The sequence below is a fragment of the Micromonospora chokoriensis genome (assembly GCF_000718555.1).
Lineage (GTDB): Bacteria > Actinomycetota > Actinomycetes > Mycobacteriales > Micromonosporaceae > Micromonospora > Micromonospora chokoriensis_B.
This window is the reverse complement of sequence record NZ_JOAN01000008.1, coordinates 1-214700: the sequence shown is the minus strand read 5'-3', so window position 1 is coordinate 214700 and position 214700 is coordinate 1. Positions and strand designations below refer to the sequence as shown.

Here is a 214700-nt window from a genome sequence, read left to right as displayed (position 1 = left end):
GGGCGGGGGCGTGGTGGGCGGGGGCGTGGTCGTCGGCGGGGGCGTGGTCGGCGGGGTGGTCGTCCCACCGCCGAAGTCGACGTCGCTGCACAGGTAGTACGACTGGTCCAGGTGACTGGCCTGCCAGACGGTGTAGACGATGTGCCGCCCGGTGCGTCCCGGCGCGCTGACCGGGATCTGGATCGAGACACCACCGGTGTCCTGGTTCCACTGCGAGGCCGGGGTGTTGCCGATCTGGCCGGCCAACTCCAGGTTGCCCCAGCCGAGCGGTTGGGTGGCCGAGTTGAAGCCCTGCTTGGTCACGTACACCCGGATGTAGTCGGCGCCGTGACTGGCCTGGTCGAAGAAGCGCAGCCGGAAGCTGTTCGACACCGAGGTGGTCTTCCAGGCGCCGACGGTGTCCAGCGCGTTGTAGCGAGGGCTCTGGGTGCGCCCGCCGCTGCACAACTGGCCGTCGGGGACGGCGGCCTGGTGGTTGCCCCCCACGCCCTCACGGAACAGGCCGTTCCAGTTCCACATGGCGGCCGGGTCGGCCTGCCACGCCTGCCAGCACATCGGGTCCTCGGTGGCCATCCGAGGGTTCTGGAAGTCGCCGCCCCAGCGCTGCCAGCAGCTGTAGTTGCGCGAGGCCGGGTCGACGACCGAACCGTGCGCCGAGGCGGGCTTGGTCAGCATGGTGGTCAGTGCGGTCGTCAACAGGAGCGTGGTGGTCGCCGCGAGGGCGAACAGCCAGAGCACGCGTCGTGATCGAGTGAGAGTGGACATGGAGCCCCCGGGGGGATGAGGTCGGACGTCGACACCCGGCTCGCCGGGAGTTGCCCACTCCCGTGCCTGATCGCTGGCTCCCGCGACGGCGCTACCGGCACCATGCCAGTCGAATCGTCACACGTCAATGGCCCCGCGCCGCATCGGCGTGTGTGGGATGCCGTCCTCGACGTACTCCGGGCCGTTGACCGCGAAGCCGTGCCGGGCGTAGAACGCGACCAGGTGCGACTGGGCCTCCAGCCGGCAGGGCCGGTTGCCCACCACCTCCAGTGCCGCGGTCATCAGTCGGCTGGCATGTCCGCCGCCGCGCGCCGTTGGGGCCGCCACCACCCGACCGATCCGGGCGGCGCCGTCCGGTTCGGCCAGAATTCGCAGGTACGCCAAGGGCGCTCCGCCGTCGGTGAGCCAGAGATGCCGGGTGCCCGGCTCCACGTCCCGCCCGTCGAGTTCCGGGTACGGGCAGTTCTGCTCCACCACGAACACGTCGATGCGCAGCTTGAGCAGGTCGTGGAAGGTGCGGGCGTTCAGGTCGGCGAAGGAGGCCGTGCGGATCTCGGTGGTCTGCTGGGGCATCCACCGATGGTAGGTCGGGCTGGTTCACGTGGTGTCCGCCCGGTCGGGTGCGAGGTAGGTGGCGGCCACGGCGGTGAGCAGCAGAACGCCGCCGACGATCACCGGCAGCGGGAGCGGTTCGTGCAGCAGCGCCACCGCCAGCGCCGCGGCGGTGAGCGGTTCGAGCAGGGTCAGCACGGCCGCGACGCTGCCCTCGGTGGTGCGTAGCCCGGCGTAGAACAACGCGTACGCGACCGCGGTGGTGACCACGCCGAGGTGCAGCAGCAGTGCCACGGTGTCGAGGCGTACCGGCACGCTGACCCCGGCGACCAGGGCGAACGGCGCCAGGGTCAGCGCGCCGACCGCTGTGGAGATGGTGGTCAGCGTCATCGGCGCGATGCGCTGCGACACCTGTCGGCTGATCAGGGTGGTCACCGCGTACCCGAGACCGGAGCCGGCCGCCGCGAGCAGGCCGAGCAGCGGGGCGGGCGTCGCCGCGCCGGGGTCCGCCGTGGCCCCGGTGATCAGGGCGAGACCGGCCACCGCCGCGACCAGCGTGCCGAGTCGCAGCGGGCCGGGGAGCCGGCGGGCGCGCGCCGACTCCCAGGTGGCGGCGAGCACCGGGGCTAGGCCCAGGCTGACCACGGTGGCCACGCTGACCCCGGCCCAGGCCACTGCGGCGAAGTAGAGCGCCTGGTAGAGCCCGAGACCGACGCCGGTGAGCAGCAGCGGTACGGGTGCGGCGCGCAGGGCGGCCAGCATCGTGCGGAGCCGGCCGGCGGTGCACGCCAGCAGCATGAGCGCGGCGATCGCGAGGCGGTGGAAGCCGATGCTCACCGGGCTGAGCCCGGTGCTGTCGCGCAGGAGTTGTACCGCCACGCCAGTGGTGCCCCACAGCACGCCGGTGACGGTGATCTGGATCAGGCCGCTGCGGGCGGCGTGGCGGGCGGCCGAGGCGCGCGGCGGCGCGGTGCGGGTGGTGGACACGGAGGCGCTCCGAAGGGTGAGCCGTTGACGGGGACGACGTCTACGGAGCGCGTACGGCGAGGTGGCCGAGCCGGGTCAGGTCATCCGGTCGGCGTGAGGCGCGGCGCTCCGTTCAGGAGCGCGGTGGAGGCAGGACGCCCAGGAATGGCCGCATGGCGACGACCGTACCCCAGATCGGCGGTCCAGCGTCGGGCCTGTGGCCGGGCGGGTGCGGTCAGGCGGGGCGGGCGCCGACGGCGTCGCGGATCTCGGCGCCCACCGTGCCCTCGACCGCGCGGGCGCAGTGCGCGCAGCAGAAGAAGCGGCCGTTGACCTCGACACCGTGCCCGACGATCTTGACCTGGCAGTGTTCGCAGATCGGTGCCATGCGGTGGATCGCGCACTCGAACGAGTCGAAGGTGTGCACGTCACCGCTGACGGTGTGTACCTCGAACGCCATCCAGTAGTCGTTGCCGCAGACCTCGCAGGTTGCCACCGAAAACCTCCGTTACGTGGACAAGTGCCTACAGAATCCCCCCAGGTCGCGTCGGCGTGCGGCGAAACGTCGGTGCCTGGCCGCCCCGGCGGCGTGTCGGCGTCGGCGTGTTGCCCGTTATGTCGGGTGAACCGCGGCAACCCCCGGAGGATCACAGTGATCAAGCGCAACAGGCTCTTCGGCAACCAGACCCGGGTCACCTTCTGCCTGCCCCGCGACGTCCCGCCCGGCCCGGTGAGCGTCGTCGGCTCGTTCAACGGCTGGCAGCCGGGTCGGCACGAGTTGGTGACCCGCCGCGACGGCACGAGGACGGTGACCGTGAAGCTGCCGCCGGGGGAGCACCGCTTCCGTTATCTCGGCACCGGGGGAGTCTGGTTGGACGACGATTCCGCCGACCAGGTGGACGACCGGGGCAGCCTGCTCCGACTCTGAGAAGAAAACTGCCACCATCGATGGATTTATCGATGAGAGTCTTTACTGTTAACAATGTTTAAATTACCTTGAGGGCACCTCACCGGACCTGGAGAAGGAGCTGCCCCCATGCGTCGAAGAATTACCGTCCCGCTGGTGGCGGCAGGTGCTGTCGCCGCCACCCTCACCGTCGCCGCCCCCGCGCAGGCGCACGGCTACGTCTCCGCCCCGCCGAGCCGGCAGGCGCTCTGCGCGCAGGGCCGGGTGCCCGACTGCGGGCAGATCAAGTACGAGCCGCAGAGCGTCGAAGGCCCCAAGGGCCTGCGCAGCTGCAACGCCGGCATCGCCCAGTTCGCCGTCCTCAACGACGACAGTCGGGGCTGGCCGGCCACCTCGGTGGGCAGCTCGCTGACCTTCACCTGGGTGAACACCGCCCGGCACGCCACCAGCAACTGGGAGTACTGGATCGGCAACACCCGGGTCGGCGTGGTCAACGGCAACGGCCAGCAGCCCGGAGCCACGGTGACGCACAACGTCAACCTCGGCGGCTTCACCGGCCGGCAGAAGATCCTCGCGGTGTGGAACATCTCCGACACGGCGAACGCCTTCTACTCCTGCATCGACGTGCAGATCGGCGGCGGCGGGTCGAACCCGACGCCCACCCCGACGCCCACGCCCACCCCGCGGCCCACCCCGACCCCCACGCCGACCAATCCACCCGCGCAGGGCGGCAGTTGGGCGGCGGGCCGGGCGTACCAGGTCGGCGAGCAGGTCACCTACGGCGGAGCGACGTACCGCTGCCGGCAGGCGCACACCGCGATCCAGGGCTGGGAGCCGCCGAACGTACCGGCGCTCTGGCTGCAGGTCTGACCGCACGGGTGCGGCCCCTGGTCGCACCCGTGTCGCCCGCTCTCGCGTGAACGGAGCAACCGGCATGCCCCGCCGTACCCCTCTGGTGTTCGTCGTCGCTCTGCTGCTCACCGGCGGCTGCGCCGGATCGCCCACGTCGAGCCCGTCGGTCATGCCGCAGCCGGCCCCCGCGTCCCCGGCCGGGTCGGCGGCGGCCGGGTCCGTGGCGGGCGCCTCCGCGATCGACGCGGCGACGATGAGCGGGATCGACGTGGTGTTCCTGAGCACGATGGTCGGGCACTGCGAACGCACCCTGCAGATCGTCCGCCTGGCCCGCGACCGGGTGCGCGACGAGGCGCTGCGTACCCTGGCCGCAGCCGTCGAGGCGACCGAGGCCGACGAGTTGGCCCTGATGCGCGGCTGGTTGCCGACGGCCGGGCCGGGCGCCAGCGCGGCCGCGCAACACCACCACGGGCACGGCGACGACGCCGCGCTCGACCGGCTGCGCGCCGCGCCGGACGCGGACGTCGACCGGGTGCTGCGCGAGGTGCTCGCCGACCACCAGCAATCGGCGGCCGACCTGGCCCGAGGCCAGGTCGGCGTGGGCCGCAACGAGCAGGTCCGCGACCTGGCCCGGCGGATCGAACAGTCCCGGACCGCCGAGGTCGAGCTGCTCAGGGGTACGCCCTGAGCGCAGTTACGCCCCTAATGCCCGGGTCAGCGGGGTTCCAGCTTGATGGAGACCGAGTTGACGCAGTGCCGGGTGTCCTTCGGGGTCAGGCCCTCCCCGTGGAACACGTGCCCGAGGTGACTGTCGCAGCGCGCGCAGCGGATCTCCGTACGGACCATGCCGAGGCTGCGGTCCTCGATTTCCTTGACCCGGCCCGGGATGGCGTCGTCAAAGCTCGGCCACCCGCAGTGCGAGTCGAACTTCGTGTCGCTGGAGAACAGCTCCAGCCCGCAGGCGCGGCAGTGGTAGACCCCCTGGGTCTTCGTGTCCACGTACTCGCCGGTCCACGGGCGTTCGGTGCCGGCCTCCCGCAGGATGTGGAACTCCTCGGGGGTCAGTCGGACCCGCCACTCGTCGTCGGTTTGGGGCAGCTCGTTGTCGTCAAGACTCACCCGTCAACGGTACGTCGAAGGTCGCAGGCGTGGCATAGGGTCGCGGGATGGGTGGCACCAAGGCAGCGGTCACCGAGGTCGAGGTGGCCGGGCGGAGCGTACGGCTGAGCAGTCCGGATCGGGTGATCTTCCCGCAGCGGGGGTTCACCAAGGCCGACGTCTTCCACTACTACCTCGCGGTCGGCGACGGGATCATGCGGGCCCTGCGGGACCGGCCCACCACCCTGCAGCGCTTCCCCGAGGGCGTCGAGGGTGAGGCGTTCTTCCAGAAGCGGGTGCCCACCCGAGGGGTGCCGCCGTGGGTGACGACCGCGCAGATCACCTTCCCGAGCGGTCGGACCGCGGCGGAGCTCTGCCCGGCCGATCTGGCGCACGTGGCCTGGGCGGCGCAGATGGGCACCATCGTCTTCCACCCGTGGCCGGTGCGCGCCGCCGACGTCGACCGCCCCGACGAGCTGCGCATCGACCTGGACCCGCAGCCCGGCACCGACTTCGCCGACGCGGCGCGGGCCGCCGGTGAGGTTCGCGCGCTCCTCGACGAGCTAGGTGTCGCCGGCTGGCCGAAGACCTCCGGCGGCCGGGGTGTGCACGTCTACCTGCGCATCCAGCCCCGCTGGACGTTCACCGAGGTGCGCCGGGCCACCATCGCCCTGGCCCGGGAGGTGGAACGCCGCCATCCCGACCTGGTCACCACCGCCTGGTGGAAGGAGGAGCGCGGCACCCGGGTCTTCGTCGACTTCAACCAGATGGCGCGCGACCGCACGATCGCCTGCGCGTACTCGCTGCGGGCCAACGCGCGGGCCACCGTCTCCACCCCGGTCAGCTGGGACGAGCTACCCGACGTCGACCCGGACGACTTCGACCTGCGCACCGTGCCGGCCCGGCTGGCCGAGCGAGGTGATCCGCACGCCGGCATCGACGACGCACCGTGGGACATCACCCCGCTGCTGGAGTGGGCCGAGCGCGACGCCGCCGCCGGCCAGGGTGACCTGCCGTACCCGCCGGACCATCCGAAGATGCCCGGCGAGCCCAAACGCGTGCAGCCCAGCCGCGCCAAGCGCCCCCCGGAGCGCCCGTGACCGACCTCCGGCCGTCATAGGCGCGGCTGGGCCGTCCAGGCCAGGAACCTGTCGAACAGTTCCCGTGGGTCGGGTGCCGGCTCGGGGTTCAGTTTGAGCAGGTCGGCCGTCGCGTCGAAGAGTTGACTCGCCATGTAGATCGACAACGCCACCCGGTTGGTCCCGTACTCCACCCGCAGCAACATCCGTGCCAGCGGGCACGGCCAGGTGGTAGCGCACACCCGGCAGAGCCACGAGGGTCGGCGTGGTAGGTGCTGATGCACCGGGTGCAGTCCGCTCAGGGGAGCGCGATCAGCAAGGTGTTCGTTCGACTCCGGCATGCCCTTTACGGTGACCGATGAGTTGCCCCGGGTCAAGGAGTCGGGTCAAGTGTCTAGCGTCCGCGATATGGACCTGGTCGGTGCTGCGGAGATTCGCGCGATGCTCGGTGGCATCAGCAAGCAGCGGGTTTATGTGATCACCAGCCATCGAAACTTCCCGGATCCGGTGGCGGATCTGGTGCAGGGGAAGGTCTGGCGGAGGTCGGACGTGGTGGCTTGGATTCGGGAGCACCGGCCGGAGTTGGCCGAGGGTTGATGACGCCCCTGGGTGGGGCGGTTCGGCGTGACTGAAGCTTGTCGTACACCTGTTCTAGAGTTTCTTTGTGATCGATGAGTTGACGCGGGCGGAGAGCGCGGTGGCGACCTGCGCCGATGCGTCCGCCTGGGCCCACTCCGAGCACGATCTGATCGCGGTGCTCGACGCCACCCACCGGCTTCAGCAGCGGCTGGCGGCGGTGCAGTTGGCGGTCGTGCGGGAGTTGGACGGTCGCGGCACCGCGGTCGCGCAGGGTGCCTCCTCGACAGCGGTGTGGTTGCGTCACCGTCTACGACTCGACGTCTCTGCCGCCCGCCGGTTGGTCGGTCTCGCTGCCTCCGTCGATGTGGCCCCGCCCGCCGTGCGTGCTGCCCTGGCGAGTGGGGCGGTCAGCGTGGAGCAGGCCCGGGCCATCGCCGACACGGCCGCCACGGTGTCGGCCTCGGCGGGCGCTGAGGTGGCCGACAAGGCCGTTGGCGTGCTGGTCGAGTGGGCCGAACAGCTCGACCCCACGCTGCTGCGTCGGATGGGCAGCCGGATCCTCGACCACGTCGCCCCCGACCTGGCCGACGCCGCCGCTGCGGCGGCCCTGGCTGCCGAGGCCGCCCGCGCGGCCCGCGATCGGCACGTCACCATCTCCACCCAGACCGACGGCCGCCTGCGACTTACCGGCACCCTCGACGCCGAGTCTGCCGCCCTGCTGCGCGCCGCCATCGACCCGTTGAGCACGCCCGCCGGCCCCGACGACACCCGCTGCGCCGGCCAGCGCCGCCATGACGCTCTCGCCGACGTGTGCCGGCTCGCCCTGCGCACCGGTGAACTGCCCGAGAGCGGCGGCGACCCGGCTCAGGTCGTCGTCACCACCAGCTACGACGCGTTGGCCGGTCAGGTGGGCGCCGGGGCGCTTGACCTCGGCCTCCACCTCACCCCCGACACGGTGCGCCGGCTCGCCTGCGACGCCGCCGTCCTGCCCGCCGTGCTCGGCGGCGCCGGGCAGGTCCTAGACGTGGGGCGGCAACGCCGCCTGATCACGGGGCCGCTGAGGCGGGCGCTGGTGCTGCGCGACGGCGGCTGCGCCTTCCCGGGCTGCGACCGACCACCCCGCTGGTGCGCCACCCGCCACATCCGCCACTGGGCCGACGGCGGCCCGACCAGCCTCGACAATGCGGTGCTGCTCTGCGGCCACCACCACCGGCACCTCCACCAGACCGAGTGGGTGGTCCGGCTGGGCGGCGACAGCCGCCCTGAGTTCGTGCCGCCGGCCTGGCTCGACCCCGGCCAGCTTCCGCGCCGCAACCACTACCACCGACGAACGTAGGCCGGGTCGGTGCGGTCACCCGCCCCAGCTATTGCCTGTGTCACCCGCCGGCATAGGTGTCGCAGCATGGTGACTGCGTCGAACGGGTGGCCTTGCGCGTTCGCCGTGGCCGAGAGCGCCTGACCAACGAACGTCACAGGCATGAGCCCGGGTCCACCGTGGTGCCGATGATCGCGAACAGCATTCGGCGGAACACGTCGACCTCGGCCTGGCTGAAACCGGCCATCGCGCTGCGCTCCGCCTCCTCGCTGGCGTGGGCGACCCGCGCCCGTACCTCCTCGCCGGCGGTCGTGATCACCGGAATGCGCAGCCGGCGGTCGTGGGGGCTGGAGTGGCGTACGACGAGGTCGCCCTGCTCCAGTCGGTCCAGTTGAGACATCAGAGTCGTCTTGTCGAGCCCGAGCGCCCTGGCCAGCTCGACCTGGGTCAGCCCGGGTGTCTTGTCGAGCGCGCTCAGCACGATGTAGTCCCGCAGGTGCAGGCCGTGCTTCTCGGCCTGCTCGCCGGTCACCACGTGCATCCGTTGGGCGGCGCGATGCAACAGCCAGGTGATCTCGGAGTCGAGCGACGGCGCTGGTCCTTCCGTCATCGCGCCGCACCCGACAGCAGCGGAATTCCGTCGTAGGCGCGACCGTCGTGGGCGGGGACGACCTGCATCAGCTCGGTCAACGCCGCCGATCGCAGGATGCCCTGTCGCACCTGTTCGGCGTCGCTGTCGGCGAGGGCCCGGAGCAGCCAGGGGCGTTCCACTCTCCGGTGGACGCCGTCCAGTTGCCAGGTCAGATCGCCGATGAACGCGTAGCGCTTCCCCGACGGAAGGGTGACGAACGCGACCACGGATCCCGTTGTGTGGCCGCCGGCCAGCGCCAGCACCAGTGACCCGTCGCCGTGGACGTCGAAGCTCGCGGAGAAGCCGAGATAGGCGGGGCCGTCGAAGGAGTACTCGCGGATCTCGTGGCCGGGCGAGACGGCGCGAAAGACCTTTCCGTCACCGTCGCTTGCCGCGTACTCAAGCTCGCCCTTGTTCATCCAGACCGGGAGGTCGAGCGAGTCCAGGCCGCTCGCGTGGTCCCAGTGCGAGTGCGTCAGGAACACTCCGCTGAGCCTGGTGTGGTCGTAACCGCTGTCGTCGAGCTGCTCGCGCACCGTCCGGGCGCTCTGGAAAGGGGCACGGGCAAACCGCGGCTGCATGGCGACGTGCGCCGCGACGTTGGCCCCGAAGCCGGCGTCGATGAGGAAGTCGCCCTTCGGGTGCCGCACGAGGATGGCGGTGGCGGCGAACTGTCGCTTGTCCCGGAACGAGCCGCCCCGGATGGCAAACGCCGCCCGGGTCTCGTAGGTGCCCGTGGGGAGCTGGTAGATCGCCATGCCCGGCGGCGGCGTCGCCTCGGGAAGGGCAGCCGTCCACGGAGCGGGGTTGGGGAGGGATCTCATGACCCGATCGTACGACCTCAGATCATCTGATGCCAGACGACCTTACGACGATCTGCCGCCCACCAATGTCGATCTTGTCGTACTAGTCTGTGCCGCATGGCCATGCGACCGGACGAGTTCTACGACCACGCGGTCGCCGCCGCGGACGATGAGCGCCGCCTTCCCTTGGCGCGCATGACCGGGTGGGAGATCAGTCCGTTCCAGGAGGACGGACTTCGAGTGACGCCGCTGCGGCCGCCGGTGCTCCCGGAGCCGGCGCGGCACGGCGAGGATCCGGCAGACTGCGACACCTGCCGCAAGCGGGACGAAGGGATCTGGTTCAACGAGCGTTGGCGGTTGATCCGAATCCCGCGCGTGGGCGTCCCGCTGGTGCTCATGCTGTTGCCCCGCGACCACTACGACATGGAGGATCTCCCCGACGAGCTGGCGGCCGAACTAGGGCTGCTGAGCACTCGGATCGCTCGCCACGTGCAGGCGCTGCCGCACATCTCGCGAGCCCACGTCTACCGCTTCGGGGATGGCGGCGCCCACCTGCACATCTGGTTCTTCGCTCGGCCCGAGGGGCAGGCTCAGTTGTTCGGGTCGTGGCTGGTCCCCTGGGACGACCTGTTGCCGGAGTACCCAGCGGACGTGGCGGACGCCGACGCTGCGGTCGTCGTGGACGCGTTGATCGCCAGCCACGGGGGCCAGCGGCGGCCGTGACCCAGCGGCTAGCCTGCCGTCATGGCGAGTGCGGAGCTGGATGAGTTGATCGTCGCGGACGCCGACGCCCTGCGTGCCTGGTTGTCGGCCAACCACGCGGCGTCGCCCGGCGTCTGGCTCGCCCTGACCAAGAAGGGTGGCACGGTCACGACGCTCACCTGGCAGCAGGCGGTCGACGAGGCCCTGTGCTTCGGCTGGATCGACGGGCAGGCCCGTAAGCGGGATGCGGAGACGTCGTGGATCCGCTTCACCCCGCGTCGAGCCCGCAGCTCCTGGTCCCAGCGCAACGTCGCCCACGTGGCCCGGCTGGAGGAGCAGGGGCGGATGTCGCCGGCGGGCCGCGCCGTGGTGGAGGCAGCCAAGGCGGACGGGCGGTGGGCGGCCGCGTACGCCCCGTCGTCGGAGGCTGAGGTTCCCGCCGACCTCCTTGCCGCCATCGCTGCCGAGCCCGCCGCCCAGGCCATGTTCGACGTGCTGACCAAGACCAACCGGTTCGCTCTCATCCACCGCCTGAATTCCGTCAAGCGGGCGGAGACTCGTGAGCGCAAGATCGGCGAATTCGTCGCCATGCTGAGTCGCCACGAGGTGATCTACCCGCAGAAGGCGAGGCCGGTGTCCGGGCCGACGCAGTCGTGAGGGAGCGCCGACGTTCAGTCGACCGATTGACTTTCGATAGGTAGCGAGCGAAACTCGATGCATGGTTACAGAGCATCGAGCGGTTGCCGCTCTCAGAGTCTTCCTCGTGGTGCTGTTCGGGGTCCTGGTGCTGTTTCAAACGTTTTCGCTGCCCGGGCAGTTCGCCCACATGGCCGCAGAGTCACCGCAGGACGCCTACCTCCGGTGGCCGGCGACGGTCGTGGCGGTGTTCTGGGTGCTGTGCGTTCAGGTGGTCATCGTCTCGACCTGGAAGCTGCTCAGCCTGGTCAAGAACGACCGCATCTTCACCGAAGCGTCCCTGAAGTGGGTGGACGCGATCGTGTGGGCCATCGCCGCCGCGTGGGTGGTGCTCGTGGGTGTCTTCCTCTACGTCGGGTTCAACGCGGACGACCCGGGGCTGCCACTGCTGCTGTTCCTGCTGACCGTGGGCGTCAGTGTGCTGGGGCTGCTCATGGTGGTGATGCGGGCGCTGCTGCGGCAGGCCACCACGCTGCGCACCGACATGGAAGCGGTGATCTGATGCCCATCGTCGTCCGCATCGACGTGGAGTTGGCCAAGCGCAAGATGAGCGTCGGTGAGTTCGCCGAGCGCGTCGGGCTCACCCCGGCCAACGTGGCGGTGCTGAAGAACGGCCGCGCCAAGGCGGTCCGCTTCAGCACCCTCGAAGCGATGTGCCGGGTGCTCGAATGCCAGCCCGGAGACCTGCTGGAGTGGGTCGAGGAGGAAACCCCATGAGGTACGTCCTGACCGTCGTCGCCGTGCTCGGGGTCGCGCTCGGCGTCGCCGGCATCGTGCTCGGGGAGGCCGACGACTCGCCCGGTCTTCAGCTCCTCGGCGTCGTGCTCGTGCTCGGCGCCGTGGCGTTCGGTGTCCGCAACATTCGAGGCGGCAGCTAGCCGCCCACTCGGCGCGGGCCAGCCCTCGCCGACTCTTCCCGCAATAACGATCATGTAACGGGCGCGAACCTTTCCCGGGGGATGGCCTGTCTTGATGGTCGTCGGCCCGCCAGGGCCAGGGGAGGCGTCGGATGAAGCTGGTGTGGAGGCGGGCCCGAGAGGCGCGCGGTTTGCTGTTTGCGGCGGTGATCGCTGCTCTCGTCGCCGTCGCGTTGGTCACCGGGCTGTCCGACTACAACCGCCGAGCGGTGGACGCCGGGCAGCGAGCTCTGGTGGCCGCCTCGCCGGCCGAGGAGCGCGGCATCCTGGTCAGTGGCTCGGGTGGGCGCGACGCGGCCGAGTTCGCGACCCGGGACAAGGCGGTCCGAGCTGAGTTCGGCACCGGGCTCGGCGGCGTCCCAGTCAGTGTCGTCGCCGGCCGTTACGGCACCGGCCGCGAGCTGACCGGTGACCTGGGGCAGGCCCCGCGCCCGGCCGGCGAACCGGTCTTCGCGAGCCTGGCGACGCTCGACGACCTCGCCGGCCACGCGGAGCTGACCAGCGGAGCTTGGCCTCTTCCCGGGGCGAATCCGGTCCAGGTGAGCCTGCCCGAGCGGGTCGCCAGCGCCCTCGGCCTGACCGTCGGCGAACGCGTCCCGGTGCGCGACCGGGCCACCGAACGACGCAGCGAGCTGGTGCTCGCCGGCACCTGGCGGCCCCGCGACCCGGCGGAGACGTACTGGCTGCTGGCACCCGGTGTCGGGGCGGGCAGTGTCGGCTCCGGCACCTCGTACGGGCCGTTCGCGCTCGACCCGGCCGACTTCGTGGCCGCCTTCCCGGGCTCGGTGTCGGTGTCCTGGTTGGCCCAGCCGGACCTCGGCGGCGTCGACACCGCCGACCTGCCCGCCGTTCGCAAAGCCCTCACCGAGGCGGTCACCGCCGTGCCGGAAGCCGCCCAACTGGGCAGCTCGGGGCGGGCGGCGACGAAGATCGAGAAGTTGCTGGACCGGATCGCCCGGGCCGACCTGGTGGGTCGCTCCTCGCTGGCCACCCCGTTGCTGCTCATCCTGGTGCTCGGCGGGTACGCGCTGGTGCTTGTCGCCGCGTTGCTGAACGAGGACCGCCGCCCGCAGACCGCGCTCCTGCGCGCCCGTGGCGCCGCCCGTCGGCAGCTGGCCGGCTTGGCGGCCCGTGAGGCGACCCTGGTGGTCGCCCCGGCCGCCGTGCTCGGTCCGCTTATCGCCAGCGTGGCGCTGCGCTACGTCCGACCCGGCGGGTCGGACGACCTCGCCACCGCCGGTGGCCACCCCACCCTGGTCTGGGCGGCGGCAGCGGCCACCGCAGCCGGCTGCCTCGTCGTCATGGTCCTCCCGACGCTGCGCGGTGCCGGCACGTACGTCGCTGACATGGCGGCCCGGTCCCGGCCGAATCGGGCGGCGAACGTTCAACGCGCGAGCATCGACCTGGTGCTCGTGGCGCTCGCCGTGCTCGCCTGGGTGCAGCTGCGCCGGTACGCCTCCCCGGTGGCTGGCGCGGGCGGCCAACTCGGGCTCGACCCGCTGCTGATCGCCGCCCCGACGCTCGGCGTGCTGGCCGGTGCCGTGCTGGCGCTGCGGTTGCTCCCGCCGCTCAGCAGGTTCGCGGAGCGGTTCGTCGACCGGCGGCCCTGGACCGCCACCATGCTTGGCATGTGGCAGGCCGGCCGGCGTCCGCACGCCGGCCCGGTCCTGCTGCTCGCTCTCGCCGTCGGGGGCAGCACCCTCTCCTGGTCCCTGATCAGCACCGGAGAGCGGTCCCAGGTCGAGCAGGCCGCATACACGGTCGGTGCCGACGTTCGGGTTACCGAACGCAACGGCGTCGCCCCGCCGACCCGGGCCAGTCAACTCGCCGCGCTGCCGGGTGTCACCCGGGTGCTGCCGGCATGGCGGGACGAGGTACGACTTGGCCGGCAGGACCTGCAGGCGACAGTGATCGGTGTCGACCCGGCCAGCGCCCCCGACGTCGTCCGCCTCGCCGACCGCCTCAGCGACAAGCCGGTGTCGGAGCAGTACCAGCGGATGATCGGGGCACGGGGGGATCTCGGGGGCGTCGAGCTACCCGAGGGCACCCGCACTCTCACCGGCACCGTCCGCACGCCCGTGCAACGGTCCATCGAGCTGCACCAGATCGCGGTGACGTTGCTGGTCACCAGCTCTCAGGGCGCCACCTTCCGGCTGCCGGCGGTCACCGCCCCGAGCGATGGGCGGGCCACCCCCTTCACGGTCCAGCTACCGGAGACGGGTGGAGCACGGCTGCGGGTGGCCGGCTTCGAGGTCGACGGCGGGCACGCGGCCGGCGACTCGTACGGGTTCCAGGTGACAGCGATGCAGCTCGTCGACGCAGCAGGTAAGGCTCGCCCAGCCGACTTCACTGGTCAGTGGGTGGCGATCTGGCCTGACGCGCCGCGCAAAGCTGTGCAGTCGAGCGCCAGCGGACTCGTCGCCGACCGTCCGGCGGAGTTTTGGCCGGAGGCAGCGCGTTTCGAGCAGGCCATGACCCGGTTCGTCGTCGTGCCGGCCGCGATCGAGGCCGCCCCGGTGCTGATGACCCCCCAGGTACGTGAGGCACTGAGCCTGCACGTTGGTGACACCGCCAAACTCACGCTCTCCGGGGCGACGGTGCCGGTGCGCCTGGTCGGTGAGCTGAACGCCGTGCCGACCACCACTGCGGCCGGCGTACTGCTTGACCTGCCTGCGGCGGTCGAAGCACTGATCCACACCGACGGGATGATGCGACCCGTACCGGAATGGTGGATCAGTGCCGCCGATGCGACGGCCGCCGCCCAGGCGGCCAGCGAACTGCCGGGCGTCACGGTGCGCAACCGGGAGGCGGCGATCGAGGCGGCCGCCGACGACCCGTACTGGCGCGGTTCGCGTACCGGAATGCTCGCCGCCGCGCTCGGCGCGGTGCTGCTCGCCCTCGTCGGCCTGATGGTGGACATGTGGGCCACCGCCCGGCGGCGGCTCGGCGAGTTCGCGGTCCTGCACACCCTCGGCGCCACGCCCCGGCTGATGGCTCGGGCGCTGCTGGCCGAACAGACGTTCCTCGCCGGCATCGGCGTGGGCGTCGGGCTGTTACTCGGCACCTTGGTCGGCGCGACGATGGCCCCACAGGTCATCCTCACCCCGGCCGCCGACCGGCCGATTCCCCCGGCGGCGTTCGTGCTGCCCTGGGTGCCAATCGGCCTGACCGCGGTCGGCCTGCTGCTGGCGGCGCTCGCCTTCAGCGCGTTCATCGCCACCGGCATCCGTCAGCGGGTGGCGGCGGCGCAGCTGCGAATCGGGGGAGAACGATGAGCGTCGGGGCAGCCGTCCGGCGGGTCCGGGCGTACGGGGGGCAGTTTCTGCTGCTGGCGGTGTTGACCCTGGTGGTCACGCTGCTGATCAGTGGGGTGCCCCGGCTGGTCAACCGGCTGGCCGAACAGGGGCTGCGGGCGCAACTCAACAGCGAGCCGGCCGCCCGCCGGGACCTCGCGTACACCACCGGCGAGCAGCCCGCCGCGTCGCAGGTGAATGCCGTGGGCAGCGCCGCCGACCGACTCGACGCCCTGGCCGCGGAGATGCCGCCGGCGGTGCGCTCGGCGGTGACGGAGCGGTGGTTCTCCGTGGAGAGCCCGCCGACCCGCGTGGTCGGACCGGATCTCGCGGCCCGCAACCTGCTTGTCGACCTGGGCCTACGGACCGTGCCCGACATTCAGCGCGCGAGCACCCTCGTCGAGGGGGCGTGGCCGAGCGAGACGTACGTGCCCGACCGGCCGATCGAGGTGGCGCTCGACGTCGACGTGGCCCACAAGCTCAACCTGCGCGCCGGTAGCCAACTACGCATCGGCAAGCCCGAAGAGAGCGGACTTGCGCAAGCTGCCCCGCTGACGGTGACCGGGCTGTTCCGCCCCACCGACCGCGCGGGCGGCATCTGGGACGGGCTGCCACAGCTGCTGCAGGTCATACCTTCGCAGGGCGACGGCTTACCGTTCATCATGATCGGCGTCGTCGCGCCGTCGGTGCTCAACAAGCGGGCCGTGGAGGGCTGGCCGGTCCAGTCCAGCTGGCGATTCCGACTGGGCGCCGACCAGATCGACGCACGTGAGCTAGACCAGATGGTCGACGGCCTGCAGGCGATGCAACGCAACCAGCCGCCGGACCTCACGTTCACTCAGGGCGTCGACGTTCCGATCCGTGCCTTCGCCGCCCAGATCAACGCTGCCCGGACCCTGCTCGCGGTGATCGCGGCCGGAATGCTGGCCACCCTGGCGGGGCTCATCGTGCTCGCGGCCAACCTCACCATCCGACGGCGTCGCTCGGAGTTCGTGCTGCTGCGTGCCCGTGGTGGCGCGGCCACCGCCGGTGCCCGGCGTAGCCTCGCCGAGTCGGTTCTGGTGGTGCCGGTCGCCGCCGTGCTGGGCTGGTGGCTGGGCACGCTGTTCCCCGGCGTCCCGAATTCGGTCACGCCGTACCTCATCGGGGCGACCGTGCTGGTCACGCTGGCACTGCCGGTGGCGACGCTTCTCGTACCGGCCAGCGGAGCCGAGCGCAGTGACCTGATCCAGGTACGCCCGTCGGCCCGTCGGCTCACCGCCGAAGTCTCCCTGCTGCTCCTGGCCGGGCTCGCGATGGTGCTGCTGCGCCAGCGTGGCCTGACCCTTGGCGAGGTGGACCCGCTGCTCGTGTCGGTGCCGGTGCTCCTTGCGGTCGCCGCGGCGGTGCTCGCGCTGCGGGCGTACCCCTGGCCGTTGTTGCTGGTCAGCCGGCTGGCCGCGCGGACCCGGGGCAGCGTGGCCTTCCTCGGCACGGCCCGTGCCGGCCGCTCGACGGTCGCCGCCCCGCTGGTCGTGGTGGTGCTGGCGATCAGCACGGCGGCGTTCTGCGCGGTCGTGGCCGGCGGCATCGATGCGAGCCGCGACCGGGCCGCCGCGCAGATCGTGCCCGCCGACGCGGTGATCCGCGGGGAGCGCTTCGCCCCCGACACCATTGACGAGTTGGGCCGCATGCCGGGAGTCCGAGCCGTCACACCGGTGCTGTACCAGGCCGATGAGCGGTTTGCGGCCGACGAGGTCGGCACCGACGCCGGGGCCGGGCAGACGGACGTGCTGCTTGTCGACGGCCCGGGAATGAACACGGTGGCCCGCGCTTCCCACGTGGACCCGCCGGTTCCGGCCGCGCTGCTCAGCGCCCGGCCCGGCCCGGGGCCGCTGCCGGCGATCGTCTCACCGGCGGTCGCCGCCGACCTGGCCAAGGCCGGGCTGGCCGATTCCGCCTTCATCCTGGTGCAGGGCCAGCGCTACGAGTTCCGGGTGGCCGGCACCGAGGAGGCATTCCCGCTGCTCGCGACGACCGCCAATCGGTTCGTGATCCTGCCCTGGCAGGCCCTGCCGAAGCGCACCACCACACCCGCGCCGACCAGCCTGCTCCTCGCCGGGGACTCGCTGAACGCGGAGGCGCTGCGCGTCGCCGGCGACCAGGGGCAGGAGCGCTTCCAGCAGAGCGGCGCGGTCACCGGTCGGGCCCCGACGATCGGAGCCACCGTCGACACCCGCGCGGACGTCCGCCGCTCTCTGGAAGAGGGCGGGGCGAATGGGGTGCTGGCCTTCGGGTTCGTGGCCGGGGCCGTCGGCGGCGCCGTGCTCGGGCTGATAGCCATCGCGTTCACCGTGCTGGCCGGCGCGCGCGCCCGAGGCCAGGTGCTGTCCCGGCTGCGCACCCTCGGCCTGTCCCGTGGGCAGTGGCGAGGGCTGCTGTTGATCGAATTGACCCCGCTGGTCGCGGTGTCGGTGCTGACCGGCGCGCTTGTCGGTGCGGTGCTGCCCCTGCTGCTCAACCCGGTGCTCGGCCTGTCCGCGTTCACAAGTGGTGTGCCGGTCCGGGTGGCTTTCGAGCCCAGCCTGGTCGCCGCGGTGCTCGCGCTCGGGGCGGTCGCCCTCGGCTTCGCGGTCGCCGTCGAAGCCCTGAACAACCGCCGGTTGCGCCTCGGAGAGGTGCTTCGGCTCGGAGAGGAGAGCTGAGATGACCGCTACCGCCCAGACTCCACTGGTGCCTGACCTGGCCGCCCTGCAACAGCGGGCAGCGCAACGCGCCGCTGAGCGGGCCGGTGGGCAGGACCGCCTGCGCGGACACATCGTCTGCGACGGCCTGGTGCGCATCTTCAAGACCGAGGGGGTGGAGGTGGTCGCCCTACAGGGGCTCGACCTGGTCATCGACCGGGGTGAGCTGGTGGCGATCGTCGGCGCCTCCGGGTCGGGCAAGTCGACCCTGCTCAACATCCTCTCCGGGCTGGACACGCCGACCGCCGGCATCGCCCGGGTGGCCGACTACGACCTGCTCTCGCTCTCCACCAAGCGACGGCTGAGCTACCGGCGGGAGCTGGTCGGGTTCGTCTGGCAGCAGACCGGCCGCAACCTGCTGCCGTACCTCAACGCGCTGGAGAACGTCGAGCTGCCGATGCAGCTGGCCGGCAAGCGCAGCCGCAAGGCCCGCCGGGCGCGGGCCCGGGAACTGCTCGACATGGTCGGCGTGGGCTACTGCGCCGACCGCCGGCCGGGGCAGCTCAGCGGTGGCGAACAGCAGCGGGTCGCGGTGGCGGTGGCGGTGGCCAACGACCCGGAGGTGCTCTTCGCCGACGAGCCGACCGGTGAGCTGGACGAGGCGACCGGCGCGGACGTCTTCGGGGCGCTGCGCACCATCAACGCCGAGCTGGGCGTGACCATCGTGGTCGTCACCCACGACCACGCCGTGGCCACGCAGGTCCGCCGGACCGTCGCGATCCGCGACGGCCGGACCGCCTCCGAGGTACGCCGGACCGCGCGGATCGACGCGGACGGCAACACCGAGCTGGTCAGCGAGGAGTACGCGGTGCTGGACCGCAACGGTCGGATGCAGCTGCCGGCTGCGTTCGTCGACGCGCTCGCGCTGAAGGAGCGGGTCCGGCTCGACCTGGAGCCGGACCATGTGCAGGTACGGCCCGGCAACCGGGCCTCGGAGGAGCGGGAGGCGCGGGCATGAGCCAGCAGAACATGGTGGTGATCGGCGCGGCCGGGTCCGGTGGTGCGCCCGCGACGCAGCCCGACGAGGTGGTCCGGGTCAGTGGGGTCAGCCGGACCTTCGGCCGGGGTGAGCACGCCGTGCACGCGGTGCAGGACGTGTCGTTCACGGCAAACCGGGGCGAGTTGGTCGCCATCCGAGGTCGGTCCGGCGCCGGTAAGACCACGCTGCTGAACCTCGTCGGCGGGCTGGACCGGCCGGACAGCGGTCAGGTGGTGGTGGCCGGGCACGACGTGACCTCGGCCGGGGAAGCGGAGCTGCTGCGGCTGCGCCGGGGCACGGTCGGGTTCGTGTTCCAGACCTTCGGGCTGGTGCCGATCCTCTCCGCCGCCGAGAACGTGGGCGTGCCGCTGCGGCTGGCACAGGTGCCGGCCGCGGAGCGGGAAGAGCGCGTCGCGGTGCTGCTGGAGATGGTTGGCCTGGGCGGGCAGATGGCACAGCGGCCGTACGAACTCTCCGGCGGCCAGCAGCAGCGGGTCGCGGTGGCCCGTGCGTTGGCCAATGAGCCGGACCTGCTCATCGCCGACGAGCCGACCGGCCAGCTCGACTCGGAGACCGGCCGTTCCATCATGGACCTGCTGCGCGCGGTGGTGCATGCCCGTGGCATGACGGCCCTGGTGGCCACGCACGACCCGACCCTGATCGACCTCGCCGACCGGGTGCTGACCCTGCGCGACGGCCGCCTGGTCGACGGCTGACGGCTGACTGCTGCCGGCGCGGGCTGGCCCTCGGCGGGCTGGCTGCTGGCGGGCTGGCCCTCGGCGGATGATGGTCCGCCGCTCGCTGTGGAGCTGATGTCGTAAACGAATCGCCGGACGGTGACTCGGCTACGACATCAGCTCCACAGCGTCTGCGCACCGGCCGCCGGTCAGAGCGCGAGCTTCATGCCCTCGTGGCTGGCCACGAAGCCGAGACCCAGGTAGAAGCGGTGCGCGTCCTCGCGGGTCTTGTCCGTGGTGAGCTGCACCAGCGCGCAGCCACGCTGCCGGGCCTGGCCGACCGCCCAGGTCATCAGCTCCCGGCCCAGCCCCTGGCCACGCCGATCGGAGCGGACCCGGACCGACTCGATCAGCGACCGCTCGCTGCCGTGCCGGCCGAGGCCCGGAATGTAGGTGATCTGCAGGCAGCCGACCAGTTCGCCGGCCTGCTCGGCCACGATCAGCTGGTTGCGCGGGTCCGCGTCGATGGCCGCGAACGCCCTCTCGTAGCGTTCGTCGACCTCGGTGAAGTCGCGGGCCTTGCCCAGGACGTCGTCGGCGAGCAGGGCGATGACGGCGGGCAGGTCGGCCCGGACCGCCTCCCGGAAGATCACGTCGGTCATGCCGGTCAGACTGACACAGCCCTCAGCGGGCCGGGCAGCGCAGGCCCTCCCGAGGGACCGTGAGGTTGAGCAGGTACGCGTCGACGGCGTTGGTGATGCAGGAGGTCTGCGGGTACGCGGTGTGCCCCTCGCCCTCCCAGGTGAGCACCCGACCGACGCCCAGCATGGACGCGAGCCGTGCGGTCTGCTCGTAGGGCGTCGCCGGGTCGCCGGTGGTGCCGACCACCACGATCGGCGGTGCGCCGTTCGCCTTCCCGGTCGGGTACGGGTCACGCCCGCCCGGCCACTCGACGCAGCTCAGCATGCCGACCGCCAACGCCGGCCCGAACAGTGGATATTTCCCGCGCCACTCCGACTGCAACTGCCGGATCTGCTCCCGGCTCGGCTTCTCCGACTCGTCGGCGCAGTTGATGGCCAGGTTGGCGTCGAAGAGGTTCGAGAAGTGCCCGTCGTCCGCGCGGCCGGCGTACGAGTCGGCGAGCCGGAACACCTCCTTCGGGTCGCCCTCGGCCAGCCGGTCGATCGCCTGGGCCAGCTCCTGCCAGCCGGACTCGGTGTAGAGCGAGGAGATGACCGCGTAGAAAACCCAGCCGGCGGTGGCTTCCCGCCCGTCGGCGCCGCGTACCGGGGAGACCTTGGCCTTGTCGATGGCCGAGGTGACCGCGGCACGCGCGTCCGGAGCGATCGGGCAGCGGCCGGCGTTCGCCGCGCACCAACGGGTGAAGTTGGTGAAGGCCCGTTCGAAGCCGCGGGCCTGGCTCTCCGAGCCCTCGACCAGCCGCTGCTGCGGGTCGACCGCCCCGTCGAGGACCAGCGCCCGCACCCGCTGCGGAAAGAGTTGGGCGTAGGTGGCGCCGAGCAGGGTGCCGTACGAGTAGCCCAGGTAGGTGAGCTTGTCGTCGTTCACGGCCGCGCGTACCGCGTCCATGTCGCGGGCGGCCTGCTCAGTGCCGTACAGCGGCAACTGGTCGCCGTAACGATCGCCGCAGCCGCGCCCGATCCGCTGGCTCAGGCCGACGAAGCCGTCGAACGCCGACTGGCTCGCTGGGTCCGGGTCGTAACCGAAGCTGGCGTCCAGGTCGGCGTCGGAGATGCACTTCACCGGGCTGGACCGGGAGACCCCGCGCGGGTCGAAGCCGACGATGTCGAAGCGCTCGGTGATCGACGCCGGCAGCCCACCGAACTGGGGGCCGAAGGAGAGGTAGACGGCGGTGTCGACGCCGGAGCCGCCCGGGCCGCCCGGGTTGACCACCAGTGAGCCCACCCGGTCGCGCTGCTTGGTGGACCGTGCCCGCAGCAGGGCGATCTCGAAGGTCTGCCCGGCACCCGGGCCGGCGCTCGCCCCGCCGCCGGTGCCCCAGTCCCGGGGCACCGCGATCCGGGCGCACTCGTAGCGCATGTCCGGTGCGCCCCGCCCGACCAGCTCGTCGGGCACCTCGGGGCAGGGCCGCCAGTTCGCGGCGCTGCCGGTCGGTGCTGCCGCACCCTCCACCTCGGTGCGTGGCGCGAACGCCGGCAGCGTGCAGCCGGCGGTGAGCAGCGCGGCGACGCCGAAGGCGGCCAGGCTGCGACGGGCCCGGTGGCTGGTCGTCATCCGAGGCTGATCGACGGTGCGGGTCACATGGTCCTCCGGGATCGGGTCGACGGCCAGGCTACGCCGGGCCGGTGGCGGCTCGGTCCACGGTGGCCATCGGGTCGCCGCGCAGCACCTGGTCCACGTCGAAGCGGATCGGCCGGTCGAGCTGGTCGTAGCGGCAGGACTGGGGGTCGCGGTCCGGGCGCCACCGAACGAACTGGGCGGTGTGCCGGAACCGTTCGCCCTCCATGGCGTCGTAGCCCACCTCGACCACCAGCTCCGGGCGCACCGGCTCCCATTCCAGGTTCTTCGTGCCGGTCCACCGGCTCACCCCACCCGGGATGCGCTGGCCGCGCTCGTGGTCGCCATGCACCCACGGGTGCTCGCCGCCGGTGTCCCGGTAAGGCGCCAACTCGTCGAGCAACTCGGCGCGGCGGGCCATGCTGAACGACGCGCTCACACCGACGTGGTGCAGGACCCCGGCGTCGTCGTAGAGGCCGAGCAGCAGCGAGCCGACCACCGGGCCGGACTTGTGCCAGCGGAAGCCGGCCACCACCGCGTCCGCGGTGCGGGTGTGCTTGACCTTGAACATCAGTCGCTTGCCCGGCTCGTACGGAAGGTCGGCCGGCTTGACGATCAAACCGTCCAGCCCGGCGCCCTCGAACACGTCGAACCAGCGGCGGGCGGTGTCCGGATCGGTGGTGACCTGGGTGACGTGCATCGGCGGGCGCACCCCGGCCAGCGCCTCGACCAGCCGCTCCCGGCGGCGCGGGTAGGGCTGATCGAGCAGCGCCTCGTCACCGATGGCCAGCAGGTCGAACGCGACGAAGTCGGCCGGGGTGGTCTCGGACAGCATCTTCACCCGGGACGCGGCCGGGTGCACGCGCTGGGCCAGCAGCTCGAAATCCAGCCGAGGCTGGCTGGTCGGCCCGTCGCGCCGGATCACGATCAGCTCTCCGTCGATGGCGCACCGCTGCGGCAGTTGCCGGCGGGCCTGCTCGACCACCTCGGGGAAGTAGCGGGTCATCGACTTGCCGCCCCGGCTGGCCAACTCGACCTCGTCGCCGTCGCGGAACACGATGCAGCGGAACCCGTCCCACTTGGGCTCGTAGGTCACCCCGGGCGTGGTGGGCAGCTTGGGAACGCTCTTGGCCAGCATCGGCTCGACCGGCGGGTTGATCGGCAGGTCCACGCCGCCCAGTCAATCAGACGGTACCGACAGCCGTGAGGCAGATCACCGTGGATGCCGGGGTGGCGTGTCCGCCTACGCGTCGCTCGTCCCGACCGGGCGAATCAGATAACCCCAGTTCAGAGCTACTTTCGCGAGGTGTCCGAGTGGGTCTGTGACTGCTGCGGGCGGTGGCGGGTGAGCGTCGAGCTGATCCGGGGCCGCTACCGCTTCCGGCTGACCCGCCGCTACCCGCAGCGGTTCGGCGGTGGCCGGAACGTGCTCGGCGAGGTCGGGTCGGTGCCGGAGCTGGAGGAGCTGCTGCGTCGGCGTACCCCGCTCACCCTGGCCGACCTGCACGAGGCCGCCTGACCCGGTAAACGTCCACTGAGGAACACGGCGGTGGTGGGTTGAGCGTCGGTGTCACACTGCTTCCGGCGGCCTCGTCCGCACCCGGGGTGGTGCCGCGCGGCGCCGCCGGGGAGGGGACGTGATGCGGTTCGAGGCCGATACCGAGATCGCCGCCGATGCCGAGCAGGTCTGGGCGGTGCTGGTGGACGTGCCCCGCTGGCCCGAGTGGACGGCCTCGATGACCCGGGCTGAACGGGGCGAGCCGGGGCCGCTCGCCGTCGGCGCGACCGCCCGACTGACCCAGCCGAAGCTGCGGCCGGCGGTGTGGCGGGTCACCACGCTGACCGAGCGGCAGGAGTTCGTCTGGGTCTCCGACGCGCCGGGTGTGCGGACCACGGGGCAGCACCGACTGCTGCCGCTGCCCGACGGGCGGACCCGCGTCGAGCTGGTCATCGACCAGTCCGGGCCGTTGGCCCCCCTGATCGGCTGGCTGTACGGCGGCCTACTCCGCCGCTACGTGCGGATGGAGGCCGACGGGCTCAGGCGTCGCTGCGAGCAGGGCTGACGGCCGGCTTCTCCAGCACGGCCAACGGGATGCCGTTGGGGTCGGGGCGGTGCGCGACGATCCGGTAGCCGTGCCGCTGGTACAGCCGCAGGTTGCGCGTGCTGTCCGCGCCGGTGAACAGGGTGAACCGGGCCACCCGCCCCGCGCAGGCCGCTTCGATCGCGGCGAGCAGCCGCCCTCCGACTCCCCGCCCATGCTGGTCCGGGGCGACCGAGAGGCGGCCGACGTGCGCGGTGTCGCCGTCCACGTGGGCCCGCACCGAGCCGACCAGCCGGTGCTCCAGCCGTGCGGCGAGCACGATGCTCGGTCCGGCCAGCACCGCCACGACCTCGTCCAACGTTTCGGTCAACGGCGGCAGGAACGGGTCGGTGTAGTGCTGCGCCTCGCTCAGGTAGGCGGCGCGCTGCACGGTGAGGATCTCGCCGGCGTCCAAGACGCCGGCCGGGACGATGCTCGCCTCGACGTTCATCGGGGCAGCACACCACAGCCGTCGCCACCACCGACGGGCGGCCCGATGACGCCGGCCGTACCCTGGCCCGTGTCCGTCGAGGTGGAGGGGGCAACGGTGGCCGAGTTGACGTACCCGGAGGTGGGGTCGACCCGGCACGGGCCGCTTCCCGGCGGGTACCACCACCTGCGCCACCGGTATCCGCTGCCCGGCGGTTGCTTCGAGACCGCGGCCGAGGCGGTGCTGAGCTGGCGGCTGCACCGCGCCGCCGGCGTCCGGATGCGCACCGACGCGCCGCGGGCCACCGACGGTGTGCTGGTGACCGCTGGGCTCGGCGTCGGCCCGGCCCGCCTCTGGGGCCCGTGCCAGGTGGTCTGGAGTGCAGATTCGCCCACGCTCGCCGGTTTCGGCTACGGCACCCTGGCCGGGCACCCGGAGCGGGGCGAGGAGGCGTTCGAGGTCGTCCGCGACGACGCCGACGCGGTCTGGTTCGAGGTACGCGCGTTCAGCCTGCCGGACCGTTGGTTCACCCGCGTCGCAGGCCCGGCGGTCCGGGCCGTGCAGCACGCGTACGCCTGGTGGCTCGGCCGCACCCTGCGTCGACTCTGCGCCGGCGGCTGAACGCCGACTCGCACCGCCGCCGCAGCTCAGAACCGGGCGAACGAGCGGATCGGGGCTCGCGGGCCGTACTTCGGCGCCCGGATGCCGGCCGCCTCCAGCAGCAGACACACCCGGCCCCGGTGACCCCGGAACGGCTCCAGCAGGGCCAGCATCCGGGCGTCGTCGCCCCTCGGTTCGCCGGCGAGCGCCCAGGTCACCGTGTTCGGGATGTGGTAATCGCCGACGCTGACCGCGTCCGGGTCGCCGTACGCGATCCGGACCACCTCGGCGGCCGTCCACGGCCCGATGCCCGGGATCGCGGTCAGCCGGCGGGTCGCCTCGGCGGTGTCGGCGCTGCGCTCCAACCGGTCGGCGAGCGCTGCCGCGCGACGTAGCGTGTCGGCCCGACGCTGCTCCACCCCGAACGGGTGGAACACCCAGTACGGCGTGGCGGCCACCGCGGCGGCCTCGGGCGGCAGGAGCAGCGGCTGAAGCGGGCCGGGTGCCGGCTCCCGGAAGTGCCGCACGGTCGCCGCGTACGCCCGGTAGGCCTCCTTGCCGGTGACCTTCTGCTCGAAGACGGCGCGCAGCAGCCGGGGGAAGACCTGCCCGGTGGTGGGCATCCGTAGCCCCCGGTGCTCCCGGGCCAGCCGGGCGACCAGCGGGTGCGCCGCGGCCAACTCGGTGAAGCCGGTCAGGTCGTCGCGCAGCCCTGCGATCGCGTCGGCGCGGGCCAGGACGTGCTCGGCGCCGGGGCCGTAACCCTCCGCGAGCAACTCGCCGCCCGCCGGCCGCAGCGCGAGCGTGGCCGGACCGTCCGGGGTGCGGGTGGCCCACCAGAACGTGCCGGCGGCCACCCGTGCGCACGGGTCGTACGGGCTGAAGGTGAGCCCGCGGACCGAAGCGGCCAACCGGTAGCCGACCGGCGGGTGCAGCACCCTGGTCGCGGTGGGTTCGGTCTCGGTCACCCCGCCACTCTGCCAGGTCACGACAGTGGCCGACCACCGCCGGGTACGACGGTGGCCGGCCGCGCCCTCCCCGGCTGCGACCGACCACCGTGTCCTAGTGCCGTGCGGGGCTCAGTACGAGTAGCCCGAGCCTCCGGCGTCGCTCGATCCGCTGTCCGACGGCGGGGCGACGGCCTTCGGGGTGGAGGTGGGCAGGCAGCTGAGGTTCTTCTTGCCGTCCGGCTGGACCACGAACCAGGTGCCACCAACAGCCTGGCCCTTCCACTGGCCGGGCTTCTTGTCGCCGATGTAGCGATAGACCGGCCAGCCGCCGATGGTGATCTGGCGGGTGCCGTCCTGCCGGGTCACGCTGCTGACCTTGTCGTCGGAGACCCCGGTGAGCTGCGGGTTGCCGTCGGTCAGCGCCGGGGGCCACACCTCGGCGCACTTGTCGACGCAGTTCGACGACGGCGGGTCGGCGGTGTCCTTGTCGAAGCGGTACAGGATCCAGCCGTCCTGGTCGATGACCACCTTGCCCATTCGGTCGACACTCTTGCCGGTCAACTTCTCGGTCAGGTCGACGTTCGCCGGCGGGGCGTCGGCGGCCGGCGCGTCCGCGGACGCCGAGGCCTCGGGTTGAGCTGTCGCGGTGGGCTCGGCCGCGGCGACGGCGACCGGCTCGGCCGCGCTCGAGTTCGCCCCGTCGTAACCCGCGGGAGCGCAGGCCGTTAGTGCGACCATCGCGCTCGCGACGATGACGGTCCGCTTCATCTGTGCCACGTGCCCTCCTCATTCTTGGTAACTCACCCATAGGTACGGGGGGCAGGCTGTCAAGGTTGAAGTAGTAACAGTGGTCAATTTCACCTGAATTGATTGAACCGTTTTCGGCTTTGGTGCGTACGCCCCCGCAAGGGCCACCTCCGGTAACGACAAATCGGCGCCGGCCATTGTGAAATGACCGGCGCCGATGCGGCAAGCGAACCTAGATTGGCACCGTGACCAGCGGACTCGCCACACCGTTGGCATCCACCGACTGCACCTGGAGCTGCTTGATGTCGGCGGCCAGGGCCGACGTCGAGGCACTCAACTCGAGACCCTGCGGTCGGGTGTTGGTGCCGTAACCACCCTCCGGCACCGACCAGGTCGAGATGACCTCGGTGCTGGCGTTCTTACGCACCACCACCAACCGGCAGATGCGTGGGCCGGGCAGCTTCCGCAGGCTGAAATTGATCCGGGTGCCGTATTCCCTGGTCACCAGGAACATAGTGGTCTGCACACCGGTGGTCGGGTCGGTCGCCTCGACCTGGTCGCCCTCCTCCTCGGTGCCGCCCACACCCGGGCCGCTCGGCGCGGCCGTCGGCCCGCTCGTCGGCGGGTTGTTGGGTGCGCTCGGCGTCGAGTCGGCAAGGACCCCCGGCGGCTGATCGTTGCCGGCCACGCTGACGAAGCCGTACCCACTCAGACCGCCGAAGACCACCACCGCGGCGGCCGTCGCGAGCAGCTGACGAAACCGGGTACGCCGTCGGTCCGCCCGGACCGCGCCGAGCGTCCGGTCCAGCAGGGCCGGATCAGTCGCCGTCTGCTCCAGCGCCATCATCGTCTCGCCGTCGATGTCGGAGAGCAGCCCGACCACCGGGACCATCGTCTCCAACTCGGCCGCGCACGCCCAGCAGCTGGCGAGATGCTCCTCGAACCGCTCAGTGTCCTGTTCGTCGAGCACGCCGAGCGCGTACGCCGCGACGTCCATGTGGTCCGGCCGGCTCATTCTGTCACCCCCCGCTCCTGCAGAGCCGTGCGCAGCGCGCGCAGCGCGTAGTAGACCCTCGACTTGGCGGTGCCGAGGGGCAGGCCCAACTCCTCGGCCGCCTCCGGCACCGTCCGCCCCCGGAAGTACGTCGAGATCAGGATCTCTCGGTGCGACTGACTGAGCGTACGCAGCGCGTCCGCCACCGTCATGGTGCGCAGCACCCGGTCGGTGCTGTCCGCCTCGGCGAACGCGGTGAGGTCCCGGTCGTACGTCTCCGGCGGCCGGGCCTCCTGGCTGCGGTGCTCGTCGATGGCGATGCGGCGGGCCACCGTGACCAACCACGGCCGCAACGAGCCCTGTCCCTGCGTGCCCAGGCGGTGTGCGTTGCGCCAGGCCCGCAGCAGCGTCTCCTGGACGATGTCCTCCGCGCGCTGCCGGTCCCCCCCGGTGAGGCGCATGACGAACATCAGCAACGGACCGGCGTGCTCGGCGTAGAGCTGACGGATCAACTGGTCGGAGTGGCTGGCCTCGGTTGTTGTCGCCTGATGGCGTCCGGGCGCCGGTCGCGGCGTCACCGGACCATTCTGGCGAGTCGACGCGCGTGCGTCGACCCCTCGGGCAGACGAGGTCGACCGTGACGAGGGTCGCGCCGACAACCAGTCAGCGCGTACCGCGTCGCCATGCCAACCGGCCGCCACCGCGTGCATGCAGACCTCCGGGATCTCCGTGACCACCACCGGCCCACGAAGCGGGCCGCCCGGTGGTACGCGCCAGCGGTCCCAGCGGATCAACAACCGGCGAAGAAATTTCCGCACGGTGTCGAGTGGACGGTCAGCGGCGGACCGAGAACAGCCCCGGCGGTGGCGGATCGGAGCCGGTCGCGTCGGCATCCCGCACGACCTGCGCGCCGCCCGCGAAGCGGTCCAACTCGTCGCCGGCCACCACCCGGCCGGGGAACCAGTCGCCGGCAGCGCGCCGGGTCAGCTCCGGCACCGGTGGTGTGGACCGCCCAGCGACCAGCACCAAATTGCCGTACCGGCGCCCGCGCAGCACCGCCGCGTCCCCGACCAGACAGGCCTGCGGCAGCACCGAACGGACCGTGGCGACCTGCCCACGGGCGTGCCGCAACGGTGGCCCGTCGGCCAGGTTCGCCAGGTACCAACCGGCGGGGCGCAGCACTCGGGCCACCTCGGCCGCGTACTCCACCGACGTGAGGTGGGCCGGGGTACGCGCACCGGCGAACACGTCGGCGACCACCACGTCGTAGCTGGCGTCCCGGGTGGCGGCCAACACCGCTCGCGCGTCCTGGACCCGGACCCGTAGCCGGGCGTCGGAGCGCCACGGCAGAGCCCGGCGGACCAACTCCACCAGCGCACCGTCCACTTCGGCCACCCGCTGGGTGGACCCGGGCCGGGTGACGGACACGTATCGGGGCAGGGTCAAAGCGCCACCACCCAGATGCAGCACCCGTAGCGGCTGCCCAGCCGGTGCGATCAGATCCACGGCGGCGGCCAGCCGGCGCACGTACTCGAACTCCAGGTGGGTCGGGTCGGTCAGGTCGACGTGCGACTGCGGCGCGCCGTCGAGCAGCAGCGTCCACGAGCCGGCCCGGTCCGGGGCCGGGACGAGCTCCGCCAACCCGGTGTCCACCTGCTCGACCACCCGGTCATCCGCCCGTTTACGCCCCATTGAAACCAGTATCCGCGTTCATCGGGCGGCGCGGGCCGCGGCGGTCAACGCGCGGTGCAGCAGCCGGGAATCGCCGAGCAGGGCACGCAGTCGGCGCTCCAGGCCGGCGATCGGGATCAGGTTCTGCGGGGCCCGCGGATCCTTGTACGGGGTGGACGCGAAGCGCGGCAGGGTGGCCAGCGACAGGTCGGCCAACTCGATCGCCGCCTCGACGGGCAGGTCGGCGGAGCACTCCACCCGGACGATGCCCGCCCACGGCGCGCCGATCGCCACCGGCAGTCGCAAATACCACGACCAACCACCCCAGGCGGTGCCGAGCCGGAACACCGGCGAGCGTTCCCCCGACGCCATCCCGGTCACCACCGCGGTCAGCCGGGCATCCAGGTACTGGCTGTGCTGCGTCTTGATGTAGCCCAGGGTGCGCGGCAACTGCCGGCGACTACGCAACGGGCCGTCCACCACCAACAGGTCACCGTCGACCCGGGCGGCATCGGAGACCGCCACCTCCAACGCGGTCAGCGGAGCCTGCACGGCCGCCGGCAACTTCGCCAGCTCACCGTTGCCACCCACCCGGTGCACCGGGTAACGGATCGCCCCCGCCACCACATCCCGCGCCGACGGGCTCGCGGTGAACAGGCCCCGGCCGACCCGGGTGCCCGCCAACTGCGCCGCACCCCGGCCCAGGTCGCAACGGACCACCCCGGCCGCGTACGAGGCGGCCAAACCGGGGAACGACACACCGTCGGTCTCGGCCGTCCAGATGCTCGCGTCGATGCGGCGAACCCCGTCGACAAGCAACACCACGTCAGGCGCCCGCACCCCGGGACGTACCCCGATCGCCCGCCAGTCCACGGCGGGCACCTCCACGTCCGCGTCGACCTGCGCGCTGCTCGGCGCGGCCGGCCCGGCCGCGGACGCCTCGAACGACGCCCCGTACGCCGGATCCCACGAATCGACGAAGAACGCGGGGTCGCTCGCGCTCACGGAGCATGCCTTTCGTTCGCGACTGCGGGGCTCCGCTGCGCTGCACTCCTCGCGCTCACCGGCCAGTCCGCTCTATGCGCGCCGAACGCGCATCCTTGCGCACCTCGAAGCGCACCGGGATCCGCTCTGCCAACGCCGGAACGTGGGTGACCACGCCGACCATCCGATCGCCCCGGGCCGCCAGGTTTTCCAGGGTCGCCGCCACCGTGTCCAGGGTGGCGGCGTCGAGCGTGCCGAAACCCTCGTCCAGGACGATCGACTCCAGGCTCGCCGCCGTGGTGGACATCCCGGCCAACTGCTCGGAGAGCGCCAACGCCAACGCCAACGACGCCTGGAACGTCTCACCACCGGAGAGCGTGCGCACGCCCCGCCGCAGCCCCGCGTCGTGGTGGTCGACCACCACGAACTCGCCCTTGTCGTGCACCAGCTCGTACTGCCCGGAGGACAGCTCCCGCAGGATCCCCGACGCGCCGTCGACCAGCAGGTCCAACGCCTCGGCCAGCAACCACCGCTCGAAGTTGTTGGCCCGCAGGTGCCCGGAGAGCGCGCGCGCCACCTGCGCCTCCCGCTCGTGCCCCGCCCGCTGCTCGCGCAGCGTGCCGGCCTGCTCGCGACGCTCCCGCAGCCGCCGTCGGTCGGCGTCGGCGCGCTCCACCGCCACCGTCGCCGCGTGCACCGGGTCGTCCCCGACCGGCACATCCGCGGCGGCGAAGACGCCCGCGATGGCTCGCTGCACCCCGTCGGCCACCGACTCGGCCTCCGCGACGGCGACGGCCCGACCGGCCCGGTCGGCGCGGCGGCGGTCCGCCTCGGTCGTCGCCCAGCCGGTCAGCGCCGCCCACGCGACGGCCACGTCGTCCCGGTCGGTGGCCGGCGGACCGAACCGGGCCAGCCCGTCCCGGGCCGTGTCGAAGGCCCGCCACGCCGCCCGCAGGCGCTCCTCGGCGGCGTCCACCCCGGCCCGGGTCTGGCGGGCGGTCTCGCGGCCGGCCCGGACCGCCGTCGCCGCCTCCTCCAACGCGCGCCGCAACCGGGCGTGCTCGGCCAGCTCCCGGCGCAGCACGGCCGGCTCGGCCGCCCCGGAGAGCTGCCCGTCCAGCTCGGCCAGCCGGGCCTCCACCTGCTCCTGCCGGGCTCGCGCCTGCACCAGCAGCCGCTCCAGCTCACGCGCCGCGCCGTCGCGCTGCTGCACGGTCGCCTGCGCGGCCTTGGTCGCGGCCCGCGCCGCCTTGCCGGCCGCCGTCGCGGCCGCCACCGCCGAATCGGCCGGCACCGCCGGCACCTCGGCCACCGGCTGCTCACACACCGGGCACGCCGCGCCGGCGTGCAGGTGCACCCGCAGGCTCACCGCCAGGTCGGTGGCCTTCGCCTCCTCGTGCGCCCGGAAAGCCGCCTCCAACTCGAGGTCGGCCCGCTCGGCGACCGCGCGGGCAGCGGCCAGGGCCGCCACCGCCGCGGTGTGCTCGTCGTTCGCCGCGCGCACCGCCGCGCGGACCGTGTCGGCCTCGTCGGACAGTCGATCCCGATCGTCGTACGCCCGCAGTTGCAGTCGCAGCGCGCTCTCGTCACCGGCGGCGGCCAGCTCGCCGCGCAGCTTCTCCTCCCGCTCCTCGGCCAGCGACACTGCGGTCGCCGCCGCCTCGGCCTCGGCCCGCGCCGCGGTGACCGCGCGAGCGACCTCGGCGACCCCACCCGGCGCGCGCACCCCGGTCAGCACGGCCAGCTCGTCGTCGAGGGCGGTCAGCGCCGCCGCAGCCTCCCGTGCGGTGGCCCGGGCCGCCGCCAGCTCCGGCACCGCGTCCGCCACCGCAGTCGCCAGCTCGGCCATCCGGTCGACCCGGGCGTCGGCCTCGGCCAGCGCCTCGTCGTCCACGCCGGTCAGCCCGGCGAGCACCTGGTCGACCGCCTCCAGCCGGGCCTCCGCCTGCGCGGCGCGCGCCGTCGCCTTCTTCTGTACGTCCTCGTAGACGCCCAGGCCCAGCAGGTTGACCAGGATCTGTTGCCGCGTCGCCGGCTTGGCGTGCAGGAAGTCGGCGAACTGCCCCTGCGGCAGCACCACACAGCTGGTGAACTGCTCGTACGGCAGCCCCACCGCCTCCAGCACCGCCTGCTCCATCTCGGCGGGAGTGCCGGCCACCACCTCGCCGAGGTCCTCCGGGCTCAACCCGGTGTCCAGTTTGGTCACGTCGAAACCGGGCGGCATCAGCTGCAACCCGGCGTTCGCGGTCTTGACGTTGCCCCGGCCGTCCCGGCGGACCACCCGGGTCGCCACGTACCGGGCGCCGCCGGACTCGAAGACCAACCGCACCCGGGCCTCGGTCGCCGACGGCGCGAGCGCGTTCGCCAACCCTCGGGGGCCACCCCAGCGGGGCACCATGCCGTAGAGGGCGAAGCAGATGGCGTCCAACACTGTGGACTTACCCGAACCGGTCGGGCCGATCAGAGCGAAGAAGTCGGCGTCGGTGAAGTCGACGGTGGTCTCGTCCCGGAAGACCGTGAACCCGGCCATGTCCAAGCGCATCGGACGCATCAGTGCTCGACCTCCTCGAAGAGCTCGTCGAAGAGCTCCCGGACGCCCTCGTCGGCGTGGCCCCGGCTGTCCAGGTAGTCGGCGAACAACTCCCGAGGTGAACGTCCTGACCGCTGAGCGATGCGCGCGCCACTGCCCGGGGCGGCCAACAGCTCCGGATCGATCCGGATCTCCAGGGCCCGGGGGAGCAGCTCCTGGACCTCCTCGCGCAGGCCGGCGCGGGGCTGCTCGCGCACGTACACCCGGAGCCACGCGTCCGGTGCCTCGATCTCGGCGAGCTGGGCCAGGGTGCCCCGCACCGTCCGCAGCGCGCTCGCCGCCGTCACCGGCACCTCCCGCACCCGGGCGGCGGTGCTGGCCGTCACCTCGACAAGCGTCACCGAGGGGATGTTCTCCTGCTCACCGAAGTCGACCGCGAGCGGGCTGCCGCTGTACCGCACCGGGCACGGGCCGGAGACCTGCTGCGCCCGGTGCAGGTGACCCAGCGCCACGTAGTGCGCGGTGGCCGGGAAGACGGTGGCCGGAACGGCGTAGCCCAACACGGTGTGCGCGTCACGCTCGCCGCCACCGGTGGCCGCGCCGGTCACCGTCAGATGCGCGGTGACCAGGTGCACCCGGTCCGGTTCGTCGAAACCCTCGGTCAGTCGATCCAGCACCCGGCCCAGGTGGTCGGCGTACGTCTGGTTGGTCTCCGCGGCGGTCAGCTCGTACATCTCCAGCGCGCGCACCGCGTACCGCTGGGACAGGAACGGCAGCGCGGCCAACCGCCACCGCTCACCACCGGCGGTGGTGCCGTCGATGATGTGCTCGTCCGGGTTTTCCCGCACCCCGCCGCGCAGCGTGATGCCGGCGGCCTCGGCCCACGGGCGCAGCGCGTCCAGCGCGGGGCCGTTGTCGTGGTTGCCGCCGATCGCGACCACGTCCGCGCCGGTGCGTCGAAGCGCGGTCAGCGCCCGGGTGACCAGGCGGGTCGCCTCCGAGCTGGGCGCCGCGGTGTCGTAGAGGTCACCGGCGACGATCACCAGATCCGGCTGTTCGGCACGGGCGATGTCGATCACCCCGGCCAGCACGGCCTTGTGCTCGTCAGCCCGGGACTGCCCCTTGAGCACCTTTCCCACGTGCCAGTCGGAGGTGTGCAGGATCTTCATGGCTGTGCTGGCCTTCCGTTCGCGACTGCGGGGCTCGCAAGCTCACTCCTCGCGCTCACCTGTGCTGGCCCCTACTCAGAACGGGATGTCGTCGTCGGTGCCGCCGCCGGAGCCCACCACGGCGAACGGGTCGGCGGACTGGGTGATCGAGCGCAGCGTCTCCGATGGTGCCCGGCCCGCCTCGGAGACCCGGGTGGCCCAGGCCGGGAACGGGAACTCCAGGCAGAGCGGCACCGGGATGTCCGGCTGGTTGACGAACATGGTGCCCGGCTTGGCCAGCAGCGCTCGCTGGCGCTGCGCGGGCGGCAGGAAACCGTACTCCGGGCGGGAGGCCTCGGCCGGGTCGAGCCGGCCGACCACCCGGATCGCCGAGTTGGTGACGATCCGTCGCTCCACCTCGCTCGCCGTCTGCTGCGCGCCGATCAGGATCACCCCGAGCGAGCGGCCCCGCTCGGCGATGTCCAGCAGGACCTCCTTGATCGGCGAGGAGCCCTCCCGGGGGGCGTACTTGTTGAGCTCGTCCAGGACGACGAAGAGCAGCGGCTTGGCGGTGCCGGACTTCTCCTTGCGCTCGAACTCGCTCTTGAGCGTCACACCGACCACGAACCGCTGCGCGCGGTCCGGCAGGTTGTGCAGGTCGACCACCGTGACCTGCGCCGACTCGCTCGTGTTGATCGAGTGGGGGCGGCGGGTCGCGAGGTCGCCGCGGATCAGTCGGGCGAGGTCCTTCTTGCTGCCGATCAGCCGCCGGGCGAACGCGTTGACGGTGCCCAGACCCACCGCGCTGCCGGCCCAGTCGGAGCGGGTCTCGTCGTCGTTGAGCTGATCGACGATGTGGTCGACCAGATCGCCGTAGGAGCCGAGCCGGACCCCGTCGATGCTCACCCCGCCGTCGGCCGGCTGGGCGTAGCGGGCCAGGTGCGCGGCCACCGAGTGGACCACCATCGTGTACTGCTGGCGCTCGTCGTCGGCGTCGGCGAAGACGTACGGCAGGAGGCGGTCGGTGCAGAACTCGCTAAGCGTCCAGTAGAACGAATCAACCCCGGTCAGCCGGCTGCTCACATCGGGCGTGCCGGCCGGGTCACCGACCCGCGGCGGGGCGTACACCCGCACATCGGGGAAGGCGCCGGCGCTCAACCCGAGCTTCGCGTACGCCGCGCGGGTGGGCTCGTCGAGGCGGGTGTTGGGGTGGTCCAGGAAGAGTAGATCCTCACCCTTGACGTTGAAGATCAGCGCCTTGGCGTTGACCGCGTCGCCGCCCAGCACCCCGGAGCGGAACACCGAGTAGAGCAGGAAGGTGGCGAAGCTGGTCTTGGTGGCCACCCCGGAGATGCCGGAGATGGAGACGTGCGCGCCTCGGCTGCCGTCCAGGAAGTCGGCGTTGAGATAGACCGGGACGCCGTCCCGACCCATCCCCATCGGGATGCGCCGCTCCATCCGGTCGAAGTGCAGCGCGCGCGCTCGGGCGTCGCCCTCGGCCCGGTGCACCACCGCGCCCGGGGTCGGCGGCACGTACAGCTCCGGATCGACCCGGGTGGTGGTGATCTCGGCGGCCTCCTGCACCTGCGCGGGCAGGGTGCCGTCGGCGATGGCGAACACGTCGGAGTCGAACTGGGCGCCCTCGTGCCGAGCGCGGACCTGGGTGACCACCCCGGCGATCGTCACCGGCTCCCGGTCCGGCAGCTCCCGCCGAGTGACCACCACGTCGTCGAGCTGGAGGTAGCTGCCGGGCGCCACGGCGGTCCAGAACTGCAACGGGGTGGCGTCGGCGGTGCCCAGCACCCGCCCGACCGCCTCGCCGGGGCTGTCGAGGTCGGCGTCGGTCATCGGGCGACTCGGGTCGGTCGGGCAGCACGCTCGGGAACCATGCTGTGCATCCTGCCCGAGGAGTACGACAGGTCGCCACGCGACGCGGCGGACGACACCATGCGCCGTCACAGCCACGACGGTGGGTGTGTGACCGGGAGACGGCCGGTTACCGGCGGGCGTGGCGGAGCAGGAGGACACCGTCCTCGGCGGCGAGCACGTGCCGCAGCGGCAGGTGCCGGGGCGGTGCGGCGTCGCCGGCGGTGATCCGACCCGAGCTGGGCCCGGCGAGCAGTGGCGAGACGGTGAGGCACAGCTCGTCCACCAGGTCGGCGGCGGTGAGCGCGCCGAACAGGTGCGGGCCGCCCTCGCAGAGCAGTTGGGTCAGCCCGCGTCGATGCAGCTCGGCGAGGCCGGCGGCCAGGTCGACCCGCTCGGTGCCGCAGCGCAGCACGTCGGCGACGTCGGTCAGCCCGTTCGGCGGAACGGCGTCGGTGTGGGTGAGCACGATCGGGCGGGTCGGCGCGTCGGCGAAGGCGGCCTGCGCCGGGTCCAGGTCGAGTGAACCGGAGACGACCACCAGCGTCGGGTACTCGGCAAGCCCGTGGTCGCGGCGCCAGGCGCGGCGACGCTCGTCGAGGCGGACCGCCCGGTACCCCTCGTGGCGGAGCGTGCCGGCGGCTACCACCAGGGCGTCGCAGACCATCCGCAACAGGCCGAACACCCGCTTGTCCGGCTCGCCGGAGAGCCCGGCGGAGTAGCCGCCCACGGCGACCGCGCCGTCCAGGCTGGCCACGAAGTTGACCCGCAGCCGGGGCTCGTCGGCCCGGCCGTAGAGAGCAGTCAGCGCGGCGTCGTCGAGCGACTGCGTGGACGGCTCCGGCCAGAGCCGTCGGATCGGGATTCCGACGGTCATTCGCCGGCCGGACCAGTGACCGGAGGGGTGGGTTGGGCGGTACGGTGCTGGCAGTCGCACCAGTTCCGGCCGGGGCAGTCGTCGTGTCGCCGGGCCCGGCACGCTCGGCAGATCATGCTCGCAGCCTAAGCCGCGGGAGGACAGGACAGCATGCCGCGTCAGATCTTCCAGCTGAAGATGTCTCTCGCCGGGACCCGCCCGCCGGTGTGGCGCCGGGTGCTCGTGCCCGCCGGCTACACGCTGGACCGGCTGCACCGGGTGGTGCAGCACGCGATGGGTTGGCGGGACTGCCACCTGCACTCGTTCGAGATCGACGCCGTGCAGTACGGCGAGCCCGACCCGGGTGGGGAGTTGGCGCTGCACGACGAGCTGGACGTGCGGCTCGACGCGGTGCTCGGCAAGGGCAGCAGGTTCTCCTACACGTACGACTTCGGCGACTGGTGGGAGCACGACCTGGTCGTGGAGGACGCGCTGACCGCCGACCCCGACGAGCGGTACCCGGTCTGCCTGGCCGGCGAGCGGGCCTGCCCGCCGGAGGGTATCGGCGGGCCGTTGGGCTACCAGGTGCTCCTGGAGGCCCCGACCGTCCCGGCCGACCTCGTCAGCCCTAGCCACGCGCTGTTGCGCGACTGGGCGGGCTCCACCTTCGAACCGTCCCGCTTCGACCCCGAGGGCGTCAGCACCCTCCTGCGCCGCTTCTGCTGAACCGGCCCCGCCCGGTGGGTGCTTGGGGAGTGGTTGGCGGTAACGATCTGGGAACGCTCCCATCGTCCTATTGACACCCCCGTTACCCGCCGGCAATCTCATGGGAGCGCTCCCGGAGGTGGTGTGTGTCACTCACGGACCCCGGCCTGGCGCGATGAGCACCCCCCCACCACACCCATCAAGCCTCACCACCGGAAAGAGGGGTCAGCGAATGAGTGTCACCACGCGGCGTACCCGCCTGGCGGCCGCTTCCCTGGCCGCGATCACCGCAATCGGCGGTCTCGCGGCCTGCGGCAACGACGACAAGCCGGCGGCCGGCGAGAAGCCGGCCAAGCTGGTCGTCGACACCTTCGGCGAATTCGGTTACGAAGAGCTCGTCAAGCAGTACGAGAAGGACACCGGCATCAAGGTCGAGCTGCGCAAGACCGCGCAGCTCGCCGAGTACCGGCCGAAGCTGGTCCGCTACCTGGCCACCGGCAAGGGCGCGGCGGACGTCACCGCCCTGGAAGAGGGCATCCTCAACGAGTTCAAGCCCAACGCGCGCAACTGGGCCGACCTCAACCCGTTGGTCGCCGACCACTCCAAGGAATACCTGCCCTGGAAGTGGGAGCTGGGCAAGGCGCCGGACGGTCGGCTGATCGGCCTCCCGACCGACGTCGGCAGCCTCGCCGTCTGCTACCGCAAGGACCTGTTCCAGGCTGCTGGTCTGCCCACCGAGCGCGACCAGGTGTCGGCGCTCTGGCCGGACTGGAAGGGCTTCCACGACGCCGGTCTGAAGTACAAGCAGGGCAGCGGCGGCAAGGCGTTCATCGACTCGATCACCGCCGTCTCCAACGGTGTGATGTTCCAGGGCAACGGTGACCTGTTCTACGACAAGGAAGACAACATCATCGCGGACACCAGCCCCGCGGTGAAGAACGCCTGGGACACCGCCACCTCGATGGCGGACATCTCCGCCAAGGCGCAGACCTGGTCGCCGGAGTGGTCGGGCGGCTTCAAGCAGGGCACCTTCGCGGCGACCTTCTGCCCGTCCTGGATGCTCGGCATCGTGTCGGAGAACTCCGGTGCGGCCAACAAGGGCAAGTGGGACGTCGCGTCCGTGCCGGGTGGCGGCGGTAACTGGGGCGGCTCGTGGCTCGCGGTTCCGGCGCAGAGCAAGTACCCGAAGGAGGCGGCGAAGCTCGCCGAGTACCTGACCAACGCGAAGAGCCAGGTGGAGGCCTTCAAGGCCAAGGGCCCGCTGCCCACCAACCTGGAGGCGCTGAAGAACGAGGCGTTCATCGGCTACACCAACGAGTACTTCAGCAACGCGCCGACCGGCAAGATCTTCGGGGAGAGCGTCGCCAAGATCCAGCCGACCCACCTGGGCCCGAAGCACCAGGCGGTCAAGGAGAACGCGCTCGAGCCGGCCCTGCGGGCGTTCGAGAGCGGGCAGGCCGACAAGGCGAAGGCCTGGGAGCAGTTCACGAAGGATGCCAAGACTCAGGGTGCCTTCTGAGTGATTCCCTGCCGGTGGCGTTCGGGGCTTCCCGGACGCCACCGGCCGGTCCCCTCCGCGTAGCGCCCTGCGCGAGGGCCCCCGGGCCTCGCCGGAAAAGGAAATTCGCATGAGCCTGTCGGCCACGACGGCACCGCCGTCGCCAGCAGCACCGCCTTCTCCCGACGTCTCTTCCCGACGTAACCGGGGAAGATTACTCAACCGTCTCGATGTCAAGTACTCGCCGTACCTCTACATCGCCCCGTTCTTCCTGATCTTCGGTGCGTTCGGGTTGTATCCGATGGTGCGTACCGCCTGGATGTCGCTGCACGACTGGGACATGATCGGCGATCACTCGTTCATCGGCTTCGACAACTACACCCGGCTGTTCTCCGACGAGTACTTCTGGAACGCGCTGGTCAACACGTTCGGCATCTTCGCCCTGTCGACCATCCCGCAGCTGTTGCTCGCCCTCTTCCTGGCGAACCTGCTCAACCGGACCTTCCTGCGCGCCAAGACCTTCTTCCGGATGGCCATCTTCATGCCGAACGTGGTGTCGGTGGCCGCGGTCGCGATCGTCTTCGGGATGCTCTTCCAGCGGGAGTTCGGCCTGTTCAACTGGCTGCTGGGCCTCGTCGGTGTCGACCCGGTCGACTGGGACGGGCAGCGGTGGAGTTCGTGGTTCGCCATCTCCTCGATGGTCAACTGGCGCTGGACCGGGTACAACACGCTGATCCTGCTCGCCGGCATGCAGGCGATCCCGAAGGATCTCTACGAGGCCGCGGCGATCGACGGCGCCAGCCCGTGGCGGCAGTTCTGGCAGATCACCCTGCCCATGCTCAAGCCCACCTTCATCTTCGTGGTCATCCTGTCCACGATCGGCGGCATGCAGCTCTTCACCGAGCCCCTGCTCTTCGCCAACGGCAACATTCTCGGCGGCAGCCAGCGGGAGTTCCAGACGCTGGCCATGTACATGTACGAGATGGGCATCGTGAACCTGAACTCCGCCGGTTACGGAGCCGCGGTCGCCTGGGCGATCTTCATGATCATCGTCTTGGTGTCGCTGTTCAACTTCCTACTCGTCCGCCGCTCGGCGAAGTGAGGAGAGATCGATGACCTCGGCTTCCCAGCGCCTGTGGCGCACCAGCCCGCTGACCTACGTGGCGCTCGTCCTGGCGGCGCTGCTGTCGATCTACCCGTTCTACTACATGCTGGTGATCGGCACTCGCAGCCTGGACTCCATCAACGAAGTGCCGCCACCGGTAACCCCCGGCGGAGCGTTCGGTGACAACTTCGGGCGGGTGCTCGACAACGACGCCGCCAACTTCCTCACCGGCATGATGAACTCGATCATCGTCTCCTCGGTGGTCACCCTGTCGGTGGTGCTCACCGGTTCACTGGCCGGGTTCGCCTTCGCCAAGCTGAAGTTCCGGGGCAGCAACGCCCTCCTGCTGGCGATCATCGTCACCATGATGATCCCGACCCAGATGGGCCTCATCCCGCTCTGGTCCATGATGCAGGACCTGGGGTGGTACGACACCCTCTACGCGGTCACCGTGCCGTTCCTGGTCAGCGCCTTCGGCGTGTTCATGATGCGGCAGTACGCCAGCCAGGCCATCTCCGACGAGCTGATCGAGGCCGGTCGCGTCGACGGTGCCAGCACGTTCCGGATCTACTGGAGCATCGTGCTGCCCGCGCTGCGTCCCGCCGCCGGCGTCCTCGGTCTGCTGACCTTCATGGAGACCTGGAACTCGTTCCTCTGGCCGTACGCCATCCTCTCCCCGGAGAACCCGACCCTGCAGGTCTCGCTCTCCTTCCTCTCGTACGCCTACTACACCGACTACTCCCAGGTGTTCGCCGCCACGGCGATCGGCACCATCCCCCTGGTCCTCGTTTTTCTCCTGTTCGGCCGCCAGATCATCGGCGGGATCATGGAAGGTGCCGTCAAGTCGTGAGCAACCCTGCCAGCCCAACCGCTGTCGATGTCCTCGACGAGCGCTCCGGGCTGACCTTTCCACCCGGATTCCTCTGGGGGGCCGCGACGGCGGCGTACCAGATCGAGGGGGCGGCGGCCGTGGATGGCCGCACCCCGTCGATCTGGGACACCTTCAGTCACACCGAGGGTCGGGTCGTCGGTGGGCACACCGGGGACGTCGCGTGCGACCACTACCACCGCCTCGGCGACGACGTCGCGTTGATGGCCGAGCTGGGCCTCAAGTCGTACCGTTTCTCGGTCTCCTGGTCTCGGGTGCAGCCCGGCGGCGTCGGCGCGGCCAACCCGCAGGGCCTGGACTTCTACCGGCGACTGGTCGACGAGCTGCTGGCCAACGGCATCGAGCCGTGGCTCACCCTCTACCACTGGGATCTGCCGCAGCCGCTCGAGGACGCTGGCGGCTGGCCGGCCCGGGACACCGCAGCCCGCTTCGCCGACTACACCACCCTGATGGCCGACGCGCTCGGTGACCGGGTTCGCTACTGGACCACGCTGAACGAGCCGTGGTGCTCCGCGTTTCTCGGCTACGGCTCCGGCGTGCACGCCCCCGGCCGCACCAACGGTGCGGACTCGGTGCGCGCCGGACACCACCTGATGCTCGGTCACGGTCTGGCCGTGCAGGCACTGCGGGCCGCCCGGCCGGCCGCCGAGGTGGGCGTGACCGTCAACCTCTACCCGGTCGACCCGGCCAGCGACGCGCCCGCCGACCGCGATGCCGCCCGGCGGATCGACGGGCTGGCCAATCGGTTCTTCCTGGACCCGCTGCTGCGCGGGGCGTACCCGGAGGATCTGGTGGCCGACCTCAGCGCGGTGACCGACTTCGACCACGTGCGCGACGGCGACCTGGCGACCATCTCCACGCCGCTGGACCTGGTCGGGGTCAACTACTACAGCCGGCACGTGGTCGCCGCACCGGTCGAGGGCGTCGCGGCCGACCCGGCCCCCTCGTGCTGGCCGGGCAGCGAGGACGTCCGGTTCGTCACCCGGGGCGTCCCGGTCACCGACATGGGCTGGGAGATCGACGCCCCGGGCCTGGTCGAGACGCTGCGCCGGGTGCACGGCTACACCGACCTGCCCCTGTACGTCACCGAGAACGGCTCGGCGTTCGTCGACTCGCTTGTCGACGGGGAGGTCGACGACGTCGATCGGCTGGCCTACTTCGACGCCCATCTGCGCGCCGCGCACGAAGCGATCGACGCCGGCGTGCCCCTGCGGGGATACTTCGCCTGGTCGTTGATGGATAATTTCGAATGGGCCTGGGGTTACACCAAGCGGTTCGGCATGATCCACGTCGATTACGACAGCCAGGTCCGCACCCCCAAGTCCAGCGCCAAGTGGTACGCCTCGGTGATCCGGCGCAACGGTCTGGCCGCACAATAGGCTCGGGCCAGCCATCAGGACGGCCCCGGCGTCCACCTCCCGCAGGTGGCGCCGGGTCCGCCCGCCGTCGGAGGAGCAGACGATGACAACGCAGCGCACCCGGTCGCTCGGGCGCCCGACCCTCGACGCGGTCGCGGCGCGTGCCGGCGTCGGTCGGGGCACGGTCTCCCGCGTGGTCAACGGCTCGCCCCAGGTCAGCCCGGAGGCCCGGGCCGCGGTCCAACAGGCCATCGCCGAGCTGGGGTACGTGCCGAACCGGGCCGCCCGTGCGCTCGTCACCCAGCGGACCGACTCCGTCGCGCTGGTGGTGTCCGAATCCGGCGAGCGGGTCTTCACCGAGCCGTTCTTCGCCTCGATCGTGCGGGGGATCAGCTCCGGGCTGCTGGAGACGCCGATGCAGCTCTGGCTGGCCATGGCACAGTCGCCGGTGGAGCGGGAGCGGGTCGAGCACCACCTCACCAACCAGCACGTCGACGGCGTACTGCTGCTGTCGCTGCACGACTCCGACCCACTGCCGACGCTGCTGGAGGAGCGCGGCCTGCCCGCCGTGCTCGGCGGTCGTCCCGCCCGCATGCTGCAACCCGGCGCCCAACCGGCCTGGTTTGTCGACGTGGACAACGTTGGCGGAGCCCGGCAGGCGGTGGAGTACCTGGCGAGGCAGGGGCGGCGACGCGTCGCCACCATCGCCGGTCCGCAGGACATGGGTGCCGGCCTGGCCCGCTTGGCCGGCTACACCGACGCGGTGAAGGCCACCGGCGCCAGCGTCAACCCCGACCTGATCGCGTACGGCGACTTCAGCGAGGGCAGCGGCGCAGCCGGAATGCGCCGTCTTCTGGACGCCTGCCCGGACCTGGACGCGGTCTTCGTCGCCTCCGACCTCATGGCGTTCGGCGCGCTGCGTACCCTGCGCGAGGCCGGCCGGCGCGTGCCGGAGGACGTCGCGGTGATCGGCTTCGACGACGCGACCATCGCCCGACAGGCTGAGCCACCGCTGACCACGGTCTTCCAGCCGGTGGAGGAGATGGGCCGGCAGATGGCCCGCCTGCTGGTGGCCCGGATCCGTGGCGAGGAGCTACCCGCCTCCCACATCCTCCTGGACACCCAACTGGTCCACCGAGCCTCCGCCTAACCCTCCGCCCCCGCGTGCCCGCGCGGGCGTCGCCGTTGATCATGAAGTTATTGCCATGACACGCCGACGTGGAGGGCAATAACTTCATGATCAACGAGGGCGGGGTTACAGGGCCCAGCGGCGGAGTTCGCGTTTGGCCAGGGAGTTGCGGTGGACCTCGTCGGGGCCGTCGGCGAGGCGCAGGGTGCGGGTTTGCGCCCAGAGGGCGGCCAGTGGCGTGTCCTGGCTGACCCCGGCGCCGCCGTATCCCTGGATGGCCTTGTCGATCACCCACTCCGCCATCGCGGGCGTGCCGATCTTGATGGCTTGGATCTCGGTGTGCGCGCCCTTGTTGCCGACGGTGTCCATCAGCCAGGCCGTCTTGAGCACCAGGAGCCGGGCCTGCTCGATGCGGACCCGGGACTCGGCGATCCACTCCCGGACCACGCCCTGTTCGGCCAGCGGTCGGCCGAACGCGATCCGATCGTTGGCGCGGCGGCAGAGCAGCTCCAATGCCCGCTCAGCCATTCCGATCAATCGCATGCAGTGGTGGATCCGGCCCGGACCCAGCCGGGCCTGTGCGATGGCGAAGCCGGTGCCCTCGGCGCCGATCAGATTCTCCGCGGGCACCCGGACGTCGGTGAAGTCGATCTCGGCGTGACCGCCGTGTGAGCCATCGGTGTAGCCGAAGACGGTCATGCCCCGGCGGACCTGCACGCCGGGAGTGTCTCGGGGGACCAGCACCATGCTCTGTTGGCGGTGCCGGTCGGCGTCGGGGTCGGTCTTGCCCATCACGATGAAGATCTCGCAGCGTGGGTCCATGGCCCCGGACGACCACCACTTGCGCCCGTTGATGACGTACTCGTCGCCGTCGCGGGTTATCCGGGTGGCGATGTTTGTGGCGTCGGAGGACGCGACGTCCGGCTCGGTCATGCAGAACGCCGAGCGGATCTCACCCTCCAGCAGCGGCATCAGCCAGCGCTTCTGCTGCGCCTCCGAGCCGAACTCGGCCAGCAGCTCCATGTTGCCGGTGTCCGGTGCCGCGCAGTTGACCGCCTCCGGCGCGAGGTGCGGGCTGCGCCCGGTCAGCTCGGCCAGCGGCGCGTACTGCAGGTTGGTCAGGCCGGCGCCGTAGCGCGGGTCGGGCAGGAAGAGGTTCCACAGGCCGCGCTTGCGGGCCTCGGCCTTCAGTTCGGCCAACACCGGGGTACGCGACCACGGGTCCCCGGCGGCCACCTGCTCGGCGTGCACTGCCTCGGCCGGGTAGACGTGCTCGGTCAGGAACCGGGTCAGCTCGTCGCGCAGCTCCTCGGTCCGGCTGTCGTATGAGAAGTCCATCACCGCTCCCTGGCGGCGGTCAGCCCGTGCGCGACCAGCGGTGCCACCATCTCGCCGATCCGGTCGAAGCCCTCGCCGAGCGTCTGCCCGAGCGTGTGGCGGTAGTGGATGCCCTCGCAGATGACCGCGAGCTTGAAGCAGCCCAACGCCACGTGCCAGTGCAGCGGCCCGACGTCCACGTCGGCGCGTCTGTCGTACCTGTCGATCAGCTCGCTGCCGGTGGGGAAACCGGCGCGCGGGCCGAGCCCGTCGGCGACGGGGTTGCCCACGGCGGTGTCGCTGCCGCCGAGCACGTCCCAGTAGGTCAGCAGCAGCCCCAGGTCGGCGAGGGGATCGCCGAGGGTGGCCATCTCCCAGTCGAGCACCGCGTGCACGGCGACCGGGTTGGCCGAGGCGAGGAGGTTGTCCAGCCGGTAGTCGCCGTGCACGATCCGGCCGGCGTTCGCGCCTTCCGGGGCGGTCGCCGCGAGCAGGTCACGCAGCTCGTCGATGCCGGGCAGTGGGCGGCTGCGGGAGCGGTCGAGCTGCCCGGCCCAGCGGCGGACCTGTCGGGCCAGGTAGCCCTCGGGACGGCCGAAGTCACCCAACCCGACGGTGGACGGCTCGACGCTGTGCAGCGCGGCGAGCGTGTCCATCATCGCCATGGCGAGGGCCCGGCGGCGCTCGTCGCCCAGCGGGTCGGTCTGTGCGCGGGTGCGGAACACCTCGCCGGGCATCCGCTCCATGAGGTAGAACGGTGCGCCGATCACCTCCGGGTCGGTGCAGAGCAGCAGCGCGCCCGGGACCGGCACCTCGGTCGGCGCCAGCGCCGAGATGACCCGGAACTCACGGGCCATGTCGTGCGCGGTCGCCAGCACATGCCCCAGCGGGGGACGGCGCAGCACGACCTCGCGGTCGCCGAGGCGCAGCAGGTAGGTGAGGTTGGACTTGCCGCCCGCGATCAACTGGGCACGCAGCGGCCCGACGGCCAGCTCGGGTCGGTGCTCCGCCAGGTAGTCGGCGAGTCGGTCCAGGGCCAGCCCTGCGGGGGAAACGGCCCCCGGCCGCGACGCATCGACGGCCGGATCGCTCATTCGACTAGTTGATGGCAGCCCGCTCACGTTGTCAAGGTCAGATTTTCCCCTCGGGACATGCCCCTGCAACAGGGACGAAATGGTCAACTACCAGGCTGGGAGCAGCCTGCCGGCCGCTCTCTCTCGCCGGCCCGCCGAGCGGAGGGACAGACATGTTGCTGCGAGTTCGGGTCACCCTGCCGGACCGTCCGGGCACCCTCGGTCAGGTCGCTCGCACGTTGGGCGTCTCCGGGGCGGACATCGTCCAGGTGGTGGTCCTCGAACGGCTCGGCGGGCGCGCGGTGGACGATTTCACTGTCGTCTGGCCGGGTGCGGCGCGGGTGGAGCGGCTGCTGGCTGGCCTCGCGGCGATACCGGGTGTGCGGGTGGACGGCGTGTGGCGGGCGATCGGCGCGCCCACCACCACCGGGCAGGACGCGGAGCTGTTGGCTCAGGTCGCGGCCAATCCGGCCGACGGGTTGGCGACCCTGGTCGACGCGGTGCCCGGCCTGCTGGCCGCCGACTGGGCCGTCGCCGCCGTGGTGCCGGTCGACTGGGCGTCGCGTACCGGCGGTGGCGGGGCGACCGTGGGGCACGCGAGCTGGCGTACTCCCGTACCCCTGCGGTTGCCGGAGGTGACCCCGCTGCGCGGCCGGTCGATGACCACGCCCGACGGCACCCACCACGCGATCGCGCCGTTCGGCCGGGCGGGCCTGGTGCTGGTGGCGGCCCGCGACCACAGCGAGACGCTCTCCGCCGCGGCGTTCCACAGCACCGAGGTGGATCGGCTCACCCAGCTCGTCCGCGCCTGCGCGGTGATCCTCGGTGACCGACTGGACCTCGTCGGTGCGCCGCCGGTGGTCGCTGGCCCCTGAGCGGCCCGAGGAGTTCCCGGGCCGACACCGCCGAGCAACCGGGCGGCAACAGGCGGGGGTGAGGCTCTTACCGGGGAAGGGAGCCAACCATGACGTTGTGGCGGATCCGAGCGACGGTGGACGACCGACCGGGCTACCTGTCGGTGCTCACGGCGAGCCTCGCGCTGCGCGGGGTCAACATCCTCACCGTGCAGGTGCAGCCCACCGAGCAGGGTGCGGTGGACGACTTCCTGGTCGACGCGCCGGACGCGCTCGACGAGGCCGAGCTGATCGCCGCCGTCGAGCGGGGTCGGGGCCGGGACTGCTGGGTGGCGCGCAGCGAGGCGCGTGGTCTGGCCGACCAGCCCACCCGGATGCTCGGGCTGGCCAATCGGCTGGTCCGTGACCCGGACGCGACGGGCGAGGCGTTGCGGACCCTGCTCGCCGCCGACATCGTCAGCTGGCGACCGGCGTCGGTAGGCGTCGAACGGGGGATCACCGGGGCCAGCATGTTGCTGGCCGACCCGGCGGGCGGTTCGTTCGCGCTGCGCCGGGCCGCGCCCGACTTCACCCCGGCGGAGTACGCGCGGGCGCAGGCCCTGGTGGAGCTGGCCGCCACCGTGGCACGCCGCGCCGCCGAACAGGTCACCCTGGTGCTGCCCGACGGCGCGGAGGTGGCCGTCCGGCCGGCCAGCGCCCACGACCTGTCCGGCGTACGGGAGCTGCACGAGGCGTGCTCACCGCGCAGCCGGCAGCGGCGTTACCTGGGTGGGGCGGCGCTGCCGCAGCCGTCCCGCCTGCGTCGGCTGCTGGAGCCGGGTCGCGGGCTGACGCTGATCGCCACGACCACCGGCGCCGATGGCCCGGCCGAGTCGGCGGTTGCCATGGCGAACCTGCTCGGCGAGGGCGACGAGGCCGAGCTGGCGCTGCTGGTGCGAGACGACTGGCAGCGGCGGGGGCTGGGGTCGGCGTTGCTGCGCCGGCTGGCCCAGCACGCCGACCGGTCCGGGTACGCGGCGCTGGTGCTGCACGTCCAGGCCACGAATGACCCGATGCTGCGGACGCTGCGCCGGCTGGACCGGCCCAGCTCCGTGCAGCGCGATGGCGGGTTGCTCACCGTGACGGTCCCGCTCGCCGTCGCCGCCCTGGCGGACGAGGCTGCTCGACCGTAGCCGCCGGTGCCGGCGCACAGACGCTTCCCAATCGTCGGCTGGCCCATTACATTGTCGGTTATCCATGGGAGCGCTTCCACGGCCCGTGGTCACACCGCCACCCCGCTGTCGCCGGTGGCCGTGCCGCCCGTACGCCGTCCCGCGTCGGTGCGACCGCCGGCGGCGCCTCCGACAGGAGCCCGCCATGCGCCACCTGACCCGGCCGTCCAGCGGCCACCCCGGTCGGTCACCGGTCGCCGACCAGCCCTGGCCGAGGCGGCTGCTGGCCGTCGGCGTCGCGCTGCTCACCGGCGCGTCCCTCGCGGTGACCGCGCCGCCGTCCGGGCACGCCTCCGCCGCGCCGGCCGCGACCTACAACTACGCCGAGGCGTTGCAGAAGTCGCTGCTCTTCTACGAGGCGCAGCAGTCCGGCCGACTACCCGACTGGAATCGGGTCTCCTGGCGCGGAGACAGCGCGCTCACCGACGGCGCCAGCGCGGGGGTGGACCTCACCGGCGGCTGGTACGACGCCGGCGACCACGTCAAGTTCGGCTTCCCGATGGCGTTCAGCGCCACCATGCTCGCCTGGGGTGCGGTGGAATACCGCAGCGGCTACACCGCGTCCGGGCAGTTGCCGCACCTGCTCAACAACCTGCGCTTCGTCAACGACTACTTCATCAAGGCGCACCCGTCCGCCAACGTCCTGTATGGACAGGTCGGCAAGGGCGACGACGACCACAAGTGGTGGGGTCCGGCCGAGGTGATGCCGATGGCGCGGCCCGCGTACAAGATCGATGCGAGCTGTGGCGGCGCGGACCTGGCGGGGGAGACGGCGGCCGCGATGGCCGCGTCCTCGATGGTGTTCCGGCCCACCGACGCGACCTACGCGGACAAGCTGCTCGGGCACGCCCGGCAGCTCTACACCTTCGCCGACACGGTGCGGAAGGCCTACAGCGAGTGCATCACCGACGCGGCCTCGTTCTACAAGTCGTGGAGCGGCTGGCAGGACGAGCTGGTCTGGGCCGCGATCTGGCTGCACCGGGCCACCGGCGAGGCCAGCTACCTGGCCAAGGCCGAGAGTGAGTACGACAAGCTCGGCACCGAGAACCAGTCCACCACCCGCTCCTACAAGTGGACGATCGCCTGGGACAACAAGCAGTTCGGCGCGTACGTGCTGCTGGCCAACCTGACCGGCAAGCAGAAGTACGTCGACGACGCCAACCGGTGGCTGGACTACTGGACCGTCGGGGTGAACGGGCAGCGGGTTCCCTACTCACCAGGCGGAATGGCGGTGCTCGATTCCTGGGGTGCGCTGCGCTACGCCGCGAACACCTCCTTCGCCGCGCTTGTCTACAGCGACAAGACCACCGACACCACCCGCAAGGCGCGCTACCACGACTTCGCCGTCCGGCAGATCAACTACGCGCTCGGCGACAACCCGCGAAACTCCAGCTACGTCATCGGGTTCGGCGCCAACTCGCCGCGCAACCCGCACCACCGCACCGCACACGGCTCCTGGTGGGACAGCCAGACCGTCCCCGTCGAGACCCGGCACACCCTCTACGGCGCGCTCGTCGGCGGCCCGTCCTCGGCCAACGACGCCTACAGCGACAGCCGGTCGGACTACGTGATGAACGAGGTGGCCACCGACTACAACGCCGGCTTCACCTCCGCGCTGGTCCGGTTGACCTCCGAGTACGGCGGCACGCCGCTGGCGAACTTCCCGGTCGCCGAGGTGCCGGACATCGACGAGTTGACCGTGGAGACCACCGTGACGCAGGCCGAACCGCGGGCCACCGGGCTCAAGGTGATGGTCTACAACAAGTCGGCGTTCCCGGCCCGCGCGCTGACCGACGGTCGGTTCCGCTACTACTTCCGGCCCGACGGCACTGGCCCGGTGCAGGTCACCGCCGGCTACACCCAGGGCTGCCCGTCCCCGACCACCGCCAAGCAGTTCAGCGGCGACATCTGGTACGTCGAGGTGGACTGCACCGGGTACACCATCGCCCCGGCGGGTCAGTCGCAGCACCGGATGGAGGTCCAGTTCAAGGTGGGCGTGCCGGAGGGCGGCACCTGGGATCCGACCAACGACCCGTCGTACCAGGCCACCGCCGGGCCCAACCGGAAGGTGCCGCTCTACTCCGGCACCACCCGAGTCTGGGGCGAGGAGCCGGGCCCGGTCGTACCGGACACCACCGCACCGACCGTCCCGGGCACCCCGGTGGCGTCCAACCTCGGCCCGCGCTCGGTCACCCTGACCTGGGCGGCGTCCACCGACAGCGGCGGCAGCGGCCTCGCCGGCTACGACGTCCGTGAGTTCATGGTCGGCAACGACGTGGTGGTGACCCGGCGGGTCACCGGAAACTCGATCACCATCACCACGTTGCTGCCGGAGCGGACGTTCGAGTACACAGTCGTGGCGCTCGACAACGCGGGCAACTCGTCGGCGGCCTCGTCGAAGCTCACGGTGACCACGCCGCCGGCCGGCACCGCCGACACCACCGCGCCGAGCACACCCGGCACGCCGGTCGCCTCGGCGGTCACCGCCACCGGGCTCACCCTGGCCTGGACCCCGTCGACCGACAACGTGGCCGTCACCGGCTACCGGGTCTACCGCGAGGCCGGCGCCACCGACGTGCTGGTCGCCTCGCCGACCGGCACCACCCAGGCGGTGACCGGGCTGACCGCCTCGACGGCGTACCAGTTCTACGTGGTGGCCGTGGACGCGGCCGGCAACACCTCCGCGGCGTCCGCGCCGGTCGCGGTGACCACCGCGGCCCCGCCGGTCGGCGGGACCTGCACGGTGGGGTACGCCACAAACGACTGGGGCACCGGCTTCACCGCCAACGTGTCGATCACCAACACCGGCACCACCGCGATCAACGGCTGGACGCTGCGGTTCAGCTTCCCCGGTGGGCAGAGCGTCAGCCAGGGCTGGTCGGCGGCGATCAGCCAGAGCGGCGCGGCGGTCACCGCCACGAACCTGTCCTACAACGGCACGATCGCGCCGGGCGCGTCGCTGAGCTTCGGCTTCAACGGCACCCACAGCGGCGCCAACCCGAAACCGACCGCCTTCACCCTCAACAACGCCGCCTGCACCATCGCCTGACCCGAAACACGGCGAGATCTTGGACAGTTACCGTTCCGTGCGGACGGTAACTGTCCAAGATCTGCGGCCGCTCACTCCACCAGGTCGTCGGCGAGCAGATCCATCAGCAGGCCGTCGTGCCAGCGACCGTCCGCGCCGCGCTCGTAGCGGCGCAGCACCCCCACCGGGCGAAAACCAACCTTCGCGTACGCCCGGATGGCGGCGCTGTTCGCCGCGGCCGGGTCGATGGTGAAGCGGTGGTGGCCGTACTCGTCGATCAGGTGTCGGGCGAGGGTGCGGATGGCGTCACCGCCGAGGCCCGCGCCACGCTCCGCCGGGGCGAGGAAGACGTCCAGGCTGGCGTGCCGGTAATCCGGGTCCGGCTCGGCATACCACTGGATCGCGCCGATCACCCGGCCGTCGTGCTCGATCGCGTACACCTGCAGGTCGTCGTCGGCGAGGTCGGCGCGCACGGAATCGGCCAGGTCGTCGCCGCCGCGCCACCAGCGGCGTACCTCTGGTTCGGCCCGGATCGCCGCGAGGGCCGGCACGTCCGCGACCGTCGCCGGTCGCAGTGTCACCGCCCGCCCTCGCAGCATCGGCTCAGCCCTGGATCTCGCCGTGCTCGACGCAGACCGCCGACCAGCCCACCGGCAGCACCTGCACCTTCATTCGGCGTCGGCACTCAGGGCAGAACCGGGGCGGCTCCAACTGGCGGGCGGACGCGCAGGCCGGGTGGGCGGTGGCCGTCGCCGACTCACCGCACCGATCGCACCACAGCTGCGTCGTCGTCATGGTCGTCACAGCGTGGCAGAGAGGGCCTTGACCGGCATCTTCAGCTCGTTCAGCAGCTCCAGGTCGGCGGTCGCCGGTCGACCCAGCGTGGTCAGGTAGTTGCCGACGATCACCGCGTTGATGCCGCCGAGCAGACCCTCGCGGGTGCCGAGGTCACCGAGGGTGATCTCGCGGCCGCCCGCGTACCGCAGGATGGTGCGCGGCATGGCCAGCCGGAACGCCGCGATGGCCCGCAGCGCGTCCTTGCCCTCCACCACCGGGCGGTCACCGAGCGGAGTGCCGGGACGCGGGTTGAGGAAGTTGAGGGGTACCTCGTGCGGATTCAACTCGGCGAGCTGCGCGGCGAACTCGGCCCGCTGCTCGACGGTCTCGCCGAGGCCGAGGATGCCGCCGCAGCACACCTCCATGCCGGAGTCGCGCACCATCCGCAACGTCTCCCAGCGCTCCTCCCACGAGTGCGTGGTGACCACGTTGGGGAAGTACGACTTGCAGGTCTCCAGGTTGTGGTTGTAGCGGTGCACGCCCATGTCGACCAGGTCGTCGACCTGCTCCTTGGTGAGCATGCCCAGCGACGCGGCGACCTGGATGTCGACCTCCGCCTTGATGGCGGCGACGCCCTCGCGCATCTGCTTCATGAGCCGGGCGTCCGGGCCGCGGACCGCGGCGACGATGCAGAACTCGGTCGCCCCGGTGGCGGCGGTCTGCTTCGCCGCCTTGACCAGCGACGGGATGTCCAGCCAGACCGACCGCACCGGCGAGGTGAACAGGCCCGACTGCGAGCAGAAGTGGCAGTCTTCCGGGCAGCCGCCGGTCTTGAGCGAAACGATCCCCTCGACCTCGACCTCCGGGCCGCACCAGCGCATCCGCACGTCGTGAGCGAGCTGGAGGGCGGCGGACAGGTGCTCGTCGGGCAGGTTCAGCACGGCGAGGATGCCGGCCTGATCGAGGCCGACACCGTCACCCAGGACCTGGGTCCGGGCCTGGTCGAGGATCTCTGGCATGGCTCGTACCCTACAAGGCCGGTGCCAGAGCCCCCGGTCGAGCCGAGGCGGAGTCCAGGCGGCGGTCCGGCAAGGCGGATGTTTGTCGGGATACCGGTGTTGTATCCCGACAAACATCCAACGCGGCTGGTCGCTGTCTGGGCCCGACGCAGGCCGGCCAGGGCACTGGCACCGGCCTTGGGCGCCCCGATCAGCCGGAATGCCCTGGCAGTTGGTGGACAGCTCGCACCGAGTGGATTCGTCGGGCCGGTGGCGGCGGGTGGTAATTTCGCCCGGCGGGTGTCGGGCTGACCGGCACGCACAGCGGGGGAGGGTGACGGTGGCGGACTGGCTGGCGGCGCTCGACCGCCGTGCCCAGCTGCGGGCGAAGGCCGGGCTCACCCGGCGACTGATTTCGCGTCCGGCCGACGATCAGATGATCGATCTGGCCGGCAACGACTACCTCGGCCTGGCCACCCACCCGGAGGTCACCGCCGCGGCCACGGCGGCACTGTCGGCGTACGGGCTGGGGGCGACCGGGTCGCGCCTGGTGCGTGGCTCCACCGATGCGCACCGGGCGCTGGAGGACGACCTGGCCCGCTGGCTGGGCACCGACGGCACCCTCGTCTTCTCCTCCGGCTACCTGGCCAACCTCGGTGCGCTGCGAGCGCTCGTCCAACCTCGGACGCTGCTCGTCTCCGACGCGCACAACCACGCGTCCCTGATCGACGGCTGCCGCCTCTCCGGCGCGGAGACGGTGGTCACCCGGCACGCCGACGTCGACGCGGTCGCCGCCGCGCTCGCGGCCGCCCCCGGCCGCCCGGCGGTGGTGGTGACCGAGTCGGTCTTCTCGGTCGACGGTGACCTCGCCCCGCTGGCCCGGCTGCACGCGGTGGCCCGTCGCCACGGCGCGCTGCTGCTGGTCGACGACGCGCACGCGCTGGGCCTGACCGGCCCGGCCGGCGCGGGGGCGGTGGCGGCCGTCGGGTTGGCTGGCGAACCGGACGTGGTGGTCACCGCCACCCTGTCCAAGGCGCTCGGTGGCGCGGGTGGCGTTGTCGCCGGCCCGGCCGAGTTCGTCCGGCATCTGGTCGAGACCGGGCGCACGTTCATCTTCGACACGGCACTGCCGCCGGCGATCGCCGCCGGCGTGCACGCCGCGCTGCGGCTCGCCCAGGCCGGCGACGACAGGCGCGCCGAGCTGGCCGACCGGGTCGGGTTCGCGGTCGGCCGCCTGCGGTCGGCCGGGCTGACCGTCTCCGCCCCGGACGCGGCGGTGATCTCGGTGACCGCCCCCGGGCCGGAGGCGGCGACCGCCTGGGCCGCGGACTGCCGGGACCGAGGCGTCGCGGTGGGTTGTTTCCGGCCGCCGTCGACCCCGGACAGCCGCTCCCGCCTGCGCCTCACGGTCAGCGCGGGGGTGCCCCGGGCGGCGTTCGAGCGGGCGCTGGACGTCATAGTGGAGACGGCACCGTGAGCGCGAGGAGTGAGCCGGGTTTGCGAGCCCCGCAGTCGCGAACCGAGAAGACGCTGTGACCGGGTGGTCGGGGTCGGTTCTGGTTACCGGGACGGACACCGAGGTCGGCAAGACGGTGGTGACGGCGGCGATAGCGGCTGCGGCGCAGGCCGCCGGGCTGCGGGTGGCGGTGGTCAAGCCGGGCCAGACCGGTACGGCCGGGGGTGAGCCCGGTGACGTGGACGCGGTCAACCGGCTGGCCGCGCCGCTGACCGGTCGGACCCTGGCGAGCTATCCGGATCCGCTCGCCCCGTTGGCTGCCGCGCGGGTCGCCGACCTGCCCCCGTTGGAGTTGTACGCCGCGGTGGATGCCGTCCGCGAGGAGGCTGAAAAGCACGACCTCGTGTTGATCGAGGGCGCGGGTGGGCTGCTGGTGCCGATGGGTCTGCGGCCGTCGGGTGAGCCGTGGACGATGGCCGACCTGGCGGTGTCGCTGGGCGTACCCGCGGTGGTGGTCGCCCGTGCCGGGTTGGGCACGCTCAACCACACCGCGCTGACCTTGGAGGCGTTGGATCGTCGGGCGGTGCCGGCCGGCGTGGTGATCGGCGCCTGGCCGGCGCGGCCGGAGCTGGTGCACTGGACGAACCTCACCGACCTGGTGCCGAACCTGCTCGGCGCGCTGCCGGACGGCGCGGGCGCGATGGACCCGGGTGTGTTCCGGCGTTCCGCCCCGGGTTGGCTCACCCCGGCCCTGCACGGCGTGCTCGACGACTGGCGGGTCTGGGCCGAGGAGAGCGGCTGAACACCTGACTTTCGTCGGTGTCCGCCCAGGCCGGGCGTGGGTAGCCTGACCGCCGTGCGGATTCTCGACTGCTCGCCGCCGGGTTGGCCGCACCGGCGGCGTCGCCTGCTGCTGGACGTGCTGCTCTGGGTGGTGGTCGCCGCCCCGGTCGGCTACGCCGGGGTCAGCCCGCCCCATCCGCGGTACGCGTTGCCGCTGCTGGTCGGCAAACTGCTGCTGCTCGGTGTGGCGGTTGTGGCGAGTCGGCGTCAGCCGTTGGTCGCCCTGGTGCTGGCGGTGCTCGGGTCGTTGGTCGATGGCAACTTCGTGTTCGCCATTCCGGTCTTCAGCTATCTCGCCGGACGGCGTAGCGCCACCGCGGGTCCGGCGATCATGGTCTTCGTGCTGATCACGGCTGGTGGCACGGCGCTCAACCTGGGGCTGCTCGGTGCCGGCGCGGCCACCTGGTTCCTGCTCGCCTCGGTGCTGCTCTTCGCCGCCGTGTTCCCCTGGTTGGTCGGCCGGTACCGCCGTCAGCAGCAGGAGTTGACCGACGCCGGTCGCCGGCACGTCGACGCGCTGACCCGTGAGCAGCGGGGTTCCGCCGAGCGAATCCGGCTGCGTGAGCGGGCCAGGATCGCCGGGGAGATGCACGACTCGCTCGGTCACGACCTCAGCCTGATCGCGTTGCGCGCCGCCGCCTTGGAGGTCGCCGCCGACCTGGACGACCGGCACCGGGCCGCGGCGGGGGAGTTGCGGGCCAGCGTCTCCGCCGCCACCGAGCGACTGCACGAGATCATCGGGGTGCTCCGTGAGGAGGGCGGCGCGTCGCTGCGTCCGAGCGGGGAGACCGTCGCCGACCTGGTCGACGGTGCTCGGGAGGCCGGCATGGCGGTACGGCTGGACGCCGCCCCGGCGCTCGCGGACCTTCCGGCGATGACCGGTCACGCGGCGCACCGGATCGTCCGGGAGGCGCTGACCAACGCGGCCCGGTACGCGCCGGGTGCCCCGGTCGACGTACGCCTCACCCGTGACGGTGACCGGGTCGAGGTGAGCGTCGTCAATGACGCTCCGCCGGCCGGGCCGCTGCCCGCCCCGCCGTCACAGGGCAGTGGGCTGCTCGCCCTCGCCGAGCGGGTTCGCCTCGCCGGTGGGGCGCTCGACGCCGGCCACCGGGCCGACGGCGGTTTCGCGGTACGGGCGGTGTTGCCGGCCACGGCGCCGCCGGCCGAGGCGATCGGGTCGCCGGCCGAGGCCGGGCTGGCGTCACGGTCCGACGAGCGACCCGGTCCGGCGGAGCGGCCGGTGGATGCCGAACGGCGGTTGCACGACGCTCGTCGGCGGGTGCGGCGCAGCCTGCTCGTGGCGCTCGTGGCACCTGTCGGTTTCGCCCTGGTGCTCTCGTTCGTCTACTACCCGGTGGCGACCGCCGGGACGGTGCTGGACCGGGCAACCTTCGACCAGCTGCGCGTCGGCGCGGCCCGGTCGGAGCTGGTCGGGCTGCCCCGGCGGCAGTTGGAACGCCCCGCGGCGGTCGACCGGGCCGGCTGCGAGTACTACACCGACGGCAACTTCCCCCTCGCGGAGCCGACCTGGCGGCTCTGTTTCACCGATGGCCGGTTGGTCAGTAAGGAGTGGATCGCCTAGTGGACACCGACACGACGGGGGTACCGCCGGTCCGGGTCGTGCTGGCCGACGACGAGGCGATGATCCGGGCCGGTGTCCGGGCCATCCTCGCCAGCGACCCCGGCATCGAGGTGGTCGCCGAGGCCGGCGACGGGCACGCGGCGGTGGAGTTGGTCCGTGCGCACCGACCCCGGGTCGCGCTGCTGGACATCCGGATGCCGCGGCTGGACGGGTTGGCCGCCGCCGCCGAGATCCACCGGGTCGTGCCGGAGACCGCGACGATCATGTTGACCACGTTCGGCGAGGACGACCACGTGGCGCGGGCGCTCGGGCACGGTGCCAGCGGGTTCCTGCTCAAGGCCGGCGACCCGCGTGAGCTGCTCGCCGGTGTGCACGCGGTCGCCGACGGCGGGGCGTACCTGTCGCCGAGGGTGGCCCGTCGGGTGATCGAGCTGGGCGCTGGCCGGCTGGCTCGCCGACCCGCCGCCCGGGACCGGACGGCCGGGTTGACCGAACGGGAACGGGAGGTGCTGGCGCTGGTCGGGGCGGGCCTCTCCAACGCCGAGATCGCCCGCCGGCTGCACCTCGTGGAGGGCACCGTGAAGAGCTACCTGACCAGCATCTTCACCCGGTTGGATGTGCGTAACCGGGTGCAGGCGGCGATCCTCGCGTACGAGGCGGGGTTGGTCGACGGCTGAGCGGGGCTCCCCCAGGCCCCCGCTCAGCCGTCTGCTTACGCGTCGCGGCGGCGCAGTGCCGTGCGGCCCAGCAGCAGTGCCGCGCCGGCCCACCCGGCGAGCAGGGCCAGCCCGACCAGGCTCGGGTACGGCTCGGTGTCGCCGGCCAGGAAGTGCCCGCCGGCCACGCCGGGGAACACGTCGGCGATCCGGTTCAGCACGTCGATGTCCGGCTCCTGGAGGGACAGCGGCACGATCATCAGCGTGGCGAGGAGCACGGTGAGCGTGAGCACCGCGCTGCGCAGCGCAGCACCGAGACCCAGGGCGAGGACGCCGACAAGCGCCAGGTAGGCCGCCACCGCCACGATGTCACCGAGCGTGCCGGCGGCCGGGGCGCTGCCCCACTCGCCGAGCACCGGCCGGGCCACTCCGACGCCGACGCCGCCGAGCAGCAGCCCGAGCGCGAAGGTGACCGCGAAGGTGACCGCGGCCTTGGCCAGCAGTACGCGACCACGCGACGGGGTGCACTGCAACGTCGTCCGGATGGTGCCGCTGGTGAACTCGGCGGTGATCGCCAGCAGGCCGAGCGCCAGCACCACGTACTGGGTCAGCTCGACCGAGTCGATCAGCACGCTGCCGACGGTGACGATCCCCAGGTCGTCGGCCGGGTCGTCGTTGGTGTTGTCGTTCGCGGCGTAGATGGCCAGTTGGCCGGCGCTCGCGGCCATCACCAGCAGCCCGGCCAGCGCCGTCCACCAGGTGCTGCGCACCGAGGAGAGCTTGGTCCACTCGGCGGCAACCGCGCCGTGCCTGGTGCCGGTGCTCATCGCGCGCCACCTCTGGTCGGGCCGCCGGCGTACTCGACGCTGTCGGCGGTCAACTCCATGAACGCCTGCTCCAGCGACGCGGCGTGCGCGCTCAGCTCGTGCAGTCGTACCCCCAGCTCGTGTGCCAGGTCCCCGACCTGGTCTGCGCTGACGCCGGTGACGGTCAGCTCGTCGGGGTCGGCCGCCTCGACGCTCGCGCCGGCGGCGGTGAGGCGCGCGGCGAGGGTGGCCAGCCCGTCCGGGTGCGGGCTGCGGACCCGGACCACGACCGTGCTGCCGGCGATCACCTCGTCGATCGGCGCGTCGGCGAGCAGTCGCCCCCGGCCGATCACCACGAGCTGGTCGGCGGTGAGCTGCATCTCGCTCATCAGGTGGCTGGAGACGAAGACCGTCCGCCCTTCGTCGGCCAGCGAGCGCGTCAGCTCCCGCACCCAGCGCACCCCGTCCGGGTCGAGGCCGTTCACCGGCTCGTCGAACATCAGCACCGGTGGGTCGCCGAGCAGCGCGCCGGCGATGCCGAGCCGTTGGCCCATGCCGAGCGAGAGCGTCCGCCCCGGCTTACCGGCGGCCCGTGCGTCCAGCCCGACGGTGTCCAGCACCTCGTCGACGCGGCGGGCGGGGATGCCGTTGCTTTGCGCCATGGCCCGCAGGTGCGCCCGGCCGGACCGGGCCGGGTGGATGGCCCGGGCGTCGAGCAGCGCGCCCACCTCGTGCAGTGGCCGGCGCAACTCCCGGTACGCGCGCCCGCCGACCAGGGCCTGCCCGGCGGTGGGACGGTCCAGCCCGAGGATCATCCGCATGGTGGTGGACTTGCCGGCGCCGTTGGGGCCGAGGAAGCCGGTGACCCGCCCAGGCGCGATGTCGACGGTCAACGCGTCGACCGCGACGGTCGACCCGAACCGTTTCGTCAACCCACGTAATGTGATCATGCGCTGACGCTAGGCGAGTGGCCCACTGTGCCACCGCGCCCGAACGGCACCACCTACCCCTGACTTTCGTCAGGTCACCGTACGTACTGCTCCAGCAGCGCCGGGGTGAGCCCGGCCCGATGGATCGCCTTCAACGCCGCGAGCAGGTCGTCCATCAGCGCCGGCCGGAAGTGCATCAGCAGCACGTCGCCGGGTTGGACCACCTTCTCCGGGGTCTGGTAGCGCACCTTCCCCTCGTGGACGGTCTCGGTCCAGTGCAGGACCGCCTTCGCGCCGCAGTCGTGTGCGGCCTGCAGCGTGGTGCTGTCGTGTTCACCGAACGGCGGGCGGAACAGGGTGGGCCGCTTGCCGAAGAGCCCTTCCAGCTTGTCCGCGGCACCGCAGATCTCCTGCTTCTGATAGTCGTACGACCGGCCGGCCAGCGAGGTGTGCGTGATGGTGTGGTTCTCCACGATCCCGCCCACCGCCTCGATCTGTCGGAAGTAGTCGGTGTGCTCCGCCGCCGCCGGTGAGTTGAGGAACATCGTGACCGGGATGCGCGCCTCCCAGATGAAGTCGATCACCCCCGGCGGGCGGGCCAGCCCACCGTCGTCGATGGTGATGAAGGCGACCTTCTGGTCGGTTGGCAGGCGGTGCCAGAACGGGGCCGACCCAGTCGCGGGCAGCGCCACCGGTTGCGGCAGCGGCACCTCGGGGAACGTCGGCACCTGGGCCACGTACCAGGCCAGGCTCTTGAACGCGGGCTTCGCGGACGCGGACGGCGAGGCGGACGCGGACGGCGAGGCCGACGGGGTCGGGACCGGGGCGGACGGGGTCGGCTGGGCCATGGTGATCTGCCGGGCGTGGGTCGTGTGGCCAGGGCGGACTGCGCAGGCAGTCAACGTCAGCAGGGCCAGAAGCGTTACGACGACAGGGATCCGACGAGTGGGGATGGCTGACACGCCCGGAAACATACCGAGCGGATGTCAGGTTCCGGTCAGCCCGGTGTGTGCGAGCGGCGGCGGACCACGAACGCGTCCGGCATCCGGAAGGTGAGGTTGTCCGGGCACCAGGGCGGGCGGAGCACGGTCACGCCGTCCAGCAGCGGCGCGGCCTCGGCCACCACCACCGCTGCCTCCATCCGGGCCAGCACGTCCCCGACACAGCGGTGCGCGCCCGCCCCGAACGCCAGGTGGCGGCGCGATCCACGCTGGCCCGGACGGAATTCGTCGGGCGACTCCACGATCGCCGGGTCGCGGCCGGCGCGGCCCAGCCACAGCACCAGGCTGCTGCCCGCCGGCACCCGCGTCCCGCCCAGCGTGCTCTCCGTCGCCGCCACCCGCCGCCAGGTGACGATCGGTGGTTCCAGCCGCAGGCCCTCCTCCACCACGTCGGCCACCGCGACCTCGCCGGTGCGCAGGCCAGCCCGTACGGCGGGCTCGCCGGCCAGCCGGTGCAGCAGCAGGGTGAGGAACTGCGAGGTGGTCTCCTGCCCCGCGACCAGCAGGAAGAAGAGCGCGCCGACCACCACGTCCGGCGGGTGCCCGGCGGCGCGCAGTTCGGCGGCCAACCCGCCGCCGGTGGCCGCGAAGTCACGCAGTACGCGGTGGAACCGGCCCACCTCGGCGGCGAGCGCCACCTGCCGGTCGGCGTCCAGTGGCGCCCAGAACAACTCCAGCGCGGCGCGGGCGAACTCCTTGACCGCGCCGACCGGCGCGTCCGGCAACTCGACCAGCCGGGCCAGCACCAGCAGCGGCAGGTCGGCGGCGAGGTCCGCGTACAGGTCGACCGGCTCACCGGCGTCGAGCGTGGCCTCGATCCGGGCGACCCGGTCCCGGACCAGCGCGGTGAGCCAGGGCCGCTGCGCGGCGACCCGGGCGGGGTGCAACGCCTCCGCGACGATCGCCCGGATCTGCGGATGGCTGGCGCCCGAGTTGTTCGCCAGGGTCGGCGGCAGCCGGAACCGGTGCCCGGCGAGCAGCCGCAGCGCGGTCACCGGCATCGGTGTCACCGCGTCCAGCGCGTTGTCCGGCCGGTAGGTGACCGGGTCGGCGAGGACCTGGCGGACCAGCGCGTGCCGGGTGACGACCAGGTGGGTGCCGCCGACGTGGTCCGGCACCCGGGCCACGTCCGGCCATGCGGGGTCGGCCACCTGCGCCCAGCTGCGGAACAGCACCCGGACACGCTAGCCGGAGGCCCCCGGCAGACCGGCTCGCAGCCGCCAGACGGTGGTGCGCTTCACCCGTACGCTCTCCAGCGCCTCCGGCACCGGCACGTCGTACGCGGCCAACTCGTCGAAGCGGTCCCGGGGCAGGAACGCCCGGCCGGGGTCACCGACAAACGCCGGCGCGCCGGCCCGGGCGGCGCGGAGCAGGAACCGCAGGACCCGGCGGGCCATCGCGTCGCTGTAGAAGACGTCTCCGGCGAGCACCACCTCGGCGTCCCCGGCGTCGCCGTCGAGGATGTCGGCGAACTCGGCGTCGACGCGTACCCCGTTGGCCTTGGCGTTGAGGGCGACCGCCGCCACGGCCAGCTCGTCCACCTCAACGGCCCGCACCGACGCCGCGCCGGCGCGGGCGGCGGCGATGGCCACCAGGCCGGAGCCGGAGGCGAGGTCGAGCACCCGGCGGCCGGCGACCAGCTCCGGGTGGTCGGTCACGTAGCGGGCGAGCGCCTGACCGCCGGCCCAGGCGAACGCCCAGAACGGCGGCGGCCGGTCGGTGGAGAACTCACCCTCGGTCAGCTCCCACAGCCCGATCGGCTCGTCCGCCTGGTGCAGCCGCACCTCGGGAACGAAGGGGACGGGGGTCAGTCGGGCGTGCAGCCGGACGAACGTGCTGGAGAGCTCGGACACCGGCTGATTCTCCCAGCGGCCCGACTCCCGGCGTGTCGCGGGGGAGTGGTGACCGGTTCACCACGGTCGGTGAAAACCCACCCTTCCCTTGCCGCCCGGTGCGAACACACCCGTCTGGTCGGGCAGGTGTCCCGCTTCTAGCGTTGCGGGGTGGAGGCGACCGAACGGAGGGTGGCGGTGGTGACGGTGTGGCGGTATGCGCTGAGGGCAGGGGTGGTGCTGGCCTGTCTGAGCGGGGTGGAGCTGGCGGTGGCCAGCCCGGCACAGGCGGCCTTCACCACCGAGTTGAGCGGCCTGCCGGGACGGTTCACCGCCGGCGAGCAGGTGCGGACGATCTCCGCGGTGGTCTCCCAGACGGATCGGCGCGGCGGGTGCGCGAAGGTGCGCTGGTCGATGGTGCTCAGCGTGCAGGGCATCCGGCTCGACCAGGTGAAGATGGACCGGGTGGAGGAGGCCGGCGACTTTCCGCTGGACATCCGTACCGACGGTGACGTGGCTCGGTTGACCGACCGGCAGCTCGACCCGGGCACGCTCTGCCCGGGCCGCACGGTCACGGCCCGCTACCGGGTGGCCTTCGCCGAGGACGTCACCCAGGGGCGGGTCACCCTCGCCGCCGAGGCGTACGACGCCAACCTGCGCCTGCTGGCCCGGCAGACCGCCACCCGCTCGGTGGTGGGGGTGGGCGGTGTCCCCACCGGTACGCCGAAGCCGACGGCGACACCGCCGGAGCCCACCGAATCCGCGAGTGCGCCGACCGAGGACGAGAGCACGGCGACGGAGGAGCCGGTCGAGGAGTACGGGGCCGACGCCGCGCCACCGGCAGCCAACCGTCCGGTCGCGCAGTCCGGCGCGTTCGGCGTGATGCAGGCCGCGTTCCTGCTCGGCGGGCTGCTGCTCTTCCTCGGGGTGGGGTTGCTGCTGCGGCTGCGGCACCTGACCCGGGCCCCGGCCGGGGACGCCGACGAGGCCGACGACCCACCGGTGGACCGGCGCTGGGAGCGTCCGGTCGCCGCGGACCCCTGGCGACCGGCCCGCCGCTGATCGGGGGCCGTGGGGCCGACGGATGCCCGCCGGCCCCACGGCGTCACTTCGAGAACGCCTGGAACTCGGCGATCCGGACCTGGCTCCGAGCCGGGCTGGCGGTCGCGCAGTCCGTCGTGGTGGCCGGGTCGTCGTCCTGCTCACCCGCGTAGTGCGGGCCGCCGGTGCACTGGCTCGTCAGCACCTCCAAGCGCAGGTGGGTGGCGAGGGTGGTGGGCACCGCGAACGTCCGCAGGTTGATGTCGCGGCTGTACGCCCGGAACGCCCCGCCGGGGAACGCGTCGCCCGCGCTGGTGTAGATGCGCTGCCAGCGCGCCGGGTCCGCGCAGTCGGTGGTCGTCGCGTTGCAGGCGGACACCGCGAACGAGCGCAGGGCACTTAGCGCGTTCTGCGCGCCGGTGTCGGCGTCGCCGGTGATCGCCGGGCGCAGCATCGCGCTGACGTTCACCCGCTTGACCGTCTGCGGGGTGCCTCCCGGCAGCGCCACGGTGAGCTGCCGGCCGGCGACTCCGTCCAGGGAGGCCCAGTTCGTCGCCTCGGTGTCGTCGACGACCTGGTCCAGGTTGACACCGTCGCCGGTGACTGTGGCACCGGACGTGGTGGAGGCGAGGTTGCGGCTCATCCGCAGGTCGACGTACCCGTCCTGCCCGGCCTTGGCGACCACGCTGAGCCGCTGGTGCCCGAAGCCGGGGGCCACGGCGAGCAGGTCGTACGTGCCGGCCACCAGCTCCACGGTGTCCGGGATCGGGGTCGCCGGGTCGGTGTCGGCCACCGGCACGGCCCGTGCCTCGTACGCCCCCACGTACACCCGGATCGGCGCGTTGGCGCTGTCCCCGCGCGGGCGCAGGGTGAGCGTCGCGTTGCCCCCGCGTGGCGAGGCGAAGCTCGGCGTCGGGTCGGTGTCGCCGGCACCGAAGGTGGCGGCGTCCCGGCCCATCCCGGAGCGGGCGAACTCGGCCCAGATCAGGTCCTGGTTGGCGCCGCCGAAGCGGAGCAGGTCGGCGGTGAGCATGTTGTCCCGCATGTCGAGCATGCTGACCTGGCTGGCGGCCTGGAGCAGGAACGAGTCGAAGACCAACTGCGACCAGCGCCGGTTACCCGGGCACTGGTCGGCCGCGACCTTGCCCTGCGCGCAGTCGAGCTGCCGCTGCGGCGTGCCGAGGCCGTACCGCTTCACCAGGGCGGAGCGGACCCGGAAGTTGGTGGCGCCCCAGATCTCCCCGTCGGCGTGCACGGCCGGGCCAGCGGTGTTGTAGCCGATGTCGGAGTAGTTGAGCGGGCTGCGGCTCAGGTCGTAGTTGCGGATGCCGCTGACCAGGTTGCCGGTGACGTAGCCGCCGGTGATGAAGGGCGTCTCGCCGGGCGCGCGCAGACCGTGCTGGAAGAGGTATTCGGCGGCGAGCAGGTCGCCCCACGACTCACCCATCGCCCCGCCCTGGTGGCCGCCGATCCCGCTGTCCGGGCCGGCGATCATCCGGTTGGTGATCGCGTGGGTGTACTCGTGGCCGATCACCGTCATGTCGTAGTCGCCGTCCACGCACGGCGGGTACGGCCCGCCGGCCTGCGGCTGCCAGAGGTACATGTTTGTGGTCGGCGGCAGCCCGTCGCGCGGCGTGCCCTGGTTGGCGTTGTTCCGGTTGCCGGTCAGCGCGCCCTGCTGGGCGCGGCCCTGCTCGGCGTCACCGCCCAGCCCGGCCGGGGTGAGGTTGACCGCCTGGAGGTTCCACGCCGACTCGGTGAAGCCCAGCTGGTACGACCAGTCGTGCATCCGGTTGTGCATGGCGAAGAGGTTGGCGATCGACGCGTCCGCGTCGTTGCGCTGGGCGGAGGTGAACACCCCCGGGTTGCACTTCGCCTGGTGCCACTGGTCGGTGAAGGGGTACTCGTAGCGGCGTTCCGGGCTGGTGGGGGCCGGCACGATCGGGGTGCTCGCACCCCAGGACAGCACTGTGTTGGCCGAGTTGCCGCGCGAGGTGAAGGTCGGCGTGCCGGTGGCGGCGTCGACGTCCCACGGTTGGCCGGTGGCCGGGTCACGCGAGGCCGCCTGGCAGCCGGGGGCCGGGTCAGCGCACCAGCGCACCCGGGGGTCCTGCCCCGGACCGAGGTCGCGCGGTGGGGTGGCCGGGAAGACCGCCCAGCTCGGGTTGTCGGAGTCGTAGTCGACGAGGTCCTCGCGGACCAACACCTGCCCGGTGCTGCCGTCCACGTAGCTGGTGAACGCGGCCGGGTGCTCGGCGTCCGCGCCGATCATGGTCACCTCGTAGGCGGCCCGAGGCCCGTCCAGCGGGGTGGGCACGGCCACCGGCCGGATGGTGTGACTGGCCACCGCGCTGGCGGTCAGCTTGGCGTCGGCGAGCGCGGCGGCGTACGCCTGCTCGGCGGTGCGGGTGGCCGGTGCCGGTGCGGCGGTGTCGCGGGCCAGCGAGGAGCTGACCGAGAGCACCGCCCGGTCGGCGATGGCGAGGGTGACGAGGCCCTCCGGCCCGGCGGGCAGGTCGCCGAAGCGTTGCCGGAGGGTGACCACGGTGCCGCTGCCGATCGGCCGGATCAGCACCCGTTCCATGCTGGCCACCGCGGCGGCGTCCATGCCGAACAGGTCGCGATTGGCGGCCAGGTAGGCGCGGGCGGCGGCCTCCGGGTCGGCGGGCAACCCGCTGGCGAGCGGGGTGCGACCGGGGCCGAGCGCCTGCGGGGTGCCGAGCCGGTTCCACCGGACGTCGGGGTCGACGGCGCGGGCCAGGCCGCGTTGGCGGGCGTCGGGTGCCGCCGTACCGGTGCGGTTGTCGGCGTCGGCGGGCTCGTGTCCTTCGGTGAACGGGCCGGACCGGCGCTCGGCGGACGCCGCGCCGCCGGTGGGGGCCGCGGTGCTCACGCCGGTGGGGAGCAGCGCGGCGACCGTCGCCGTTGTCGCCAGGATGGCGATGAGCCGGCGTCGACGCCGGCTCATCGGGGGTGACCACTCCGGTTGTGGCACGGGACCTCCTCGTGGGAGCGGGATGGCCGGCGAGTCGCCGACCACAGATACGCGGTGACGCATGCGCATCTGTGGATATCAGTCTCCCGAGGTCACGGCAAGGTCCCGCGCCGCATGAGTCAGGCGCTCGGCACCCAGTTGGGGTCGCGGCCGAAGGCGGCCAGCAGGTGGTCCTGTTCGTCGGCGTCGTCGGGCACCCGCACCCCGGTCTGGACCAGGTTGTTGCGCTGGTAGGCGTCGATCTCACCGGCGAACCACTGGGCGGCGGCGTGCACCGCGTCCGGGTCGAGTCGCGGCTGTGCGCCGATCGCCACCGCCACGTCCCAGCCGTGGATGAGGTGCTCGGCGAGGAGTTGCTGGAGGTACTCGGTGGCCGGGGCGTCGCCACCGGAGAGGTGCACGGTGCGGTCGACCGTGCCGGGGTGGGTGGCGGCGATCTCGGCCTGCGCGGCGGCTTCCCGCGCGGTCGCGATCGGGTCGGCGCCGAGCTGGTCGCCGTCGAGCCGGTCGCCGACCTCGTCGATGGTCCGGCCGGCGAGCAGTGGAACGCTCCACCGATCCTCGGTCACCACGTGGTTGACGAGCGTGCGCAGGTCCCAGTCCGCGCAGGGTGTCGGGTCGGACCACTGGCTGGGCTCGATCTGGTCCACCCGGTCGATGAATTCGGCCAGGCTCCGGCGGTACGCCTCCAGTAGATCCATGCTGCCGATTGTTCCGGTCGACGGGGCGGGCCGAGCCGTTTTATGCGGGATCGGTGCTGTTTACTGGGCTTAGTCCAGGTCGGCCGGGTCCAGGCCGAGCTCTCGGGCGGTGACCAGCCGGACCCACTCGCCGAACTGCCGCCGGGAGATCACCCGGTCGTGCACGGCGAGTTGGACGGCGAGGCCGTCCATCACCGCGCTGATCCGCCAGGCGGCCCCGTCCGGGTCGGCGCACTGGAAGGTGCCCTCGGCCACCCCGGCGGAGATCACTGCGGCCAGGTCCTGCCGCCAGCGCAGGTCGAGCTTGCGGGAGACCTTCTCCAGCTCCGGGGTGCGCAGCGACTCGGACCAGCCGTCGATCCACATCGACCAGGAGGTCGCCCGTCCGGCTGGGGTGTAGAGCTTGAGGATCCGGCGGAGCTTGGTCAGTGGCGGGGCCGAGGAGCGGGTCACCGCGTCCAGTCGGGCCAGATCCTGCTCGACCGCGTACGCGAAGGCCTGCGCGAGCAGCCGCTCCTTGGTGGCAAAGTGGTAGAAGACCAACGCCTGACTCACGCCCGCGGCATTCGCCACGTCCGCCGTCCGGGTGTTGGCCAGACCGCGCTCCACGATCACGTCGCAGGCGGTGCGCAGCAGGGCATCCAGGCGGATCTCGGCCGCACGTCTCGTCACGACCGTTACCGTAGCCCATCCGACTGAACACGAACAGTTACCACCACGCGCTGATCGGCGCGGTGACAGTCGGAAGCCGGACACTTCCGCCAGGGTGCTGTTGGTGGGTCCACGGAAAGTGTTCGTCGAGGTCCGCTGCCCGGTGGTGGGGTGCGGAGACGTTGACGAGCGCGGATGCGACGCGGTGATGACGATCATTGCCGAGTGATGTCGGAGTGTGACGGCCGCTAGGGGTTCGAGACATCAGCTCAGCCCCCTAGGAAGCCTTCGGGTGGTGGTTCGATCCACTGCGGGACGCGCCGAGGCGACCCCGATTTGGCAGTCAAACCCCTACTCGGCTAAAGTTCTCATCCGTCACCCGGGAACGTCCGGGGGCGTGCGGACGTAGCGCAGCTGGTAGCGCATCACCTTGCCAAGGTGAGGGTCGCGGGTTCGAATCCCGTCGTCCGCTCGGATATGCCGCCACGCACGACGGGGGCAAGCTCGGTGGGGTGGCCGAGAGGCGAGGCAACGGCCTGCAAAGCCGTCCACGCGGGTTCAAATCCCGTCCCCACCTCGGCAACAAGCACGGGCGATTGGCGCAGTGGGAGCGCGCTTCCTTGACACGGAAGAGGTCACTGGTTCAAACCCAGTATCGCCCACCAGAAGGCAAACGGCTCGTTACCGGAATTTCGGTAACGAGCCGTTCTGGTTTCCCCTGGCCGCACTCCACGACGCTCACGTCAGGCTGAGCCGGTAGCCGATGCCGCGCACGGTGTGCACGCGCACCTCGTCACCGGCGCAACGCAGCTTGCGGCGCAACCGCTTCACCGCCGAGTGCAGAATCGACGTGTCGCCGAGGTACGCGCAGCCCCACACCGACTCGAAGAGTCTCTCGTAGGTCCACACGCCGACCGGCGCGGTGGCGAGGTGGGTGAGTAGGTCCCGTTCGAGTCGGGTCAGGGGCAGCGGTTGTCCGCGCCAGGTGACCAGATGGTCGAGCGGGTCGATGGTGAGGTCGCCGATGTTGATCTGGCCGCCCGCGTCGGCGGCGGTGTCGGCGGGAGCTGCTGCGGCTGCGGTGGGACTGGGAACGGAGGCGGTCGTGGGCCGGACGAGCGGGGCCGGTGCGCCGAGCTGGGGCGGGCCGATCATGGCCTGCAGCTCGGCGAGATCGGTGCAGATCACCAGGGTGCCGAGGCCGTCCAGGCGCCGGACCATCCGCTCGCGCACCGACACGTCGGCGCTTACGCAGAACACGAGGGACACGTCGTCGACCACTGCTCTCCTTCCCTGGAGCCAGTGAAAGACAACGCTGTCTTGACCGCTTAGTCAATGGTCTGACGCTCCTGTATCCGGCCGGGGTCTGCCCATGTTCTGCCCGAAAGACGCCGAACCAGCGCGGCAGATCACGAAATCCCTGGTGGCCGGGCCGTGGCGACCTGGCCACGCCCTGTTCACGTGACGGGTGCAATCACTTGGTCCCGGGGTTACCGGAGTGCGGCGGAGCCGGCGCTCGTGGTATCTGCCCTGATACTGACCGTGAACTTGTATTGATCGTTAACAGGCATCCCACAAGCATGATCACGGTTGCGCGGGGGCGTCTGCCGATCGATGACAGCGCTCCCACCGACCGGCGGCGCGGAGATCCCGATGCCGCCACTGCGGTGCCCCGAACCGTTGGGCGCCGGCTGAAGTGGGAGGAAGAGTGCCAGTACGACAATCGCGCTGGGGCGTACGCCGCCTCAGGCTCGGGCAGACGGTCGCGATCCTGACGGCGGCGGTCGTCGGCGTCACGGCGCAGCCCGTGCTCGCCATGGCGGCGCCAGCGAGCGCCACGGTGGACGCGCAGGTATATCAGGAAGCCAGCGCTAAGGGTAGTGCCACCTTCATGGTCTACCTGCGCGAAGAGGCCAAGCTGGACAGTGCGGCCAAGGTGCGGGATCGCGGCGCGAAGGGCGCTGCGGTGTACCGCCAGCTCACCGACACCGCGGACCGGACACAGGCGGGGCTGCGCAGCCAGCTACGGGCCAAGAAGGCCGCCTACACGTCCTTCTGGATCGCCAACGCGCTACAGGTGACGGGCGACAAGGCCCTCATCGACTCGATCGCCGCCCGCAAGGAGGTGGCCCGGATCGAGCCGGTGAAGTCCTACGCCCTGATCGACCCGGTCTCGACCAAGAAGGCCGCCAAGGCCACGCAGGCCGGGCCCGAGTGGGGTCTGACCAACATCGAGGCACCCCGGGTGTGGTCCGAGTACGGCGACCGGGGCGAGCGCATCGTCATCGCGAGCATCGACTCGGGTGCCCAGTTCGACCACTCCGCCCTGGTCGGCAAGTACCGGGGCAACAAGGGTAACGGCACCTTCGACCACAACTACAACTGGTTCGACCCGTCGGAGGTCTGCCCGAGCGCCGAGCCGTGCGACAACACCGGCCACGGTACGCACACCATCGGCACCATGGTCGGAGACGACGGCGCCGGCAACCAGACCGGTGTCGCGCCCGGCGCCACCTGGATCTCGGCGAAGGGCTGCGAGACGAAGTCCTGCTCCAACTCCGCGCTGCTCGCCGCCGGTCAGTGGGTGCTCGCCCCGACCGATCTCAACGGGGAGAACCCCCGCCCCGACCTGCGCCCCGACATCGTCAACAACTCGTGGGGTGGTGGCGGCGGCAACGCCTGGTACGAGCAGACCGTCGCCGCCTGGCGCGCGGCGGGCATCTTCCCCGCCTTCGCCGCCGGCAACACCGTCCCCAGCGCGGACTGCGGCTCGGTCAGTTCGCCCAGCGACTACACGTCCTCGTACTCCGTCGCGGCGTACGACGTCAACAACGTCATCGGGGACTTTTCGAACCGCGGGCCCACCGTCGACGGCCGGACCAAGCCGAACATCGGGGCACCCGGTGTGCAGGTTCGGTCCAGTGTGCCCGGCGACAGCTACGAGGCCTGGGACGGCACCTCGATGGCGACACCGCACCTCTCTGGCGCGGTCGCGTTGATCTGGTCGGTCGCGGACAGCCTTCGTGGCGACATCGCGGGGACCGAGGCGTTGCTGAACCAGACCGCCACGGACACGTCGGCGCTGGATTGTGGCGGCACCGTCGTCAACAACAACATCTTCGGCGAGGGCCGGCTCAACGTGTACGAGGCGGTCACCGCCGCGCCGCGTGGCCCGGTCGGCAAGGCCACGGGCACGGTCACCGACAGCGCCACCGGCGCGGCGGTCGCCGGTGCGTTGGTCGCCTCCGGGCAGCGCCGCGTCACCACCGACGCCGATGGCCGCTACGCGCTGACTCTCCCGGCCGGCGAACAGGCGGTCACCGTCACCGCCTACGGCTACGCCGACCAGACCGTCACGCTGGCCATCACCGATGGCGGCTCGCTCACGAAGAACATCGCGCTCGTCGCGACTCCGCCGGTGACGGTCACCGGCAAGGTCACCGACGGCTCGGGTCAGGGCTGGCCGCTGTACGCCTCGATCGAGATCGTCGGTCGGCCCGGCGCCCCGGTCCTCACCGACCCGATCACCGGCAAGTACTCGTTCAGCATTCCCGGCAACAGCACCTACAAGCTCATTACGACTGCCCGGTACTCCGGGTACCAGAAGGTCACGTCGGACCTGGTCCTCGGTGCCGCCGCGAAGACGGTGAACATCCCGGTGCCGATCGACCCCGGCTGCACCGCGAATGGTTACGCGGTGCGCCCGAGCGCCCCGATCCTGAGCGAGAAGTTCGACAGCGGCCAGACCCCGGCGGGTTGGTCGGTGCGGGACCGTACCGGCGGCGGTAGCTGGGCCTTCGACAATCCGCACAAGCGCGGGAACTTCACCGGAGGCTCGGGCGGCTTCGCCATCGTCGACAGCGACCACTACGGCTCAGAGGCGACGCAGGACAGCGACCTTGTGACGCCCCCGATGGACCTGACCGGGGTCGACTTTCCGCACCTGCGCTTCAACAGCGACCGGTGGTCCGGCATCTTCGAGGTGGACTCGAGCATCGACGGCGGTACGACGTGGAGCACCATCGTGCGCTACGGCACCCAGCGCGGCCCAGTCCTTGAGGAGCTGGCGCTGACGCCGGTCGCCGGCAAGGCCAACGTGCAGCTGCGGTTCCGTTACCGGGCCACGTACGAGTGGTGGTGGCAGGTCGACAACGTCGAGATCATCAACCGGGTCTGCGCGCCCGTCGACGGTGCCCTGGTCGCCGGGTTCACCACCGACAAGAACACCGGTGACCCGCTGAACTACGTCACCGTCACCAGCGCCGACAAGCCGACGGACAAGGCGGTCTCCGCGCCGACGCCGGACGACCCGAACATCCCCGACGGGTTCTACTGGTTCTACTCCACGCTGACCGGCGCGCACCCGCTGACCGCCAGCAAGGCGCCGTACCAGACCCTGACGAAGGACACCACGGTAGCCGCGAACAGCGTCAAGAGGGCGGACTTCGCACTCAAGGCCGGTCAGATCGCGGTCAGCACGACCGCGATCACGTCGTACCAGCCGTACGGCAGCAGCCGCACCGCGGCCGTGACCGTCACGAACACCGGTAGCGCACCGGCCGTCGTGAACGTGCAAAGGCGGCCGGACACGGTCGACGTGGCATCGATGAAGAAGGGCGCGCCGGTCATCGAGCAGCGGGTCACCGGCCTCACCGCTGAGAACACCGCCACCGTGCCGGCCTCGGCCGGGGCGAACGGCACCGCCGGAGCCGCTGCCGACGATGCCTGGACCGAGCTCGCCGATCTGCCGAGCAACATCTACGACAACGCCGCAGTGACCCTCGACGGAAAGGTCTACTCCTTCGGCGGTGCCACGGACTCCACCAACGCCAAGAGCGCGCGGGTCTACGACCCCGCCACGCAGGTGTGGCTCCCGCTGCCCGATCTGCCGACACCCCGGGGCAAGGCTTCGGCCGTCGCGGTGGACGGCAAGATCTACGTGATCGGCGGGTGGTCGGTCAACAACGGCGTCGTGGTCAACACGGTCGACGTCTTCGACCCGACGACCCGGTCCTGGAGCACGCTGAGCAACCGTAACCCGGTGCCCACGGCTGCGGCGGGCACCGCGGTGGTGAACGGCCAGATCTACCTGGTCGGTGGTTGCCTCAACGGCACCTGCAAGCAGAGCGACAAGACCGTCGTCTTCGACACGACGTCGGGGGCCTTCCGCACCGTCGCCTCGTACCCGAAGCCGGTGACCTTCATCGGCTGCGGTGGCATCGGTGGCGGCGTCTACTGCGCCGGCGGTAAGTCGGGCGACAGCTCGGTGACGAACACCTACTCGTACGACCCGGCCAAGGACGCGTGGACCGCGCTGCCCGACATCCCGGTCGATTCGTGGGGTGCCCAGGCCGGCGCCGCCGGTGGCCTGCTGGTGATCGCCGGTGGCACCGTCAAGAACGGAACTGCGCTGACCAACCGGACCCTGGCGTACGACCCGGCGGCGCGCGCCTGGCAGGACCTGCCGATCTTCACGGTGCCGGCCTACCGGGGCGGGTTCGCGTGTGGCGCGTACAAGTTGGGTGGTTTGGCGACGAGCAGCGACGGCTCCCGGATCTTCGAGAAGCTCGGTGGCCTCCCCTGCGACTCTGAAGCGGCGTGGGTGAGTGCCACGCCGTCCAGCTTCACGCTGGCGCCGGGCGCTTCGCAGAAGGTGTCTGTCACCCTCACCGCCACCACCGAGACGGGGGTCGCCCAGCCGGGCACGTACCGCTCGCAGTTGGCCCTGATCGCCGATTCTCCGTACCGGGTTCCGGGGGTCGACGTGACGGCGAACGTCTCGCCGCCGACCAGTTGGGGCAAGGTCGAGGGTACGGTCCTCGGTCGGACCTGCGCGGGCGAGTTCCGCGCGGTGCGGGCGACCCTCCGGCTCGAGTCCGGTACGAATGGCTACAGCCTGGTCGCGGACGGCACGGGGCACTACGCCTACTGGCTGCCCAAGGGTAAGTATCAGGTGATCGTCGCCAAGGATGGTTGGACCCCGCAGGTGAAGCAGCAGCAGGTCACCGCCGGGTTCGTCTCGACGCTCGATGTCACGCTAGCTCCGTTGACGTCGTGTGAGTCGCGCCTCGGCGGAGTCTGATCAACAAGTACGCGGTGGCCGTCCGACCCGTCCGGGTCGGGCGGCCACCGCCGTGTGTGGAGTGTTTCGTTACGACACCATGACGATCTATGGACGTGGCGCGGACACGGCCCTGGCAGGTTCTCGCGGGTGACATTGCACCGCTGCTACCCGCTGAGGAGTCCACTGTGCCGGTGACCGGAGGAAAGACCACCCGATGGGTGGCGGCCAGCGCGCTGGTGCCACTGACGGCGCTGGCGTTGGGGGCCGTGCCGGTGCGAGCCGAGCCGGTCACCGGCACGGCCGTCGTGTCGTGGCGGCCCTGCGCCACGGCGGTCAAGGACTGGGCGGCCATCACCGACGGCGACACCGCGATGGAGTGCGCGATGGTGCCCGTACCGCTGGACTACGCCGACCCCGGCGGCCGCCAGATCGGCATCGCGGTGAGTCGGCTCAAAGCCACCGCGCCGGCCAAACGCCGGGGTGCGCTGCTGGTCAACCCCGGTGGCCCCGGCGGAAGCACCATCACCTTCCCGCTGAACGTTGCCGACAGCGGGCTCGCGGAGCTGGGCACCGACCACGACCTGATCGGGTTCGATCCGCGCGGCGTCGGTTACAGCGACCGGATCGTCTGCGCCGGCGAGCCGCTGACGCCGCCGGTCACCACGACCGATAAGGACCAGGCGCGGTACTACTTCGATCGGGAGCGGGCCTTCAACGAACGGTGCGCGCCGCAGGATCTCGCCTTCACCCGGCAGTTGACCACTGCGAACATGGCCCGGGACGTGGACGCCATCCGGGTCGCGCTGGGCGAGCAGAAGATCAGTTTCTTCGGGGTGTCGTGGAGCACGGCCCTCGGTGCGAACTACCGGTCGCTCTTCGACGACCACGTCGACCGGATGTGGCTGGACTCGGTGATGCCCCCGGTGATGGATCTGGAGGCGATGGACGACTCCATCGCGGCGGTCCACGAGAAGTCGTACGCGGCCTTCGCCGCGTGGCTGGCCCGGCACGACGGCGAGTTCCACCTCGGCGGCACCGTCGCGGCGGTCACCCGCACGATCTTCGCGCTGCGCGACACCCTCACCAGCTCGCCGCGGGTAAGTGACGCCGGTGGCTACCAGAGCGTCTTCGACGGTGCCGCGGTCACCCGGATGCTCGGCATCACTGCTGGCGGGTACGCGAGCGTCGGCCGGGATCTCGCCACCCTCCACGAGGGGGGTGTGCCGGGTGTGCCGACCGCCGCCAAGCAGAAGTCGCGCCAGACCGCGCCGGGGTTGTTCGGTCTCGACGCAGACTTCGAGTTCTTCAACGACCTGCAGTACCGGGCCGTGATGTGCAACGACGGTGTGGGTGGCCGTGACTTCGACACGGTCTGGGCCAACCGGCAGAAGCGGGCCCAGCGGTACCCGGCCACCGGCGGTGCGCCGGAGAACGCCCGGCAGTGCCCCTCGTGGCCGGTGCCGGCCCAGCCGTGGCAGTTGACCCGGGGCAGCAGCGCTCTGCAGCTCTCCGGCCACCTCGACGAGGACGTCACTCCGTACGCCTGGGCGGTTGCCATGCAGGCGAAGGTCGGCGGGGCGCTGCTCACCGTGCCCGACGACCAACACGGCTCGCTGAAGGGCCTGCCCTGCGCCAGCAAGGTCGTCGACTTCTTCCGGACTGGCCGCACCACCAACGGCTCCTGCCCGCCGACCAGCTCCGTGGCCGCACCGGCCGCACCGGCCGCGCCGTCGACCGGCGACCTGTCCGGAACCGTCGACCTGCGTGGCTGCTCCGGATCGCTGGTCCGGATGCCGAACTCGGTCGAGGGCGACCGGGCCTTGCTCCTGACCAACGGGCACTGCTTCTCGGGTGCTCGGCCCATCCCCGACGAGGTGCTCGTCAACCAGCCGGCCAGCGCGGCGTTCGACCTGCTCAGCGCCGACGGCGGGCGGCTCGGCACGCTGCGGGCGACCCGGGCCGTCTACGTCAGCATGACCGGCACCGATGTCACCCTCTACCGCCTGACCGAGACGTACGCCCAGCTCAAGCGGGAGTACGGGGTGCGTCCGCTGGAGGTGTCCGGCCAACGTCCGGCACCGGGTACGCCGATCCGGGTGGTGTCCGGCGGGTTGAAGCGCACCTACTCGTGTCGGATCGACCGGCTCGCCTACCGGGTGTTGGAGGCGGCGTACCTGACCAAGGACGTCATCCGGTACACGCCGGAGTGTGACACCGGCCCCGGCACCTCCGGCTCACCCATCGTCGAGGCCGCCAGCGGGCGGGTCATCGGGGTGAACAACACCAGCAACCGCGAGGGCAACCTGTGCACGGAGAACAACCCCTGCGAGATGGACCGCTATGGCGCCGTCTCGGCCCGTAAGGGTGCGAGCTACGGCACCCAGACGTACTGGATCACCACCTGCATGGCGGCGGGCAATCGGCTCGACCTGCGGTTGCCGGGCTGCCTGCTGCCCAAGCCGAGCTGACTGGGCACGCGTCCGGGCCGGCTACCTCGATCGAGGTAGCCCGGCCCGTGGCGCGAGTGCTCACAGCGGCGGGGCGATGTCCCGACGTTCCTCGACCTGGCGGTACTCCACCGGCTGCTCGGTGGTGGTGACGACCTCGCGGCGGCGACCCCAGATCAGCGTGGTCATGATCAGGCCGAGCACGCCGGCGCCCATCAGGATCCAGCCGACCACGTCGAGGTTGATGCCGCCGACGCTGGCATCCAGGGCGAAGGTGAGGATCGCGCCGAGCGCGATGAGGAAGATGCTGGTGCCGATACCCACGACAGCCTCCTTAAGGGGGATGTGGTGCTGTCGTGCCCCTCAGTACCCCGGGAGGAGCCAGCGCAACCGCGACCGGCCAGGGTGCCGTACCGAGCGATCTTGGCGTCGGGTAGAGTTTCACACGTCGCCGGCGGTAGTCGGGGACGTGCGGACGTAGCGCAGCTGGTAGCGCATCACCTTGCCAAGGTGAGGGTCGCGGGTTCGAATCCCGTCGTCCGCTCGCGATCTGCCCCCACGGGGCAACCACGGGCGATTGGCGCAGTGGGAGCGCGCTTCCCTGACACGGAAGAGGTCACTGGTTCAAACCCAGTATCGCCCACCAGCTCAGAGGCCACATCCCATCGATGGATGTGGCCTCTTGCTATTGCTGGGTGACTAGACCCCAGTGCCGGTGTCCGCACTGAAGATCCGATCCCTCGCGGCGCCGCCTGCCAGTAGCCCGTTACTCGCCGGCGCGGAGTACCTCGCTCAGCCGGTCGCGTCGTCGCAGCGCCGACTCGACAGGTACGACCGTGGCGGCCGCCACCAGCAGCGCCACGCTCACCAGGCCCAGCAGCCACCACGGCAGGACCGCCGCCGGATCGGCGGCTTGGCCGGTGAGCAGCCGCAGGTCGAGCGGGCCGAGCGTCAGGCGTGCGAGCAGGGCCCCGAGTAGCGGGCCGCACACCGCGACGACCACGACCGGCGGCAGCAGCTCTCCGGCGGCGACCCAACGGACGTCGCGTGGCCGTAGGCCGAGGGTGCGTAGCCGGGTCAGGGTCTGCCACCGTTGCGGCGCACCGGCGGCGGCGGCGAGCGCGAGGCCGAGCAGCCCCAGCGCCAGCAGCACCGCGGCGGCCGTCCACGCCAGCCGTAGGAGACCGGTGGTCAGCGGAGCCACTCGCTGGGCCCGCAGGACGTCCTCGCGCAGCACGACGTCGGCGGTGACGCCGGTGTTCGACATGGCCTGCGCCGCGCCGGGGCCGGTCGCCCAGACGGTGTTCGGAGCGGCGGGCAGCCCGGCGTTGGCGAGCGCGGTGGCGTCCACGATGACGACGTCGTTGGCGCCGCCGACGGAGGGTGCGGTTCCGACGGCGGCGAGACTGATCGCCGGGGCGTCGTCGCGGGGTAGCTGTAGCCGTGTGCCGACCCGCAGATCGCCGTCGCTCGATCGGACCAGCGCGGGGACGTCCCCGGGGGTAGGACCGGGTGCGGTGAGCCGGGTCAGCGCCGGCGCGTCGGGCAGCGCGGTGGTGGCCAGCAGACGCTGGAACGCGGCGGCGTCCACGATGACCAGGCGTGGGGTGAACAGTGTCGAGTCGCTGAAGACTCGTGCCGAGTCGGTGACCTGTGCGACGACGACCTGTCGTACCCCGGGTGCGGCGGCGATGCGCTCGGCGAGTGCGGGCGTGGCGGACGTGGCATCGGCGCCGACGTCGAGGCGGGCGTCGGCGCCCACGGTGCTCCACGCGCCGTCGGTCAGACCCCGGGTGACGGTGGCGCCGAGGATGAGTGCGAACGACGCGAGCGCCGTGGCGGTGACCAGAATCAGCGGTGGCAGCGCGCGTCCAGCTGTGGTGGCCGCCTGGGCGGCACTGAACACGGCCAGCGGGCGGCGCGAGCGCAGGGCCCCTCGGAGCACGAACCTCGCCCCGAGGGGTAGGAGCCGGAGCAGGACGAGCGCGCCGACGAGCGCGCCCAGAGCGAGGGCGCTGATCGGCAGAATCAGGTCGCCGGTCAGCTCACCGGTGTCGCCGTCGGGGGCGACGGGCAGGAGCCCGCGTTGGTGCAGTGTGACGAAGGCGGCGACCGCAGCGAGCAGGACAGCGGCCTGCACGGCGGCGCGGCGTAGCTGGCTGGTGGCCCGGATCCAGCGCCGAGCGGCCGGGTTGGCGGGTTGACGCCGGTCGCGGCTGGCACGGGCTGCGGCGAGGGTGCCGAGCGTCGGCCCGGCGAGGGCACCGGCCAGGACCACGGGAACGGCCCAGGCCCAGGAGACGCCCGGAGCTGCCGCGCGGGCGAGCGCGAGCCCGACGGCCGCGGCGGTCAGCGAGACCACGGCGGACTCGATGATCAGTTCGGCGCCGAGGTCGGGCAGCGCCGCCCCGCGCTGCCGGGTGGCGCCCAGCACCGGGGTACGGCGGCGGACCAGCAGGTCGGCGGCGAGCAGCAGGACCAGTACGGTGGCGGTCAGCACTCCGGCGAGCAGGACGGCGGCCTGCGCGGAGGCGGCGCTGTTGCGGGCACGGGCCTCGCGCAGGGTGGTGTCGAGCTGCGACTCCCACTTCAGCGCCTGGTCGCGCTCGCTTGATGCGCCGGAGGTCGCCTTGAGCTTGACCACCTGGCTCACGAGCGCTGCGGTGGCGTCCCAGGTGAGCGCGGCGGGAACGGGTGTGAAGTGGACGGTGCGCCGCAGTTGGTCCTCGTCGACGGCGAGCCGGGCGTCCGGTAACGACTCGCGCGACAGCAGGCCGGCGAACCGGGTGGTCCCCACGCCGTCGACGCCGGGCACGGGGTGCAGCAGCGCCGGGGCGAGTCGCCAGGCGGGGTCGGCGCTGTCCGCGGGTCGGTAGATCCCGCTGATCCGGACGTCCAGGTCGCGTCCCCGGCCGTCCCGGACCGGGATTCGGTCGCCGGGGCCGAGGTTGAGGGCGGCGGCGTCGGCTTCGGAGAGGCCGACCTGCACCGGCCAGGGCGGTCCGTCGTAGGGGTTCTCGACGTACTGATCGGAGACGGCAGGGCCGGCCGGGCTGCCGGCGGTCCAGGTCACGTCCGGGCCGTCGAGGTCATCGGCCAGGTAGGTGAACTGGAAGGTACGCGGCACACTGCCGCCGCTGATGCTGAGGATCGGGCCGTCGACAGTGGCGACGGGCGGGAGCAGTGCGGCGTCCAGGTCGGGCCCGAGCGCCCAGGTCGCCTTGTCACGCAGGTCGTCGAGGTCCTCGGCGAGGTTGGGCATCCGGACCCGCCCGCCGGTCGGCCCGTCGTCGCGTTCCCAGTTGGCGCGTACGAGGACGTTCGAGTCGGTGCCGGCGCGGCTGACGGTGTCCTGGACGGCTCTGTCGGCGGCGGCGCGCAGCAGCGCCGGCGCGGCCCCGGCGAGCAGTGCGACGGCTGCGATGACGGCGGCGGTGAGCAGTAGCGGTCCGGCGTCGGTGCGGGCCCGGCCGCGGATGCTGGGCCAGTGCGGCGCTGGCCACCCCCGGGCCAGCCACCGGTTCACGGCGTCACCCGCAGGTGCGTGGCGTCGGCCCGGCGGACCTGGACGGTGACCACGAGGGCGACCGCCAGCATGCCTCCGGCCAGCAGCGCGGTGAGCAGTGCGGCCTCGGCCGGCCACGGCCAGTGTGGCTGGGGGGCCGGGATGGGCGCGGCGCCGGTGTCGGAGCGTACGAGCAGGGGAGCGACGACGTGGGTGGCGAGCGCGCCGACGGCCGCGCCGGCCGCGAGCAGGGGCAGCAGGACGCCGGCGTGTTGGCCGAGCAGCACGGCTTTGATGTCGCGGCGCGACATTCCCAGGCCGCGCAGCCGCGTCACCTCGACGGCGCGGACCTGTAGGTCACAGGTGACGTGCAGGACGACACCGGCGAGCAGCAGCAGGGCCGCGGCCGGGACGATGAGCCGGAGCGCGGCCGGCAGCCCGGCGTGCAGCGGGCCGTCGGTGCGGCGGGTGGTCTCCGCTTCGCGGGTCGCGACGGTGCCCAGGTGCAGGGCGGTGGCCCGTTCGGCGGCACCGGGGTCGGCGGGGTTGCCGACCCACCAGGCGTCGACCGGGAACGTCAGGTCGCCGGTGACGGCACGTGCGCGCGAGAGCGTGTCCAGGTCGGCCAGGATGGCGACGGCGTCGGGGGCGGACGGGACGGTCGGCACGACCTCGGTGACGACGATCGGGACGGGCGTGATGCCGACAGTGACGCTGAGCTCACTGCCGCTGTCGGCACCGATCTCGTTGGCGAAGCGGGACGAGACGGCGACGGGCACCGGGCCGGGGTCCGGGAAGGCGGTGGCGACGAGGGTCCGGGCGGCGTCGTCGGCGCCGCCGAGCTCGACGGTCGCGGCCATCCGCAGCGTGGTTCCCGTCGACGCGGCGGACACCATGACGCTCGGGTCCCGCAACTTGCTCGGAACCGGCGGCGCGGACGTTGCGGTCCAATCCGATCCGTCGCCGGATTCCGCCGATCCGGCAGGCGGCAGGGTGAGGGTGACGTCGACAGCGACGGGCCCGCTGGCCGCGTCGGCGGTGACCGGCAGGACGACCGCGACGAGGCGCAGCCCGTCGGCCGTCGCGCAGTCGGGCAGTCGAACCTCCTGGCCGTCGAGGGGTACGGCGGGGCCGGTGCAGGACGTACGCAGGCCGGTGCCGTCCTGCAGCAGCAGCCGGGGCGTCACGGTGAGCGGGGTGCCGCCGCCGGCGGTCCCGCGCAGGACGAGCGGGGCGCCGCTCGGAATGGCGAGACCGGTGACCCGGGTGCGTGGTGCCAGCGTGGTGCCGATGTCCGCCCAGCCGCGGTCGCTGTCCAGCCGCCCGCGCAGCAGCGCGTCGGCGCGGGTGGTGTCGACGGCGACCAGCCTTGGCGCGTCGCCGGCGGTGCCGAGCCACTGACCGACTGTGGTGCCACGGTTGAGGGCCGGGCTCACCACCCCCGTGGTGGCCGCGCTGACGAGGGCGCCGTCTCCGGCCGCCGGGGGCGTGCCCAGGGTGAGTGCCAGGTCGGTGCCGACGGAGATCGCGGCCTGGTCGCGCTGCGACTGGTGCCAGGTGCTGTCGAAGGCGAGGCCGAAGGTTCCGGCCGCGCAGGCCAGCCCGACGAGCAACCCGGCGGCGACCGCTTGGGGCCGGCGGGCGGCCTCGGCGACCGTCAGCGGCAGCGCCAACCCGCGCGCCCGGTACGCCAGCCGGTCGGCGGCGCGCAGGGCCGGCAGCACCACCCGGAGCGCCAGCGCGGCACCGGCGGTGAGTAGCAGCGCCGGCGCGAGCACCCGGACCGTGTCGGCGCGTGGGTTGGCGGCGGTGGGCTGCGCGTACAGCTGCCACCAGCTGGCGGCGGCGAATACCGTGAGCAGCAGGTCGGCCCCGGATCGGGCCAGCAGCTCGCGGCGGGTGCGCTGCTCGCCGGCGGCCGGGACGGGCCGGATCGCCAGCACGGTGAGGACGGCCGCGAGCACCAGTGCGCCACCGACGACCGCGAGGACCTGGGCGCCGGCGATGACCGGCCGGGCGGTCAGGCCGGCGCCGTCCAGCGGTGGCAGGTGGGTCAGGCCGGCGTGCAGGGCCGACGAGGCCGGTACGGCGAGCGCGGCGGCGACCGCGGCGACGAGCCCGGCCTCGATCGTCGCGGTGGCGGCGAGTTGGCGACGGCTGGTGCCCAGGGCGGATCGCAGGGCTGTCTCGTCGGCGCGGATGCCCGTGGTCAGCCGGCCGGCGAGGACGAGTGCCGTCGCGGCCAGGACACCGCCGAGGACGGCGATGGCGAGCACGACTGCGGCGGTGACGTGCTGTTGGTCGTCGGCGGCCCGCACTGTCAACGGCAGGTCGGAGGAGATCCGGGCGAGCTGGACGCGGTCGCCGAGGGTGCCTGCCAGCCGGCGGTCGGCGGTGCGAATCGCTTCGGCCACGTTCTCCAGGTCGCGGCGGTGCGGGTGGGACAGCTCCGGGTGAGCGGTGACCTCCATCCGGCTGACTGTGGCACCGGTGGTGACCAGGTCGGCGAGGTCGACGAGGAACGGGCCGTAGGCGTTCACCGGCTGCATGAAGCGGCCGTCCCAGAAGCCCATGGCGGAGCCGGCCGCGGCCAGCGGGTCGCGTTCCCAGCCGCGTCCGGGCAGCGGGCGTGCCACCCCGACGACGAGTACGTCGATGGCGGGGACGGGTGCGTGGGCCAGCTCGGCGCCGAGGCGTACCCGTTGACCGGGGGCGAGGCCGAGCAGTTGGGCGGTGGACTCCAGCAGCACCGCGTCGCCCGGCTGCTGTGGCCAGTGCCCGGTGACCAGCTCGGCTCGGGACGGCAGGTCGTCCAGCCCCGACAGGTACGCCTGGGGCCCCACGCTGGTGCCCTTGGCGAGTGTGGGCGGTAACGCCCGCAGCACTGTCGACGCCCGCGCGCTCGTCGTCACCGGGAACGGTGCCAGCGCGGAGGTCACCGCGTTGCGGGTGTCGGTGACGACGGACTGGGTGTGCCCGCCCTCGACGGCGCCGGTGTAGACGGTCGCGTCGACGGCGGCGGGGGCGGCGCGGGCCATGGCGACCTCCAGCGCCCGCTCGGCGGTGCGGGTGACCAGCAGGGTGCAGGTGCCCAGCAGCGTCGCGCCGATCGTGACGACCCCGAGGAGGGCTGCCAGCAACGGCCACTGCGCGCGGGCGCGCCGGCTGACCAGCCTCAGCATCGTCGCGTCACCCGGCATCCGGCCCGGGGGCGTACCGCTGCCCGGCAGCCTCTTCGTCGAGGTGCCCGTCGTGGATGCGGATGACCCGGTCGGCCAGGGCCATCATCACCGGGTCGTGCGTCGACACCAGGACAGTGACGCCTTCGGATTCCACGATCCCGCGTAGCAGGGCCATCACCGACAGGCCGGTCTCGGCGTCCAGTTGCCCGGTGGGCTCGTCGGCGAGCAGCAGTTGGGGCGACGCGGCCAGCGCGCGGGCGATCGCCACCCGCTGCTGCTGGCCGCCGGACAGCTCGGCGGGCCGCTGCTGGGCGTGGTCGGCGAGGCCGATCAGCTCCAGCAGCAGCGCGACCCGCCGCTCGCGCTCGGTCGGGGCGACGCGGGCCATCCGCAGCGGAGCCGCGACGTTCTCCGCCGCCGACAGCACCGGGATCAACCCGAAGCTCTGGAAGACGTAGGACACCTTCTCGCGCCGCAGCCGGGACAGTCCGTCCTCGTCGAGCGCGGTGACGTCGGTGCCGTCGACGTGCACGGTGCCGGCGTCCGGGCGGTCCAGGCCGCCGATGACGTTGAGCAGGGTGGTCTTACCCGAGCCGGAGCGGCCGACGAGCGCCACCATCGCACCGGCGGCCACGTCGAACGACACACCGCGCAGGGCGTGTACGACTGTCGGCCCGGTGCGGAAGCGCCGCTCTACGCCGTGCACGCGCAGCAGCGGCTCGTCGCTCATTCGCCGCCTCCCGAGTCGGGGCGGATCGTGATGTGGTCGGGTTCCAGGGCCAGCCGGACCCGTCGGGTCAGCTCCAGCGCCTGGCGGAACTCGCGGGGCACCTGGACCCGCCCGGCCCGGTCCATCACGGCGTACTCCTCGGCGATCATGTGCGTGTCGCCCTCGGCGTTGGTGGTGGTGCGGCGCAGCACCTCACTGCTGGTGCGCCCGTCGCGGATCGCGATGGTCCGTTCGACCTGGCCGCTGACCTCCGGGTCGTGGGTGACCACGACGACGGTGACGCCGTAGCGCCGGTTGACGTCGCGCAGCACGCCGAAGACCTCCGCGGACGTGGCGGCGTCCAGCTCGCCGGTCGGCTCGTCGGCGAGCAGGACCCGTGGATTGTTCGCCAGCGCCACCGCGATCGCGACCCGCATCTGCTGCCCGCCGGAGAGTTGCCCGGGGCGTCGATCGGCGCAGTCGGCGACACCGAGGCTGTCCAGCAGTTCGGCGGCGCGCTCGCGGCGTTCCTGCTTCGCGGTCCGGGCCGCCGTCATCGGCAGGTCGACCATCTCGCGTGCGGTCAGGTAGGGGATCAGGTTGCTCGCCGTCTGCTGGCGGACGAACCCGACGGTGCGCCGCCGGTAGTCCACCCGGTCCGCGCGGGACATCGCCAGCAGATTCCACCTGTCGACCCGGACCCGCCCGGCGGTGGGTGCGTCGATGCCGGCCAGGATGGAGAGCAGCGTCGACTTGCCCGACCCGGAGGCACCGACGACGGCGACCAGCTCACCACTCTGCACGGCCAGGTCCAGCCCTTGAAGTGCCTGCACCTCGATCGAACCGGTCTGGTAGATCCGGACCAGGTTCTCGCAGACGATGAGCGCGTCCCGGCCGAACTCGGGTGCTCGAGCGGATGGCTGGGGCAGGGACAGCGGGGTGCTGGACATTCCCCTTCTCCGTCCGGTCGTGGCCGACGTCGAGCCAGCCTCGGGTAGCGGCCGGGCTCAGATTGAAGCAGGTGCCGGCTCCGTTGACCATGCCCCGGGTGACTTTTCTGGTTTCTGACCGTGAGTTGCGGCGGGTCGTGAACCTGCCAGGCCCCCACCCCGACTGAATAGGCGAAGGAGGGCCGATGAGCGATGAGTTGCTGGTGGTCCGCTGTCAGTTGGGTGAGCGGGAGGCGTTCGCCGAGCTGGTGCAGGGCTGGCATCCGGCGGTCGAGCGGTACGTCGGGCGGATGCTCGGCGGGTCCGACGACGATGTGGTGCAGGAGGTCTGGCTGGCGGTCTTCAAAGGGTTGCCGAGGCTGCGGCAGCCGGACCGGTTCGCCCCGTGGCTGTTCGCCATCGCCCGCCGGGCCGTGCTGAACCGGCTGCGGGACGCGTACGCCCGCCCGGAGCCCGAACCGATCGACGACCGGCCCGGTGACGACGAGGCGGAGGGTGTCGTCAACCGGGAAACGCTCGCCGGCGCGCTGGCGGCGCTTCCGGCCCGGGAACGGGAGGTGCTCCTGCTGTTCTACCTGGAGGATCTGCCGCTGGACGCCTGCGCGCAGATCTGCGCCGTGCCCGTCGGCACCATCAAGTCGCGGCTCAACCGGGCCCGCAGGTTGTTACGCCACGAGCTGGTACGGAAGGGGTACGAAGCATGACTCCGGAAGAGATGTTGGCGCGACTGGACGCGCCGTTGTCGCTGCGCAAGCGGGTCGGCTACCTGGCCGTGGCCTTCGCCGGTCTCACCGGGAGCGCCCTGATCGGCCTGCTCTGGGTCACCGAGCCCGGGTTGCCGACGCGGACGAACGTGGCCTTCGCCGTCCTGGTGGCGATCGGTCTGTGCTGGGCGGCGTTCGGTGGCTGGGCGGTGACCCGACGGACTCCGCTGTTCGCCCGGGATCGGGTGGTCGCCGGCTGGCTCGGCGTCGGCGCGTGGCTGGTATTCAGCGTCGGCGCGCTGATCATCAGCCTGGTACGGCAGGAGTTCGAGCCGCTGCTGCTGGGGGTGGTGCTCGTGCTCGGCGTGGTGGCGGCCGTGCACCTGCGGGCGGCCCGCCGGGCGAGGGCGGCGCTGCTGCGCCGCCGCAACGCGCTGGCCGAAACGGCGGTGGGCGGCGAGTGAACCTCCGTGCGTGCCCTCGACCCGAGCGGCACCGTCAGGCGGGCACCACCGGCAGGTCCAGCACCTCGTCGACACTGCGTCGGGGGGTCGGACGGCCCGGTTGGCCGTACCCGATCCGCAGCACCATCTGCGGTGTGCCGAACCGCCCCAGCGACAGGCGCAGTTGCTCCCGCGCCGGGGCCACCTCGATCGGTTGGGAGAGCATCGACACGCTGAGCCCGGCGTCCGTGGCGGTGAGCAGCAGCCGTTGCAGGGCCTGCCCGGCGATCACCTGGTCCACGGCGGTGTTGCCCACCGAGCCCAGCACCCCCACCAGGGGTTCCGGTTCGAAGTCTCGCCCGGGGGCACGGTCGCGCCCACCGTAGCCGCGGGTCGGGAGGACGTCCTGCGGCTCGCCCTGCGGGCCTCCGGCCGAGGCGGGTACACCGTCCGGGTTGGACTCGCAGCGCAGCCATCGTTCCCGTTCGGCCCGGTACGCGGGGTCGCGCTCCAGCACCCGGTGCGCGCTGCGGGCGATCTCGCCGAACGCGGAGACCGCGCTCACCCCGATCAGCAGCTCCAGCCAGCACTGCTCGGCACGGGACGCCTCGCCGAGACGCCACCGGGCGTCGGCCGGCACCGGGTCCGGCCAGAACGGCAGGCGGTTGCTGAACCGGCGGGGGATGGCCGCGTACAGGCTCTGCTCGGCGAGGGTGGGTCGGCGCGGGGTGTCCGGCACCAGCCGGGCCAGCAGGTCCGGCTCGGCCGGGTCGGGGCGTAGCCGCACCCGGGCCGGGAGACCGGCGACGGCCAGGGCGATCCGCAGGTTGAACAGCGCCGCGCCGCAGGCGATCCGGACACCCCACCCGCTCGGGTCGGTCGCCGGCAGCCGGCGGGTCGGATCGGCCAGCACCTCGATGGCGCCGGCGCGCAGCCGTAGCCGCCAGGGCTGGGTGTTGTGCAACGACGGTGCCCGGACCGCGTCCACGGCGGCGGCCCGCAGCTGGGCTGCGGTGTAGCCGATCTCCATGGCGGTGCTCCTCTCCCGCTGGGCCGGCGGCGGGTGGTGCCGTAGTGGCCGGCGCACCATCACGGTCCATCGTTCGGTGGTCGCTGAGCAGGGCCGGACGTCCCGACCAGTTGGGTCCGAGCGCCCGCCCGTTCCGGGTCGGTCGGGACCTTCGGCCCGTGCGGTGGGCCGTGGGCACCGGGTAGAAACGAAGGATGATCCGTGTGTTCCTCCTCGACGACCATGAGGTCGTCCGCCGTGGCCTGGCCGACCTGTTGCAGAGCAGCGGCGACATCGAGGTGGTCGGCGAGTCCGGCTCGGCGCAGGAGGCGGCTCGCCGCATCCCGGCGTTGCGGCCCGACGTGGCGATCCTCGACGCGCGGCTGCCTGACGGCAATGGCATCGACGTGTGCCGTGACGTCCGCGCCGTCGACTCGTCCATCAAGGGACTGATCCTCACCTCGTACGAGGACGACGAGGCACTGTTCGCGGCGATCATGGCGGGCGCCGCCGGGTACGTGCTCAAGCAGATCCGTGGCACCGATCTGGTCGACGCGGTGCGCCGCGTCGCGGCCGGGCAGTCGCTGCTCGACCCGGCGATCACCACCCGGGTGTTGGAGCGCATCCGCAACGGCGTCGAGCAGCCGCGCGAGCTGAGGTCGCTCACCGAGCAGGAGCGGCGGATCCTGGAGTACGTGGCGGAGGGGCTGACCAACCGGGAGATCGCCGGGCGGATGTTCCTGGCGGAGAAGACGGTGAAGAACTACGTGTCCAGCGTGCTGGCCAAGCTGGGCCTGGAGCGCCGCACGCAGGCCGCCGTCCTGGCCACTCGGCTGCTCGGCAAGACGCCCTGACCTGAGTCGCCGGGGTCAGTCACGCAGCGGCACGGCCCAGCGCACCTCGGTGCCCTGCGGCTCGGCCGGGACGATCGTGAAGGTGCCGTCGAGGCGGCTGGCGCGTTCGCGCAGGTTGACCAGACCACCCCGGGCGGCGGCCGGGTCGCAGCCCACCCCGTCGTCGGTGACAGTCACGGTGACCTGGCCGGCGTCGACACGGACGGCGACGTCGACGCGGGCGCACTGCGCGTGTCGGACCACGTTCGACAGTGCCTCGCGCAGCACGGCGGTGAGGTCCGGGCGGATGGCGTCCGGCACGGCGCTGTCCACCGGCCCGGTTAGCTCCAGGTGCGGCTTGAAACCCAGCGACTCGGCGGCCGCCTCGATCGCCGCACGGATCTCGGTACGCAGCGCCGAGGTCATCGGCGTACGTAGCTCGAAGATGGTCCGGCGGATGTCGCGGATGGTGGCGTCCAGATCGTCGACGGCGGTGTTGATCCGCTTGGCCACCTCCGGGCGGGCCATCGGTGCGGCGCTCTGTAGTTGCAGGCCGGTGGCGAAGAGCCGTTGGATCACCACGTCGTGCAGGTCGCGGGCGATCCGCTCGCGGTCCTCCAGGACCACCAGCAGCTCTCGTTCCTCCTGGCCGCGCGCCCGTTCCATGGCCAGCGCGGCCTGCCCGGCGAAGCTGCCCAACAGCGCCAGATCCTCCTCGCTGGCACCACCGCCGCGCTCCGGCCGGTGTGCCACGATCAGCACGCCGTGCAGGGTCTCGGCGGTGGCGAGTGGCGAGATCATCGCCGAACCGGTGTGCAGCAGCGCGGGCCACGGCGCGGCGTGCGCCAGATCGTCCACCTGGTCCTGCCGGCCCTCGGCGACCGCCGCGCCGAAGCTGGTGTCGACGGCGGGCAGGACCGCGCCGACGAGCGCGCGGGCCTGCTCGTCGGCGCCGTCGACCACCTCCACGGAGAACTGCTCGGTGTCGCTGTCGTAGAGCAGCACCAGCGCCAGCTCGGCCTCGGCGACCTCCCGGGCCCGGCGGGCGACCAGCGCCAACGCGTCGGTACGGCGTACCTCACCGAGCAGCACCGTGGTGATCTCGGCGGTGGCGGCGAGCCAGCGCTCCCGCCGGTGTGCCAGGGCGTACAGGCGGGCATTCTCGATTGCCACGCCGGCGGCGGCGGCGAGCGCGACGACGATCTCTTCGTCGTCCTCGGTGAACTGCGCGCCGCCCTGCTTCTCCGCCAGGTAGAGGTTGCCGAAGACCTGGTCGCGGATTCGGACCGGCACGCCCAGGAAGCTGTGCATGGGCGGGTGGTTGGCCGGGAAGCCGTACGAGCGGGGGTGCTGGGTGATGTCAGGCATCCGCAGCGGCCGGGGGTCGTCGATGAGCAGGCCGAGCACGCCCCGCCCGTGCGGCAGGTCGCCGATCTGCTCGTGCTGCTCGGCGGTGATGCCGTGGACGATGAAGTCGTGCAGCAGCCGGTCCGGGCCGACCACGCCGAGCGCGCCGTAACGGGCGCCGACCAGCTCGCAGGCTGCCTGCACGATGCGTTGCAGGGTGGTGCGCAGATCCAGGTTGGTGCCGATGCCCACCACCGCGTCGAGCAGTGCCCGTAGCCGCTCCCGGCTGGTGACCACCTCTCCGACCCGGACCAGCATCTCCTGTAACAGCTCGTCGAGACGGACCCGGGACAGGGGGCTCAGCCCGAGCGAAGGTGCCGTGGATGGTTCCTGACGGGGCGACGGCGCGCTGCTGGTCACCGGGGGATGGTAGCGCCGGTGCCGCTCGTCGTCAGATCCGTCAGCGGCCAGATCCGTCAGCGGACGGCGGAGGTGTCGACCACCTGCGCGGTGGTCAACCGCGGCGTGTGCGGCGGGCCGGAGTGTGCCGGGTCGGCGATGCCCAACCGCAACACGAGGTACGGAAAGCCGATCCCGGCGAGCAGCTGACGCAGGGTCTGCCGGGTGCCCGGCACCTCCACCACCGCGCTGAGCGGCACGACCGACACGCCGAGTCGGGTGGCGGTCAGCCAACCGGCGGAGAGCGCCTCGCCGGCGCGCAACCAGCTGTCCCGCTCGTCCTCGTCGCCGTGCAGCATCGCGTACACCGCCATCCGGTCGTGGCCGGGGCCCACCGGCAGGCTGCCGGGACGGCCGAAGTCGCGGCCCGGGACGGTGGTCTGCGCGGGCTGCTCGGGCAGCACCTCCGCCGGCAGGCCGGTGCCCGAGCCGGCCCGACTGGTCCAGTACGCCAGCTCGGTGCGCAGCTCTGGATCTTCGGCCTCGACCACGTCGGCGTGCCCGGCGGTGGCGGCCAGCTCCAGCACCTGGTCGCGGTCGAGGATCTGCAACCGGCAGCCTTCCGCGCCGACCGCACGGGTGATCTCGTCGATGGCCGTGGGCGGAACCGGCTCGTCGCTGACCGGCCGCCGGTCGGTGTGTCGCACCTGCATGCACTGCACCATGCGCATGGCGTCCGGGTCGGCCGAGGTGTGGCTCAGGTCGGTCAGCCGGGCCAGCAGCTCGGTGTCGTCCGGGTCGGGCAGCCGTTCGACCACGGCGCGCCATCCCTCGGCGGCCAGCGCCAACCGGGCGTGGTGCAGGGCGGTGCCGCAGCTGATCGCGAGCAGTCGCCCCTCGGGGTCGCTGGCGGCGAGCTGTCGGTCGGCGACCGAGCGCAGCTCCAACGCGTCGGGCAGCACCCGCCAACGCCACGGCTGGGTGTTGTGCACCGAGGGGGCGTGGCCGGCGGTGGCGGCGGCCTCCGCCAGCGCGGTGGTCAGTTGGCTTTCCTGACTCATGGTCACGACCTTTCCGTCTCTGCTCATCGTGCCGCACGGCGCGTCGCTGTGTCGGGGGTTGCCGCCTCATCCTGGGTCATTCGGTGTGTGTCGGCAGGGGCCACAGGTCCCGACCTCGCCGGGCCGTTGCGCCCGCCGAACCACGTCCGGCGCACCGCTACGACGTCTGTCAAGCGGGCGAAACGCCCGGTGTCTGGCCGTTGGCGGCCCACCGGCTGCGACGATGCGCAGGTGGGGGCCGAGCCGACCGATTGCGTACCGGAGCGGCCGGTCCGCGCCCGCGTCCGGAGGTGGTGGGCGTGGGCGCCACTGTTCGGTCTCGGCATCGGGGTGCTGGCCGGTGCGGTGCTGCGGATCGCCGGATACCCAGGCCCGGCCGACCTGGTCTGGGCAGCCGTCACGGTGGCCGCGCTGCTGCCCGCCGCCTGGTCGATGCTGCGTTCGTTGTGGCACCGGCACTTCGGCGTGGACGTGATCGCCGTGCTGGCCCTGGTCGGTGCGCTCGGCGTGGGGGAGTACCTGGCCGGGGCGGTCATCGCCGTGATGCTGGCGACCGGGCGGTCCTTGGAGTCGTACGCGCAGCGCCGGGCGACCCGCGACCTGCGGGCGTTGCTGGCGCGCGCTCCGCGTACCGCCCGTCGGCGTGGGCCCGACGGCATGATCGAGGTGGTGCCGCTGGACCGGGTGGCGGCGGCGGACCGGTTGCTGGTCGGCCCGGGGGACGTGGTGCCGGTCGACGGGACCGTCGACGAGGCGGCCACGCTGGACGAGTCGGTGGTGACCGGCGAGTCGCGGCTGGTCCAACGGGCGGCCGGGGAGGCCGTGGCCAGCGGTGTGGTCAACGCCGGCCCGGGGTTCGGCATGCGGGCGACGAAGAACGCGGCACAGAGCACGTACGCCGGGATCGTCCGATTGGCCCAGGAGGCGACCGCCCGTAAGGCCCCGATGGTGCGGCTGGCCGACCGGTATGCCGCCGCGTTCGTGCCGTTCACCCTGGTCCTGGCTGGGCTGGGCTGGCTGCTCTCCGGCGACGTGGTGCGGGCGGTGGCGGTGCTGGTGGTGGCCACCCCCTGCCCGCTGCTGCTGGCCACTCCGATCGCGATCGTGTCCGGCCTGTCCCGGGTGGCCCGGCGCGGGGTGCTGGTCCGCGACGGTGGCGCGCTGGAGCTGCTCGGCCGGGCGCAGACACTGCTTGTGGACAAGACCGGCACGCTTACCGCCGGCCGTCCGCGCGCCGCCGAGACGGTTGTCGCCCCGGGTGGTGATCGTGACGAGGTGCTGCGCCTCGCGGCCTCGGTCGAGCAGTTGTCGCCGCACGTGCTGGCCACCGCGCTGGTCCGGCAGGCGCACGATCGTGGGCTGACGCTGACCGAGCCGACTGGCGTCACCGAGGAGCCGGGACGGGGGGTCAGTGGCCGGGTCGACGGGCGATCGGTCCGGGTCGGTCAGGTCACCGGAGAGCTGCCCGAGTGGGCGGACCGCGCGCGGGCTCGCACCGAGCTGGCAGGTTGGTCGGCGGTGTGGGTCAGCGACGACGATGGGCCGCTCGGCGCGATCCTGCTGGAGGATCCGGTGCGCCCCGACGCCCGCCGGACCGTGCGCCGGCTGCGTGCGGCGGGGTTGCGGCGGATCGTGCTGGTCACCGGCGACCAACCGGCCACAGCCGCGCAGGTCGCGGCGATGGTCGGGGTGGACGACGTGCTTGCCCGCTGCACGCCGCAGGAGAAGGTGAACAGGGTCCGGGCGGAGGCCGACCGGGCGGTCACCGTGATGGTCGGCGACGGGGTCAACGACGCTCCGGCGTTGGCTGAGGCGCACGTGGGCGTGGCAATGGGTGCGACCGGCGCGACCGCCTCGGCGGACGTGGCGGACGCCGTGCTCACGGTGGACCGGCTGGACCGGCTCGCCGACGCGGTGGAGATTGCCCGGTACGCCCGGCGGATCGCCGTGCAGAGCGCCGTCGTCGGCATGGGGTTGGCGGTGCTGGCGATGTTCGTGGCGGCGGTCGGTCGGCTGCCGCCGGTCGGTGGCGCGTTCCTGCAGGAGGGCATCGACGTGCTGGTGATCCTCAACGCGCTGCGGGCACTGGGCGGAGGGCTGCGCCGTCGTGACGTCCCGCCGCGCACCCGGGAGTTGCTCGCCCGCTTCGCGGGGGAACACCAGGCGGTCCGTGACGTGCTGGCCGGGCTGCGGGACACCGCCGACCTGGTCGCCACCGATCCGGCCGCACCGAGGTGCCTGCCGGCGGTACGCGAGACGCACCGCCGGCTGACCGAGCGGGTGCTGCCGCACGAGGCTGCCGAGGAGCGGAAGCTCTACCCGGCGCTGGCCGACCCGCTGGGCAGCGGAGAGGCGACCTCGACGATGAGCCGGGCGCATGTGGAGATTCGCCGCCAGGTGGACCTGCTCGGCGCACAGCTCGCCCAGACCGCCGACGGCCGGCTCCGCCCGGACCAGGTTCCCGATCTGCTGGCCACCCTCTACGGCTTGGACGCGCTGCTCCGCCTGCACCTGGCCCAGGAAGAGGAGGAGTTCTTCTCCCTCGACCCGTCCGACCCGGCACCCGCGCGTCGGTAGCACCGGCCGGGCCGCTGTGCCACGGGTGCGGCCCGGCCCGGTGGGTCTCAGCGTTCGCGGACCACCGCGACGGGGCAGGCGGCGTGTTGGATGAGCTGTTGGCTGACCGAGCCGAGCAGCATGCCGGCGAGCCCGCCCCGGCCCCGGCTGCCGACCACCACCAGCCGCGCGTCCCGGCTCGCCTCGATCAGCATCGCCGCCGGGTTGGTCGACGCCAGGTCGACGGTCACGGCCAGCCCGGGGAAGGTCCGCCGCCACGGCTCCAGCGCCTGCTCCACGGCGGCTCGCTCGTCGGGCACCCCGGCCGCCCCGCCGGGGCCGGGCGTCCAGGCGTGCAGGACGCGCAGCGGCACCTGGCGCTGCGCCGCCCGTTCGGCCGCGAAGCCGAGCGCCACCAGCGAGGGCTCCGAGCCGTCCACCCCGACCGCGACCGGGCCGCTCGACGTGCCGGCCCCGTCCCGGACCACCACGACCGGGCAGTGGGCGTGCGCGGCGACCGACACCGCCGTCGACCCGGCGAGCAGGCCGCCGAACCCGCCGTGGCCTCGGCTGCCGAGCACCAGCATCCCGGCCTCGGCGGAGCGTTCCTGCAACACCAGCGCGGGCGGCCCGTCGTACACCTCGCCGGTGATCTTCAGGCCCGGGTTGGCCGCGGCGGCGTCCGCCGCGGCCGTGCGGACCAGGTCGTCGACCTGCCGGCGGGCCGTGTCGTCCGGCCACACGCCGGGCGCGATGCCCGGGCCGACCCAGCTGGCCACGGTCAGCCATTCGAAGATGTACGCCAGCCGCACCGGCTGGCCGCTGTGTCGCGCCTCCGCCACGGCCCAGTCCAGGGCCACCGAGGCGTCGGTCGAGCCGTCGTAGCCGACCAGGATCTCCGCGTCGCGCACGTCGTCCTCCTTCAGGGGGTGGTCGGGTCGGTCTCGCGGACCCAGCGCCACTCGGCGACCTGGGGGTCGTCCTCGCCGTACTGGCGGGTGTAGTCGCGGGCCGCCTGCCGGGCGTCGACCATCCGTTGGCGCAGGTGCGCGGCGCGGGCGGCCAGCCCGGGCACCCGGTCGATGACGTCGATGACCAGGTGGAAACGGTCCAGGTCGTTGAGCATCACCATGTCGAACGGGGTGGTGGTGGTGCCCTCCTCCTTGTATCCGCGCACGTGCAGGTTCTCGTGGTTGGTGCGGCGGTAGGTGAGGCGGTGGATCAGCCACGGGTAGCCGTGGTACGCGAAGATGATCGGCCGGTCCTCGGTGAAGATGGTGTCGAACTCGTTGTCGGTCAGGCCGTGTGGATGCTCGGTGTCCGGCTGGAGTCGCATCAGGTCGACCACGTTGACAAGGCGGACCTTCAACTCCGGGAGGTTCTGGCGCAGCAGCTCGACGGCGGCCAGCGTCTCCAGGGTGGGCACGTCTCCGCAGCAGGCGAGCACCACGTCCGGCTCGGTGCCGCCGTCGTTGCTGGCCCACTCCCAGATGCCCAGGCCCCGTCGGGTGTGCTGGATCGCCTCGGCCATCGTCAGCCAGTTCGGCGCGGCCTGCTTACCGGCCACCACCACGTTTATGTAGTGCCGGCTGCGCAGGCAGTGGTCCATCGTGGCGAGCAGCGTGTTGGCGTCCGGCGGCAGATAGACCCGCACCACCTCGGCCTTCTTGTTGACGACGTGGTCGATGAAGCCCGGGTCCTGGTGGGAGAAGCCGTTGTGGTCCTGCCGCCAGACGTGGCTGGACAGCAGGTAGTTCAGCGAGGCGATCGGCTGCCGCCAGGGGATGGCCCGGGTCACCTTCAGCCACTTGGCGTGCTGGTTGAGCATCGAGTCGACGATGTGGATGAACGCCTCGTAGCTGGTGAACACGCCGTGCCGGCCGGTCAGCAGGTAGCCCTCCAGCCAGCCCTGGCAAAGGTGCTCGGAGAGCACCTCCATGACCCGCCCGTCGGGGGAGAGGTGGTCGTCGCCGGGGACGGTGGCGGCCACCCAGGCCCGGTCGGTCACCTCGAAGGCCGCGCTCAGCCGGTTGGACGCGACCTCGTCCGGGCCGAACAGCCGGAACGTCTCCGGGTTGGCGCTGATGACGTCGCGGATCCACGGGCCGAGCACCCCGGTCGCGCCGGCCATCGGCTCGCCTGGCTCGGGAACCTCCACGCCGTAGTCGCGGAAGTCCGGCAGGGTCAGGTCGCGCAGCACCAGACCGCCGTTGGTGATCGGGTTGGCGCTCATCCGCCGGTCACCGCGCGGCGGTAGGGTCCGCAGCTCGTCGACCGGCGCGCCTGTCGCGTCGAACAGCTCCTCCGGCCGGTAGCTGCGCAGCCACCGCTCCAGCTCGGCCAGGTGCGCCGGGTTGTCGCGAACCTCCGACAGCGGCACCTGGTGGGCGCGGTACGTGCCCTCCACCTGGATGCCGTCCACCTCGCGCGGGCCGGTCCAGCCCTTCGGCGTCCGTAGCACGATCATCGGCCAGCGGGGGCGTTCGATGACACCCCCGGAGCGGGCCCGCCGCTGGATCTCGGCGATCTCGTCAAGCACCCGATCCATCGTCGCCGCGAGGGTGCGGTGCACCTGGGCGGGCTCGTCGCCGGCGACCACGTACGGCTGGTAGCCCGAGCCGCGCAGGAGGTCGAGCAGGTCGGTCTCGGGGATCCGGGACAGCACGGTCGGGTTGGCGATCTTGTAGCCGTTGAGGTGCAGGATGGGCAGCACCGCGCCGTCGCGCGCCGGATTGAGGAACACGTTGGAGAGCCAGCTACCGGCCAGCGGCCCGGTCTCCGCCTCACCGTCGCCGATCACGCAGGTCACCAGCAGGTCCGGGTGGTCGAACGCGGCGCCGTAGGCGTGGCTCAACGCGTACCCCAGCTCGCCGCCCTCGTGGATCGAACCCGGCACGTCCGCCGCGACGTGGCTGGGGATCCCGCCCGGGAAGGAGAACTGGCGAAAGAGCCGGGACATCCCGGCCTCGTCGCGACCCACGTCGTGGTAGCGATCCGACCAGGTGCCCTCCAGCCAGGTGTTGGCCACGATGGCCGGGCCGCCGTGGCCGGGGCCGGTGACCAGCATGGCGTTGAGGTCGCGGGCCACGATCACCCGGTTGAGGTGGGCATAGATCAGGTTGAGGCCGGGGCTGGTGCCCCAGTGCCCGAGCAGTCGGGGTTTGACGTCGTCTCGGGTCAGCGGGTTGCGCAGCAACGGGTTGTCCAGCAGGTAGATCTGCCCGACGGTGAGGTAGTTCGCGGCGCGCCAGTAGGCGTCCAGCCGGCGCAGCTCGTCGTCGGTGAGGGCGCGGTGCACGTCGAGAGCGGTCTCCATCATGCTGCCTCTCGCGGGTAGGAGTGGGGCGTCCGGCGTCCAGCCTGGCCACTGCGGACGCCCCGGGGTCAGGGCCGTTGGTCCCGTGCCGGGCGGGCACCTGGCCCGGTCAGCGGCGCGTCGGCCAGGCCACGGACGACGACCACCGGGGCCGGGGAGTGGTAGAGCAGGGACTGGGCGACCGCGCCGAGCATGGCCCGGCCCGGTTCGTCGCCACGGGCCGCGACAAGCGCCAGCTGCGTGCCGCGGGACGTGTCGATCAGCACCTCGGCGGGGTCGCCGCGCACCACGCGACACTCGGTCGGCACCGCGCCGTGCCGGCCGGTGTGTTGGGCCAGCGCCTCGCTGAGCTGCTTGGTGACCGCGTCGGTGTCCTCGTCGTACTCCACCACGCGCAGCGCCAGCAGCCGGGCGCCGCGGCGGGACGCGCACTCCACGGCCCACCGTAGGGCGAGGTGTGAGCTGGGCGAGCCGTCCACGCCCACCAGCACCGGGCCCGGTGGCGGCGGCTCACGTCGGACCACCAGCAGGGGGCAGCCGGCCCGGGCGGCCAACTGCACGGCGGTGGTCTCGGCTGGTACGCACTGGCCGCTGCCCGCCATTCCGCTGTCGCCGACGGCCAGTAGGAAGGCCGTCTCCGAGCGGCGGATGAGGGTGGGCAGCATGGCGCTCTCGACGATCTCGCCGCGTACGGTCAGCCCCGGCTCGGTCTGGTGGGCGAGCTGGGCGGCGCGGGTGATCAGCTTCTCGGCCTGGTCGCGGGGTACGGCGACGGTGTCCGCGGCGAAGGCCACCCGCCAGTCGAAGGTGTGCAGCAGGTGCAGTGGTCGGCCGTGTCCGGCGGCTTCCTGGGCGGCCTGTTCGACGACCGGAAGGTCGAGATCCGACCCGAGGCCGACCAGCACCGCTGCGTCGGCGGGTACGGCCATCGATATCACCTCCCGGGCGTCGCGCCCGGCACGACCAAGCTCTTCCCTGACCGAGGGTAGTCGGATGGACACGGCGGCGGGTCGGATCGGCTGCGGCCACCTTTCGTCAACCAGGGTTGACAGGGGAGTGTTGTCAACGTATGTTGACGGCATGAGTCAGGCGACAGAACTCGCGGCGGCAGCCGGCAGCACCGACCCTCGGGTCGGGCTGCGCGCCGTCCGCGCGCTGCGCCGGCTGCTTGAGCGGCTTGAGGTGGTCCAGGTGGACAACGCCCGGCGACAGGGCTGGTCCTGGCAGGAGATTGCCGACGCGCTCGAGGTTAGTCGGCAGGCAGTGCACAAGAAGCACGCCGGGCGACCGGCGGTCCACTCATCCTGGGAGGCGTGATGTTCGAACGGTTCACCGACCGGGCGCGCGACGCGGTGCGCCGGGCGCTGGAGGAGGCACGGGTCGAGGGCCAACGGCCGGTCGGCACCGAGCACCTGCTGCTCGCCCTGCTCGCCGACGACGCCGGCCTGGCCAGCCGGGTGCTCGCCGACGCCGGGGTGCGCGCCGACGACCTGCGTGAACGCGTCCGCCGGTACACCGCCAGCGGCGGCGCCGGTCTCGGCGACGCGGACGCGGCGGCCCTGCGGGAGATCGGCATCGACCTGGCCGCGATCGTGGCCCGCATCGAGCAGTCCTTCGGCCCGGACGCGCTGCGTGAGGCGGTGCCGGCGCCGCGCCGCCGCTGGGGGCGCAAGCGCTACCTCGGCGGCCCGTTCTCGCCCCGGTCGAAGAAGGTGTTGGAGCTGTCCCTGCGGGAGGCACTGCGCCTGCGCCACCGCCACATCGGCACCGAGCACATCCTGCTCGGGGTGCTCCGCGAGGGCCACGGGCTGGGGGCGCTGGTGCTCACCGAGTCGGGCATCGACCTCGATGATCTGCGTCGACGGGTCGAGCTGGCACTGCGGGCGCAGGCGGCCTGACAGGTGCGGGCATCTTGAAACCTGTCTGTGGCACTTCCGACGCGGGCTGCTCGTCGGGTCGCTGAAGCCGTCCGGGTGCTGCACACTGGCGCCGTGGATGCTGGACAGGACAGGCGGCCCGCAGGCGGCGACGGCGGGTTGCGCTCCGCCGTGGTGGTCAACCCGGTGAAGGTCGACGATCTCGACGAGCTGCGCCGGATCGTTAACGACGCCCTCGCCGCGGCAGGCTGGCCCGCGCCGCAGTGGTACGAGACCACCGCCGACGACCCGGGCCGCGGCCAGACCGAGCAGGCTGTCAAGGCCGGCGTCGACCTGGTCTTCGCCTGCGGCGGCGACGGCACCGTGATGTCCTGCGTCAGCGCGCTGGTCGGCACCGACGTGGCGCTGGCCGTGCTGCCGCAGGGCACCGGCAACCTGCTCGCCGCCAACCTGGGGCTCTCCACCGACCTGGCCGCCGGCTTGCAGGTCGCCATCGAACGCGGTCGACGGCTGCTCGACGTCGGCGCCGTCGAGGACCAATACTTCACCGTGATGGCCGGCATGGGCTTCGACGCCAAGATGCTCGAGGCCACCAATGAGACCACCAAGGCCCGCATCGGTTGGCCGGCGTACGTGGTGGGCGCTGCCCGTCACCTACGGGACCGGCCGATGCGGGTGCAGATCCGCATCGACGACCGGCCGCCGGTGCGCCGCCGGGCCCGTTCGGTGCTGATCGCCAACGTCGGCCGGCTCCAAGGCGGCGTGACCCTGCTGACCGAGGCCGAGCCGGACGATGGCTGGCTCGACGTCGCCGTACTCACCCCGCGCAACCTGCGGCACTGGCTCGCGCTCGGCTGGGCGGTGATCCGTCGCAACGGCCAGGTGCCGCAGATGGAGGTGTTCCGGGCCCGACGGGTGGTGGTCACCAGCAACCGGCCTCAGCCCCGTGAGTTGGACGGCGACCTCATCTCCCCGGGTCGCGAGCTGCGGGCGGACATCCGGCCGGAGGCGCTCTGGCTCTGTGTCCCCCAACCCGAGGACGCCCCCGACCTGGCCGATGATGCGCGGAGCGCCGGGAAGCGGGGCGAGCAGCTGATCGAGGACGCGCGCCGTGAGTAGCACCCGGATCGTTCCCGAGACCCGGCTGATGGCCGACGAGGAGTTGTCCGCCGACGATGCCTGGCACACACTGCGCCGACAGGGCGGCTGGCACCTGCTGCGGGACGCGTTCATCCGGTTCCGCTACGGCGACGGCTTCAGCCACGCCCGTGCGTTCGCGCTGCAACTCTGCCTGGCCGTGGTGCCGTTCATGATCGCCCTCACCGGCCTGATCAGTGAGTTGGGCGTCGAGGAGGGCGGCCAGGTGGTCGCCGACACCGTCCTGGCGCTCACCCCCGGGCAGAGCGCGCAGATGGTCGCCGAGCTACTCGGCGAGGGAGAACGCGTCGAGGACGCGGGGGAGCTGGCACTCACCCTCGGTCTGCTCACCGGCCTGTTCGCGCTGACCACCACGATGGCCCAGATCGAGCGGGGCGCCAACCGCATCTACGGCGTCGAGCGGGACCGCCCGGCGCTGCGCAAATACCTGCGCGCCGCAGTGCTGGCCGTCACCGCCGGTCTGCCCGCGCTCGCCGGCTTCCTGATCCTGGTCGGCGGCGGCGCGATGGGCGACTCGGTCCGCAAACACTACGAGTGGGGTGCGCTCGCCAACGGCATCTGGGACGTGGTCCGCTTCCCGTTGAGCCTCGGGCTGACCGTTGTTGCCGTCGCCGTGCTCTTCCGGCACGCGCCGCGCCGCAACCAGCCCGGCCTGTCCTGGTTGCTCTTCGGCGCCGGCATCGCCACGGCGCTGTGGTGGTTGGCCAGCCTCCTGCTCGCCGCGTACGTGCGGTTCAGTGACGGTTTCGGGCAGACCTACGGCGCGTTGACCGGGATGATGGCGCTGCTGCTCTGGGCCAACCTGACCGGGATGGCGCTCTTCGGTGGGCTGGCCTTCGCGGCTCAACTGGAGGCGCTGCGCATCGGTGTGCAGGAGCCTGCCCAACCGGATCTGTGGGAGCCCGACCCGGACCGCGCTGAGCTGTACGACACCGGGGACATGTCAGCGCTCTAGCGCACCGGCGTGTACGACGGCCGCGGATCGGGTAATGCGCCTCGCCAGAGACGACAAGGGAGGTGCGGGGTGACCGGGGTCAAAGAGGTGGCGCGGCGTCCGATCGGTCATTTCGCCGAACGGAGCATCGCCGGTCTGGTGGCCGTCACCGGCGCCGGGGTGGCCTTCGGGCTGCTGTTGTTGCTCGTCCGGGTGCGGTGGAGCCCCCTGCAGGAGGCTGACCACGCGCTCGCCGAGTGGTTCAACGGGCTCGTCGCCCCGCACCACGCGCTTGTCACCGTGCTCCAGGCGGTGACCGACCTGGGCGGCCGGCCGATCCTCATCTGGCTGGTCACCATCGCCGTCATCGGGCTGCTGATCCGGCGTCAGCCCCGACTCGCCGTCTACCTGATCATCACGGGGGTCGGTGGTCTGATCCTCGACCCGTCACTGAAGACGCTTGTCGGCCGGCTTCGCCCGGTCGTGGACGTGCCGATCGCCAGTGCCCCCGGCAACAGCTTCCCGAGCGGGCACGCTCTCGGCTCATTCGTCGCCTATGGAGCGCTGCTGCTGGTGTTCCTGCCGGCGATGGCGCCCCGCTGGCGCAAGCCGGCCATCGCCTGCGTCGGTGTGCTGGTGGCACTGGTCGGCCTGACCCGGATCGCGCTGGGCGTGCACTTCGTCTCCGACGTGTTGGCCGCCTGGCTGCTCGGGGCCGCCTGGCTGGGCGTCACCGCGTACGCCTTCCGGCTGTGGCGGCGGGAGCGGGGCAGGCCGGTGGCGCCGTTGACCGAGGGCCTGGAGCCGGAGGCGGGGCACGACATCGCCCCCGCCCCGGCCGAGGAGCACGTGTTGGCCCACCCCCGCTCGGCGGTGGCCGAGCTGCTGGTCGGCTGGGTGCTCGTCTTCGGGGCGCTCTACGGCTTCGGCACGTACGTCAGCTACCACGCCAAGGGCACCTTCTTCGACACCCTCGACACCGAGGTGCCGCGCTGGTTCGCCGAGCGGCACACCGAGGTGCTGACCGAGGTCAGCTGGTGGTGGAGCAAGTTCGGCGACACCCACGCCATTCTGTTGATCTCGCTGGTGTTCTGCCCGCTGGTGCTGGCGGTGTGGCGGCGCTGGCGGCCGGTGCTCTTCGTGGCGCTGGCGATGGTGGGTGAGCTAACCCTCTTCCTCGCGTCGGCCCGCGCGATCGACCGGCCGCGTCCGCCGGTGGAGAACCTCGACGGGCAGATGCCCACCTCGTCGTTCCCGTCCGGGCACATCGCGGCCACGATCTGCGTCTGGCTGGCGATCACCCTCATCGTGTTCCCGCGTACCGACCGGTGGTGGCGTTGGATCTTCGTGGCGCTGGCCGTGCTCATGCCGGTCGGGGTGGCCACCTCGCGGATGTACCGGGGAATGCACCACCCGACCGACTTCATGGGCGCGATCCTGCTCTCGGCGCTCTGGATCGGGCTGCTCTACCTGGTGATCCGACCGAACGCGGACCTGACGGAAGGCAACCGACCGGCCATCGAGTCGGAGGACGTGGACACCCTCGACGACGAGCTGGCGCGGGCCGGCCGAGCCGACTAGGCGCGGCCGTCGTGCTGCGGGTGATGACCTGGAACATCCGCACCGGCGGCCGGGATCGCGGTGGCCCGGATCGGCTGGATCAGGTCGTCCAGGTCGTCGACGAGCAGGCACCGGACGTGCTGGCCCTGCAGGAGCTGCGCGGCTTCGACCGCGACGGGCTGATGGCCACCGTGGCGGGCCGGCTGGGGATGACGCCGCACCTGGCCCGGTCCTGCTTCGGGCAGCCGGTGGCGGTGCTGGTCCGGCCGCCGTACCGGGTCGTCGACGCGGGGGCGGTGCGTCGGCCCTTCCACCATGCCGCCGCCCGCGTCGTGGTGGCAACGTCCGCCGGCCCGTTCACCGTGCTCGGCACCCACCTCTATCCGTACTCCGGGGGGCGGCGGCGGATGGAGGCCGACTGGCTGGTCGCCGCGGCACGCCGCCACCAGGGGCCGCTGACGCTGATCACCGGTGACCTCAACTCGCTCGACCCGACCGTCGACCACACCGCCCGGCTGGCCGGCATGCCCGCCCTCTACCGGCGGCGGCACCTGCGGCGCTCCGGCGGCGACGTGGACACCCGGGCGATCGCCCGGCTGCTCGCCGCGGGCTTCGTCGACCTCTGGCCGGCGGGCAATGTAGACCTGCCGGAGGCCGCCGGCCACACCGTGCCCACCCGGCTGGGCGGAGCCGAGTTCGCCGGGATGCGGCTGGACTACCTGCTGGCCACTTCAGCGCTGGCCGAACGGGTCCGGAATTGCCGGGTGATCAGAGGCGGCACGGCAGACACAGCCTCCGACCACTACCCCCTGCTCACCGAGCTAGACCTGTCCTGAACGCAACCCCTACCCCCCCGCCCCCGCGATCTTGCAGCTTCGGTCGCCGTGATGCCCCTTACGTCTGGGCAGTAAGTGCAAGATCGCGGGGGCGGGGCTGGCACGGGACGGTTACTGTGCCCGCTGTGACCGAACGTGCCCGCCTCGCGCTGCCCAGGCCGCCGGTCGACCTGGCCGCGTCGGAGGCGGCGCGCTCGGCCCTCGAACCGCCGGCCACGAACACGACTGAGCCGGCCGCCGCCGCGCTTCCGCTCGTCGCGGCCGTCGCGCGCGGCGTGGCGCTGGTCGTGGTGCTGCCGGTACGCCTGCTCTGGGAGCTGATCGCGGCTGCCGGCCGGCTGCTGCACCGGCACCTGCTCACTCCGGCTAGCCGGTTCCTGGTCCGCTGGCTGCTGGCCCCGCTGGCCTGGGCGCTGCACCGGCTGGTCTGGGCGCCGCTGGTCTGGTGCGTCCGGCACCTGCTGTGGATCCCGTTGGTGTGGGTCGCCCGCACCCTGATCTGGCCCGCGCTGGTCTGGTTGGCCCGTCGTGGGCTGCGTCCGGCCCTCGTCGTGCTGGGGCGCGTGCTGATCTGGCTCGCCGAGCACCTGCTCCTGTGGCCGCTGCGATGGTTGGGCGAGGTGCTCACGCCCGTCGGTCGGCTGATCGTGGCCGCGCTGGTCGGCGCGTGGCGGACGGCCGGCCGGGTGCTGCGACTGCTCTACCGACTACTGCTGCGCCCGCTCGGGCGAGGGCTGCACTGGTTGTGGCGGCACACCGTCCGACCGCTGCTGCACGGCCTGTGGTGGGTCTGGTCGGTGACCGTCCTGCCGGTGGCGCGAGGTGTCCGGGCGGCGTGGCGGGCCACCGTGTCGCGGACGGCCCGCTGGATCCGCCGCTCGGTGCTCGATCCGGCTCGGGCTGCCTCCCGCGAGGTGTTCACGGCCCTCGGCCTGCGCCGCTGACCGCGCCAAATCGATGGGTGCGCGTGCAACCTGATCCCCGGCCGGGTCCATCCATACGGTGACAGCATCGGGATCCGGAACGGGAGTGGTTGATGCATGCCGCACAACGGCACGAGTACGTGGAGTTCGTTACCGGAGTGACGGAGAAGCTGCGACGTACCGCCTATCTGTTGACCGGTGACCGGCACCGGGCCGACGACGTGGTGCAGCAGACGCTCACCCAGCTCTTCGTGAAATGGCCCCGGGTACGGCAGGCCGACAACGTCGGGGCGTACGTCCATCGAATGCTGATCAACGCGTTCAGACAGGAGCGGCGGTCCCGCTGGTGGGGCGTGCAACTGTTCGATCGCACGCCCGAGCCGGTGCCCCGCGGTGCGCCGGCCGGACCGGATGACGATGCCGTCAACGCGGTGGCGGTGCGCGCCGCGTTGGCGGCGGTGCCACCCGGCCAACGGGTGGTCCTGGTGCTCCGGTTCTACGCCGATCTGAGCGTCGAGCAGACCGCCGAGGTGCTCGGTTGCTCCACCGGAAACGTCAAGAGTCAGACCGCGCGGGGGCTGACCGCGCTGCGCCGGCAGTTGCCGCGGGACGCGGAGTCGAAGGAGACGGCCCGATGATCGACCAGGAGGAGACGTACCTGCGGAGCCTGTTCGCGCGCGCGGCCGACGACCTGCCCGGCGATGGCATTTCGCTGGAAAGGGCGTTGGCCGACGGCGAACGGACGGTCCGCCGACACCGACAGATGACCCTGGTCGGGGTCGTGGGCACGGTGTTGGCGTTGCTCGGCTCGGCCGCCCTGCTGGCCGGTGTCCGGCCGTCGGTGGGCCCGTCGCCGGCGGACGAGCCGCCGCCGCCGTCGTCCACCACCGCCCCGACCGGACCGCCCACGGTGGCACCGGAGGCCTTCGACCCAACGCTGAGGCTGTTCCGGCTCGGTTCGGTGGCGGCCGAGGCGGTCGATCAGTCGTACCGGACGGATGTCAAGGTCCTGGCGGTGGACGCGAGCGTCCCCGAGGCGATCAGCCCCGGCAGGCCGGTGGAGCCAGGGCCGATCATGGGTGTGGGCCGGTCGGTGACCGTGCGGCTCGGGGCTCGCGGGGTGGATCTCTTCGCCAACCAGCGGCAGCGCAGCGAGCTGGACGGCCCGCCACCGCCGGTCGCCCTGCCCGGCGCACCGGTGGCAGCGGTCGACGGGCACTCGGCCTACCTCTACAGGGATGGCGACGAGGCGCTGCTCTCCTGGCAGTACGCCCCGGACGGCTGGATGTCGATCAGCATGTCGAAGGTCGACGATCCCGAGGAGTTCGGCCGCCAGATCGCGGCGGGGCTGGTGTGGGAGACCCAGCGAGTCAGCGTGCCGTTCGCGCCGACCGCCCTACCGGCCGGCGCCACGCTCAAGGGCATCGAAGTGCGGACGTACGACGGGCAGTGGCTGAACGTCGACGTCCATTACCGCACGGGCGGGCCGGGCCCCCGTCAGGATCTCAGCATCGGCGTCAGCAACGGGATCTTCGCCGGTGACGGGAGCGACTTCGAGAAGTCCCGCGTGATGGTGGCGGGCCGCGTCGGGTCGGTGATGAGCGATGCCACGGGCATCGGCGTGTTCCGGGTGGCGCAGGTGCCCGGCTGCGCGGGGTGTGTCACCGAGGTCTCGACGGAGAGTCCGGCCGGCGCGAGCGCGGTGGGTGGCCGCAACGGCGGCCTGGACATGGCCGCCTCGATACGTCTGGTCGACGGCTGGAACGACCTGGCGTCCTGGCGTCCGCTCCAGCGGTGAACACGGTGGCCGACCCGGCGTCGGGTCGGCCACCGGACCTCCGACTCAGAGCACGAGGTTGAGCAGCACGGTGAGCACCACCGAGGCGAGGATCGAGAAGAGGATCATCAGGAGGCAGCCGAGGCCACCGCCGAGCGGCCGGATCTCCGTGTTACCGAAGCGCATGATGTCTACCTTCCCGCGTTCACAGCTGGCGTAGCCGGGGCAGCAGTTGCTCCTGCGCCCAGTCGAGGAACATCGGCTGGGTCTCCCCACCGACCTGGACGATCGCCACGTGGGTGAAGCCAGCGTCGACGAACTTGCGGAACGCCTCGACGTGCGCGTCCAGATCCGGACCGCAGGAGATGCCCTCCGCGACGTCCTCCTCCCGGACGAACTGGGTGGCGGCGGCGAAGGACTCCGGGCCGGGCAGGTCGGCGTTGACCTTCCAGCCCATCCCGAACCAGCGGAACTGGTCGTGCACGATCTTGCGGCACTCCGCCTCGTCGGGGCCGTAACAGATGGCCACCTGGCCGTAGCGGGGCTGGCCGGCACCTCCGGCGTCGTCGTACATCTCGATGAGGTGCCGGTCGGGTTCGGTGGAGATGACGCCGTTGCCGTACTCGGCGGCCAGCGTCGCGGACTGCCGACCGGACGCGGCGACGGCCATCGGCACCGGCCGTTCCGGGCGATCCCAGACGTAGGCGTCGGGCACGTCGAAGTGGTTGCCGGAGAAGGTGAGCGTCTCCCCGTTGAGCAACGGCCGGATGATCTGCAACGCCTCCTCGAACATCTCGTGCCGCTGCTGGACGTGCGGCCAGCCGCCGACCACGTGCTCGTTCAGGTTCTCCCCGGCCCCCAGGCCGAGGGTGAACCGGCCGTCCGAGAGCGCCCCGATCGTGCTGGCCTTCTGGGCGACCACGGCCGGGTGGTAGCGGCGGATCGGGCAGGTCACGAAAGACATCAGCTGCGCGTGGGAGGTGGCGTGGGCGACCGCGCCGAGCACCGACCAGGCGTACGGGGAGTGGCCCTGGGAGTCCAGCCAGGGGTAGTAGTGATCGGAGATCACCAGTTGGTCGAAGCCAGCCGCCTCGGCCCGTACCGCATGGTCCACCAGCTGCTTGGGCCCGGCCTGCTCGCTCATCAGGGTGTAGCCGACGCTGACCATCCTGGTATCCCCTCTCGCTGACGGATCGTTCCCGGGATACCCCGGTGCACGGCGGTCAACCCTCCCGTCCGGTTCGGCTGTCGCAGTGCTTGACGGATCCCGGCCGCCTGCCTACCGTCGCTCTTAACCGGTTAAGAGCCGGGTGTGGCGCACATCCTGTGGTGGGGATGACCGCCCCGTGACGGCCCGCGTCCGCGTGGGCCGTTGCGGCTGTCCGGGCTGCGGGCCCGTCAACTGAACCGGTTGCGAGGGCCATTCCATCGCCCTACGCTGATGCGTGCGCCGGGAGTCGGGCGCGGCTGCCGGGCTGCAGCCGCCTTCCCCTGTCACGTCCCACCCCTGTCGGGCATCGGGGGTCCTCCCTGAGGAAGGCCATGAAGACTCGACTCTCCGCCGTCGGCGCGACAGTGCTCGCGTTGCTCGTCGTCGTGCTGGCGTTCGGCCAGCCGGCGCACGCCGCGGCCGGTTTCTCCGTCGCCGACGGCAAGTTGTACGACGCCAACGGCACCGAATTCATCATGCGCGGCGTCAACCACGCGCACACCTGGTACCCGCAGCAGACCAGCTCGTTCGCCGACGTCAAGGCGCTCGGCGCGAACACCGTGCGGGTGGTGCTCTCCAGCGGCGACCGGTGGACCCGCAACACCAACGCCGACGTCGCCAACGTCATCTCGCTCTGCAAGGCCAACCGGTTGATCTGTGTGCTGGAGGTGCACGACACCACCGGGTACGGCGAGCAGAGCGGCGCGATCACCCTCGCCCGCGCCGTCGACTACTGGCTGAGCCTCGACGTCCTCTCCGGCCAGGAGCGGTACGTCATCGTCAACATCGGCAACGAGCCGTACGGCAACCAGAACTACGCCTCGTGGGCCACCGACAACGCCAATGCGATCAAGCGCCTGCGTGCCGGCGGGTTGACCCACACGATCATGGTCGACGCGCCGAACTGGGGGCAGGACTGGTCGTTCACCATGCGCGACAACGCCGCGTCGGTCTTCGCGGCCGACCCGGCGCGCAACACGGTCTTCTCGGTGCACATGTACGGCGTGTTCGACACCGCCGCGGAGATCAGCGATTATCTGGGCCGGTTCCGCACGGCCGGGCTGCCGATCGTGGTCGGTGAGTTCGGCTTCGACCACTCCGATGGCAATCCGGACGAGGACACCATCCTCGCGTACAGCCAGGCCAACGGGATCGGCTGGCTGGGCTGGTCGTGGAGCGGCAACGGCGGCGGCGTCGAGTATCTCGACCTGGCCACCAACTTCAACCCGGCGAGCCTGACCACCTGGGGGCAGCGCCTCTTCAACGGCGTCAACGGCATCCGGCAGACCGCCCGCGAGGCCAGCGTCTTCGGTGGCACCCCACCGCCGACCACGCCTCCGCCCACCACGCCTCCACCCACCACGCCGCCGCCGACGACGCCCCCGCCCGCCGGTGGTTGCACGGCGACGTACACGGTGACCAATCAGTGGCAGGGTGGCTTCCAGGGTGAGGTACGGGTGACCGCCGGCGCGAAGGCGATCACCGGCTGGGCCACCGGCTGGACCTTCGCCAACGGCCAGAGTGTCACCCAGTCCTGGAACGTGGCCCTCACCAGCAGCGGCACCACGATCACCGCGCGCAACGTGGACTACAACGGGCGGCTGGCCGCCGGTGCCAGCACCAGCTTCGGCTTCCTCGGCAGCTGGACCGGCACCAACACCCTGCCGGTTGTGAGCTGCACGGCGAGCTGAAAGCCGGACGGTGGTCGGGTCCGCAACGGACCCGACCACCGCAATCCGTACCTGTCAGTGCTCTCCGGCCAGGTTCACGATGACCACCCCGGCGATGATCAACGCGATGCCGGTGAGCTTGGCGAGCCCCACCGACTCACCGAGGAAGACCGCCCCGATCGCCACGATGGCCGCGGTGCCCAGACCCGACCAGAGGGCGTACGCCACACCGACCGGTATCTCCTTGACGGCCTGGGCCAGCAGGAGGAACGCCAGCGCGTAGCCGCCGAGGCACGCGAGGGTGGGCCAGAGGCGACTGAATCCGGAGGTGCTCTTGATCAGGCTGGTGGCCACCACCTCGGCGAGGATGGCGATCCCCAGCAGCACGTACGCCATGCGCCCTCAGTCCTGAATGCTCGGTGGACGTCATCGAAGCCCAGGCTAGCGCCGACTCTCCGGCCGGGGGCACCACTCGGCATCCGGCTTCAAAGGCGCTCCGGGCACCTTTTCGGCCCGGTGCGAGCCACAGCGCCGACGGGGGGCAGAGCTTCAGGATTCGACCTCGCTCAGATCAGGGCCGAAGCGGACCTCCTGGCCCTTCGGCACGGCCACCTCGACGGTCTGGCCACCACAGCGGATCCGTGCCGTGCGCGACTGGTCGCCGCGACGGTCGCGTACGGTCAGCCACTCCAGTTGTCCCCCGCGCCAGGCGAGGTCGACGATCCAACCCCCGCGGCAGTGGACGCCGTGCAGTGATCCGTCGGGCCATGCCTCGGGCACTGCCGGCAGCGCGTGGATGACGCCACCGTGGCTCTGCACCACCAGCTCGAGGATCGCGGCCATCAGCCCGTAGTTGCCGTCGATCTGGAACGGCGGGCCGGAGCTGAGGAGGTTGGGCAGGAGCCCACCCCACTGGGTGGGGTCGAACGGGTCGGGGTTGATCGCCGGGGGCTCCAGCGGATCGCGGCCGAACGGGCGGGTGGCTTCGCGCAGCAGGTCCCGGGCCGTCTCGCCGTCGGCCAGCCGGGCCCGCAGGGCGATCTTCCAGGCCCAGGGCCAGCCGAACGCGCCGGGGCCCTTCGCGTCGAGGACCCGTGCCGCGGCTGCGGCGAGTTCGGGTGTCTGCTCCGGGCTGATCTGGTCGAGCGGGTAGAGGCCGACCAGCTGTGACATGTGCCGGTGCAGAGGGTCCTGCTCGGGGTGATCGTCGACCCACTCGCGAAGGCGGCCGTCCTGGGTGAGCGTGGTCGGACGCAGCCGCGGCAGAGCGTCGCGGATCTCCTGGCAGACCGGGTCGTCGTCGAGGCCGAGGATGTCCGCCGCCGCGAGGCATTTGGTGAACAGGGCCCGGATCAGGGCGACGTCCATGGCGGTCGAGTACGACAGCGCCTCGGCGGTCTGCGCGCGTGAGATGAACGAGTTCTCCGGCGATGTCGAGGGGATGGTCTCCCGCCAGCCGGTCCCGACGTCGACCAGCCAGTCCAGGCAGAACTCGGCGCAGCCACGCAGCAGCGGCCAGCCCCGGTCCCGGAGGAAGTCGGTGTCCTGGGTGAAGTCGAAGTGATCCCACACATGCTGAGTCAGCCAGACACCGCCCATCATCCAGATCGCCCAGGAGGGTGCGCCGCGACCCATGCCGACGGGCAGCGCCCAGCCCCACAGGTCGGTGTTGTGGTGGGCGACCCAGCCCCGCGCGCCGTACAGGTCGCGGCTCACCGCCGCCCCGGTCTGCGACAGCCGTTCGATGAGGTGGAACAGCGGGTGGTGGCACTCGCTCAACCCGGCTGCCTCGACGCCCCAGTAGTTCATCTGGGTGTTGATGTTGATCGTGTAGTTGGAGGACCACGGCGGGCGTAGCTGGTCGTTCCAGATGCCCTGGAGGTTGGCCGGTGGGCCACCCGGGCGGGAGGCCGAGGCGAGCAGGTAGCGGCCAAGCTGGAAGATCACGGTCGCCACCAGCGCCTCGTCGGCGTCGCCGAGGATGTCGGTGGCGACGTCGATCGTCCCGGAGGGGCGGTCGCCGACGGTCAGGCGGGTGGACGCCAGCAGCGTGCCGAGGTCCTGCTCGTGCGCGCGCAGCAGCTCGTCCGCTCCAGTGGCGAGCGCCGATTCGGCGTCTCGTGCCGCAGCCTGGGTCTGCTGCCGGTGGCTGCCGGGCGTGGCTCCGGCCCAGTGCGCGCCCGAGCTGGTGGAGCTGCCCAGCGTCACGACGGCGTACGTCATGCCCCGCACCGACCATTCGCCGTCGTCCACGGTCACCACACCGTCGGTGTCGACGCGTACGACCGCCACCGCGAGCGGCTCGTCAGCGGCGTCTGGCTCGGCGTAGCGCAGCGGCTCGGCCACGTTCGCTTCGTGCAGCGGCGCTCCGTCGACGGGCACCCGGATGGTCAGGTCGATCCCCGACTCGTTGATGCCGTGGTGCGCGACCGGCAGCGGCGAGGTGAGCCCGAGGCGCAGGTCAGCGGTGCCGCCGTCGACGCTCACCGAGATGCACAACGCTCGCGCGGGCCGGCTGGCCCAGGTGCGCCGGGTCAGGCGTCGTCCGTCGCCGAGGTCGATCGCCTCGTCGACCACGCCGGTGTCGAGGTTCAGGGTCCGGCCGCCGTACGTGGCGTCCGCGCCGGCGACCAGTGCCATCCACAGGTCGACGAAGGGTAGGTACTCCTGGCTGTACGGGCCCTCGAACGACGTGATCAGCGTTTCGGCCCGCCGGTAGTCCTCGTCGAGGATGGCCTGGCGCACCTCGGCGAGCCGGGTGGGGCCGGCACCGCCAGCGATGACATCGGCGAGGCCCTCGGCGGGGCCGTCCGGCGTCCCCGACCACAGGGTGGCGTCGTTGACCTGCCACTGGCTGCGACCGATGCCGCCGAACACCATGGCGCCGAGTCGACCGTTGCCGACCGGAGCCGCCTCGAACCAGCTCGACGCTGGCTGCGGCCAGGCCAGTACGAGGTCGTTGGGGGATTGCTGCATCACCACTGCTCCAGGTGCTGGTCGGGAGCCCGCTCCAGGTGGACGAGGACGCTGGCGTAGTCGCCAGCCGGCAGATCGAGGGGCAGCCCGTGACCCAACAGGAACGACCCCGGGTAGGTCCGCCCGGTGTCGCGGTCCCGGTACGACGCGTCGGGCTGCACCGCGACCAGCCGGAGCGGGCCCGGTCCGTGGCCGTACGGCCGCGACGGGCACCAGGCGAGCACGACGTGCTCGTCGTCGCTGGCGTACTGCACGGCGCTGAGCGAACCACTACCGCGCAGCCGGTACGCCGTGCCGTGCTGGACGGTCGGTCGGATGCGCTTGTACGCCGCGATCAGCTCAGTCGCCTCCTTCAGCTCCTCCGTGGTCCACGTCGTCAGGTCACCGCCGATGCCGAGGGCTCCGGCCATGGCGACGTGGAAGCGGAAGCGAAGTGGCGTCTGCCGGGCGGTGGCCACGTTCGGGCTGTCGGTGACCCAGGCGCTCATGACCTGGGCCGGGTAGAGGTTGCTGAAGCCCTCTTGGATGGCGATGCGGTCGATCGGGTCGGTGTTGTCGGACGTCCAGACCTGGTCGGTTCGGGCCAGGACGCCGAGGTCGACCCGCCCACCGCCGCCGGCGCAGGCCTCGATGCGCAGCCCGGGATGGTCGGCCCGCAGCCGGTCCATGATCCGGTAGATCGCCTGCGTGTGTGCGATCCAGAGCCGGTCGGGGTCGCCGTGACCGGGCCACCCGGCCTCGGTGTGCGGACGGTTGGCATCCCACTTGAGGAAGTCGATGTCATGGTCGCGGACCAGCCGGTCGAGCCAGTTGTGCGTCCACTCGGCGGTGTCCGGCCGAGCCAGATTGAGGACCAGTTGGTTGCGCATCTCGGTGGAGCTGCGGTTGGCCATGTGCAGCACCCAGTCCGGGTGTGCCCGATAGAGGTCGCTGTCGGGATTCACCATCTCCGGCTCGACCCAGAGCCCGAAGCGCATACCGAGGCGACGCACCTCTGCCGCGAGCGGCCGGAGCCCGTTGGGGAAGCGGGTCGGGTTGGGTGTCCAGTCGCCGAGGCCGGCCTGGTCGCTGACGCGGGCGCCGAACCAGCCGTCGTCCATCACGAACAGCTCGATGCCGAGGCTGGCGGCGCGGGCGGCCAGCGCGATCTGACCGGCCTCGTCGACGTCGAAGCCGGTCGCCTCCCAGGAGTTGTAGAGGACCGGTCGCGTCTCGTCGGGGTGGGACAGGACGTGGCGGCGGATGTACTCGTGCCAGGCGCGGCTGGCCGCGCCGAAGCCGCCCGTCGAGTAGAGGCCCGCGAACACCGGGGTGTCCAGCGTCTCGCCCGGGGCGAGGGACCAGGTGAGGCCCTCGTGGCCGAAGCCGCCGGTCCAGGTCGTACGCCCGACGGGGTCGCGGTGGACGGTGACCCGCCAGCTGCCGCTCCAGGCCAGCGCGCTGCTCCAGACCTCGCCGCCCTGCTCGTCGGCGGTGCCGTCGTCGATGGCAAGCCACGGGTTGGCGTGGTGGCTCGTCATGCCGCGCCTGCTGGTGAAGACCGTCTCGGCCACCGGAACATCGCTGCGGCGCAGTTGAAACTCGCTGTTCCAGGCGCCGACCAGATGGCTCATCCGGTAGTTCGACAGCTGCGGCGCGGTCCAGGCCGCGGAGTCACAGCGCAGCAGCGTGACCGGGGCGCTATCGTCGCGGTTCTCGACGGTCGTCCACCGTTCGATCACGTCGCTGTCGGCGTGCACCCGGTAGTGCAGGGTCAGCCGCAGCGGATAGTGCCGGTCGTGCAGGTGGATGCGCAGGTGCCCACCGTTGATGTCATGGGTGTCGTAGCGCCACTGCACCGCGCGCGTGCCGTCGGCGAAGCGCACCAGCATGCTGGGTGGCCCGAACCGGGCACCCCCCTCTACCGGCAGTTCCTCCTGGCCGGCGGCTTCCTCGAAGCTGCTCGCCGCGGGCGACAGGCGCTCGGGTAACAGTGCCGCCTCGGCCAGTGACAGTGTGGGTCCCCAGTGGACGTGTCGTACTGTCTCTTCCTCGCTGAGCCGGATGGCATACGCGCTTGTCAGGCCTTGAAGCAGCCATAGGGAGTGGTCGGGATCGAACTGCACGGATGACATCGAGTCCTCGGGGGATGGTGTGACGAGCCGATGAGTGACGCCGAGCGTAGGGTCAGGATTCGGGCAAAATCAATACTTGACGAAGTTAAATATTGAGTCTACGTTTCCACCATGTTTCCAGCGACCGGCACGGATGCCCTTGCCAGCACCCCTGCGGCCACTGCGGTTTTCACCGCGGTGCTGACCGACGGGCCGCTGAGCCGGGTCAGCCTTGCCGACCGACTTGGACTCTCCTCGGCGGCCGTCACCAAGGCCGCACGTCCGCTCATCGACATGGGCTACCTGTACGAGTTGGCCGCGACCGAACGGACCGGCCCCGGAGCCGGCCGCCCTGCCACTCCGCTGGCCGTCCGGGCCGACCGCGAGTTCTTCATCGGGGTGAAGATCACCTCTGACGAGCTGATCGGCGTTGTCTGCGACCTCCGGGCGGGGGTGCGCGCCACGGCCCGTCGACGGTTGACCGACACCGGCGTGGAGGCGGTCCTCGCCGAACTCGGCCAGCTCGTCGAAGGGCTGATCGACGCCCCCGCCGGGTACCGGGCCCGGACCCGCCGGCTCGGTCTGGCGATCTCGGGCGACGTGGACCGCACGACCGGCCTCGTCCGGTACTCACCGTTTCTTCAGTGGCGCAACGTGCCGCTGCGCCAGCTCGCCGAAGAGCTCACCGGCCTCGCGGTCACCGTCGAGAACGACGTGAAGGCCCTGACGGCTGCCGAGCACTGGTTCGGTGAGGGCGTGGGTGCCGAGTCCTTCGCGCTCGTCACCGTGGGCACCGGCATCGGCTGCGGCCTGGTCGTCCATGGTCGACTGTTGTCCGGTTCGAACGGCGTGGCCGGCGAAATCGGCCACATCAGCGTCGACGCGACCGGCCCGACCTGCCACTGCGGTGGCCGGGGCTGCGTCGAGGCGATCGCCGGCACCGATGCCATCGTGCGGCAGGTGCGGGAGGCGGTCGGTCGACCCGACATCACCATCGAGGGTGCCATCGCCCTGGCCCGAGACGGCGACGAGGCGGTCCGCGCTGTCTTCGCCCGTGCCGGCAATGCGATCGGCTGCGGCATCGCCGCCGTCGCGAACCTGGTCGGCCCGGCCCGCATCGTCGTGTCCGGCGAGGGCCTGGCCGCCTACGACCTGCTCGAAACGCACATCCGAGCGGGTTTTGAACGCCAGGCATTCGGTGTAGCCGCCGAATGCCCGCTGTCGATCCGCCCGTTGCCGTTCGAGGAGTGGGCTCGCGGAGCGGCTGCGGTGAGCATTCAGACGCTCGTCGTGCCCTGACCGATCCGCCGCCGTTCCGTCGTGAGCCACGTGTTGCACCACCCCGACCAGTAGGAGGTGAATATGAGGTTGCCGTCCCGTACCCCCGGTGAGCAGTGTGGCCTCTCGGTTCGGCAAGCGGGCAACGTCCGATCCGGCCCCCCGGTCGGGGTCGGTGCGGGTGCCTCGGTGCCGGGCGTCGTCGACCTGCGGTGGCCCTGATGGCCATCGACGCACCTCCCCTGATCCCGGCGGTCCGCGAGGCGGGGCAACCGCGGCGGGGCCTGCGACGGCGCACCGCGCCACCGCGCAACCGACGCAGCCGTTGGGCCGAGGCCAAGCGATCCTGGCGGCTGCAATGGCAGCTGTACCTGCTGATCATCGTGCCGGTGGCGTACTTCGTCATCTTCAAGTACGTGCCGATCGGCAACGCGGTCATCGCGTTCAAGGACTACAACATCCTCGCCGGCCCCTGGGGCAGCGAATGGGTCGGGCTGCGCAACTTCGAGTTGTTCTTCAGCAACCCGGTCTTTCCGGTGCTGCTGAAGAACACCTTCATCCTGGCGTTCTATCTGGTTCTGGCGAGCTTCCCGATCCCGATCATCTTGGCCATCGCGCTGAACGAGATCGGCAACGGTTGGTTCAAGCGCACCGTGCAGATGGTCACCTACGCGCCGTACTTCATCTCGACCGTCGTGGTGGTGTCCATGACGGTCCTCGTCCTGTCGCCCCGCCTCGGCATCGTCGGTGACGGGCTCGGGCTGTTCGGAGTCGAGCCGGTCAACTTCCTCGGCGATCCGGACTACTTCCGGCACATCTACGTCTGGTCCGACGTCTGGCAGACCGCCGGCTACTCCGCCGTCATCTACATGGCCGCGCTCGCCGGCATCGATCCGGCGCTGCACGAGTCAGCCAAGATCGACGGCGCCAGCCGATTGCAGCGGATCCGGCACGTCGACCTACCGGGGATCATGCCGACCGCCGTGATCGTCCTGATCCTCGGCGTGGGCAACATGATGGCGATCGGGTTCGAGAAGGCATACCTGTTGCAAAACGATCTGAACCTGGCGAACTCCGAGATCATCCCGACCTACGTCTACAAGACCGGGCTGATCAATGCGGACTTCAGCATGGCGACCGCGGTCGGCCTGTTCAACTCCGTGGTCAACCTCTGCCTGCTGCTGGTGGTCAACTTCGCCGCCAAGCGGATCACTGGGAACGGACTCTGGCGATGAGCGCTCTGTCGATGTCGAAGCTGCCCAAGCCGCAGGTCAAGCGGGCGGACGCCAAGAAGGTCCGGGAGCCCTTCGGGGATCGCATCTTCCTGGTGGTCATCACGCTCATGCTCGCCGTACTCCTGGCGCTTGTGTTGTTGCCGTTGATCTATATCGTCGCCAGCTCGTTCAGTAGCGTCGCTGCGGTCAACGAAGGCCGGGTGTCGTTCTGGCCGGTGGAGTTCTCGCTGAAGGCATACGAGGTCGCGTTCAGCAACCCGAAGGTGCTGACGGGTTACTACAACTCGCTGATCTACGCGATTTTCGGGACGCTGATCAGCGTCACGCTGACCGTGGCGATCGCCTATCCGCTGTCCCGGAAGGCGTTCTTCGGGCGCAACGTGCTGATGACCTTCCTGATCTTCACGATGCTCTTCTCGGGTGGCTTGATCCCCACCTACATGGTCGTGCAGGACCTGGGCATGCTGGACACCCGCTGGGCCTTGCTGATACCCAACGCGATCGGCGTCTGGCAGGTGATCATCGCGCGGACCTTCTTCGCGCACTCGATCCCGGATGAGCTGTACGAGGCGGCGACGCTGGACGGCGCGAGCGAGCTGCGATTCCTCAGGTCGGTCGTGCTGCCGCTGTCGAAGCCGCTGCTCGCCGTCCTGATCCTGATGTACACGATCTTCCAGTGGAACTCCTACTTCGACGCTCTGGTCTACCTCAAGGACCCAGACCTCTTTCCGCTGCAGATCGTGCTCCGTGAACTGCTCATCTTGAACCAGTCCAACGGCGGCTCCACGAACCTGGCGCAACAGCTTGAGCAGCAACAGCTCGCGAACGTGCTCAAGTACGCCCTCATCGTCGTCTCGAGCCTGCCCGTACTGCTGATCTACCCCTTCGTCGCGCGCCACTTCACCAAGGGCGTGATGGTCGGGGCTGTCAAGGGTTAGTGGCTACTAACAATTGGAAGGGACCATGAATCCACGCTCGGTTGGAAAAATAGTCATCGCATTCACGGCCGCCGCGGCGCTCACGGTGGCCGGGTGCTCCTCCTCGAACGGCAGTAAGGGCGAAGCCCCCAAGGCCGAGTTCGGTCCGGACGGCAAGGTCATCCTGGATGTCTTCGCCCAGCAGGATCAGGACACGGACCTGAACACGAACCTCGCCACGAAGGCGATGAGCGACAAGTTCAAGATCCAGTTTAAGTTCCAGACCTCCTCGATGGACGCGGCGGCGTCGAAGGAGAAGCGCCAGATCTCGCTCGCCAGTGGCGACTACCCGGATCTGTTCATGCTGATCCCGTACGTCGACGCCTTCAGCAAGGTCGAGGTCCAGAAGCTGGGCAAGCAGGGCGTCGCGGTGCCGCTGGAAGACCTGATCAAGGAGCACGCGCCGAACGTCCAGAAACTCCTGGACTCGAACAAGATTTTCCGGGAGATGTCGGTCGCGCCCGACGGGCACATCTACGCCCTGCCGCAGGCAGCCGACTGCTACCACTGCTCCTACCCGGACAAGCTCTGGATCAACAGCACCTGGCTGAAGAACCTCGGGTTGCAGCAGCCGAAGACCACCGAGGATCTGCGGACCGTCCTGCGAGCATTCAAGACGCAGGACCCGAACCGCAACGGCAAGGCCGACGAGATCCCGATGACCACCGATCTGCGCAACAGCAACCTGATCGGGTACCTGATGGGTGGCTTCGCCTACGCCCCGGTCGGTGCCACCCCCGCGGTCCGCGGCCTGCTGACGCTCGACGGGGACAAGGTGACCACGCCGGTCGACAAGCCGGAGTGGCGCGACGGCCTGCGGTACATCAACTCCCTCTACAAGGAAGGCCTGATCGATCCCGGCTCGTTCACCCAGCCCGGCGACGCGCTGCAGGCCATCGGCAACAACCCCAAGGGCGTCCAGATCGGCTCGTCGCCCGTCCTGCACCCCGGCATCTTCGTCACGCTGGGCTCGAAGGACGGACGGGACAAGCAGTACGACGCCGTGCCGCCGCTCACCGGCCCGACCGGCAAGAGCTACACCGCGCTCAGCGAGCCGACCTCGACCGGTTACTCCTTCCTGCTGACCAACAAGGCCAGCAAGGAGGGGCGGATTGCGGCGATCAAGCTGCTGGACCACATGTTCACCGACGCCGGAAAGCTCGAGACCTGGTCGGGGCCGGAGAACGTCTGGTGGGTGAAGCCCGCCCCCGGCGACGTCGCGCTCGACGCGAACACCACGCCGATGTACAAGTCGAAGCCCGAGGCCGAGGTCCCGAAGAACGTCCGCTGGGCCGCCATGGCGACGTACAACTTCAACACCGCGTTCCGCAACGCGCAGGTGGTGCCGAAGGACATCTACTCCGAAGAGGGCTACGAGCGGCGTCTCTTCGAGGCGACGAAGCTGTACGAGGGCCGCGAGGACAAGGCGAAGATCTACCCCGAGGAGTCCGTCTGGGTGGATTCGAGCGTCGTCAATGAGCTGGCGACGATGAAGACCAACCTCGACAGCTACGTCACCCAGGGGCAGCTCGCCTTCATCACCGGGTCGAAGAACATCGACACCGAGTGGGACGCCTGGGTGAAGGGCCTTGACGGTGTCGGCCTCAAGCGGTACCTGGAGCTGAACCAGCAGGCGTACGACAAGCACAAGTCCGGCAAGTAGTACCCGTACCAACGGCGCCCAGCCGGCCTACCCGGGCCGGCTGGGCGCTCGCTCATTCGGTGCAGAGCAGGGCCCGTCGTGGTCGGCCCGGTGCGCGCAGCGGCGGCGATCCGGCATGATCCGGTCACAGAACACCCAGTGTCGTAGGTGCTGAGCGTCCTCGGCGGAGACGGTGGTGCCGGCGGGCTCGACCCCCGCAATCATCGCCAGCGACCGGGCCAGCGTGTACGCGAAGCGCAGCGCCTCGTCCAGGTCGGCGATCGCCACGGGTAGGTGAACCACAAAGCCTGGAACGCGATCCTCTCCCGTCATGGCTTCGACAGCGGCCAGGGGCAGTGCGGCGAAGACCGGCTCCGGGTTCACCGCTGATGCCGGTTGGCCTGGGCGCTCTGCCAGTCACGCAGCGCTCGCTTGATCCGGATGTTCTCGTTGGTCAACCGCTCCACGTCCTTGTGCAGCGTGGCCAGCTCCAACGCGACCCGGTGCAGGAAGCGGCGTACCTCCTGGGGGTCGACGCCGCGACGGCCGAAGCCGGCGGCGGCGAATTGGCGGTCACGGACGAGGCTCGGATGCAGCCGCGGTGACAAGGTGCCGCCGTAGATGGTGCCTCGGGTCATCGGTCGCCTCCTGTGGTTATTGGATGGGGCGGCCCCGCTGCCGAAGGGGGAATTCCGGGCAGGGCCGCCCCGCCCGGCGACCGCAGCCTCATTCGGCGAGTACGGCGCACCGGGCTGCCGGTGAATGGTGTCGATTCGGGGTAGGTCAGGGTCGCGAAGACCCCTGCTCCCGTGATAGGTATTCAGCAAGTCGGTCGGAGCCGGAGCGCGTACGTGACGCGGCTCCATGTGGAGACCCGACGAGATCCGGTATGCGGCTGCCACCCGCGAGGCCGTCTCTCGTCACCTTCTCGGCTGTTGGCACAGCCGCGGTTACTGCGCTTGCACCGGGCGTCCCCGGGGGTCGGTGATCACCCTTACCCGAAGGCCACATTTCCAGTGGGCTCGAACTGGAGCAATGGTTCCTTCGCGGGTCTCGTCAACTTTTCGAGAGGTGGATCATGCCGCACAAGCCCTTCATTCGAACGCTGCGCGCGCAGTGGCTTGGCCAGCAGCTACGGGCACTGCGGGAAGAGCGGGGGATGACCCTGAAACTCGTCTCCGAGCACCTGCAACGTGACATGTCGGCGCTCGGTCGCTACGAGCGGGCAGACTGGCCCATTCGCAAGGGAGATGTCATCGCGCTGCTCGACCTCTACGGCTTCCACAACGCGGCCGAGCGGGCTCGCCTGCTGGCGCTGGCCGAGGAGGTCTGGCGCACCGACCGGTGGGACGAGGACTACGGCGACGTCGTCGACTCGTCCTTCATCGAATACCCCTGGCTGGAAAGCCGCGCCGACAAGGTGTGCTGCTTTCACATGACTCTCGTGCCGGGGCTGCTCCAGACCCGCGCCTACGCCGAGGCTGTAATCCGCAATGCGGCTGAGCCAGAGGTTCCGGAGTCGACGATCAACCGCTGGGTCGAGCTACGGCTCGCGCGTCAGGAAGTGCTTGCCAATGGCCGTCCGATCACGATCAATACTGTCATTGACGAATCCGTCCTGCGTCGCCGTGTCGGCGGTGCCGAGGTTCTTCGGCACCAGCTCGAACACCTGATAATGCTTCAGCGTCTGCCCCATGTGCACATCCAGGTGATGCCTGCCTCGGTCGCCCTCCACCAAGGGCTGGATGGCACGTTCTGGATCTTCCATCTTCCTGAGCCTTACCCGGCTGTGGCTTACGTAGAATCTCTCGGAGGTCGGCTCTACCTGGAGTCGCCAAAAGCTGCACGCTTTCTGCGCGCGTACGATCGTTTGTCGAAGTCCGCACTCAGCGAGGATGAGTCGACCGCACTGATGAGGACCATCGCAGAGGAGCTGGCATGAACGAGAATCTGCCCAAGGTCGCGTGGCACATCAGCACCAAGAGCGACAGCAACGGTGGGAGTTGTGTCGAGGCGGGGCCGATCCTGGACGGCTCCGGCCGGGTCGCCGTCCGACACAGCAAGGCGCGCGACGCCGCGACGATCGTCTACACCGCCGAAGGGTGGACGGCGTTCGTCGGTGGCATCAAGGACGGCGACTTCGCGCGCTCCGCAGTGTGATCGACTCGGGTTCAAGGAAGTCGGGGTGTCCCAGTCGGGGTGATGCCCCGGTTTGCATGAACCCGAGTCGATCAGCTCTGACCGGGTCGGGACGCCGCGGGCGACGGCCTAGCTGACTCGTTTACGACATCAGCTCCAAGGCTCACTGACCTACATCCGCCCCGCCGCCCACCGCGAACGGGGAGGTGTGACGAGACGCGCCGACCGGGCGGCACTTCACAGCCACCTCACAGGGGTGCTGGATAGGGTGCCGATCGAGTCAACGTCCGACTCCAGCCTGGAGCGGTCGGCGTCGCACAGGAGTTTCGATGGTCTTCAAGAAGATGTTGAGCGCGTTCGGCGTGGGCGGTCCCAGCGTGGACACCGTGCTGACCAACCCCAACACCCGCCCCGGCCTGACCCTCGACGGGCAGGTCAACCTCGTCGGTGGCGACGCTGAGGCAGCCATCGAGCAGGTGGTGATCGGCCTCGTCACCCGGGTCGAGGTCGAGGGACACGACACCGAGTACGCGGGCACGATGGAGTTCCACCGGATGGTGGTCAGCGGCCCGCTCCAGCTCGCCCCGAAGCAGCAGCTCTCGATCCCGTTCCAGTTGCCGGTGCCGTGGGAGACCCCGATCACCGACGTGTACGGCCAGCGCCTGCACGGCATGACGATGGGCCTGCGCACCGAGCTGGCGATCGCCCGCGCGGTCGACAAGAGCGACCTGGACCAGGTGGCGGTGCACCCGTTGCCGGTGCACGAGCGGATCCTGGAGGCGTTCCAGCGGCTCGGCTTCGGGTTCAAGCACGCCGACCTGGAGCGCGGTCACATCCGGGGCGTGCAGCAGACGCTGCCGTTCTACCAGGAGATCGAGTTCTTCGCCTCGCCGCAGTACGCGAACACGATCCGGGAGGTCGAGCTGACCTTCGTGACCAGCCAGCGTGGTGTGGAGGTCATCCTGGAGTGCGACAAGCGCGGTGGGTTCCTCAGCGCCGGGCACGACGCATTCGGTCGCTACCAGGTGGCGCACACCGACGCTGACCGGGTGGATTGGGCCCAGGTCGTCGACGGCTGGCTGCGCGAGACCACGTCCCGCTACGGCAGCCTGCGCTCCCAGTACGGCGCGAGCTACGGCCAGGGGCACAGCCGGGGGCACGGCATGGGCGGCATGGTGGCGGGGGCGGCGCTCGGCGTCGCCGGCGGCATGATCGCCGGCGAGATGATCGAGGATGCGTTCGAGGGGGACTTCGGCGACTTCGGTGGCGACGAGTAACCGGTCCACAAACGACGACAGTGGCCTCCGGGAGATTCTCCCGGAGGCCACTGTTCGCTATGACCGGTCAGTGCCGGGCCTTGCGCTCCTGACTGCTGCGCCAGTTGCTGCCGGCCTTGGAGAGGCCACGGCTACCGAGGTAGCCAAGCGTCAGCAGGGTGATCAGGAACCAGGCGTTGTCGGCCCGGAAGATGTCGACCCCAGCGGAGTTCTTCCCGACGACCTGCGACGCGCCCAGTACGGCGGCCACCGCGATCAGGTAGATCCAGAACTCGGTGGTCTTGAATGCCTGCTTGGTCTCCGTACCGGGTGCCTGCATGTCGTTGCGATGCCCGTCGTGCATGACCGGCATCTGCTGCGTGTTCCGCATCGCTGCGGGGTTCTGCGGGTCGTTCATCGGCCGGTTCATGGGCCTGGTGGAAGCAGCCTGCGTGCTCATCTGGTCCTCCTCAGGATGCGATGAGTCGTACTCTGCGTGTTCCCTCGCCCCGCTACCGCGTTTCGGCCACGGCACGGTTCGCTTTCGTGGCGGGGACACCCCCCGACTACCCGAGGCCCCGGAGCAGGTAACACCGATCGTCGGCCGGAAATCCGGCGGCGACCGGGAGATAGGCAGGTCAGCGCGGGTCGTCGCCGATCGCCACGCCCCCAGGCTCCGAACATCCGGTCCGTGCGCGTATGTCGGGTTCTCCCGTCGGCCCCGCCGCCCGGCCACGCCGGGTTTGGTCGGCCGGTGGCCGGGCACGCAGTCAGTTCCATAGCTTCTGTGAGGTGATGGACGTGCGTGAGGACGACATGCGGCAGAACGCTGCCCGCGAGGCCGAGGATCGGATCGCCGGCGGTGTGTACGGCAAGGGCGCCATCGACGAGGTGACGCTGCCCCGCACCGATGTGCAGAGCCAGATCCAGCGCGACGACCCGGACGACCCGGCGAAGGTGCGGGTCGACCCACAGGTGCTGCGCGACGGTGGACCCGTCGGCGGGCAGGGCGCGCTGACCACCACCGGTGGCACCGCCGGGCCGGCGAGCGTACGCCGGGTGGCCCGCCAGCCGGAGCGACACCCGGGCAAGGTCGCACCGACCACGACCGGGGATGCCACCACCGGCGGCCTGAGCACGCCGCGTAGCGGTGGCACCAGCGACCAGTCCACGTCCGCGACCGGCCCGGGCAAGTCCATCCGGGACAGGTCGCGCGACGACTGACCGGCCGAACGAGCAGGCCACGCCGCCCCCGCCGAGCGAGAACTCGGCGGGGGCGGCGGGCTTCGTGGTCAGCTGGCGGGCCGCAGGACGCCTAGGCGTTGGGTGGCGCGGGTTAGCGCTACGTACAGGTCGCTGCGTCCGCGAGGGGACTCGGCCACCATCCGGTCCGGGTCGACCACCAGCACCGAGTCGAACTCCAACCCCTTGGCCTGCGCGACGGTCAGCACCACCACCCGGCTCTCCAACTCCGGATGCTCGCCCACGGCGGCCTCCGGCAGGGCGGCGGTGATGGCAGCGCCCAACTCGCCCACCCGGCCGGCCGGCACGAGCACGCCGAGTCGACCGTCGGTCAGCCCGGCCGCCTCCCGGGCGGCCTCGGCGACCAACTCCGCCGCCAACCGCCCGTCCGGCACCGTCCGGTCCCACGGGGGTACGCCGCTCTCCCGCACCGAGCGCGGTGGCCGCAGCGCCGGGTCGATCTCGGCCAGTACGTCGGCGGCGACCGCCATGATCTCGGCGGGAGTGCGGTAGCTGACCGTCAGCTCGGTGAGCCGCCACCGCTGCGCCACGTACGGGGCGAGGGCGTCCGCCCAGGAGGGCGTGCCGCTGAGCGCGCCGGTCTGCGCGACGTCCCCGACGATCGTCATCGACCGGCTCGGGCAGCGGCGCATCAGCAGCCGCCAGGCCATCGGTGACAGCTCTTGCGCCTCATCCACGATCACATGGCCGAACGCCCAGGTGCGGTCGGCGGCGGCCCGCTGCGCGGTGGTCAGCCGGTCGGCCTCCTCCTGCCGTTCCAACAGCCGATCCGCGTCGATCAGGTCGGTCACGCCGAGGATCTCACCGCCCTCGGCCTCGTCCTCGACGTCGATCGAGCGGGAACCTCGGGCGATCTCCAGCACGCCCTCGGCGTACTCCCGTTCCATCATCCGGATCCGGTCCCGTCGGGCGGCGGCGGCGCGTTCGTCCTCGCCGAGCAGCTCGGCGGCCTCGTCCAGCAGCGGGACATCGGCCGGCGTCCAGCCGCCCCGCTCGCGCCGCAGCAGCGCCCGCTCGTCCTCGGTGAGCATCGGCGTGGCGGCGGCGATCCGGTCCGGGTCGGCGTACAGGTCGGCGAGCAGCCGCTGCGGGGTGAGCACCGGCCACAACTGGTCGAGGGCGGCCCGGATCTCCGACTCCTCGCGCAGCTCGCGCCGGATCTCGGCCCGGTCCGCCTCGTCGAGCAGGTTGTCCCCACCGAGCGGGTCGGCACCGATCCGTTCGGCCACCTGGTCGGCGAGCGCGTGCACGATCTCCACGTCGAAGAGCGCGCGGGACAGGTTGTGCGGCCGGTCGGCGCGGCGTACCCGATCCCGGGCGGCCCGCACGATCTCCGGGTCGAGGGTCAGCGTCTCCCGCTCGACCTCGATCTCCAGCGGCTCGTCCGGCACCCACTGCCGGTCCCGTACGGCCAGCGCCAACACCTCGGCCAGCACCGCCCGTCCCTTGAGCGCCGCAGTCTCGGCCGGCTCGGTCCGTTGGGCGCTCACCCCGGGAAAGAGATCACCCTGGGTACGCAGCAGCACGCCGGTCTCGGCGAGCGTCGGCAGCACCTGGGAGATGTATCGCAGGAAGGTCGCGTTCGGGCCGACCAGCAACACGCCCCGGCTGGAGAGCTCGCGGCGGTGCGTGTAGAGCAGGTACGCGGCTCGGTGCAGCGCGACAGCGGTCTTGCCGGTGCCGGGGCCGCCCTGGACCACCATGACGCCCGAGAGTTCCGCGCGGATGACGTCGTCCTGCTCGGCCTGGATGGTCTCGACGATGTCGCGCATCCGGCCGGTACGGCCCGCGTTGAGCGCGGCGAGCAGCGACGCCTCACCGGTCAGCTCCTCGTGGGCGCCGGGGGAGGCGGTGTCGATGTCGAGCACCTCGTCGTTGAGCCCGGTCACCTTGCGCTGCCGGGTGCGCAGGTGCCGGCGACGGCGTACGCCCTGCGGGTTGGCGGCGGTGGCGAGGTAGAACGGGCGGGCGGCGGGGGCCCGCCAGTCCATCAGCAGTGCGTCGTAGTCACCGTCGGTGTCGAAGATGCCGATCCGGCCGATGTAGAGGCGGGATTCGTCGTCGCCGTCGAGGCGGCCAAAGCAGAGCCCGTTCTCCACGGCGGAGAACTGTTCGACCTGATCGGCGTACATAGCTACCGAGCTGTCGCGCTGCGAGCGGTCCTGGAGGGTGCCGCCGGTGTTGCGCAGCTCGGCGGTGAGCCGGTGAGCGGCCTGCTCACGCAGCCCGTCCAGCCGGTTGTAGAGCATCGAGACGTACTCCTGCTCGCGACCGATCTCGTCGTCGAGCGGCAATTCGCCGGAACCGCCGGAGTGCCTTGACAAGCCGTCTCCCTAAAGATTAGAATCCATTGCAGGAACGGCTTTTAGCCGTTCTTTTTTGTGCCCTTCGAACTGTTGAAGATAGCGCGTTCCGTCGGTTCTCACCAAGCCGGGCGGGTCGGCGCGCCGGTGATCGCGAGGTGGCGGCGGATGATCCTGCGGACCGGGCAACGCGTGGTCTTCATCGGGGACAGCATCACCGATTGTGGTCGACGCGACGTCGCCGCGCCCTACGGCAGCGGATATGTGAGCCTCGTGCGCGCCCTGGTCGGCGCGCGGCACCCGGAGTTGGAGCTGGAGTGGGTCAACCGGGGTGTGAGCGGCGACACCGTCCGGGACCTGGCCGCCCGCTGGGACGAGGACGCCATCGCCGAGCGCCCCGACTGGCTCGCCGTGCTGATCGGCATCAACGACATCTGGCGGCGCTACGGTGACCGGCCGGCTGAGGCCGTCGGCATCGACGAGTACGAGCGCACCCTGCGCGACCTGCTGCGTCGGGCGGTCGACGCCACCGGCTGCCGACTGATCCTCGGCGACCCGTTCTTCATCGAGGCCGACCGGAGCGTCCCGCAACGCGCCGACACCGACCGGTACGCGGCGGTCGTGGCGGGGCTGGCCACCGAGTTCAACGCGGTGCACGTGCCCAACCAGGCGGCGTTCGACCGGGTGCTGGCGGTGAGTCCGGCGAAGCGCTGGGCCGACGACCGCGTCCACCCGCACCTGCCCGGCCACGCGGTCCTCGCCGACGCGTACCTCAGCGCCCTCGGCGTCGGCTGACCCGGCGTCGCCCACAGCGAAGCGCCGGGCCGACCATCAGGTCGACCCGGCGCGAACACCACGAAGATCAGCCGCGTGCGGCCTGGTAGAGCCGCTCTGGCGTCACCGCTCCGGCCAGCACTCGGCCATCGTCGGTGAGTAGCACACTGAACAGCTTTCCGGTGAGCAGACGACCGCTGCCCCATTCGCCACTGACCGTGGGCAACCCGCCGAGCAGCTTCGACAGATCCATGCCCGGTGCGGCGCCGGCCGGTGGCGTGGCCGGCTTCGTGGCTGCGGGCTTGCCGCCGACCGCCCCGTCCAGGCGGGCGACCAGCACTGTGGTCCAGCCGTCGCCCACCGCGCGGACCTGCGGGTCAGCCGCCGGCTCGAGGTGACCGGGCTCGCCCGTCGGCCGCTCGGCCTTCTCCTCGGTGACCGTCACGCCGGGCGGCGGGTTGAACGTGAACTGGTCGGCGTCGGGGCGGCGGTAGTCGACCTGGGTGAAGGCCACCTCGAACGCCGGCTGGTCGCTGCCCTTCGCGAGCACCTCGAAGCGCAGCGGCACGTGCCGCTTGGCGTCGATGGCGATCCGCAGCTGGTGCACCAGTGAGTCGCGGTCGCGCGGCTGGAGCACCAGCTCGTACGCGTCCTGCCCGGCGACGGTGGCCGACCGGCCGACGCTGACCTCGGTGCTCGGGTCGATCGCACCCAACGCCAGGTCGGCGGCCTGTTGCGGGGTGGCCGGCAGGCTCGGTGCCGCCTCAGGAGCGGCCGTTCCGGCCCCGGCGTCTTCGCCCAGGGTGCGGTGGGTGGCGGTGTTGGTCCGGCTCTGCCAACTCCACAGATCCCGGCCGTTGCGGATCAGGTCCTGCTCGCCGAGGGTGTCCAGCAGCGCGACCCGCTGCTGATCCGGCCCGGAGTACCAGACCCGCAGGGTGTGCGTGCCGGTCAACAGGGTGGTCAGCTCGTTTCCGGGGAGCAGCCCGGCAATCGGGGGCAGGCCGAGGTCGGCGCGCTGCACGACGGTCCCGGACAACCCCTCCAGCCGGGATGTCTGCAGATCGACCAGGAGCTGAGCGGCGGTACGGGGCGGCAGGCTCGGCTCGGCCTCGGCGGCGAACGTGCCGATCGCCGCGCCGCCGCCGATGACGGCGACGGCCGCGGTGGCCGGGACCAGCCACCGCAGGACGGGACGGCTTCTCAGGACGGACATGGTGGCACCTCCTGCGGCCATCCTGCCCCCTCGGTGCTGTGAACGCGCTGAGGACACCGAACCGCGCCGATTGACCCAGGTGGCACCCTTGAGCTGTGCGCGTGCTGGTGGTGGAGGACGAGGCCCGGTTGGCGGCTGCCCTGCAACGCGGCCTGCAGGCCGAGGGGTTCGCGGTGGACGTGGCGGGGACCGGCCCGGCCGGGCTGGACGCGGCCCGGCACGGCGGGTACGACGCCATGATCCTCGACGTGATGCTGCCCGGCCTCTCCGGCTACGAGCTGGTCCGGCGGCTGCGTGCCGAGCAGCACTGGTTGCCGGTGCTGATGCTCTCTGCCAAGGACGGCGAGTACGACCAGGCCGACGGCCTCGACTGCGGGGCCGACGACTACCTGACCAAACCCTTCTCGTACGTGGTGCTGCTGGCCCGGCTGCGGGCGCTGCTGCGTCGGGGCGCCCCGGAGCGCCCGACCGTGCTGGCCGTCGGTGACCTGCGGCTGGACCCGGCCCGCCGACGGGTGACCCGGGCGGACGCCGAGGTGGCGCTGACCGCGCGGGAGTTCGCGCTGCTGGACTACCTGATGCGCCGGCCGGGCCAGGTGATCTCCAAGATCGAGTTGTTGGACCACGTCTGGGACGCGAGCCTGGAGACCGCGCCGAACGCCGTCGAGGTCTACGTCGGTTACCTGCGCCGCAAGCTCGGCCGGGACCGGCTGGAGACGGTCCGGGGCGCCGGCTACCGGCTGGCGACGTGACCGCCGACGGCCCGGCGCACACCCGTGCGGCCCGGTCCGGCCGGATGCCGGTCCTCGGGCTGCGGGGGCGGCTCATGGCGATCGGCGTGTTCGGCCTCACCGTCGGGCTGGCCCTGGGCGGGGTGGTGCTGCTCGGCGCGCTCGGCTTCGTGCTGCAACGCACGGTCGACACCGAGGCGTTCCGCACCGCCGACGCGGTCGCCCTGCTCGCGGCCGAGGACGCGCTGCCCGACCCACTGCCGGTGGCCGGCGGGCAGGTCCGTGTGCAGGTAGTCGACGGGCAGGGGCGGATCAGGGCGGCCTCGATCGACGCCGACCGCCTGGTGCCGATGGTCCGCCCAGAGCGACTGGACCGCGCCGGCCGGCAGCGGCTGGAGGTGCCGGCCGAGCGGGTCGGGCTCGCCGGCCCGGTCCGCGTGGTCGCCGTACCCGCCGGAACCCCGGCCGACCCGCTCACCGTGCTGGTCGCTCGCTCGATGGCCGACGTGCGACACAGCACCCACGTGGTCCGGACCATCCTGCTGGTGGCGTTTCCGCTGCTGGTGGCCGTGCTGGCCGGGGTCGCGTGGCGCACGGTGGGCGCGACCCTGCGGCCGGTCGAGGCGTTACGTCGAGGCGCTGAGGAGATCACCGGGAGGGCCGGCACCGGCCGGCTGCCGGTGCCCGCGTCGGCCGACGAGATCCACCGCTTGGCGGTCACCCTCAACGGCATGCTGGACCGGCTGGAGTCGGCCCGCGTCCGTCAGCGGGCGTTCGTCTCCGACGCCGCGCACGAGCTGCGCAGCCCGTTGACGAACATCCGCACGGAGCTGGAGGTGGCCCAGCGCCTCGCCGACCGGACCGACTGGACGGTGGTGACCGCCAATTTGCTCGCCGACACCGGCCGGCTGAGCCGATTGGTCGACGATCTCCTGCTGCTGGCCCGACTGGACGAGGCCCCGCCGGCCCGGGGGACCGGCCCGGTGGAGCTGGGCGCATTGTTGACCGAGGTCGCCGCCCGATACCCCTCGCCGCCGGTGCGGGTGGCGCTGCCGCCGGGCCCGCTCTGGACGATCGGCACCGTCGAGGAGCTGCGTCGCGTGCTCGCCAACCTGGTCGACAACGCGGTACGGCACGCGTACGGCAGTGTCGTGCTCGCGGCCGGGGCGACGTCGACGGCCGGGCCGACGGTCGGGCCTGGCGTCGGGGCGTACCACCTGGTGACGGTGACCGACGACGGCCCGGGGATCCCGCTGGCGGACCGGGAGCGGGTCTTTGATCGGTTCACCCGGCTGGATGACGGACGGGCCCGCGACGACGGTGGCGCCGGCCTGGGGCTGGCCATCGTCCGGGAGTTGGTCCGACGTGCGGGCGGCAGCATCACCCTGACCGACGCGCCGGAGCAGCGCGGGCTACGGGTGTGCCTGCTGCTGCCGGCGTTACCGGCGGAGGACGGCCGTGGGCCAGAGGCTGACGGCCAGTGACGGCGGAGCGCCCCCACCCGCCCGCAGGTGACCCTTTGCTCTGCACCCGCGGGTGCGACAGCTACGTGACGTGATGCTCGCCGGAGCCTGTCGGAGCGGCCTCCGCGACGTTTCAGCTGTTCACCCGAGGTGGTGCAGATAGGGCAGCAGAGCAAAGGCGGGGTGGGACGGGCGGTTGGGTGCGTCGGGCGTAACGGGGCGTCACGGCGGGTCAATCAACGGGCAAGCCACGCTGAGTGAGGTCAGCGGACAGATGGCGACCCGCGTGGCTCGGTCGCGCCAGTGGGCGGGGCGGGCGTGGCTGGCTGGTGGGGCGGGGCTGGCAGATCAGCGGCGGCGGGTGCAGACCTGCTGGGAGCGGGCCACGGTGTCGGTGGACCAGGCGACCGCGACGGTGAAGCAGAAGTCGTTGGTGCGGTTGAGCGCGTAGATGACATAGCTGGTGGTGCCGGCGGGCAGGGTCGCGAAGATGTTGTGGGTCTGGCCGGTGCGGCCGCCCGCGATGACCACCGGGCCTTCGCTGCCGGCCGGGTAGGTCCAGTTCAGCGCGATGCTGTCCCGGGTGTCGCGCAGGGTCACCGCGCTGGGCGGGCTGCCGGGCGGCGCCGCGGCACCAGCCGACGTGGGTGCCGCGCCACCCGGGGCGGGGGCGGTGTTGGCTGGTGCGCCGCCGGTGGGGGAGGCACTGACCGGCGGCGGGGTCGGCTCGTCGTCGCCGCCGACCCGGGCCACCCCGGCGATCACCGCTGCCGCGCCGAGCAGCACCACGACCACCCCGGCCACCAGCACCGGCACCAACCGGTTGCGCTGCTTCGGCGGCGCGCGGTGCACGGGCACCGGCAGCAGCCGTGACGGCGTGTACGGCTCGACCGGCCCGTACGGCACCGACCGCGCGTACGGGTCGGCCGGCGGGTACGGGTCGGCGGGGGCGGTGGGTCGGTGCAGCCGGTATACCCCGGGCTGCTCCTGCGTGCCGCCGGCCAGCCCGACCACCGACGGGGGCACCGGGGTGTCGGTGGGGTGGGGTGTGGGCTCGTACGCACCGTCGGTGGGCCAACTGCTGCCCGTCGATCCGCTCGGTTCGTCGGAGGGCAGCCGGGGGTTCGGGACCGCCCCGGCGTGGTGGGGTGCGGGTGGCGGCTGGTGGTAGCCCGACTCGGCTGGCCCGTCATCGTGCGGTGGGATGCGGGCGGCCGGCACGACGGGCGTGTCCCGGGCGGCGGGCGGGTTGTCCGCGCAGGCGTGGTCGGGATTGGCCGCCGCCCGAGCCAGGGACGCCACCTGCGCGGCAAGCGGGTCGTCGGCGGGCAGGTGCTGCCGGCACAGCTCACGGGCGAGCGCCAGGTTGTCGTGCGCCTCGGCGAACTGACCACAGTCGCGCTGCATCGCCCCGAGCCGCGCCAGCATCTTGATGCCGCTGGGGTGCCCGTCGCCGTATACCTCGCGGTGCAGCTCCCAGGCGTCCTGGAGGCGGTCACGGGCCACCGCGCACTGGCCGCGCGCGTACTCGACGGTGGCCAGGTCGGCGTGGGCGGCGAGCACCCGCAGCGATTCCGGGCCGTCCTGCGCGGTCAGCTCGATGATCACTTCCTGGTAGAGCCGCGCGGCCCGGGAGTGGCTGCCGACCCGGTGCAGCACCGCGGCCAGGGTCGCTGCGGCGGCCACCGTACGCGGGTCGGCGCGGCCGTGCAGGCGCGTGGTGGCCGCGTACGCGAAGGCGGCCCATCCTCGGGCCGAGTGGGGCTCACCGAGGGCGATCAGCACCCGCGCCTGGAGGCTGGCCGCCTCGGCCAGCTCGGGGGTGGCGTTGGCCGGGCGGGGGTCGGCGTCGGTGAGCGCGTCGGACAGCAACTGCTGCGCGCCGGCAAGATCGCCGGAGGACACGAGGTGGTGCGCCTGATCAGTCAGTTCACCGAAGCCGGAAGACACGCCCCATCGTGCTCATCCGACGACGGTAAGTACAAGACCCGCGCCGGTGTCGATTGGTCAGGATCCGGTCAGGTGCTCGGCCAGTGTCTCGCTGATTCGGCGCAGCTGGTCGACCTGGGCGGGGCTCAACGCGTCGAACAGGTGTCGGCGTACCCCCTCGACGTGGCCGGGTGCGGCGGCCGCGAGGGTGGCGAAACCCTCGTCGGTGAGCAGCGCAATCTGCCCGCGCCGGTCGGTGGGGCACTCCTCGCGGCGCACCCAGCCGGCGGCCTCCAGCCGGGCCACGGCGTGCGAGAGCCGGCTGCGTGACGAGCCGCTGGCCTCAGCCAGCTCGCTCATCCGTAGTTGCCGGTCGGGCGCCTCGGAGAGTCGGACCAGCAGCTCGTAGTACGCGTGCGGCATGCCCGCGTCGCGTTGCAGCTCGCGGTCGAGCGCGTCCATCAGCGCTCGGGAGGCGGCGACGTACGCGCGCCAGGTGCGTTGCTCGTCGGGATCTAACCAGCGGGTCATGACCGCCATCATACCGAAGATAGTTGAACGCTCAACCAAAGCGCGCTAGTCTCGGGTCATGGGTATCCACCGGCTCAACCACGCGGTCTTCTACGTCAGTGACCTCGCCCGCAGCGTCGCGTTCTACCGCGACGTGCTGGGCTTCCGCCCGGTGGCGATGACCCCGGACGGCTTCCGGGGCGCCACCTTCCTCCAGGCCCCCGACTCCACCAACGACCACGACCTCGGTCTCTTCGAGATCGGCGCGGGTGCCGGGCGGTCCAGCGCCGGCCGCTCCACCGTCGGCCTCTACCACCTCGCCTGGGAGGTGGACACCCTCGACGAGCTGGCCGCCACCGCCGAGCGGCTGGTCGCCGCCGACGCGCTGGTCGGCACCTCCGACCACGGCACGACCAAGAGCCTCTACGGCAAGGACCCGGACGGGCTGGAGTTCGAGATCGTCTGGCTGATCCCGGCCGACCTGCTCGACGACGCCGCGCTGACCGCGCGCAAGCAGATCGGCCGGCTCGACCTGGACGCCGAGCGGCAGCGCTACGGCGGGCAGACCAGGGGCGGGGTGGGGATCTCCGTCCCGGCCTGATCGTCCGTACGGTAGAACGGACCGATGCCGACCGACCGGACCACCGAATTCCTCCGCGAGCTGCTGGTCCGCCAGTTGACGACCTGGCTGCCCGCGGCCCTGCACCGCTCCCGGCGGGCCACCATCGCCCTCGCGGGTGCCGACGCGAGCAGCGCGGAGGCCGCGCTGCGCCTGGTCGCCGCACACGGCGACCAGGTGCGCGGCCGGCAGGTGACGGTGCTGGTGCTCACCGACGCCGCCGCGGACCTGCCGGTCCGACTCGGCCCGATCGAGGCGGAGCTGCCCGCCGAGGTCACCGTGCACCTGCTGCCCGGTGACCCGTACCGGCTGCCGGTCGCGGTGAAGGCCGCCGGGGCGGCCGGCGCGCCGCTCTTCTCCTTCGTGGACCTGCCCGGCGTGGTGACGCCGAAGGTGCTCACCGCCGCCACCAACGGCCGGACCGGAGAGCTGCTGCTGCACACCGGCGACAGTGCCCGAGACGTGCTCGTCTCCGCTGGTTTCCCCCTGGTAGCCGAGGTGGCACCGGTGCTGTCGGATGGCGAGGGGGTCGGTGTGATCGCGTTCGGCAGCCGCTCCGACCGGAGTCTGGAGGCGGTCCGCGACGCGCTCTGGGCCCTCGGCGCGGACCTCGGCGTGCGCTACCGCGACCCGCTCGACCCGACCGGCACGACTGTCGACGTGGCCGGCGATCCCGACCTCGAACCACTGGCCCGCGAGCTGCTGGCCGAGCTGCGGGCGGGCGGGTCACGGCCGGTCACCGAGCTGCGCCGGCACACCCTCACCGCGACCGTCTACCGGGCCGCCGACGCCAACCAGGCGCTCACCGATCTGCTCGACGCCGGTGAGGTGCGGCGTGACCGCGAGTCCGGGCGACTGGCCGGCGACGAGATCATCACCCTGGCCCGCTGAGCGCCCCGACCCACAGACGCCGAGCGGGGTGCCGGTGAATCACCGGCACCCCGCTCGACTCCCGGGATGCTTACGACCGGGACTTGTCCTGCTTCCACGACAGCGGACCCGGCAGGTCGACCCGGTGCGCGCGAGCCTTGGAGTTCCAGGACCAGCGGCCGATCTTGATGCTCCACGAGGAGAAGCCGTTCTCGGTGAAGTTCAGGATGATCGGACCGTACTTCTTGCGCTTGCGAAACATGAGGCCCATCGGAGGTCTCCCCTCGTCACCGTTCCCTGCCGTGTCGAGATCGAACATTCCCGAACCACCAACTTTTGAAACCCTCTCGCTGTCCGTCCTGGACGGTGCCCGCCGCGCATCGCAATCTCTATTAATCAGATAGGTGTTGCGGCACGGTAAACGCTGCTCGGGGCGCTTCGTAACATCGGCAGCGATAGAAGTCTCATCTTCTGGAAGGGCGTTGACCGCTCGTTCCGATCCCCGGCAACATGGGGTCATGTCGCAGCGGGATGAGCTTCTCCTCACCGCTCGTGTGCACGTCGACCTGGTTCGGCACGCGAGCGCGCTCTGTTGAGCTGACCGGTCCATCCGGCTCGGCTCCAGCGCCGCACTCCCACCGCCCGCCCGCTCAACGCGGAGCAGCGTGCCTGCACGCCCTCATCCGGGCGTCCCTGTTCCCCCGTGGACAGATCAGGAGACTCCTCATGTCCCCACCCCGTCGTGCCATCCTGCGTACCCTCGCCGCCGCTGCCGCGCTTGTCGTCCTCACCGCCACCGCCGGCTGTGGCGGTGATGCCGCAGCCGGCGGCACCGAGGCCCGCGAGCTGCGCTACCAGGGCTCGGTCGGTCAGGTCACCCTTCCCGAACTCGCCGCCGACCTCGGCTACCTCGGCGACGTCAAGCTCAACTGGATCGGCAACGTCACCGGCGGCCCGCAGGACATCCAGGCCACCGCGACCGGGCAGAGCGACTTCGGCGGCGCGTTCAACGGCGCCATCGTCAAGCTCGCCGCCGCCAACGCCCCGATCACCGCTGTGGTCAGCTACTACGGCTCGGACGCCCAGACCTTCCAGGGCTACTACGTGCTCGACGACAGCCCGATCCGCAGCCCCCGGGACCTGATCGGCAAGAAGGTCGGCATGAACACCCTCGGCGCGCACGCCGAGGCCGTGCTCAAGACCTGGCTCGCTCGCGGTGACCTCAGTCCCGCCGAGGTCAAGCAGGTCGAGCTGGTCGCCCTGCCGCCGGTCAACACCGAGCAGTCGCTACGGCAGAAGCAGATCGACGTCGCGGTGCTCGGCGGGGTGATCCGGGACAAGGCGGTCGACGGCGGTGGCATCCGCACCATCTTCACCGACTACGAGCTGCTCGGGGCGTTCAGCGGCGGCACGTACGTCTTCCGCGACGACTTCATCAAGCGCAACCCGGAGACGGTCAAGGCGTTCGTCACCGGGGTCGGCAAGGCCATCGAGTGGGCCCGTGCCCAGCCTCGGGAGACGGTGGTCGCCCGCCTGCGGGACATCATCACCAAGCGGGGGCGTAACGAGGACCCGTCGCTCGTCGCGTACTGGAAGAGCAGCGGCGTCGCCGGCCGGGGCGGCGTGATCGACGAGAAGGAGTTCGGCACCTGGATCGACTGGCTCGCCGCCGAGGGCGAGCTCAAGGGCAACCGTCCGAAGCCCGCCGACATCTACACCAACCGGTTCAACCCGTTCGTGGACGGCGGCAGCGCGTGAGCACCGACAAGATCCTCTTCGATCGGGTGAGCAAGACCTTCCCGGTCCGCGCCAGCCGGCGTCGCGGGGCCGGCGCGGTGACCGCGCTGGACGAGGTCACCCTCGGGGTACGCCCCGGCGAGTTCCTGGTCGTCGTCGGCCCCAGTGGCTGCGGCAAGTCCACCCTGCTCGACCTGCTCGGCGGGCTCACCGAGCCGACCGCCGGGCAGGTGCTCGTCGACGGTCGGCCGGTCACCGGCCCCGGCCTGGACCGGGGCATCGTCTTCCAGCAGTACGCGCTGCTGCCCTGGCGCACCGCCGCCGGCAACGTCGCGTTCGGTCTGGAAGCCAAGGGGGTGGCCCGGGCCGCACGGGCCGCCCTGATCGAGCACCACCTCGACCTGGTGGGCCTGCGCGGGTTCGCCGACCGCTACCCGCACGAGCTGTCCGGCGGGATGAAGCAGCGGGTGGCCATCGCCCGCAGCCTCGCGTACGACCCGGACGTGCTGCTGATGGACGAGCCGTTCGCCGCCCTGGACGCGCAGACCCGTGACTCGTTGCAGGACGAGCTGGTGCGGATCTGGGCCCGCACCGGCAAGACCATCGTGTTCATCACCCACGGCATCGACGAGGCCGTCTACCTGGGTCAGCGGGTGGCGGTGCTGACCTCTCGACCCGGGCGGCTCAAGCAGGTCATCGACATCGACCTCGGCGACCGGGACGCGGTCGAGGACGTCCGTTCCACCGACGCGTTCCGCCACCACCGGCACCAGATCTGGACCCTGCTGCGCGACGAGGTGCGCGCCGCCCAGGCGGCCGAGGGCACCGGCGTCCGCCACACCGAGGAGGCCCGCGTTGGTTGACATCGCCGAACGTCCCGCCCGACTGGCGGGCCCACCCACCGTGCCCCGGGCGGCGGCCGACCGTGCCGCACCCGGCCTCGCCGGTCGGCTGCTCGGCGTCGGCGCGAGGGTGCTGCACCGCACCGTCGCGATCGCCGCGCTGGCCGCGATCTGGGAGGGCGCACCCCGGCTCGGGCTCGTCGACCGGGTCTTCCTGCCCCCGCTGTCGGAGGTGCTGGTGGCCTGGTGGGAGTTGCTGCGCAGCGGGCAGCTCGCCGAGCACGTCGGCGCGAGCCTCACCCGGTCCCTGGCCGGGCTCGGCCTGGCGGTGCTCATCGCCATCCCACTCGGGCTGCTGATCGGCTGGTACCGGCCGCTCGCCGAGCTGCTCAGCCCGCTGCTGGAGGTGTTCCGCAACACCGCCGCGCTGGCCCTGCTGCCGGTGTTCGTGCTCATCCTCGGCCTGGGGGAGACCTCCAAGATCGCCCTGGTGCTGTACGCGTGCTCCTGGCCGATCCTGCTCAACACCATCGCCGGGGTGAAGGGCGTCGACCCGCTACTGATCCGGTCGGCCCGCTCGATGGGGCTCAACCACTTGCGGCTGTTCCAGAAGGTGATCCTGCCGGCGGCGGTGCCGACCATCTTCACCGGCGTCCGGCTGGCCGGGGCGTACTCGATCCTGGTGCTCGTCGCGGCCGAGATGGTCGGCGCGAAGGCCGGGCTCGGCTACCTCATCAACTCCGCGCAGTACAACTTCGCGATCACCGACATGTACTCCGGGATCATCACGATCTCCGCCATCGGCCTGGTCGTCAACCAGCTCCTCGTCGCCCTCGAACGTCGCTTCTCCACCTGGCGCGTCGACGTCTCCGCCGGATAGGACAGACACCAATGACCCGTAGCCTGCACCTCAACGCGTTCCTGATGGGCGTCGGCCACCACGAGGCCGCCTGGCGGCACCCCCGCACCGACCCGCGTCGGGTCACCGACGTGCGGCACTTCCAGGAGCTGGCCCGCATCGCCGAACGCGGCACCCTCGACTCGCTCTTCCTCGCCGACGGGCTCTCGGTCGGGCCGAATCCCCGGCACAACATCCAGGCCGTCTTCGAACCGCTGACCCTGCTCGCGTCGCTCGCCGCGGTGACCGAACACATCGGTCTCATCGCGACGGTCTCCACCACCTACAACGAGCCGTTCCACACCGCCCGCAAGTTCGCCTCGCTGGACCACCTCAGCGGCGGCCGGGCCGGCTGGAACATCGTCACCTCGGCCCAGGAGCGGGAGGCGGTCAACTTCAACCGGGACAGCCACCCCGCGCACGCCGACCGATACCGGCGGGCCGCCGAGTTCGTCGACGTGGCGATCAAGCTCTGGGACAGCTGGGAGGACGACGCGCTGGTCTTCGACACCACCGCCGGGGTGTTCGCCGACACCGACCGGGTGCACGAGGTGGCGCACCGCGGGCCGGAGTTCCAGGTCCGTGGCCCACTGAACATCCCCCGAGGGCCGCAGGGCCGACCGCTGCTGGTGCAGGCCGGCTCGTCGCCGGACGGGATCGCCTTCGCGGCCCGCTACGCCGAGGCGGTCTTCACCGCCCAGCAGACCCTCGCCGACGGGCAGAGCTTCTACGCCGAGCTGCGCCGGCAGGTCACCGCCGCCGACCGCGACCCGGACCTGGTGAAGATCCTGCCCGGCATCGCGCCGGTGCTCGGCGGCACCGAGGCCGAGGCGCAGGCGCTCGCCGCCGAGTTGGAGGAGCTGATCGTCCCCGACTACGCCCTCGCCCAGCTCTCCGGGATGCTCGGCATCGATCTCACCAGCCTGCCGCTGGACGGGCCGCTGCCGCAGCTGCCAGAATCCGGCACCGTGCAGGCCCACCAGAGCCGCTACCAGCTCGTCACCGAGCTGGCCCGCCGCGAACAGCTCACCATCCGGCAACTCATCGGCCGGCTCGGCGGCGGCCGGGGCCACCGGGTCGTCGCCGGCACACCGGAGCAGGTCGCCGACCAGATCGAGCTGTGGTTCACCCAGGGCGCCGCAGACGGGTTCAACATCATGCCGCCGCACCTGCCCGGTGGGCTCGCCGACTTCGTCGACCACGTGGTGCCGGTGCTGCGCTCCCGTGGGCTGTTCCGCACCGAATACACCGGTCGGACGCTGCGCGAGCACTACGGCCTACCTCGACCGGCCAGCGCGTACGCTGCGTCGGCCCTGGTGCCGGCATGACCACCGTGGAGCGCCCCTCGGCGGACATCGCCGAGCTGCGACCGGTGAACGGGGACCTGTTCCGCGCTCTGCTGCGGCGGCAGGCCAGCAGCGTCACAGTGGTCACCGCGGTCGCCCGTGCCACCGACCCGGCCTGCCTGGGTGGGATCGCCGCACCCGTCCGGGCGGGATTCACCGCCACCTCGTTCACGTCGGTGTCGCTGGACCCTCCGCTCGTCTCGTTCTGCCTGGGGACGGGGTCGTCGAGCTGGCCGGTGCTCGCCCGCGCGGAGCACGTCGCCGTGCACCTGCTGGCCGCGGGGCAGCAGGACGCTGCGGCGGTCTTCGCCACCAGCGGCATCGACCGGTTCGCCGCGTACCCGGACTGGACGTCCGGACCGTTCGGGGTGCCGCTGCTCGGCGGTGTGCTGGCCCGGCTGCTCTGCCGGGTGGTGCACCGCGTTCCGGCCGGCGACCACACGCTGGTGATCGCCGAGCCGTTGGCGCTCGGCGACGGTGGCGACGGCCCGCCACTGGTGCACCACCGGGGCGGCTACACCACCGCCGTCTCGCCGACGTGAGCGCACCCACCACGGCCGAGCTGCTCGCGTTGGACCGGGCCGCCCAGGACCTGCTGTTCCGGGCGGCCCGCACGGCCAACACGTTCACCGACGAGCCGGTCACCGACGCCCAGGTCGCGGCGATCCACGACCTGATCCGGTACGGGCCGACCGCGTACAACGGCCAGCCGCTGCGGGTGCTGCTACTGCGCTCGGCGGCGGCCCGAGCGCGGCTGCTGCCGTATGTCTCGTCGAGCAACCGGGCGAAGACGGCCAGCGCGCCGCTGGTGGCGGTACTCGCCGCCGACGTGGACTTCCACGAGCGACTGCCCGAGCTGTACCCGCACCGGCCGCAGGCCCGGGACTGGCTGAGCGACCGTCCGGCCCGCGCCGAGCAGGCCCGTTTCAACGCGACCCTCCAGATCGGCTACCTGCTGGTGGGCGTACGCGCCGCCGGGCTAGCCGCTGGCCCGATGGCCGGGTTCGACGCGGCCGGGGTGACCCGTGAGTTCTTCCCCGACGGCCGGCACGAGGCGCTGCTGCTGCTCAACGTGGGCCATCCCGGCCCGGACGCCTCGTCGGAGCGGCTGCCCCGGCTGCGTACCGAGGAGGTGGTGTCGACCCTGTGACAGGGCAGCGGATCAGCGCGGCTCCCACGCGTCGGGCAGCGCGGTGAGCTTGCGGACGTGCGCGGGCAGTCGACCGCTGACGATCTCGGCGAGGCTCACCTCGTCGACGACCCGCCGCACCGCCGCGCGGACCGCCACCCACAGGCCGGGCAGGTTCTCCGCCGAGCCTTCGTACCGGGTCTCCTCCGGGCGCAGCCCGCGTACCCCGGCCAGTGGGCCCTCCACGGCGCGCAGCACCGCCCCGACGGTCACCTCCCGGGGCGGTCGGGCCAGCGTGTAGCCGCCCTCGGCGCCACGTTGGGCGCGGACGATGCCAGCCCGGCGCAGATCCGCCAGGACCGCCTCCAGGAACTTGCGAGGCATGTCCTGCTCCGCGGCGATGGCCTGGGTGGACAGCAGCGAAGGGTACGCGGTGGCGAGGCTCAACGCTGCCCGTACCGCGTAGTCGCCGCGCGCGGAGATCTGCACCCTGCCATCATGCCCGGCCGGCGCCGCCCAGCGGGCCAGCGGGCGGCCTGGGTCTCGTGGCGTGGCCGCTGTTGGCGGATTCGCCGGGGGTGCTGACGCGGAACCTGCCGCTGTTGGCGCCCGTCGACTCGGCCGGCGGTCGAGGGCGGACCACCCGGCCCGCCGGGTGGTCCCGGGCGGCCCGGAACGCCCCGGGGCTGACCCCGACCTCGCGGGTGAAGAAGCGGCCGAAGTTGGTGGGTTCGGAGAAGCCGAGCTCCCGGCCGATCTGGGCGATCGGCTGATCTGTCGCGGCCAGCAGCCGACCGGCCTGCAACGCGACCCGCTCGTCGACGACCTGCTTGGCGCTGCGACCGGTGACCGCCAGGCAGGCCCGGGTCAGGGTCCGCACCGAGCAGCCGAGCCCGGCCGCGTAATCCTCCACCCGCCGGGTGTGCGGATAGCCGTGCTCGACCTCCCGGCGGAACCGGTGGAACGTCTCGTCCTCGGGCCGGGCCGGCGATGGCTCGGCGTGGGCCAGGGCCAGCCGCAGCAGCAGTACGGCCAGTTGGTGCCGAAGCAGCGTGCGGGCGGTCTGGCCGTCGGGGTGCCGCTGGCAGTCCACCGCCAACTGGCTCACCTCGCTGATCACCGCGTCCTCGTCCTCACCGGCCAACTGCCGCCAGGTCACTGTCGTGCTCAGGTCGACGTCGAAGCCACGCAGCGCCTCGGGCTCCCAGGCGACCACGGTGGCGTCGAACTGGGGGCCGGCGCAGCGCAGCACCTGGCCGGGGCGGACCCGCAACAACGTGCCGGGCCGGCACGGCAGCAGATGAAAGTCGAGCTCCGCGTCGCCGTGCCCGCGGGTGGTGAGAATCAGCAGCTCCCGCTCGACGATCACCGGCCGACGCCAGCCCGGGTCACCGGCGAGGTCGGCCAGCGCGAACGTGGCTATCTCGTCCGGTACGGGTGACGCCGAACCGATCGATGGCGCGGGGGAGGGATCGGTGGAGACCATCGCCTGCGACGGTAGCCCGAACCGCAGGTCACCGCATCCCGATCCACGTTCGTCGCGGAAACCGCCGGGCACCACGGGCTTGTCGCGGTCCCGGCGGCCGGGCTACGTTACCCGGCGGTAGCGCCGTAGCTGCGCGGTCCGCCCGGCATCCGCCGGCCACCCGAGCGACCGGCGACCCCCGCCGACTCGCGATGGGATGAGCATGACGCAGCTGTTCTCGGTCGAAGGTAAGACGGTCCTGGTCACCGGCGGCTCACGGGGGATCGGGCTGATGATCGCCCAGGGCTTCGTCCGGGCCGGCGCACACGTGATCATCTCGTCTCGCAAGGCGGACGTCTGCGCGGCGGTCGCCACCACCCTCTCCGCCGAGGGCCGCTGCGAGGCCATTCCCGCCGACCTCAGCGACGACACCGCCGCCGAGGCGCTGGCCGCCGCCGTCCACGAGCGTTTCGGTCGCCTCGACGTGCTGGTCAACAACGCCGGCGCGACCTGGGGCGCACCGCTGGAGGACTACCCCGAGGCCGCGTTCGACAAGCTCTGGGCGGTAAACGTCAAGGCCGTCTTCCGGCTCACCACCGCGCTGCTGCCGGCGCTACGCGCCGCCGCCAGCGCCGACGACCCGGCCCGCGTGATCAACATCGGGTCGATCGACGGCATCCGGGTGCCGTCCATGGAGGTGTACGCGTACTCGGCCACCAAGGCGGCCGTGCACATGCTCACCCGCAGCCTCGCCCACCAACTGGCCAGTGAGCAGATCACCGTCAACGCGATCGCACCCGGCCCGTTCGAGAGCAAGATGATGGCGTTCGCGCTCGACGACCCGGCAAACCGGGCCGCCATCGAAGCGCAGGTGCCGCTGGGCCGCATCGGGCGCGCCGAGGACATGGCCGGCACCGCCATCTACCTCTCGTCGCGCGCCGGCTCGTACCTCACCGGCGCGGTCATTCCCGTCGACGGCGGCATCACCACGCACGGCTGAGCACCGGCCGACCCGGGGCGGGCTGTCCGCGTACACCTTGGGTGTGTGCCGGGGCCGCGCGGACTCGGCAGATCCGCGCGGCCCCGGTGTGGCCGGTGTTGCCCGTTCGGGCGGTGCTCAGCGACCGGCGAGCAGCCGGTTCACCGCCGTGTCGACGTCCAGGTGCTCGGCCTCGCGACCGCGCGGGACGACGACGTAGGTCCGTCGAAGGAAACGCACCAGGACGCTGCGCGGCACCTCGAAGAGGGCGTTGCCGTCTGGTGACGAGAGGGCCAGCGCGACGAAGTCGCCGCGCGGGGTGGCCCAGGGCCAGACCCGCACATCCCCGATGCCAGCCGGCTCGTCCAGGCCGGTGACCAGAAGTTCGCGAGCGAACGACCAACTCACCGCCTCGCCCCCTGCCGATTCGGCATGGAACAGGACATGGACCGCATACGGGTCAGCAGGGTCGTAACGCAGACTGGCACGCACCGGCAAGGCGGTGGCGTCAGGTGCGACGAGCCTTAGCGACGTCTCGACCTCTACGGTCGTCGGTCGGATGACACTCATGGACGTTCTCCCCCCGGCACCGCTGCGGAACGCGCGTGTCCCGCTTTTCCCATACTCAGGTGCTACCTCTGGCTACGCTCCGCCATACGCTGACTTCACCCAGTGGTGGGAAGGGGGACGGAAAGGCCGCGTGAATGTGAGCATTCATGTAGGATTTCCGGTTCTGCCCAGTGCGTGATCCCGCCCGGTATCGGGTGGCTCAGTCGTCGACTTACTCCGGTAACGTCCAGTCGGCCGTTGCAGTGACGGGCCCGAGCGACACTGGGGGGTGAAATGGTGACGAAGCGATCCTCAGTGGATCCGTCGGCGGCGCCCGGCCCGCCGAAAGTCGCGGTCCGAGCAGCCGAAAAGCGGGGGTACGGAGTGCCGATGGAGCAGCCCGAACGGGCCGGTCGGCCGGCGTCCGACGCCGGTCGTCCCGGCGGCGATGACTCCGGTCGTGGTGCCGCTGGTCGTGGTGGTGGCACTGCTGTGCAGGATCCACCGCGCCGTCCTCGCTGGCGTGAGCGGATCTCGCTGACCCTCGACCTCATCCGAGCGAACCCCACCGGCCGGATCGCACTCAAGATCTTCATCGCGATCGCCGGGGCGATCGTGGTGACCATCGGTATCGCCCTCATTCCGCTACCCGGGCCGGGCTGGCTGCTGGTGATCGCCGGGCTGGGCATCTGGGCCGTCGAATACCACTGGGCGCGACGGCTGCTCGGCTTCACCCGTCGCCACGTCCATGGCTGGACACGCTGGGTGACGAAACAGTCGCTGGCAGTGCGAATCGTGCTCGGCTCTGTCGGCCTGGTCTTCGTGGCCACGGTGGTCTGGCTGTCCCTCAAGTACAGCCTCGGCATCGACGTGGTAGCCAGGGCGATGCAGTACCTCGCGACGCACTGACCCCGGATTTCCGGTCTGGTTCCACGATCGGGTAGAGTCAACGGCGCTGAGGGCGATTAGCTCAGTGGGAGAGCGCTTCGTTCACACCGAAGAGGTCGCTGGTTCGATACCAGCATCGCCCACTCTCAGTTCTTGCAGGTCAGAGCCCGGATGGACACAGTCCACCCGGGCTCTTCGCTACCCGCTAGCAGAGATCATGAGTCACCCATGAGTCACGACCGTCGGGCGCGGGGGAGAAGCGGCGTCATGCCCCGGTCCGCCAGTCACGCGGCGCTGGGTAGCCGATCTCAAAGCCCTACTCGATGCCTTCTCGCCCGCTCGCTGCAGCACCTTCCCGGACGGGTTAGTCGCTGAAGCCACTGTGCACGTCCGTATCAGCATTGTGTCGCCGGGTCCGCCAGTGCTCACTCCTGCGGCGGGGGAGTGAGCCAGGCCAGGGGTTGTCCGCTGAGGGCGGCGTCGGCAAGGCGGTGGGCGCTGTCGGTCTTGAGCGAGGCTCGTGAGCTGTCGATCCAGCGCTGCACGTTGTCGATGCCTTGGTGGCGGTACTCGACGGCTTGGACGAGGCATTCCAGCTTGTCAGCGTCACGCGCGACGACAGCTTCTAGTGTCTCGCCAGCTTCGTATTCGGCGACTGCGGCGGTGATGACGTCGGCGACGGCCGGTGGGCAGGCGGCCACCTGGTCGGCGGTGACGGCGGTGTTGGGTTCGGCGGTGAGGTAGCGCTTGGCGATGTGTGGGATGTCGGTGATTCGGGTTTCCTGGGTGTCGTGCAGGGTGCAGAGCATCGACACTCGGGCTGGGTCGGCGCCCTCCATGGCGGCGAGCATCATTCCGATGAGTGCTGTTCGGAAGGAGTGTTCGGCGATGGACTCGGGGTGCTTGACGCCGGCGAACCACCAGCCGGTGCGGTTGGCGCGTTTGAGGACGCCGGCTTCGAAGATGAAGTTCATCGCTCCGGCGGCGTCGTGATCGTCGGTCATCTGCCCGTCCCTGTGCCGGTGAGTCCGTCCGCCCGCAGGCTGTAGACGATAGAGGTTAGTTCCTGCCGCGATTGCGCGGAGATCCGGTCACTGTCCAGGAGCGGGACACTGCGGTCGAGGAGCGCCCGAGTCGCGGCGGGGGTGTCGAGAGCGAGACCGCGTCGTACGGCCAGCAGAGCCCAGACGTTGTGGATGTTGAGGTCGACGAAGGGATGCTGTGGTTCGAGGCGATGGACCAGGTGCCGAAGAAGGATTGAGCCGTGCCAGTCAGCGAGCGCTTCTGGCATGAAGGAGTCGTCGCGGTGGCGGTACGGGATCTCGCCCACCCAGTAGGCCGAATAGTTGAGGGCTGCTCGCTCGCAGGCATCGTCGGGGTGTGCGCGGGCGATGAAGTCTCGTAACGGTTCCGGGTCGCCCTGGTTGGCGAGGGACGTGACGACGGAGCGGGCATCGGGCCACAGCGGTGACCAGGTGCGAAAGGTGGTGGTGCGGCGTGCTCGGGCGGTGGTCTGGGTGAGCCAACCTGCTGCTGCCTTGGTGGGGTCCATGCCGGCAAGGAAGCAGGCTTGCCGGTGCAGCAGCACGTTCCGATGCCGTCCGGCTGCGGCGCGATCGGCGAGCACGTGAAGGTGAGCGAAGAACGCACGTTGCTCGTTGACGGGCAGGGTCGGCCCCGACGCGACTGGACCCCGCCGGGGATGGGCGAAGGGTAGCCCTCTGGCGAAGGTCGGTGTCTGCCCGAGGACCGCCCAGAGGATCAAGTCGGTCAGACGATGGGTGAGTACGGACCAGCCCAGCGGATGTTCGGCGAGGTCGCAGCGGTCCACATGTTCGTCCAGGACGGCCGTGAGGATGAGATCCGCCTCGGCGGCGTCGTCAAGTGCTGCGAGCAGGAGTGTGTTCGCGCCGAGCCGTCCGAGCCGGCGTCGGACGGCGATTGCTTGCCCGAGCGGTACCGCGGTAAATGGCCGACGCCCGGATTCCCAGCTCTGCACGGTCACCCGATCGACGTCCAGGTCGACGGCGAGCTGCTCCTGCGTGAGCGGGATGGACTCCCGGATCAGCTTGAACAGGTAGCCGGTCACCTCGCCACGATGTGGTGCTGATCGTCGGTGACCTCTCATGCGTAATCCCTACGTTGACCCGTGGTCGACGGTCCGCCGTGAAACCAGTGCTGCGGCAGCTCATCTGGCCTGCTCACTCGTACTGCGGGTGAGTCCAACCGCCGCCGTGGTGATCGTAGCGTCGCAGTTGCCGAACGTTCCAGATCCGGTCCCGTGGTTGGGGTCGGCCATGGAGTGCTGCCCGGCGGAGGGAGCCAGTGAATGCGGGACAGGACACCACCATGGCGACGAGTGACTTACGACCAATACCTGATCGCGGTCGCGATGACCCTGGCACGGCGACACCGCCCGGCTTGGTCGTGGCGGAAGTGGAGCTGGATCTGCCGCTGTGGGGCGGAACTGCCCTGTCGCAGCCGCCACCGCATCCCGATCAACCGCGGCCACTGGCCCAGCCAGGACGGCCCGCAGTGACCACTCACCACCCGATCAAGCCGGCCTGGACGTGCGGCGGCTGTGCGGGGGAGTGGCCATGCCCGACCCGGTGCCAAGAGCTGCGAGCCGAGTACGACCGAGCCCCGGTGTCACTGGCCCTCTATCTGGCCGCCCAACTCGTCGACGCCGCCCAAGACCTGGCCCACGTCCCCGCCGGCCACCTGCATTACCGATTCCTCGGCTGGATTCGATGAGCATCCTGCGGCCGGGTGACGAGAAGTTCCACTACAGCGACGGTTCCCACAAGTGGATCCCGCCGGACCCGGACTACGACCAGGAGGTCTGGGACGAGCAGGTCCGCCAACACGAGCATGGACACTTGAGAAACGTGCACCCGAAGGTGCGGGTCCAACGCCTCGTCTAATGCCAGCAGTACAGCAGCGAAGCACAGCAACGGTGCCAGCCGGACCGAGCCGAGAAGCGCGCGAGGGTCGCCAGATCTTGTCGGCGGCTGCGGGGTGGCAGCCGCGTCGATCGTTTGGGCGAGGACCGTCAGAGTGGGTCGAGGCGGCGCTTGAGCAGGCAGAACTCGTTGCCTTCTGGATCGGCGAGGACGTGCCAGGATGCATCCGCAGGCTGACCGATGTCGACGAGTTTGGCCCCGGCGGCCAGGAGGCGCTCGAGCTCGGCATCCTGATCGCGGTCGGTGGGGTTGACGTCGATGTGCAGCCGGGCATGCCCGTTCTTCGGCTCGTCGTTGCGGATGAGGAAGATCGTCGGCTGCGGGCCGCCGAACCCTTCGCGCGGGCCTATCTCGATGTAGACCCCCTCATCGCGATCGAGCACTATGAAGTCCAGCACCTCGCACCAGAACCGCGCCAGCACCTCGAGGTCGCGGCACTTGAGCACGAGCTCACTGATACGGCATGCCATCGACGCGACCTACTCTCAGCACGGGAACTCCGGGGCTGCCGCACGCGGATCTCATGGGCTTGCTGCAGCGCGAACAAGCTCGCGATCTTAACGGGCGAAGCGAGCGGTGCTGGAGGAGGGTGCCCGTCGGGCTGAGCCCTGACGGTCGTCAGTCAGCAGGAAGTCAGCGAGACGAGCCCTCTCCCTCCACGCTTCTTGACCAGGGCAATCGTGGACGGCAGGCGAGGAGACGATCAGGACGATAGCGTGACGATCTCGCTAGGATGCCTCAATGCCCCGGCCAGTGATCTTCGATCTCTTCCATACCCTGATCCATGGTGCCGACGAGGAGCGCGATCGGGTAGTCGGCGAGATGGCGGTCATGGTCGGGGTGGCTCCGGCCGAGTTGGTCGCCGCGTACCACGCCACCTGGCGGGACCGGCTAGTCCAGTGGGACGTAGAGGAGACCGTCCGCATCCTCGCCGGACGCCTCGGCGGCACACCAACTAACAAGCAGGTGACACGGGCGGGTGAGCATCGGCGAGCCCTCGGGCGCAGGGTGCTGGACAGCGTCTCGACCGCCACCCTGGATGTGCTCGACGCGCTACGCGGGGACGGGCATCCGCTGGCTCTCATCAGCAACGCCACCTCGGACACTGCCGAGGCATGGCCGCAGAGTCCGCTCGCCCACCGGTTCGACGTTGCGGTCTTCTCCTGCGATGTCCGGCTATCCAAGCCAGACCCGGGGCACACACGGGGCACAAGACAGCGTGAAACGTCGGCAGGCAGCGACCAATGAGGTAAGCCAAGACAGGGCGTGACCAGGGTGCCACCTGGATTACCGCAGGTAATGAGTTGCCGAGCCTAGAAGCGCGCCAACAGGCCGTCTGACCCCGCAGCAAGCCGGATCCGACCGCTTGCCGAGAGGTCACACCGAAGAGGTCGCTGGTTCGATACCAGCATCGCCCACTCTCAGTTCTGGCAGTTCAGAGGCCGCTTCCCGAGTTCGGGAGGTGGCCTTTCTGCTGTCGTACAGCAGCTTTGTACAGCAGCGGTCAGCGGAAGGGTGACGACAAGGCGATGGGATGTCCGGCTGTGCTGTTACCTTGCCGGCCGTGACTGATCAGCTGACGTGGATCGACCGGATCATCGACGTGACCGGATGGCGCAAGATGCCTGAGGACGGTGTCGGCTGGGAGCAGGTCGAAGCCCAGCTGGGCGTTCCGCTGCCGACGGACTTCAAGGAACTGTGCCGCCGGTTCGTTCCGGGGCGGTTCTACGCCTACCTGGACCTCTTCCGGCCGACCGACGATCATGCACAACCGCTGTTTCGGGCGTGGGCCTATTCTCGGCAGTGGCCAAGTGAGCCTGACTTCGCGCGGTTGTGGGCCCCCTACGAGATGTACGAGCCCGACAAGGGGACGGGGCTGATCCAATGGGGCAGTGATCAGACCGAAGGGGAGTACTACTGGCTGGCGGACCGCTCTATGGAGCCCGACCGGTGGCCTGTGGTCGCGCGGTGGGACGGCATCGAGCCGTGGCACCAACTCGACATGTCGACGGCCGAGTTCGTCTACCGGGTGATCGCGGATCCGGAGTTCAAGCCGTTTACGGTGGCCGACCCGCCGCGGCGACCGTTCTACCTGCCGCACTGGGGGCCGTTCCCGACGAGCGCTGAGGACTGGGATGCTCTCACCGACCCGAACCGCAAAGGCTGAGCTACCCCTTCCGGGGCTGCCATTCAGGGACGAGAGTCAGCGGCCGAGGGAGTCGCCAAGACGTTTGAGTGCTTCCCCGCGTCGCCTTCGACGAGACCTGCGTGTAGATCTCCATCGTGATGGAGAACCGGGCGTGCCGGAGAACCTGCATGGCGACTCTCGGATGGACGTCCAGGTCGGCCAGGAGCGTGGCGCAGGTGTACTTGGCCAGGTAGGCGGCCACCTTGCCATCGGTCAACTCGCCGTCGGCAGCGTTGATCCGTCGTACGTCGACATGCTCGCCCCAGATCGGGCCAGGTCTGGGACGCCCGCTGGTCGACACGGTGCAGGGTTCGAGGGGCCCGATCTACGCTTCGGCCGTCAGTCCGAGGTCCGGATCTGCTCCAGGTAGGTCAGAGGCTTCTCGAGATACTCGATGAGCTCCCGCAGCGCGTCCTTCTCCGCCGTGGTGATCACGACGTCCTCCTCCGACAGGGCGCCGACGAGCTCCGTGATCGCCAGGTCCCAGGCCCCGGCGCCGGCGGCGGCCAGGACGAACGGCCGGTGATTCGGGCTGATCTTGGGTGCGAGCTGGTCGGTGATCTGGCGGCTGCGCCAGTAGTAATCGTTGACTTCCATGGGTCTCCCGTAGGTGCGGTGGCTAGGTCGGCCGCTTGGCCGGCGGGTTGGTGGTGACGCCCTCGCCGCTGAGCGGGAAGCCGCCGGAGATGCTGCCGTCCTTGTCCAGGGTAACGACGCAGGTGATGCCGTCGCGGGTGCCGGTGACGCTCCAGCCGTCGCCGTTGGCACGTTGCTGAGGGCGGCTGTCGGGGTTGGTGGCGATGCTCTTGAACCAGCCCTCGACCTGCGCCTCGGTGGTGCCGGGCGGGAAGAGCGTCTTGCCGGGCTCGGTGGAGGAGGGCCTGTGGTTGCCATTGCCCTTCCCGTCGCCGTTCCAGATCTTGTCCATCGCCCCGTCGCCCATCTCACCGAAGCGGCGCATGTCGTACCTGGCGTCGGCGAAGTCGGGGTCGTCCCAGGGGTTGGTCCTCTTGGGTACCTCGGGCTCGGATGTGTCGGCGTCCTTCGGGCGGCCCTCCTCGGCGCGCTTGATGCCGTGCTGCTGGGCTGGTCCCACGCGCTTGGGCATCATCCCGGGGTTGAATTTGGGACGGTTGGGGCCATCATCGCCACCGCCGTGCGGTGGGGTGGGGCCTGAGGGGTGCTTGTGGAGACCCGCCACAGCGAACAGGACCACCAGGACGGCGGTGGTCCGCAGAGCCGCCATGAGTTGTCGCATCGAGGGCCGCCTAGACGTCGAGGAGTGCGCGAAGGGCGGAGAGGCTGGCGATCAGGCCCATCAGCCAGCCGAAGATGCGGCCGGTCCAGCGGACGACGGCGACCGCGAGCTGGGAGGCGACCAGCGGTGTGGCGAAGCCCAGAGAGAAGACCACCTCGGCCAGCCACACCACGACCTTGGCGATGCAGTCGGCGATGAAGGCGCGCACGACCTCCCGCACTATCTGCACCACGGTTCCCGCGCCACGGGTCGCGGCACCCATGCCGGCGGCCGTGCCCGCGAAGATTCCGGCGACGTCGATGTTGATGGTGAGGATGTCGCGGTAGGCGTCGGCGGCGGCGCCCTGCCATCCGTCGAGGTCGCCGACCAGCCGCGCCTTGAGGTCCTCGGCGATGGAGAACAGCTCACTGGCCATGTTGTCCCAGGTCATGGCGTGCGTCTCGATGGTCTCGGGGTCACCGGCGAGCCAGTCGAGGGCCTGCTTCAGTGGCTCGACCTGCTCGATGGCCCACTCGATGCCCATCGACAGGAGCGTGCTGAACGGGTCGATGGCGATGGCCGCCCCGTCGAGAGCGGCGCCCAAGCCCGCGATTGAGCCGTCGATCCAGCTGCCGGAGTCGATGGCGTCCTTGATGCCCATGTAGTCGTCGGCAAGCGGCAGGCCGGTCCAGCCGTCGCGGTGCGCGGCGCTGGTCGAAGGGATGTCGGAGGTCGTGGCGACCAGTGGGTTGCTCATGAGAGGACGCCGGGCCGGCTCAGGTCGCGGAGTGGAAGGAGTTGAAGCCGTCGGTGGTCGACTCCTCGGTCCGCTGGTAGGCGTCGGCGGTTCTCTTGATTCCTGCGGCGAGCAGCGCGATGTTCTCGGCGAGCATCCCCACGCCCTTGTCCTGGTCCCGGTGGCGTCCCTCCATGATGGGCGGTAGGAACTGGCAGAGCTGCCCGTAGGCATCATCGGCCTGGAAGATGGTGCCGCTCGCGGCCTTGACGGCGGCGAAGCGGTCGTGAATGGCCAACATGGCCGTGGCGTGCGCGCGCAGGGCCTCGACGTCGACCTCGAATCCCCCGTGCATCAGTAACGCCCCTCTTCGTCCTCGGTGTCGGCGGTCCGGAATCCGGCCAGCAGGGCCCGGCCGGTCGCCGAGTCGGCGCCGACCGTCTCCCGCACGACCTCGGCGGCGGCCTCGGCGAGCTTGACCCGCGCGTTGCGATAGGCGCCCATGATCGCCTGCTGCGTCTGCTCCAGGCTCACGCGCTGCACCCGCGCGGAGAGCCGGACGTCGGCCATCGCCCCCGTGGAGTCGACGGTGACCTCGACGATCCCGTGGGCGTCGCTGGCCGTGACCCGCAGCGCGCGCAAGCCGGCAGCGGCGGCCTGCGTGTCGGCGGCCCGGCGCAAGGCATTGGCCTGCCATGCCTCCAGGCGTTCCCGCGCATCCTCGGCGTCCAACAGCGGATTGCCCACCGCGCCTCCGTTTCCGTTGCCGAGCCAGGGCATTAGAGGCGTCAGTGTAGCCACGGCCCCCCACACCAGGTTGCCCAGCGAATTCGGCGTGATCTGATCAATCTGGATCTCGGCGACGTGGGTGCTGCTGATCGCCTTCTTCGGGTCTGCTCGACCTGGCGGCGGTCAAGGAGCCGCTCAGTGAGGCCCGACCAGTGGCAGGTGAGCATCCTGCGGTGTGGCGACGAGAAGTTCCACTACAGCGACGGCCCGGTGCGGCGACGCGGTACGCGGTTGTTCGGCGTTGTGCGAGATTGATTGATTGCCGCCACCATCAGCGGCGATCAACTTCTCTGTTCCGTAGAAGTGGACGGCGGGACGGCTCTCAACCAACCTCGTCCCAGAGGAGTGGAAGTCATGATGCTGCGCAAGGCGTTCGGAGCGCTGCTGGCGTTGCTGACCTTCGGCACGGTGCTGGTCGTCACGGCGGCCCCGTCGCAGGCGGCGGTTGCCTGCTCGGGCACGGTCACCTACAGCTACGCGTACCCGCCGAGCAAGCCCGTTGCCGAGCTGGTCATCTACTACAACAGCACCAACGGCGGCACGAACAGCGCCTGCATGTACCACCGCGGCGCGGCGTACGGCTCCTCGGCGCGGACCTCCGTGCAGATCGCCCGGTGCGCGGAGACCTCCGGAACCGGCTCGTGCACCGCCACCGCGATCTCCACCAAGGACGACGCCGACTACCTGTACTACGCCGGGCCGCGCGGAGTGACCGGCACGGCGAACAACTGCGTCGACGCGTACGGCGAGATGGACTGGGCCGGCACCACCTACTGGATCCACTCCGGTCGCCAGGGCTGTTGAGTCCGGTGACGTCGGACCGGTGGCCCGGCGGGATCCGTCCCGCCGGGCCACCGGTGGTGGCCGTCCGCGTACGCCCCCATCAGGGGTAGAGGCAGGCGGTACGGCGGGCCGCGAGCCGCTGGTCGGCGGTGAGCGGCAGGGCCTTGGCGGTGCTGGAGCCGTCGGGGCGGGCTGCCCGCACGTCGAGTACGTCGGTCGGCGCGCCACCGCCGAGACAAGCGACCGCGGCCACCGGGATCTCGGCAGTGGATCCGGGTGGCACGGACAGGCTGTCGAGCTTCCAGACGAGGTCGAACGGCGGGGCAGCCATACCGGTCAATCCGATTTGGTGCCAGCGGCGCTCGGCCGGCAGCGCGGGGTCGTCCGCGTAGTAGGCGGCAAAGCCGACGATCTCCAGGTGGGTGCCGGTCGCGCTCAGCCGCCACCCACCCGGGCCGGTCACATCGGGGGCGATCGCGAGGGCGATCGTGGCCGGCCCGGGTCGGTCGCCTCGGCAGCGGGACGGTTCCAGGCCCGTGGGCGGGTTGCCGTGCACCACGCCGGAGGCGATCAGCCCACCGTCGGCGAGGGTAAACCAGCGGATGTCGGGGGTCTGGGAGGTGGAGTCGGTGATCCGCTCACCCAGGCAGTAGCCGGTGAGCCCGACCACGCAGCCGGGCGGAATGGTGTAGAGGATTCCCTGGTCGCGGCGGGGCTCGCTCCGGACATGCACGCCACCGCCGTACGTGACGGCGGTGAAGGCGGCGTCAACGGTGGTCGCCGGGCAGGCTGTGGTGGTCGTCGTGCCAGCGGCCGCCGTCGCCCCGCTGGCCGGCCACCTCAGCTGGGTCATCGGCACCACAGCGGCCGTGCCGGCGAGGCCGGCGACCGCCACCGCCGCCAGCGCCAGTCGCCGTCGGAGTTTCCGGTGCCGCGGGGGGCCCGCGGACCGGTCGTGGGCTGGTCCGGCTACGCCGCCGGTTGACTCACCCGTGGCCGGGGCGGCTGGATCTCCGGCAGTCACAGCGGATGGTGACTCTGCGAGGGGTGTGGCGAGCGGTTCGGCCGGCGTCGGGTCGGGTGTTTCTGCCCTCGCCGGGTCGGCTGGTGCGCTGGCCGAACTGGCGGACCGCAGCTCCTCGTCCAGTTCGAGCCAACGCTGCCTCCAGTGGGCGGTGTCCCCGCCGCAGGCCCCGACGTACGCGAGCAGCACGTCGAGGCTGGGTTGGCGCATTCCGCTGGCAGCGGCGGAGAGGGTCGAGGCACTGTAGCCGGCGACCTCGGCCAATCTCCGGTAGGTGGGGTTGCCCGCTTCGACACGTAACTTCCGTAGCTCGTGGGCGAAGGACGACAACGGTCCAGCCGTCGGATCTACGGGCCGCTCGTGCCGAGCCATGCCGCTCCCTTGTCCCGGTAGCGCCCTGGAGCGGGGTGCCGCAGCACAGGGCTCATGTTTCCTGGTATGTCATCCAAAGTAGAGAAATTATATTGATCTCCTGGACCGGCAAACGACGGCTACCAGTGTGCGGGGGGTGGCGTGGGACCGGCGGTGCAAGCTCCGCCGTTGAACGCCGCCGGGTACGGCCTGACACGCAGGTTTCGCTCCAGCGACCTGCAACATCCTCGCGTCGCCGCGTCCTGTGGGCCGTCAGGCTATTCAGTCATCGCGGGTGCGTCTTTTATCCGTGGGCGCCGCGGCAACGTGGTACGACTGCTTCAGCGACTATCCGACGAAGCGAGCGGGCCGGGTGACGAGTAACAGAGTGGCCAACCTGCTGCGCAGGCGTGAGAGTCCGCAGCGGCCGACCTTCCTGGAACTGTTCTTCGATCTCGTCTATGTCTTCGCGCTCACCCGGATTGTGCACGAGTTGGTGTTGGACTACACCAGGGGCCACGTCGCGGAGCGGTTGACCACCTCCCTTGCGGAGAACGGCGAAACCCTGCTGTTGCTTCTGGCGCTCTGGTGGATCTGGACCCAGACGGCCTGGGTGACCAGCAGATTCGATCCTTTCCAGCCGCCGATCCAGTTCGTTGTCGTCGCGACGATGTATGGAAGCCTGCTCATGGCGGTCGCGATTTCGGGGGCTCTCGCCGACACTGGCCTGCTCTTCGCGAGCACCTATGTCGCGATCCAGGTGGGCCGCACGCTCTTCTTCGTGGGCATCGTGCGCGGTCACAATCTGCGCCGCGTCAATATGTTGGCGCTAATCTGGTTCGCTGCGTCGGCCGTACCGTGGCTCGCCGGAGCCTTCGCTCCCGAGGTGACGCGCAATTCGCTGTGGACGGTGGCCCTGGCAATCGACTACCTGGGGGCCAGGCTCGGCTGGCCGGTACCGGGGTTGGGCCGCTCGCGGGTGTCCCCGTGGGCAGTGTCGGGCGAGCACCTGGCCGAACGCTACTGGCAGTTGGTCATTGTCGCGCTTGGCGAGACGATCCTGACCTCCGGGTCGAGTCTGCTCCGCGGTCCGATCGTGGCTGAACGAATGATGGCCCTAACCTTGTCGTTCCTCACCACGGTGTTGCTGTGGCGGATCTACTTCTATCGAGCCGGCCAGATCCTGGGCGAGGCCATCGCGGCATCCGCCGACCCCGGCCGGCTCGGTCGGTTGGCCGAGTTCGCGCACCTGCTCATGGTGTCCGGCATCCTCGCCACCTCGGCCGGCTCCGAACTCGTCCTCATGGATCCATCCGGAGACGCCAAACCAGCCTGGGTCGGAGCCATCCTCGGAGGGCCCGCGCTCTACCTCGCCGGGCGCTCAATATTCGAGTACGTGGCCTTTGCGCGAGTGTCCTGGCCACGGCCGATCGGGATCCTCGTCCTCGCGGCCATGGCACCGATCATGGTCGGCCTACCGTCCCTCGGGGTCGCCGCAGCAGCGGCCGCCGTCCTGCTCGGCGTTGCCGTCTCCGACACGACCCGGGCCCATGGACGTCCACTGGAGGAAGCCTCGCCGCCACGCTGACGGGTACCCGGCACCCCACCGAACAAGGTCGATTCGCCGGGCAACCTGCGAGACGGCGGCCGCAGGCTTACACGCTCAGGCATCCCAACACGGTTACCTCTTGGCTGGTGAACTCGCCGCCTCACTCACCCAGATCGTGACGTCGTCGGTGTTCGAGACGCCCACCACGTACAGGTCGCATCCGACCGTGCGCAGGCCATCGGCGCCGCTGAGCAGGATGTCCACGACGTCATCCCGGAAGCCCGGCTTGGCCTTCATCGATCCGATGTAGCCGTACGACACAGCAACTCCTTGAAGCGGCGGCAAGCTGATCGCGTTCATGCGGCGAGCGAAAAAAACGCCTTGCAACGGAAACGACTTCTGCGGCCTCGAGCATACTGATCTGTCGCTGACAAGGCGCGGCGATCGTGAGCGTGCGCCCCCCGGTCGACACGCCGAGATGCTGGAGGCGTTCGCGTGGTGAGTCAGCGCAGTGCTGTTGCGAGTTCGGCGGCGTTGTCGAACGCGGCTGCCGCCCTTTCTGATTCGTCGTCGGTGAGCGTGACGGACTGGGCGCGGCCCAGCAGGTCGGCCGCAGTCTTTGGGTCGTGCAGCACCATCGCGAGTTCGGCGCGGTAGACCAGGACCTCTACCTGCTCGACCGGGTCGTCGTCGGCTTGCGGGCGGGCCAACGCGCTGTCGAGGATCCGAACGGCCTGTCCGATATTTCCCCTGGAGTCGGCCTGCACGACAGCATTCGCCAGGGCCTTGGCCAGCCGCCCGGCAGGCGTGGCGGCCGGCACGGGGGCGGTGGTGGCGTCCCGAAAGACGCGGATCCAGTTGCCGCCCGGGTCGATGATGCTGAATCCGCCCAACCCGTCGGCGTTCTTCCGCGCCCTGGGCCGGGTCATCCGCGGCGTTCCGGACACCAGTACCTTGCCGTACGCGGCGCGCATGCCGGCTGCGAATGCCCGATGTAGTCCCTCGATGTCCGCGGTGATTACCAGACAGGAGCCATAGGACTGCTCCGGGTCAAATCCGGGGATCTCGAAGAACTGCAGATGCAGGTCTTCTCGCTGCACCCCCACACACGCGTTGGGCTTGCGTTGCTTGTACGTGGTGCGGAAACCGAGAACTCCGTAGAAGGCTTCGATGTCGTCAATGGATGCGCACGGCAGCAGGGGAACTGTCACCTCGTTGGTCATGCCTCCTTCCTACGGGTCGCAGGGTGTCCGTCGCACATGGAAATAGCCGATCATCGTCTTCGGTCATCTGTTCGGCTGATGACCCAGAACGCAACGTTGCCCCGCCGAGCCATCGGCGGTGCCCGTTCCAGCTCTCGGCTGACGCCAGCAGTACGGCAGCCACGTACCGCATCCGTGCCAGCCGAACCGCGATCCCGCCGGTCCTGCGCCACCCAGTTCGCTGTTCGGGTAACCGGGGCGGCGGCGCCGGGTGTGCGTAACACGCTGTTTCCGTGTTCGGGTTCTGACCGATGTGTTGGCTTCACGCTCTGGTTGTCGACGCGACGGCCGGTCCGAATCTAGAGTTGCGCGGCGAGCCGGCGTCTTTGCGGCTGTGGCCAAAACGACTGCCGACTTCGGTGATGGCTCGCGATGAATTCATATTTCGTCAATTGACGCCGAGCGTTTTCGCGGTTGCGCGTGAATTGCCAGCGTAGGAGCCACCAAATGCACCGAGCCCGTTCCCTCCGCCCCTTCGCGCTCGCTGGTGTCAGCGCACTGGTCGCCTTATGTACGCAGCTGGCGGCCGTTCCTGCCGCCCAGGCCGCTCTCGACGAGCCCGCCCGCAGCGCCTGCCGTAACGTCGGCAAGGTGCCGGTCACGACCAGCGCCGTCTTCAATGACCCGGTCGCGGGCACTCCGACCGCGGTCGTGGAACGCATCTGCTCACTGATCAAGCAAGCTGCGGTCGGGTCCTCGATTGAGATCGCCGAGTTCGTCGTCTCGGGCGACGCCGGCGCCGACTACGCAGGGGTGTTGCTCGACGCCCACCGTCGAGGCGTCAAGGTACGTATGGTCATGGACGGCTATCAGATCAACAACCCCGCCGCCGCAGACCTGATCCGCACCCTCGGTACCGACAAGTCGGCCACCTCTTGGGTGCACGTCTGCAGCCACCTGAGCCCGGAAGGCAACACCACGTCCTGCCAGGGCACCAAGGGCATGCACAACAAGTTCGCGCTCTTCGCCAAGACCGGCGGCAAGCGCGACGTTGTCGTGCAGGCGTCGAACAACATCACCGACGTCAACTCCACCAGCTACTGGAACAACCTCGTCGTGCTGCCCGGTAACGGCAAGCTCTTCGCCGGATACGGGAAGTACTTCGACGACCTTGCCGCCGAGGTGCAGAACCCCGACTACGACACCACCGTCACCACCAGAATGCGGGGCAGTCAGGTCACCGCCCAGTTCTATCCGGTTGCCGACCGGGACCCGATCGCTCAGCGGCTGCACCAGGTCGGCTGCAAGCCCAAGGGCCGCACCAGGGTGGAGATCGGGCAGTCCGAATGGGATGGCACCCGGCTCGCGATCGTTGACGAGCTCGCCAGGCTGAAGGCCAAGGGTTGCCAGGTGCGCGTCGTGCATGGCTTGGCCGAGGATGCGGTCACCGCCGCGCTCGACGCCGCCGGCATCGAGCGCCGGGTGCTCGACGGGTCGACTCCCGCCGGCCGCATCCACTCCAAGTACCTCGTGGTTAGCGACCCGACCGGCCGGGGCTGGGTGATGACCGGCAGCCACAACTTCAACGCCACCTCGTTGCAACGCAACGACGAGGCGATGGTGGAGCTCTCCCAGCGCAGCATCGTCAAGGCGTACGCCGCCAACTTCGCCCGGCTGTGGAAGGTCGGCGCGGTCGCCGGCGCCTGAGCGGGTAGTACGGGATGAGGATGACAGAGCGGTGCCGACGCGAAGCCGGCGCCGCTCTGCATTGCGCAGCCCAGCACCGGGGCAAGCGGAGATGCAGACGTCCGTGCCAGCGAGTGTGAGAGCCACGGTGTGAGCGTCCGGCGCGCTGCCGATGTTAGGTTCGCCAGCATGACCGTGCAGATCACCGCGGGGCAGTTCCACGCGGCCGACGGTGTCGAGGACTGGCGCTCCCTCTACCACGTGGTCTCGGCCTACTTTCGGACCGGCTCACTAACCAAGGGAATTACCCTCGTTGATGAGATCGGCCGGCTCGTCGACAGCGACGAGCAGCAGTACCTCAACGTCGACCTGCGCCACGCCGGCGTCACAGTGTCCCTGTCCCGGCGCGACATCGCGCTGGCCCGGAGGATCTCGGCCGCCGCCAAGGAATTGGGCATCGCCGGCGATCCGACCGCCGTTCAACTTGTCAACGTCACCCTCGACGCATTCGTCTGCGCGGACGTGCTGCCGTTCTGGCGGGCGGTGCTTGGTTATCGCCAAATCGAAGACGACTACCTGGCTGACCCGTCGCGCCGAGGCCCGGGCCTCGGGTTGCAACAGATGGACGAGGCGCGGCCACATCGCAACCGCATACACCTCGATGTCGCGGTCCCGCACGACCAGGCCGAAGCCCGCATCGCCGCAGCCCTGGCCGCCGGCGGTCGCCTCATTTCTGATGAACACGCGCCGAAGTGGTGGGTCTTGGCCGATGCCGAAGGCAACGAAGCGTGCGTCGCTACCTGGCTCGGCCGCGGACTGACCGATCGCTGCGTTCGTGAGGTCAGCCGGCCTGCCAGCCGGCGGGGTTGATGCCGCCGGGCAGTGGTGCCGCGGGGTCGTAGGGCTGCCGGGTGAAGATGAAGGTGCCAAGATCGAGGTGGCTGACGGCGCCTGCCGCGTCGTGTTGCACCCGCAGCCGTTCGCCGGCGAAGTAGCCGTTGATCCCCTCCCAGCTGCCGTCGCCGGTGGGGCGCAGCCGGGTGCCGCGTCCGCCGGACAGCGGAGCCAACTCCACGAAGCCATCAGCCTGCGGGCGCAGCACATAAGGGGCCGGCCCCCAGTACCACGGACCGGCGAGATCCAGTAGCTGTGGGTCAACCGAGGGCAGCGGTCGCCACGGCGCAGGGATCCGCGGCTCCCGCTCGGCGACCGTCTGCAGCAGATCAGCGGCGAGAGCACCGGCGGACAGGCCAGCGGTCACGTTACCCATAACGACCGCGCCCAGAGCATCATCGGGGCTGACCCACACGGTCGCGACAAAGCCCGGCATCGAGCCGGTGTGCCCGGCCAACAGCCGGCCGTCGCGGCGCAGCAGCTGTATGCCGAGCCCGTAGCCACTGTCCCAGTTCGTCGCCTCCGGCGGGCTCGCCGGGTTGCGCATCTGCGCGACGGTGTCCGGATGCAACACCCGGTCGTCGCCGTCGATGAGAAACGCGGAGAACCTGGCCAGGTCCGTCACGGTCGACCACAGCTGCCCGGCAGGCGCCATCAGACCGGTGTCCACGGCGGGCTCCGCAAGGAGCACATCGGCCCAGGGATGCACCGCCCAGCCCGTGGCATGCGGCGCGACCGGCAGCAGGGTGGTGCGGGTCATCGCGAGCGGCTCCAGCACCTCGCGCCGCAGCACCTCGCCCCACGCCTGGCCCCGAACCTGCTGCACCAGCGCGCCGAGCAGCGCGTAGCCGGGGTTGGAGTAGTGGTAGCGCTGTCCGGCCGGATGCACCTGCGGATCGCCGCCCAGCACGTCGGCCAGGTCGGGTCGCAGCGTGCCCGGGGTTCGTTCCCACCACGGGCCGGGCGCCTCAGCGATCAGCCCGGCGGTGTGCGCCAGAAGCGCACCGACCGTGGCCTGGCCCGCCGCCGTGCCGGGCAGGTGCTCGGCCAGCGGGTCGGTAAGCGCGAGTCGCCCCTCGTCGCGCAGGCGCAGCACCAGCACCGCAAGGAAAGTCTTGGTGATCGAACCGATCCGGTATTGGAGGTTGCCATCCGGCACCCTGCCGTCCACCGTTCCCCACCCGTCCACCCACACAGGACGGCCATCACGCACCACGGCAGCGACGACCGAAGGCGCCCGACCCGCTACCTGACCAGTGGCCAGCCGGTGGACCAGCGCACGTCGGGTTTCGGGTAACAGCGGCGTCGGGATCGGTGCCATGCGGCAAACCTACCGGGCGGCCTGCACCGCCCCGTAACGATCCGACGCGTCTGGATCTGCCGCTGATGAGGCGTGGCGTCCCTGAGGGCGGCCAGTGATGGCCGGGGCCGTGGGAGCAGGTCGGGCACGCCGGGCATGCTCGGTCGCCTCACCCCAAACGGACCCGCCACCCGCCAACGGCGCCATATCTTCAACAGACCTGACTGACAGAAATACGAAACGCTCTTTAGGGCCTGTGGGCAGTGGACGGGCGTTTGGCACAACGAATGAGACATATTTCAGTGACGTTTTCTTGAGTTGCTCAGGAATCAGCTTGCGGGAAATGTGAAAGCGATGGAGTTGCGCCGCGAATCCGGTATAAGGAATTGACGCATCATCCCGGGTTCGCTCAGGTGCGCCGGATGTTCGGACCACCGCGTGCAGGTCACGCCTCAGGGTTGCCACCTCGAGAGGGACGCATGTCGCGATTAGTGCTCACTTCCGGGGTCGCCGGGCAGGATGGCAGGTGCCTGTCAGAACTCCTGCTCGACAAGGGCGACACGGTGCACGGAATCAAAAGAAGATCGTCCAGTTTCAACACGGCTATCGGTATTCGGTCCGGCCGATCTGGAGCGCGCACATGACGTCTGCTGCAAGGCCGGTGCGAGAGCAGCACCGCCTGTACGAGGTGGATCTACTCCGGTTCGCCGCCGCCCTGATGATCGTCTTTCTCCACTACACCTTCAGTCAGGGCCTAACTGAATATGACTTCGCGCCGTCGCTCGGAGCGGTCACTCAGTACGGTTACCTTGGCGTCGAACTGTTCTTCCTCATCAGCGGCATGGTCGTGCTCATGAGCGTGTGGGGACGCACCACGCGCGAGTTCGTAGCGTCGCGGATCTCTCGGCTGTATCCCGCCTTCTGGGTGGCCGTCACTCTCACGGCGGCGATGGTCGCCATTGCGGGACCTCGGGGCCGGAACGACGTCACCGCGGTGCAGTACGCGGCGAACTTGTCAATGTTTCCCCAGCTCGCCAACATCGAGTACGTCGAAAGCGTGTACTGGACGTTGTGGTCCGAGTGGCGGTTCTACCTCATCCTGTTCGCCTTCTCGCTGTTGGGGATCACCGAGCGTCGTACCCACTGGCTGCTTTGGGGCTGGCTCACCGCCAGCGTGGCGCTAGAGGCTCTTCCTGTTCCGCCGGCCGCCCATGCCGCGTTGGCGCTAATTGTCCAGCCCCAGTTCAGCCACTACTTCATCGCGGGCATGGCCCTGTACATGGTGCACCGCTTCGGCTTCACTGCGCGACTGGGCCTCCTGCTGTCAGGGTGCTACGCGAACGCCGTAAAGGAGGCGGACAGTCGGATCGATGAGTTGGTTGCGGATGGGCTGGCGCCAACCCTTCTCGTTGTTGCCCTGGTCATCCTGGCGATCTTCGTCGTTATGATCCTCGCAGCGACCGGTGGGTTGCGCTGGATGCGGTGGCCATGTCTGTCCGAACTAGGCGCGATGACATACCCGCTCTATCTGATCCACTTCACCCTAGGTGTTGCTGCCATCAACGCCTTGCTCCCGGCAGTCCATCCCTGGCTGGCGCTGCCACTAGTGATCGCCGCGATGTGTGGCGCTTCCTGGCTAATCAGCGCGAAGGTGGAGGACAGGGTCCGCCCAGCGCTTCACCTGGCGATTCGTCGGCTTCTACGCGTACCGCCGCATCAAATGCCGGAGCAGACGGCCAGCACTGCTCGTGCCACGGATCAGGCGACTGCCGGCCGTATTTGACCGTCTACCACTCCATCAGCGATCCGGTGTTCCGGTTCCTTCAGGAGAGCATCGCACCCACGCCGCTGTGCTCCGGTGTAGATCCTGGGCCGGGGGAGCAGGCTGACAGCAACAGGGTGCACTGAACAGCCTTGAACTGCCTCCAACGGTGTCGAACGTCCCTCAACTGCACCGACCTCTACAGGTAGTTGACGCCGGTCAGGTCCGCAGCTGCCGCCCACAGCCGCGTGCCGACGGCCGGGTCGGCGGCCTCCTGGCTGAGCCGAGCCTCGGTGACTCTGCCTCGCGTCTCCCAGATCCCGGACGGGCCGAAGAACTGGCCACCCCGCACACCGGGCTCGGTCGCAGCGCGCAATTGCGGCAGCGCGCCCTGCGCCACCGGCTGGGTTGCCAGCAAGCCCGCCGACGCGATCAGTCGCCCGAATCGGCCACGGTGTTCCCAGGCACGCGGAGTCAGGTTGGTGCGGGTGAGACCGGGGTGGGCCAGGGCGCTGACGATCGGCGTTCCGGCGGCGCGCAGGCGGCGGTCCAGTTCGATGCCGAAGATCGTGGTGGCGAGCTTGGACCGGCCGTAGGCGGTCGCTGCCCGATAGCCGTGTTCGAACATCAGGTCATCGAAGTCCAGGTGCGCGTTCTTGTGGGTGATCGAGCTGAGACTGACCACGCGGGCTTCCCGCGCCGCGGCCAGGTTGCCGAGCAGCAGGCCGGTCAGTACGAAGTGGCCCAGCATGTTGGTGGCGAGGTGCAGCTCGAATCCGTCGGCGGAGGTGCGACGTGGGCCAAGCAGCACCACGCCGGCGTTGTTGACCAGCAGGTCGATCGCCGGGTGGTCGCCAGCCAGCTTCGCCGCGAAGGTCCGCACGGAGGCGAGGGAGGCCAGGTCCAGCTCGCGTACCTCGACGTCGCCACCGATCCGGCGGGCGGCCTCCTCGCCGGCGGGAGTGTGGCGAACGGCGAGCACGACGTGGGCGCCGTGGCTGGCCAACTCGGTGGCGGTGACCAGGCCGAGGCCCGAGTTCGCGCCGGTCACGACGGCAACCCGACCGTGCTGGTCGGGGATGTCTTCGGTGGTCCATCCGGTCATCTGCTGCTCCTGGAGGTGTCGGTGTGCTGGCCCCATCGACGTTAGGAGCGATCCCGATGGGTTCAGTCGTTCTCGGTTGCCTAGGTCTGACGGACCTACCTTCGGCGGTCCGGGCCGCTGCACACTTGCGGCATGAACGGCCTTCATCCGTATGCTCGTGAGCTCGGCGACTTCCTACGCGCTCGGCGTAGTCGGCTGCGTCCGCACGACGTCGGCCTGGAACCGGGCGGCCGGCGCAAGGTCACCGGGCTACGGCGCGAGGAGCTGGCCCTGCTGGCCGGGCTGAGCACTGACTACTACCAGCGGATCGAACAGGGCCGGGAGGTACGCCCGTCCGACGACGTCCTGGACGCGCTTGCAGGCGCGCTCGGCCTCGACCACAAGGAACGCCGGCACCTGTTCGCCCTGGCCCACGCCGCCCGCCGGTCGATGCCTCCCCGGGTGAACCGCGATCCGGAGCGGGTGCCGGAGGGCACACGGCGCCTGCTGCGGGTGATGGACACTCCTGCGGTCATACTCGGCCGGCATCTCGACCTGCTCGACTGGAACCCGATGGCGCAGGCGCTGCTCGGCGACCCGGACGCCTACCCTGCCGACCGGCTCAACATGCTCCTATTGCTGTTCGACGACACGCTGACCGGCGAGCGTAGCTGCCCGGACTGGGAGCGGCAGGCTCTGGACTACATCGGCATGATGCGCACCGCCGTCGCCACCGACCCCACCCACCCACGCGCCGCCGCGATCGTTGGGGAGCTGAGCATCCGCAGCGCCCAGTTTCGGCGGCTGTGGGCCCAGCACGACGTACGTGAGTCGGTCAGCGGCACCAAGACCTTCCGGATTCCCGGGGTAGGCGACATCGTCCTGGACTGGGACACCTACCCCCTACCGGGAAACCCCGGCCCCGTCATGCTCGTCTTTACCGCCGAGCCGGGCAGCGCCGACGCGGACCGGCTGCAACTCCTGGCATCGCTGCAGGCGACCCGCTCAGCGCTCACCAACAAGCACCCCCTCCCGGACGGTCTGGACCGCCGCCGCCGGCCCCATCCCTAGCGGGACTTCATGATCGGGTGCACGCTCCTGCCGCTGACGGGGGCGCCACGTAACGGGCTTCGTCGTATGCGCGGAGTTCGGCGGCTACCCCTGGCCGCCTGTGCTCGGGCCAGGTGGACAGACGCTCGGCGGGGCACCCTACGGCTTCAGCACGATTTTGCCTCGCGCGTGGCGGGACTCACTCAACTCGTGGGCGGCAGCCGCCTCTTCCAGAGAGAACACGGCAGCGACCGGCACTGTGAAACGACTCCGCTCGGCGAGTTCGCCGGCGGCGGCGATTCCTTCGAGAGCCGGTGTGTCCGCGCCGGGGCCAGAGCCGCGTGACAGGTGCACACCGTAGGCCGTGGCGTTGATGTCGGCGATGCTCACCACCCTGTCTGGGCTCGCGACCAGGCCGACCAGGTCGGGTACAGAACCAGAGCCGGCACAGTCGAGTACGACATCCACCCCGCCGGGCACCAGAGTGTGGACCCGCTCGGCCAGTCTGGGGCCGTAGGTGGTCGGGATCGCCCCGAGCGAGGCGACGAACTCATGGTTGCGCTCGCTGGCCGTGCCGATGACGGCCGCGCCGCGAGCGACTGCGAGCTGGATCGCGGTCGTACCGACCCCGCCGGCCGCGCCCTCGATCAACAGCGTAGTGCCGTCCTTGACGCCCAGCCGGTCGAGCACTCGGGTGGCCGTCTCGATGTTGCCCGCCGCGCCGCCAGCCTGCTCCCAGGTCAGGGCGGCCGGCTTCGGTGCCCACGCGGCCAAGACGGCGTATTCTGCGTTCGCTCCGCCCATCTGGGCGTAGTCCGTGATCCCGAAAACCTCATCGCCTACCCGAGCGGTGGTCACCCCGTAACCGACCTCATCCACCACGCCGGCAGCGTCGACACCGGGCACGTGCGGCAGGCGGAGCGGAATCCACTCCTGGAATCGGCCGGCGCGGACGTATGTGTCGGCCGGATTGACACCCGAGGCCCGAACCGCCACCCGTATCTGGCCGGGTCCGGCATGCGGTTCCGGTGCCTTCGAGACCTCAAGGACACTCGCGGGACCGTACTTCGAAAATTGCAAAGCCCTCATGCACACGGACGCTAACGCACGCCGCTGTCCGCCTCGCTAAAGTGAGAGCCGTGACCGATCGTTTGCCTCACATTCTTCGCTCCGACGCCCTGGACAACCGCGAGCGCATCCTCGAGGCCGCCCGCGCGGTCTTCGCCGTCGACGGTCTGGACGTGCCGATGCGGGAGGTCGCTCGGCGTGCCGGGGTTGCACCCGCCACCCTGTACCGCCGATTCCCGACCAAGGAGATGCTGGTCACCGAGGCATTCGCGGAACAGATGTACGCGTGTCGCGCCGTTGTCGACGAGGGCCTTGCCGCTCCGGATCCGTGGCACGGTTTCTGTCTCGTGATCGAGAAAATGTGTGAACTGCACGCACACGATCGAGGCTTTACCGCAGCTCTCGTTTCGACCTTTCCCAATGCGGTTGATTTCGATGCGCGCCGTGAATACGCGCTCAGAGCGATCGACGAACTGGCCCGCCGCGCGAAGGAAGCGGGCCGCCTGCGCGCCGACTTTGTCCTGGACGACGTCATCCTTGTGCTCATGGCCAACAGCGGTATCCACGCGACCTCGCCGACTACCCAGGTCACCGCCTCCCGGCGCTTCGCCGCGCTCGCCCTCTCGGCATTCCAAGCCTCCCCGGATGTCTCGCCGCTCCCGCCCGTGGCGCGGCTGGCACCCCCGGCATCGGTATCCAGACGCAGCCAAGTGGGCTAGTACTTCGTCGATGCGGTAAGAGAAAAACGGCGTTCGGTCTGGTGGCGGTGCTCTGCGCGGTCGCGCTGATCGTCCACCACCGCCGTAACCGCGCGCGAGAGTCGTAGGGCCCCACTCGCGTCTGGTCAGTGGACGGCGACGGCGTCGGTAGGTTCTGCCTCGTCCCGGACAGCGCGGACTGCGCTTTTCGGGCCATGAGCGCCAAGGCGACGCCGGTCAGCGCAATGCCGGTGGCCATCGTCGAGCGAGCGCCGATTCGTACGGCGAGTGTGGGGCCAGGCCGGAGGCCATCGTCATCATGACGGCCGTCGGCATCAGATTAGCCGTGGACGGTATGCATTCAGGGCATATCATGTTGCCTATGACGCAAGAAGATGGAGAGCTGGATAGCCTCGTACGCAAACGTCTCCGGGCCCTGCGGGTGGCACAGGGCTGGTCCCTGGAGGAACTGGCCGCCCGTGCCCGCCTAAGTCAGTCCTCACTGAGCCGCATCGAGAACGGCCAGCGCCGCCTCGCACTGGATCAGTTGGTCATTCTCGCCCGTGCCCTGGACACCACGCTTGATCAGCTGGTGGAGACCGCCGCTGACGACGTCATCACCAACCCGATGATCGATGCAACCCATAGCGGGATGAGCTGGCTCCTAAAGGGTGACCCCAGCATCAGCGTGGTACGACAGCGCATGACCGAACCACCACCCGAGAACCCGGCGCGCATGCGTGCCCACCCAGGGCGCGAATGGCTGGTCGTGCTGTCCGGCACCGCGATCCTCATGCTCGGCCACCGCCGCTTGCGCATCGAGACCAACCAGGCCGCCGAGTTCCCGACCATGATGCCGCACGCGATCGGCACCGCAGGCGGACCCTGCGACATCCTAGGCATTTTCGACCGCGACGCCCGCCGCAGCCACCAGCGCGACGACAGCGGCGATGCACCGCACGCGTCCAGATGACGGGGCAGAGGGCAACACGCCCCCAGGGCTTGGCGGTGACACCTTGCGCGTCAGGCAGCAAAGCCGATGATTGTCTTGCGTAAACGGGAACATAGCATGCCAGGAACGCATAGCCGTCCTAGTGTGAAGGCATGACGCACGCGCACCCGCACACCCCTCGTCAAGGCGCTTCACCCGGACATCACCACATGCCCGACACCGAACTTCAGGCGGTGATCCTCGACCTGGACGCCGAGGTCCTCACCGAGCACATCGCGTCCATCACCGCATGGCTACCACTGAAAACAGACCCGCGGCAGATCGTGGATCTGGGCTCCGGCACAGGCGCGGGCACCTTCGCCCTTCTCGACCGCTTCCCCGACTCGCACGTCACCGCCGTCGACGCGTCCGCCGAGCACCTTCAGCGCCTGCGCACAAAGGCGTGCGCCCGCGGCGTGGAAGAGCGTGTGAGCAGGGTGCAGGCCGACCTCGATGATGCCGCCTGGCCAGATCTCGGCGTACCAGACCTGGTATGGGCGTCGGCGTCGTTGCACCACCTGGCTGACCCCGATCGCGCACTGCGCGCCGTCCACGACCTGCTCACGCCCGGCGGTCTGTTCGCCGTCGTCGAACTGGCCGGCTTCCCCCGGTTCCTGCCCGAAAGTGCCCCCGAGGGCCGGCCCGGCCTGGAAGAGCGCTGCCACGCCGCGATTGACCAAGTCAATGCCGAGCACATGCCCCACCGCGGGGCCGACTGGGGCCCGATGCTGACCGCCGCCGGATTCACCATCGAGGGCGTACGCACCATCGCCGTGAACATCGAGGGTTCCCGCAGTGAGGCGATCGGCCGCTACGCCCTCGGCGGCCTGCAGGGCATCCGCAGCGCTGTCGCCGCATCGCTCTCCCCCGAGGACCTCACCGCGCTCGATCAGCTCGTCGACACCGGCGGCCCGCACAGCATCCTGCGCCGCGACGACCTCACGATGCGCACCGAGCGCACCGTCTGGGCCGCCCGCCGCACCTGATGATGATGCCGAACACTGCGGCCTTCGAGGCGGGCCTGGCCCTCATCCTCGGCGGTCTCGTTGCCCGAGTGTCGACCACAGGCCGCTGACCGGTAAGAGCGCCAGAAGCGCCGACGGGCTGTGAAGCTTGGCCGGCGTGGATGTCCGGGATCGGCGCCGGTTCGATGCCGGCGGCAGCGCGCCTGGACCATCCCGGCGCACGATGCCGGCGATACTGTGGGCGTGGAGTACGTGTCCAGAGTGCCGCGACCGCCGCTGGACGGGCTGATCGACGACCTTTACTACCTGTCAGCAGCACTCACCTGGCGCAGCGGTTCAAGGAGCTCATCGGCGTCACGCCAAAGCGGCTGGGCCGCACCTACCGCTTCGCCGCCACCGTGCTCTCGATCGACCCTGCCGGACCGATCGACTGGGGCGACCTCGCTGGTGGCGCAGGCTACTTCGACCAGGCCCACTTCGGCCACGAGTTCCGGGCGTTCACCGGGCTCACGCCGACCCGGTACGTCGAAGTCCGGCGGCGGTTCCTGCGCGAACATCCCGGCCACGTGCTGGACAGTTGGCCGCTGCCGGCCGATTGATTTCGTACAAGAGCGACAGCTCACGACACGTTAATTTGTGGGCACCCAAAGCAGAGGAGAGCCCCGTGGGCAAGGTGGTCATGTACAGCTCGGTGTCGGTGGACGGATTCATCGCGGACGAGAATGACCAGCCCGGACCGCTGTTCGACTGGTTGTCCAGCGGTGACGTGCCGTTGGACGAGAGCGGCGTGTTGAAGGTGTCGCAGACGTCCTACGACTACACCCGGCCGTACTGGGACCAGATCGGAGTCACGATCGCCGGTCGCCACGTCTTCGACATGACGGACGGCTGGGACGGGAAGCCTCCGAGCGGGATCGACCACGTGGTCGTCGTGACGCACCGGCCACAGCCCGCGGGCTGGGACCCCGAGGCGCCATTTCACTTCGTCGACGGCGTTGAGGCAGCCGTGGCCAAGGCGCAGGAGCTCGCGGGTGACCGCATCGTCGAGGTCGCCGCCGGCGACGTCGGTGGTCAGGTGCTTGCCGCAGGCCTGGTCGACGAGGTGCGCATGGATGTCGTACCCGTGGTGTTCGGATCCGGTAAGCGCTACTTCGGGTCCGTCGACGCGCAGCACCTGTTGGAGGATCCTGAGGTGGTGGTTCAGGGCAACCGGGTGCTTCACCTGCGCTATCGGGTGCGCCCTTGACCGATCTGAAGGGATGCGGCAATCGGTAGGCCCGGCGCGTCACCCGTCAGCGGCCTTGCAGGCGCTTCACGTTGTCGCCGAAGGTCCAGCCCTTCGACCCATCCCAGTTCGCCGACCAGGTCATCAGGCCCTTGAGGCCGGGCACGGAGTTCCATGCCTGCGTGACCAGCGACGTCGACATGTAGCCGCCGCCCGCCCCGATCTGCGCGGGTAGGCCCGGGACCTGCTTGTCGTACGGCACGCGGATGGTGGTGCCCTGAATGGTGAGGCCGTTGTTCAGGCACTGCGTCTGCACCGTGAAGCCCTGCACGGTGCCCGCTGGGTACGAGTCGCCGGCGCAGCCGTACATGCTGCCGTTGTAGTACTGCATGTTCAGCCACCAGAGCCGGCCGTTGTCGGCGTACTTCTTGATGATCGGCAGGTACGAGCCCCAGATCGAGCCGTAGACCACGCTGCCGCCGGTGACGTAGGCGGTCTCCGGTGCCATGGTCAGGCCGAAGTTCGACGGCATCCGGGCCAGCACGCCGTCGATGATCCGGATCAGGTTGGCCTGCGACGTGGACAGGGTGTTGATGTTGCCGCTGCCGGTCAGGCCGGTCTCGATGTCGATGTCGATGCCGTCGAAGTGGTAGGCCGTCAGGATCGGCACGATCGTCGCGATGAACCGGTCAGCGACCGCGGTGGAGCTCAGGTCGATGCCCGCAGCGGCCCCGCCGATCGACATCAGGATGGTGGCGCCGGCAGCTTTGGCCTGGCACATCTCGGTCGGGGTGGCCACCTTCACGCCAGCGTCCATTCCGTTCTCCCAGAGCACCGTGCCGTCCGAGCGGATCACTGGGAAGGCCGCGTTGATCACGTTGTAGCCGTGCTGGTTGAGCCGGCTGTCGGTGATCGGGATCCAACCGAGGCCCGGGTGTACGCCGTTGGAGGCGCCGTCCCAGTTCTCCCAGTAGCCCTGCAACACCTTGCCGGTGGGCCGCGACTTCACCGCGCAGGTCCCACCGGTCGGCGGCGGCGTGGTGGGCGGAGGTGTGGTCGGTGGCGGCGTGGTGGGCGGCGGGGTCGTCGGTGGTGGCGGCGTGGTGGGCGGCGGAGTGGTTCCTGAGCACGCCCCCAGGTCACGCCAGAGCGACGGGGTCGCGGCGGGGTTCCAACCGGCGCCGGGGTGCGCGGTGTGGGTGACCAGTGCCTGGTAGAGCCGGCCGCCGTAGGTGACCTGGGTGCCCGTCTGGTAGGTGATGCCCTCGGCCCAGGCCGGGGCGGTGCAGGCGACCATCGGGGCCGCGTTGGCCGAGGACACGGCCGCCATGCTGTTGGGTACGAAGGCGACGGCGGCCGTGAGGGTCATCGCCGCCCCGGCTACCACTGCGAAGATCCGACGGCTTCTCATGGCCCACTCCCCAGGCTTCGACGACCCGCGACCTCCACATATTGACGCTCGTGAAGTTTAATATCAAGGGTTGTTTACAGATTCCGGGAAGTTGGGGAAGCGCGGAAGTCAGTAGCCGTAGAGGTGGGAGGTGCTGCGTGCCAGCGGAGTGCAAGATCAAGGCGTATCGCGACCGGGCACCCGTAGATGCGCTGTGGGCCATCGCTGGGCGTCCGGGCTGGCCGCGACGGGGCTGTCAACGCCGACCACGGGTGGCCGACTGCGGTCGGCGGCACCCCAGAGAAACACCGGGTCAGCCGCCAGGTGGAGCGACTGACTGCGACTCAATCCGAGTCTCAATGGCAGTTGGCCGATCGCCTGTCCTCGGCGTGTCCTATCTCCCTGACGGTGGCAGGATTGTGTGCGTGGAGCCGGCCGGTAGCCCGTGGTGGCAGACAGCGAAGACGCCGAAGCAGGGGTTCTTCCTGGGAGGTTTCTGGTCTTTCTTTGCCGTGACGTACTGGGTTCTCCACATCGGGGACCCGATCAGCTGGTCCGTGATCATTGCTGCGCTGGCAGCACTGCTTGGCGTTGGCTACCTCATACCAGCAGTGCTGCTGCTCCGGCGCCAGCGCTCAAATCAGTAGCAGCTGGAGGCCGCCGTTTGCCAGCCTCATCAGCCCGCGGGGCTAGGGGTGGCATGCCCCACGACAGTCCATTCGGGACGCATTGAAAGACGTTGACGTAGATCATCTTGCTGGCTAGGGTGGGCGCGCCGTGACGTTCTGATGATACGAGGGCTGGAATGTTTGTCGGATCAACGTTGGGTGCGCGCACCCGTCTCACTCGCCGTGGTGTTGCTGCATTGGCCGCGTCATTGGCGCTGGCCGCAGGTTCGATGCTAGTGGCGCCGCCTGCATCGGCGGCCGTCCGAGGGCCGTCCGGGACGAAGGCGCCTCTTCAGCCGGCAGTCAGCTTTCCGGGCGGGGACGACGTCGCCGAAGGTGGCCAGATCGCCATCAGGTTCGATGCGATCGGCGACACCAGGGTGACCAAGTTCCGGTACAGCGTCGGTGACACGCACCTGGCCAGCGAGGTCTACGCGGCATCGAACGGTACGGCCGATGTGACGATCGATGTAGGCAACGTGATGGGTGAGCGGCCGGTATACGTGGTGGCGGTCGACCGCCGCGGCCGGCTGAGCCCCATGACGCAGGGAAGCTTTACAGTGTCGGCCGTCTGGAACCTCGAAGGTCAAGCGCTCGACATGACCACCTGGCTGCCGGTGGAGGGGGCGACGATTCGGCTGGAGCCAGCTGGGATCGAGGTCGTCACTGGCCCCGATGGTGCCTTCCAGTTCGCTGTCGACCCGGGCCTGTACAACCTCATCGGCACCTACGCTGGCCCGCCCAGCCTCTACGGCAGTCAGCAGTTGGAGCTTGACCACCAGAAGGTGTACTTCGACCTGTACCTGTTCCCGGACTCCGGGAGCTGATGTTCGGCCTCCGCGATGTTGGATGGTCCAAGCGGACGGCAGTCGCCGGAATGTGTCTGGCAGTACCGCGTACCGGAGACTGGCGGGGCTCGTTCACCCGGGTCAGATTCGACGTGCGCGTCCGTCGGCGGCGCGCTCTCGCCGACGGACCGCACACCGGATGACGAAGCCTACGGTTTGTGAGCGAGGAGCCCGACAAAGGTGTGATAGGTGTCGGTCTGCACCGTCGCCTGTGCGCCCGGCTCTGGGCGCCACTCGGCCAGCGGCACCAGTCCCGGCTCCAGCACCGTCAGCCCGTCGGCGAACGAGAGGATCTCCTCGTCGGTACGCCAGCGGCCGGTGCCCAGCGACTCGTTGAAGACCCGCTCGACCTCGCGGGCCTTGCGGGAGCCCTCTGGGTCTCGCTCGCCCGGGTCGCGGAAGTGCGAGATCGCCACGTAGCTGCCGGAGGGTAGCGCGTCGATCAATGCAGCCGCCACCGCCTTCGGATCCTCGTCGTCGCCGAGGTGGTGCAGGATCGCGAAGAGCAGCAACCCGACCGGCCGGTCGAAATCGAGGAACCGACGTACGTCCGGATGGTTGAGGATCGCCTGCGGCTCCCGAATGTCCGCCTGGATCACCGTCGCGGTGCCCTCTGCGGCGAGCAGGGCCCGTCCGTGCGTCAGGACGATCGGATCGTTGTCCACATAGACCACCTGAGCCTTCGGGTTCTGCTCGGTGGCGACCTCGTGCACGTTGCCCTGAGTGGGCAAACCCGACCCGATGTCGAGGAACTGGTCGATGCCCGCCTCGCTGACGAGGAAGCGAATCACCCGACGCAGAAAGGCCCGGTTTGCCTGGCCGGCCGCCGGCCCGTCCGGTGTGATCCGCAAGGCGTGCTCGGCGACCTGCCGGTCGACCTCGAAATTGTCCTTGCCGCCCAGGAAGAAGTCATAGACCCGGGCCACGCTGGGAATGTTGGGGTCGATGCCGGGGGGTGCCGCCTTGTCGCGGGTCACAGGCGTCTCCATTCGATGGGGGATTGGCGCAGGCTGAGATCTTCGGGCGGTGCCGGCGTTGTGGCGAGTGTAGCGATCGGGAGGGTTGAACATTGCCCCACTGGTATCGCTCCCATTGACGCGGCTCAGGCGTCAGGAGCGGCGGGCCGGTCGCCGACCGAGGTGTGAGATGCATTGGCGATCATCGATCAATTGCTGCATGGTCGACGTATGACAGGCGTTTCCTCGTCCTCACTGCTCCGCCGTCTGCGGCCGGGTCTGCTGGCCGCTGTCGTGCTGTCGGCGGCGGTGCTCGCAACCGCTCTGAGCGCCGCGCCGGCGGCCGACGCCGCGACGCCCACCGCGAATCGGGGGGTCGCCCCGGCGCCCCGCGCGGCCGCGGTGCCCGGCGCGGCGCCGGCCGAGACCGTGCCGCCCACGCCGATCAGTACGCCGAGCACCTCGCCCGTCCCCCCGAGTGCGCCCACGAACCTGACCGCCAGCGAGGTCAGTACCGGGTCGGTCACCCTTACCTGGACGGCTGCCACGCCTGGCTGCTGCGCCATCACCGGCTACGACATCACGTACTACCAGGAGTTCGGCGATATCGTCTTCAGCGCCAGCGTCGGGGCCGTCACCAGCACCACGATCACCGCCCACCTTGGGTCGGGCCAGCAGTACACGTTCCGATTGATCGCCCGGGACAGCCTCGGGCAACGCTCGAACTGGTCGGATGCGCTGACAGTGGTCACCCCGGTAACGGACACCGGCCCGGACACCACCCCGCCGACCGCGCCGCAGAACCTGACCGTCGGCGAGGTGACCGGCTCGACCGGCACGTTGTCCTGGTCGCCGTCGACGGACAACGTCGGTGTGCTCGGGTACAACGTCTACCAGTTCGACGGCTGGTTCACCTCGAGACTGGTCGCCACCGTGCCGGGAACGACGTACACGGCGGCGCTACCCGCGTCGACACCGCTGCGGAACCTGTACTACGTGCGGGCCAGGGATGCGGTGGGCAACGTGTCGATCGCGTCCAACACGGTCACTCTGCCCACGGCGACGTCCACTCCGACTCCCCCGCCGCCCTCGACCTGCCGGGTGACCTACCGGAACCAGTCCGAGTGGCAGGGCGGTTTCGTGGCCACAGCGACGGTCCACAACGCCGGGGCGGCACCGATCGACGGCTGGGTCGTCACCTTCAGTTTTCCAGGAGATCAGCAGGTCACCTCCGGTTGGAACGCCACGATCGGCCAGACCGGGGCCACCGTGACCGCTCGTAACGTCGACTGGAACCGCGTCCTCGCGCCAAACAGCTCTGCGACCTTCGGCGTCCAGGGGCGGTGGAGCGTCAGCGACGCGCCGCCGACCGGCTTCTCGCTGAACGGCGCTCCCTGCACGATGGGCTGAAGGAGTTTCGTGAACACATGTTCGGTCACACCTCAGCAGCGCACCAGGGCCCTGATCGGGGCTGTCACGGCCGGTATCCTCGCCGTCGCCAGCACGGTCGGCGGTACGCCCACGCCCGCCTCCGCCGCGAATACGCTCACCATGCGGGGCGCCGACGTCTCCTCGTTGCAGCGCAGCCTGGATCTGGGCGCCAAGTACTACGACGCCGACGGTGTCGCCCGCGACCCACTGGACATCCTGAAATCCGTCGGCGTCAACTACGTCCGGCTGCGCGTCTGGAACAACCCGATCAGCGGCTACAACAACAAGAGCGCGGTGTTGGCTCAGGCGAGGGTGGCCAGGGTGAAGGGCCTCAAGGTGCTCGTCGACTTCCACTACTCCGACACCTGGGCCGACCCCGGCAAGCAGTACAAGCCGGCCGCCTGGGCCAGCCACAGCTTGAGCCAGCTGCGTACCGACGTGTACACCTTCACCTACGACGTCTGCTCCAGCCTCAGGGGGCAGGGCACCCCACCGGACAGCGTGCAGATCGGCAACGAGATCAACGTCGGGATGCTGTGGAACGAGGGCAAGGTCGTCAACAACGACTTCGCCCCGCTGGCCGGCCTGCTGAGGCAGGGCTACAACGCGACCAAGGCGTGCGGCAGCGGCATCCCGGTGATGATCCACACCGCCAACGCCGACAGCAACGCCAACGCCCGATGGTTCTACGACGGCATCCGCGCTCAGGGTGTGCAGTGGGACATCACCGCCCAGTCGTACTACTGCATGTGGCATGGCACCCTGTCGAACCTCTACAACAACATCGTCGACCTGCGCGGGCGCTACGGCAAGCCGGTGGTGATCGTGGAGACCGCGTACCCCTTCACCCGGAACAACGCGGACAGCGAGCCGAACGCCATCGGCGACGCGACCTGTGACGGCATCGGCGCGACCTGGGCCGGGCAGGCCCAGGAGTTCGACTGGGTCCAGAACACCGCCCGCAACGCGGGGGCCATCGGCGTCTTCTACTGGGAACCGACCTGGTACGCCGTCAGCGGCAACGGCTGGGACCCGGCCAACATCAACGGCACCGGAAACCAGTGGGACAACATGGCCGTCTTCAACTGGTCTGGGCGGGTCAACCCGGGCGTGCGCTGGACGCCTTGACCCCCTCTTGCGTGCGTGCCGCCATGGGCCGCAACGGTCAGCAAGCGGGCGGCGTCCAGGCGAGGGGATGTAACGGCCGAGTTCGTCTATCGGGTGATCGCGGATCCGGCGACACTCGGGTGGACGTCGAGGTCGGCGAGGAGGGCCTCGCGGGGTCGGCGGGCGTCGTGAACGGTGATCGGCGTACCGGTGCCGAGCCACGCCCGACGCCAGCACGACCAGGCGGCGAGCCAGGATCAGCAGGTACGGGTCTGCCAACTCACCTTCGTCACGAACATGGGCACGTACAAGTCCCCGCCGCCGGGGCGAGCGCAAATCACGCCGGAGAGCGGCGTCCCGAGATAGTTGTAGGACCAGGTGATCTCGGCGTTCCTTGAGGTGCGGTTGTAGAAGTTGAAGGCCGCGACGTTGCCGGACCACTCGCTGCTGGTCATCAGCGACGGAGTCGCGGTAGGACCCTCTGCCGGGTGATCCCAGTTGGGCCAGATGCAGAACATTCCCTGCGGGCAGTTCCCGGGCGGCCAGGCTTCGTCCGATGCTTGCGGGGTTGCCGCCGAGGCGGCGGGGGCGGTGGCCAGCACGGCGGCGACGGACGCGGCGACGGCGATGGATTTCATCAGCACAGATTACCCACTTCCATAGACATCGATAGATGGATCTCGAAGCTACCGCCGGAAATTTGCGTCGTCAAGTACTTGGGGTGATCTCGCTCCGGGGGCGGTCCGCCAGCGCGAGCAGGGGCATCGCTCGCGGCATCATTCGGCACCGAAATTCCTTGACGGCGCCGCCTAGAGTGACCGCATCGAGGCGGCCCATAGGGGATTTCATGGCGTTCCGACGTGATGTGGAGTTCATGCACGAGGTCGAACCAGGCTTGATGCGCATCAATGGCCAGGAATTGGACCGGGTCGTCAAGCTCATCGAGACCGTGCTGCCCGATCTCATCAGTCTGCCGGCGAAGTTGGAGTGGCAGTCGGACGCGGCCGATCTGTGCCGGAGGCGTCTCGGCGACGCGGAGACCCTCGCCCACGAGCTGCGCGAAGCCTTCGCGCTGGCCGCCGCCGCGCTCCTCAAGTACGCCGACGCGTTGGCCGTGGCCAAGCGCGAGATGATCATCGGTGACGCGGCGAATTCGAAGCTGCGCGATCTCATCAAGGACATTGCCAACACCCAGAGCAAGCGGGTCCGGGAGTCTGAACCACTCTCGCAGTGGGAGGACCTGCGCGAAAGCACCAGTTGGTTCGACCGGCGGGCCGAGGATGATTGGCAGGATCAGATCAACGCTGTTCGCGCAGAGGCCGACAGCCTCTACTACGAGGCTGCCCGGGCCTACAGTCGCGTCCGCGACACAGAACGCGAGGCCCGCGACGACTGCATCGCCGAGATGCGGGAGGCGTTCCGGCGATTGCCGGACTTCAAGGCCGACTCGAACGCGGCCGAGGAGATCATCGAGACGTCGCCGGGTGTGCTCGTCGAGATCGGCGAAGCAGGAATGGTGAACAAGGAGTCCCGCCTTCCCGGTCAGGGAGCCGTGCCGGTCTTCGGAGTCGACGGGGCGGACGGCGTCTCGGACATCCATGAGGATCTTCGGCGGCGGGTTCTGGCCACTAGCGGCAACGTGCCCGCCGAGTGGGATCCGGCCAGTGCGATGTACGGCAAGTACGTCGACCCGGATCGTGAGCAGGAATACAAGATGGCCTGGATCCGCACCAATCAGGAGCTTATCCAGGCATCCGCCTATGAGTACGGCATCCCCGCGGAGCTGCTCGCCGGGATCGTCTATCAGGAGGCAGGCGGCAAGCCGCCGGTAGCCGACCACCTCGCCGACTGGATGCGTCGCCACGGATTGGACGGGAAGGACGCTGACGACACCTCGTTCGGACTCATGGGAATCCAGGTCGACACGGCGGCCGTGGCGCTGGGATACGATCCTGCGCACATCAGTGACAAGCAGCGAGAAGAGATCATCACATCGCTGGACGATCCACGACAGAGCATCGTGATCGCCGCGAAGGTGCTCTCCGACGCGAAAGACGCGACCGACTTCGCCGGGGTGGATCCCAGGCAGATGACGTCCGACCAACTGAACGAGCTGGCGGCGCGCTACAACGGCGGCCCCGACTGGAACAAACCGATCGCGCAGGGCTACGCCAGCAACTTCGAGTCCGCCCGGCACGACGTCAACATCGTCCTGTACGGCAACTGACCCGCCGGAAGGAGCTACCGTGGCCGACCCAGAGCTCAGCGCAGACCTGGCCTCCATCAATCACAGCGCCAACGTCCTGGTCGAGCTCGCCGGCGCGCTCGGTGCGGGCCGACCGGATTACGATCTGTCCCGCAAGGGATGCATGGAGGCACTGTCCGAGGACGTCACCCGGGAGATCCGAGCGTTCGCGGACTTCTCGGCCGACCAGTACCAGGACGTGGTGGCCCTGCTCGGGGCGCTGTCCACGAAACTGCGGCACTCCGGTCAGGCGTACCAGCAGACCGACCAGGCGAACGCCGACCGGATCAGCCGCTATCTGACCGACTCGGTCTACGTCGCGCCGGAGCAGCGATGATCGACTCGACACCGAGCCCAGCCCGGACGATGGCGCGGGGGGTCGGCACCGTAACGGCCTGGCTGATCACGGGTGGGCTCAACGTCGTCGCGATCGTGTGCGCGCTGTTCCTCTGGCTGGCCTGGCTGACCGGCGACTACCAGAGCGATCGCGACATGGTGGAGAACGATGGCGTCTGGCTCACGTTCATGGCATTGGTCGGCGGCGGCAGCGCCATCGTGTCACTGGTGCTCGACGCGGTAGCGGTCCGGTTGCGGTGGATGCCGCGCTGGACCCTCGCGATCCCCGCTGTGCTGTTGGCGGCCACTGCGCTGGCGTACGTCGGAACCTCGGTCGGATAAGGCGTAGTGCCCCTCACCTTTCCGTCGCACCCGGCCGCGGTCCTGCCCCTCAAGCTGTGGCGGCCGGGCTGGTTCGATGGCGTGGCGCTGGCGCTGGGTTCGATGGCGCCGGATCTCGCCTACGTCCTCGACGGCTCCGGCCTGCCGGTCTGGCCGTTCTCCCACCAACTCGTGGGGTTGGTTGGCTGGTGTCTACCGATCGCCTGGGTTGGCACCTGGGCGGTACGGCGGGCCGCGCCCATCATCGCCGTCCATCTGCCGGCCGGCGGCGCGCTGGCGCTGCGCGACTACGGATGCCTCGCCCTGGCGAGGCACCGCTGGTGGATCACCGTCACCTCCGCCCTTACCGGCGCGGCGAGTCACCTGGCCCTCGACGGGTTCGAACTGCGGGTACCCGCCGCCGAGTACGTGATGCACGCCCTGGGTGCGATCGGTCTGCTCCTGATCGCGCTGCATGTCGGCAGACACCGATTGCTGCGCCGGTGGTACGGGGACCCGCCCGCACGCCGTTCCCGTCCGGCCCTGTTCTGGTCGGTCGCCGTGGTCGTGGCGGTGCCGGCGATGGCGGTCACACCGTTCCTCCCCGGTGCTTTCCTGGCGCACACCACAGGTGCGCGTCTGCTGTGCGCGGTCGCCGCCGGCCTGCTGATCGCCTCGGCGGCGGTGGCCGCACGGGACCGACGCCCCGACGTCAGATAAGGGCTTTGGCTAGAGCACGGAACGCGTCGGCGGGGAACGTCGTGGCGTCGCCGCCGTTGAGCACTTGGATCGCCACCTCGTCCGCGCCGGCCCGGTAGTGCTGCTCCAGCCCGGCCGCCACCTTCTCGATGCTGCCCCAGGGAATCAGGGCGTCGACGAGGCGGTCGCTGCCGTCGGCGGCGAAGTCCTCGTCGGTCCAGCCGAATCGCCGCAGGTTGTTTGTGTAGTTCGGCAGTGCGAGGTATCCGCTCATGTACTGCCGTGCGGTGGCGCGCGCGGTGGTGGCGTCCTCGTCGAGAACCACCGCGACCTCGGGGGCGAGCAACCGGTCGGGCCCGATCGCCACCCGGGCCTCGGCGGTGTGCTCGGCCGGGACGAAGTACGGGTGCGCCCCGGCCGAACGGTCGCGAGAGAGTTCGAGCATTCGCGGGCCGAGCGCGGCCAGGATGCGCCGTTCGGGCGCAAGCCCGGCCGCGTCGAGGCCGTCGAGGTAATCCACCATCCTTGAGTACGGCTTGCGATAGTCGGTGCCGCTGCCTTCCACCAGCACCGCGTGGCTGGCGCCGAGACCGAGCAGGAACCGGCCGGGATGCGCCCGCTCCGCGTCCTGGACGAAGGCCGCAGCCTCGGCAGGCGACGAGTGCCAGATGCTCACGATCCCCGACGCGACCCCGATGCGCGTGGTCCCATCCAGGATCTCCCGGAAGCGTGGGGTGACGTTCTCCCCGAATCCGCCGGAGAACCAGATCCGTGCATAGCCGAGGTTTTCCAACTCGGCCGCGGCGTCGACAGCCGCGCCCTGACTCTCGCTAGTAAGGAAGAACGGTTGCCACACGCTGACCAGTCGTTGTGCCATACCGCAACCCTATGACCCATCAGCCCTCCTGCAAGCGCCTCCACCGACTGGAACTTGTCACGGTACGAGGCCGGCCTGGATCGCCAGGATGGCGGCTCGTACGCGGTCGCGGCTGCCGGTCTTGGCCAGCACGTTTGTGACGTGGGTCTTGACGGTGCTCATGGATAGGTAGAGGCGCTCGGCGATCTCGTTGTTGTTGAGCCCGGCGCCGATCAGGGCGAGCACGTCGGTCTCTCGAGCGGTCAACTGGTAGGCCGTCAACTCCACGCGGGTGGCTGGCCCGGTCGCGCGGACCCGGTCGAGTACGGCGCCGGTGACCTCGGCGGAGAGCACCGCCTCGCCGGCCGCCACGGTGCGCACCGCGGCGATCAGGTCACCGGCGCTGCACCGCTTCAGCAGGAACCCGCGTGCGCCGGAGGCGATGGCGTCCAGGACGTAGGCGTCGTCGTCGAAGGTGGTGACGATGATGACGGCCGGGGCGTGCGGGATCGCGGCAAGCTCGCGGGTGGCTTGCAGGCCGTCGAGTACCGGCATGCGGATGTCGACGAGGGCGACGTCGATGCGAGAGTCACGGCGTACGGCGTCGAGGAACTGTCGGCCGTCGGCCGCCTCGGCCGCGACCTGGATGTCGGGTTGGGAACGCAGGATCAGGCTGAAGCCGTCCCGGACCAGTTGCTGGTCATCGGCGATCGCGACGCGGATCACGGGTTCGCCACCGGCAGGTGTGCCTGCACCACGGTGCCGCCGCCGGGACGCTGGCGCAGCTCCCAGCTCCCACCGCAGGCGCGAACGCGTTCGCCGATGCCGAGCAGGCCCTTGCCGCTCGTGGGCGAGCGGGGCGGCCCGATGCCGTCGTCGCTGACCCGCAGGCGGACGTGGTCGCGGACGCGGACCAACTCGACCCAGGCCGCCGTGGCTTGCGCATGACGGGCGATGTTGGTGAGCGCCTCCTGGGAGATGCGGTAGGCGGTCAACACGCCGACTTCGTCCAGCCCCGGATCGGGGTCCAGCTCCACCCGGACCGTCACGCCCTGCTGGCGCAGCGGCTGTGCGAGTAGCTCGTCGATGTCGGAGAGGCGAGGCGGCGCAGTCACCGCGATCGCCGCGAACGGATCGCGCAGGTGCACGACGAGCGTGTCGAGTTCGCTCAGCGCGGTGCGGCCGCTGCCCGCGATCGCCCGCAGCGCCGCACCTGGGTCGTCACTGAGCTGACCCGCCTCGGCCTGCACCACCATCGCGGTGACGTGGTGGCCGACCACGTCGTGCAGCTCGCGGGCCAGGTTCGTGCGCTGTTCGAGCCAGGCCGCCTGGTCGCGCAGGTCGCCTGTCTCCCGATCCAGGGCGTAGCCGCGGGACCACGAGCGCAACAGGATCGCCAGCAGGTAGCCGGCCGTCACGAAGAAGAACGGCTGCTCGTACAGCCCGCGCTGGTTGACAAGCGCGGTGGCGAGGGCACCGGCCGCACCGATCAAGCCACCCACCCAGCCCAGCCACGGGTGTCGGGCGGGGTCTTCGCAGACCGAGAGGAACACCAGGCCGGCGGCTGCGAGGCCCAACTGCACCGACTCGCCGGTGCTCACGATCGCCACGAACCCCGCGCAGACCGCGAAGACCAGGGAACGGTAGCGGGGCCGCAGCGCCGTGGCCCCGAGGCCGACCGGCAGCACCAGCCACGCCCAACCCGCCGGCACGGACACGCCCCCCTCGACGGTGGTGACCACGGTGGCGATGATCAAACCCACCGCACCGTACGCGAATCGGCGCACTCGCGCGGGGTCGCGTAGACGTTCGCGGACTCCAGTCACCTGCACAGTCTCCGCGACCAGCCGGAAGAGCGGCCAGTACCCGGGTACGAGATCGGCCGGCACCCCGGTGCCACCCCCGCGACCAGGTCGGCACCTCGGCACGTTCCGCCGACACGCTCACCGCAGGACGCTGCAGAGGTGACTCTCGTCGACTCCCGCGCCGCCATCAACGTCGGCCCTTTTCGTACGGTCCCCAACTACATCACCGCCATCCGCACGGTCGCCGCTGTCACCGTCGGCATCGTCGCGCTCGTCGCCGGATCCGTGCCGTTGATGGCGGTATCGTACGGTATCTACTGGCTCGGTGACGTGCTCGACGGCTGGGCTGCCCGCCGGCTCGGACAGGAGACCCGGGCCGGTGCCGTCTTCGACATCGTCAGCGACCGCGCGTGCACCGCCGTACTCTGCGTGGGCCTGATCTCCCTCCTGCCCGACGTCGCGGTCGTGGCCCTGGTCTTTCTGCTCTCGTTCCTGGTGCTGGACACCATGCTGTCGCTGGCGTTCCTGTGCTGGCCCGTGCTCAGCCCCAACTACTTCCACCTGGTCGACCGGCGGGTTTGGGCGTTGAACTGGTCACCCCTGGCCAAGGTCGCCAACACCGCCGGGGTCGTCGGCGCCATCGCGTTCGGGCAGTACCAGCTCGCGCTGGGCGTCGCCGTGGCTGTCGTCGCGGTCAAGCTGTGGTCGGTCGCCGCGGTGCTCCGGCTGCTCGACCGGGACGGCCGGGCATGAGCAGCCTCGCCGAGGCGGCGGCGGGGCTCGGCTACGGACTCGCCTCGGCGCTCGTCCCACTCGTCAACGCCGAGGCGTACGCCCTGGTCGCCGGGGAACGTGGCGGCCACGCTCTGGTCGCCGTACTCGCTCTGGCGCTCGGGCAGACCGCCGGCAAACTGCTCCTGTTCGAATCCGCGCGTCGCGGAACGGGGCGGCTGGGCCGGAGGTTCGCGCAGCGGAGCAACACCCCTCGCGCGGCGACCCGGGCCGCCCGTTGGACCGGGCCGATCCGGCGCTGGCTCTCCCGCCGCCGGACCGCCCTGCCGACCGTGCTCGTCTCCGCGGCGGTCGGCGTGCCACCGCTGGCCGTGGTCAGCCTCGCCGCCGGCAGCGCAGGCGTTCGACGCTGGGAGTTCGCCGTCGCGTGCCTGCTCGGGCGGGTGACCCGTTTTGCACTCCTCCTCCTGCCAGCGGCGCTGGCCTGACCGCCCGTGGCTACGACCTGCCGCGATGTCGCAGCCACGGTGGTTGGCCATAGTGGTCGGCGATGTCGCGTAACCGCTGCTCGCCACGGCCCAGAGTGAAGCGATGCCCATCCGGATCGCGCACCACGAAGTCCCGCATGCCAGACGGGCTTCCAGCCGCGCGCGATGGTCGCGGAACAGCTTGCGGCGCTCCCCGTCGTCGGCATCGGCCAGGATGCGGCGGATGTCGGCGATGGGCATGTCCAGCGATCGGAGCAGGGCGATCGCCCGCGCGGCACCGGTCGATTCTGCGAGGCTGACCCGCGTCAGGGACAACTTGCCGTTTGGGCTCGCCGGTCTCGCCGCCGCAGTGACCGGATGCCTCGTGAAGCGATCAGCTAGCGGGCTTCGGGGTAGCAGAGGAAGCCGCGGAGCTGGTGGGGGCAGGGACGACGGTCGGCGCTGGCCCGGCGGAGCGGCTCCGACGCGTGTCCACGGCGAGCAGCGTGAGGGCGGCCAGCGTCAGCAGCCCGCCGGTGAGGGCCAGCGGACGTGCCCCCGAGGTGGGCAGGAGAGCCCCGCCGAGCAGTGATCCGCCGGCAATGCCGGCGTTGAAGGCGGTGCTGACGCCGGCCGACGCGATGTCGGTGCTGCCCGGGGCCAGGTGCAACGTCCGGTTCTGCACGGCCGAGCCGAACGCCGCGTACGCGAGGCCGAACCCGGCGAGGAGCGCGACCACACCGGGCCGGAGCGCGCCGAGCGCGTACAGGCCGAGCAGCGAGGCCGTGCCGATGCCCAGCGGCGTCAGCAGGGACGCGATCGGTCGGGCGTCCAGGGTCCGGGCCGCGGCCAGGGTGCCCACGACACCGGCCGCGCCGGAGACGAAGAGCAGCGGCGCCAGCACCGCGTCGGCGAAGCCGCTGACGTCGAGCAGGAACGGTGTGACGTAGGTCTGCAGGGTCATGAAGCCGCCGATGCCGAGGGCGGTGGCGATCAGCAGCACGGTGAAACCCCGGGCGTCCGGTGCGGTGCCCCGGGCGGCGCCGCCAGCGGCCGGCGGATAGGAGGGAAGGAGGATGACCACGGCGGCGGCGATCACCAGGCCGACCCCGGCCAGCACCGCGAACGCCACGCGCCAACCGGCTTGCTGCCCAAGCCACGTGCCGAGGGGTACGCCGAGCACCGGGGAGAGCGTGGCCCCGGTCGCGAACAGCGCCACCGCCCGGCCGCGCACCGCGACCGGGAAGGGCCCGATCACGGTCGCCGTGGCGATGGACCAGAACAACGCCTGGGCGAGGGCGGTCACCAGGCGGGCGCCGGCCAGCACGGCGTACGTCGACGCCAGCGCGGCGGCGGCGTTCGCGGCGGCGAACAGGAACATCGTGACGCCGAGCAGGTGCCGCCGGGGAATCCGCTGGGTCAGCCGGGCCAGCGGCACGGACGCCAACACGACCACGATGGCGTACCCGCTGACCAGCAGGCCCACCTGTGAGCGGGACCGGTCGAGATCGGGTGCGATGTGGGTCAGCAGGCCGACGGGCAGCAGCTCGGTGGTGATGAACGCGAACGCCGCGAGGGAGAGCGTGACGAGCACGGCCCTGGCCCTCTGGGGCGACACCTCCGGTGCCGTGGCGCTGGTCAGGATCGCGTCCGGAACGGGGCAAGGACGGCGCGGATCTGGTCGCCGGCACCCCAGTCGTCGTCGAACTGGGCCAGCACGGCGAGGTGTTGTCGTAGCTGGATGATCGGCATGCGGGCCTCCCAGTCACGGTCGAGCGAGGTCAGTTCCGCATAGACCGCGAACATCCGTCGTGCCTCGGGCGGGGGCGAGGTGGACCAGACGTGCGCGAGATCGACCTCCGCCCACATATACGACACGGCCGGGTCGATAAGCGCGGGCTGCCCGTCCGGGGTGGCCAGGATGTTCTGTGCCCACAGATCCCCGTGCGTCAGGCACGCCGGCCGGTCCGGCAGCAGGTCGGGCAGCCGGTCACAGAGCCGTTCCAGCGCCGCCCGGTCTTCCGCGTCGAGCGCCGCCTCGACGCGGGGCTGATCGAGCCACCGCAGCAGCCGGTGCTGTGCGAAGAAGGCGAAGCCGTCGTCGTTCCACGTATTGACCTGGCGGCGACGGCCCAGCCAGTTGTCGTGGTGCCAGCCGAAGCGAGGGTGGGTCGTGCTCAGATGCAGGTGGGCAAGCAGGTGTGCGCACTGCTCCCAGAAGACCTCGCTGCGCGGCCTCGCGCGCAACACCGACAACACCAGTAGGTCCCGATCCGCGAGGATCACCTCGGGTGTCGCCACACCACCGAGCGTGCGCAGGGCGGCCAGGCCCTCGGCCTCGGCGACGAAGACGTCGTCGGCTGGCGGGTCGGCGAAGCCCTTGACGAACACCGGCGGCGCGTCCCGACGGGTGGCGATGCCCGCGAGCGCCGCGAGCCCACCCGTCATCGGCTCCACCGCGATGACCTCAGGCATCCCAGCCAGGCGTAGACGTTGCAGCAGGGTCGTCGTCGAGCGCATCTGGACGCTCCTCAGGGCTGGCGTGCGAGTGGCCTGATCCTATGTGGCTCGTCGCGGCTCGGCGTTGGCGGTGGTATCGGTGTTGGACACTTCGGGGTATGAGTCTCGTGTCGGTGGATCAGCAGCGGCTGGAGCGGGTGGTCCGGGAGTTTGGCGCTCGGTGGACGAGTGCCGCCGCCGACATCGAGACCTACCTGGCAGGACAGGTCGCCGACACGAGTCACCGTGAGGTCGTCGGCCCACTGGTCGCCGCCAGTGGGGCCAGTGGCGTGGTCCGGGTCGGCGGCGGGGAGGTCGCGGTCTGGGGCGACCCGGACGTCCCGGAGATGGCGTTCAGCGTCACCAAGACGGTCGTGTCGGTGGTGGCCGGGCTGGCCTTCGACGACGGGCTGTTGGTGCCGGACCAGCCGGTGCACCAGGTCGTCGACGCTCCCGAGTTCCACGGGCCGCACAACGAGCGGATCACGTGGCGTCATCTGCTTCAGCAGTCGAGCCAGTGGGAGGGCGAGCTGTGGGGCAAACCGACGAGCGTTGACGCGCAGAGCTTCCGCGAGCGGACCGAGGTGCACGGCACGCCCCCGGGGGAGGGATGGGCGTACAACGACGTGCGGATGAACCTGCTCGCGTACGCGCTGACGCTGCTGTTCGGCAGGTCGCTGCCGGACGTGCTGCGGGAGCGGGTCATGGACCCGCTGGGCGCCTCCGACCGGTGGTCGTGGCACGGGTACCGGACCAGCGTCATCGACCTCGACCGCCGCCGGGTCGAGGTGGTCTCCGGTGGCGCGCACTGGGGTGGAGGGCTGGTTGTCCCAGCCCGGGACCTGGCCCTGATCGGGCAGCTCTTCCTGGACCGAGGAATCCATGCCGGCGCCCGGCTGCTGAGCGCCGAATGGGTCGACCAGTCCTGGGCCCCGTGCCCGGTCAAACCGGAGTACGGCTATCTGTGGTGGCTCAACGATGAGCAGGTGCCGTGGCCCGGGGCCCCGACGACGGGCCGCAGCGCCCGGGGCAACGGCGGACGACACCTGCTGTGGGTCGACCCGGCTCGTGACCTCGTCCTCGCCTCCCACTGGACCGAGGAGCCACTCGATCTGATCCGCGACGTGTCGCAGACCGTCACGAGCGCCACCGGTTGACCAGTCGTACGTCCTGGAGCTACGACAGGAATGAGTCGCGCAGACCGCGAAAGGTGTGTGCGACCCGTCGGTTGCTCAGGGGCGGTCGTGGACGAACCAGGCGTCACGTATGCCGGTCGTGTCTGCCGTCATGCGAAGTGGTCAGCCAGCTTGGTCAGCTTGGTGACGTACGCCGGCCAGTCGTAATCGTCGGGGATGTTGGTGTTGTCGCGCCGAAGGCCGACCGCCGTGTCGTGCTGTTCGCGCATGATGTCGGCGTGCCCGGCGTGGCGGGCGATGTCGCAGGTCACGTGGATGATGATTCGGTGCAGAGTCACGTCCTGCGCACCTGGCCGCCACCACGGCACCTGCCCTGGCGCGTCGAGTGGCAGCTCGTCGATCGTCTGGTCGGCGAACGCGCCGACACGGCGATAGAGGTCGATCAGCCCGTCCTTCGTCTCGTCCTCCCCGGCGTACCAGTCCGCCTGCGGGTCCTCGTCGTACGCCGCCATGGGGACCAACTCGTCGGGCGTCGGGAACTCGCGACCGAAGGTGAGCCCGAAGTAGCCGGCTTCGACGTTGAGGCAATGCTTGAGCGCGCCTAGCAGGTTGTTGCCGGTCGCGGTGCGGGGCAGCCTGACCTCGCGTTCGCTCAACCCGTCGAGCTTCCAGATGAGGTCTTCGCGGTTCTCCCGGAGGTAGTGGTGCAGCGCAGCTTTCACGTCGCTCAGATCAGCCATGCCGGCCAGTCTCTCCTATCCGCCGGGCCCGGGTGCGCCCTCGACGGGCCGGTGCCTGGGCACCGGCCCGCCGAGGGCTCGGTCTAGCTGCCGGTGCAGCTCGCGGTGGCGCCGCTGCCGCTACCGGTGCCCTGGAAACCGAAACTGGTGGCCTGGCCCGCGGCCAGTCGCCCGTTGTAGCTCTGGTTCGCCACGGTGATCGTGCCGCTGGTGCCGCTGCTGACCCCGTTCCACAGTGAGCTGACCGACGCGCCGCTCGGCAGGTTGAGCGTGACGCGCCAGCCGGTCAACGCGGCGGACCCTGCGGTGACGCTGACGTTGGCGACGAAGCCCCCGTTCCACTGGTCCGCAACGGCATAGACCGCGGTGCAGCCGGCGGTGGGCGGTGGGGTGGTGGGAGGTGGCGTGGTCGGCGGCGGCGTGGTGGGCGGCGTGCCGTCGTCGAGCGTCAGGTTCTTCTGTTGGATGCTCCACTGGGTGCGGCACAGACCGCAGTCCGAGCCGACGAAGTTGCGACCGGCGGTGGTGTCACCCTTCAGACGCCACTTGAAGTAGAGAGTTGCCACCCGGCCGAACTCGCCGCCGTTGGTCTGGTCGTAGGTGCCGCCATGCCCGACGTTCAGGTTGCCCATGAAGGCCGGCAGGCCGGACGGCAGCTTGCCCCAGTCGTCCATCGCATTCGGGTACGCGATGTCGCTGGGCCCGCCGACGAAGTAGGCGATCGGCTTGGTCAGTCTCCTGAGCTGGTAATCGTCGGCGTCGTTCAACAGGCCGCTGCTGAAGATGCCGGTCGTGGTCACGCGTGGGTCGTTCGAGACCGCGTACGCCTCCAAGCCTCCGCAGGAGAAGCCCGCGACGGCGACCTTGGAGGTGTCGATCTTGTTGTAGTACTTGCTGCCCTGCCGGGAGTTCTCCGCGACAGCCCAGTCGATGGACTGGGTCAGCATCTGGGAGTTGGTGGAGCCGGACGCGTTCGGGCCGCCGTTGGCGATGGCGAGGAAGCCGTGGGAGGCGATCTCGCGCAGGAAGTTGCCCTGGGAAAGGCCGTTGGCCGAGCAGCCGCCGTTGCCCCACACGACGATCGGGAGGCGTTCGGACGGGAGGGTCTGAGGTCGAAAGATTGTGTGGTTGGCCAGGGTGGCCGAGGTTTCGTAGTCGGCGGGGAAGGGGCCGGAACCGCCGATGGCGGCGGACGCCGGCGTCCCGCTGAGCGCCATGATCACGGAGGCGACCGGGACGATGGCCGCCGCCAGCCCGGCGTAGATCTTCGACTTCTTTCTCATTGACCCTCCAGCAAGATGTCACGGTGGTGGTGCTCCCGGCAGCGGCGGTCGTTCGTGCCCGACGACGGTGGCCAGCGCTAGCCACGGGGTCAGGTCGTCGTGGGCGTCGGCCGCCCGGCCGCGGTCGCCACAGGCGATCCGATGGGAGCTGGATGCAGTTACTATCACTGTCGCAATGAAAAGTGTCAATGTCTGCTCTAGCCTGACGGCCCGCTGCCGCCGTCGTCAGTCGGGCAGAGGCGGGGTGCCCTGGTCGCCGCGGGTCGGCTCCGGTCGCGAGGGATTTCTCGACGCCTGGAAGTGGGTGATCCACGAGGCGGCCTCCGGCCAGTGCGGCGTCGTCACCTCAACGAGCCGCGCCTGAGCGAGCGAGCCGAGCGCGGAGTGGATGTCCAGGAAGGTCTCCCTTGCCTCCTGACGGGGCCAGGGCGCCGGCAACAGGTGCGGCGGCAGGTCCGGGTCGATGTCGGCGAACTTCCGCCAGGAATCCATGGCGGAGGTACGAGCCACCAGCGCCCGGGCCGCGTCCACCTCCCCGTTGCGCGCGGCCGCCCGCAGCTCGGCGTACTGCTGAATGAAGCTTGAGTAGGCCGCGGCGAGAGCGGCCAGGTCGTATGCGGAGGCCGGGCCGTGTGGCCCGGCCTCCTCGTCGAACCGGACGTGCAGGACCGACCACCGCGCGCCTTGGACCTGGTGCAGCACCTCGCGCAGCGCCTCCCGCACCGGGGCGGCGTCGGATCCCGGCCGGATCCACACGCTGTCGTACAGGCCCACGAACCGCAGGGCGCTCAACGATCTGCGTACGGCGTGCCGGGACGCCTGGCCGGAGCTCGGGATCGAGAAGGACGCCAGCACCCATTCGCCGGTCCAGGGCGCTGGACGCGAGCCGAAGTTCAGGAAGTGTTGCATCCGGGACCGATGCTTGGCGATCGCCTGCGGCGTGAGGTGGTAGACCGGCGGCCGTCGGTTCCCCCGGGTGGCGATGAGACCACGTTTGACCAGCCGGGACAGCGCGGCGCGGGCACTGGCCTCGCTGACCCCGAACTCCCGCAGCATCGCGATGACCGCCGCCGACGGCAGGTCGGCAGCCGAGGAGTCGAGGTATTCACCGAGCAGGGTCGTCAGCAGATGCTGCGGGCTGGATCCGGACTGGGCCCGGGGAACTCGGACGTCGTCGGCGTTCACCTCACCAGACTGCCGCACCCTCCGGCGCACGGCTCGGCTGGTGGCGTGGGTGCAAGGCGCTGCCAGGGGCGGGTGGTGGCACTATCGTTCTGGCGTGCATATCCGTTTTGACGTCCCCGCCGACCCCGACTACCCGGGCCGGGTGGCCGCTGCGCTCGGCAGCGTTCGGCTGCGCCGGTTCGGCTACATCGGCGCGGTCCTGGCGGTGGTCGGGGTGATCGGTCTCGTCGTCTCGCGAGGGTTCGGGTGGGGCGAGCGGATCTCGTCGCTGTGGACGACGCTGCTCGTGGCCGGCGTGCTGTCGATGCTGTACCGGCCGTGGGTGCTGGCGCGGGCCCGACGCCGCTCCAGTGGCTACGCCGTCGAGGGCGGCTACGACATCACCGATGACAACATCATGATGCGCAGCGGCTCGGAGTCCGGCGGCATCGCCTGGGACGGGGTCACCCAGGTCAAGGACGTCCGGGACTTCTGGGTCGTGTACGTCGGCCGGATGCCGGCGACCGTGATCCCGCGCTGGCTGATGTCCGCCGAGGATGCCGAGGCACTGCGCGCCCACATGGCCGATCGAGGGCTGCTGCAAGATCGGTGAACTCCGGTGTCGGCATCCGGGCCCCGGACCGTCGGCGGCTACCTATTCTCGACAGGGATGCAGTAGATCGAAGAGATGCCGCCGCCCGGGCGGCTTACCGGAGGCCGTCATGAGCGACACGTTTCGACCCGAGGGCATCAGCCCCACTGCTGTGGAGTCAGCACCCGGGTTGTGGCGGGTCGATCTGCAACGGCATGACCTCAGCATTGCGGGGCGGGAGGTCATTCAGACCCGGGTCGAGTTCACCCCGGACTCGCCCCCGTTCAAGCACTTCCATCCGGGTGAGGAAATCATCTGCGTTCTGCAAGGGTCGCTGGAATATCGGCTTGAGGGTCAGCCTCCAGTGGTGTGCAAACCGGGTGACGCTCTGACCGTTCCATACGGTGTGCATCACCAGGCACGCAATGTGGGCGACGGCATTGCGGTCGAGTTGGCCACGTACGTCGTCGAGAAGGGGAAACCACTCCTCACCAAGGTCGAGTGAGTACGCCGGCGGCTACCCGCCAAGTCGGGCTGAGCGGACCGGTTCGGCGCGGGGTCGACCGACTCGGAACACCGCGAGCGGTTGACCACCGACCCGCTCGGCGAGCCGGCCGGCGGTGGCAGGGCAGTCGATGAGCTGGCTGAGTGGATGGACCGCCAGGCCATGTCGCGCGAGAGTCAGCCACGTACGCAGAAGACGCCGGCCTGCGGCGACGTGATCGTCGTCGTCGGCGAGGAGGACCAGGACGGTGCCGTCGTAGCGCAACAGGCCGCGGCCGCTGGCGGCCAGCAGCGCCGGCAGACCCAGTCGGCGGGTGACCGGGTACGCGCGCAGCGCGGCCGACAGGAACCGCGCCTCATACCCGGACAGGGCGAGCGCCCGGTCGGTGAGACCGTCGAGGTGGTATCGAGGATGGCGGGGGCGCAGCCGCAGCCAGTCCCGCAACTCGACCGCCACGGCCGGGGTGCTGAACAGCCACCGGTCGGCGACCGCCAGGTCCGATACGAGATCTCGGGTCGGGACGTGCACGATGCCGGGCCCGAGGTCGGCGAGGACGGCGGCGTCGATGTACCCGGGTGTGTAGGGGCCACGGGCGACGCGGCGAGCCTCGATGTCGGCGATCGTGAACGGAGTCGGGTACCGATTCGCTGCGGGGATCAGTCGTGGACCGGGTGCCGCGGTGACGGCGAGGCCGAGTTCGGCGGAGACGATGAGGCACGTCTCGACGAATGCGCCGATGCCGAGGGTCAGGTCGCGGCCGGTTGGGTCGGAGTCGGGCAGGCTGCGGGCCGGATCGACGCCGATGGTGATCTCGTCGGCGTGGTATTCCGGTCGCCATGGCTGCGTGTTGTGGGCGCTCGGTGCCCGGCGGCAGATCGCCTCGCTGGCCCGCAGTTGCTCGACCCAGCTCACGCCGTCGCCCCTTTCTCGTAGAAGGTGTACCCGTGTAGTGGCCGCCCGCCCGCCCGTCGGTACTGGGCGGCTGAGGCGACGTTCGTCCGCTCGACGAAGGTGCTGCGCAGGGTCCGGTAGCCGTTGCGCGCGAGGTTGCGGTGCAGCTCCCGGGAGAGCAGCGTCAGGTACCCGTTGCCCTGCTCGTCGGGGACGGTGCCCTTGATGATGAGGACGGCGTCCCGTCGGTATCGGCCCCGGGTGGCGAGGAGACGGAGCTGATTGAGTACGCCGAGCCGGCCGCCGACGCCCATCAGGTATTCGGAGATGTCCGGCACGGTGACGACGAACGCGACAGGTCGTCCGGCCTTCTCCAGCCAGAGCAGCAGCGCCTCGTCGAGCAGGAACGCGAGGCCGTCGGTCTGCTCGGCCAGCTGATCTGCGGAGATTTCGGTGTAGTAGCCCAACTGCGCGAAGCTCGCGTTGAGCATCCGACGCAGGATCGGCAGTTGGCTGCGCAGGTGCCACCGGGAGCCGTGCCGGATGACGAGCCGTTCGCTGCCGATCCGGGCATCGTCGAAGGCGAACCCGTGGTCGGCGCCGGCGGCCAGCGGCGCACCCGTGGCCGTGCCGTCGAGGTCGACCTGCCAGGTGTCGGCCTCGAAGCGCCGGTGGAAGCCGTGCCGCTCGTACATGTCCGGGTAGTAGCCCGGGTTCCACGCCGAGTCCACGAAGCCGCGGTCGGCGAAGCCGGAGGTGATCACCCCGCCGGTCTGGTTCGGCAGCAGCGCCACCGGCCCGAACAGCGGTCGGCCGTTGGCCCTGGTCTCGACCGCGTCCATGATGGCGGCGAACACGTCGTCGTCATCGACGAACTCGGTGTGCCCGAACAACTGCCGCGGGCCGACCTTGGCGTCGAAGGCTGCGCTGCGGTGGATGCTTGTGCGGCCGACGACCGCGCCACGTCGGTCGCGAACCAGGAACAGCTCCGCGGTACGGCGGTGGGTCGCGATGACCGACGACAACAGGGGTACGTACCGGTCGGTCGGGTGGAGCCGGAGCGGGAAGTCGATGAACGCCCGCAGGTCGGCCCGCGACTGCACGGGAGTCAGTCTCATCCGCGATGCACCGGTGGGCCGGACGTCTCCTGCGACAGCGGGGTGAACGTCGGTATGTGTGCCATGCCGTCCCCCTCAGCGCGCCAGATGCCGTTGCTGTAGCCCTCTGGCTCGGCGTTGTAGAGGCGGATGTAGCCGCCGGTCGCGTTCTTCGTGCCGTGATCGGTGACCCAACACATGAGGTCACGGTGGTGGCGGCTGCGAGCGAACCTCAGCAGCGCGTCACGGTCGCTGAAGAAGGCGATGGTGCCGAGCGTGAACGGGAACTGGTAATACACCGTGTGCCACCGGTACCCGTCCATCCGCCGCATCTGCCGGACCATCTTGTACCAGGTCCGGGTGAGCGTGAGGATCGAGCGCGGTCCGCGATAGCGGGTGGCGCCGACGAACATGGCGGTCGCCTGGCCCACCGGGGGAGCGGCGGAGAAGTCGGTGGTTCTCATGCCGCCACACCCTTTACCAGGTACACGTTCTTGATCTTTGAGGCGGCGTTGGCGAATGGGCCGGTGCCGTACTCGTGGACCTCCACCCGCAGGTCGGCTGCGGACGGGTCCTCGACGAGGGATTCGGCGAAGTCCCGGCTGACCTCGGCGAGGTGGCGCAGCACCCCCGAGCGGCAGGTGTCGGTGAGGGTTTGTCGCGCAGTCGGGCCGAGCACCACGCCCTCGCGAAGTTGCAGGTTGACGACCGGGCGGCTCTCCAGGTCAGCCTGCTCGGTCACCGCCAGGCAGAAGCTCTGCAGCAGGTGCGCCTGGGAGTTGTCCGTGTAGAGGCCGTACTCGACGTCCTGCGGATAGATGTTGGCCCCCATGTAGGAGATCGTGCTGTCCTTGCGTCCGAACAGGAACAGCAGTGGTAAGCGCATCCGGTCGACCCGCCAGGCGCGCTCCGCGGCGGCCCGCGCCGCCGGGTCGGCGATCGCCGCCAGAACATCCGGGTACGAGATCAGTCGGCCCTCGTCACCGATGTTGTAGCGAACCTTCGGATTGAGCACCGCCGTTGAGTTGATCGTGCAGAGCACCTCCTGGTCCGCTGTGGTCTCCAGGTAGGTCTCCAGAGGGTTGTACTGGAAGACCATCGGCAGCCGGTGCTCGTCGGCGCCGAGAAGGGCCGTCCGCAGCGCGGCATCGGTACGCAGTTGTCGGCGAACCCAGACACTGAAGTCGCTCTCCCCGGCCATGCCGATGGTGAGGTCGCTGGCCCCATAGCCGGAGCGCACCTTGACGAAGCGTTCCTCCAGGTAGTCGCGCAGCGCCTCGGTCATCCCCTCACCACCGACCAGACCGCTGATGCGGTAGTCGGCCCACGGGAAGTCCTCGGCGTCGAGCTGGTCGCGTAGGTGCTTGAGGAACGGCGGGTAGGCGGTGACGATGTAGTCGAAGCCGGGCCCGAAGTACAACAGCGTGTCGACGATCTTCCGCAGGTCCGGTCCGGTGTTCTTCACCATCGCGATGGTGGACATGGCGATTCCGGTGTTGGTTCCGGTGGCCCAGGCGCCCATCGAATAGGCGTTGATGACGAACCGCCGCTTCGACGGGAACACCATGGTGGCGTAGCCGGCCAGGTTCTTGTGCACCGAACGCAGCTCGCGGCGGCTGCGGATCCAGTTGAACGGCTGACCTGACGAGCCCGACGACTCGTCGACCACGCTGCCGGCGATCTCGATCTCGCCGTGTCGACAGCGCTGCGCCTCCGGGTACGCCTGCACGTACGACCGTTTGTCCGTGGGCGGGTACGACGACAGGTCGAACCACCGGAACCGCCACTGGTTGCGGCGCAGGAAGTCGCCGTACGCGGGCACGTCGATCGCGGCGAACTGGCAGGTCATCCACGCGTGCAGCCGGGCGAAGCGCCCCATGTACGGACGGTACTGACGGGCCATGAGCCGCCACACCGCCGGATGGATCCGGTAGAGGGTGTAGAGCCAGGTCAGGGCGAAGCTCGCGGCCCGTAGCGTCCACCGGCGAAGGAATGTCACCACGCGGGCCACACTATTGGCCGGTCGAGCCGGACGCCTGACGACGGGTACTCAGCCGTCCTGAGTATCCAGCCGGCCCCGCGCTCGACCCGCACTGACAACAGCGGCGGCGCGGTATGCGTTTGCCTCGACTGAGTGGCCGGGCACCCACTGGGTGGCGGTAGCCTCGGCCGTTATGAGCTGGCTGCCTGACGACTTCGTCCACCCGGTCCACGTGCCGGTGCCCGCCACCACGCTTCACCTGCGGCCGATTTGCGAGGCGGACACCCCGATCGACTACCCCGCGGTGATGGGCTCCCGAGAGCGCCTGTGGGAGATCTTCGGCCCGGCCTGGGGGTGGCCGAGCGAGACGATGACCTACGAAGAGGACCGCGTCGACCTGCTGCGGCACGAGAAGGAGATCGCCGCCCATCAGTCGTTCAACTACGCGTTGCTCGACGAGGAAGAGACGGCGATCCTCGGCTGTGTCTACATCGACCCGCCGGGGCGCGCCGGCGCCGACGGCGAGATCTCCTGGTGGGTGGTGGACGACCTGGTCGGCAGCGAGGTGGAGGCCGCGCTGGACGCGCTGGTGCCGCAGTGGATCGCCGCGCAGTGGCCGTTGCGACAGCCCCGCTATCTGGGCCGCGACATCACCTGGCACGACTGGCTCGCGTTGCCGCCCGTCTCCTGACGCCGATCGGGCCTGGTGGGGGCCGGGCGGGTCGCCTGGCCCCCACGTTCGGGCTCGGTCAGCCCAGGTACTTCTCCCACGGGCCGGTGATGGCCAGGGTGAGACCCGGGTCCTGCATGTTGACGAAGAGCACCTTGCCGTCAGCGGAGAAGGTCGGCCCGCAGAACTCCGAGTCGTTGAGCTGGTTGCGGGCGATCGCGTAGGTGGGGCCGCCCGGGATCGTGCTGAGCACGTGCGAGGCGCCCTTGCCGTCCTCGGCGAGCACGAGGCTTCCCCACGGGGTGACGGTCACGTTGTCCGGGCCGTCGAAGGTGAGGTCGGTGTACTTGACCGGCGACCCCTCCTCGGCGGCGGTCTGATGCGGGAAGTAGGTCACCAGCTGGATGGTCTGCGCCTTGTAGTTGTAGAACCAGACCATGCCGTCGTGCGGCGCGGCGTCGGCCGGCAGGTCACCCTCGTCCCACGCGAAGGAGTTGACCACGTACACGCCCTCGTCGGTGGCCCACACGCCTTCGAACTTGCGGCCGCGGGTGACCTGGCCGTCGGCGAACTGCTCGCGGACCGACTCGGTGCGCGCGTCGCGGTCCGGCACCTCGATCCAGCGGACCGGGAAGGGGCGGCCCAGCTGGGCGGAGGTCAGGTAGGCGACGTCCGGCAGCACCGAGCCGTCATCCATGATGATCTGCATCGCGGCGAGGACACCGGCGTTCGGTGCGAGGCGGGTGAGCACACCCGGGCCGAGCTTGACGCCGTGCGGCGCCGTCCACCGGTAGAAGAGGCCGTTGGGCTCGTCGGCGTCCTCGGAGAGGTAGATCCGGGTGCGGTCCTTGTCGATGGCCAGCGCCTCGTGGGAGTAGCGGCCCAGGCACTTGATCGGCTTCGGGTCCGCGCTGCCGTCGGCCCACACCTCGAAGACGTAGCCGTGGTCCTTCTGGTAGACGCCGGACCGGCCGCCCTCCTCCCACTTGTCGCCGGCCCGGTCCTCGGTCTCCTCGCAGCTGAGCCAGGTGCCCCAGGGCGTCGGCCCACCAGCGCAGTTGGAGATGGTGCCGGAGAGAGCGACGAACTCGCCCAGGTTGCGGCCCGCAAGGTCGGTCTTGATCACGGTGCAACCGCCGGCGTCGACCGCGCCCGGGTCGTAGACCGTTCCCTTGACGTGCGGCACGCCGAACTCGGCGCCCGGGTCGATCTCGTGGTTCTGGATCAGGGTGTAACGGCCGTGGCCGGCGTCGTACACGGCCATGCCGTCGTGGTCCGCCGGGGTCATGCCCTGGCCACGGTCGAGCCGGGTGACGCCGGTCCGGGTGACCACGGTGTAGCTGAAGCCCTTGGGCAGGGCCAGGATCCCCTTGGGGTCGTCCACCAGCGGCGGAAACGGCACGTGGCCGGCCTTGACCGGCGGGTGCGGCCGGCCGGGGCTGGCCTGCGCCAGGGACGGCAGGCCGCCCGCGACGGCAAGGCCGACGCCCGCGGCGGCGCTGCCAGCGAGGAAGGTACGACGAGAGGAAGGCAAGGGGATCAACTCCAGGTCAGGACAACTGCGACGTCTGGCAGCCAACTCCTGCGGACGGACAGCGACACGTCACCTATGGAATCGGGTGGTGACATCGGAGTTAAGAATCAGGGTCGCTCAGCGTCGCCGACCGGCCAGGCTCGACCTTGACGCTGCGTCAACTCTGTTGATAGTTGACCGCGGCGAACCCGCACGGCTGGTGCAGGTGCAGGTAGTAGGCGCCCTCGCCGACGTCGTGCAGGTCCGCGCCGCCGATCAGACCCAGGTAGTCCATCGGCTCTCCGCACCCGGGGCAGTCGGCGTGCTCGGCGTCCTGGATCCAGTCGGGTCGACCGCCCAGCGTCGAGCCGCCCTGACCCCAGGCGCTGGCCTGGTACGGGCTCGTTAGGGCCGGCCCCGCGACCGGAAGCAGTGCCGGCGGCTCCTCTGGGTCGGCGGCCACCCCCAGGTAGCTCGGAAGGGTGTTGTCAGCCCACCAGGTGGCGTCACCGGCCGGTGTAACCCGGCTGTACAACGTCGTGTAACAGGCGCAGAAGTGGCAGGTCTCGATGACCAGGCGACCGGACCAGCCGGTGTGTGCCAGCGCGGCGCCGACGGCGGGGTCGGTGGTGTCGAGGTCGGCGGCGACCCAGAGCGGTGACGCGCACCAGGGGCAGGCGGGCCGGTCTGCGGCAGCGGGTGCGTCCCGCATGACCCACCGGTACGCGATGTCAGCGCACAGGTCCCGTCGGTTGCCGTCCGGGTCGATCGTCCAACCGCCCTCGACCGCGTAGCTCAGGGCACCCACGTGCAGGTCGTCCGAGCCGGCTGGCGGGTGCGTCGACCAGCGACGCAGGGCGTTCTCGGCGAGCGGGTGAGCGGTGTGGGCCAGGATGAGCAGCAGGTGGTTGAGCCGGTCCGGCGTCCGCCCGCCGTCGATCTGCTCGATAACCCGGCCGACCACGTCGGCGTCGGCGGCTCGGTACAACGTCGCCGGCCACAGCACATCGAGGTCGAGCAGGATCCCGTGGTACGGCGACAATTTCTGCGGATCGGCGGCGGCGATCTCGCACAACTCCTCGACCGCGTCGCCGTCCTCGTCTGCCGCTCTCCTGATCAATTCCTCGATCACCAGCGGATGGTACAGCCGCTCAGCGCCTCGGTGCCGTGGCTGCCCGAGGTCGCCGATCCGCGGCCGCATCGGCCGCATCGGCCGCATCGGCCGGGTCGCGCCACCAGCGGCGGGACGCCAGCGCGGCCAGCCCAGCACCGGCGGCGTTGAGCAGGACGTCGTCCACCGACGACACCCGGTCCAGCCGCAGGACGTACTGCGCGGTCTCGACCAGAACCGAGCAGCCCGCCGCGAGGGCCAGGATCCGCGGCACCGACGCCAGCGCCGCGAACCGCAGCGGGGCGAAGAACCCCAGGGCCGCGAAGACCAGCAGGTTGCCGACGACCTGGACCGTCGCCGTCAACGGCCCGCCGTCGGCGAAGATCGTGAGCAGGTCGCGCAGCGGCACCAGGGTCACCCGACCCGAGACGACGCCGGCCTGCTCACCCGGCAACATGATCATCCACACCCAGGGGACCGTGCCGTAGACGATGCCGACGTCGGCCAGCGACGTCCGCCACGCCGAGCCGGTGCCGGCGGCACGTCGGCGGCGTGCCAGGGCCCACACCGCCAGCGCGGCCAACGGCAGGACGACCATCGTGATGAGGACGACGCCGTTGAACGTGCCGAACCAGCCGTGCCACCCCTTGATCATGTGCCCCCGCTCTCGCCCAGCCCCGAAACCTACCTGGCCCGGGTCGTCGGCGTTCGCCCGTTTGTGGCACCCGCGCGCCGGGGCCCATTGTGCTGATCGCCGCCCCATTTGTCGGTGCCGGGGACTAGGCCGGTGGGAGTTCGAGCGCGACCTGGCGACCGCAGCGGATCGTGCTCTGCCGCGGTCGCCGCTCGTCTGACCCAGATCTGGTGTTCAGTGCGTCACGAACTCATCGGTTCGCGTTGATGGGGGCTGCTCCTCGGGATGCGGCGACGGGCGAGGTGACCGATGCCAGTCATGGTGGCAGCGACCACCGCGATGAGGATTGCCAGCGGTAGCGGCTGACCGTCGAAGTGCTGCATCGCCGTGTTGACAAGCAGCGGGTCGGGGATGAGCCATCCGGTGAGGAAGCCGGTGAGTCCGACGCCGACCATGACGGCGGGCCGGTGGCGGCGGACCGCGAAGGCGGCGGCGACAGCGGCAGCGGCGGCGGCGAGGATCCCAATGACCGTCGGTACGGCGTCGAGAACGTAGACGCCGTGGCGTCCCCATTCTCCGGTGCCTTTCCAGGCGAGGATGCCGAGCGGGACGAGCGCCCACCAGAACAGGCGCGGCCGAGGCACGGTCCACCGCTCGCGGTCGGCGATCGCGAGCAGGACGAGGATCGAGACCGGTACGGCGTACGCGAAGAGCTGTTGGCCGAAGTTGGTGCCCATGTCGGCGCCGTTGAGCAGGTCGAGCACGAACCAACCGACGGTGAACGTCAGGAAGATCGCTTGCAGGGTGAGGGCGGTCCGGGTCGTGCCGCACAGCCAGGCGATCAGCGGTGCGAGGGGCAGCAGGCCGAGAACGACCAACTCCGGCCAATCGGAGATGACGGCCGGCATGTCGGTGGCGAGGACGGCGCCGGTGAACAGGTCCAGGGTGCCACCAGCGGGCTGGGTGCCGGCCGCGACGAGCAGGGAACTGAGCCCGGTGGTGAGGGCTGCGGTGGTGACGGGCGTGGTGAGACGCAGCCGGATCGCCAGGGCGATGATGTTCAGTGTCTCGTGCCGGCTCGGGTGTCGACGGCCGTCGTCGAGGTCTAGCAGCAGTCCGAGAAGCTCCTCGCCGCGGGCGGTGCGGTGCGTGGCTGGCAGCAGGCGCAGCAGTCGTCGGTATCGTCGTTCCAGAGGGCTCATGCCCGGGCTCATCCGACGGTCCCGAGACGCGGGGCGTTGCGGGCGGCACGCTTGTTGAGGCGTTCCTCGGCTAGCTGGACCGCGGCGGCCATCCGCCGGCTCTCAGCGCGGATGGCGTCTGCCCCCGCCTCGGTCAGTTTGTAGAAACGGCGCAACCGGCCCTTCTCCACCTCGTCGTGGTCGGGGGCGATGAGCCCTTGGGTGACGAGGCGGTCGAGGGCCCCGTAGAGGGTGCCGGCGCGTAACCGGATCCTGCCGTCGGTCATCTTGTCGACCTCCGTCACCACGGCGTAGCCGTGCCGGGGTTGGTCGGCGAGAGCGGAGAGGATCAGGAACGTCTGCTCACTGATGTCCATGGAAAATATATATCGCAGAGCGATATATATAGCAACGACATCGCGCGATGAAGTGGTGGGGCCGTCATCGGTGCAGAGAGGTCGCCGGTCGTGCCGCCCTCGTGGACCTAGTGGGGGCGGCGCGACCGATCAAGCCTGCGGTGGGTCAGCTACGCGTGGCCCACTGTTGGTTGGTGCCGCCGTTGCAGGCCCAGAGGATGAGTTTGGTGCCGTTGGCGGTGGCGGCGCCGTTGGCGTCGAGGCAGAGCCCGGATTGGACGCCGGTGATGGTGCCGTTGGAGTTGAGGTTCCACTGTTGGTTGGTGCCGCCGTGGCAGTCCCAGATGATGGCTTGGGTGCCGTTTGTGGTGCCTTGGCCGAAGGCGTCGAGGCACTTGTTGCCAAGCACCTGGAGTTGTTTGCCGGCGGTGTAGGTCCAGCGCTGCGCGGTGTTGCCGAGGCAGTCCCAGAGTTGGACCTGGGTGCCGTTGGTGGTGGTGCCGTTCGGTACGTCGATGCAGCGGCTGGACTGGCCGCCGACGACCTGGACGTTCTGCTGCGGGTTGCCGCCGCCGACTGGCGCGTAGGCGGCGGCGTTGATGTTGGCCTGGACGGCGTTCTCGGTGGCCGCCGTCGGGTAGCCGGAGGTCAACACGCCCTCGAAGAAGGTGCCGCGGCCGGTGATGCTGTTGTCGCCGCCGATGCCGAGCAGGATCGCGCCTTCCTTCTTCATCGGGTGGTAGCCGTTGGGGCGGGGCCCGTCGAAGTAGGTCGTCAGGCTGCCCGACTGGGCGTTCCCGCCCCGGATCGCCCAGTGGTTCGGCTCGCCCTTGACCATGGCGGTGACGAAGCGGTGGTTGATGGACGCGATGTTGTTGTAACCCGCGTTCACCCCGGAGAAGAGCCCCCACTCCAGGTCGGCCATGATCCAGGGGCCCGCCCCCGCGCCGTATCCCCACTGCTTGTTGGCACCGAAGTAGACCGTCTCCATGATGGCGCGTTCGTCGGCGAGGCTGTTGGTCTGCGCGTTGCCGTAGTCGAAGCAGCACCACTGGTTGTAGTGCGTGCCGTCGACGACCGCGTAGATGCCCTCGGGCTGGTCGCCGGTCGCGACACCGTTGGTGTTGTTGTTGCGGTAGCCGGTGCCGGGGGCGATGTAGACGCCGTACGCCTTCTGCCCGCCTACGGTGACCGGCGCCGCCTTCGCGTCGGCGAGGTTGTCCCAGCCGCCTGGGGCGGGGCCGGCGAAGCCGCCCGGGGGCGCCTGGGTGAGGCGGTTGTTGCGGCCGGACTGGTCGTAGATGATCGTGATGACGCAGTTGGTGTTGGCGCAGAAGGTGTCCTGGGTGGCGGCGTTGGCGTAGCCGCCTTCGCTGAGCACGCCGACGTCGCGGGTGGTGTTGTCCGACGAGCGTCGGACCTGGTAGAGCGGGCCGTTGTACGCGCCGTAGAGGGCACGGGTGGTGCTGTGCGCGGCCACGCAGGGCGTGCCACCGGTGGCGTAGATGTCACATGGTCCGGTGCCGGCGGCGTGGGCGACGCCCGGCGCGTCCGAGACCACGTAGACGCCAGCGCCGACGACGAGGACCAACAGGGTCCCCGCGGCGGACAGCAGGCGACCCAGCTTTCTCTTCACATTCATCGGATCCTTTCCGGTACGTGGTGGAGGTGCGATGTGGCGGTGAATTTGACGTCACACGTCATACCTGTGACATTAATGGCCGTCCATCTATTAGCGCTAGTTGGCAGGCGTTGGTCATCGATCAACGAGCCCGAGGACGGATATGCTGATCGGCGGAGCAAGGTGCGTCCCCGTGTCGGGGCAAAAATCGATTCGAGGGCGATTGATGAACATCGGGGAGATCGCTCGCCGGGCGGGGGTGTCCCGCAGCACCGTGTCCTACGTGCTCAGCGGGAAACGCAGCGTTTCCGAGGCGACCCGGCAACGGATCCAGTCGGTCATCGACGAGTTGGACTACCGGCCGAACGCCAGCGCCCGGGCTCTGAAGGAGGGGCGCACCCGCACCCTCGGGCTGGTCATCCCGCCGGCGAGCCAGCGGTTGACCGACATGCAGCTGGGCTTCGTCGCCAGCGTCGTCGAGGCCGCAGCCCGCCATGATCTCGATGTGCTGCTGTCCCCTTCCGGTGGCGACCATGACCGGTCGTTCGAGCGGATCGTCACCGGTCGTCGGGTGGACGGCGTGGTCCTCATGGAGATTCGCTTGGCGGACGACCGGGTGGTTCGGCTGGCCAAGGCCGGCCTGCCGTTCGTCACGATCGGTCGGACCGCCGAGCCGCACGGGATGAGCTGGATCGACATCGACTACGCCGGGCTGATCGGCCGGTGCGTGCAGCACCTGGCCGATCTGGGGCATCAGCACGTGGCCCTCGTGAACCGGTCCGCCGAGTTGGTGGCCGCGGGATACGGCCCCAGCCATCGAGCGCTGGCGGGGTTTCGTGCGGCGGCGGTGGAGCGGGGCCTTACCGGTGTGGAGGTCTGCTGCGGCGACGACACGGCCTCCGGCGAGGCGTGTATGGAGCAGTTGCTCGCGACGCACCCGGAGGTCACGGCGGTGGCCACCATCAACGAGGCCGCGCTGCCCGGAATGCAGCGGGCGCTGACCAGCGCCGGGTTGTCGGTGCCACGCGACTTCTCCGTCACCGGGGTCGCCGCGCAGCACTGGGCGGAGGATTTCCGCCCGCCGCTGACCGCCGCCGACGTGCCGATGGTCGAGATGGGCGCCGAGGCGGTGTCGCTGCTGCTGGAGATCATCGCGGCTCCCGACGCCGTGCCGCGACACCGCCTGTACACGCCACCCATCTCGCTGCGCTCCAGCACCGGCCCGGTCCGGTCACGCTGATCCGACCCGGCTACCCATCCCCAGCCCGCCGTTGCTCCTGAGCGGCGGCGAGGATGAGATAGCTGCTCGCCGTCCAGGTGTAGGCGCGGTCACGCAGACCGGCGCCGGTCTCGGCGTCGAAATTCTCCGCGAAACCGGACTTCTCGCACAGGGCGAGGAATCGTCGACTGATCTCGTCGGCGATCCTGGTCTGCCCGGCCCGGCGCAGGCCGTCCTCGACCAGCACTGTGGAGGGTGCCCAGATCGGCCCACGCCAGTAGCCGTCGGCGACGTAGTGCGCCGATTTCGTCGGCTCGGTGGCCAGCCCGTGCGTGGTCAGGTGGGTTTCGATGCCTCGTGCCAGTGCGGCGGCGACCGGGGCGGGCAGGTCGTCCCCGAGTGCGACGGGCATCAGGTCGAGCAGGCTGCGGCTGCGTCGCCGGTGGCCGGTGTGGGGATCGCGGGAGGTGAAGCGCTCGCCATCCCACAGGTCCCGCAGCATGGCACCGTGGATCCGGTCGGCCTCCCGGGACCAACGGGTGGCGGGCTCACCCAGCTCGGTGGCGAGGTCGGCGAGGCAGCGAAGCTGCGAGACCAGGAACGCGGCCAGGTCGGCGGTCTCGAGGACCCGGTTGTCGTCGAAGGTGGTGGCGTTGTCCCAGCCGCTGTCGTTGCCGTGCTGGTAGTGCGGCAGGTCGTAACCGGGGGTTCGGCGCGCGTCGAGCCAGAACCCGGTCCAGCGGGCCAGCCGGTCGTACGTCTGCGCCAGCGCCGCCCGGCTCGGCGGGTGGGGAAGGCGTCGGCGCAGGTGGCGGAGGGCCCAGCCGTGGATGGGGGGCTTGACGTAGTTGTGCAGGACCTCGGAGTGGGTGACCGAGTCGGGCAGGGCGCCGGCCTCGTCCTGATGGTCGAAGGGCAGGTGGAACTGGTGCCAGGCCAGCTCCGGCTCGCCGGCCGCCAGGGCGATCGCGTTGAAGCAGTGGTCCCAGCTCCACACCTTGTCCATCCAGTGCTTGGACATCAGGACGGCCGGTCGGGTCACGAAGCCCGCCGGGGCGACCGTGGCCGACCACAGGACGTACGCGGCCAGCTCGGCCGCCGGGGTCTCCGCGCTGCGCCAGGGCGCTATCGCGTCGACGAACGCGGTGAACTCCGCGAGCCGGTCGCGGCACAACTGCTCGAAGGTGACGGAGCCGGCGTACGGGTGGCGCGCGGTGGCGTACTCCTCGATCGCGATCTCCCAGGGTTGGTCGCCGGGAAGGTCCAGGGACCGGTCGGCGGTGCCGAGCGCCTGCTCGCCGTCGGTCCGCCGCAGCGCGCCGGAGAGCACCGTGATCCGGTAGCGGCGACCGGTCTCGTACGAGGTGAACACGTGTGATCCGTCGACCGGGTCGGCGTACAGGTAGGTGCCACTGAACGGGGTGAGCGTCGGCGCGGCCGCGGCCACCCGGAGGCCGAGCCGGTGGCCCCGGATCCGCAGGGTGGCCGGCCCGTCGTAGACGGCCTCGATCCGGTCGGCACCGCTGCGCCAGGTCAGCAACGCGGGTGTGGCGACGACAGTGGTGCCGGCGACCGTGGGGGCGAGGCGCAGTACGGGGTGCAGCCCGGTCTGGTGGGAGACCAGGTGCAGATCGTCGGCGTACGTCTTCTCGGCTACCACCGGGGAGATGTTGAACCAGGATCCTCGGTAGCTGAACGGGATGTCCTGGATTCCGAACTCCGGACCGGACGGGGCGACGGTCATGGGTGGCGGGTGCCTTTCTGTGGTGCGGGTGGTCAGTCTTTGACTGCGCCGGCGGTCACGCCCATCGAGACGTACCGCTGGGCGAGGATCAGCAGCACGGCGGCGGGGATCGAGGCGACGACTGCGGTGGCCATGATGGCGTTCCACTGCTGGTTGTTGTTGCCGATGTAGTGGTAGATGCCGAGGGTGATCGGCTGGTGGTCGCCGCCACCGGCGAGGGTCGAGGCGAAGATGAAGTCCGACCAGGACCAGAGGAACGCGAAGAGCGACACCGTGACGATCGAGTTGCGGCTGACCGGCAGCACGACCGACCAGAAGGTTCGTAGCCGGCCGGCGCCGTCGACCACGGCGGCCTGGAGCAGCTCGTCGGGGATGCCGGACATGAAGGCCGTGAAGATCAGGACAGCGAACGGCACCGCGAGCGTCGTGTCGGCCAGGATCAGGCCGGGCAGCGTGTTGAGGACGCCGAGGGTGAGGTAGATGGCGTAGAAGCCCATCGCCATGATGATCCCCGGGATCATCTGCGCGATCAGCAGCACGAAGCTCAGTGCCGAGCCGCCGGGTGGCCGGAGCTTCGCCAGCGCGTATCCGGCCGGAGCGGCCAGCGCCACGGTCAGCGCCACTGTGCCGAGACCGACCAGGAAGCTGGTCCCGAGGTACGGCAGTTGCTGGTCGAGCACCGCGCGGTAGCCGTCCAACGTGCCGTTGATCGGGATCAGGTGCGGGGGAGTGGCCCGCATGTCCTGGTCCCGGGTGAAGGAGACATTGATCATCCAGTAGACGGGGAAGAGCATCAGCCCGGTCAGCACCAGGCCGACGCCGGTCTTCCACCAGGCCCGAGAGGGTGACGTGGTCATCGCAGGTGCTGCCTCCGATCGATGCGGATGTAGACGAGCCCGGCGATCAGGGCCAGCACGATGAGCAGGTTGCCGATGGCCGCCCCCGGCCCGAACTCGGGCAGCAGGTTGCCGAAGCCGAGCCGGTACGACCAGGTGGCGAGTGTGGCCGACGAGCCGGTCGGGCCTCCCTTCGTCATGATCCAGATGATGTCGAAGACCTTCAGGGTGTAGATCAGCCCTAACAGCAGCGTGATCAGGGAGACGGGACGCAGCAACGGGAAGGTGATTCCCCAGAACCGCTGCCAGCCCGATGCGCCGTCGAGCGCGGACGCCTCATACATCTCGGTGGGGATCGCCTGGAGGCCGCTGTAGAGCACCACCAGGTTGAAGGGGATGCCGATCCAGACGTTCGCGATGATCACCGAGGTGAGCGACCAGCCCGGCGAGGTGAGCCAGTTGACCCCGTCGATCCCGACGACGCCGAGCGCCGCGTTGACCAGGCCTGAGTCGCTGTTGAGCAGCCACGACCAGGTCGACGCGGAGACGATCAGCGGCAGCAGCCACGGTACGAGGATCAACGCCCGCAGCGTGCGCGACAGCGGGAAGTGCTGGTGGAAGAAGAGGGCCAGGGCCATCCCGATGGTGAACTGGAAGGCGAGCGACGCGGCGGTGAAGACGACTGTGTGCGTCAGCGTCGGGCCGAAGGCCGGGTCGGTCAGGACCGTCCGGTAGTTGTCGAGGCCGGCGAAGGGCGCCCCGCCCTGCACGAACGAGCGAACGGTGTACGCGCGCAGGCTCAACTCGACATTGCGGTAGAGCGGGTAGGCGTAGAAGGCGATCAGGTAGACGGTGACGGGTGCCAGGAAGCCCCATGCCAGCCACCGGTCGGGCCGGCGTCTGCGAGACGGGTGAGACCGGGGTGGGGCGGTCGGTGCCGCCCCACCCTTGTCCCGTGCCGTGGTGGAGGTCTGTGTCGTGGAGGGCATGGTGTCTGGTCGGCGCGCTTACCTGGTCGAGGCCGCGGCCTGTGCTGCCCTCAACGCCTCCTGCGGCGACTTCCCGCCGCTGAGGGCCGACTGGACCGCGGTCCACAGGGATTCGGAGATCTTCGGGTACTTCGTGCCGAGGTTGTCGCCGGTGCGGCCCTTGGCCGCCCGGACCGCCTCCACCCAGACCTTGAGCTTGGGGTCAGCCGCCTGCCGGTCCTGCACGGCTGCCACGGGTGCGACGTAGGAGAGCGTGGTGTCCGTGGTGAGGAGGTTGTCGGCGCTGGTCAGACAGGCGACGATCTGCTGCGACTTGTCGTACCGGCCGGTGTTCTTCTGCACCGGGATGGAGACGAACTCACCGCCGGTGGGCGCCGGTGCCGGGCCGCCCGCGCTGGCCGGGATCGCGATGGTGCCGTACGAGAAGCCGAGCTTCTCCGCGTTGGCCAGCTGCCAGGTGCCGTTCTCGGCGAAGGCGTAGTTGCCGGTGGCGAACTCCTGCCAACTCGTGGTCTGGGTGTTGTTGATGACGGAGTTCGGGGCGTAGCCCTGCTTGAGCCAGTCCGCCCAGAGGGCCAGCGCGGACACCGCCTGCGGTGAGTCGAGACTGGTCAGCTGGGCTCCCGAGCCCCAGAACCAGGGCAGGAACTGGAAGCTGCCCTCCTCGGTGCCGATCGCGGAGAAGGTGATGCCCTTCTTCCCCTTGGCCTTGACCGTGCTCAGCGCCGCGTTCAGGGACGTCCAGTCCTTGATCGCGGCCGGGTCGACGCCGGCGGCGGTCAGCAGGTCCTTGTTGTAGTAGAGAGCGAGGGTGTTCGCCCCGATCGGCACCCCGTAGGTCTTGCCCTCGCTCTGGCCGGCGCCGAGCAGGTTCTTCTCCATGGCGGAGACGTCCAGCTTGTTGTCGTCGGTGGTGGTGAGCGCGCCGGCCTCGGCCAGTGTCGAGATGACCGGGTTGTCCACGATCAGCACGTCCGGCGAGTTGCCCTGCTGAGCGGCGAGCAGCGCCTTGTTGGTCAGGTCGGTGGTGTCGTAGCCGGTCCGCTCGACCGTCACGCCCGCCGAGGTGCCGCACTTCTTGAGCAGTGCGACCCATTCGGAGTCGTCGGCGAACTGCGGATACGGGTCCCAGACGAGGTAGGCGCCACCGTCGGTGGGGTCGTCGGCGGACGACGAGCAGGCGCTGCCTGCCGCCACGGCGAGAGCTATCACGGCGACGGCGGCCAGGCGCCGCCGACGGCTCGGTCCGGTCATGTCGTGCCTCACTTCAAGTCGATCGTCGGGTGGGGTGGTGCGGTTGCCCGTCGCGGTCGGACAGTGTCCGGCTTCGCGAATCGATTCGACGAATCGGTTCGCACGAACATAGGTCCGTCCAGCCCCGACGGTCAAGAGTTGCCGACCTGCCTGGGGAGCGCAGGCCGGTAACGCCCGCTTCATCGCGGCGTCACGTCATTGACATACATGAGTTTGCAGTCCTACGATCCGTGCGAATCGATTCGCAAGTGCTGCCCTCCGGAGAGCGTCCCCCGCGCCCCACCAAGGAGCCGCCCGTGAAAACCCCGTCCCGCGGCAGGTCAGGACGAGCCCGCGCGTTCGTCGCCCGACTCATGGTCGGCCTGCTCGCCACCGCTGCCGCCGTCACCGTCGTCGCGCACCCGGCCCAAGCCGCCAACGAGTCGATAAGTGTCGACTTCTCCGCGACCAACGGCACCCCGACCTACCGCGCGTCCGGCTGGATCTACGGCATGACCGAGAACGCCAGCGGTCCCGCCGACCACTTCTACCGAGACGTCAAGTTCCAGGCCATGCGGGCCGGCGGAGCGCAGCTCCCCGGCAGCGGCTGGGTCGGCGGCACCTACGACCGTCGGTGGAACTCCACGGTCGCCCAGGCCCGTCGCACAGTTGCCCTCGGCGGTCAGTTCATCATCCTGCCGCACGACCTCTGGGGCGCCGACGGCGCTGGGATCTCCCGCTTCCCTGGTGACAACGGCAACTGGACCGACTACGACAACTTCCTGACCCGACTTGTCAACGACGTCCGGGCGTCCGGGCTCTCCGTGCAGTGGGACATCTGGAACGAACCGAACATCACCATCTTCTGGAACCGCCCGATCTCGCAGTACCTCGAACTGTGGCGCCGCACCTACCAGCGCATCCGGGCGGAGTTCCCCAACCAGCTCATCGTCGGGCCGAGCTGCGCCTGCGTGCCGTCGACCACGCACACCTTCTGGAACCAGTACCTGGACTTCGTGCGCTCGACAAACACGGTGCCGGACATCATCAGTTGGCACTCGCTGCCCGGTGACCCGGTCGCCAACGTCGCCGCCGCCAACGCCACGCTCGACCCGCGCGGCATCGCCCACCCACGGCCGTACCAGATCAACGAGTACGGCGCCCCCGAGGAGCAGAACCCCGCCGATGGCGCCTGGTACATCGCGCGCCTGGAGCGGGCTCGCGCCGACGGACTGCGGGCCAACTGGGCCAGCGGCGGCAGCCTGCACAACGACCTCGGCAACCTGTTGATCCGCAACTCGGCCGGCCAGCACCAGCCCAAGGGCGAGTGGTGGGTCTACCGCTACTACGCGTCCCAGACCGGGCAGATCGCCGCGGTGACTCCCAGCCAGTCCTACGACGCGTACGCCACCAAGGCGACCGGCGTGGCGAAGGTCCTGGTCGGCGGTGGTCGTACCACCGGGAACCTCACCGTCAACCTGCAACGACTGGACACCACCAGCGGCGTCGTGCAGAACAACCAGGTCCGGGTGCTCACCCAACGCATCCCGCTCAACGGCGGTGGTGCCGTGCAGGGGCCGATCACCGTCTCGAACAGCGTGGTCGGCGTCTCCAACAACAACGCCACCGTGACCCTGCCGTACACCAACCAGACCGACACCTACACCGTCACGCTGCTGCCACCGTCGGAGGGCGGCTTCCAGTCGGTGGCGGTGGCCCAGCACTCCCAGCAGTGCTTGGACAACCCCGGCCTGAGCACCACCGACGGCACTGTCCAGCAGCAGTTCTACTGCGAGGGCGGCGACCAGCAGCTCTGGAACTTCCGGCCGGTCGTCGGCGTGGCCAACACGTACACGGTGGTCAACCAGCAGAGCGGCAAGTGCCTCGACGTCAGCGGGGTGTCCACCGCCGACGGCGCGGCCGTGCACCAGTGGACCTGCCTGAACGGCACCAACCAACAGTTCACCCTCCGCAAGGTGACCTATTCCGGCAACGACTCGCACGACTACCAACTCGTCGCCCGCCACAGCGGCAAGTGCGTCGACGTCAGCACGGTCTCTACGGCAGCGCGGGCGCCGGTCCACCAGTGGACCTGCATCGGGGCCGGTCAGGGCAGCCCGTTGAACCAGACCTGGCGAATCCTGGGGAGGTAGGCGTCACGGGGGAGGTGATGCGCTGGCCGTCCGCCCAACGGTCAGCGCATCGCCAGGCAATTACATTCATTGACATCAATTGAACAAAGGTCATACGATTCGCTGCGAATCGATTCGCCAGGACCACCACCTCCCCCGTGGCGCGTCGACAATCCCCCACGCTTTTCCGACTCCGAGGAGCCACCTCGTGCGAAACCCGTCCCCCAGTGGGCCAGGAGAGGCCCGCGATCTCATCCCGAGACGTCAGCGCGCCCGACGTCTGACCGCCCTGGCTGGCGCCCTGGTCGGCGTCCTCGTCGGCATTGGCGCCATCCAGGGCACGGCACTGTCCACCGCCGCCGCGGCACCCGTGTCGGCAGCCGCCATCGTGGTGGGGCAGGGCACCCCGATCATCGGTACGCCGTCCGGCCGCTGCCTCGAAGTGCCCAACTCCAGCACCACCAACGGCACCCAGACGCAACTCTGGGACTGCAACGGCGCTGCCGGCCAGACCTGGACCTGGACATCGACCAAGCAACTCCAGGTGTACGGCAACAAGTGCCTGGACGCCTCAGGCCGAGGCACCACCAACGGCACCCAGGTGATCATCTGGGACTGTAACGGCCAGAACAACCAGCAGTGGAACGTCAACAGCAACGGCACCATCACCGGCGTGCAGTCCGGGCTCTGCCTCGACGCCAACGGCGCGGCCACCGCGAACGGCACCAAAATCATCCTCTGGGCCTGCAACGGCGGCGCCAACCAGCAGTGGGCCTCGCCGACCACGCCGCCGACCACCCCGCCGCCGACGAACCCTCCGACCGGCGCGCGACCGTGCGACATCTACGCCTCGGGCGGCACCCCGTGTATCGCGGCGCACAGCACGACGCGGGCGCTCTTCGAGGCCTACGCCGGCAACCTCTACCAGGTCCGGCGCTCGTCGGACAACACGACCCGCAACATCGGGCTCACGGGTACGGGCGGCACCGCCAACGCGGCGACGCAGGACTCCTTCTGCACCGGCACGACCTGCGTGATCACGGTCGTCTTCGACCAGTCCGGGCGCGGTAACGACCTCTGGTACCAGGGGTCGAGCGTCGTTCCGGGCTCGCCCCAGAGCAAGCCGGCGATCGCGACCTCGGAGTCGCTGACCGTTGGCGGCGCCAAGGCGTACTCGCTCTACATCAACCCCGGCAACAGCTACTGGCGCGACGGGCACCTCACCGGCGTGCCGACCGGTGCCGCTCCCGAGGGCATGTACATGGTGACCAGCGGGACGCACGTCAACAGCGGCTGCTGCTTCGACTACGGCAACAGCGAGACGACCAGGAAGGCCGACGCCGCCGGGGCGATGGACGCCATCAACTTCGGCAAGCAGTGCTGGTTCGGCGGCTGCTCGGGCAGTGGCCCCTGGGTGCAGGCCGACCTCGAATGGGGTCTCTTCCCGGGCGGCAGCAGCTCCTGGAACCCGAACCAACGCGCGTTCACCAGCAAGTTCGTCACCGCGACGCTCAAGAACAACGGCACGTCGCGCTTCGCCATCAAGGGCAGCGACGCCCAGTCCGGCAGCCTCTACACGCTGTGGGACGGCTCGCTCCCGTCGGGATACAGCCCGATGAAGAAGCAGGGCGCAATCATCCTGGGCAGCGGCGGTGACTGCTGCAAGCCCGACGGCGGCGCCAACCTGAGCGCCGGCACCTTCTACGAGGGGGCGATGGTCGCCGGTTACCCGTCCGACGCGACCGAGAACGCGGTGCAGGCCAACGTGGTGACCGCCGGTTACCGCTGATCCCGGCAACGCCCGAACGAGTCGTGCGCCGGTCACCATCGTGGTGACCGGCGCACGCTCGCGCGCATGCTGACGCGGTGTCAGGCGACCGTGCAGGAGGCGCCGTTGAGGGCGAACGAGGACGGCCGCGCGGTGTTACCGGTGTGGGTGGCCTGGAAGCCGATGCTCACCGATCCGTTGGCGGGGATGCCGCCGTTGTAGGCGACGTTCCGGGCCGTCACCTGCCCGGAGTTGGGTGAGTAGGTGGCGTTCCAGCCCGAGGTGATGGTCTGCCCGCCGGGCAGGGTGAAGGCCAGCGACCAGCCGTTGACGGCGCTGGTGCCGGTGTTCGTGACGGTGATGTTCTCGGTCAGCCCGGTGTTCCAGGCGTTGAGGTCGACAGTCACCCGGCAGGCACCGGAAGTCGGCGGCGGGGTGGTCGGCGGAGGAGTGGTCGGGGGCGGGGTGGTCGGCGGCGGGGTGGTCGGGGGCGGCGTCGTGGGGTTGGTCAGTCCGAAGAACGCGACGGCGGACGCGGCCATGCCGCCGGCGGGCAGACTGTGCCCGGCGCCCTGGATGCTGTACGCCTCGACCTGGACGGTGCCGCTGCTGTCGGAGTACCGCCGCCGGTTCCAGTTGGCCTGGGGCGTGTCGGTGGAGGTGGGTGTCTGGCTCAGCCCGAACACGTTGGTCCACTGCTCGATCGCCTCCTGCAACAAGGAGTACGGCACGAGCGTGTCGTTGGTGCCGTGCCAGAGCTGCACGCGCGGGCGGGGCCCGGTGTAGCCGGGGTACGCCTGGCGGACCGCGTCGCCCCACTGCTGTGGGGTCCGGTTCATGTTTCCGCCGGTGCACTGGCTGCTGCCGGGCGGGTAGTCCGCCGCGTTGGCGAAGCAGTTGAACGGCACGCCCATGAACGCGGCGCCGGCCTTGAACACGTCGGGGTATAGGGCCAGCATGTGGTTTGTCATCATGCCGCCGGACGAGCTGCCGGTGGCGTAGACCCGGTCCGGGTCGGCCGCGTACTGCTGTTGCACGTACCGGATCATGGAGATGATCGACACCGGGTCGCTGCCCCCACCACGCCGCTTGGCGGCGTCCGACCAGGTGTCGAAGCAGTTGCCGAAGCCGGCCTGCTGGGTGGCGGACGGGTAGATCACGATGTATCCATAGCGGTCGGCGAGGCTGGCGAACTCGCTGCCGGAGTAGAAGCCGGGGCCGGATCCGCCGCAGCCGTGCATGGCCACCACGACTGCTGGCCGGGCCGGGCGGTTGTCCGGCACGTAGACGTGCATGCGCATCCGGCCCGGGTTGTCACCGAAGCTGGTCACCTCGGCCAGTGACGCCGCGTACGCGGGCCCGATCGTGGGGACCACCAGACCAGCCGCCACCAGCGACGAGGCCAGGGCGACTAGCAGTTTCCTTCTGATCTTCAACGGACGACTCCTTTGATTGCCTGTGCAGGCTGGGATTGGCCGTGCGATCCGGTGGCGGGTGTGCCCGACTCCCGCGGTGATCGCACGATGCCCGCTACCTGTGGCTCGCCCTTGCCCGGCTTCGGATGGCATCGCGTGGCAATTAGTGTTCCCTCCGGGCCAACAAGTGTCAATCGAGGATTCTCTATTTGTGACGAGTCGTGGCCGTCCGTCTACAGTCGTCATACCGTCCCCGAGGAGCACGGAGCGCCTGTGGCAAGCCTCTTCGACATCGACGAGATCTATCCCGACGACGGTGACCACCTTCTCCGGCTGCCCCGCAGGCAGGTCGGCAACTCGCCCCAGGGTGTCGCGGTGACCCTGCTGGCGGATTACACGCTGCGGACCCGTGTCGCCCTCCCGTCCGCCGCCATCGTCGCGCTGCTCGGGGAGACCGGCGTGACGACGGCCGGAGCGCGTACCGCGATCAGCCGGCTGGCCCGCCGTGGCGTACTGGAGGGCAGCCGGCTGGGGCGGCGCAGCTCCTACCGGCTCAGCAGCGCCGCCGCCGCCAACCTCTCTGCCGGAGCGCACTGGATCCTCGCCTCCACCACCTCGACGGCGCAGTGGGACGGGTGCTGGACGATCGTGGTCTTCTCGCTGCCGCAGGACCGCAGTACGCAGCGACGGGCACTGCGGGCGCAGCTCCGGTGGCTCGGGTACGCGCCGTTGTACGACGGGCTGTGGATCTCACCGCACGAGCTGCTCCCTCCGGCTCGGGCGCAGCTCGACCAGCTCACGCTCGGTGCCGTCACGGTGTTTCGGGGACGGCAGGTTCCACTCGACTCGGCCACCCACCGTGCCCCGATCGAGGCCTGGGACATCGCGGCGATCAGTCGCAGCTACGACGCTTTCCTCCAGCGCTGGACACCGCTCTTACCCAAGGTGGTCTCCGGGGAGGTGGAGGGGGTGGCCGCGGTGCGGACGCGTACCGAGATCATGGACACCTTCCGGCGCTTCCCCGTACTCGATCCGCAGTTGCCCGTGCAGCTCCTCCCGCAGGGTTGGCTCAGGCGGCCAGCGCGGGAGTTGTTCGCGGCCGTCTACGACGGCCTGGCCGCGCCGGCCCAGCGGCACGTCCGGGCGGTCGTCGCGCGGTTCACCGACACCGCGCAGCCCGGCATCGAGGCCCACACCACTGCGGACATGCTCGCCGGGGTGCGCGTCAAACGCGGATCAAGTCCCGCCCGCTCCGGGTAGCTCGGCTGCCGGACCCTCCTGACCTGCGCGGAACCTGCGGTCGCCGGGATCGCCGAGTGTGAGCGATAACAGGATCGCCGTCTGGGCGTGGCCCGCCGGCAGGGCGGTGCCGCCCGTGCCCTGGTCGTACGCCGGTGAAGACGGTGGGGAGTGCCGGGCGAAACACGGCGATCCGGGGGATTGACGTAAACGCCTCGTTACGACTTGACGAACGACATGTTATCGCTCACCCTCGATATCGAGGAACACCACTGGCTCACCGGGCGAGCGCGCTGGTCGTACCTCTGATCGCGGCGTCCCCCAGGGCATGCGGACGTCACCTCGGGCTCCGGCAGACGCCGGGCGACAGCCTTCGTGGGCTGGGTACGCGCTGGTGCCGGATGGTCAGGATGACCGTCCCGGTCGGGCCGTCCCGAGGGAAGTGGCACATCACCACCACCGATGCACCCACTCAGAAGGATCGACATGAAACCCATGAGAACGATGCTGGCGGCGGCGACTCTCGCCGTGGCCCTCACCACCGGCATGACGATGGCGCTGAGTCCCGCGTCCGGTGCCGGCACGACCTTGAAGGCGGCGGCGGCTGAGAAGGGCCGCTACTTCGGCGCGGCCGTGGCCACGGGCAAGCTCTCGACTGGCGCGTACACGACCATTCTGAATCGTGAGTTCAACAGTGTCGTGGCCGAGAACGAGATGAAGTGGGACGCCACCGAGCCGCAGCAGGGTCGGTTCAGTTACACCGGTGGTGATCGTCTGGTCAGTCACGCGCAGGCCAATGGCATGAGTGTGCGGGGGCACGCGTTGCTGTGGCACCAGCAGCAGCCGGGTTGGGCGCAGGGCATGTCCGGTAGCGCTCTGCGCAACGCGGCCATCAACCACGTCACCCAGGTCGCCACGTACTACCGGGGGAAGATCTATGCCTGGGACGTGGTGAACGAGGCGTTCGCCGATGGTGGTTCTGGTGGGCGGCGGGACTCGAACCTGCAGCGCACCGGCAACGACTGGATCGAGGCGGCGTTCCGGGCGGCGCGGGCGGCGGATCCGGGTGCGAAGTTGTGT

Annotated in this window: 205 protein-coding genes, 6 tRNA genes and 1 pseudogene; 109 read left to right on the top strand and 103 right to left on the bottom strand. The window is 70.6% G+C overall.

Annotation, left to right across the window (positions count from 1 at the left end; all coding sequences use genetic code 11):
* From IF46_RS0113445 to IF46_RS0113430, 4 genes are all read right to left on the bottom strand, one after another.
* Positions 1-765, bottom strand: a 765-nt coding sequence (locus tag IF46_RS0113445) for a lytic polysaccharide monooxygenase auxiliary activity family 9 protein (RefSeq protein WP_084597898.1), incomplete at its 3' end; no start/stop codon positions are given.
* A gap of 117 nt (positions 766-882) precedes the next feature.
* The gene (locus IF46_RS0113440; protein ID WP_030488661.1) at positions 883-1338 is read right to left on the bottom strand and encodes a GNAT family N-acetyltransferase; all 456 of its coding nucleotides are present in this window, start codon (positions 1336-1338) and stop codon (positions 883-885) included.
* 24 nt (positions 1339-1362) lie between these two features.
* Entirely contained in the window at positions 1363-2304 is a 942-nt protein-coding gene (locus IF46_RS0113435; RefSeq protein ID WP_036391980.1) for a DMT family transporter, read from the bottom strand.
* Between the two features lie 214 nt (positions 2305-2518).
* On the bottom strand, positions 2519-2779 hold the full coding sequence (locus IF46_RS0113430; RefSeq protein ID WP_030488659.1) for a hypothetical protein: 261 nt from the start codon (positions 2777-2779) through the stop codon (positions 2519-2521).
* A 156-nt stretch (positions 2780-2935) separates the two neighbouring features.
* Here IF46_RS0113430 and IF46_RS0113425 point away from each other — a divergent pair, with 156 nt between their 5' ends.
* From IF46_RS0113425 to IF46_RS0113415, 3 genes are all read left to right on the top strand, one after another.
* On the top strand, positions 2936-3211 hold the full coding sequence (locus tag IF46_RS0113425) for a glycoside hydrolase (protein ID WP_030488658.1): 276 nt from the start codon (positions 2936-2938) through the stop codon (positions 3209-3211).
* 108 nt (positions 3212-3319) lie between these two features.
* The gene (locus IF46_RS0113420) at positions 3320-4060 is read left to right on the top strand and encodes a lytic polysaccharide monooxygenase (RefSeq protein WP_030488657.1); all 741 of its coding nucleotides are present in this window, start codon (positions 3320-3322) and stop codon (positions 4058-4060) included.
* Positions 4061-4124: 64 nt separating this feature from the next.
* Positions 4125-4730, top strand: a complete 606-nt coding sequence (locus IF46_RS0113415; RefSeq protein WP_030488656.1) for a DUF305 domain-containing protein — start codon at positions 4125-4127, stop codon at positions 4728-4730.
* A gap of 26 nt (positions 4731-4756) precedes the next feature.
* Here IF46_RS0113415 and msrB read toward each other — a convergent pair whose 3' ends face one another.
* Entirely contained in the window at positions 4757-5161 is a 405-nt protein-coding gene (gene msrB, locus IF46_RS0113410; RefSeq protein ID WP_030488655.1) for a peptide-methionine (R)-S-oxide reductase MsrB, read from the bottom strand.
* A gap of 47 nt (positions 5162-5208) precedes the next feature.
* On the opposite strand from msrB, the gene ligD reads away from it, so the two are divergent.
* The gene (gene ligD, locus IF46_RS0113405) at positions 5209-6240 is read left to right on the top strand and encodes a non-homologous end-joining DNA ligase (RefSeq protein ID WP_030488654.1); all 1032 of its coding nucleotides are present in this window, start codon (positions 5209-5211) and stop codon (positions 6238-6240) included.
* Between the two features lie 14 nt (positions 6241-6254).
* Here ligD and IF46_RS0113400 read toward each other — a convergent pair whose 3' ends face one another.
* Positions 6255-6560, bottom strand: a complete 306-nt coding sequence (locus tag IF46_RS0113400) for a hypothetical protein (protein ID WP_420063562.1) — start codon at positions 6558-6560, stop codon at positions 6255-6257.
* 67 nt (positions 6561-6627) lie between these two features.
* On the opposite strand from IF46_RS0113400, the gene IF46_RS34380 reads away from it, so the two are divergent.
* Both IF46_RS34380 and IF46_RS0113390 read left to right on the top strand, forming a co-directional pair.
* Positions 6628-6816, top strand: a complete 189-nt coding sequence (locus tag IF46_RS34380; RefSeq protein ID WP_030488652.1) for a hypothetical protein — start codon at positions 6628-6630, stop codon at positions 6814-6816.
* A gap of 67 nt (positions 6817-6883) precedes the next feature.
* Positions 6884-8134, top strand: a complete 1251-nt coding sequence (locus IF46_RS0113390) for an HNH endonuclease signature motif containing protein (RefSeq protein ID WP_084597892.1) — start codon at positions 6884-6886, stop codon at positions 8132-8134.
* A 133-nt stretch (positions 8135-8267) separates the two neighbouring features.
* On the opposite strand, the gene IF46_RS0113385 is transcribed toward IF46_RS0113390, so the two are convergent.
* Both IF46_RS0113385 and IF46_RS0113380 read right to left on the bottom strand, forming a co-directional pair.
* Positions 8268-8723: a MarR family winged helix-turn-helix transcriptional regulator gene (locus IF46_RS0113385; RefSeq protein WP_030488650.1), complete on the bottom strand. Its 456-nt coding sequence runs from the start codon at positions 8721-8723 to the stop codon at positions 8268-8270.
* Positions 8720-9568, bottom strand: coding sequence for an MBL fold metallo-hydrolase (locus tag IF46_RS0113380; RefSeq protein WP_030488649.1), 849 nt, complete (start codon positions 9566-9568; stop codon positions 8720-8722). The genes IF46_RS0113385 and IF46_RS0113380 overlap by 4 nt, the downstream gene beginning before the upstream one ends.
* A gap of 96 nt (positions 9569-9664) precedes the next feature.
* Here IF46_RS0113380 and IF46_RS0113375 point away from each other — a divergent pair, with 96 nt between their 5' ends.
* From IF46_RS0113375 to IF46_RS0113335, 9 genes are all read left to right on the top strand, one after another.
* Positions 9665-10270, top strand: coding sequence for a hypothetical protein (locus IF46_RS0113375; RefSeq protein WP_030488648.1), 606 nt, complete (start codon positions 9665-9667; stop codon positions 10268-10270).
* Between the two features lie 21 nt (positions 10271-10291).
* On the top strand, positions 10292-10906 hold the full coding sequence (locus IF46_RS0113370) for a YdeI/OmpD-associated family protein (protein WP_030488647.1): 615 nt from the start codon (positions 10292-10294) through the stop codon (positions 10904-10906).
* A gap of 106 nt (positions 10907-11012) precedes the next feature.
* On the top strand, positions 11013-11447 hold the full coding sequence (locus IF46_RS0113365; protein WP_232234028.1) for a DUF2975 domain-containing protein: 435 nt from the start codon (positions 11013-11015) through the stop codon (positions 11445-11447).
* Entirely contained in the window at positions 11447-11662 is a 216-nt protein-coding gene (locus IF46_RS0113360) for a helix-turn-helix domain-containing protein (protein ID WP_030488645.1), read from the top strand. Before IF46_RS0113365 ends, IF46_RS0113360 begins: the two co-directional genes overlap by 1 nt.
* Positions 11659-11823 carry a hypothetical protein gene (locus IF46_RS34770; RefSeq protein ID WP_198041435.1) on the top strand — a complete coding sequence of 55 codons (165 nt, stop codon included), beginning with the start codon at positions 11659-11661 and terminating at the stop codon, positions 11821-11823. The genes IF46_RS0113360 and IF46_RS34770 overlap by 4 nt, the downstream gene beginning before the upstream one ends.
* A gap of 131 nt (positions 11824-11954) precedes the next feature.
* Positions 11955-15137, top strand: a complete 3183-nt coding sequence (locus IF46_RS0113350) for an ABC transporter permease (RefSeq protein WP_030488644.1) — start codon at positions 11955-11957, stop codon at positions 15135-15137.
* Entirely contained in the window at positions 15134-17839 is a 2706-nt protein-coding gene (locus IF46_RS0113345; RefSeq protein ID WP_030488643.1) for an FtsX-like permease family protein, read from the top strand. Before IF46_RS0113350 ends, IF46_RS0113345 begins: the two co-directional genes overlap by 4 nt.
* A gap of 1 nt (position 17840) precedes the next feature.
* Positions 17841-18836, top strand: coding sequence for an ABC transporter ATP-binding protein (locus tag IF46_RS0113340; protein ID WP_030488642.1), 996 nt, complete (start codon positions 17841-17843; stop codon positions 18834-18836).
* A gap of 11 nt (positions 18837-18847) precedes the next feature.
* Positions 18848-19573 (top strand): ABC transporter ATP-binding protein, encoded by a 726-nt coding sequence (locus tag IF46_RS0113335; RefSeq protein ID WP_051723889.1) that lies wholly within the window; start codon positions 18848-18850, stop codon positions 19571-19573.
* Positions 19574-19743: 170 nt separating this feature from the next.
* On the opposite strand, the gene IF46_RS0113330 is transcribed toward IF46_RS0113335, so the two are convergent.
* Genes IF46_RS0113330 through IF46_RS0113320 form a run of 3 tightly spaced genes read right to left on the bottom strand, consistent with a single transcriptional unit; the run spans position 19744 to position 22964 of the window.
* Positions 19744-20196, bottom strand: a complete 453-nt coding sequence (locus IF46_RS0113330) for a GNAT family N-acetyltransferase (protein ID WP_030488640.1) — start codon at positions 20194-20196, stop codon at positions 19744-19746.
* A 22-nt stretch (positions 20197-20218) separates the two neighbouring features.
* Complete coding sequence (locus IF46_RS0113325) at positions 20219-21790, bottom strand: alpha/beta hydrolase (protein ID WP_030488639.1); 1572 nt, start codon at positions 21788-21790, stop codon at positions 20219-20221.
* A gap of 58 nt (positions 21791-21848) precedes the next feature.
* Positions 21849-22964, bottom strand: a complete 1116-nt coding sequence (locus IF46_RS0113320) for an ATP-dependent DNA ligase (protein WP_030488638.1) — start codon at positions 22962-22964, stop codon at positions 21849-21851.
* 135 nt (positions 22965-23099) lie between these two features.
* Between IF46_RS0113320 and IF46_RS0113315 the strand changes: the two genes are divergently transcribed.
* Positions 23100-23312: a hypothetical protein gene (locus IF46_RS0113315; RefSeq protein ID WP_030488637.1), complete on the top strand. Its 213-nt coding sequence runs from the start codon at positions 23100-23102 to the stop codon at positions 23310-23312.
* A gap of 121 nt (positions 23313-23433) precedes the next feature.
* On the top strand, positions 23434-23856 hold the full coding sequence (locus tag IF46_RS0113310) for an SRPBCC family protein (RefSeq protein ID WP_030488636.1): 423 nt from the start codon (positions 23434-23436) through the stop codon (positions 23854-23856).
* On the opposite strand, the gene IF46_RS0113305 is transcribed toward IF46_RS0113310, so the two are convergent.
* Positions 23831-24325: a GNAT family N-acetyltransferase gene (locus tag IF46_RS0113305; RefSeq protein WP_030488635.1), complete on the bottom strand. Its 495-nt coding sequence runs from the start codon at positions 24323-24325 to the stop codon at positions 23831-23833. The genes IF46_RS0113310 and IF46_RS0113305 overlap by 26 nt on opposite strands.
* Before the next feature lie 69 nt (positions 24326-24394).
* Here IF46_RS0113305 and IF46_RS0113300 point away from each other — a divergent pair, with 69 nt between their 5' ends.
* A complete protein-coding gene (locus IF46_RS0113300) occupies positions 24395-24925 on the top strand; it encodes a DUF1990 family protein (RefSeq protein WP_036392027.1) in 531 nt (176 codons plus the stop codon).
* Positions 24926-24951: 26 nt separating this feature from the next.
* Here the strand turns inward: IF46_RS0113300 and IF46_RS0113295 are convergent, their stop codons facing one another.
* From IF46_RS0113295 to IF46_RS0113250, 10 genes are all read right to left on the bottom strand, one after another.
* The gene (locus IF46_RS0113295; RefSeq protein ID WP_030488633.1) at positions 24952-25872 is read right to left on the bottom strand and encodes a DNA-3-methyladenine glycosylase family protein; all 921 of its coding nucleotides are present in this window, start codon (positions 25870-25872) and stop codon (positions 24952-24954) included.
* Positions 25873-25983: 111 nt separating this feature from the next.
* Positions 25984-26631: a hypothetical protein gene (locus IF46_RS0113290; protein WP_030488632.1), complete on the bottom strand. Its 648-nt coding sequence runs from the start codon at positions 26629-26631 to the stop codon at positions 25984-25986.
* 202 nt (positions 26632-26833) lie between these two features.
* A complete protein-coding gene (locus tag IF46_RS0113285) occupies positions 26834-27616 on the bottom strand; it encodes an anti-sigma factor family protein (protein ID WP_030488631.1) in 783 nt (260 codons plus the stop codon).
* Positions 27613-28305, bottom strand: coding sequence for a sigma-70 family RNA polymerase sigma factor (locus IF46_RS0113280; RefSeq protein WP_030488630.1), 693 nt, complete (start codon positions 28303-28305; stop codon positions 27613-27615). The genes IF46_RS0113285 and IF46_RS0113280 overlap by 4 nt, the downstream gene beginning before the upstream one ends.
* Positions 28306-28429: 124 nt before the next feature.
* Positions 28430-29287 carry a spermidine synthase gene (locus IF46_RS0113275; protein WP_030488629.1) on the bottom strand — a complete coding sequence of 286 codons (858 nt, stop codon included), beginning with the start codon at positions 29285-29287 and terminating at the stop codon, positions 28430-28432.
* Positions 29288-29305: 18 nt separating this feature from the next.
* The gene (locus IF46_RS0113270) at positions 29306-30271 is read right to left on the bottom strand and encodes a hypothetical protein (RefSeq protein ID WP_030488628.1); all 966 of its coding nucleotides are present in this window, start codon (positions 30269-30271) and stop codon (positions 29306-29308) included.
* Between the two features lie 55 nt (positions 30272-30326).
* Positions 30327-32801: an AAA family ATPase gene (locus IF46_RS0113265; RefSeq protein ID WP_030488627.1), complete on the bottom strand. Its 2475-nt coding sequence runs from the start codon at positions 32799-32801 to the stop codon at positions 30327-30329.
* Positions 32801-33949, bottom strand: coding sequence for an exonuclease SbcCD subunit D (locus IF46_RS0113260; protein ID WP_030488626.1), 1149 nt, complete (start codon positions 33947-33949; stop codon positions 32801-32803). Before IF46_RS0113260 ends, IF46_RS0113265 begins: the two co-directional genes overlap by 1 nt.
* Positions 33950-34024: 75 nt before the next feature.
* Positions 34025-35776, bottom strand: coding sequence for an ATP-binding protein (locus IF46_RS0113255; protein WP_030488625.1), 1752 nt, complete (start codon positions 35774-35776; stop codon positions 34025-34027).
* 148 nt (positions 35777-35924) lie between these two features.
* Entirely contained in the window at positions 35925-36671 is a 747-nt protein-coding gene (locus tag IF46_RS0113250; protein WP_030488624.1) for a pyrimidine reductase family protein, read from the bottom strand.
* A gap of 150 nt (positions 36672-36821) precedes the next feature.
* Here IF46_RS0113250 and IF46_RS0113245 point away from each other — a divergent pair, with 150 nt between their 5' ends.
* The 6 genes from IF46_RS0113245 to IF46_RS0113220 all read left to right on the top strand — a co-directional run bounded on the left by IF46_RS0113245 (position 36822) and on the right by IF46_RS0113220 (position 43355).
* A complete protein-coding gene (locus tag IF46_RS0113245) occupies positions 36822-37376 on the top strand; it encodes a plasmid pRiA4b ORF-3 family protein (RefSeq protein ID WP_030488623.1) in 555 nt (184 codons plus the stop codon).
* Positions 37377-37587: 211 nt separating this feature from the next.
* Positions 37588-38874 carry an ABC transporter substrate-binding protein gene (locus IF46_RS0113240; protein ID WP_030488622.1) on the top strand — a complete coding sequence of 429 codons (1287 nt, stop codon included), beginning with the start codon at positions 37588-37590 and terminating at the stop codon, positions 38872-38874.
* A 109-nt stretch (positions 38875-38983) separates the two neighbouring features.
* Complete coding sequence (locus IF46_RS0113235; RefSeq protein ID WP_030488621.1) at positions 38984-39955, top strand: carbohydrate ABC transporter permease; 972 nt, start codon at positions 38984-38986, stop codon at positions 39953-39955.
* A 10-nt stretch (positions 39956-39965) separates the two neighbouring features.
* Positions 39966-40808, top strand: a complete 843-nt coding sequence (locus IF46_RS0113230) for a carbohydrate ABC transporter permease (RefSeq protein WP_030488620.1) — start codon at positions 39966-39968, stop codon at positions 40806-40808.
* The gene (locus IF46_RS0113225) at positions 40805-42226 is read left to right on the top strand and encodes a GH1 family beta-glucosidase (RefSeq protein WP_030488619.1); all 1422 of its coding nucleotides are present in this window, start codon (positions 40805-40807) and stop codon (positions 42224-42226) included. The genes IF46_RS0113230 and IF46_RS0113225 overlap by 4 nt, the downstream gene beginning before the upstream one ends.
* 82 nt (positions 42227-42308) lie before the next feature.
* Entirely contained in the window at positions 42309-43355 is a 1047-nt protein-coding gene (locus IF46_RS0113220) for a LacI family DNA-binding transcriptional regulator (RefSeq protein ID WP_030488618.1), read from the top strand.
* Positions 43356-43460: 105 nt separating this feature from the next.
* Here IF46_RS0113220 and IF46_RS0113215 read toward each other — a convergent pair whose 3' ends face one another.
* Together IF46_RS0113215 and IF46_RS0113210 are read right to left on the bottom strand one after the other, a co-directional pair.
* The gene (locus IF46_RS0113215; protein WP_030488617.1) at positions 43461-44672 is read right to left on the bottom strand and encodes an acyl-CoA dehydrogenase family protein; all 1212 of its coding nucleotides are present in this window, start codon (positions 44670-44672) and stop codon (positions 43461-43463) included.
* Positions 44672-45745: a phosphotransferase family protein gene (locus IF46_RS0113210; protein ID WP_030488616.1), complete on the bottom strand. Its 1074-nt coding sequence runs from the start codon at positions 45743-45745 to the stop codon at positions 44672-44674. The genes IF46_RS0113215 and IF46_RS0113210 overlap by 1 nt, the downstream gene beginning before the upstream one ends.
* Before the next feature lie 152 nt (positions 45746-45897).
* Between IF46_RS0113210 and IF46_RS0113205 the strand changes: the two genes are divergently transcribed.
* From IF46_RS0113205 to IF46_RS0113195, 3 genes are all read left to right on the top strand, one after another.
* The gene (locus IF46_RS0113205; protein ID WP_030488615.1) at positions 45898-46599 is read left to right on the top strand and encodes an amino acid-binding protein; all 702 of its coding nucleotides are present in this window, start codon (positions 45898-45900) and stop codon (positions 46597-46599) included.
* An 89-nt stretch (positions 46600-46688) separates the two neighbouring features.
* Entirely contained in the window at positions 46689-47750 is a 1062-nt protein-coding gene (locus IF46_RS0113200; RefSeq protein ID WP_030488614.1) for a GNAT family N-acetyltransferase, read from the top strand.
* A 184-nt stretch (positions 47751-47934) separates the two neighbouring features.
* Positions 47935-50838, top strand: coding sequence for a glycoside hydrolase family 9 protein (locus IF46_RS0113195; RefSeq protein WP_030488613.1), 2904 nt, complete (start codon positions 47935-47937; stop codon positions 50836-50838).
* A 71-nt stretch (positions 50839-50909) separates the two neighbouring features.
* On the opposite strand, the gene IF46_RS0113190 is transcribed toward IF46_RS0113195, so the two are convergent.
* The 3 genes from IF46_RS0113190 to bioB are packed head-to-tail and all read right to left on the bottom strand — an operon-like array spanning position 50910 to position 52613.
* Positions 50910-51416 (bottom strand): GNAT family N-acetyltransferase, encoded by a 507-nt coding sequence (locus tag IF46_RS0113190; protein WP_030488612.1) that lies wholly within the window; start codon positions 51414-51416, stop codon positions 50910-50912.
* A gap of 4 nt (positions 51417-51420) precedes the next feature.
* Positions 51421-51612, bottom strand: coding sequence for a hypothetical protein (locus IF46_RS0113185; protein ID WP_030488611.1), 192 nt, complete (start codon positions 51610-51612; stop codon positions 51421-51423).
* A 5-nt stretch (positions 51613-51617) separates the two neighbouring features.
* Positions 51618-52613, bottom strand: coding sequence for a biotin synthase BioB (gene bioB / locus IF46_RS0113180; RefSeq protein ID WP_030488610.1), 996 nt, complete (start codon positions 52611-52613; stop codon positions 51618-51620).
* A 319-nt stretch (positions 52614-52932) separates the two neighbouring features.
* On the opposite strand from bioB, the gene IF46_RS0113175 reads away from it, so the two are divergent.
* Genes IF46_RS0113175 through IF46_RS0113160 form a run of 4 tightly spaced genes read left to right on the top strand, consistent with a single transcriptional unit; the run spans position 52933 to position 57153 of the window.
* Complete coding sequence (locus IF46_RS0113175) at positions 52933-54069, top strand: 8-amino-7-oxononanoate synthase (RefSeq protein WP_030488609.1); 1137 nt, start codon at positions 52933-52935, stop codon at positions 54067-54069.
* Positions 54070-54124: 55 nt separating this feature from the next.
* Complete coding sequence (gene bioD, locus IF46_RS0113170) at positions 54125-54850, top strand: dethiobiotin synthase (protein ID WP_030488608.1); 726 nt, start codon at positions 54125-54127, stop codon at positions 54848-54850.
* A 54-nt stretch (positions 54851-54904) separates the two neighbouring features.
* A complete protein-coding gene (locus tag IF46_RS0113165) occupies positions 54905-56476 on the top strand; it encodes a sensor histidine kinase (RefSeq protein ID WP_232234027.1) in 1572 nt (523 codons plus the stop codon).
* On the top strand, positions 56476-57153 hold the full coding sequence (locus IF46_RS0113160; RefSeq protein WP_084597891.1) for a response regulator: 678 nt from the start codon (positions 56476-56478) through the stop codon (positions 57151-57153). The genes IF46_RS0113165 and IF46_RS0113160 overlap by 1 nt, the downstream gene beginning before the upstream one ends.
* Positions 57154-57188: 35 nt before the next feature.
* Here IF46_RS0113160 and IF46_RS0113155 read toward each other — a convergent pair whose 3' ends face one another.
* The 5 genes from IF46_RS0113155 to IF46_RS0113135 form a co-directional block, all read right to left on the bottom strand.
* A complete protein-coding gene (locus tag IF46_RS0113155; protein WP_030488605.1) occupies positions 57189-57959 on the bottom strand; it encodes an ABC transporter permease subunit in 771 nt (256 codons plus the stop codon).
* A complete protein-coding gene (locus IF46_RS0113150) occupies positions 57956-58888 on the bottom strand; it encodes an ABC transporter ATP-binding protein (protein WP_030488604.1) in 933 nt (310 codons plus the stop codon). Before IF46_RS0113150 ends, IF46_RS0113155 begins: the two co-directional genes overlap by 4 nt.
* Before the next feature lie 74 nt (positions 58889-58962).
* On the bottom strand, positions 58963-59715 hold the full coding sequence (locus IF46_RS0113145) for a polysaccharide deacetylase family protein (RefSeq protein ID WP_232234026.1): 753 nt from the start codon (positions 59713-59715) through the stop codon (positions 58963-58965).
* Between the two features lie 149 nt (positions 59716-59864).
* Entirely contained in the window at positions 59865-61043 is a 1179-nt protein-coding gene (locus IF46_RS0113140) for a cytochrome P450 (RefSeq protein WP_030488602.1), read from the bottom strand.
* Positions 61044-61052: 9 nt separating this feature from the next.
* Positions 61053-61721, bottom strand: a complete 669-nt coding sequence (locus IF46_RS0113135) for a class I SAM-dependent methyltransferase (RefSeq protein WP_030488601.1) — start codon at positions 61719-61721, stop codon at positions 61053-61055.
* A 150-nt stretch (positions 61722-61871) separates the two neighbouring features.
* On the opposite strand from IF46_RS0113135, the gene IF46_RS0113130 reads away from it, so the two are divergent.
* The gene (locus IF46_RS0113130) at positions 61872-62762 is read left to right on the top strand and encodes a hypothetical protein (protein WP_232234025.1); all 891 of its coding nucleotides are present in this window, start codon (positions 61872-61874) and stop codon (positions 62760-62762) included.
* 43 nt (positions 62763-62805) lie between these two features.
* On the opposite strand, the gene IF46_RS0113125 is transcribed toward IF46_RS0113130, so the two are convergent.
* The 3 genes from IF46_RS0113125 to IF46_RS0113115 form a co-directional block, all read right to left on the bottom strand.
* A complete protein-coding gene (locus IF46_RS0113125; protein WP_198041434.1) occupies positions 62806-65736 on the bottom strand; it encodes a M36 family metallopeptidase in 2931 nt (976 codons plus the stop codon).
* A gap of 119 nt (positions 65737-65855) precedes the next feature.
* A complete protein-coding gene (locus IF46_RS0113120; protein WP_030488598.1) occupies positions 65856-66437 on the bottom strand; it encodes a TIGR03086 family metal-binding protein in 582 nt (193 codons plus the stop codon).
* A 69-nt stretch (positions 66438-66506) separates the two neighbouring features.
* On the bottom strand, positions 66507-67109 hold the full coding sequence (locus IF46_RS0113115; RefSeq protein ID WP_030488597.1) for a TetR/AcrR family transcriptional regulator: 603 nt from the start codon (positions 67107-67109) through the stop codon (positions 66507-66509).
* A gap of 378 nt (positions 67110-67487) precedes the next feature.
* Between IF46_RS0113115 and IF46_RS0113110 the strand changes: the two genes are divergently transcribed.
* The 3 genes from IF46_RS0113110 to IF46_RS0113100 all read left to right on the top strand — a co-directional run bounded on the left by IF46_RS0113110 (position 67488) and on the right by IF46_RS0113100 (position 67753).
* Positions 67488-67560, top strand: a tRNA-Gly gene (locus IF46_RS0113110).
* 34 nt (positions 67561-67594) lie between these two features.
* Positions 67595-67665: transfer RNA gene (locus IF46_RS0113105), tRNA-Cys, on the top strand.
* 13 nt (positions 67666-67678) lie between these two features.
* Positions 67679-67753: transfer RNA gene (locus tag IF46_RS0113100), tRNA-Val, on the top strand.
* Positions 67754-67826: 73 nt separating this feature from the next.
* On the opposite strand, the gene IF46_RS0113095 is transcribed toward IF46_RS0113100, so the two are convergent.
* Positions 67827-68327 (bottom strand): winged helix-turn-helix domain-containing protein, encoded by a 501-nt coding sequence (locus IF46_RS0113095; protein WP_030488596.1) that lies wholly within the window; start codon positions 68325-68327, stop codon positions 67827-67829.
* 469 nt (positions 68328-68796) lie between these two features.
* Between IF46_RS0113095 and IF46_RS0113090 the strand changes: the two genes are divergently transcribed.
* Both IF46_RS0113090 and IF46_RS33270 read left to right on the top strand, forming a co-directional pair.
* Positions 68797-73170, top strand: coding sequence for a S8 family serine peptidase (locus IF46_RS0113090; protein WP_030488595.1), 4374 nt, complete (start codon positions 68797-68799; stop codon positions 73168-73170).
* Between the two features lie 173 nt (positions 73171-73343).
* Positions 73344-75620, top strand: a complete 2277-nt coding sequence (locus IF46_RS33270; protein ID WP_232234024.1) for an alpha/beta fold hydrolase — start codon at positions 73344-73346, stop codon at positions 75618-75620.
* A 60-nt stretch (positions 75621-75680) separates the two neighbouring features.
* On the opposite strand, the gene IF46_RS0113080 is transcribed toward IF46_RS33270, so the two are convergent.
* Complete coding sequence (locus IF46_RS0113080; protein WP_030488593.1) at positions 75681-75923, bottom strand: DUF6458 family protein; 243 nt, start codon at positions 75921-75923, stop codon at positions 75681-75683.
* A 147-nt stretch (positions 75924-76070) separates the two neighbouring features.
* On the opposite strand from IF46_RS0113080, the gene IF46_RS0113075 reads away from it, so the two are divergent.
* Both IF46_RS0113075 and IF46_RS0113070 read left to right on the top strand, forming a co-directional pair.
* Positions 76071-76143: transfer RNA gene (locus tag IF46_RS0113075), tRNA-Gly, on the top strand.
* Positions 76144-76170: 27 nt separating this feature from the next.
* Positions 76171-76245, top strand: a tRNA-Val gene (locus tag IF46_RS0113070).
* Positions 76246-76365: 120 nt separating this feature from the next.
* Here the strand turns inward: IF46_RS0113070 and IF46_RS0113065 are convergent.
* Genes IF46_RS0113065 through IF46_RS0113050 form a run of 4 tightly spaced genes read right to left on the bottom strand, consistent with a single transcriptional unit; the run spans position 76366 to position 83945 of the window.
* Positions 76366-79125: an FtsX-like permease family protein gene (locus IF46_RS0113065; RefSeq protein WP_030488592.1), complete on the bottom strand. Its 2760-nt coding sequence runs from the start codon at positions 79123-79125 to the stop codon at positions 76366-76368.
* A complete protein-coding gene (locus IF46_RS0113060) occupies positions 79122-82286 on the bottom strand; it encodes a hypothetical protein (protein ID WP_030488591.1) in 3165 nt (1054 codons plus the stop codon). Before IF46_RS0113060 ends, IF46_RS0113065 begins: the two co-directional genes overlap by 4 nt.
* A gap of 7 nt (positions 82287-82293) precedes the next feature.
* The gene (locus IF46_RS0113055; RefSeq protein WP_030488590.1) at positions 82294-83016 is read right to left on the bottom strand and encodes an ABC transporter ATP-binding protein; all 723 of its coding nucleotides are present in this window, start codon (positions 83014-83016) and stop codon (positions 82294-82296) included.
* The gene (locus IF46_RS0113050; protein ID WP_030488589.1) at positions 83013-83945 is read right to left on the bottom strand and encodes an ABC transporter ATP-binding protein; all 933 of its coding nucleotides are present in this window, start codon (positions 83943-83945) and stop codon (positions 83013-83015) included. Before IF46_RS0113050 ends, IF46_RS0113055 begins: the two co-directional genes overlap by 4 nt.
* A gap of 185 nt (positions 83946-84130) precedes the next feature.
* Here IF46_RS0113050 and IF46_RS0113045 point away from each other — a divergent pair, with 185 nt between their 5' ends.
* Together IF46_RS0113045 and IF46_RS0113040 are read left to right on the top strand one after the other, a co-directional pair.
* Positions 84131-84649 carry an RNA polymerase sigma factor gene (locus tag IF46_RS0113045; protein ID WP_030488588.1) on the top strand — a complete coding sequence of 173 codons (519 nt, stop codon included), beginning with the start codon at positions 84131-84133 and terminating at the stop codon, positions 84647-84649.
* Positions 84646-85113, top strand: a complete 468-nt coding sequence (locus tag IF46_RS0113040) for a hypothetical protein (RefSeq protein WP_030488587.1) — start codon at positions 84646-84648, stop codon at positions 85111-85113. Before IF46_RS0113045 ends, IF46_RS0113040 begins: the two co-directional genes overlap by 4 nt.
* Before the next feature lie 34 nt (positions 85114-85147).
* Here the strand turns inward: IF46_RS0113040 and IF46_RS0113035 are convergent, their stop codons facing one another.
* Positions 85148-86122 carry an Acg family FMN-binding oxidoreductase gene (locus IF46_RS0113035; protein ID WP_030488586.1) on the bottom strand — a complete coding sequence of 325 codons (975 nt, stop codon included), beginning with the start codon at positions 86120-86122 and terminating at the stop codon, positions 85148-85150.
* A 194-nt stretch (positions 86123-86316) separates the two neighbouring features.
* Here IF46_RS0113035 and IF46_RS0113030 point away from each other — a divergent pair, with 194 nt between their 5' ends.
* A complete protein-coding gene (locus tag IF46_RS0113030) occupies positions 86317-86955 on the top strand; it encodes a response regulator (protein ID WP_030488585.1) in 639 nt (212 codons plus the stop codon).
* A 15-nt stretch (positions 86956-86970) separates the two neighbouring features.
* Here the strand turns inward: IF46_RS0113030 and IF46_RS0113025 are convergent, their stop codons facing one another.
* Both IF46_RS0113025 and IF46_RS0113020 read right to left on the bottom strand, forming a co-directional pair.
* A complete protein-coding gene (locus tag IF46_RS0113025; protein WP_051723886.1) occupies positions 86971-88644 on the bottom strand; it encodes a GAF domain-containing protein in 1674 nt (557 codons plus the stop codon).
* A gap of 113 nt (positions 88645-88757) precedes the next feature.
* Positions 88758-89741, bottom strand: a complete 984-nt coding sequence (locus IF46_RS0113020; protein ID WP_030488583.1) for an Acg family FMN-binding oxidoreductase — start codon at positions 89739-89741, stop codon at positions 88758-88760.
* Positions 89742-89972: 231 nt separating this feature from the next.
* Between IF46_RS0113020 and IF46_RS0113015 the strand changes: the two genes are divergently transcribed.
* On the top strand, positions 89973-92318 hold the full coding sequence (locus IF46_RS0113015) for a heavy metal translocating P-type ATPase (RefSeq protein WP_030488582.1): 2346 nt from the start codon (positions 89973-89975) through the stop codon (positions 92316-92318).
* 47 nt (positions 92319-92365) lie between these two features.
* Here the strand turns inward: IF46_RS0113015 and IF46_RS0113010 are convergent, their stop codons facing one another.
* The 3 genes from IF46_RS0113010 to IF46_RS0113000 form a co-directional block, all read right to left on the bottom strand.
* Positions 92366-93208 carry a universal stress protein gene (locus IF46_RS0113010; protein WP_051723885.1) on the bottom strand — a complete coding sequence of 281 codons (843 nt, stop codon included), beginning with the start codon at positions 93206-93208 and terminating at the stop codon, positions 92366-92368.
* Positions 93209-93219: 11 nt separating this feature from the next.
* Positions 93220-95613 carry a phosphoketolase gene (locus IF46_RS0113005; protein WP_030488580.1) on the bottom strand — a complete coding sequence of 798 codons (2394 nt, stop codon included), beginning with the start codon at positions 95611-95613 and terminating at the stop codon, positions 93220-93222.
* A gap of 68 nt (positions 95614-95681) precedes the next feature.
* Positions 95682-96542 (bottom strand): universal stress protein, encoded by an 861-nt coding sequence (locus tag IF46_RS0113000; RefSeq protein WP_030488579.1) that lies wholly within the window; start codon positions 96540-96542, stop codon positions 95682-95684.
* Positions 96543-96693: 151 nt separating this feature from the next.
* Here IF46_RS0113000 and IF46_RS0112995 point away from each other — a divergent pair, with 151 nt between their 5' ends.
* The 9 genes from IF46_RS0112995 (at position 96694) to IF46_RS34375 (ending at position 104699) form a co-directional block, all read left to right on the top strand.
* A complete protein-coding gene (locus IF46_RS0112995) occupies positions 96694-96930 on the top strand; it encodes an HTH domain-containing protein (protein ID WP_030488578.1) in 237 nt (78 codons plus the stop codon).
* The gene (locus IF46_RS0112990; RefSeq protein ID WP_030488577.1) at positions 96930-97511 is read left to right on the top strand and encodes a Clp protease N-terminal domain-containing protein; all 582 of its coding nucleotides are present in this window, start codon (positions 96930-96932) and stop codon (positions 97509-97511) included. The genes IF46_RS0112995 and IF46_RS0112990 overlap by 1 nt, the downstream gene beginning before the upstream one ends.
* Positions 97512-97604: 93 nt before the next feature.
* The gene (locus IF46_RS0112985; protein WP_030488576.1) at positions 97605-98609 is read left to right on the top strand and encodes a diacylglycerol/lipid kinase family protein; all 1005 of its coding nucleotides are present in this window, start codon (positions 97605-97607) and stop codon (positions 98607-98609) included.
* Positions 98602-99603: a YihY/virulence factor BrkB family protein gene (locus IF46_RS0112980; RefSeq protein ID WP_030488575.1), complete on the top strand. Its 1002-nt coding sequence runs from the start codon at positions 98602-98604 to the stop codon at positions 99601-99603. Before IF46_RS0112985 ends, IF46_RS0112980 begins: the two co-directional genes overlap by 8 nt.
* A 69-nt stretch (positions 99604-99672) precedes the next feature.
* Positions 99673-101163, top strand: a complete 1491-nt coding sequence (locus IF46_RS0112975; RefSeq protein WP_030488574.1) for a phosphatase PAP2 family protein — start codon at positions 99673-99675, stop codon at positions 101161-101163.
* 11 nt (positions 101164-101174) lie between these two features.
* Complete coding sequence (locus IF46_RS0112970; protein WP_030488573.1) at positions 101175-101978, top strand: endonuclease/exonuclease/phosphatase family protein; 804 nt, start codon at positions 101175-101177, stop codon at positions 101976-101978.
* A gap of 125 nt (positions 101979-102103) precedes the next feature.
* Positions 102104-102922 carry a hypothetical protein gene (locus IF46_RS33265; RefSeq protein ID WP_051723878.1) on the top strand — a complete coding sequence of 273 codons (819 nt, stop codon included), beginning with the start codon at positions 102104-102106 and terminating at the stop codon, positions 102920-102922.
* A gap of 92 nt (positions 102923-103014) precedes the next feature.
* A complete protein-coding gene (locus IF46_RS0112960; protein ID WP_030488572.1) occupies positions 103015-103539 on the top strand; it encodes a SigE family RNA polymerase sigma factor in 525 nt (174 codons plus the stop codon).
* Positions 103536-104699, top strand: a complete 1164-nt coding sequence (locus IF46_RS34375) for a hypothetical protein (RefSeq protein WP_030488571.1) — start codon at positions 103536-103538, stop codon at positions 104697-104699. The genes IF46_RS0112960 and IF46_RS34375 overlap by 4 nt, the downstream gene beginning before the upstream one ends.
* Positions 104700-104883: 184 nt before the next feature.
* Here the strand turns inward: IF46_RS34375 and IF46_RS0112945 are convergent, their stop codons facing one another.
* Positions 104884-105846 (bottom strand): TIGR03557 family F420-dependent LLM class oxidoreductase, encoded by a 963-nt coding sequence (locus IF46_RS0112945; RefSeq protein ID WP_030488570.1) that lies wholly within the window; start codon positions 105844-105846, stop codon positions 104884-104886.
* A 374-nt stretch (positions 105847-106220) separates the two neighbouring features.
* Between IF46_RS0112945 and IF46_RS0112940 the strand changes: the two genes are divergently transcribed.
* The gene (locus IF46_RS0112940) at positions 106221-107579 is read left to right on the top strand and encodes a cellulase family glycosylhydrolase (protein ID WP_030488569.1); all 1359 of its coding nucleotides are present in this window, start codon (positions 106221-106223) and stop codon (positions 107577-107579) included.
* Positions 107580-107633: 54 nt separating this feature from the next.
* Here IF46_RS0112940 and IF46_RS0112935 read toward each other — a convergent pair whose 3' ends face one another.
* The 3 genes from IF46_RS0112935 to IF46_RS0112925 all read right to left on the bottom strand — a co-directional run bounded on the left by IF46_RS0112935 (position 107634) and on the right by IF46_RS0112925 (position 112648).
* Entirely contained in the window at positions 107634-107954 is a 321-nt protein-coding gene (locus IF46_RS0112935) for a DMT family transporter (RefSeq protein WP_030488568.1), read from the bottom strand.
* 153 nt (positions 107955-108107) lie between these two features.
* Positions 108108-110534: a glycosyl hydrolase family 95 catalytic domain-containing protein gene (locus IF46_RS0112930; protein WP_051723884.1), complete on the bottom strand. Its 2427-nt coding sequence runs from the start codon at positions 110532-110534 to the stop codon at positions 108108-108110.
* On the bottom strand, positions 110534-112648 hold the full coding sequence (locus IF46_RS0112925; RefSeq protein WP_030488566.1) for an alpha-galactosidase: 2115 nt from the start codon (positions 112646-112648) through the stop codon (positions 110534-110536). Before IF46_RS0112925 ends, IF46_RS0112930 begins: the two co-directional genes overlap by 1 nt.
* 111 nt (positions 112649-112759) lie before the next feature.
* On the opposite strand from IF46_RS0112925, the gene IF46_RS0112920 reads away from it, so the two are divergent.
* The 4 genes from IF46_RS0112920 to IF46_RS0112905 all read left to right on the top strand — a co-directional run bounded on the left by IF46_RS0112920 (position 112760) and on the right by IF46_RS0112905 (position 117780).
* The gene (locus tag IF46_RS0112920) at positions 112760-113926 is read left to right on the top strand and encodes an ROK family transcriptional regulator (RefSeq protein ID WP_030488565.1); all 1167 of its coding nucleotides are present in this window, start codon (positions 112760-112762) and stop codon (positions 113924-113926) included.
* A gap of 200 nt (positions 113927-114126) precedes the next feature.
* Positions 114127-115140, top strand: coding sequence for an ABC transporter permease (locus IF46_RS0112915; protein ID WP_084597895.1), 1014 nt, complete (start codon positions 114127-114129; stop codon positions 115138-115140).
* On the top strand, positions 115137-116078 hold the full coding sequence (locus IF46_RS0112910; protein WP_084597889.1) for a carbohydrate ABC transporter permease: 942 nt from the start codon (positions 115137-115139) through the stop codon (positions 116076-116078). Before IF46_RS0112915 ends, IF46_RS0112910 begins: the two co-directional genes overlap by 4 nt.
* A 25-nt stretch (positions 116079-116103) precedes the next feature.
* Complete coding sequence (locus tag IF46_RS0112905) at positions 116104-117780, top strand: extracellular solute-binding protein (protein ID WP_030488562.1); 1677 nt, start codon at positions 116104-116106, stop codon at positions 117778-117780.
* Positions 117781-117807: 27 nt separating this feature from the next.
* Here IF46_RS0112905 and IF46_RS0112900 read toward each other — a convergent pair whose 3' ends face one another.
* Together IF46_RS0112900 and IF46_RS0112895 are read right to left on the bottom strand one after the other, a co-directional pair.
* Complete coding sequence (locus tag IF46_RS0112900; RefSeq protein WP_084597894.1) at positions 117808-118062, bottom strand: hypothetical protein; 255 nt, start codon at positions 118060-118062, stop codon at positions 117808-117810.
* Positions 118063-118139: 77 nt separating this feature from the next.
* On the bottom strand, positions 118140-118397 hold the full coding sequence (locus tag IF46_RS0112895) for a hypothetical protein (RefSeq protein WP_030488560.1): 258 nt from the start codon (positions 118395-118397) through the stop codon (positions 118140-118142).
* 440 nt (positions 118398-118837) lie between these two features.
* Between IF46_RS0112895 and IF46_RS0112890 the strand changes: the two genes are divergently transcribed.
* The 3 genes from IF46_RS0112890 to IF46_RS0112880 all read left to right on the top strand — a co-directional run bounded on the left by IF46_RS0112890 (position 118838) and on the right by IF46_RS0112880 (position 121175).
* Positions 118838-119701 carry a helix-turn-helix domain-containing protein gene (locus tag IF46_RS0112890; RefSeq protein WP_030488559.1) on the top strand — a complete coding sequence of 288 codons (864 nt, stop codon included), beginning with the start codon at positions 118838-118840 and terminating at the stop codon, positions 119699-119701.
* Complete coding sequence (locus IF46_RS0112885; protein ID WP_030488558.1) at positions 119698-119919, top strand: DUF397 domain-containing protein; 222 nt, start codon at positions 119698-119700, stop codon at positions 119917-119919. Before IF46_RS0112890 ends, IF46_RS0112885 begins: the two co-directional genes overlap by 4 nt.
* Before the next feature lie 308 nt (positions 119920-120227).
* Positions 120228-121175 carry a sporulation protein gene (locus IF46_RS0112880; protein WP_030488557.1) on the top strand — a complete coding sequence of 316 codons (948 nt, stop codon included), beginning with the start codon at positions 120228-120230 and terminating at the stop codon, positions 121173-121175.
* A gap of 67 nt (positions 121176-121242) precedes the next feature.
* On the opposite strand, the gene IF46_RS0112875 is transcribed toward IF46_RS0112880, so the two are convergent.
* A complete protein-coding gene (locus IF46_RS0112875) occupies positions 121243-121614 on the bottom strand; it encodes a hypothetical protein (protein WP_036391964.1) in 372 nt (123 codons plus the stop codon).
* Positions 121615-121955: 341 nt separating this feature from the next.
* On the opposite strand from IF46_RS0112875, the gene IF46_RS0112870 reads away from it, so the two are divergent.
* On the top strand, positions 121956-122378 hold the full coding sequence (locus IF46_RS0112870; protein ID WP_030488555.1) for a hypothetical protein: 423 nt from the start codon (positions 121956-121958) through the stop codon (positions 122376-122378).
* Positions 122379-122446: 68 nt separating this feature from the next.
* On the opposite strand, the gene IF46_RS0112865 is transcribed toward IF46_RS0112870, so the two are convergent.
* Positions 122447-124741 (bottom strand): HelD family protein, encoded by a 2295-nt coding sequence (locus IF46_RS0112865; RefSeq protein WP_036391961.1) that lies wholly within the window; start codon positions 124739-124741, stop codon positions 122447-122449.
* A gap of 147 nt (positions 124742-124888) precedes the next feature.
* Here IF46_RS0112865 and IF46_RS0112860 point away from each other — a divergent pair, with 147 nt between their 5' ends.
* Complete coding sequence (locus IF46_RS0112860; protein ID WP_030488553.1) at positions 124889-125515, top strand: SGNH/GDSL hydrolase family protein; 627 nt, start codon at positions 124889-124891, stop codon at positions 125513-125515.
* A 67-nt stretch (positions 125516-125582) separates the two neighbouring features.
* Here IF46_RS0112860 and IF46_RS0112855 read toward each other — a convergent pair whose 3' ends face one another.
* Positions 125583-126710 (bottom strand): LolA family protein, encoded by a 1128-nt coding sequence (locus tag IF46_RS0112855; RefSeq protein ID WP_030488552.1) that lies wholly within the window; start codon positions 126708-126710, stop codon positions 125583-125585.
* Between the two features lie 95 nt (positions 126711-126805).
* On the opposite strand from IF46_RS0112855, the gene IF46_RS0112850 reads away from it, so the two are divergent.
* Positions 126806-127462 (top strand): response regulator transcription factor, encoded by a 657-nt coding sequence (locus IF46_RS0112850; protein WP_030488551.1) that lies wholly within the window; start codon positions 126806-126808, stop codon positions 127460-127462.
* Between the two features lie 74 nt (positions 127463-127536).
* Positions 127537-128925 carry an ATP-binding protein gene (locus IF46_RS0112845; protein WP_030488550.1) on the top strand — a complete coding sequence of 463 codons (1389 nt, stop codon included), beginning with the start codon at positions 127537-127539 and terminating at the stop codon, positions 128923-128925.
* Between the two features lie 327 nt (positions 128926-129252).
* On the opposite strand, the gene IF46_RS0112840 is transcribed toward IF46_RS0112845, so the two are convergent.
* Positions 129253-130854: a tetratricopeptide repeat protein gene (locus IF46_RS0112840; protein WP_030488549.1), complete on the bottom strand. Its 1602-nt coding sequence runs from the start codon at positions 130852-130854 to the stop codon at positions 129253-129255.
* Between the two features lie 57 nt (positions 130855-130911).
* Positions 130912-131373, bottom strand: coding sequence for a MarR family winged helix-turn-helix transcriptional regulator (locus IF46_RS0112835; RefSeq protein WP_030488548.1), 462 nt, complete (start codon positions 131371-131373; stop codon positions 130912-130914).
* Between the two features lie 49 nt (positions 131374-131422).
* Here IF46_RS0112835 and IF46_RS0112830 point away from each other — a divergent pair, with 49 nt between their 5' ends.
* Entirely contained in the window at positions 131423-131944 is a 522-nt protein-coding gene (locus IF46_RS0112830) for a VOC family protein (protein WP_030488547.1), read from the top strand.
* A gap of 24 nt (positions 131945-131968) precedes the next feature.
* A complete protein-coding gene (locus IF46_RS0112825; RefSeq protein WP_030488546.1) occupies positions 131969-132853 on the top strand; it encodes a hypothetical protein in 885 nt (294 codons plus the stop codon).
* Between the two features lie 70 nt (positions 132854-132923).
* Here the strand turns inward: IF46_RS0112825 and IF46_RS0112820 are convergent, their stop codons facing one another.
* Positions 132924-133103 (bottom strand): DUF4236 domain-containing protein, encoded by a 180-nt coding sequence (locus IF46_RS0112820; RefSeq protein WP_030333600.1) that lies wholly within the window; start codon positions 133101-133103, stop codon positions 132924-132926.
* A 247-nt stretch (positions 133104-133350) separates the two neighbouring features.
* Between IF46_RS0112820 and IF46_RS35735 the strand changes: the two genes are divergently transcribed.
* The 7 genes from IF46_RS35735 (at position 133351) to IF46_RS0112790 (ending at position 138805) form a co-directional block, all read left to right on the top strand.
* The gene (locus IF46_RS35735) at positions 133351-133428 is read left to right on the top strand and encodes a putative leader peptide (protein ID WP_349881247.1); all 78 of its coding nucleotides are present in this window, start codon (positions 133351-133353) and stop codon (positions 133426-133428) included.
* A 130-nt stretch (positions 133429-133558) separates the two neighbouring features.
* The gene (locus IF46_RS0112815; protein ID WP_030488545.1) at positions 133559-134590 is read left to right on the top strand and encodes an ABC transporter substrate-binding protein; all 1032 of its coding nucleotides are present in this window, start codon (positions 133559-133561) and stop codon (positions 134588-134590) included.
* Positions 134587-135432 (top strand): ABC transporter ATP-binding protein, encoded by an 846-nt coding sequence (locus tag IF46_RS0112810; protein WP_051723877.1) that lies wholly within the window; start codon positions 134587-134589, stop codon positions 135430-135432. The genes IF46_RS0112815 and IF46_RS0112810 overlap by 4 nt, the downstream gene beginning before the upstream one ends.
* On the top strand, positions 135425-136291 hold the full coding sequence (locus IF46_RS0112805) for an ABC transporter permease (protein ID WP_030488543.1): 867 nt from the start codon (positions 135425-135427) through the stop codon (positions 136289-136291). The genes IF46_RS0112810 and IF46_RS0112805 overlap by 8 nt, the downstream gene beginning before the upstream one ends.
* An 11-nt stretch (positions 136292-136302) precedes the next feature.
* Positions 136303-137637, top strand: coding sequence for an LLM class flavin-dependent oxidoreductase (locus tag IF46_RS0112800; RefSeq protein ID WP_036391956.1), 1335 nt, complete (start codon positions 136303-136305; stop codon positions 137635-137637).
* On the top strand, positions 137634-138197 hold the full coding sequence (locus tag IF46_RS0112795) for a flavin reductase family protein (protein WP_030488541.1): 564 nt from the start codon (positions 137634-137636) through the stop codon (positions 138195-138197). Before IF46_RS0112800 ends, IF46_RS0112795 begins: the two co-directional genes overlap by 4 nt.
* Complete coding sequence (locus tag IF46_RS0112790; protein ID WP_030488540.1) at positions 138194-138805, top strand: malonic semialdehyde reductase; 612 nt, start codon at positions 138194-138196, stop codon at positions 138803-138805. The genes IF46_RS0112795 and IF46_RS0112790 overlap by 4 nt, the downstream gene beginning before the upstream one ends.
* Positions 138806-138817: 12 nt before the next feature.
* Here IF46_RS0112790 and IF46_RS0112785 read toward each other — a convergent pair whose 3' ends face one another.
* Both IF46_RS0112785 and IF46_RS0112780 read right to left on the bottom strand, forming a co-directional pair.
* Entirely contained in the window at positions 138818-139273 is a 456-nt protein-coding gene (locus tag IF46_RS0112785; RefSeq protein ID WP_030333674.1) for an RrF2 family transcriptional regulator, read from the bottom strand.
* A gap of 7 nt (positions 139274-139280) precedes the next feature.
* Positions 139281-140270, bottom strand: coding sequence for a helix-turn-helix domain-containing protein (locus IF46_RS0112780; RefSeq protein WP_030488539.1), 990 nt, complete (start codon positions 140268-140270; stop codon positions 139281-139283).
* Between the two features lie 202 nt (positions 140271-140472).
* Between IF46_RS0112780 and IF46_RS0112775 the strand changes: the two genes are divergently transcribed.
* Positions 140473-141249 (top strand): glucose 1-dehydrogenase, encoded by a 777-nt coding sequence (locus IF46_RS0112775; RefSeq protein ID WP_030488538.1) that lies wholly within the window; start codon positions 140473-140475, stop codon positions 141247-141249.
* Positions 141250-141366: 117 nt separating this feature from the next.
* On the opposite strand, the gene IF46_RS0112770 is transcribed toward IF46_RS0112775, so the two are convergent.
* A complete protein-coding gene (locus IF46_RS0112770) occupies positions 141367-141798 on the bottom strand; it encodes an SsgA family sporulation/cell division regulator (protein WP_007457244.1) in 432 nt (143 codons plus the stop codon).
* 294 nt (positions 141799-142092) lie between these two features.
* Between IF46_RS0112770 and IF46_RS0112765 the strand changes: the two genes are divergently transcribed.
* Both IF46_RS0112765 and IF46_RS0112760 read left to right on the top strand, forming a co-directional pair.
* On the top strand, positions 142093-142686 hold the full coding sequence (locus tag IF46_RS0112765; RefSeq protein ID WP_420063563.1) for a TIGR02611 family protein: 594 nt from the start codon (positions 142093-142095) through the stop codon (positions 142684-142686).
* Positions 142687-142736: 50 nt separating this feature from the next.
* A tRNA-Val gene (locus tag IF46_RS0112760) sits at positions 142737-142808 on the top strand.
* Positions 142809-143090: 282 nt separating this feature from the next.
* Here the strand turns inward: IF46_RS0112760 and IF46_RS0112755 are convergent.
* Positions 143091-143669, bottom strand: a complete 579-nt coding sequence (locus tag IF46_RS0112755; RefSeq protein ID WP_030488536.1) for an HD domain-containing protein — start codon at positions 143667-143669, stop codon at positions 143091-143093.
* Positions 143666-144793: a helix-turn-helix domain-containing protein gene (locus tag IF46_RS0112750; protein ID WP_030488535.1), complete on the bottom strand. Its 1128-nt coding sequence runs from the start codon at positions 144791-144793 to the stop codon at positions 143666-143668. Before IF46_RS0112750 ends, IF46_RS0112755 begins: the two co-directional genes overlap by 4 nt.
* A gap of 622 nt (positions 144794-145415) precedes the next feature.
* Here IF46_RS0112750 and IF46_RS34765 point away from each other — a divergent pair.
* Positions 145416-145589 (top strand): hypothetical protein, encoded by a 174-nt coding sequence (locus tag IF46_RS34765; RefSeq protein ID WP_198041432.1) that lies wholly within the window; start codon positions 145416-145418, stop codon positions 145587-145589.
* 128 nt (positions 145590-145717) lie between these two features.
* On the opposite strand, the gene IF46_RS0112740 is transcribed toward IF46_RS34765, so the two are convergent.
* Positions 145718-146098, bottom strand: a complete 381-nt coding sequence (locus IF46_RS0112740; protein WP_030488534.1) for a VOC family protein — start codon at positions 146096-146098, stop codon at positions 145718-145720.
* Between the two features lie 271 nt (positions 146099-146369).
* Here IF46_RS0112740 and IF46_RS0112735 point away from each other — a divergent pair, with 271 nt between their 5' ends.
* On the top strand, positions 146370-146876 hold the full coding sequence (locus tag IF46_RS0112735; protein WP_232234022.1) for an HAD family hydrolase: 507 nt from the start codon (positions 146370-146372) through the stop codon (positions 146874-146876).
* Between the two features lie 286 nt (positions 146877-147162).
* Positions 147163-147795, top strand: coding sequence for a hypothetical protein (locus IF46_RS0112730; RefSeq protein ID WP_157562957.1), 633 nt, complete (start codon positions 147163-147165; stop codon positions 147793-147795).
* 36 nt (positions 147796-147831) lie between these two features.
* On the opposite strand, the pseudogene IF46_RS35630 reads toward IF46_RS0112730, so the two are convergent.
* The 6 genes and pseudogenes from IF46_RS35630 to IF46_RS0112700 all read right to left on the bottom strand — a co-directional run.
* Positions 147832-148003 (bottom strand): annotated as a pseudogene (locus IF46_RS35630) (site-specific integrase); the annotation flags it as partial.
* A 152-nt stretch (positions 148004-148155) separates the two neighbouring features.
* Positions 148156-148413 (bottom strand): hypothetical protein, encoded by a 258-nt coding sequence (locus tag IF46_RS0112720; protein WP_030488530.1) that lies wholly within the window; start codon positions 148411-148413, stop codon positions 148156-148158.
* A gap of 22 nt (positions 148414-148435) precedes the next feature.
* Positions 148436-148924: an EndoU domain-containing protein gene (locus IF46_RS0112715; RefSeq protein ID WP_198041431.1), complete on the bottom strand. Its 489-nt coding sequence runs from the start codon at positions 148922-148924 to the stop codon at positions 148436-148438.
* Between the two features lie 160 nt (positions 148925-149084).
* On the bottom strand, positions 149085-149810 hold the full coding sequence (locus tag IF46_RS0112710; protein WP_030488528.1) for a WXG100 family type VII secretion target: 726 nt from the start codon (positions 149808-149810) through the stop codon (positions 149085-149087).
* A 19-nt stretch (positions 149811-149829) separates the two neighbouring features.
* On the bottom strand, positions 149830-150144 hold the full coding sequence (locus tag IF46_RS0112705; RefSeq protein ID WP_051723875.1) for a hypothetical protein: 315 nt from the start codon (positions 150142-150144) through the stop codon (positions 149830-149832).
* Positions 150144-150536 carry a YbaB/EbfC family nucleoid-associated protein gene (locus tag IF46_RS0112700; RefSeq protein ID WP_198041430.1) on the bottom strand — a complete coding sequence of 131 codons (393 nt, stop codon included), beginning with the start codon at positions 150534-150536 and terminating at the stop codon, positions 150144-150146. The genes IF46_RS0112705 and IF46_RS0112700 overlap by 1 nt, the downstream gene beginning before the upstream one ends.
* Positions 150537-150932: 396 nt before the next feature.
* Between IF46_RS0112700 and IF46_RS0112695 the strand changes: the two genes are divergently transcribed.
* A complete protein-coding gene (locus tag IF46_RS0112695; RefSeq protein ID WP_157562954.1) occupies positions 150933-151382 on the top strand; it encodes a hypothetical protein in 450 nt (149 codons plus the stop codon).
* Between the two features lie 79 nt (positions 151383-151461).
* Here IF46_RS0112695 and IF46_RS34365 read toward each other — a convergent pair whose 3' ends face one another.
* Positions 151462-152757: a helix-turn-helix domain-containing protein gene (locus IF46_RS34365; RefSeq protein WP_157562951.1), complete on the bottom strand. Its 1296-nt coding sequence runs from the start codon at positions 152755-152757 to the stop codon at positions 151462-151464.
* Between the two features lie 367 nt (positions 152758-153124).
* Here IF46_RS34365 and IF46_RS0112685 point away from each other — a divergent pair, with 367 nt between their 5' ends.
* Entirely contained in the window at positions 153125-154324 is a 1200-nt protein-coding gene (locus IF46_RS0112685) for a low temperature requirement protein A (RefSeq protein ID WP_030488524.1), read from the top strand.
* Between the two features lie 93 nt (positions 154325-154417).
* Here the strand turns inward: IF46_RS0112685 and IF46_RS32500 are convergent, their stop codons facing one another.
* Positions 154418-154606, bottom strand: coding sequence for a putative quinol monooxygenase (locus IF46_RS32500; RefSeq protein ID WP_198041429.1), 189 nt, complete (start codon positions 154604-154606; stop codon positions 154418-154420).
* 182 nt (positions 154607-154788) lie between these two features.
* Positions 154789-155508, bottom strand: coding sequence for a hypothetical protein (locus tag IF46_RS0112675; RefSeq protein WP_030488523.1), 720 nt, complete (start codon positions 155506-155508; stop codon positions 154789-154791).
* A gap of 486 nt (positions 155509-155994) precedes the next feature.
* Between IF46_RS0112675 and IF46_RS0112670 the strand changes: the two genes are divergently transcribed.
* Both IF46_RS0112670 and IF46_RS0112665 read left to right on the top strand, forming a co-directional pair.
* Positions 155995-157194: a phospholipase D-like domain-containing protein gene (locus tag IF46_RS0112670; protein WP_051723873.1), complete on the top strand. Its 1200-nt coding sequence runs from the start codon at positions 155995-155997 to the stop codon at positions 157192-157194.
* A 168-nt stretch (positions 157195-157362) separates the two neighbouring features.
* Positions 157363-158043 carry a VOC family protein gene (locus IF46_RS0112665; RefSeq protein WP_051723872.1) on the top strand — a complete coding sequence of 227 codons (681 nt, stop codon included), beginning with the start codon at positions 157363-157365 and terminating at the stop codon, positions 158041-158043.
* On the opposite strand, the gene IF46_RS0112660 is transcribed toward IF46_RS0112665, so the two are convergent.
* The gene (locus tag IF46_RS0112660) at positions 158015-159388 is read right to left on the bottom strand and encodes a serine hydrolase domain-containing protein (RefSeq protein WP_030488520.1); all 1374 of its coding nucleotides are present in this window, start codon (positions 159386-159388) and stop codon (positions 158015-158017) included. The genes IF46_RS0112665 and IF46_RS0112660 overlap by 29 nt on opposite strands.
* A gap of 401 nt (positions 159389-159789) precedes the next feature.
* On the opposite strand from IF46_RS0112660, the gene IF46_RS35505 reads away from it, so the two are divergent.
* Positions 159790-160011, top strand: a complete 222-nt coding sequence (locus tag IF46_RS35505; RefSeq protein ID WP_332261486.1) for a GDP-mannose 4,6-dehydratase — start codon at positions 159790-159792, stop codon at positions 160009-160011.
* Entirely contained in the window at positions 160008-161150 is a 1143-nt protein-coding gene (locus tag IF46_RS0112655; RefSeq protein ID WP_084597884.1) for an acyltransferase family protein, read from the top strand. The genes IF46_RS35505 and IF46_RS0112655 overlap by 4 nt, the downstream gene beginning before the upstream one ends.
* Before the next feature lie 178 nt (positions 161151-161328).
* Here the strand turns inward: IF46_RS0112655 and IF46_RS0112650 are convergent, their stop codons facing one another.
* A complete protein-coding gene (locus IF46_RS0112650) occupies positions 161329-162234 on the bottom strand; it encodes an oxidoreductase (RefSeq protein ID WP_030488518.1) in 906 nt (301 codons plus the stop codon).
* 132 nt (positions 162235-162366) lie between these two features.
* Between IF46_RS0112650 and IF46_RS0112645 the strand changes: the two genes are divergently transcribed.
* Positions 162367-163284 carry a helix-turn-helix transcriptional regulator gene (locus tag IF46_RS0112645; protein WP_051723870.1) on the top strand — a complete coding sequence of 306 codons (918 nt, stop codon included), beginning with the start codon at positions 162367-162369 and terminating at the stop codon, positions 163282-163284.
* Between the two features lie 138 nt (positions 163285-163422).
* Here the strand turns inward: IF46_RS0112645 and IF46_RS0112640 are convergent, their stop codons facing one another.
* Entirely contained in the window at positions 163423-164352 is a 930-nt protein-coding gene (locus tag IF46_RS0112640) for an NADP-dependent oxidoreductase (RefSeq protein ID WP_030488516.1), read from the bottom strand.
* Between the two features lie 50 nt (positions 164353-164402).
* Here IF46_RS0112640 and IF46_RS0112635 point away from each other — a divergent pair, with 50 nt between their 5' ends.
* The 5 genes from IF46_RS0112635 (at position 164403) to IF46_RS0112610 (ending at position 168231) form a co-directional block, all read left to right on the top strand.
* The gene (locus IF46_RS0112635) at positions 164403-165050 is read left to right on the top strand and encodes a TetR/AcrR family transcriptional regulator (RefSeq protein WP_030488515.1); all 648 of its coding nucleotides are present in this window, start codon (positions 164403-164405) and stop codon (positions 165048-165050) included.
* Between the two features lie 361 nt (positions 165051-165411).
* Entirely contained in the window at positions 165412-166002 is a 591-nt protein-coding gene (locus IF46_RS0112630) for a helix-turn-helix domain-containing protein (RefSeq protein ID WP_198041428.1), read from the top strand.
* Positions 166003-166133: 131 nt separating this feature from the next.
* Positions 166134-167006, top strand: a complete 873-nt coding sequence (locus IF46_RS0112625) for a class I SAM-dependent methyltransferase (RefSeq protein WP_030488513.1) — start codon at positions 166134-166136, stop codon at positions 167004-167006.
* A 140-nt stretch (positions 167007-167146) separates the two neighbouring features.
* Complete coding sequence (locus IF46_RS32495) at positions 167147-167584, top strand: helix-turn-helix domain-containing protein (RefSeq protein WP_232234020.1); 438 nt, start codon at positions 167147-167149, stop codon at positions 167582-167584.
* Between the two features lie 65 nt (positions 167585-167649).
* Positions 167650-168231, top strand: coding sequence for a dihydrofolate reductase family protein (locus IF46_RS0112610; RefSeq protein WP_030488511.1), 582 nt, complete (start codon positions 167650-167652; stop codon positions 168229-168231).
* Positions 168232-168277: 46 nt separating this feature from the next.
* Here the strand turns inward: IF46_RS0112610 and IF46_RS0112605 are convergent, their stop codons facing one another.
* Complete coding sequence (locus tag IF46_RS0112605; protein ID WP_030488510.1) at positions 168278-169621, bottom strand: carbohydrate-binding protein; 1344 nt, start codon at positions 169619-169621, stop codon at positions 168278-168280.
* Between the two features lie 802 nt (positions 169622-170423).
* On the opposite strand from IF46_RS0112605, the gene IF46_RS0112595 reads away from it, so the two are divergent.
* Positions 170424-171095: a hypothetical protein gene (locus IF46_RS0112595; RefSeq protein WP_157562948.1), complete on the top strand. Its 672-nt coding sequence runs from the start codon at positions 170424-170426 to the stop codon at positions 171093-171095.
* Between the two features lie 170 nt (positions 171096-171265).
* Here the strand turns inward: IF46_RS0112595 and IF46_RS0112590 are convergent, their stop codons facing one another.
* Positions 171266-172093: an SAM-dependent methyltransferase gene (locus IF46_RS0112590; RefSeq protein ID WP_030488507.1), complete on the bottom strand. Its 828-nt coding sequence runs from the start codon at positions 172091-172093 to the stop codon at positions 171266-171268.
* Positions 172094-172303: 210 nt separating this feature from the next.
* Between IF46_RS0112590 and IF46_RS0112585 the strand changes: the two genes are divergently transcribed.
* Both IF46_RS0112585 and IF46_RS0112580 read left to right on the top strand, forming a co-directional pair.
* Positions 172304-173482, top strand: coding sequence for a cellulose binding domain-containing protein (locus tag IF46_RS0112585; RefSeq protein ID WP_030488506.1), 1179 nt, complete (start codon positions 172304-172306; stop codon positions 173480-173482).
* Positions 173483-173533: 51 nt separating this feature from the next.
* On the top strand, positions 173534-174631 hold the full coding sequence (locus tag IF46_RS0112580) for a glycosyl hydrolase 53 family protein (RefSeq protein ID WP_030488505.1): 1098 nt from the start codon (positions 173534-173536) through the stop codon (positions 174629-174631).
* A 236-nt stretch (positions 174632-174867) separates the two neighbouring features.
* On the opposite strand, the gene IF46_RS0112575 is transcribed toward IF46_RS0112580, so the two are convergent.
* Entirely contained in the window at positions 174868-175248 is a 381-nt protein-coding gene (locus IF46_RS0112575) for a hypothetical protein (RefSeq protein ID WP_232234019.1), read from the bottom strand.
* Positions 175249-175484: 236 nt separating this feature from the next.
* Here IF46_RS0112575 and IF46_RS33260 point away from each other — a divergent pair, with 236 nt between their 5' ends.
* The 4 genes from IF46_RS33260 to IF46_RS33255 are packed head-to-tail and all read left to right on the top strand — an operon-like array spanning position 175485 to position 178232.
* On the top strand, positions 175485-176837 hold the full coding sequence (locus IF46_RS33260) for a transglycosylase SLT domain-containing protein (protein WP_198041427.1): 1353 nt from the start codon (positions 175485-175487) through the stop codon (positions 176835-176837).
* Positions 176838-176856: 19 nt separating this feature from the next.
* A complete protein-coding gene (locus IF46_RS0112565; protein WP_051723869.1) occupies positions 176857-177192 on the top strand; it encodes a type VII secretion target in 336 nt (111 codons plus the stop codon).
* The gene (locus tag IF46_RS0112560; protein WP_157562942.1) at positions 177189-177533 is read left to right on the top strand and encodes a hypothetical protein; all 345 of its coding nucleotides are present in this window, start codon (positions 177189-177191) and stop codon (positions 177531-177533) included. Before IF46_RS0112565 ends, IF46_RS0112560 begins: the two co-directional genes overlap by 4 nt.
* 6 nt (positions 177534-177539) lie before the next feature.
* Positions 177540-178232, top strand: a complete 693-nt coding sequence (locus IF46_RS33255; RefSeq protein WP_051723868.1) for a DUF4184 family protein — start codon at positions 177540-177542, stop codon at positions 178230-178232.
* On the opposite strand, the gene IF46_RS0112550 is transcribed toward IF46_RS33255, so the two are convergent.
* The 3 genes from IF46_RS0112550 to IF46_RS33250 are packed head-to-tail and all read right to left on the bottom strand — an operon-like array spanning position 178225 to position 180956.
* Positions 178225-179088 (bottom strand): TIGR03620 family F420-dependent LLM class oxidoreductase, encoded by an 864-nt coding sequence (locus tag IF46_RS0112550; RefSeq protein WP_030488499.1) that lies wholly within the window; start codon positions 179086-179088, stop codon positions 178225-178227. The two genes, IF46_RS33255 and IF46_RS0112550, sit on opposite strands and share 8 nt — an antisense overlap.
* A gap of 57 nt (positions 179089-179145) precedes the next feature.
* Positions 179146-179793, bottom strand: a complete 648-nt coding sequence (locus IF46_RS0112545) for a response regulator transcription factor (RefSeq protein WP_030488498.1) — start codon at positions 179791-179793, stop codon at positions 179146-179148.
* The gene (locus tag IF46_RS33250) at positions 179790-180956 is read right to left on the bottom strand and encodes a sensor histidine kinase (protein WP_051723867.1); all 1167 of its coding nucleotides are present in this window, start codon (positions 180954-180956) and stop codon (positions 179790-179792) included. Before IF46_RS33250 ends, IF46_RS0112545 begins: the two co-directional genes overlap by 4 nt.
* Positions 180957-181031: 75 nt before the next feature.
* Here IF46_RS33250 and IF46_RS0112535 point away from each other — a divergent pair, with 75 nt between their 5' ends.
* Both IF46_RS0112535 and IF46_RS0112530 read left to right on the top strand, forming a co-directional pair.
* Complete coding sequence (locus IF46_RS0112535; protein ID WP_051723866.1) at positions 181032-181625, top strand: CDP-alcohol phosphatidyltransferase family protein; 594 nt, start codon at positions 181032-181034, stop codon at positions 181623-181625.
* Entirely contained in the window at positions 181622-182092 is a 471-nt protein-coding gene (locus tag IF46_RS0112530) for a VTT domain-containing protein (protein WP_051723865.1), read from the top strand. The genes IF46_RS0112535 and IF46_RS0112530 overlap by 4 nt, the downstream gene beginning before the upstream one ends.
* A 373-nt stretch (positions 182093-182465) precedes the next feature.
* On the opposite strand, the gene IF46_RS0112525 is transcribed toward IF46_RS0112530, so the two are convergent.
* On the bottom strand, positions 182466-183665 hold the full coding sequence (locus IF46_RS0112525; protein WP_232234018.1) for an MFS transporter: 1200 nt from the start codon (positions 183663-183665) through the stop codon (positions 182466-182468).
* A gap of 44 nt (positions 183666-183709) precedes the next feature.
* Positions 183710-184591 carry a fructosamine kinase family protein gene (locus IF46_RS0112520; RefSeq protein WP_030488493.1) on the bottom strand — a complete coding sequence of 294 codons (882 nt, stop codon included), beginning with the start codon at positions 184589-184591 and terminating at the stop codon, positions 183710-183712.
* 98 nt (positions 184592-184689) lie between these two features.
* Here IF46_RS0112520 and IF46_RS0112515 point away from each other — a divergent pair, with 98 nt between their 5' ends.
* Complete coding sequence (locus tag IF46_RS0112515; protein WP_084597881.1) at positions 184690-185727, top strand: serine hydrolase domain-containing protein; 1038 nt, start codon at positions 184690-184692, stop codon at positions 185725-185727.
* 128 nt (positions 185728-185855) lie between these two features.
* Here the strand turns inward: IF46_RS0112515 and IF46_RS0112510 are convergent, their stop codons facing one another.
* The 3 genes from IF46_RS0112510 to IF46_RS0112500 all read right to left on the bottom strand — a co-directional run bounded on the left by IF46_RS0112510 (position 185856) and on the right by IF46_RS0112500 (position 188914).
* Positions 185856-186446, bottom strand: a complete 591-nt coding sequence (locus IF46_RS0112510) for a DinB family protein (RefSeq protein ID WP_030488491.1) — start codon at positions 186444-186446, stop codon at positions 185856-185858.
* 83 nt (positions 186447-186529) lie between these two features.
* On the bottom strand, positions 186530-187729 hold the full coding sequence (locus IF46_RS0112505) for a cellulose binding domain-containing protein (protein ID WP_030488490.1): 1200 nt from the start codon (positions 187727-187729) through the stop codon (positions 186530-186532).
* 225 nt (positions 187730-187954) lie between these two features.
* Positions 187955-188914, bottom strand: coding sequence for a PaaX family transcriptional regulator C-terminal domain-containing protein (locus IF46_RS0112500; protein WP_030488489.1), 960 nt, complete (start codon positions 188912-188914; stop codon positions 187955-187957).
* A 94-nt stretch (positions 188915-189008) separates the two neighbouring features.
* Between IF46_RS0112500 and IF46_RS0112495 the strand changes: the two genes are divergently transcribed.
* Both IF46_RS0112495 and IF46_RS0112490 read left to right on the top strand, forming a co-directional pair.
* Entirely contained in the window at positions 189009-189506 is a 498-nt protein-coding gene (locus IF46_RS0112495; RefSeq protein WP_030488488.1) for a YcxB family protein, read from the top strand.
* A 109-nt stretch (positions 189507-189615) separates the two neighbouring features.
* Positions 189616-189990 carry a cupin domain-containing protein gene (locus IF46_RS0112490; protein WP_030488487.1) on the top strand — a complete coding sequence of 125 codons (375 nt, stop codon included), beginning with the start codon at positions 189616-189618 and terminating at the stop codon, positions 189988-189990.
* Between the two features lie 12 nt (positions 189991-190002).
* Here IF46_RS0112490 and IF46_RS0112485 read toward each other — a convergent pair whose 3' ends face one another.
* The 4 genes from IF46_RS0112485 to IF46_RS0112470 are packed head-to-tail and all read right to left on the bottom strand — an operon-like array spanning position 190003 to position 193980.
* The gene (locus tag IF46_RS0112485) at positions 190003-190902 is read right to left on the bottom strand and encodes a hypothetical protein (protein WP_030488486.1); all 900 of its coding nucleotides are present in this window, start codon (positions 190900-190902) and stop codon (positions 190003-190005) included.
* Complete coding sequence (locus tag IF46_RS0112480) at positions 190899-191999, bottom strand: hypothetical protein (RefSeq protein ID WP_030488485.1); 1101 nt, start codon at positions 191997-191999, stop codon at positions 190899-190901. The genes IF46_RS0112485 and IF46_RS0112480 overlap by 4 nt, the downstream gene beginning before the upstream one ends.
* On the bottom strand, positions 191996-192442 hold the full coding sequence (locus tag IF46_RS0112475; RefSeq protein ID WP_030488484.1) for a hypothetical protein: 447 nt from the start codon (positions 192440-192442) through the stop codon (positions 191996-191998). The genes IF46_RS0112480 and IF46_RS0112475 overlap by 4 nt, the downstream gene beginning before the upstream one ends.
* Positions 192439-193980 carry a phenylacetate--CoA ligase family protein gene (locus tag IF46_RS0112470; RefSeq protein ID WP_051723863.1) on the bottom strand — a complete coding sequence of 514 codons (1542 nt, stop codon included), beginning with the start codon at positions 193978-193980 and terminating at the stop codon, positions 192439-192441. Before IF46_RS0112470 ends, IF46_RS0112475 begins: the two co-directional genes overlap by 4 nt.
* 172 nt (positions 193981-194152) lie before the next feature.
* Between IF46_RS0112470 and IF46_RS0112465 the strand changes: the two genes are divergently transcribed.
* On the top strand, positions 194153-194650 hold the full coding sequence (locus tag IF46_RS0112465) for a hypothetical protein (RefSeq protein WP_030488482.1): 498 nt from the start codon (positions 194153-194155) through the stop codon (positions 194648-194650).
* A gap of 58 nt (positions 194651-194708) precedes the next feature.
* On the opposite strand, the gene IF46_RS0112460 is transcribed toward IF46_RS0112465, so the two are convergent.
* From IF46_RS0112460 to IF46_RS0112435, 6 genes are all read right to left on the bottom strand, one after another.
* Positions 194709-196163 (bottom strand): alkaline phosphatase PhoX, encoded by a 1455-nt coding sequence (locus tag IF46_RS0112460; RefSeq protein WP_030488481.1) that lies wholly within the window; start codon positions 196161-196163, stop codon positions 194709-194711.
* 157 nt (positions 196164-196320) lie between these two features.
* Positions 196321-197274 (bottom strand): hypothetical protein, encoded by a 954-nt coding sequence (locus tag IF46_RS0112455; protein WP_030488480.1) that lies wholly within the window; start codon positions 197272-197274, stop codon positions 196321-196323.
* Between the two features lie 19 nt (positions 197275-197293).
* Positions 197294-197908 (bottom strand): VanZ family protein, encoded by a 615-nt coding sequence (locus tag IF46_RS0112450; protein ID WP_030488479.1) that lies wholly within the window; start codon positions 197906-197908, stop codon positions 197294-197296.
* Positions 197909-198129: 221 nt separating this feature from the next.
* Positions 198130-199089 carry a hypothetical protein gene (locus IF46_RS0112445; protein ID WP_030488478.1) on the bottom strand — a complete coding sequence of 320 codons (960 nt, stop codon included), beginning with the start codon at positions 199087-199089 and terminating at the stop codon, positions 198130-198132.
* An 8-nt stretch (positions 199090-199097) separates the two neighbouring features.
* Positions 199098-199445 carry a PadR family transcriptional regulator gene (locus IF46_RS0112440; RefSeq protein ID WP_030488477.1) on the bottom strand — a complete coding sequence of 116 codons (348 nt, stop codon included), beginning with the start codon at positions 199443-199445 and terminating at the stop codon, positions 199098-199100.
* A gap of 145 nt (positions 199446-199590) precedes the next feature.
* On the bottom strand, positions 199591-201066 hold the full coding sequence (locus IF46_RS0112435) for an arabinofuranosidase catalytic domain-containing protein (protein ID WP_030488476.1): 1476 nt from the start codon (positions 201064-201066) through the stop codon (positions 199591-199593).
* A 205-nt stretch (positions 201067-201271) separates the two neighbouring features.
* On the opposite strand from IF46_RS0112435, the gene IF46_RS0112430 reads away from it, so the two are divergent.
* On the top strand, positions 201272-202285 hold the full coding sequence (locus IF46_RS0112430) for a LacI family DNA-binding transcriptional regulator (RefSeq protein WP_030488475.1): 1014 nt from the start codon (positions 201272-201274) through the stop codon (positions 202283-202285).
* Positions 202286-202295: 10 nt separating this feature from the next.
* Here the strand turns inward: IF46_RS0112430 and IF46_RS0112425 are convergent, their stop codons facing one another.
* The 4 genes from IF46_RS0112425 to IF46_RS0112410 are packed head-to-tail and all read right to left on the bottom strand — an operon-like array spanning position 202296 to position 207087.
* Positions 202296-204008 (bottom strand): amylo-alpha-1,6-glucosidase, encoded by a 1713-nt coding sequence (locus tag IF46_RS0112425; protein WP_030488474.1) that lies wholly within the window; start codon positions 204006-204008, stop codon positions 202296-202298.
* A gap of 32 nt (positions 204009-204040) precedes the next feature.
* Entirely contained in the window at positions 204041-204865 is an 825-nt protein-coding gene (locus tag IF46_RS0112420) for a carbohydrate ABC transporter permease (RefSeq protein WP_030488473.1), read from the bottom strand.
* Positions 204862-205833 (bottom strand): carbohydrate ABC transporter permease, encoded by a 972-nt coding sequence (locus IF46_RS0112415; protein ID WP_030488472.1) that lies wholly within the window; start codon positions 205831-205833, stop codon positions 204862-204864. Before IF46_RS0112415 ends, IF46_RS0112420 begins: the two co-directional genes overlap by 4 nt.
* 18 nt (positions 205834-205851) lie before the next feature.
* Entirely contained in the window at positions 205852-207087 is a 1236-nt protein-coding gene (locus IF46_RS0112410; protein WP_030488471.1) for a sugar ABC transporter substrate-binding protein, read from the bottom strand.
* Between the two features lie 296 nt (positions 207088-207383).
* Between IF46_RS0112410 and IF46_RS0112405 the strand changes: the two genes are divergently transcribed.
* The gene (locus IF46_RS0112405; protein WP_030488470.1) at positions 207384-209219 is read left to right on the top strand and encodes an RICIN domain-containing protein; all 1836 of its coding nucleotides are present in this window, start codon (positions 207384-207386) and stop codon (positions 209217-209219) included.
* Positions 209220-209406: 187 nt separating this feature from the next.
* The gene (locus tag IF46_RS0112400) at positions 209407-210987 is read left to right on the top strand and encodes an arabinofuranosidase catalytic domain-containing protein (RefSeq protein ID WP_198041426.1); all 1581 of its coding nucleotides are present in this window, start codon (positions 209407-209409) and stop codon (positions 210985-210987) included.
* A gap of 80 nt (positions 210988-211067) precedes the next feature.
* Here IF46_RS0112400 and IF46_RS0112395 read toward each other — a convergent pair whose 3' ends face one another.
* Positions 211068-212402 (bottom strand): PHB depolymerase family esterase, encoded by a 1335-nt coding sequence (locus IF46_RS0112395; RefSeq protein WP_030488468.1) that lies wholly within the window; start codon positions 212400-212402, stop codon positions 211068-211070.
* Between the two features lie 252 nt (positions 212403-212654).
* Between IF46_RS0112395 and IF46_RS0112390 the strand changes: the two genes are divergently transcribed.
* On the top strand, positions 212655-213641 hold the full coding sequence (locus IF46_RS0112390) for a PaaX family transcriptional regulator C-terminal domain-containing protein (RefSeq protein ID WP_030488467.1): 987 nt from the start codon (positions 212655-212657) through the stop codon (positions 213639-213641).
* Between the two features lie 525 nt (positions 213642-214166).
* Positions 214167-214700 (top strand): endo-1,4-beta-xylanase (locus tag IF46_RS0112385; protein WP_030488466.1); only part of this gene is annotated, 534 nt, incomplete at its 3' end.

Coding starts and splice junctions, on each gene's coding strand:
- IF46_RS0113440 (WP_030488661.1), bottom strand. CDS start 1,338: ATGCCCCAGCAGACCACCGAGATCCGCACGGCCTCCTTCGCCGACCTG.
- IF46_RS0113420 (WP_030488657.1), top strand. CDS start 3,320: ATGCGTCGAAGAATTACCGTCCCGCTGGTGGCGGCAGGTGCTGTCGCC.
- IF46_RS0113415 (WP_030488656.1), top strand. CDS start 4,125: ATGCCCCGCCGTACCCCTCTGGTGTTCGTCGTCGCTCTGCTGCTCACC.
- ligD (WP_030488654.1), top strand. CDS start 5,209: ATGGGTGGCACCAAGGCAGCGGTCACCGAGGTCGAGGTGGCCGGGCGG.
- IF46_RS0113400 (WP_420063562.1), bottom strand. CDS start 6,560: ATGCCGGAGTCGAACGAACACCTTGCTGATCGCGCTCCCCTGAGCGGA.
- IF46_RS34380 (WP_030488652.1), top strand. CDS start 6,628: ATGGACCTGGTCGGTGCTGCGGAGATTCGCGCGATGCTCGGTGGCATC.
- IF46_RS0113385 (WP_030488650.1), bottom strand. CDS start 8,723: ATGACGGAAGGACCAGCGCCGTCGCTCGACTCCGAGATCACCTGGCTG.
- IF46_RS0113380 (WP_030488649.1), bottom strand. CDS start 9,568: ATGAGATCCCTCCCCAACCCCGCTCCGTGGACGGCTGCCCTTCCCGAG.
- IF46_RS0113375 (WP_030488648.1), top strand. CDS start 9,665: ATGGCCATGCGACCGGACGAGTTCTACGACCACGCGGTCGCCGCCGCG.
- IF46_RS0113370 (WP_030488647.1), top strand. CDS start 10,292: ATGGCGAGTGCGGAGCTGGATGAGTTGATCGTCGCGGACGCCGACGCC.
- IF46_RS0113360 (WP_030488645.1), top strand. CDS start 11,447: ATGCCCATCGTCGTCCGCATCGACGTGGAGTTGGCCAAGCGCAAGATG.
- IF46_RS34770 (WP_198041435.1), top strand. CDS start 11,659: ATGAGGTACGTCCTGACCGTCGTCGCCGTGCTCGGGGTCGCGCTCGGC.
- IF46_RS0113350 (WP_030488644.1), top strand. CDS start 11,955: ATGAAGCTGGTGTGGAGGCGGGCCCGAGAGGCGCGCGGTTTGCTGTTT.
- IF46_RS0113345 (WP_030488643.1), top strand. CDS start 15,134: ATGAGCGTCGGGGCAGCCGTCCGGCGGGTCCGGGCGTACGGGGGGCAG.
- IF46_RS0113340 (WP_030488642.1), top strand. CDS start 17,841: ATGACCGCTACCGCCCAGACTCCACTGGTGCCTGACCTGGCCGCCCTG.
- IF46_RS0113335 (WP_051723889.1), top strand. CDS start 18,848: ATGGTGGTGATCGGCGCGGCCGGGTCCGGTGGTGCGCCCGCGACGCAG.
- IF46_RS0113330 (WP_030488640.1), bottom strand. CDS start 20,196: ATGACCGACGTGATCTTCCGGGAGGCGGTCCGGGCCGACCTGCCCGCC.
- IF46_RS0113325 (WP_030488639.1), bottom strand. CDS start 21,790: ATGACGACCAGCCACCGGGCCCGTCGCAGCCTGGCCGCCTTCGGCGTC.
- IF46_RS0113310 (WP_030488636.1), top strand. CDS start 23,434: ATGCGGTTCGAGGCCGATACCGAGATCGCCGCCGATGCCGAGCAGGTC.
- IF46_RS0113305 (WP_030488635.1), bottom strand. CDS start 24,325: ATGAACGTCGAGGCGAGCATCGTCCCGGCCGGCGTCTTGGACGCCGGC.
- IF46_RS0113285 (WP_030488631.1), bottom strand. CDS start 27,616: ATGAGCCGGCCGGACCACATGGACGTCGCGGCGTACGCGCTCGGCGTG.
- IF46_RS0113280 (WP_030488630.1), bottom strand. CDS start 28,305: ATGCACGCGGTGGCGGCCGGTTGGCATGGCGACGCGGTACGCGCTGAC.
- IF46_RS0113275 (WP_030488629.1), bottom strand. CDS start 29,287: ATGGGGCGTAAACGGGCGGATGACCGGGTGGTCGAGCAGGTGGACACC.
- IF46_RS0113265 (WP_030488627.1), bottom strand. CDS start 32,801: ATGCGTCCGATGCGCTTGGACATGGCCGGGTTCACGGTCTTCCGGGAC.
- IF46_RS0113260 (WP_030488626.1), bottom strand. CDS start 33,949: ATGAAGATCCTGCACACCTCCGACTGGCACGTGGGAAAGGTGCTCAAG.
- IF46_RS0113255 (WP_030488625.1), bottom strand. CDS start 35,776: ATGACCGACGCCGACCTCGACAGCCCCGGCGAGGCGGTCGGGCGGGTG.
- IF46_RS0113250 (WP_030488624.1), bottom strand. CDS start 36,671: ATGACCGTCGGAATCCCGATCCGACGGCTCTGGCCGGAGCCGTCCACG.
- IF46_RS0113245 (WP_030488623.1), top strand. CDS start 36,822: ATGCCGCGTCAGATCTTCCAGCTGAAGATGTCTCTCGCCGGGACCCGC.
- IF46_RS0113240 (WP_030488622.1), top strand. CDS start 37,588: ATGAGTGTCACCACGCGGCGTACCCGCCTGGCGGCCGCTTCCCTGGCC.
- IF46_RS0113235 (WP_030488621.1), top strand. CDS start 38,984: ATGAGCCTGTCGGCCACGACGGCACCGCCGTCGCCAGCAGCACCGCCT.
- IF46_RS0113230 (WP_030488620.1), top strand. CDS start 39,966: ATGACCTCGGCTTCCCAGCGCCTGTGGCGCACCAGCCCGCTGACCTAC.
- IF46_RS0113220 (WP_030488618.1), top strand. CDS start 42,309: ATGACAACGCAGCGCACCCGGTCGCTCGGGCGCCCGACCCTCGACGCG.
- IF46_RS0113215 (WP_030488617.1), bottom strand. CDS start 44,672: ATGGACTTCTCATACGACAGCCGGACCGAGGAGCTGCGCGACGAGCTG.
- IF46_RS0113210 (WP_030488616.1), bottom strand. CDS start 45,745: ATGAGCGATCCGGCCGTCGATGCGTCGCGGCCGGGGGCCGTTTCCCCC.
- IF46_RS0113205 (WP_030488615.1), top strand. CDS start 45,898: ATGTTGCTGCGAGTTCGGGTCACCCTGCCGGACCGTCCGGGCACCCTC.
- IF46_RS0113200 (WP_030488614.1), top strand. CDS start 46,689: ATGACGTTGTGGCGGATCCGAGCGACGGTGGACGACCGACCGGGCTAC.
- IF46_RS0113195 (WP_030488613.1), top strand. CDS start 47,935: ATGCGCCACCTGACCCGGCCGTCCAGCGGCCACCCCGGTCGGTCACCG.
- IF46_RS0113190 (WP_030488612.1), bottom strand. CDS start 51,416: ATGCTGCGAGGGCGGGCGGTGACACTGCGACCGGCGACGGTCGCGGAC.
- IF46_RS0113185 (WP_030488611.1), bottom strand. CDS start 51,612: ATGACGACGACGCAGCTGTGGTGCGATCGGTGCGGTGAGTCGGCGACG.
- bioB (WP_030488610.1), bottom strand. CDS start 52,613: ATGCCAGAGATCCTCGACCAGGCCCGGACCCAGGTCCTGGGTGACGGT.
- IF46_RS0113155 (WP_030488605.1), bottom strand. CDS start 57,959: ATGAGCACCGGCACCAGGCACGGCGCGGTTGCCGCCGAGTGGACCAAG.
- IF46_RS0113150 (WP_030488604.1), bottom strand. CDS start 58,888: ATGATCACATTACGTGGGTTGACGAAACGGTTCGGGTCGACCGTCGCG.
- IF46_RS0113145 (WP_232234026.1), bottom strand. CDS start 59,715: ATGGCCCAGCCGACCCCGTCCGCCCCGGTCCCGACCCCGTCGGCCTCG.
- IF46_RS0113120 (WP_030488598.1), bottom strand. CDS start 66,437: ATGGATCTACTGGAGGCGTACCGCCGGAGCCTGGCCGAATTCATCGAC.
- IF46_RS0113060 (WP_030488591.1), bottom strand. CDS start 82,286: ATGCTGAGGCTGGTCAGCCGGCGCGCCCGCGCGCAGTGGCCGTTGCTG.
- IF46_RS0113055 (WP_030488590.1), bottom strand. CDS start 83,016: ATGAGCGACGAGCCGCTGCTGCGCGTGCACGGCGTAGAGCGGCGCTTC.
- IF46_RS0113050 (WP_030488589.1), bottom strand. CDS start 83,945: ATGTCCAGCACCCCGCTGTCCCTGCCCCAGCCATCCGCTCGAGCACCC.
- IF46_RS0113045 (WP_030488588.1), top strand. CDS start 84,131: ATGAGCGATGAGTTGCTGGTGGTCCGCTGTCAGTTGGGTGAGCGGGAG.
- IF46_RS0113040 (WP_030488587.1), top strand. CDS start 84,646: ATGACTCCGGAAGAGATGTTGGCGCGACTGGACGCGCCGTTGTCGCTG.
- IF46_RS0113035 (WP_030488586.1), bottom strand. CDS start 86,122: ATGGAGATCGGCTACACCGCAGCCCAGCTGCGGGCCGCCGCCGTGGAC.
- IF46_RS0113030 (WP_030488585.1), top strand. CDS start 86,317: ATGATCCGTGTGTTCCTCCTCGACGACCATGAGGTCGTCCGCCGTGGC.
- IF46_RS0113020 (WP_030488583.1), bottom strand. CDS start 89,741: ATGAGTCAGGAAAGCCAACTGACCACCGCGCTGGCGGAGGCCGCCGCC.
- IF46_RS0113005 (WP_030488580.1), bottom strand. CDS start 95,613: ATGGAGACCGCTCTCGACGTGCACCGCGCCCTCACCGACGACGAGCTG.
- IF46_RS0113000 (WP_030488579.1), bottom strand. CDS start 96,542: ATGGCCGTACCCGCCGACGCAGCGGTGCTGGTCGGCCTCGGGTCGGAT.
- IF46_RS0112995 (WP_030488578.1), top strand. CDS start 96,694: ATGAGTCAGGCGACAGAACTCGCGGCGGCAGCCGGCAGCACCGACCCT.
- IF46_RS0112990 (WP_030488577.1), top strand. CDS start 96,930: ATGTTCGAACGGTTCACCGACCGGGCGCGCGACGCGGTGCGCCGGGCG.
- IF46_RS0112960 (WP_030488572.1), top strand. CDS start 103,015: ATGCATGCCGCACAACGGCACGAGTACGTGGAGTTCGTTACCGGAGTG.
- IF46_RS34375 (WP_030488571.1), top strand. CDS start 103,536: ATGATCGACCAGGAGGAGACGTACCTGCGGAGCCTGTTCGCGCGCGCG.
- IF46_RS0112945 (WP_030488570.1), bottom strand. CDS start 105,846: ATGGTCAGCGTCGGCTACACCCTGATGAGCGAGCAGGCCGGGCCCAAG.
- IF46_RS0112940 (WP_030488569.1), top strand. CDS start 106,221: ATGAAGACTCGACTCTCCGCCGTCGGCGCGACAGTGCTCGCGTTGCTC.
- IF46_RS0112935 (WP_030488568.1), bottom strand. CDS start 107,954: ATGGCGTACGTGCTGCTGGGGATCGCCATCCTCGCCGAGGTGGTGGCC.
- IF46_RS0112930 (WP_051723884.1), bottom strand. CDS start 110,534: ATGCAGCAATCCCCCAACGACCTCGTACTGGCCTGGCCGCAGCCAGCG.
- IF46_RS0112925 (WP_030488566.1), bottom strand. CDS start 112,648: ATGTCATCCGTGCAGTTCGATCCCGACCACTCCCTATGGCTGCTTCAA.
- IF46_RS0112920 (WP_030488565.1), top strand. CDS start 112,760: ATGTTTCCAGCGACCGGCACGGATGCCCTTGCCAGCACCCCTGCGGCC.
- IF46_RS0112915 (WP_084597895.1), top strand. CDS start 114,127: ATGGCCATCGACGCACCTCCCCTGATCCCGGCGGTCCGCGAGGCGGGG.
- IF46_RS0112910 (WP_084597889.1), top strand. CDS start 115,137: ATGAGCGCTCTGTCGATGTCGAAGCTGCCCAAGCCGCAGGTCAAGCGG.
- IF46_RS0112905 (WP_030488562.1), top strand. CDS start 116,104: ATGAATCCACGCTCGGTTGGAAAAATAGTCATCGCATTCACGGCCGCC.
- IF46_RS0112895 (WP_030488560.1), bottom strand. CDS start 118,397: ATGACCCGAGGCACCATCTACGGCGGCACCTTGTCACCGCGGCTGCAT.
- IF46_RS0112890 (WP_030488559.1), top strand. CDS start 118,838: ATGCCGCACAAGCCCTTCATTCGAACGCTGCGCGCGCAGTGGCTTGGC.
- IF46_RS0112885 (WP_030488558.1), top strand. CDS start 119,698: ATGAACGAGAATCTGCCCAAGGTCGCGTGGCACATCAGCACCAAGAGC.
- IF46_RS0112880 (WP_030488557.1), top strand. CDS start 120,228: ATGGTCTTCAAGAAGATGTTGAGCGCGTTCGGCGTGGGCGGTCCCAGC.
- IF46_RS0112875 (WP_036391964.1), bottom strand. CDS start 121,614: ATGAGCACGCAGGCTGCTTCCACCAGGCCCATGAACCGGCCGATGAAC.
- IF46_RS0112860 (WP_030488553.1), top strand. CDS start 124,889: ATGATCCTGCGGACCGGGCAACGCGTGGTCTTCATCGGGGACAGCATC.
- IF46_RS0112855 (WP_030488552.1), bottom strand. CDS start 126,710: ATGTCCGTCCTGAGAAGCCGTCCCGTCCTGCGGTGGCTGGTCCCGGCC.
- IF46_RS0112845 (WP_030488550.1), top strand. CDS start 127,537: ATGGCGATCGGCGTGTTCGGCCTCACCGTCGGGCTGGCCCTGGGCGGG.
- IF46_RS0112835 (WP_030488548.1), bottom strand. CDS start 131,373: ATGGCGGTCATGACCCGCTGGTTAGATCCCGACGAGCAACGCACCTGG.
- IF46_RS0112830 (WP_030488547.1), top strand. CDS start 131,423: ATGGGTATCCACCGGCTCAACCACGCGGTCTTCTACGTCAGTGACCTC.
- IF46_RS0112825 (WP_030488546.1), top strand. CDS start 131,969: ATGCCGACCGACCGGACCACCGAATTCCTCCGCGAGCTGCTGGTCCGC.
- IF46_RS0112820 (WP_030333600.1), bottom strand. CDS start 133,103: ATGGGCCTCATGTTTCGCAAGCGCAAGAAGTACGGTCCGATCATCCTG.
- IF46_RS35735 (WP_349881247.1), top strand. CDS start 133,351: ATGTCGCAGCGGGATGAGCTTCTCCTCACCGCTCGTGTGCACGTCGAC.
- IF46_RS0112815 (WP_030488545.1), top strand. CDS start 133,559: ATGTCCCCACCCCGTCGTGCCATCCTGCGTACCCTCGCCGCCGCTGCC.
- IF46_RS0112800 (WP_036391956.1), top strand. CDS start 136,303: ATGACCCGTAGCCTGCACCTCAACGCGTTCCTGATGGGCGTCGGCCAC.
- IF46_RS0112795 (WP_030488541.1), top strand. CDS start 137,634: ATGACCACCGTGGAGCGCCCCTCGGCGGACATCGCCGAGCTGCGACCG.
- IF46_RS0112780 (WP_030488539.1), bottom strand. CDS start 140,270: ATGGTCTCCACCGATCCCTCCCCCGCGCCATCGATCGGTTCGGCGTCA.
- IF46_RS0112775 (WP_030488538.1), top strand. CDS start 140,473: ATGACGCAGCTGTTCTCGGTCGAAGGTAAGACGGTCCTGGTCACCGGC.
- IF46_RS0112770 (WP_007457244.1), bottom strand. CDS start 141,798: ATGAGTGTCATCCGACCGACGACCGTAGAGGTCGAGACGTCGCTAAGG.
- IF46_RS0112755 (WP_030488536.1), bottom strand. CDS start 143,669: ATGACCGACGATCACGACGCCGCCGGAGCGATGAACTTCATCTTCGAA.
- IF46_RS0112750 (WP_030488535.1), bottom strand. CDS start 144,793: ATGAGAGGTCACCGACGATCAGCACCACATCGTGGCGAGGTGACCGGC.
- IF46_RS34765 (WP_198041432.1), top strand. CDS start 145,416: ATGAGCATCCTGCGGCCGGGTGACGAGAAGTTCCACTACAGCGACGGT.
- IF46_RS0112740 (WP_030488534.1), bottom strand. CDS start 146,098: ATGGCATGCCGTATCAGTGAGCTCGTGCTCAAGTGCCGCGACCTCGAG.
- IF46_RS0112735 (WP_232234022.1), top strand. CDS start 146,370: ATGCCCCGGCCAGTGATCTTCGATCTCTTCCATACCCTGATCCATGGT.
- IF46_RS0112730 (WP_157562957.1), top strand. CDS start 147,163: ATGTCCGGCTGTGCTGTTACCTTGCCGGCCGTGACTGATCAGCTGACG.
- IF46_RS0112720 (WP_030488530.1), bottom strand. CDS start 148,413: ATGGAAGTCAACGATTACTACTGGCGCAGCCGCCAGATCACCGACCAG.
- IF46_RS0112715 (WP_198041431.1), bottom strand. CDS start 148,924: ATGCCCAAGCGCGTGGGACCAGCCCAGCAGCACGGCATCAAGCGCGCC.
- IF46_RS0112710 (WP_030488528.1), bottom strand. CDS start 149,810: ATGAGCAACCCACTGGTCGCCACGACCTCCGACATCCCTTCGACCAGC.
- IF46_RS0112705 (WP_051723875.1), bottom strand. CDS start 150,144: ATGCACGGGGGATTCGAGGTCGACGTCGAGGCCCTGCGCGCGCACGCC.
- IF46_RS0112695 (WP_157562954.1), top strand. CDS start 150,933: ATGATGCTGCGCAAGGCGTTCGGAGCGCTGCTGGCGTTGCTGACCTTC.
- IF46_RS34365 (WP_157562951.1), bottom strand. CDS start 152,757: ATGGCTCGGCACGAGCGGCCCGTAGATCCGACGGCTGGACCGTTGTCG.
- IF46_RS0112675 (WP_030488523.1), bottom strand. CDS start 155,508: ATGACCAACGAGGTGACAGTTCCCCTGCTGCCGTGCGCATCCATTGAC.
- IF46_RS0112670 (WP_051723873.1), top strand. CDS start 155,995: ATGCACCGAGCCCGTTCCCTCCGCCCCTTCGCGCTCGCTGGTGTCAGC.
- IF46_RS0112665 (WP_051723872.1), top strand. CDS start 157,363: ATGACCGTGCAGATCACCGCGGGGCAGTTCCACGCGGCCGACGGTGTC.
- IF46_RS0112660 (WP_030488520.1), bottom strand. CDS start 159,388: ATGGCACCGATCCCGACGCCGCTGTTACCCGAAACCCGACGTGCGCTG.
- IF46_RS35505 (WP_332261486.1), top strand. CDS start 159,790: ATGTTCGGACCACCGCGTGCAGGTCACGCCTCAGGGTTGCCACCTCGA.
- IF46_RS0112655 (WP_084597884.1), top strand. CDS start 160,008: ATGACGTCTGCTGCAAGGCCGGTGCGAGAGCAGCACCGCCTGTACGAG.
- IF46_RS0112650 (WP_030488518.1), bottom strand. CDS start 162,234: ATGACCGGATGGACCACCGAAGACATCCCCGACCAGCACGGTCGGGTT.
- IF46_RS0112645 (WP_051723870.1), top strand. CDS start 162,367: ATGAACGGCCTTCATCCGTATGCTCGTGAGCTCGGCGACTTCCTACGC.
- IF46_RS0112640 (WP_030488516.1), bottom strand. CDS start 164,352: ATGAGGGCTTTGCAATTTTCGAAGTACGGTCCCGCGAGTGTCCTTGAG.
- IF46_RS0112630 (WP_198041428.1), top strand. CDS start 165,412: ATGACGCAAGAAGATGGAGAGCTGGATAGCCTCGTACGCAAACGTCTC.
- IF46_RS0112625 (WP_030488513.1), top strand. CDS start 166,134: ATGACGCACGCGCACCCGCACACCCCTCGTCAAGGCGCTTCACCCGGA.
- IF46_RS32495 (WP_232234020.1), top strand. CDS start 167,147: ATGTCCGGGATCGGCGCCGGTTCGATGCCGGCGGCAGCGCGCCTGGAC.
- IF46_RS0112605 (WP_030488510.1), bottom strand. CDS start 169,621: ATGAGAAGCCGTCGGATCTTCGCAGTGGTAGCCGGGGCGGCGATGACC.
- IF46_RS0112585 (WP_030488506.1), top strand. CDS start 172,304: ATGACAGGCGTTTCCTCGTCCTCACTGCTCCGCCGTCTGCGGCCGGGT.
- IF46_RS0112575 (WP_232234019.1), bottom strand. CDS start 175,248: ATGAAATCCATCGCCGTCGCCGCGTCCGTCGCCGCCGTGCTGGCCACC.
- IF46_RS33260 (WP_198041427.1), top strand. CDS start 175,485: ATGCACGAGGTCGAACCAGGCTTGATGCGCATCAATGGCCAGGAATTG.
- IF46_RS0112560 (WP_157562942.1), top strand. CDS start 177,189: ATGATCGACTCGACACCGAGCCCAGCCCGGACGATGGCGCGGGGGGTC.
- IF46_RS0112550 (WP_030488499.1), bottom strand. CDS start 179,088: ATGGCACAACGACTGGTCAGCGTGTGGCAACCGTTCTTCCTTACTAGC.
- IF46_RS0112530 (WP_051723865.1), top strand. CDS start 181,622: ATGAGCAGCCTCGCCGAGGCGGCGGCGGGGCTCGGCTACGGACTCGCC.
- IF46_RS0112520 (WP_030488493.1), bottom strand. CDS start 184,591: ATGCGCTCGACGACGACCCTGCTGCAACGTCTACGCCTGGCTGGGATG.
- IF46_RS0112515 (WP_084597881.1), top strand. CDS start 184,690: ATGAGTCTCGTGTCGGTGGATCAGCAGCGGCTGGAGCGGGTGGTCCGG.
- IF46_RS0112510 (WP_030488491.1), bottom strand. CDS start 186,446: ATGGCTGATCTGAGCGACGTGAAAGCTGCGCTGCACCACTACCTCCGG.
- IF46_RS0112505 (WP_030488490.1), bottom strand. CDS start 187,729: ATGAGAAAGAAGTCGAAGATCTACGCCGGGCTGGCGGCGGCCATCGTC.
- IF46_RS0112490 (WP_030488487.1), top strand. CDS start 189,616: ATGAGCGACACGTTTCGACCCGAGGGCATCAGCCCCACTGCTGTGGAG.
- IF46_RS0112480 (WP_030488485.1), bottom strand. CDS start 191,999: ATGAGACTGACTCCCGTGCAGTCGCGGGCCGACCTGCGGGCGTTCATC.
- IF46_RS0112475 (WP_030488484.1), bottom strand. CDS start 192,442: ATGAGAACCACCGACTTCTCCGCCGCTCCCCCGGTGGGCCAGGCGACC.
- IF46_RS0112465 (WP_030488482.1), top strand. CDS start 194,153: ATGAGCTGGCTGCCTGACGACTTCGTCCACCCGGTCCACGTGCCGGTG.
- IF46_RS0112450 (WP_030488479.1), bottom strand. CDS start 197,908: ATGATCAAGGGGTGGCACGGCTGGTTCGGCACGTTCAACGGCGTCGTC.
- IF46_RS0112445 (WP_030488478.1), bottom strand. CDS start 199,089: ATGAGCCCTCTGGAACGACGATACCGACGACTGCTGCGCCTGCTGCCA.
- IF46_RS0112440 (WP_030488477.1), bottom strand. CDS start 199,445: ATGGACATCAGTGAGCAGACGTTCCTGATCCTCTCCGCTCTCGCCGAC.
- IF46_RS0112435 (WP_030488476.1), bottom strand. CDS start 201,066: ATGAATGTGAAGAGAAAGCTGGGTCGCCTGCTGTCCGCCGCGGGGACC.
- IF46_RS0112430 (WP_030488475.1), top strand. CDS start 201,272: ATGAACATCGGGGAGATCGCTCGCCGGGCGGGGGTGTCCCGCAGCACC.
- IF46_RS0112425 (WP_030488474.1), bottom strand. CDS start 204,008: ATGACCGTCGCCCCGTCCGGTCCGGAGTTCGGAATCCAGGACATCCCG.
- IF46_RS0112420 (WP_030488473.1), bottom strand. CDS start 204,865: ATGACCACGTCACCCTCTCGGGCCTGGTGGAAGACCGGCGTCGGCCTG.
- IF46_RS0112415 (WP_030488472.1), bottom strand. CDS start 205,833: ATGCCCTCCACGACACAGACCTCCACCACGGCACGGGACAAGGGTGGG.
- IF46_RS0112410 (WP_030488471.1), bottom strand. CDS start 207,087: ATGACCGGACCGAGCCGTCGGCGGCGCCTGGCCGCCGTCGCCGTGATA.